Source organism: Paenibacillus sp. JJ-223, assembly GCF_927798175.1.
Taxonomy (GTDB): Bacteria; Bacillota; Bacilli; order Paenibacillales; family Paenibacillaceae; genus Paenibacillus; species Paenibacillus hubeiensis.
Map to the genome: position 1 here is coordinate 576,715 of NZ_CAKMMP010000001.1, position 230,686 is coordinate 807,400.

The following is a 230,686-nucleotide window of genomic DNA, read 5'->3' on the forward strand; positions in this document are numbered from 1 at the left end:
AGAAATACATGATGCATCTCCTGGTACAGGTTCAGGTGCCTTATTCGGTTTTTTTGGAATGCCAGCAACTACCCGCCAAGAGATAGGTGAAACGCGAATCTCCAAGTTGGTCATCGATCAATTAGTTAGACTTTTTGGGCCCGAGGCAAGAGAAGTACGGGAAATTCTATTGCAGGATTGGTCAACTGAACAAGAAACAACAGTCTCAGATGATCTTATGCAGCGTTCAAGTTTCCCTGAATACGGAGCAATACCAGTAGTGGGTGATTGGGAACAAAAAATCATTTTTGCAGGAACCGAGACTAGTTCAGAGTTCGGCGGTCATTTGGAAGGAGCACTACTTTCGGCTGAAAGAGCGGTTAACCAGATCATTGCATTTGTGAAATAAACGATTTCTACCTATTAGTAGATATTCCGAGTGGACAGGAAGGAGAGCAGTTTACATTTATGAATCCAAAGAAAAACACAGTGCAAGACATCATGGATACCGGGCTTACTTTGGTTCAAGCGCGAGGGTATAATGGGTTTAGCTATGCAGACATAGCAGAAGCGATCGGCATTCGTAAAGCGAGCATTCATTACCATTTTCCCTCTAAACAAGACCTAGTCCAGGCTATTCTGATTCGATACCGCCAAGATTTCACAGACCGGCTTCAAAAAATTAGCGATCAACCTTCGAGTGAACTTCAAAAGTTAAAATCTTTCTTTGGGCTGTATCGTGAAACGCTGGAAAACAACACCAAACTTTGTTTGTGTTCTATGATGGCTGCTGAGCTGAATTCCTTTCCCGTTGAAATTCGGGATGAAATAAACCGATTTTTCGAAGCTAATATCACTTGGGTTCAGCATGTACTGGACCAAGGAAAATCAGATGGAGAGTTTTCGTTTTCCAACGCTACTTTGGAGCAAGCACGGACACTTATTGCCTTTGTACAAGGGGCTCAATTGTTATCCAGAACTTCAGGTGAAATTGGATATTATGATGCGCTTGTCTCAAACTACTTGACAACGTTAGTCCCATAAAACGGATTAAAAAAACCACGTATTCATTGAGATCATGAATAAAGTGACCCCATAAAGTGAGACAGGTGATTTAGCTAGGCGATTAACCGGGCATGAGCCTCGATATTTTGTATCGGACCGAGAATAAAAAATTGCTTATGGCACACAAATTGAATTCGTTAAATGACAAAAGACCTCTATCCAGATACTGGATGAGATCTTTTGCATAAGAACAAGAGCTGACTTAATGGATCAGAAAATGACCTTGCCATTCATTGATTCCTTCATCCATGCGATAAGCTTTAAAGCCTTCTTGTTGCAATTTTTGAACAGCCAGTGCCGAATACGCGCAAACCGGACCCTGACAGTAAGCAATGACCTCAGCGTCCTTCGGGAGTTCTCGCATCATGCTATCGAGCTGATCCATAGGCATTGAAATGGCTCCGGGGATATGTCCCATTTCGAATTCTTCTTTTGGACGCAGATCGACCAAAACAATGGATTCACGATTCACTTTCTCCATAACTTCATCCATGGTGAGTGTTTGGACCCCATCAAGGTTGTTTATAAAATCGTCTTTTAATTTTGAAATATCCGGAAGTTGCTTTTCACTTATTCGCCAAAGGGAAGACATGAAATCAATAATTTCAGGATCTGCTAGAGAGTAAATGGCATAGGTTCCTTTCTTGGTGAACTTTACAAGCTTGGCATCAAGCAAAATTTGAAGATGACGGGATACGTTGGCCATATTCATACCTGTACATTCTGCCAATTTTTCGACAGACTTAGGGCTTTGAGCCAACACATTCAGTATTTCAAGTCGTTTGTCACTCGACAAACTTTTACCGATTCGTGCAAGTTGTCTATACAGATCCTCTTTCAATACCTTTGCTGAAGCCAATGGTTCTTCCATCATGATCAACCTCTATTCTATGTCGTTATTCTTCACATTAAGGTGTTTATCTTCAATCATTAACTTCTATAATTGAATTGATTCAATTGATTAATAAAATTGTATCATGTTCTATCATGTAATCAAGGACCAGCGATAGGGATTATCTTGACGAAAGGATCACTGTGAACTATAATTCAATTGATTGATTGAACGTTTGATTTTGGGCAGTTCATACATTAACTCATGAAGGTTCGAAATCGTGGCAAAGGTCTAATTGTTAGTTCGTGATGAAGATGTTCAAGTCCTGCATGGCTTTAGCAGTGAAGCTAAAGCTAAAGCATACCTGGAAAGTACTCTTTTCACAAATGATGTTGTTGTTGGGCTGAAGGAACTGCTCCAGTCTGATCCGGAAATTCGTATTTATAGTACTTTATAGAGAGAAGTTTCTACTACTCTAAAGGATCACGCTAATACTACAAAATTTACTTTATAAACCGACATTGCAATCCCGCTATGTCGGTTTAGTTTCATCAACACATGAAATAACTCAATGAAGAAATTTCATGTTAGGGAACCGCTATTATCAAATTATGTAGGGGAGAAAGGGCTGATCCCAAACAACTTCTTATGTCTTCAGCAGCAGCTTGCTATTTAATGACTTTGGTATTCTTGTTGGATCAAAGGGATCAAAGTCGAATTCCTGTAGCGGAATTGTCTATGGAGACGGAAGGCAATACGACTTCAGAAGGACAATTGCATCATTCATCGTCGAAGATTGAACTGATTCGTCTGTCGGGATTCATGTGGCTTCGATGTATTTACCATCGGTAATAACAGGGGTCCTGGTTGATCGATTCGGTTATATTAGGATGGCCTATGTTTCAGGCTTCACCTTGTTGTTGTCAGGTGTGCTCGCTGCTTTTGCACCTGGTGATTCCATGGTATTGCTCACTCTTGCTTTGGCTCTTCTGGGCCTAGGCTGGAACTTTGGTTTGATTAGCGGGACTGCAGCCATTGTCGATGCAGCCCCATCCCATGTCCGTGCGAAGACGCAAGGAACAGTGGATGTTTTGATTGCATTATCAGGAGCATCCGGGGGAGCATTATCAGGCATGGTCGTGGCACAATCCAGTTTTACCGTCCTTTCATTGATTGGAGCCTTTTTGTCACTGCTACTCATCCCCGTCGTCATTTGGTTCCGTAACAAGTAATTAACCATCCTTTATATACAACCCAAAACCTTTCTTCTAGTTTATTGTGTGACTAACAATGAATTAGAAGAAAGGTTTCTTTTTTTAGGTGAAAACTAAAGTGGTATTATTCAGCATGTTGGTCCAACTGTAATGTTTCTCCATAGGTTAGCTCTATTACGCAATAGCCCAATCGGGTGATTTTTACATTTTTCACGGAGTTGTAAGAAAGAATTGATCCTTCCTTGAACGTTTAGAGGAGAAGGCGTGACCACAATTGCAACGCTAAACGTCAAGTATATAATAAATTTTAAATATCAGGTTTTGTAATACTTGGACCGCACTTTCAACAGTTTCGGGTTACGGCCAAACCTACTATGTGAAAAAAATCTCTTTCTAATCACAAAGCAGCTAAGCATCAATTAGCCCCCGAAGGTCATGAAGTTCAGCATCTAAACCTGATGTTTTGTTTCTTCATTTTAGACAAAAACAAAGTTGGAGGGGAGAAGGTAAAGATGGGGATGGATACGGTACTATGGAGCAAACTGGTGACTGGTATGACGCTAGCATTCCATGTAATTTTCGCAACACTTGGCGTGGGGATCCCTTTAATGATTTCACTGGCCGAGTTAATAGGCATCCGCAAAAAAGATCTGCACTACATACTTATGGCAAAGAGGTGGTCACGAGGGTTCGTTATCTCCGTTGCGGTAGGCGTAGTCACGGGAACAGCAATTTCGCTGCAGCTTTCTTTAGTATGGCCTCATTTTATGAAGCTTGCGGGTAATGTTATTGCGCTTCCATTGTTTATGGAGGTGTTCGCCTTCTTTTTTGAAGCCATTTTCCTAGGGATTTACCTGTACACATGGGATCGGTTTAAAAACCCCATGATGCATTGGCTGCTAACCATTCCGATTGTGGTCGGGGCAGGGATGTCAGCCGTATTTATCACAACGGTAAACGGATTTATGAATCAACCGGGAGGTTTTACGTTTGAAGGAGGACAATTCACAGCCGTTGACCCCGTTCAAGCCATGCTGAGCACGGCAACCTTTTCCAAGGTGTTTCATGTATTAAGTTCGGCCTATTTAACAGGAGCGGCTTTGCTCGCAGGCGTTGCAGCTTTTTCAATGCTTCGAAAAGGAGCTTCAGGATACCACAAAAAAGCCTTAAACCTGATGATGGCAGTGGTTTTGGTGTTCAGTTTAATAAATACATTGGCCGGTGACGTCTCCGCTAAGTTTTTGGCTGAGCATCAACCCGAAAAGCTCGCAGCGGCAGAATGGCATTTTGAAACGGAGAGCGGGGCCGATTTGATATTTTTAGGGTGGCTTAATGTTGAACATGAAATTATAGGTGCACTTCACCTTCCGAAACTTCTCAGTTTCTTGGCTTTTGGAAATTTCAATGCAGAAGTAACGGGTCTGAATGAGTTTCCGATTGACGAACAACCGCCTCTCATCGTTCATTACTTTTTCGATTTGATGGCAGGCATTGGATTTGCATTGCTAGGCATTTCTTTTCTGTATTTCCTCTTCGTATTTTGGAAAAAGCGAAATGAATTCAACAAGTGGCTGCTGAGGTTAGTTGCATTAGGCGCACCGCTTGCAATTTTAGGCGTTGAGCTGGGATGGTTTTACGCAGAACTCGGCAGGCAGCCTTGGATTATTCGAGGATTTATGCGTGTAGAGGAAGCCGCGACGACATCCCCAAGCGTCAGAATCCTTTTTTTCTTCTTCCTTCTTCTATACATCGTGTTGGGGACCGTTAGCGGTCTTGTCCTTCGTCGCATGTTCAAACATAATCCGGCAGAAGTTGAGATGGAGAAGTGGATGCAGCATGTAAGCGATAAAACAGCATTGAAGGGTGAGCATGCATGATGAGTTACGAATTGATTGGAATTTCAGTGCTCTGGTTGTTTTTGTACGGATATATCATTATCGCTTCCATTGATTTCGGAGCAGGGTTCTTTGCTTTTTATGCTCGATTTACGAAACAGGATCATGTAACCAATAAGCTGATTTCTCGTTATTTATCGCCCGTTTGGGAAATTACGAATGTATTTTTCGTTTTTTTCTACATTGGCATAATCGGCTTTTTCCCGGAAACCTCCTATTATTATGGATCAGCCATGCTTGTCCCAGGAAGTCTTGCCGTCATTTTGCTCGCGATTCGCGGTTCATTTTATGCATTTGAGAATTATGGTTCAAAAAATAATCTGGTTTATCTGTTTCTGTATGGAGCAACCGGGGTGCTTATTCCTGCCTCACTGTCAGTCGCGCTGACGCTATCCGAAGGCGGATTTATTTTGAAACAAGGAGAGACGGCCTCGTTGGATTACTGGGCGCTCTTTAGCAGTCCATTGTCCTGGAGCATCGTTGGGCTGGCCATTGTTTCTGTTTTATTCATCAGCGCTTCCTTTCTGGCTTTTTACGCTTCGAGGGCTGAAGATCATGGAGCGTTGAAATTGATGCGGACCTATGCCCTTTTTTGGAGCACACCTACAATCGTGATCGCATTGACGACATTTATTTTTTTGGGCCAACACAATGAACGGCATTTTCAAAATATGATGGATTTGTGGTGGCTGCTCGCATTTTCTGTGGCCTTCTTTATGATCGCCATGTGGCTGTTATATCGAGGACGTCGTTACGGCTGGGCGTTTATATGCATCATGCTGCAATTCTTCAGCGCTTTTTTTGCTTACGGAATTGGACATTATCCATACATTCTTGACCCATACATCACCATTCAAAGCAGCGTCACCTCCTCATCCATGGGCTTCGCACTGGTGGTCGCGTTTATCGGCGGTATGTGTCTCTTGGTTCCTTCACTGATCTTGGTCTTCAGACTCTTTCTATTTGATGCGGATTATGTGAAAGGAAAGAAATAGACAAGTTCATCGTTTCCTTGAGGGTTGTCTCTCAAGGAAACTTCCAGAAAGGAGGAGAGTTAACGTGAAAAGAAAGACGAGCCTCATTGCTCAACAAATGTCTGCACAACGAAAATCCGTCGTTCTTCTTGCCCTCATTTCATTTGTACTTGGTACAGCCATCGTTGTTCAAGCTGCACTGCTTGCAGAAGCCGTCCAGCGTATTTTCGTGGAAAAAGCCTCTTTTTCATCCGTCGTTTGGATCCTTGGCATGCTTTTGGTGACTATGGCTTTACGTACACTGTTATCATTTGGCAATGGGAGAATAGGTCTGCACATGGCGGCCAACGCAAAGACGAGCATGCGAGCATCTGTTACGCGAAGCTTGACCCGTTCTTCCATGGGTTTAAGTGTTCGGGGACAGACGGGAGAAAAGGTCAGCGTAGCATTGGATGCAGTAGATGAGGCCGATCATTATTTCAGTCAGTACATGCCAAAAATGGTAGAAGCCATGATCATCCCTATTTTGATTCTGGTCGTTACGTTTACTCAACATGCAAATTCAGGTCTCATCATGTTGTTTACGGCTCCGTTTATTCCCATCTTCATGATCTTGGTGGGACTGAAGACGAAAAATAAATCGGAAGAAAAATATGCGCAGCTGGCCCACTTCTCCGGTACGTTTTTGGATTCCCTCCAAGGCTTGGTTACATTGAAAATATTCGGCCGGGCCCAACGACAGCAGCAGGCGATAGAGCATAGCAGTTTAAACTACCGTGATACAACCATGGATATTTTGAAAATCGCATTCATGAATACGTTCATGTTGGAATCCATTGTGATGCTTAGTATCGGTATTGTCGCTCTTGAATTGGCCATTCAGTTGGTTGTTTTCAAATCCATGACGTTCCACACGGCATTTCTCGTTTTGTTGCTCGTTCCGGAATTCTATAATCTCTTAAAAAATACAGGCACTGCTTTTCACAGCGGACGAACAAGCATGGGGGCGATCCGTAGGGTGGAAAGCATGCTTGAGAAGAATAGGGGTAACGGTAAACCCGTTCTAATGGAGAACATGGTGAGAACCGAGGAAAGCGATGAGAACGATCGAATGACGAAAGCAGATGAAGCCTTCCCGATGCCCCATCTACAGTCGCTTCCGATACCGCCTTCGATAGAACTAAAGAATGTACGGTTTCAGTATGCTCCGGATTCATTCGAACTTTATTCGGGAAGTGTGTTTCTTAAACCCGGAAGCAACATTGCCATTGTTGGAAAAAGCGGTGCCGGTAAAACGACACTGCTTCATCTTATTGCCGGTTTGCTGAAACCGGATTCGGGGACGATTCTGGTGAACGGAAATCCGCTTTCGCAAGAGAATGAAGAAGTATGGTTTAAACAAGTTATCTATATAACGCAGCACCCTTATATTTTCGCAGGCACATTCGCCGAAAATATCGCGATCGGTGCGGGTCGGGACGTTTCCAGGAAAGAAATCGAGAAAGCGGCAGAGGAAGCCGGACTAACGACGGTTGCGGCACAATTGGATCAAGGATTGGATACTTTCGTTGGCGAGGGAGGACGCGGACTATCTGGTGGTGAAAAGCAACGTCTTGCCTTGGCACGAGCTTTTATAAAGCGACCTGCCATCATATTGTTCGATGAGCCTACAGTAGGGCTCGATTTGCACACCGAACGCATACTGCAGCGTTCCATTTCTACATTATCGAAAACGTCTACCATGATTACGGTGGCACATCGATTATATACGATTCAACATGCCGACAACATTTTGTTTGTAGATCAAGGAACGATTGTGGATTCAGGCCGTCACGAGGAACTTCTGAAACGATTGCCCCAATATGCTGAAATGGTCGCTGTCCAACAAAAAGGGGGATTAACATGAGTGAGCTGGCTATGTTGTCAAAGGCGATGTTCCAAGAGCGGAAAGATATTGTCATTTCGATATTAGGAGGGTTTATGGCTGGCATAGCCGGTGTAGCTCTCTTTTCCGCAAGCGGGTATCTGATTTCTCAAACGGTATTTGAGCCACCGCTCTACACATTGATTATTCTTACATCTCTTGTGAAATTGCTTGGTTTTCTCCGGTCCGCGAGCCGTTATGGAGAACGATTATATACCCACAGGGCAACGTTCTCCATCCTCAGCCGTTTGCGAACTTCCTTTTTTGCCAAGCTCATCCCTTTGACACCCGGGATACTGAATAAAAATCGAAGCGGGGACCTGCTCGCACGGATTGTGGGGGATGTAGAAAGTTTACAAAACTATTTTTTGCGTGTTGCATATCCGCCGGTTATTGTAATTATGGTGTTTTTGGCAACAGTGCTTTTTACCGCGTCCTATTCCATCTGGATTGCCGGTTTGCTGGTGCTGGGAATGGTAATTACTGCAGTGGTCGTGCCTGGCATCGTTCTGTGGGGACAACGGAAAATTCATGAGCGTGTCCGCGAGCAGCGATCGAAACTGTCCACGGAAATCACGGAAGTGCTGTATGGCTTCCGGGATTTAAAGGTTTACGGGCAATTGGCACAGCGTGAGGAGCAGCTTCAGCGCGATTCGACTTCATTGGCAGCCGAGCAGCAGCGAGCTTCCGCTCAATTGTTGCTGGGACAGTCCATGCATGTATTTGTTACCTTTTTCATTGCTTGGAGTGTCCTGACGCTCAGTGCATATTTGATTGTGGACGGAAGACTTGCTGGCGTATTTCTTGCCATGCTGGTGCTGGCCACGCAAACGGTTTTTGAAGAGTCGGCTGCTATGGCCGTATTGCCTGCATATAAACAAGATAGCGAACATGCTGCCAATCGGCTGGCGGAAACATTATCGACTCAAGTTGCAGGATCGCCAATGGGAAAGTCGACTCCTTTTACAACAGATGTGCCCATATCGATTGAAATAAACAATCTTGCTTTTCAATATGAGGGGGAGTGGAGGCCAGCGCTAAACCATTTCTCACTACATCTTGCGGCAGGCTCTAAAACAGCGATTGTTGGGCCGAGCGGATCAGGGAAATCTACGTTAATCGAGTTGCTGCTCAAACTACGAAAAACAACGTCGGGCAGCATAACAATAAATGGCGTTTCCATTCACGAATTGGACGAGGCGAACATCTGGGAGTTGGCCAATGTAGTGCTGCAACAAAGCCATTTTTTCCGAGGAACGCTTCGTGAAAATCTACTATTAAATGCGGAAGAACATTCCGACGAGCGACTATTAGATGTGCTTGCTAAAGCGCAATTTTCAACGGCTTCTCTAAATCAGGTGGTCTATGAGAAAGGTGAAAACTTATCCGATGGAGAAAAACAGCGGCTTGCCTTGGCACGGGCCATGCTGCGCAAAGGACGTCTATGGTTGCTGGACGAACCAACGTCTTCTCTTGACTACGTCACCGAGCAGCATGTCCTGAAGCAACTGTACGAACAAGCGGCTGGAGACACACTTCTTCTCATTTGTCATCGCCTCACCGGCCTGGAGAGCATGGATCAGATTGTCGTCATGGAACAGGGCGAAATCGTGGAGATCGGCTCATTTACGGAATTGATGGAGCGGAAGGGATACTTTTATACGTTGAAACAGATTGAATCGCAGATGATTGCATCCGATGTTTAACAAGCTTGAAGTGATGCAAGTGAATCGGTGGGTTCACGTTGTTCATGCAGTTGGAGGGCGGCAGAAATGATGAAAAACGATAGAAAAGTATTATTGGTTGATGACGAAATGCGCATTCGCAGTATGCTGCGGATGTATTTGGAGAAAGAGGGATTCACAGTCGAAGAAGCGCAGAGCGGCACACAAGCCATCCAAAATTATTGCGTGAAGCATGTCAATTATGATTTGATCGTGTTGGATTGGTTACTGCCTGACATGAATGGGATTGATGTTTGCAAGTGGTTGAAACAGGCACAACCCGATGTGCCGATACTGATGTTATCCGGGCGATCGGAAGAAAGGGACCGTATTGAAGGTTTTAGAGCAGGTGCAGACGATTACGTCGTCAAGCCGTTTAGTTCAAGAGAAATTGTGTTGCGCATCCAAAACATGATAACTCGTGTACATGCTCCCAACCCCTATGTTCCCGAAGCCGATGACTCGAATAACAACGCCATCATCATCGGTGAAATCGTTCTTTACCCTTCAGCACGCCGTGTGATGGTAAAGCAACATGAGGTCCATCTGACTCCGAAAGAATATGATCTGCTCTATTTCCTAGTCACACATCAAGAAAAGGTATATTCTCGTGAGGCATTACTTACGGAAGTTTGGAAATCTTCGCACCGGAAGATTTATGATCAACGTACAGTAGATACCCATATTAAACGTCTGCGTGTAAAGCTGTTCTCCAATTATCCGGAAGGAAACGAATGCATTCAGACATTATGGGGATGCGGCTATATGTTCCACGAGTTTAACTATGCAAAGCCCGAAAATAAGTCAAAAGGGTAGAGAAGGAGGGAGAGTTGGAAAGGAAACGTTGGTTTAATGAGAAATGAGCAGCCTGTAGGGTAAACAGGCTGCTCATTTTTTGAAGTACGTCTAATCCACGACTACAGGTAACTTCCGGTTTCTCGTTCGGAAGCCGGAGATGGCAGCGCGGGGAACGTCAGTTTGATCATTGTGCCTTCGCCAACGCCGGACTCCACCGTAATCGTGCCTTTATGCGCGGCCACGACAGCGTAAGCGATACTCATACCGAGTCCCGCTCCATCCATCCCCTCGTCCGTGTTCGTCCCTCGGTAATAACGGTCAAAGAGGCGGGATTGTGTCTCCGCGTCCATGCCTACACCGTTATCACGGACGGTGATGAAGGCAAACTCTCCTTCATGCATAACGCTCAGTACGATTTCCGTCCCAGGCGGGTTATGCTTGACAGCGTTGGAAATTAAATTGTCGAGCAAACGTTGGAACCACTTTGGATTGGCTAGAATACGTAGAGAAGCCGGACTTTCTTCGAAATCGAAAACGACGTTTTTCAACGTTACGTCGTTAACATAACGAAGAACGGCACGGCGAACGAATTCATTGAGTTCCAGCGGTTCCAGCTTTTCACCTGGCGTATGATTTTTCAGTTCGAACGTCAGCGAAAAGTCCTGTAACAGTTCTAACATATATGTACTTTTTTCGCGGATTGTGCCTCCAACCTCTCTCAGCTCCTTCTCGCTCCAGCTGAACTGCCCACTTTCCAGCAGATGGCCGTAACCTTGGACGGTTGTGAGCGGTGTACGCAGATCGTGCGAGATGCCAGTCATCCATTCTTCCCGGGATTGCTCCAAACGGAGGCGTTCATTACGCGCACGAGCTAGTTTATCTGCCATTTCGGAGAAGCCTGCGATGACCTCGTGGTACAGCTTATACCGGGCGCGGAAGCGGCCGTTTTTGCCAAAAATCTTCCGGCGTTCCTTCTCGGTAAAGACCTGTTCATATTCGCCTCTGCCCATTCGTTCGAAGCCTCTCATGAACAGCAGCAGGGGACCGCCGTATCGGTAGCCGTGCCACACTGCGAGAGCAAGGGAAAGCAGTAAAATCGCTATGCCGACGATAACCAGAATGATCAGCAGCGTACGCAATATCGGCTGGTTCGTTGGTTGTTCACTCGCTCGCGGCCGTTCAATCAGCCATGTATATTCGGAAGCAGGATCGTAATGATAGGAGACTTCCATCTTCGATTTGGCCGGTTGCTGACGCATCTCAATCAGGGCCAGCGCCCCGTACGTCGCATAGTTTGACGGAAGCCCAAAGTTCTGAGCGACGCGGCCGGCTTCGTCCAGTATTACAAGCGAAGCTCCGATCGATTTCACTTTATCGTCTAATGTTGCAGCGGCGGAGTCTGGTACCCGTCCATTTTCGGAGTACAGCTCGTACCATGCTTCAAGCCTTGATCCGTCGGCATCTTTCCGCCCCAGCAGATAAAGATTTCGGGAGCCGAAAATCTCTTCGTATAACGTGGTGACATTGTATTCGCTCAGCCTTCCCGTATCACTGATTCGCAGCAGATCAGAAGCAGCGTATTGCTTCGGCACGCCTTCAGGTACGTTCAGATCATAAACTTCCCGTCCGCTTTCGTTGACGATCTGGAGCCAATATCCCTTTTGTTCCAGCTGATCCTGCCAGAAAGACGGGAGCTCTACGCTGTCGCCCTCGATGATCGCCTCCATCGACAGCGAATCCAGCACTTCTGAAGGTAAGTCGGTCTTCAACTGTTCGTTACCGATGTAATACATCATTGTAAATAATGAAATCAATACAATGGCCAGCACCAGCAGCCAAAGGGTGAAGAACTGGAGGGTAAAATGGAATCCCAACCGCCTCGCGATACGGCTCCGTTTCATTTTTGCCTGCTTTTTCATACGTTTTCACCCTTCACGAGCTTATACCCGAGTCCGCGAACGGTCAGGAGATAACGTGGCGAGCTTGGGTCTGACTCAATGCGTTCACGTATTTTGCGGACATGAACCATGACCGTATTGTCATCGCCGAGTCCGTCAAAGCCCCAGACGGATTCGTACAGTTGGGCTTTGGAGAAGACGATGTTTGGATTTCGGCACAGGAACAGCAGCAGCTGGTAGGCTTGGGCAGGGCAGGGCACGTTCCGGCCGCCGACAAGCAGCTCACCGGCCCGTTCATCAAGGACAAATCCCCCGAAGTCATATCGCTGACGAGGGTCCGCGTTAGGCGTGACGGCGGATTGGACCGCTGTTTCGGCTATTCCTCGCCTCAGACGCGCTTTAATTCGGGCTGCGATTTCCAGCGGATTGAACGGCTTGGTCACATAATCGTCTCCACCTACGGCAAAGCCCGTCAGTCGATCCAAGTCCGTCGTGCGTGCCGTCAAATAGATCAGATGTGCGTCGGACTGCGCCCGAATCTGCGGTCCGAGCTCAAAGCCCGTACGGTCGGGCAGCATGACGTCGAGCAAAATAATATCGGCGCCGTATTCGAGCAGAAGCTGCATGCCGTCTTCCGCGTTGTCTGCTGTATAGATATGCTCGAAGCCTTCCTTGCGCAGCACGAACTCGAGCATTTGCACGATCGCTTTTTCGTCGTCCACAATTAGAATTTTTGCAGAATTCATTGGGAAATCTCTCCTTGTCTACATATTGCATTAGTCATTGTACCAGAGAAACCTTAACGCTGCTTAAAGGGAGAGGCCTGTTTCCAATGCCGCGTTAAGGAAATGTTAAGGAAGGCTTTAACGCTCATTTAGGACGGGACGTTATGCTGAATACCGAGGTGATCGAATTGAGTACATATAAAAAGCGCGTTCAATTAATCGATGGGCTGCGCGGATTCAGCCTGGTGGGCATTGTGCTGGCCAATATGTTGATTTTCCAGTACGGCCTGTTCGGCGAAAGCGCACTGCATCTGTTTGGGATTAAGGGGGCGGACATGGCTTTTCATTCATTCCTGGAGGTTACGGTGGTGGGCAGCTTCATGCCAATCTTCGCATTTATGTTCGGGTTCGGAATGATCAAGCTATCGGAAAGCCTGAAAACACGGGAACTACGACCGAAGTGTCACCTGGCCCGCCGTTTTCTGCTTCTATTCATTATCGGGCTGCTGCACTCGACATTTCTGTGGGAAGGGGATATCTTGACGTTTTATGGCATCACCGGTTTCCTTCTGCTTCTGTTTCTGAACCGGAAACCAAAAACATTATTCATCTGGGCGACAATATTACTAACGGGTGCGGGTCTGCTTGGTCTCCCGGCTTCAGATCCGTCAGACCCACTGGCTGCTCCGTCTCAGGAGATGATCAATTACATTGTGCAAAGCCAGGATGTATACGGCAACGGCAGCTATACGGAGATTAAGGATTTTCGCAACAATGCCGACCCTTTCGGGGAGATGGATAAGAACTTCATCTTGCTTGCTCTCGTGCTGGCCCCGGTTATCACGCTGCCGATGTTTCTGCTCGGCATGCGTTCCGCCAGAATCGGAACGTTTGACGATCCGCCAGCCATGAGACGTACATATTCTCACCGCGCCGCATTTCTGATTCCTGTTGGACTGTTACTGAAAGCATACGGCGTATTAGCCCCGCAGCTTGGCGTGGAAAGTTGGCCAGGCACCGGAATTGGAACAACGCTCGGAGGTATGCTGCTTGCGCTTGGCTACATTTACGCCTTTGCACTGCTGTATACGGGAAGCGGCCGTGCTGCCCTGATGGCAAGATTTGAAGCGGTAGGCCGTCTCTCGCTTACGAATTACCTGATGCAAAGCGTAATCTGTACGACGATTTTCTACGGATATGGACTCGGACTGTTTGGCCGTGCCGGTGTTTTCGTCGGGGCGCTCATCGCGCTTGCCGTTTATTGCATTCAGTTGTGGCTTAGTCCCGTTTACATGAAGAAGTTCAGCAGTGGGCCCGTCGAATATGTTTTGCGCATCTGGACGTACCTGTCTTGGAGAGGACAGCCAAGAAAGAAGAAACGAAAACAACGGACTCTATTAGAAAGCGAGGCAAACTCACTTGAGCCTGATGGCGCTGCCGCAAACCGCTAAACAAAGGTAAACCCCGGTTGCGGTATTGCAAAGGATCAGTCCATATTTTTTCGCGGAGCGAATGGTATAAGTCCAAACGAAGCTCGTATTCTCCCTGTCACATGAAATATATCTACAACAACTGCCTTGATTAACCGATATATTCTAAGGAGCATGTCATTGCAGGCGCGATGTACCTGCGAGATTATACACTGCTTTCCTAAGGTTATTCTGGATCATAGAAAGGGAGGATCGGATGAAAAAAATAGGAACCTGTCTGCTGCTGGTGGCCATGCTCGTCTCGGGTATCGGGGCTGCAGCATCAGCCAATTCCTTGTCTTCTTTGGGCTACTACCACACGTCAGGCAACCGTATCGTCGATGCGCAGGGCAAACCGGCCAACTTCAACGGAGTGAACTGGTTCGGATTTGAAACGGACAACTTTGCTCCCCATGGCTTGTGGACACGGTCGATGGACAGCGTGCTGGACCAGCTTGCCAAGGAAGGTTACAACTTGCTGCGCATTCCATATACGAACGAAATGCTGCTGCCAGGCAAAACGCCAAGCGGAATCGACTATGCGAAAAATCCTGACCTGAAGGGGCTGACGCCGCTGCAACTGCTGGACAAGCTCGTGCAAAAAGCGGGAGAACGCGGGATGAAAATCATTCTTGACCGTCACCGTCCAACGGCCTCGGGGCAAACGGAGCGATGGTATACGCCATCGGTTCCGGAAAAGACATGGATCAAAGACTGGAAGATGCTTGCAAAGCGTTACATGGGCAACGACACGGTGATCGGCGCCGATTTGCATAACGAGCCGCACGGTTCCGTTTGCTGGGGATGCGGCGATTCGGCCACCGACTGGCGGTTGGCTGCCGAACGGGCGGGCAATGCGATTCTCGCCGTTAACCCGGATTGGCTGATCGTTGTGGAAGGGGTGGACGCGAAAGTAAAGGGACAGAGCGGCTCCTATTGGTGGGGCGGCAATCTGAAAGGGGTCCGCAAATATCCGGTCCGGCTGAAGGTGCCAAACCAGATCGTTTATTCGCCGCACGATTACGGCCCGGGTGTTTCGTCGCAGCCGTGGTTTGCCGACAGGAAATTTCCCGCCAACCTGTCCGGTGTATGGGATGCGAACTGGGGTTACATCCATAAGGAAAAAATCGCGCCGATCCTGCTGGGGGAGTTCGGCGGACGCAGCGTCGATATGGCCTCGAAGGAAGGCAAGTGGCAAAACGCGCTTGTCGATTACATCAGCCGAAATGATCTGTATTGGACATATTGGAGCCTCAACCCGAACAGCGGAGATACCGGCGGGCTGCTGTTAGGCGACTGGCAGACATGGAACAAGCCGAAGCAAAAGATGCTTGCCAGGATCATGAAGCCCGTGAACGGCGGACAGCCAGCCGCTCCGAAACAGGCAGCAGACCCGGCGCCATCGAAAAAGGCAGCAGAAGCGACGGAGCCTGCGAGCGGCGGAACGAACGCTGCCGAGGGACTCGCCGTCCAGTACAAAACGAGCAACAGCAGCGCGGCAGAGGACAATATGATCCATGCTGCGTTTAACATCACCAATAACGGTAAGACAGACGTCCCGTTGAGTGAAGTGAAGATTCGTTATTATTTCACGAAAGACGGCAGCAAAGAGCTCCAATTCTGGTGTGATTGGGCCCAGGTTGGCACAAACACCGTTAGCGGAACGTTTGCACCGATCGAACCGGCGCGAACAGGAACGGATGGGTATCTGGAAATCCGGTTCGCGGCGATGGCCGGTTCGATTCCGGCAGGCGGCCAATCCGGCGACATCCAGGTACGTATCGCCAAGAGCGATTGGTCGGATTTCAACCCGTCGGACGACTACTCGTTCGACGGGACGAAGACGTCGTTCAGCGACTGGAACAAAGTTACGCTGTACCGGAAAGGAAAGCTCGTCTGGGGAATCGAGCCCTAGCTCTGCCATGCATCGAAGACCAGGGGGACTGTCGACGGCTGCAAGCGGATTTTTCATCGCCGGATGATCTGCAAGTAGGGGAGTTTGTGCTGCTGTAAGGTGTTCCCCTTGTTAGAGGTGTATATTGGCGAAGGCTGGTATACTTTTTAGAATGGAATGCTCCGGCTCTGGCATGGTGTTAGTGTGAACCACGTGTAACGTTCAGCTGGGGAAGCTTGTTGTTGAAGGACAAGAACATTGTTCTATTCAAAGTCGCTATTATAGCGGCTTTTTTAGTATGTAAGTACAAGTTCTTGACCCTATCCAAGGACAACAACTTATATGATTACTGATTAGGCATGTACCATAAAGTATGGAAGTCCGACTATATTTTAATTTCTGCTTGCCCCTGACGCTGCGTGAGGGAGTAGAATGAAATCGTCTCATGCATAGAGAAGACAGTTCATGGAGGAGGTTTTTTGCAGAAATGAATGGACAGACGTGGCTGACGGTGGGACAGCTTTCGGAGCAGGCGGGTGTATCGATCCGGACGCTGCACTACTACGAGGAGCAGGGACTATTATCCCCTGATCGGCAGGGGACGGGCGAGCATCGGGTATACGGGCTGGAGCAGATGGAACGGCTGCAGCAAATCACGGCACTGAAATTTTTAGGTTTTCCCCTTAAGCAGATCCGGGACATTTTGGAATCCGATACGGCTGCGGAAGAATGGGACGGGATGCTGAGTCAGCTGGAGATCGGGATGCGGATAAAGAAAGAGGAGCTTGAACGCGCTCTAGCTGCACTTGCACGGCTTCGCGCTCTATCGGAACTGAACGGGCACGAGCAGATGAGCACGTTGATGGCAATCATTCGCGGGGTTCAGACCGAGCCGGAGCAGCGGGAATGGCTGGAACAGGCCAGGGGGAAACAGGCTGCTGCCGCCATTTTTGACCACATGGGGCAGGTGCAGCAGGACATGGACCGACTATATCTGGAATTTGTCCGGGAAGTGAAGCAAAGAAGCGGAGGCCCCGTGCACACACCGGAGGTTCAGCGCCTCATTGAGCAGTACATGGAGGCCCAGATGGCGCTGGTCGGGGAAGAGACGATTGCCATGATCGGCAATCCGGAAGAGTTTGACATCGCCGGACTTGAGCCTCTGACCGTCGGCGGCTCTCCGTTTACGCCCGAAGAAGAGCAGTGGCTGAATCGGGCGATGGAAGAAGCCGTGAGGCGTCGCATGACCCAGGCAGAAGAGGATTATTAACCAGGCAGCGTTAAGGGTCAAAATGGGAAGCGTGCAGCTGCTTTTGATGAAGATGTACCTCATTGAAACAGGATTTAGGTTCGGTTCGCTCTCTTCACGTAGAGTACAAAAAGCAAATGCCCATCACCTATAGCATGATGGGCATTTCTTCATCAATCATTAAACGAATTCAATTCCACGGTCTGATTGATATCGGTTCCTTCCGTATTTTGACCCAGCAGCCTACGGAACATAAATTGGACCATCTTGAACTTGTTACCGGAATCCCAATACTCTGCAGTTTCGGCTTTGATCTTGATGAGAACGAGGTTTGGATCGTCAAACGTCGTTTCAAGTATTTTTTCGTAGGCCGGGTTCCAGAAATCTTTCACCTTCTCCGAACTGTCCACGAGTTCGGCTTCACCGCGGATGGAGACGAAAGACTTTCCTACGTATGCCACGTTGACTTGCTGGTTGTGAAGCAATTCATGAAACTTGCTAGTATCTTTCTTCGTCAAGAACCACAGGTTGCTGTCGAACTCAACGTCCTGGGTCTTCATGGGTCGGGAAACGAGCCCTCTATCGGATATCGTTGTAAGCATTGCAATCTCGATGTCTTTGATCAGTTCCTGTACCTTCTCGACCGCTTCCAGGTTGACGGAGGTTGGATTCATCTTTGGATTCCTCCTTTTGATGTATATATCTCATTATCTCCAACGCTAAGCTCGTCAAACCCCTCAGCAGGAGCAGCGTCTTCGCGGTTGTTGAAGGCGGCGAGAAAAGCAGGAATTTACATCATCGGATAGTGATTAGCCGTTTCTTCGTTTCGTTGGGCTTCAGCTATCGCTTGAACAATACGTCCAATTATGACCTCCAGCTTCGCCAGTTTAAGGGAAACCATATCAAGGTTTTGCTTGTTGCGGTTAATGATCAATTGTTCCGCTGACGACTTCGGAACCATCGCTTCCAGCTTTTCTTTGAGCTCTCCGAGTTTTATCTTCGTGTCCTCCTTGATTAGACGTCCCTGGTCACCGTGTTCAACAAGGGAGTCCAGAACAGCCTTGGTCAACTGGCGCTGTGTTAGAACAGTATCGTTGTATAGCCGTTTAAATATAGGATCCGAAGAGTTATAATACAGCTCGTTTGTCGTCATTCTCTGCAACGGATCGGGTGAGATCGTCGCTGAAAATTGCAGTTCTTTTTCTGCCGATGCTACATAAGCATCCAAGTTTTTTTCCAACTGAGAAACGGCCTCCGCCGTTTCCTCGATCTTCACAACTGCGGTATAGACCATAATCAGGTATTGCATATGGACTTTATGAAAATCCAGTATATAACCTGCTTTTCCTTTCTCCAGCGCCTTTTTCAGCTGATCGGCCGCTTTTTTGTATAGCTTGAACAAAACATCGTGGTCGACCATGAATTTGCTGATCTTTTCTAAGGCTCTTTCATGAAGAACAGGATTTTGATGTTTGTCGTTCCCTGAGGTTCCCATGTATGCCCCCCCTTATCTAAGAGTAACAGCAGCAGCCGGGGTGGATTCTTCCTCTGCAATCGGTGCAGGATTCAGCAAACTGTAAATTTGAGCCGCCGCCTCATCGCGTTCTTTTAAAATCGACAGGGCAAGCTGTTTCATTTTGATCTCTGCCTCCAGCATATCGTTGCGGAGCTCCTTCTCTCGAACAGCTTGTTCCTGCAGATTGCGGGAGTAAGCATCCAGCGCTTCGCCCTGTCCGAGCACCGCTTCGACGGCAATGCCATCAGTACGAAGAACATGCCGGTTGGCTGCCATAATAATGCCGGGGACACTAATTTTTGTTCCAGTGGCTTCGTCATAGTATTCTGTAGTGTAGTCTTTCTTAACTCTCAAATAACTGGAGAGTGGCACGACATTTCCATCAGAATCAGTAAACTGTTCTTCCTCAACGAAGACATGGTGGCGATCCTTGTAATCGAAAATGTTTGTCATTTGATTCAAAATTGCATTTCGGATTTCAGCCCGTTTTTCTTCCACGATCACCTCAGCCAAAAGGCCATCAAGCTCCGGAAGGGTCACTTCCCTGTAGTAGTCGTTATCTGCACAGAAATAGCCGATCCGCAAGTCTACCAGGTGTAGCAGCGTTATAAATTCCTGATTCATTTGACGGAACACGAAATTAAGAGTACGGCTCATATTCACATTTTCGATCTCTCGGATAATGACGTTTTCTTCCGATTTGGTCGTTTTGATTTCGTAAGTGGTTTCCACTTTCAAGTCACGGCGTGCCGAGGCTTTGGACACATGTTTTTCGGCCGCATTTACAATGTTTTTGGTCAGTTGCTCGCGCGCGGCATTCGTCGTGCCACTAGTTGATGCACTTGCCGATGCGCTCAGGCATCCGCCCCAGCTGATACCCATGCTTGCTTCAAGTTTGTAGGCATCGCTTTCCTCATATACTGTTTTATTGGACGATTCGTCCCCGATTGATTTTTCGAATTCCAATGCGATATCGTCCGTTACGGAATCAAGAATGCTGGACGCATCCTTTAAGCTTTCTTCACTTTGCGTATAGGACCGAATCGTTATTTTGCTCTTTTCGCCCGGCAGAAGAGAGAACGTGTTCAGCATGCGGCCAATCCCGTATTGTCCGCAGAAAGAAGAAAGGCGGTAGGACTCAATCAAAATGATGCGGTTAGTGCGGGAGGTAATCTCCGGAACGATGGTGACATTCACCTTTATCATTGTCTCCACCGTATTGCCTGCAAGATCCGTTGCTCTAGCAGTTATAAAATGATGGCCAGATTGGTCAATTTGAACGGCGGCTTTCCACTTTGACCAATTATTAGGCTCGACTTCGGCTGCACGTGTATAAACGGGATTATTATCAACAGTCACCTCTACGACTCGTATGCCATGATCGTCTAGGGCAGTTCCCGTCACCTCCAGGATTGCTCCTTTCGTATGCGTCCCGGCCACATTTCCGTCTGCTGCGGGCGAAGTAATAGAAATGGTGGGTGGAGTGGCATCGATCAATACCGTAAGGCTCGTTTCTCCAGTTAATCCAAAGCTGTCTGTAGCGCGAGCTACAATTGAATGGTTTCCTGCTCCTAACGTCAGCGCTTTTTTCCAGTTTGCGTATCGGTCAGACGTATCGACCAACACCGAGGCTCCGCCATCGACAATAAGTTCAACTTTGGAAACACCATGTATATCCGACGCGGTACCCTCAATCATCACGGAAATGGAGTCTCTCCCGGCAGCGCTGTAATGCTGTCCCGGAACAGGGGAGGTAATTGCTACGGTTGGTGGAACCGTGTCCGGATCCTCGAGATCTACGTTTACCGTTACCGTCGATACGTTCGTAACCGAACCGAAACTGTGCTCTGCCTGTGCTTTAATGGCCAGGCTTCCTTCTGTCGCAATTATTGTATTGAACGTCCAGGAACCATTGGTTAAAAGCGTGGCTTCATTGTAGTCTCCATCTCCTATTTTAACTCTGACATGTGAAATCGTGCCTCCGCCTACGGTTACCAAGGCTTTACCCGTGATGGTCACTGGAGCTCCGGTATGTGGTCCGGTAATCCTGGTGTTTGGGGCCGGCGAAGTAATCGACACGCTGATTTTCGGATCTACCGGGTCAGGAAAGCTGCCGTCACCACCGCCGCCCGGATCCGTGGGAACGGAAGGAGGGTATCCGCCGTCGTCGGTCGTAGGCAGAGGCGGGCGAAGGGAAGCTGCGTTCACCGCATTTATAGAAGCGGTAGAATCACCTTTGAACCGGTGGGCCAATGCACCAGTCATCGTCCGGCAAATTGACAGCTGCTTGCCTTCAAGGGCTGCTTGCTCGACCTCCTCTTCGGTGAGCTTTTTAAGCTTTTCAGTCATCCGTTCTCCCGATCGCTTCGCTTTACGTAACGCCTCAACCGGAGACTCGTTTTTGGCGGATGCTGCTCGTGAAACGATTGAGTTATTACCGGCTGCTGACGGAAGAAAACTATCGTCGGGAAATGTCAGTTCAATGTAGGTACGACCGGTGTAGGATGTCGGTTCAGGTACGTTGTAACTGATGATGGGTGCACTGGTTTCTCCGGCTAAGCGAAGGGAGGCGTCTTGCTTTTTATTTGTGGACATTCTGAATCTACTCCTTTTTTAAATGGGAATCGTTGCGACATGGGCGCTTTCGGGCGCTGTTGCCGTCATTCACAATTCGCATTATAGAGCGTTCGAGAATAGGCTGGGGAGGATGAACTTTTCTCACCCTGCAGCGATACTGAAAGGGTGAAAAATTTTCATCCTATCAGGCGATAACCATCTTTGATATACTACATTCGAAGCTGTAGTGCTTCCGGTTTCCATAGAAAGAATACCGCGGAAGGCAGGGTGCTTACATGGAGCGTATACGCGTAATGCTCGTTGAGGACGATTCTTTCTGGCAGCAGAATATAAGCAGCGATTTGGCGGAGGAAACGGATATAGATGTTGTTGCAGTAGTGGGTACGGGAGAAGAGGCGGTTCGAACTGCACTTGAAACAGAGATCGATGTCGTACTTATGGATATTAATTTGACTGAAAACAATTTGGACGGCCTGGAGGCCGCCCATGAAATTTCAACACTGCTGACACATCGTAACGTAAAAATTATTATGCTGACCTCGCTTTCGGACAAAGACATTATTATCAAATCGTTTCAGCTGGGCGCCATGAATTACATTACGAAGCAAAGCTACAAAGACATCGTTCGTGCAGTAAGAGAAGCATATGCCAACCGGTCCGCTATTCATGCGGATGCCGCAAGTATTATGCGAAACGAGGTTCAGCTAATGCCGCTTACGCCCACGGAACGAGAAGTATTCGAGCTACGTAAGCAGGGGCTCAGCAAACAGCAAATTTCTGAAAAACTATACAAATCCACCAATACGATCAAATCACAGTTGAAAAGCATAAAAAACAAGCTCAACCCTTTTAGAAACGGTTAATTCGGCGGGCTGTAGAGAAAGGATTCCAATCAAAGTAGCGATTGGCCTTGGAAGCAGTGGTGAATCGGTTCAACGGAAAGGATAAGCCGATTACGGTGCCTTTGCCAGGCTCGGATTCAAGTATACGTATGCTTCCATTATGCTTTTGCATCACCGAAGCACAATAGGAGAGTCCTAAACCGAAGCTTAGCGTATTTTTCTTTGTTGTATAAAAGGGCTCAAAAATTTTGCTATGCTGCTCCTTCGGGATACCGCATCCATTGTCGGCAACGTTTATCAACAAGTGTTTATTCCCTGTATAAACGTGAATGCTTAGCGAGCCGTTTCGCTCAGGCATTACGTCGAGGGCATTTTGGAGCAGGTTTGACAGCGTTTCCTTGAGATGAGTGGGATCGCATCTTAACCTACCTTTCGATTCGATCAGCTCTTGAAGGACGATACCGCGTCCTTCAAGCTGCGGTTTTAAAGGGGACGTAACGGAAGAGATCAGTTCGTTAATATCCAATTCCCTCTCTTCAAGTGCGATATCATCGGCTTTATCTTTAATGCGGCTAACCATATTGAGCAAATGATTAGCCACGGTCTGTACCTGCTCAAGCGTTTGCTGTGATTTAGCAGACTGGCCGGAGTGTATGTAGTCTCCTGTTTTTTCAGCCAGGTAGCTGATCTTTTGAATTTCGTTTTTGATGGAATGATTGAGAATAGACACCCCCAGTGTCAGAGCGCGCATTGAGGAATTCAGACGTTCTCGTTCGATCCGCAATTTAATGCCGAGAAACCCGTATTTAAGCGTAAAATATACGATGGTCACGACTAGGCCTAGAACAACGAACACGTTGTTCTTCCACGCATTGTTGCTCTCCAATTGAAACTGCCATTCTTCCAAACGAAGTGTTTTAAAGCCAAGGAAATCCGTCGAAAAGGCCCAAAGGATCGCTGCCGAGAATAGGAAAGCTATTCGCCGCTTTGACCGTCTTGCTTCAGCTTCCTTTTCCAATAGATAGGAGGCGAAATAAAGACAGCAGCCCAAGATGAAGTAGAATCCGTCCCACCAGCGAAAGCTGTTGATGATAAAGATGTTTGGAGGCTCGTTCAGCAGATGGTTGCCAAGTAGACAAGCTGCGGGTATGAATAAAGCAATAGTGATCAGAATAGTGTTTTTTCTCTTACGGATCACCCCGAACCATACCCCGCTTATGCAAAAAACATACGCAAACAAGTAAAAATAAACGGTTATGGCCGCAACGCTGGACGTATAAAGAAGGTTGCTTAAGAGCGGATTGAGCAAGCCCCTGCTAGATAGATAAGGAACGATTGTTAAATGGATGGAAAAGGTGAAGCTCGCCATACCCCCGCAGAGCAGAGAAAGACCGATCCAAAAGTTTTTGCGAAAATGCTGTGACAGCATCAGGATACCCAGCAGCCATAGGGATGCGAACATGACGACATATAACCATTTCAAGAAGATGCCCTCCATTAAACTCGACTCTTTGCAATATCAAGGAACACACCTCATTTTATCATATCGTCTAAATTTATCCATTATCGTTTTCCGTTGACATCAAAGAAGATATTTATACGCCAATTCGGTACAACATCAAGGAATCATTTTTGGTGAAATAAATGGATTGACAACAAGCATTTCTATACAAATGACGGATTGGTAGATATAGAGACAACAAGGAGTGTAAGCATTCTAAGCAAGATCGCAGCTGATATCAAAAATAGGTATTATCAGTCATTATGATTGTGCTGCGCTTGACTGAATTCGCGATCTGGCATAACGCAGGATTTATCATTGGGGTTATTCTTCCTGTGTTCGTGATCTGGAGATTGAGTTCTCAAGAGGCCAAAACATGGTTTAAAAAAAGAATAACATATATCTGCCCTCGGTTCATTTCTGGTTAAATAAGTCCAGGTTCTGTGTTCAAGAGCAGCCTGTGAGAAGGCTGCTCTTTCTATTTTTTTGCCGATGCTGAATCCGATTTAAATTTCGCTATGCTCTTTCTATCTCCAAGTCTTTCAAACATCACGCTTAAATTGAAAAATGTGGAGTCAAGAAACGAATACACATTTACGAATTTGGATCAATAAAAAACCATACTTAAGTCTAATGTGTTATTGGTTTGTTGAAAAGTATAATTAAGGAAAATAATATACATAGAGATTGGAGAAAGCTAATTGCATGAAGATGAAGATGCCTGTAATGTTGCATGTGGCCCGCGCTTTACTAAGTTTGAAATTAGTCATTTTGGTATATTCGATGGTGCAGCTGCAAATTAAAATTCGAGAAGCGGATGCCAAGTTTATGTATCTAGATGCCCATTCGGAAAGCTTATATTATGCTTTTGGAGCTGCTGAAGCTAGTATCTACATTGCGTTAATCCCTGCGTTATTAGCCGTCATTTTTATTAGCTGTAAAATGTATAAAACATCTCTGATTATTGTTATCCTTGGTCTTCTTCAGGTGTTCTCTTCGAAAGAGGTCTTGTCCATTCTAATTTATATTTTTGCGGTTGTTACAATTCTTCTCCATCGTCCCAGTCAAAAATATCTTCGAAGACAATCTTCCAATACAAAAACAACCTAGCAGTATACCTAGACTTTGGGCCGACACAAAACAAGGACGTTTCTAAGCAGGATCAGGTGAGGTAAATCAATAGAAATAATACATATCAGACTTAAACACAATTCCCATCTCTCAATGCCAATTCTCTTTAGAGGGTTGGCATTTTTAAATCATAATATAATATGTAGGTAAGTGTTTCCTCGGAACAAGAGTGTGGTTAACGCCCGGTTGTACGTTATGGACCAGATCCGAACCCGTAGATGACTAGCTCAGAAATGTGGAAGAAGATGGATCAGTGGACATTCTTGCCAGGCATGATCGTTCACGGTGTGTTTAATGCGAATGCGGTGTTGTTAACAGCGATGAGTTAGAAGGATGATTTTATGATGTATGCACGAATGAGCACTGATGAAAGGAGAAGAGCCTGAGAGGAACGAAGAAATTTCGTACCCTCAGGCTCTTTGATCTTATTATAATCATAACTATATTATTCGTGATTACTTATGAAGAACATCCGCGTATTCGGAGAAACGTTCGAATCGTCCCTTGGCAAACGGGCATAAGGGCAAAATCTTGATACCGTTTTCCCGTGCGTATTCCACCATAGCTTCGACAAGCTGATCGCCAAGCCCTTGTCCCCGGTAAGCATTTTCGACCAACGTGTGATCGATAATGTAAAGCTCCGGATTTGAAATGACATATGTCATCACGGCAGCAATGCCGCCGTTATCTCGAATAAGGAATCTTTTATTAGCGGTTTCATGTTCTACAATATGCAAGTTCATTCCTCTTTCTCCGTTGAATTTTCATCGTCCAGACGTCTATACGTCAGTGCTCCGCTTGGACAGGTATCAATATGTCGGGCAATGGCCTCCGTAGTGTCGGCATCGGGATTAACCCAAGGACGTTTGCTTAAATCAAAAACACCAGGGAGGCCCTTTACGCAAATACCGGAATGAATGCATACCTCTGGATTAAACATGACCTCGATATCTTTTCCGTAATATACCTTTTGCTTTATCACGATTCCTTCACATCTTTCCCTGTTGAGTTTTTGTTTATTGACATGGGAGAAGGTAATCCTTCATACACCTGCTATATAGGCAATTTCTGTTCAATATCATTCTCTCTACTTAAATTATACCGTTTTTAATATTTTTTTTATAGACTGTTTTTTTCGTAATTCCTACACTATACTGCTAAAGACAAATCAAAAAATAAAAGAGGTGCATCCGTATGGAAGCCAAAAAAGATGTCTTAGATCAAGGTCCTTTTTTTCATGGTACTAAAGCAGAACTGAAAATTGGTGATTTATTGGAACCGCAATACTTATCCAATTACCAAGAAAAAAAATCTAACCATATATACTTTACTGCAACATTGAATGCTGCCAAATGGGGAGCGGAATTAGCAAGATCTAATTCAAAAGAAAGGATCTATATTGTAGAACCATTAGGAGATTTTGAAAATGATCCTAACTTAACGGATAAAAGATTTCCTGGAAACCCGACACGCTCATATAGATCTAAATCACCTCTAAAGATAGTCGCTGAATTAGCTTCATGGGAAAGACACTCCGATGAAGAGATCAATCATATGCTTGCATCTTTAAAAAAATTAAGTGAAGAAGGAAAAAATGTGATCTACGATTAATTTCCGCATATAGATCAATGTTCAAAAATATCCTATTTCGAATCGGGGGCTCTTTTAAGGTCCTCTTTGTTTTTTGGGGAGGAAACATAACGAGCTGCACTAGAATTGCTCGATGTTCTACAAATCTAAAAGTGAAATCGATTGTTTTAAGTTCGCAGTTTTCTCTGAATTGGGACAATGATATCGAAAGCATCAATCCATACATTGAAGCAATGGTATACGGGGATTTAGATACATTGCGTAATTTGCTGGAGGGGAAGCGTATGAGACACACGATTATTGAATATGCAGTCGGCAATCATGAATCAGGGCCGTACGGAATCACTGCCGGGAAAGACGGAGCCATTTGGTTTACGGAACAAAAGGGCAATCATATCGGGCGAATAGACGCCAAAGGCAAGATCACATCATTCTCGATTCCGACAGAAAACGCTGGAGCGATGTCTATCATTTCGGATCAGGCGGGCGACCTGTGGTTCACAGAATATAACGCAAATAAGATTGGCAGAATGTCGTTAAACGGTCAATTCAAAGAATATGATGTGCCGACTTCGGGCTCTGCGCCATTCGGGATTACAGAAGGTCCTGACGGTGGGATTTGGTTTACCCAGATGAAGAGCGGAAAGATCGGAAGTATAACAATGAGAGGGGAAATGACGGAGTTTGATTTGCCTGCCCAGGATACGTTCCCCTCTTTTATTATTACGGGTCCTGATAAGGCGTTATGGTTTACACAGAATCAAAACAATACGATCGGAAGGATAACCACGGATGGGAAAATGATGGAGTATCAAATCCCTACACCGAATTCCGGGCCTGTCGGTATTGCTTGCGGGCCGGATGGGGCTGTTTGGTTTGTGCAAATTAATGCAAATAACATCGGTAGAATTACGCCTTCAGGCGAAATAAAGGAATTTCCGATTCCTACGCCGAACGCTCGTCCCCACGCTATAATCTCTGGAAGGAACGGGGATCTTTGGTTTACGGAATGGGGCGGCAACAAGATCGGTCGAATAACGATCGATGGAATGATTACGGAATATCCGATTCCTATGAAAAATGCAGAACCGCATGGTATTGCGCTAGGTAGTGACGGGGATATTTGGTTTGCTGAAGAGTGTAATCAAATTGGGCGTCTCGTCAACCTTACATGAGTGTAAGGCAATTGTCATCTAGATCAATGGTATCAACCTAGCTGTCCCCCTATACTAATCCATTGATAGGATTATTTTTAAGGGGGAGTTGGTGTGAGGTTTTTTGAAATGCTGCTTTTCTTCTCAAGTGCTTGTTTGTTGGCACTCCTGTTCATTTTCAATCCACGTATTCGAAGATCAGCTTTGCTCCTGACAAGCGGAGCAGGCTCCATTTTTTTAGTGACACATTTGCTTGTCGAAGGATACAGGGTTCAGCTTTTATTTTTATACGGATTTACGATCCTGATGCTTATGCTTTCGCTTAAAGACGTTTTCATAATGCCGAAAGTCGTTCGGACTGCTTCGCGAATCCGTAGGGTGCTGGGCCGACTTTTTATCGTGATTGGGTTAATCACAACGGGGTGCTTCCTCTATGTGTTTCCCGTATTCGACTTTCCAGCGCCAACTGGCAAGTTGAAGGTTGGCACGCAAGTTTTTCATTTCGTCGATTCAAACCGGGAGGAGACATTTGGAAATTCCGCGACAGGCAAGAGGGAGTTGATGGTTCAGGTATGGTATCCGGCTCAAGCTGACACCGGAAAGTACACGCCCTTTATCCCCGATACCGGAATCTTATCTTATATGGCGGAGAGCTATGGTCTTCCCGGGTTTACTTTTCAACACCTAAAGTACGTATCCAGTCATGCTTATTCGGGGGCCGAAGTTTCTTCGGCACAGACTCGATACCCGCTAATCTTGGCGAATCCAGGCAATGGTTCCTCAAGGTTCCTTCACACGTCGCAAGCCGAAAATCTCGCGAGTCACGGATATATCGTGGCCGTGGTCGACCACACCTACAATACAATTGCAACCGAATTTCCGGACGGACGAATCACGACGGACACAACGAACGACTTATTTTCGCCCGACCAGGATTACCGGACGAGTAGAAGAGTTCGCGACGAGTTAGGAAAAGTTCTAACCGACGATGTGGCGTTCGTGCTGGACCAATTCGAGCTCATCCAATCAGGGCAGATTCCAAGTCATCTCAAAGGGAGGATGGATCTCGGTCATGTCGGGGTGTTCGGCCATTCCATCGGCGGAGCGACGGCCTATGATGCTTCTTACGATCCGCGCATCACGGCTGGAGTCGACCTTGATGGAGGGCTTTATCGACTGCGTGACCGAGAGGGTCTGCGAAAGCCGTTTTTGTTCATCAACTCGGAGAGCTATTTCGAAAAACTAAAAAGGGTGATGGATGGCCGGGTCTACACCGATGCAGAGCTTAACCGTATGGGCTCGACAAGAGAGTGGGAAGATCAAGTAACGGAAGATAAAAAATTGGAGCTTGAACGGATGCGCGAAACGGTCGACGAAGGGGGACAAGTTCTCTATATCGAAAATACAGAGCATTTGAATTTTACCGACGTCCAGTTCATTTCTCCGATTTTCAACATGCTTGGCATTACAGGAAAGATTGCGCCTGAGAGAGCGAGCTCCATAATCAATGCCTATATGCTGGACTTTTTTGATATGTATTTGAAAAATAAAGGCGGAATATTAATGAAGGGACCGGATAGCCGCTTTCCGGAGGTAAAGTTCGTAAACTCGCTATAACACTTGTCAAAGAAAACGCTGGATTAAATTTTGGGCTGAAAGGAGACAAAAATAGCATCTATAGATAAATAGCCATTGGATTAAGTTAACCGCCTTTCATTGGGCGGTTAACTTTTGTGTGAAAACCACGCATTGAATGAAGAGAATGAAGATAGAATATCCTTTCAGGAAACTACACTTCGGCGTGCACCAACATGGAGCGGGCGGAAAAGGAGGTTAAAAACCTCATCTACAACATCAAAATTTCACGTTATACAACAGTGATCGTTCCATAGTACATATACATGCCACAATTGAAATGATATGTTCCAGGTTTCAAATCATTTAACGTAATGAAGTTATCTCCCTTTTCAAGGTACACATCAATGCCCAGATCCGTGGACTCCACACTTTTTATACAAGTATAGCCTGTTTGTTTTATAAAATTTAATTTTGTAGGAACACCTGCTTGGACTACAATATTGTCTTGGCTAAAACCATTAGATTTGACATCCACTGAAATCACCTTATAGCCTGCATTTTCTTGAGCAGAGCTCTGTTGCTTATTTTGGGAAGAAACTGCTGAGGCTCGATGATCTTGATACTGATTAAAAAGCAGTAAACCGACCGAAACCGTTCCAAAGGCAACCGTTATGATACCTGCAATAAAGGGCACGCTGATCCCGTTACGTTTGGTTTTATGGGTTTCCACTGAATTTGAACTTGTTAATTGAAGAACAACACAAAAGATAAGGATAAACAAGATATCAATAAACAATGCCATGATATAGGTAAAACCAAGCATTGAACCGAGCATGGCCCCCATCATTCCACCCATAATTCCAGCCAACATACCATCCAACGATGCCAGTATGCTCACAGGCTTTCCTGTAAAGTAACCGGTCCCCAAACCGAATAAAATAGCGATAATTGAAGGAACTGCCAAATCATGATCAAACACAATGCCCAGTTGAAAACCAAGGGCAAGACTAGACATCATTCCAATGCTCATGGCAATCATCATTCCAGGCATGCCCGTGATTCTGCTTTTTTGTTTATGGGTGTTCAGAACCATGTATCCGGACAATAACACAATCATTAATATGCTTAATAATGTAAGTACCATTATAAGAAGCCCTCCGATATATATAAATTGATATAATCACTTACTACACATTGTAGTGCATTCGATACATCGAATATAGTTTAAATTCAAAACATTCAGTAATTGTTCATAAAATGATTTGCATTTAAGCAAACGACGCAAACGGCCTTTTGAATGGTTTTCACTTCTTGAGAATCATAATTTTAGAATAAAAAATCATTTGTGTCACAATTGATCGGTTCTTGAGCGTTATATAGGTGTAAAACAAATTACACAATATGGAGGAACCATTATGAAAAAGATGTACAAAGTACTCAGCTCTGTAGCACTGGCAGGAATCATTGGTGCCACTTCTATGGCCTATTCTCAAACACAGGCTAGTGCAGCCAGTGTCGGATCAACGGTTACTGCAGCTGAAAAAAACGCAACAACTGCACCTGCTGCGGCAGTCAAGAAAGTGGAGCAAACATTAAAGAAAATAACGGGCACTGCTTATAAACTTGACAAAGGTGAATCCTTCGGCGCGAAGGAATGGTCCTATTCCATTAAAAAATCCCCTTATAGCCATGTTATTTTTGATGCAAAAGGAAAAATTAGTAATGCTAACATCAGTACTGACAATCTGACCTACTACATTAATGATGACAAGCTGAGCCACACTTCCGAGTCAATTCAACCGGATGCGGTAGACTCTTCTGTACAAGATGCTGCGGAAGCTGTTTTCGACAAACTGGAAGGTGTGGAACAGGGAGAGCTGGCCGGTGTCTCTCTTATTAAAAAAGGGACTAAACAAGTGTATGAGTTCATGTTCGTGGACGGTGATTTCGGGACGTGGATAGAGATTGACAAAAAAACGCTTGATGTCCAAAGTGTGAACGCCAGAGCATTGGCAGATGATCTGTATGGCAAGGATCAGGATGTTATTGATAAATATGAGAAATCCATCAAAGCACTCACTGAAAAGCAGCTGTTAGCACAAGCTACGGAGCAGGCTAAAAATTGGCTTGGTGTTGATTTGACCGGATACAAAGCAACGAAGGAAGCTTTCCCATCTGACCGCGTTGTTTTTGAGAAAAAAGGAGCCCCTACGATTGTAGGTAACTTCAATTCGGACGGTATGTTCTACTTCATCGCCGTTCAATACCTGTAATACGGAAATCCTTCAACAACTCTCTCATGTGTGCATCATGGACCGATGGCATACTAAAACACCTTCAAGAGAATGCGACCATATCCTGAGATATGGAAACATCCTTGGAGGTGTTTTTGTGTTGGCACGCGCATCCGGTAAACCGAAGGGCTATTTCTAGATACGCCCGATCCTTATTGGATGAGACAATAGCGGGCTTGCTTTCACTTCGGGAACAGAAGATGGGGTGTGACCTTCCGCAAGGATGAATGAGTGAATCATGAACAGGCTGAAGGATAAGGGATTTGCTCATAAACATGCCATGTGGCCTTTGGACGGTGCGGGCCACGATTTGAGACCTCCCTATTATTCTACGACAGGATGGGGAAGCAGACAGATTTGGTATGGAGGAAGTGCGGCAGAGGAACATATACCGATTACCGATTAGAGATACATACAAAAAAAGACCCACCTCTGCGGAAGCAGGTGGATCTCCAAGCTATTAATTATTATCTATGCTTTTTAATACGCTTCTTCGCCAATTCAGTAGGTGAGAAGCGATGAGCTGCAACGAGTCGGCCAGATGCGTTTTTACCCCATCCTGACACAAGGACATGTTTGCTGTTTGTAGTATATTCAACTTCAAATTGAACCAAATTAGCGACGTTCAGAACTCGGAAGCTGGAAGCGCCTGGTGCAAGAGTGAAAATAACGGATCTAACCAAAGTTTTTTCACCATTCAAACGGAATAAACGGATACGCACCTTAGCAGTGCTACTTCCGTTATTGACTGCCTTTGCGAAAAAAGTTCTGGATTCTCCCGGAAGTGTCGACAAATTAATAGCATTTTCAACTGGACCAGTAGAGTATCTTACCAATGTCATAGAGATCAACCTCCTCAAAGTGATAAGATATATTATTCTTTTGGCTTCACATGGATTGGGTTAATAGGAAAACAAAATGAAATAGTCTTCTGTTGATTGTCGGAGGACAAGAACAGGGGACTATTCCATGTTAAGAAGACGCAGTGTTTGCCACTTTCTTGTGGTCGGTGTACACATTACGGAAGGGGCAGAGTTTACGAAGTACCTATCATTGGTGAGGATGCCGAACAGAGCCGAGAATTTGCAGGGAGATCCACGTAGTAGAAGATTTATATCGAAGTGAATTGATAGATGAGCAACACATCCGTTGCCTTGTCCATGGCATGCAACCGTACAAAATATGGATACGAAAAGCAAATGTTTTGGAGATATATGAAGTAGATGTTCATTTCCGTTGATTAAAATTGTTTCAAAGAAGGGAAAATCATAAGAGGCGTCACATTTGATTTAGAGATCAGGAAAGGTTTCTGCGCATAGGGCAGGCTGTCATGATCATCAAAAACGCTGCCATGTATCATCGATTCGATTAGAGGCTGGGGAAGGAAGTTTCTCACCTAAATCTGTGTAGATATGTCGCTTTTTTTCTTGACTGTTTAGTCCGGAAAATATATAATGACGATCAAAGGAGGGTGAAATTGGGAAGAAACAAAGAGTTTGATACGTTGGAAGTACTTCGTAAAGCTATGGAGGTTTTCGGACATTACGGCTATGAGGGAACCTCATTGCCTCAACTGCTGAAAGGACTCGGTATTGCCCGGCAAAGCTTGTATGACACTTATGGTACGAAAAGAGACTTGTTCATCCTTGCTTTGAAGCATTACGTAAATGAAAAGAGCAGCGCAGCCATGAAGTATTTAGCGACCTCTGAATCTGCAAAGCAGGGGATAGCTTATGTATTTCATGAAGCAGCAAAGGTATTAAAGGATAAGAACCGGCAAAAGGAATGCTTTATTATTTTTTCAGCCATTGATCAGATGCCTCATGATATGGAGATCAGATCATTTTTATTGGAGGATTTGAATACGCTGGAAGAAGCCTTTTATGCAGCTTTGGTTCGGGGACAGGAGAATGGAGAAATTGCGAGTGACCGAGACCTTCGAGCTTTGGCTCGTTACTTGAATTTTGCAAGATACTCCTTGATCCAATTGGCCAAAATGACGAGTGACCCCAAGGTTATGGATGATTACGTCACAGTAAGTTTATCTGCCTTAGATCAATAATGAAGCCGACTCATTGCTTCATTATTATTTTTCGGAATTCTAGACTAAACAGTCCGATTCAATTATTTTTTTGCTCATTTCGGACTAAATGGTCTATTAAAAACAGGAGGGATGAATATGACAAGCGAAAATGTTCTGCATGCCCAGGCAACCGAAATGCTAAAGGTGTTTCAAAGCAGCTTGGTAACGGAGGATTTCGAAAAATGGTTCACGCTATTTAGTGAAGATGCCGTCGTTGAGTTTCCTTATGCTCCCGCGGGTTATACTCAAAGGCTGGTTGGTATTGAAGAGATTCGTAACTATATTTATGAACTGTTCAAGCGAATGGGGATTCTCTCTTTCTCATCTCCAAACCTGCTTGTAACCAAAGATAAAATTGTTGCCGAGTATACATGCAATGCAGTAATGACAGAAACAGAAAGACCGTATCGGCAGTCGTATATCTCCGTGTTCCACTTAAAGGATGGGAAGATAACGCTTTTTAAGGATTATTGGAATCCGGCGGTTTTACTTGAAGCAGCACAAGATTAAGTTTTTAAATCGACATGTAAAAGGAGATAAAATCAAAATGATGAATCATGGAAAAATACTTATTACAGGCGGCACAGGAAAGACGGGAAAAAAAATTGCGGAAAGGCTGGATCAACAGGGGTATTCCTTTACCATTGCCATGAGAAATGCAGAAGCCATTACAGATCCGGAGAAACAAGTCCATTTCGACTGGTACAACAGTTCGACGTTTCTTCCTGCTCTGTATCATGTTGAACGCGTTTATTTGGTAGCACCCGTGGGCGATCCGGAACCCATTAAAGTTATGAAGCCATTTATTCAAACGGCGTTGGAGCAGGGAGTACGCCGGTTTGTATTTCTTAGCAGTGCATCCATCCCGGAGGAAGGTTCGGTATTTGGCCCTGTTCATCGACTACTGAAGCAATCGGTTCCGGAATGGACCGTACTCAGGCCTTCCTATTTCATGCAAAATTTTACCGAAGGTCAGCATGCAACAACCATCTCGCAGCAGGATTTGATCATTAGCGCAGCAGGGGAAGGCAAGATTGGTTTTGTGGCAGCCGAAGATATCGCAGAAGTCGCTTATAGAGCACTTACTGATGAGGATGCACATAATACGGAGCATATCATTACGGGACCCGATTCTCTTTCATATGATGACGTTAGTCGAATGATTAGTGAAGTAACGGGTAGAAAGATTACACACCGGTCAATATCCGACGACGAATTGATCCGCAGCTGGCTAGCAGCAGGGATGAGTAAGGAATATGCCGAGATCATGACCGGACTCGACCGTAAAATTCGCGAGGAAGGAGCGGAAGATCGAATTACGGATACTGTAATGAGAGTGACTGGGAATGCGCCTGTCTCCTTCCAACAATTTGCAGAGAGACATGCAGAAGTCTGGATGCGGGGAGAAATTGCGTATGGCAGCATTGGATGATTTTCTAAAACACTGCATCTTCGTGTAGGCACAGTTATTAGTGCTGAATTTGTTGCCAAAGCCAAAGTCCCGGCGATCAAACCGGAAATTGACTTTGGCGCAGAAATGGGCATCAGGTCTTCCAGCGCACAAATTACAAAAAGATATACAGCTGAAGATGTCGTTGGAAAACAGATTGTGGGTGTCGTCAATGTTCCACCGCGCCGGATCGCGGGATTCAAGTCGGAAGTTTTGGTTCTAGGCGGACTGCCAGAACAGGGGGATGTTGTGCTGTTGAAGCCAGACATTCATATCCCTAACGGGACGAAAATCGGATAATTCAAAGAAAGCAGCTGATCCATGTGATCGGCTGCTTTTGTTCAACTAGCGGGCAGCATTCCTATACATGAAGAAATACGCGGTTTGAGAAACAAAAAGACTCCTTGATATGATGTCATAGGTCCACAACGCCTGACCAGCTAACGGATCCAAAAACAAATCAAGGAGACTACAACCTGAACTCTACTCAAAATGATCGAATTAATCAAATCACTTCGTCTACCTTAATTGTCAGTGTAGACATCGCTAAATTTAAACACGTCGCTCGAGTACAAGATTATCGCGGATGGCGACGAAGCAAGGGTTCCAGGATGTCATAAAAAAGAAGGCCAATTGGGCTGTCCTAAGAACAAAGTGGTGACAAACAATATAAACAGAAGCGTGCCCCATAAAACAAAGGACCGACGCAATTTATAAACTTCAACACTACAGGCTGTCAACAATGGTCTCAATCTGGTTTTTCCTCCTGGGCTCCGATTACATTTAGAAAGTAATGTTCCAAGTTCTCTTCTTCAATGTTAACCATGGTAAGCGGTACTTCATGATGAGCCAGCAATCTCGCAATATAATCGGGATGCTTAACGGCATGATCATCCGGTAGCGCAAAGCCATTATTCGAAGTCGAATGTATCGCATACCCGGAGTTTGAAAGAATAGCATGAGCCTTCCGCTCATCCTTCGTTCCGATCATCAACTGCTTTCGGCGAGGTCGAACACTGCCTAGAGCGGCTGTATGATACCTTTTACGGGCAGCTTTCCGAGCAACGTGGCGGTTCCGGGCTACTGGAAGCGCCACAGCCTGAAGTCTGGATACTTAAACTGCAGCTTCCATCCGCCTGGCTGAAACAGTTCAGGCCAAGTGCGCGGGATTGCGCAGGCTGGAGATGGATTATTATGCTGATGGACCTGGAAATATGGGGCAGACGGATATTCATGCTTGGCTGGAGGGGGTTCCCTATCCGGGCGTCATTGCTGAGAGGTGATTGTTCGTTGACACGGAGCAGCGACTGCATCTTATTCTAGAGGACGAGATTGAAGTACCGCGCCTGCTGCTGAAGCGCTATGAAGATACGGGCATACTGATCAGCTCCAGAATTGCAGGACCGAGCGAGTGGGAGAAGGCTTCCCGTGAAGCCGAGGAATTGCAGACAACTTTATCTATACGGACTGGAACCATATGGTGGAGTATGGACACAAGCGTATTTATCAAATCTCCGTCCCGGTACTTAAGGCTGAACAGGAGGAGAATCTGATTGCTTGCTGGCGGGCGGCGATGCGAATGCCATCATGGATTGTTTAGATCAGCTGATGCAGGACGCCGGGCAATATATTCACCTCAATTTAAGATGTGCTTGATTAAAGTTCAGCATGAATTCCGTTTTTGGCAAACTTGCCAGGAGAAGTCCCCACCTGCTTGGTGAAGCTGCGAATGAAATTGGCATAGTCTCCAAAACCCGACTGATAACACGCCTCCGTTATACTCATGCCCTCAGTCAAATAGTGTTTAGACAGCTCGATGCGCCGATTCAGAATGTATGATCGAATCGTGAGTCCGGTATGTTTCTTGAATTGTCGACTAATTTTGCTGCTGTTCGTGTATAACACCTCTGACAAATGCTCAAGCGTCAGTTCCCCCGCCAAATTGCATTCAATATAATCCATCGTTTTCCGAACCAGTTCGGGCATAATGTCCGTTGGGACGAATTCCGTATGTTGAAAAGCAAGATTCGTTATGACCAGTAGTTGAGCGATCACACTGTTTCTCATGATATCTGCGCCATAATCGCTTGAAGAGAGAATAGACTCAAGTTCACTCGTTAATTGCAGCACTTGTTGCAGTTGTTCCTCCTCCAGATGCACGATATTGCCCTTGCCCTTAGGACGATAGTCAAAACATGCTGACAAGTTGGTCGTTGGGGTGGACAGGCGATTTATATATGACTTTTTCAAATTAATCGTAATTCGCTCGTATTCATTTTTGTCCAGCGCAAAGGAACGGTGCATCTCTTGCGGGCTGAGAACAAGCAGATCGCCAGGCTGCAAATGGTAACAGCGATTCTCAATATAGAAATTCACATGTCCCCGAAGGAACAAATAAAGCTCATACGCATTATGACGATGATAGAATGTGCCCATATTGTAGGTGGTAATACGATGAAGATACAACAGATCAGTCTGAATGGGATCGAACAGATACTCCAAAGATTCATCCATATAACGTGACCTCCTTGTTATTTCGCGCAATAATTATAATGATTTATGCAATGAAATTGCACACCTGAACCTTTAAAATGTAACCATATTAGCATTTGGAATTAAAATTTGCAAGCGTTTTCGAAATGAGCATCTTACAACGCGATTGGAGGAAATAATGGAACTGATCTTCACGGCACGAAGCCGAGTACAGGAGAACGTAGAGTATACGTCATTGACCGAGCATGATCTGAAGGCTGACGTACAAATAGAAGGCGGGACGGGAAGGGCAGAGGACCCTTGGCAAGTCCGTATATGTATCTGCAATGAAGGGGACGCCCATTGGGCCGGAGTTATTCATGTAGAGCTGCCGTTTGACAAGCAGAATCCCAGGTTCTTTTTGCCTGCTTTTATGTATGGGCGTAATCGGGGTGAAGCCCCGCAAAATGTTCCTAATGAGTTTCCGAGAATCAGGGAGGGAAATCCGTCCCGTCCTTCATCACCATGGTGGATGGTCCGAAGCGATCGCCTGTCTCACCCGACCGCACTGGTCTATGATACAGGACAGATATTTGGCCTAAGCGCAAGTCCTTATTGGATTAACACAGGAGGGCAGAAGCAGCAGTGGTATCCAGGGATGAAGGGAACGTTTGTACAATACGGAGGATTCACTTGTTCCGTTGAAAAAGGGACGGTCGGATACACGTTGGGATATGAGAATGCTCCATTGCTGTTTATCAAATCAAGACTAGTTCATGAGCGAGCTCCCCTCGGGGAGAATTGCTTCGAACTGGAGGCAGGGGAGTCGGTTGGATTCGCCCTTGAGCTGTATCACTATGAGTCAGCATCGGAGCTTGGTATCAATCCAGCGATAGAGTCGATCTATGAGCGCTATCATGAGCAGCCAAGAGAAGGAAGCAACATTCAGACAACGGTATCGGATCTATCCAATGCCATCCACGAATATGCCTGGCTTCCAGAGGATCGTCATTACTCCACTTTTGTATATGAAGACGCTGCCACCGGAAATTACCGTTTCAACAAAATTATCTCGATCAGTTGGACCAATGGCATGACTATAGCTGCACCGATGCTGATGGCTGCACTTCGTCTGAATAATGAGCCCATGCGGCAGCAGGCATTGTCCTGCATTGCGAATATTATCGAAAATGCCATGAATCCTAAATCCGGTCTTCCTTACGATGCCTATCAGGACGGCAAATGGAGCATTAAAGGATGGTGGTTCGACGGGATGCGTACGCCGGGGCATTCTTCCTACCTGGTCGCGCAGGCGATGTTCTATATTCTCAAGTGTTACGATTATGAGAAGCGCATTCGTAATCAGAGGCACGATGATTGGCTTGGTTATGTCAAGCAGGTGCTTGAACGACTGGAGTGTACGAAAAATACGGATGGAGAATATCCTACTATTTTGTCAGAGCGAACAGGAGCAGGTCTTGAATATGATGCCTTTAGTGGAGCCTGGTGTCTTGCTGCCATGGCATATTACAGTTGGCTAACCCAAGATTTAACCTCTCTGGATGAACTGAGACGAAGTGAAGCCCATTACTATGAAACCTATGTCAAACAAATGGAATGTTACGGTGCTCCGCTCGATGCGGATAAGGCGGTTGATTCGGAAGGCATTCTGGCTTACATCAAGGCTGTTCGGTTTCTACACGCGCTGACTGGGGACGATCTGCTTCTCGACCACATGAGAGATGCAATCAGCTATGAGTTCAGTTTCAAATTTTGTTACAACTCACCTGTCAAGATTCCGCCGCTCAGTACATTAAATTGGTCCAGTTCCGGAGGAAGTGTTACTTCCGTAGCTAATCCGCACATTCACCCCATGTCCAGTAACCTGGTGGACGAGTTATTATACTATGTGCAGCAGCGGGAAGATTCCTATGTACGTCAGCGGATGATGGATACGATCGGTTGGGGCTGCCAGACCTACAATCGCAATGATCAGGAATTCGGATATGGCAAAAAAGGATGGATGTCCGAACGGTTCTGTCACTCGGAAGGGTTGGTCACCGAAAAGTATGCGGATGGCTCACCAGCCAGCACCTGGTTTTGCCTGATGCCCTGGGCCAGCGGATCGATCATCGAAGGACTTGCTGGCGACTACTGGCATTATGCAGACAACGGGGTCAAGCATACATCTCATGCAGACGTAGAGCATGAGTGAATTCATTGAGCCCAGAAAAGGCCGTATGTACAAGTCGTTGATTTTAAGTGAATCAGCGGCTTTTTTATTTTATTGGTACAAATTCTTGTCCCAAGCTAAGAACAAGAACTTGTACCGATTGCCGGAATGGACAAGAACATAGTCCGATTAATTACCAATTAGATGGTATATCTAAACATTGATCACATGCATTTAAAGTTTATGAAGTACCATATACATAAAAATGTTCAAGCTGACAAATTAATTATTATAAGTCTGACTTCATTAACTCCTTAATGGGCATGTCTTCCGTATCGTTGTATCTATTTTTTTGCAGTACATTCTTTCGGTACATAAGAGCACCCACGAAAGAGAGGGAAAATCCAACCGATGCATAGATATATAGCATTTGAATACCTACGGTATCCGCTAGCCAGCCGGATAATAATAAAGATACTCCATATAAAATTGAGGTAAGTGACGATTGGGCGGCAAATAACGGTGGTAGCTCTGAAGCTGGAACGCTTGTTTGGTAAGAAGTACGTTCCGCTAAATCTTTTATGGCTTGGGAAGCCCCAATTGCAAACATGATAAATAGTGTCGCCAGCGGGCTAGTAGAAAAGCTGAAGCCGAGTGTTAGTGCAGCAACGCATCCGCTGCCCACAGCTAGCATGAGCCCAAGATTCCACATTTCGTTCGACAAACGGCTCATAAGAATGCTAATAAGAACGAAACCACCTAAATTAGCGCCGTTTATCCAACCCCACCATACATCGCCAACATGTAGTCGTTCGCCTACGAACACGAGCAATAGCGCCCCAGCGAATACACCTCTAAATAAGCCTTCCCAAAGATCCATCCATAACAAGACACGTAACTTCGGTAACATAAAATAATTTCGCCATCCATCTTGAAGTGAGCGTCTCCAAGAACCGGCTGGAGTTTGGTGTGTGTTGCTGCTGACTTTGCTGATCATGCAGGAGGATAAGCAAGCACCACCTAATAGCTCCTAAAATAGATAGAGCTTGACTAAGCCAGAGTCTATGAAATGATTTGGTTAGCATTGAACTCATCCTTCCCTATATTCAGTTATATTCAGGAAAAGGAATGAGATTTTTCAACGGTCTGCCCCCGATCAAAATTAAAAAGATTTCATCATTGTAGCATTTACTTTTGCAAATAAAAAGTAAATAATTTGAACGATTGACGGCATTCGTTTGTCTACCTGATGATTCAATATAGTTTGCGAAGTACTTATTTTCTTTTCAGGGAGCAATGGAGATTCAAATCAAGTCACATCATTAAATAGTTTATTAGGTGTCGAAAGAAGAGGTTGAAAAACTCCATTTTTTCAACGAAAGGGAGACTTATAGCTCAGCAACACAACAGCTGCCGGCGTATTTTTTTACTTTGGCGTTGTTGGTTTGGTCATTAATCAATTTAATCTCGAAAGGTAAAACGGGCTGGGAGTTTACTATTTTGCTGATCGGAAATGCAATTTTCTTTTGGTCAAGAGTCTTCTACAAAAGGAAAATGAAATAAATGAGTTGATCATTGCGATTGACTGTTTTTGTTCAACGAATGGGCAGATAAGTTTAATGAAACAGCAAACCAGCGAGTATTTCGAACATTAATTATAAATGAATATAGAGGACCAAAAAAATTTTTACGGATTGTCCCTTCTCACTTCGTTACTTTGTATCTATATTATATATAAGTAGACGGAGGAGAGTGGTTATCCTGCAAGAAAATACGAATTTCGTTCTAGAAGGGAACATAGTTACACTCGTTCCGATGGAAGATAGCCACAAGGCGGAATTAATCAGAGTCTTGATGTCTCCAAATGTATGGGAATACACCTGGCGAACGATGAATACAACGGAAGAACTGGATCAAGTGCTGACAGATGCATTGGCGAACAAAAACAAAGGAACACAGCTCCCCTTCACCATTTTTGACCAAGCTTCAGGAGAGATCATTGGAACTACTCGAATAGGCGAACTGGATATGATTAATAGAAATGCTGAGATTGGATGGACATGGCTCTCACCGGACTATTGGAGGACAGGTGTCAATACGGAGTGCAAATTCCTTCTGCTGCAGCTGCTTTGAAGAATTGAATCTAATACGCGTGCAATTCTCCGTGAGTGGACAAAATATTCGATCACAACGGTCAATCGAACGAATTGGAGCTGTAAAGGAAGGAGTTTTCCGTAAGCATAGAGTAAAAGCCGACGGATCCATTCATGATAATGTTTTTTACAGCATAATAGACACCGATTGGGTGGATGTAAAAGAAAAACTTCTTTTTTTATTATCAAAGAAATACTCATAACTTCCAAAATGCCCACTGATGTCGCTAAATTAGCGACTTTTTGGTATGAACGTTACAAGTTCCTGACCTGAGTCAAGGACAAGAGCTTGTAACGTGCCGAAAGAAAGAGAGGAAAATGTCCGCTATCTCCAATTCGTAGATTCCTTCTATGTGGCATTGAGCATCGGTACAGACGGTGCGCTGATCTCCTTGGCGGAAACAGTGCAGTGGTGTATATCAGCGGGGGTTTTGATGGTTTTAGCGCTTCAATTATTGTTTGTTTTGTTAAGTTTCCTGGCATGATCCTTACGAATCACAGAACTCGTTCATCAAGAACATCATCCGATAAGCCACGCGAAGGAGAATCTTCCCATATAACAAATAACGGTTCGTCGTTAAAATCCATCACGAAGAACGGGGGAAATTATTTCATTGGGAGGTAAACCAGATGGCACGTGTGTTAGTTGTCATTACTCCGGCTGAAGGCCATGTGAATCCGTCATTAGGATTAGTTACTCAGTTGATTGACCATGGCGAGGAAGTTGTCTATGTGTGTTCTGAGGAGTACCGTTCCCGAATTGAACAAACCGGAGCCCAACTCCTTACCTATCCATTTCCGCAAGATGCCTTCTCTCATGATCCGGTATTGAAACCTCAGGAGTACAAACATCCTTATCAGTTCATTTATATGATGGCAGGCGGCATCATTCGAAAAATCGTCCCTGAGGTACTTCGAGTGATTGAACTTCAAAAGTTCGATTATATGATCTTTGATTCCCTGATAGGCTGGGGAGGGACTATTCTTGCAGAAAAGCTGGGAATTCCTGCGGTGTGTTCGATCGCCTCCTTTGCTTTTGTAGAACCTCTAGGGGCTGGCCAAGGATCGAATGACAAGGAGACGGATAGCGGGGGACTGTATGAGGCCACGAGGAAGATAATTCGTGATTTAGCTCAAGAGTTTCAAGTGAAGATTCCAGCGCTGGAAGAGATTCCGGCACATGCAGGTCGGTTAAAGCTCGTATATACAAGCCGTTATTTTCAGCCGCAGGCAGATAAGCTGGACGATAGTTTTATTTTTACGGGTCCTTCGATCATACCGCGCCCAGATGCACCGACCTTCTCGTTCAAGCTGCTTCGTAAACGTTATCCGCAAACGGTGTACATTTCCATGGGTACCATTTTAAATAAGGATCTGGATTTCTATCGGCTTTGTTTTGAAGCCTTGGGAGATTTGCCGGTGAATGTTGTTCTATCTTCTGGAAAATACACGGATATGGAGCCGCTGGCTGATCGGATTCCTGACAATTTTATCGTCAAACCATACATTGCACAGCTCGATATGCTGCAGCATACGGATGTTTTTATTACACATGCGGGGATGAACAGTGCGAGTGAAGCCCTTTATTACAACGTGCCATTGGTGATGATTCCATTAACTTCGGACCAGCCTCTTGTCGCCAAACGGGTACAGGAGTTGGGAGGGGGCATCACTTTAAACAAACATGCTCTAAGCGCAACAGATTTGAGAGCGGCATTAACAGAAGTTTTGAGCAATCCGCGCTACAAACAGCAGGCTTACCTTATCGGCGAATCTTTACGGCATGCCGGCGGTTTCAAGCGGGCCGCCGAGATAATCAAAAGCCATTTTGCTAAAGTATAACGACGAAAAAAGCAGCCAGTTATCGAGGGGGGATCCTCTTTAACTGGCTGCTTGCATATACATATGCGATGAAGCTGGCGCACTTATATTGTTTCTTCGTTACCCTGCCGACTAGCTGCTTTACTGTATTTCTTTAATGAACATTAGCTCAAATAACAGCGTATTCAGTTACTCCACAGTCCGCAGACGGAAGGTCTGGCTGGCGAAATCGCCTTGGAGATCTGAGATGACGAGACCGATCCGCATCAGCTGATCGCCACCGAAGCTCTGTCCGCCAAAGGCTTGTCGGAATGGGGAGGTTTCATTGCCAGCAGCATCAGTGCCTGATTCGAGTCGATATTTCTTGTTCGGGTCGAGTCCTTTGAGCTTCAGACGCCGAATCGGTCCATTGGCCTCGGCCAGCACACGGAAGAAGGCCACGAATGCCTCCGACTGATCCTCGTTCACGAACATCCAGGCCGTATTGCCGCGTCCCTCGAACGGGCTGAGCAGTCTGTGCATATCCCCCTGCTGTACCAGAGAACGGATCTCCTTGTATTGGGCGACCTGTCTTGCTGCCAGAGCTTTATCCTCCGCGGATAGTGCGGTCAGATCAAGCTCATAGCCGAAATTTCCGCTCATGGCCACGTCACCGCGCATGGTAAGGGAGGTGGTACGGTGTACTTGATGGTTCGGTACATTCGATACATGCGCACCCATCGTACTGACCGGGTAGACGATGCTCGTACCGTATTGGATCGCCAATCGCTCGATAGCGTCCGTATCATCGCTGGTCCAGGTTTGCGGCATATAGTGCAGCATGCCTGGATCAAAGCGGCCGCCACCGCCGGAGCAGCTTTCGAACAGAATGTGCGGGAAGCTGGTGATCAGGCGTTCCAGCAGATCATACAGCCCAAGGATATACCGATGAGCCGTCTCCTGCTGCCGTTCACGGGAGGCAGACGCCGAGGCCACCTCCGTCATGTTTCGATTCATATCCCACTTCACGTAAGTGATCGGGGCCGAGGAGAATACGGCGCTTAGCGTATCGTACAGATAATCGCATACTTCCTTGCGCGACAGATCAAGCACGAGCTGGGAACGGGCTTCCGTACGACGGCGGCCCTCCGCATGCAGGCACCAATCCGGATGCTTGCGGTACAGCTCACTTTCTGGCGAGATCATCTCCGGCTCGACCCACAGGCCGAACTGCATGCCTTTATCATTGACGCGTTTGGCCAGATCAGCTAGACCGCCCGGCAGCTTGCGTCGATCCTCGAACCAGTCCCCAAGAGAGCTGTCATCATTATCACGCTTGCCGAACCACCCGTCGTCAAGGACGAAGAGCTCAATGCCGAGTGGACTGGCTTCCTTCGCGATCGCTTCGATCTTGTCAGCATCGAAATTGAAGTAGGTCGCCTCCCAGTTATTGATTAGAATCGGACGCACCTCGTCCCTAAAGTTGCCGCGGCATAGACGAGTCCGGTACAGGCGGTGATAGGTACGAGACATGCCTCCCAGCCCTTGACCGGAATACACCATCACGACTTCAGGCGTTTGGAACGACTCTCCGGGCGCAAGCTGCCACGAAAAATCAAACGGATTGATTCCGATGCTGACCCGGGTCTGTCCGAATTGTTCAACTTCGGCTTGTGCGACAAAATTGCCGCTGTACACCAGGCTGAAGCCGTATACATCGCCAAGATCCTCGGTGGCGTCCGGACGGAGCAGGGCGAGGAATGGGTTCATCTGGTGGCTGCTGGAGCCGCGGCGGCTGTCCAGACGCAAGGCGCCAGGACCGAGCTCTTTCCGCTGAATATGGCGCTCGCGTACCCAGGCACCCGACAGATAGAGAGCCTCGTACTCGGAGTCGCTGAAATCTACGGATGCACTCATGGCTTCTTCGAGGTGAAGTGCAGCCTTGCCCTCATGTTCAAATAAAGTGGAGCGTGCAATCGCACTATGATTGGCAAAAACGGTGTACAGCAAAGTTGCCTTAAGGCCTGAATAATCATCCTTAAGATACAGGTGGAGCGTCGTAGCTTCCTCATCCGTTTCTGCATAGACAGCAGGAAGTCCTGTCAGCTTGGGCTTTCCAGGGACGATGCGGTAGCCGCTGTATTTCAGCTCGGTAATTCTGCTTCCATCCTCCAGCTTCACTTGGTAAGCGGGCTGACGGAAGTCACTGGTGCCGAATTGCGGATATTCCTGAGGCAGCGTGTCCAGTGAGATCGTACGATTCGCAGGTATCGGATTCGGAGAGAACGAGCAGCGCTCCCGCAGCTCCAGAATGTGCCCCAGACTGGCATCGTGGTTCAGTTGCGCACCCCAATACAGATGGGCAGGATAGCCTTCAATGATTTGGAACAGATAGCTGCTGTCTTTGGACTGCAAATGAAACAGGCCTAGTGTCTCGTCTACATGGATATTCATCAGATTCACTCCCGGGTTCAAAATGATTTGTTGCCCGATCAGGCTTATAGCCATCGGTACTTGAAGTTCAAATATGCGTGACCATTATTCTCCTGCAGCAATAATAATGTCATCGTGCCGTGCGGATCACCCGGGATTCGCTTCAAGCGTCCCAGGGCGAGAACTTTCTCTTACAATAAGCTTGGTTCCGATCACACTATGCGCCGGGGCTTCCCGCCCTTCAAGTCGCTCGGAGAGCAGCTGTACGGCGGCGCGGCCCATTTGCTCGGGATAGGCTCGGATGGTAGTGAGCGCAGGCTGCAGGTAAGCGGCCATCTCAATGTCATCGAAACCGACGACAGCCATATCCTGCGGTACCTGCAGCCCGTGCCCGTGAAGCGCGCGCAGCACGCCGACGGCGAGCGGATCGCTGGCGGCGAATACAGCCGTAGGCCGCTCCGACTCTGCCAGCAGCTCATTCATCATGCGGTATCCGTCAGCACTGCTCCAAGCTCCTACACGAACAAGCTCAGGATTGAAGAGTCCTCGCTCCTCCATGAATTTCTTGAAATAGTGGGCCCGTCGTTCTCCAGTGCTCTCGCCGCCGATGAAGGCGATGCGTTGATGTCCAAGCTCCAGTAGATGGCTTAGCGCCTGACCGACCGCTTGGCGAAAATGTACACGCACCGTATCATACTCCATTAGTTCCTGATACTGATCGACCAGGACGACAGCCTCCTTGTTGATCGGGACCGATGTGATTTCTTCCGGGTTGACGCCACCGACCACGATGAGTCCGTCGGCAGGCTGCAGCTGGGCTATGGAGAGGCGTCCTCGCAAGGTCTGGCCCAGTGTTAGCCCAAGCTCCTCGCAGCGAATCTCGATTCCGCGCCGGATGGAAGCATAGTAAGGATCGTCACGCTCCTCCTCAATGGAGCACCAGAGCAGCAGCGAGACCGTTTTGCCGGCACGCTGCATGTTCCGCTTGAGCTGTCCGAGCCGTTTGGGCTTATATTGGAGCTGTTCCGCAATGGCGAATATATTGCTTCTGGTATCCTCGCTCACGGACAGAGACAGGTCATTATTGAGAACTCTGGATACGGTTGCGGCGGATACGCCGGCTTGCCGGGCAATGTCCTTGATCGTTGCCAACTGCGCTCACACCTTTTAGTTAATAATTTTACTAAAACAATATCTTGAGCCTATCACACTCTACAAGCGATTTCAATAACCGCTTACATCTTCCCCGGCTTTTCTAGCATTTTCTATCTACTCTTCTGTGGAGGAGTTGTGTTAACATGATGAGTATTCTTCGAATTGCGGGGGCGAATCATGTACAAGTACTTGTCTTTGGCACATCAATGGTTCGGGCGGCTGCGCTTCAAGAGCAAGGTGATTGCCCTGTTTCTTCCCTTAATCATGTTATCATTGGTTATTCTTGGTGCCGGATCGAGCCAAATCTTCAGCCGCTCCTTGATTGAGCGGACAACCAGCAATGTGATGGACGAATCTCAACTGATTTTGTCTAGAACCGATTACATTTTCAGCAGTGTAGAGACCGCCGCGAATATTATGGTCACGAATATTAACCGTTTGTATGAATCGAATGGCGGGTCTCCGGAATCCACGGTCGAGAAGACGCGTTTTGCGAATCTGATGCAGAGCCGCCTGTCCATAGATGTATCGATCTTCAAGGAGGTAGACGGAGCTGTATTCGTGGATCGCAGCGGGAACATATACTCCTCCTATGACGAGAAAGGGGATGCCGAGCGTATCCGCAAGCTGGTGGTTAGCGGTCAGGAGATGGACAGCTATGGGCGTGCGAGCTGGATCGACATGGAACGCAGAGACATGCTGACACCGGACCCGGCCTCTCCGATTCTGACGCTCCGCAAGACGGTCATTCACATCGACAATGGGGAAGTATACGGGACCTTGTTCCTGCTGGTGAAGGAGGAGCGGTTATCTGCATATCTGAAATCCAGTGATGCATCCACGCCGAAAGCCTACTATTTTCTCGATAGGGGCAACCAGGTGGTCGTAGCTGAAGATTATGCGCAGCTGATGCAACCGATTAGCTCCGAGCTGGTGCTGTCCATGCAGTCTTGCGCCGGTCACTCTTCCGCTGCAGCATGCTCGTTCCAGGAGAACGGTAATCTGATTACAGTAGTCAATTATGACCGGATGAACTGGAAGCTCGTGAATGTTGTGTCCCTGAATTTGCTTATGGCAGATGTACGCAAGAATGTCGGATTAACCGCAGCGATTGGCGTGTTCTGCCTGGTATTTTCCTGGCTTGGTGCGAGCTTTCTGTCCCGAATGGTCGTCAGTCCGCTGGAGCAGCTGACTGGGGCGATGCGAAAGGTAGTGAACGGGGATATACATACCGTAGCGCATGTACGTTCCGAGGATGAGATCGGTACGATTGCCGAGGCCTTTAACTATATGGTTAGACGGGTGCGGGAGCTGCTCGACACAGTCAGGCAGGAGCAGAATCGCAAGCGTGAATTTGAGCTCGCCTTGATGAGCGCACAGATCAAGCCCCATTTTCTATACAACACGCTGGATACCATCTATGCGCTGAATGAGCTGGACCGTCATGATGAAGCGAGAGATACGACCAAGGCGTTGGCTGATTTTTACCGGACGGCCTTGAATAAAGGACGAGAGCTCATCCTTCTGGAGAAGGAGACGGAGCTGACGGACGACTATCTGACGATTCTGCAGATCCGCTATCCCGATGTATTCCGTTACGAGATTGACATTCCGTCTGAGCTGGCGGGCACCCCGATTCCGAAGCTGTCGCTTCAGCCTCTGGTGGAGAATGCGATTTATCATGGGTTGAAGGCCAAAGGCATCAAGGGCTTCATCCGTATATCCGCCTTCAGTCAGAACGGCAAGGTCATCATCCGGGTAGAGGATAACGGGGTAGGGATGGAGGCCGCACAGGTAGAAGCTATTATGTCACGGGATTCATCCGAGTCGGTTGCGCGTTCGATCGGTACGTATAGTGTTCAGCAACGGTTGAATTTGTATTTTGGAGAGGAATACGGAATTATGGTGCATAGCGTTCCCGGAGAGGGGACAAGGGTCGAGCTGTCTTTGCCGATGCTGAAAAAGGGAAGTGAGGCATAGCGTGTATAAAGTGATGATTGTTGATGACGAGCCGTTATTTCGTGATTTTCTGCGGCTGAAAATGGACTGGGAACGTCATGGCTTCCAGGTCTGCTGTGAGGCGAGAAATGGACAAGAGGCGCTCCAGGAAGCAGAGAAGCACAAGCCGCACCTGGCACTGGTCGATATTAATATGCCGTTCATGGACGGGATTGAACTGGCGCAGCGGCTCAAGGTTCGGTTCGAGCGGATGGCGATTGTATTCATTTCCGGGCATAACGAGTTCGAATATTTGCAAAAAGCGGTGCGCACAGGCGTTCAGGATTATTTGCTTAAGCCCTTTAATGCAGAAGAGATGAGCGCGATGCTGACACGGATTGGGCCGGATCTGCCGAAGCTGCCGATTGCAGAGAAGCGCGGTGAATCTGGGGAGTCTATGGAAAGTACTGGTGGCGTCCGGGCTGTAGCGCCCGATCTTGGAAGCCTGCGCGATGCGGTCGTCCTGGGACTGCTCATGAAGGACAGCGAGTGCCTGGAGGAGGTCCGCAGAGCTCTGCGACAGCTCCGAATGCATGAATGGGGAGACGAGTATGCGGATGCGACATTGATGGGGATTTTGTCCCTGGCTCTGACCTTTGCGAGTGAACGGGGCATGGGCTATGATCGGCTATGGGATCACCGGGATGTGATCTCTCCTTATGATCATTTGCGAGGGCTTGGAAGCTGGGAGGCCGCCGAGGAGTGGCTGGTATCGCTGTACCATCGCCTGATTCGGTTGATGGAGCAAATCCGCCCGACGAAGGCCTCGAGCCTGTTCGCTGCGGCCATTCATTATATCCAGGAGCACTATTCAGACCCAGACCTGTCTGCAGAGCAGGTATCCGCCGGAGTATTCGTCGACCCCAGCTATCTGCGGCGCGTCTTCCGCAAGGAATCCGGCTTCTCGATCGTGGATCATATTACACATATTCGGATGAAGAAGGCTAAGGAGCTAATGCTGGAGGGCAACCGCAAGCTGTACGAAATCGCGGAGAGCGTCGGCTATAGCGACCCGAATTATTTCAGCAAGTCCTTTAAAAAATGCTTTGGCATGACGCCGACCGAATATGAGCAGATCAAGAAGAGATAGCTGCAAAATAATCGTCTGTACTTTTTATAATATATAGATTGAACCGGAAATTTACACGATAACGAAGAGGGCAGAAAGAATCTGGAGAAGCGAAGCGGTCGCTTAAAAGCTTTCTGTAAGAAAGCTGCATCGGAAGCATAGGCTGATAACCGGATTTTCCCCTTGAAAAAGGGGATCAAAGAAATCCGGGGATAACAGCGATCGGAAGATGGTTCTGACCGCGTAGTGTCTCTGTGTAAAAATCATTGGTTCAACCTATATAGTATTTATAAAAGTAAGCCATAAATTACGATCATAGAGAGCAGCTATTCTTCGTTATTGAAGGATGGCTGCTCTTCTTTCAAGGCATTTCATGAACGACCTGCCGGGAGTTGTCCCGTTTTTTACAGATAGTGCCCGTTTTGTTCCTTAAAGAACCATGTCCGTGTTGATTATACTATAGCTACATCAATGAAAACGCAGTCAATAGAGAGCTGCACAGGGAGGCCATGAAATGAAAGTACGGAATCACAAACGTTTGAAGGCTGCATTGCTAACGCTTACAATGTCATTGGTTTTGGCTGCTTGCGGGAGCACGGAATCCTCTTCTCCGGAAGCATCGAATCCATCCGGCGATGGGACAATCAAACTGAAGGTGTATGCCCAGCATTTTGATGATGACACGTCCAAGCCGTTCGATTATGCGGTGGAAAAGCTCAAAGAGGAAATGCCGAATGTAGAAATTGAGCTGGAGGCCGCGGTCCAGGATGGCTATCAGAAGCTGAAGACTTATGCGGCAACGGGCAATATGCCTGATATCTATTTTACAGACTGGTCGACGCTGCAGACGATGGCAAAATCCAAAAATGTCGAGCTGCTGGATGACTATGAAGCTACCACGAAATTCAAGCAGAATATGAATCCGGGCGTAGAATCCCGTCTGGTAGCGCCGGACAATCATGTATACGCTTATCCCGATACGGGAATCGAGTTCCAGATCCTCTATTACAACAAATCGATCTTCGAACAGGTTGGCATCCAGACACCGATCAAGACCATTGATCAGATGGCCGAGGCTGCGCAGAAGCTGAAGGCTGCCGGCTATGTGCCGATGTCCATATTTGCGAAGGAAAAGTGGATTACGACCGCCTTCTATAACGGTCTGGTGACCCGCGAGCAGCCGCAAGGCTTTGGTGCGTTGGGTCAAGAGGGCGTGAAACAGCTGCCTGACGCTTTCGTGACTGCCGCTCAGCAGATGAAGAAGCTGCAGCAAGCGGGATTATTCGATGCGAATGCAACGAATACCAACTATGATCAGGCGTCCTCTTTGTTCTATCAAGGCAAAGCAGCCATGTTCGTAAATGGCCAATGGGAGATTTACAGTTCGCAGGAGAAGCTGGGAGATCAGGTGGACTGGATGTATTGGCCGGCCAAGGACGAGGCTACCTATGAGAAATCCAAGTATTTCATCAACGGGGCGGGAGCTCCGCAAGGGTATGCCGTATATCCGGGCAGCAAGAACAAGGATACAGCGGTCGAAGTCGCAGCTTTCTTGGCGGCTAAGTCTGCCGAATACCGTTACACGCAGCTGGGCAGCCCGATCGTTTCGCCTAAGGTTGACCTGCCGATCGCTTCGGATGTTCCTGCCATGATGCAGCGTGTAGCAACCGAGCTTCTGCCGAATGCAGAGAATTACGCACAGCTGTTAAGTAATACGGCGATTACAAATGCCATCAATGACGGCACACAGTTTCTACTGGTGGATAGCTACACGCCAGAGGAATTCATCGAAAGTCTGAATCGTGTGCTGGATAAAGAGAACTAGGAACCCGGCAGCCCTTGGTGATTTTTCATCAAGGGGTGCTCTGATAGACAGAAGGGGTGGAAGAAAAACATGAATAAATATTTGGGTAACAAGACAGCACTGACTCTGTTTTTGCTGCCAGCACTGCTGATATACAGTATTGTTATAATCTATCCCGTACTTCAGACCGTAGTTCGCAGCTTTTATGATTGGGACGGACTGAGCACACCCGAGTTCTCGGGACTCAGCAACTATATCGAGCTGTTCAATGATCCGCTGCTTATGACCTCGCTGAAGAACGGGGGCATTTTCGCCCTTGTGCTCGTTGTCTTCCAGATTGGGCTCGGTACGATCCTTGCTCTGATCTGCGCCGATCCCTGTACTCGTGGTCGAAAATTGTTGAAGACCGCCTACTTTATTCCCGTTGTGCTGTCGGTTACGGTTGTATGCCAGCTGTGGATTGCGATGTACGATCCGACCAACGGACTCATTAACCGCCTGTTCACTTTGCTGCATATTCCGTATCAGCAGAACTGGCTCAATTCTCCGACGGAATCCATTATTGCGATTGCCTTCGTCAATGCCTGGCAGTTCATGGGCTACCAATTCGCGCTTCTGTATGCAGGGGTGAAATCCATTCCGGAGGATTACTTCGAGGCGGCCACAATCGACGGCTGCAGCAAATGGAAGGCACATCTTTACGTCACCCTGCCTTTGATGAGAGAGACCTACAAGTTCTGCTTCATCATTGCTATTACTTCAGGGATTGGTGCGTTCGTACAGATGCTGATCATGACCAATGGAGGTCCAGGTACCGTTAACTATACCCTCACCTTCATGATCTATCGCTATGCCTTCATGGAGAGTAATTATGGCTATGCATGCGCTGTATCCGTGGTGCTGGTGCTGCTCTCGCTGCTCGCTACCGTAATCATCAACAAGGTATTTGACCGTGGACAACAAGCCTAATCGCATGAATGCAACTAGACATGTAAAGGAGAACGGAAATGAGTACAACGGCTCTGCGCAAAATCGGACAAGCTGTCCTGCAGCTACCGCTGTGGCTGTACCTGATCGTATCAATCTACCCGCTATTCTGGATGATTTCCTATTCACTGAAGAACAATGATGAGATATTTGTGACCAATCCGTTTGGATTGCCCACCACCTTTCGATTTGAGAACTATATCAACGCCTGGCAGCAATTCAATATCCCGCGGTATTTTATGAACAGCTTCGTGGTATCGACGATCTCCACCTTACTGATTATGCTGCTGGCTCTGATGTTTGCTTTTGCCGTGGCCCGTATGAAATGGCGCTTCAACTCGCTGGCGCGGACGTACATGATTATCGGCATGTTCATGCCGCTGCAGGTCATCATGATTCCCCTTGCGCTGCTGGTACGTGATTTTCACCTGACCAATACCTATGGAGCCTTGATTCTGCCTTATGTAGCTATTGGACTCCCATTCTCTACGATGGTGTTCTATGGCTTCCTGATGGCGATTCCGAAGGAGATTGAAGAAGCGGCTTGTATGGACGGAGCCACCATTTATCGTCTATTTCTCAGTATCATTGTACCGTTGGCACTTCCAGCGATTGCGACCGTGGCTATTTTTCAATTCCTAAATAACTGGAATGAGTTCACGCTTGCCTACATTCTGATCTCGGATGAGAACATGAAGACGCTGCCGCTTGGTCTGTTATTCTTTCAGGGTTCTTACAGTACAGATTGGGGAGCCATGGGAGCTGTCATGACCATTGCATCTCTGCCGATGGTGCTCGTCTATCTCTTCTTGAGTGAGCAGGTCGAGCGTGCGATGACAGTAGGCTCAGCAGTGAAGGGCTAAATAGAGACGATCCACTGATCTGATGACCGACCTTTGGTGCTACTTACGGCTCGATAGCGGAGTATTTGTACCGGAAATTGGATGATATAGTGCCACTTGAACCTGGAATTAAGAAGGTTTGTTTGGCCCCGCAATGGTCCCTTTGTCTCCCAAGGTCCAGCTTTTATGACGACAGCGCAAAGAGAGTGGGAGATTAAGGTAGGGAATATATAATAGGCATGAATCCTCCTCATTTGACTGGTAATTTATGTATACATTAGAATAGTCATAACCAGTAGATGGAATTTGAGGTGACCAGCGTGAGTATATTAAGATACAGTTATCCCACGATATTAAAAAGAAGCAAAAGCTTGTCTTATCGACAGCAAGTTACTTCAATGACAACGGTACTAATGAATTTTTTGGCAGAGCACAAGTTAATAGTTATAGAACCTTTCCATGAGGATGGCTCGCTTAAAGACGATTTGGTGCTGCGAAGCTCTGATTTAACCGATTTAGGAAATGAATTCTTCAAAGAGGTTTTTCCCAAGTGGTCTGCGTATATTGATCGTGGCGGAGATATTCAGCAAACAACCATTCTTTTAAAGGGATTGAATAAACTGCAAATGTAGTTCTTACCATTATACAAGCGAATAATTGCAACAAAGGACGGCAGAGCTTAGCTCGGCGGTCTTTTTGTTGTTCACCAATCAGAGATATTTCATAATACAAGGTTTACAAAAACTTGTTGTTGTATAATCATGGTAAAACAGATATATAAAAGTGAGGAGCGAGAGAGTTTGCAAAGAAAAATCAAAAGCAACCTTTTTTACCTAGCTGCAGGAATTTATCTAGGAATTGCAGTAGTAGCATTTATTCCATGGATTCAAATGAGCTCGAAAATAACGGCATACACAAGTATCATCGCACTACTAATAACAATCTATGACTCTTCGAAGGTCAGCCTTAGAATAACCTCAACAAAAGGGAATTTACGAAAGCAAAAAGTCCAATATGTATTTATGTTGGTTATGAAGGTATTAATGATCATTTCGCCATTCGCCCTCTTGTTTTGGATTAATTACGAGGATGATGAAGACGTCATAGCAAGAATAAGTAATTATGTAACTTTTGCTGCTATTGGTATCGTTTTTTTTACAAGAGGAATGGAAGTAAAGGAACAAAACGAAAAATGATTGAAACAAAGAATGCTTTGGTAAGGAGAATCATGATCAACAGCAGTTTACTTATAGTCGTCAGATGAAAGGTCTATGACTGCTGCCATGATGAAGCAAAGAGGGGACGAAACAGATCGATATTCTGCTTCGTTCCTTTTGCTTTGTCTTTTTGTCGTATCTCATCATTCACTGATTTATGCTAACGAACTGAGGTGAAGCTATTTGGTGCAATTTCGCCTATTTGAAAATGTAACGAATCTGAGACACGTTATACTTGCTTTTGGGCGTGAATCGGTTGTCATTTCGCGCAATCAATAGGACGATTCGTGCAATGAATTTACAGGCAACAATCTATAAACTGTAAACCAGCTGGCACATTGAATCAGAGAATGCAAACGTTTTCCGATAAGGCGTTTCTGAACCAAATTCCAAACTTTGCAATGCAGGAGCTGTGTCGGATTCGGCAGAGGTAATAACGATGCCTTCGGTTTATTTTTTTGTTAGGGAAGGGGACGATTGAATGTTGAAGGTATTGCTGGTGGATGATGAGATGTTTGTTCGAAAAGGAATGCATGAACTGATTGACTGGCACGGACTCGGCATGGAGATTGCCGGAGAAGCGGAGAACGGTCTCGAAGCACTGAACAGGGCAGAGTGTCTGCAGCCGGATGTAATTATTACCGATATTCGTATGCCTGTTCTGGATGGGTTGGAACTGATTCGCTCCGTGGTGAAGTCACCGAACCTGGAACCCGTATTCATCATTATTAGCGGTTATCACGACTTCAAGTATGCGCAGCAGGCTATTCGGTACGGGGTTCAGGATTATATTCTGAAACCGATCGATGAGGAAGAAATGACAGCAACGCTGCAAAAAGCGGCGAACCTGATCCGTACGAAACGCAAACATGTTTTTTTGCCAGAGGAACAGGCCAGCAGCCTGATGCTGGAGAACATGATCAAAGGCCAGGTGCATAAGGCGGAAGAGCATCGATATGCCGAGATGCTTGGAATAAGTCATCAGGCTAGTTTGATGATTGCGCTGATTGAACCGCAGCAGGGTTTGGAAGTGAGAACAGTGACTCTTCAACAACTTCGCGAATGTCTTCATCCATTGGAGGAGGATGGTTTCAGTATCTTCGTCATGGAGGAGCAGCGCGGCAGATTTGGTCTGATGCTGTTATGGAAGGGACAAATTTCGAAACGTCATGTGGAAGACAAACTGCATGCCATCCACAAGGAACTGAGCGAACATTTACATGCAGATTCGGGTTTCTATGCAGGCACGCTTGTACATGAAATATGCGAAATTCCGAGGTCTTATGAGGAAGCGGCAGAGGCGGCCAAGCACAAATATGCAGAACAAGGAGGTTTTGTGCGGTATACGGATATCAGGGACAAGTCTCTGTATGTGTTTAATGTGAATCAGGAAGATGTTGACCCCTTAATCCTGAGTCTGGAGGAACGGAACCGCTCTGCGTGCCTTGCGATTGTAAATGACATGTTTGAGCTTTTTCATGCTCGTCGCTTTTCCCCTCAAGCGGTAACCGGCTCTCTGCTGCGCTGTATTACGGGAATATTGGCGGTCGTTCATGAGATGGGTGGAACCGACGCGGGGCTTCAGCGGTTGAAGACATTGGCAGAACAAAGTCATGAGGGTTGGAGCTTGCAACTGCTGAAGGAAGCTTTTCTGGCAGCCCTGAAGGAGGCAGAGGGGTACATCGCACAGCTGCGGATGGAGCAATCCAAAGGGGATATCAGCAGGATTAAGCGATACATTGATGCCCATTATACCGAGAACATCAGTCTCAAAAGCATTGCGGCCCTGTTTTATATGAATCCGGTCTACTTGGGCCGTCTGTTTCGCAAAAGCTACGATCAATATTTCAATGAATATTTGCTGAACCTGCGCATCCAGGAGGCGAAAAAGCTGCTTCGCCAAACGGATCTGAGAATGTATGAGGTCGCCGCCCGCGTAGGGTTCCAGAACGCCGATTATTTTGTGACCCAGTTCGAGAAGATCGTCAAGATGTCACCCACAGCCTACCGTAATCTGCTGAAGGAAAATGGACAGCGAGGTGTCCAATGATCCGGTGGAATCTGAATTACATGAAACTTCGGGACAAGCTGCTGCTCATGTATGTGCTGTCTGTTTTTATTCCCATCGTGGTTACCAATGTAGTTTTCTATCAAGTAACCACGGCGAATATCCGCAGTCAGAAAACGCGTGACGCTGGTGTCGCCATGAACAATCTGAGGAATGACCTGCGCGTTACGGTTGATCAGGCAGTGGCCTTATCGTATTCGTTCTATGCCGATCCTGTGTTTAACGATACATTGTCCCGGTCGTTTGGCAGTCATTTTGAATATATTCAGGCCTACAATACATATTTGAAAGGGGAATTTTCAGGACAGCTCAGCCAGGGAATTCGCTGGTACCAGGTATACACCGATAATCCAACCATTTTATCCTCAGGGTACATTGAACGGCTGACGGCGGCTGTGCGCAAAACGAACTGGTATGAGCAATTTCGGGCATACTCTGCCCCTTATCCGGCATTGATTGCCACGGACCAGACACTCAGCCTTGTTCAGCGACTCGATAATCTGGATACGGGAGGTATCGAACAATTGTTGAAAATAGACTTCAATATGGATGTCATCAAGGAACATTTTCGCAACAGTGGTTTTGACGGAAGCGTGTACCTGGTAGATCCGGAAGGGCATATCCGCTTTTCCAATGACCCTGACACGCAGGGAAACCGGATTGGGGAGCTGTACAGCAAGATTCATTTTCCGAACCAAACGATTCGGTTTGAAAGCATCTATTCCGGTATTAACTACCTGGAAGGCTGGTCGCTGCAAGGCGTTATGGATGAAGAGATTGTCCTGCGGGAGGTTCGAAAATCTCGTTCCTCTGTTGTCTGGCTGGCCTGTATTAATTTTGTATTGCCTTCGATCATCATTGCAGCGATGTCCAGATCCATTCATGTCAGACTGGTACGCATTCTGAAACATATGAAAAAAGTAAAAACGCAGAATTTTCAGACCATCCCTCCTGAGAATGCGAGAGACGAGATTGGTCAGCTTACGACGGAATTCAACCGGATGACCGAGACGATTCGCAGCTTGATCGATGAGGTGTACCTGGCGGACATTCAGAAGAAAGATCTGGAGCTTAAACAGCAGCAGGCACAGCTTCATGCGCTTCACAGTCAGATTAATCCTCATTTTCTGTTCAATACGCTCGAATCCGTGCGGATGCGGAGCCTGATCAAAGGCGAGAAGGAAACAGCCAAAATCGTACATCATATGGCTAAAATGTTCAGGAAATCGATCAGCTGGAACCAGCAGCATGTGACGGTGAAGGAAGAGCTGGAACTGATCGACAGCTTTTTGCAGATTCAGCAGTATCGTTTTGGCGAAAAGCTTCAGTACCGGATTGAGGCAGCCCCTGCGGTGATTATGGTTCGAATTCCAAAGATGGTTATTCTTCCGTTTGTAGAAAATGCGAGCATTCACGGGATTGAGTCCACGCCGGGTCAAGGTCTGATTCAACTCTCCGTATCCGCAGAAGATGATCATCTTCACATATGCCTCGAAGATAACGGGATCGGCATGTCTTCATCCAGGCTGGAAGAGCTGCTAAAGTATCTGGATCAGAACACGGATATGGGGGAACATGTCGGCATGAAGAATGCATATAGCCGCTTGAGACTGTGTTACGGTGACTGCTTCACGTTCTCCATTCACAGTCGGGAAGGTGAAGGGACACAGATCCGGATCAAGCTGCCGCTGAATGAAAGGTGCATGCGTGGTGACTGAGGGGACAATATACTTTTCTAAGCAGAAGGTACACTTTCATGGGTAACATTGTAAGCGCTATCTTGGTATATTGAGGATGCTTCACGATACGAAGGTCGTCAAAGGGGGGCATCTACCACATGTTTAGAAAGAAATCTTTGTTCACAGGTCTGGTTATCTTGCTCGCATTAACGCTCGCTGGCTGCAACAAAGCCAGTCCGGAGGCAACGTCTCCAGACAGCGAGGACAATACGCCGGTTACGTTCAAGTATTTTACATTTGGCGGGGGAAAGAAGGACATTCTGGCAAGCAGCACCACGATCGGCCAGAAGCTTCAGGAACAAACGGGTGTGGATTGGAAGATGGAGTACCTGGTAGGTGACAGTGCAACCAAGGCAGGTGTCATGATTGCCAGTGGTGATTATCCGGACATTATTGATTCCAGTGGAGAGATGGCGAAGCTGATGGATGCAGGTGCATTTATTCCACTGGATGAGCTGATTGAGCAATACGGACCGAATATCAAGCGTGTATATGGTCCCTACATGGACAAGTTTAGGCAGGAAGATGGTCAGATTTACTTCTTCCCGTACACAGCCAACATCGGATATGTATCAGAACCCAATTTTCAGACGGGATTTTACATTCAGCGTGCGGTGTTGAAAGAGTTCGATTATCCCCAAATCCGCACTCTGGACGAATATTTCGACTTGATTGAGCGTTACAAGCAGAAGTATCCGCAGATTGACGGCAAGGACACGATTGGCTTCGCCACACTTGCAGGTGAACCAAGCAGCTTCTTCACCCTGCAAAATCCGGCCATGCATCTGGCAGGTTACCCGAATGATGGCAGTGTGATGGTGGATATGCAGAGCCATGAAGCGAAACTCGTAGCCGGGTCTGATTATCAGAAACAATGGATTCAGAAGTTGAACGAGGTGAACGCACAAGGCATGTTCGATCCGGAATCCTTTACGATGAACCGGGATCAGTATCTGGCCAAACTGACTTCCGGGCGGGTGCTTGGATATTTCAGTTATTCCTGGCAGGTGGGTGACGCAACAAGCAATCTCAAAAAGGCTGGAATCGATGACAAGCGTTACGTGGCGCTGCCGATCGTGTTCGATGAGACTGTCAAAGACCAGTATATCGATCCGCCGGGCTTTGTGAACAACTATGGTGTAGGCATAACCGTCAAGGCCAAGGACCCAGTACGAATCATCAAGTATTTTGACAATTTGCTCAAGGAAGAAAATCAGATTCTGGTACAGTGGGGCATTCAGGATCAAACGTATAGCGTGAATGAAGAAGGGCGCTTTTATTATGAAAATGACGAGCAGCGCAAATACCATGAAGATCCGGAACTTAGCCAGAAGTTTGGATTCGACTATTTCAACTACAGTTGGCCGCGATACGGCAATAACTCCTTGCTGAAGGACGGGAATGCTTATGGCCCAGGCAATCAGCCCGAAGTGGCTACCTTCAGCTACACGGACGGCGACAAGCTGCTGCTGGAAAAGTATGGCGTAGAGACGTTTGCCGAGCTGTTCAGCACACCGGATGAACGCCCTTGGTCCCCTGCATGGTCCATTGCGCTGGAGCAGGGTTCACCTGAACAGATTTTCATTACGAAGGCAGACGATCTTCAGAAAAAATTCCTGCCCAAAATGATCATGGAATCGCCAGCGGCTTTTGAAAATACTTGGAATGATTACATGGGCCAGTTGAATCAATTGGACAAGAAAACGTACGAGGCTACAATTACACAGGCTGTAAAGGACCGTGCAGCAGGAAAGTGGTAATGCATAATGATTGAGATTATACCTTTGGAGGGATGGGCTTATGTTGAAACCGACTTTGAAAAAGGCAGGCTTGGCTGTAACGCTGACCGCCTTGCTGGCAGGATGCAGCGCGAACCATTCAACCCCAGCGCCTGCAGCTGCAGGCGAAGAGGATAACAGTCCGGTTACATTCTCCTATTACATGTTCTCTTCGGGCAAGAAGGACACCTTGGCAAGTGAAACAACGATTGGCAAGGCCTTGCAGGAACAGACGGGCGTGGACTGGAAAATGGAATACCTGGTTGGGGACAGCGCGACCAAGGCCGGCGTCATGATTGCGAGCGGAGACTACCCGGATGTCATCAGCTCCAGCGGAGAGATGTCGAAGCTGCTGGATGCCGGAGCTTACATTCCGCTGGATGATCTGATTGAGGAGTACGGACCGAATATCAAGAAGGTGTATGGACCGTACTTTGACAAAATGAGAAACGCGGAAGACGGAAAAATCTATGCATTGCCGTATACGGCCAATCAGGGCGAATACTCGGGCAGCCCCAATATAGGCGGGGGAGCCTTCTGGATTCAGCGTTCTGTGCTTAAGGAGTTTGACTATCCGAAGATAACTACGCTGGACGAATACTTCGACCTGATCGAGGACTACAAGGAGAAACATCCTACCGTTGACGGAGCGGAAACGATCGGTTTTGTATCCCTTGCGGGCGTAGCCAACAACTTTTTCACCCTGCAAAATCCAGCCATGCACCTCGCTGGATATCCGAATGACGGCAGCGTTATGGTCGATATGAAGACCCATGAAGCCAAGGTAGTTGCCGGAACCGATGAGCAGAAACGGTGGATCAAGAAGCTGAACGAAATTAACGCCAAAGGCATGCTTGATCCGGAGTCCTTCACGATGAACAAGGACCAATATCTGGCCAAACTGACTTCGGGTCGTGTTCTCGGATATTTTAACTATGGCTGGCAGATCGGGGATGCCTCCAAAAACCTGCTTGCAGCGGGCATTGATGAGAAGCGTTATGCACCTCTTCCGATTGTCTTTGACAAGAGCATCAAGGATCAGTACATTGATCCTCCCGGCTTTGTAAACAACTATGCAACCGGAATTTCGGTTAATGCCAAAGACCCGGTACGTATCATCAAGTATTTTGACAATTTGCTGAAAGAAGAGAATCAGATTTTGGTACAGTGGGGCATCAAGGATGAAACCTACAGCGTGGATGAAAAAGGCCGCTACTATTATGCGAACGATGATCAACGGAAAATGCATGATGATCTGGAGTTGAGCCGCAAATTCGGCTTTACGTATTTCGGTACAGACTGGCCGCGCTATGGCGGTGAATCCACCCTCTCTGATGGAAACGCATACAGTCCGGGGAATCAGCCTGAAGTAGTCGCGGCAACATACACCGAAGGAGATAAGAAATTCCTAGAAGCCTACGGCATCCAGACCTTTAGTGAACTATTCAACAAGCCGGAAGAGCGTCCGTGGTTCCCGGCATGGTCCATTGCACTGGAGCAGGGCTCACCGGAACAGATTTTTACAACGAAATCGGATGATTTGCAGCGTAAATATTTGCCCGAGATGATCCTGGGTACACCAGCGAACTTCGACAATCTGTGGAATGCCTACATGACCGAATTGAACAAGCTGGACAAAGCAGGCTACGAGAAAACCATCACCGGGATTGTCCAAAACCGGATTGCAGGCAAATGGTAAATTGATGGTCAAAACAAACTGTTACGTGCGCTGGAGAAGACGTTGACTACCTGTTAACCAGGCTTTTCCGCGCATGAATAACAGCATGGGAAAGGAGCATCTGCATCGTGGAGAAACCGAATGCATCTCTTCAATCTATGCCGCCGGCTTCCGGCCCGAAGGGAACCATAGCAACCTCTTTTTGGAAACGACTTGTGCAGCAACGAACGCTGGCCTGGATGTGTATTCCTTTTGTCGTCTGGGCGTTTGTCTTCAAGTATTTGCCATTATGGGGCTGGACGATGGCTTTCCAGAACTTCAAGCCGGCCAGAGCCTTTGCGGATCAGCAGTGGGTGGGATGGAAACATTTTCAGACCCTCTTTGAGGATCATACCTTCTATCGGGTGCTGCGAAATACGCTTGTCATGAGTTCGATCAAACTGGTGCTTGGGTTTGTTACCGCAATTACGCTGGCGCTTTTGTTAAATGAGCTGAAGAATATCATTTTTAAACGTTTTGTGCAAACGGTCAGCTATCTGCCTCACTTTATTTCCTGGGTTGTCGCTTCGAGCATCGTCCTGACCGTATTGTCACCAGACGGCATTATCAATCTGCTGCTCATGAAGCTTCACCTGATCGACAGTCCGGTGTTGTGGATGGGGAAAGGGGAGTATTTCTGGGGCATACTGGGCGCTACCGAGGTGTGGAAAGACGTTGGCTGGAACACCATCATCTATCTGGCGGCAATCACGGCGATTGATCCTGCCCAGTATGAGGCTGCGGAGATTGACGGAGCCAGCCGCTTCAAACGCATGCTGTATATTACGCTGCCAGGCTTGAAGCCGGTTATCGTTATTTTGCTCATTATGAATATGGGCAGCATCCTGGAATCCGGATTTGAACCTCAATACTTGCTGGGCAACGGAATGAATATGGATTATTCAGAAAACCTGGATATCTTTGTACTGAAGTATGGTCTCGGAATGGGGAACTTCTCCTTGGGTACAGCGGCAGGTATTTTCAAGACCGTGGTCAGCTTCATCTTCCTCTTCACCGCCAACTACATTGCGAAAAAAATGGGAGAAAGCAGATTATTCTAAGAGGAGGCCTAGACCATGCCAAAAGCAAAATCATCCCGCTTGCGGAACAGCAGCGCCGGGGACCGGGCGTTTGATGCATTTAATATCATATTTATGGTCTGTTTGATGATTGTCACGATCTACCCTTTTCTCAATATGATAGCCGTTTCCCTCAATGACGCCAACGACGCCATTCGCGGGGGGATCTATCTGTGGCCCCGTGTGTGGACACTGGATAATTACAAATATATCTTTGGGGAATCCGACATCTACCATGCCACGCTTATCTCGGCGCTTCGTACGATCATCGGGACGATCGTGTCCGTTTTCTGTACCGCCATGCTTGCCTATACGCTCAGTCGGCAGGAATTTGTACTTCGCAAGTTTGTGACCATGTTCTTTGTATTTACGATGTACTTCAGCGGAGGGCTGATTCCAGGGTATCTGTTGATTCGTGATCTCGGGCTGATTGGCTCCTTCTGGGTCTATATCATTCCCGGGGTGATTGGAGTGTTCAACATGATCGTGATTCGCTCGTTTATCGAAGGGTTGCCTGAGGGCATTCTCGAGTCAGCTCGCATTGACGGGGCAGGGGAGTTTACGACATTCATCCGTGTTGTCCTTCCCTTAACCATTCCGGCAATGGCAACGGTATCACTCTTTGTGGCTGTAGGTCAGTGGAATTCCTGGTTCGACGTATTTCTGTACAATTCATCCAACAAGGAACTCAGCACCCTGCAATATGAATTAATGAAGATTTTGCAGACATCGACGACTGCGGCAACCTCATCGGCAAGTGATGCATACCAGTCGGCCGAGAACAGCGGGGTTGCTGTTACGCCGACTTCTATTCGGGCCACCATGACCATCATAGCCAGTGTTCCGATTCTGATGGTGTACCCGTTCCTCCAGAAATACTTCGTACAGGGGATGACGATTGGAGGTGTGAAGGGGTAAGCATTGAATTCGTACAAATCATGAACGTCGGGAGATGAGAATGCGTGAATACTTTCATGAAAAAATCGTTCTGTACCGTACTGGCTGTGGCGACAGCTTTGCCCTTGTTTTTTGTGCCCGCGGCTTCCAAAGTGATGGCAGCTAACGATGTCGTCATTAATGTCTCTTCGCAAAAACAGGTTATTCGTGGTTTTGGCGGAATGACACATTCGGGCTGGATTGGTGATCTGACCGCAGCAGAAAGAGAAACGGCTTTTGGCAATGGTGCGAATCAGCTGGGCTTCTCTGTGCTGCGTATCCCGATCGACGAAAACAAAAACAATTGGCAGCGGGAAGTGGAAACGGCCAAAAAAGCGATTGAACACGGGGCGATTGTATTCGCCTCTCCATGGAATCCGCCGAGTGACATGACGGAAACCTTCACGCTTGGCATGACTTCGGGCAACGGTTCGACGTATGAAGCCGAATCAACGACAACGTTGACCGGAGCAGCGGTAGCGAATTCATTTTCAGGCTATACGGGAACGGGTTATGTTCATTTTCAAAATGCGAGCGGCTCGGCTGTTCTGTGGAATACGATCCTGATTGGCAGCACAGGCACCAAAAACGTAAAGATTCGTTATTCGCTTCCGTCAGGGACGAGTAATCTGGATGTATATGTGAACGGTACATTAGAACTTAGCAATGTTCCTTTTGAAGCCACGGGCAGCGGGGATACGTGGAAGGAAAAATCGATTCAGGTTCCGATGGTCAATGGAACGAGTACCTTAAAGCTGGTGTCCACGGGAACAGGAGGACCGAACATCGACAATATCAATGTGACGGCTTATGTTCAGGACACACAGGCCAAACGGCTCAAATACGACAAGTATGATGCCTACGCACAGTATTTGAATGAGTTCGATACGTTTATGAAAAATAACGGCGTGAACCTGTATGCCATTTCCGTCCAGAACGAGCCGGATTACGCCCATGACTGGACCTGGTGGTCTCCGGAGGAGATGCTGCGATTCATGAAAGAAAATGCAGGCTCGATCAACAACAGGGTCATTGCGCCGGAGTCCTTCTCCTATGTGAAACAAATGTCGGATCCGATTTTAAATGATCCACAAGCGCTCGCCAATCTCGATATTCTCGGAGCACATACGTATGGCACACAATACAGTGATTTTCCATATCCATTGTACGAGCAAAAGGGTGCAGGCAAGGAGCTATGGATGACCGAAGTCTACTATCCAAACAGCGAAACCGACTCGGCAGATCGCTGGCCGGAGGCGTTGGGTGTTGCGGAGCACATGTATAACGCCATGGTTGAAGGGAACTTCCAGGCTTATGTATGGTGGTATATTCGCAGACATTATGGTCCGATCAAGGAAGACGGAACCATTAGCAAACGCGGCTACAGTATGGCTCATTACTCCAAATTCATCCGTCCTGGAGACGTCAGGGTAGATGCAACCAAAAATCCGGCGAACGGCGTGTATGTCTCGGCGTACAAGGGAGACAACAACAAGATCGTCATTGTCGCTATTAACAAAAATACATCGGACGTGAATCAGCGGTTCAAGGTGAAAAATGTAAAGGGATCCGCCGTATCCTCCTGGATCACGGATAGCACGCGCAATCTGGCGGCAGGCTCCTCACTCCAGATATCCGGCAATGGATTTACGGCAAACCTTCCAGCCCAGAGCGTAACGACATTTGTCATTCAGCCTTAATAATCATATGGAGTGAATGTACTTGAACAAGCTGCCTACAGGCAGCTTGTTTGGCTTTTATGGTATAGCGGAGTACTCAGGGCTTCACGATACGATATGTTATTCTGCACATTTGTCTTACATTATGTTGTCTAACAAGACTCTAATTTATATAATATTTATTGATATGATGCAAGTAGAGCTGAAAGAGGGAGATGATTACAATACAATTCAATCGCGTATCCAGCAACAAACTGTACATTCAGATTTATGATCAGATTCTTTCCGAGATACAATCCGGTACGTTTCAAATCGGAGACAAGCTTCCAACGGAACGTGAATTGTGTGCGCAATTTGGAGTAAGCCGTGCTCCTATAAGACAAGCACTGAGTGCATTGGAGATGAAAGGGTACATTTATTCCAGACAAGGTGAAGGTGTCTACGTCAAAAGCATTGTCGCACAGGATGAGTCGCTTACCGACGAATCGTTAATAAACTCGGTGTCTCCAGAGGACATTGTCGAAGCGAGAATGAGCATTGAACCGCTCATTGCCAGAATGGCGGCTCAAAGGGCTACCAAAGAAGAAATCCTTCTTCTTCGAGAAACGATCAAACAGATGGAGTCCGAAACTTCGAAAGGACACTATGTGCCTGAAACCGATGAACGATTGCATATGGAAATTGCTCGAGCTTCGCACAATGATCTATATATTCAGTTTATGACTGTGATTACCCAAGCAATGAAACAGCAGGAAATGTGGAGATTTATTCGGGATCGGACAGTAACCCGTCCGGACTATAGAGACACTAATTTTAAAGAGCACCAGGAAATCATTAATGCTATTGAGCAAAAAGAAGAGGATACCGCTGCCAGGCTGATGACGGAGCATATGCAAAATCTTTATGATCGTTATTGGAAAGATTAACAAAAATCCCTATGCATAAGGTAAAGGCATAGGGATTTTTGTTATGTTTATTCTTTAAAAATTTTATAATCAGTTATTGACAATTAAAAATGAACTTGTTATATTCTAGACAAGTTAACTTAGGATACAAGTTTACAAGATTACAAATCAATTGGAGGTGAAGCAAATTAACTATTGGAAACTCTGCAATGGAAGATATGGTATCCATTTTCGAACCAAATTGTAAGCGTTTAAATCAAAAATGGATTCGTATTAATTAATGGGAGGATTTTCTTATGGATCTACTTCAGCTTGAGAAATCTACAGTTCGTAAAGTAACGATGCGATTGATCCCTTTTTTGTTTTTATGTTTCGCAATTTCGATTCTGGACCGGGTAAACATCGGCTTTGCTGCCTTGCGAATGAATGAAGAACTCGGTTTTTCCGAGGCGGTGTACGGTTTCGGTGCAGGAATTTTCTTTCTGGGGTACTTCTTGTTGGAGGTTCCAGGCAGCGCGATGATGTCCAAGATTGGTGCAAGGCGCTGGATCAGCCGGATCATGATTACATGGGGGATCATGGCGGTCGTCATGGCGTTCATTCAGACCCCGATCCAGTTTTATATCGTTCGCTTCTTGCTCGGCGTTGCCGAAGCCAGCTTTTATCCGTGTATGGTTCATTATCTTAGTGGATTCTATCAATCCAAACACCACGCGAAAGCCATCGCCGGTTTCATGATCGCCATTCCGGCCGCAAACGCAATCGGTTCCCCGTTATCGACGTTTCTTTTGCAGATTGAATGGTTTGGACTTTCCGGTTGGCAGTGGCTATTTATTTTGGAAGCGGTTCCGGCAGTGATTCTGGGCATCATTTGTTATTACTACCTGACGGATCGCATTGAAGACGCCAAGTGGCTGACCGGTGATGAGAAAACTTGGCTGCTGGATGTGACCCGCAAAGAGGCGCTGGAGAAGCAAAAAGTGAAAAAACCAACGTTTCTTGAAGTGTTGCGGGACAAAGATGTTCTTGTTTTGGCGATCGGCTACTTCTTCTGGATGTTCGGATATTACGGCATTAATATGTTCCTGCCAACCATTTCAAGAGGACTAACCGAAACGACCGGATGGAGTCTGCAAAGCATCGGCTGGTTGCTAGGCTGCATGTATCTTTGTGCCATGGTTGTCATGTATTTGGTGGGAAAAAGCTCGGACAAAAAGAATGAGCGAAAGTTTCACGTTGCCGGCTGCCTGACGATAAGTGCCATTGCAATGATAGCCAGCTTGTACGTGTCGGAATTCAGCCTAGTCGGTTCGTTTGCACTTCTAACGGTTAGCCTTTGCGGAGCATTCGGCGCATACTCTCCGTTCTGGGCAATCCCGCCATCTTTCCTAACGGGAGCAGCCGCTGGCGGAGCGATTGCTTTGATCAACAGTATTGGAAACCTTGGCGGGTTTTTCGGGCCATACTTCGTTGGATTTGTGAATGACATGACAGGCAGTCATAATCTCGGTTTGACTGTGCTGGGGATCAGCATGATTGTAAGCGCTGCAATTATCATCTTCTTGGTGAAGCAAACGGGCAAAAGCCATAAAATCCATTCAGGAACATCGTTGGATCGTGCAAGCTCGAGTAAGGTCGGCTAATGTTTTTAAAAAATGAGTATAAGAAAGGATCTAAATACTCGTTTTTTTTACAATAACTTAGGATACAAGTAGACAACATGACAAATCGGTATATAATCATAAAATGAGGTGAGCACAATGACAAAATTTAAGGTCGACGAGCTTAAACAAAAAGCAATCGAACTGAGACAAACTGCACTTACGATGATTTACGAGGCTCAATCCGGGCATCCGGGCGGATCGTTGTCTGCTGCGGATATCGTAACCGCGCTGTATTTCAACGAAATGAATATTGACCCACTGAATCCGAAATGGGAGGACCGTGATCGTTTTGTATTATCGAAAGGGCATGTGTGTCCAATCCAGTATGCTGCCTTGCTTCATCGAGGGTTCGTTCCCTTCGAAAACGTGCATACGCTTCGTAAGTATGGATCGCCGTTCCAGGGACATCCCGATATGAAAAAATGTCCAGGAATTGATATTTCGACAGGTTCTTTAGGTCAAGGCCTCTCCTGCGCGGTAGGCATGGCGATCGCGGGCAAAAGGGACGGCAAATCATACCGGGTGTTCGCGATGCTCGGCGACGGGGAGTGTCAGGAAGGGCAGATCTGGGAAGCGGCGCAAACGGCGAACAAATATCAGTTGGATAACCTGATCGTTTTTGTGGACGACAACAATCTTCAAATCGACGGAACTTGCGACGAGATTATGCCGAACTTGGACCTGGAGCAAAAATTTAAAGCATTTGGTTTCGATACGAGAAGAATCGACGGACATGACATGGGACTGATCGTAGATACGTTGGACGAAATAAGGGATCTCAAGCATGGGAAACCGATTTGCATCGTCTGCAACACGGTCAAAGGAAGAGGCGTTTCGTTCATGGAGGACGTATGCGGCTGGCATGGCGCCGCCCCGAAGGAAGCCGAGTATAAGCAAGCCATGGAAGAACTTGCGGGAGGGCTAAAATGATGAGTACACCAAAAAGTGAAGCAACCGTTAAGAAAATTGCGACTCGTGACGCATTTGGACATGAAATTTTGGAACTTGGCAAACAAAACAAAAATATTTACGTTGTGGACATCGACATCGGCAAATCGTGCAAAACGACGGAGTTTGCCAACCAACTTCCGAATCAGCATATTAACGTTGGGATTGCCGAGCAAAATGCGGCAGGCCTTGCAGCCGGGCTGGCGACCACCGGAAAAATTCCTTTTATTAGTACGTATGCGGTGTTTGGTTCGCTGCGCATGGCGGAACAGATTCGACAAGAGGTATGCTATCCACACTTGAATGTAAAAATCGCCTGCTCCCATGGCGGTTTGACCCCAGCCAACGACGGAGGAAGCCATCAAGCGATTGAGGACATGGGCGTCCTTCGCACCATACCGAACATGACGGTTATTATGGGCGCGGACTATGCTTCCACCCGCAAGTTGGTTGCTAAGGCCGCGGAACACTATGGACCGGTTTACCTCCGTTTTACGCGTGATACCATTCCGGTCATCTACGGCGAGGACGATGAATTCGAGATCGGAAAAGCAAAAAGACTGAAAGACGGAAATGATATCGCCATCATTGCAAACGGCGATACGGTCCATTTGGCTTTGGAAGCATCGGAAATTCTCGAACAATCCGGCGTGTCCGTAAAATTGCTTGACATGCATACAATTAAACCGCTTGATCGCGAAGCCGTGGTGGACTGCTTGCGTACCGGACGGATTATTACGGTGGAAGACCACAACATTCTAAACGGGCTAGGCAGCGCCGTGAGCGAAGTGGTCGCCGAGGAAGGAGGCGCCATCGTCCGCAGAATCGGTGTACAGGATAAGTTTGGGGAGTCTGCTCCTTATGAGAAGCTTCTTGAAATGAACGGGATTACGGTGGAGAACATTGTGCACACGGCGCAATCCCTGGTGAAAAACAACCGTTAAGCGACCCATGCCGGATCCATCGAACCCAGCGGGTTTGAATCATAAAATTAAAAGGAGTGTTAGTCTCATGTTTGAATTGAATAACAGAGTAGCAATCGTCACAGGAAGCGGTTCAAAACGGGGAATCGGTCGCACGATCGCTTTGACATTGGCCAAGCAAGGCGCGAAGCTGGTCATCGCGGATATCAATCAAGAAGGAATTCAGGAGACGGTGGACGCAATCCGTGCCCAAGGCGGGGAAGCCATCGGCATCGAACTGAATGTAACCAGCGAGGAATCAAACCGGGCCATGGTGGAGCAAGTAATCCGGCATTTCGGTAGAATTGACATTCTAGTGAACAATGCGGGAATTTCCCAAAAAACAACCGTTGAAGAAATGACGCTGGAAGACATCACACGCGTATTCAACGTAAACATGTTCGGCTTGTTCCTGTGCACCCAGGCGGTGCTGGGGCAGATGAAAAAACAGGGATATGGCCGGATCATCAGCTTGTCGTCCGTATCCGCGAAACGTGGCGGCGGCGTCTTCGGTGGGGCCCATTACTCGGCTTCGAAGGCAGCGGTGCTTGGATTCTCTAAAAACCTCGCCCGCGAGGTGGCTGCGAACGGCATTACGGTGAACTGCATCGCACCAGGGCTTGTGAATACCGACATTTGGAAATCGCTTGATGAGGATACGGCGAAAGAAGTCATCGCAAGCATTCCAATGGGACGTCCGGGAGAAACCGAAGAAATTGCGTCGGCCATCGCTTTCCTGGCCTCAAGTCAGGCGTCCTATATTACAGGAGAGGAAATCGATATTAACGGTGGCTCGCATATGGATTGAAAGACTGGCTTATGATATACAAGGTTTTAAGATGGTTTAAGGAAGTTTAACGCAGGGGAAACAATAGCACAGTAAAAGCAAAAAAGCAGCCGATCAATGTGGTCGGCTGCTTTTGTCCAAGGAACTGGCAGGAACGTTGAGCACCCACGCAGAATAACTTGAATTGAGCCTATGCTCCAAACAGCTCCACTATATCTTTTCCAGGAGGCGGGTATGCTTCAAAAACTAGGATATGATCGTGAAGTTCCATTGCAATTTAACCAGAAACGAGTCTGTGGTTTGTGGCTGACCATCATCGGAACCGTCATCATTGTATCAACGTTATTTGGAGGAGAATACTATTTAAATCCTTTCATTTTTATGACCGGATACTTTATTGGTTTCTATATTTCATTTTTAAATTCGAGTGTCCATCGAAGATTATCTCAGGGGCCAAGCGCATCTTTTCAGGATCGGGTGGGGAATATTGGGGTGATCGCTCTTTTTGTTCTCATATTTTTGATCGCAGGTCCGTTTTTTCCAAGCCTGGATTGGCGGATGATCTGGCTCGGGGCACTTCTTGCAACGGGGATTCATTTCTTTATATTTTATTACGTTCACGGAAAGTCCATGATTATCCTTGGAATGGTTTGTACAGTAATTGCTATAGTTGGGATGCTGCTTCAGCCCGTACCCTTCCTTTATTTCGGAATTCTTGATGGAGCTACCAAACTAGGAGTTGGACTATATCTATTGTTTTATTCCAAGCCTTCGGTTAGTGTGGAGCACAAATCCCTGGGAGCATAATTAACTACTAACGATAAAGTGAGTTCATTAAGGAGTGCTTTGCTCCAAAATTACAAGAGCTTCGCTCTCTAGGTCCCTTTCATTCGAAAGAACGGAGGTCAGCATTGCTGAGTACTATTATCTGAATATTAAAGAACCATGCTTAGTAAATGCGAATGTCCTAATGTTGAGGGGCAAGAACATCTTCCCATTGAAGTCGCTATTTAGCGGCTTTTTTATGTTATCGGTACAAGTTCGTCTCCGGAGCAAAGGACAAAAACTTGTACCGATTTCCACAGTTGATGCCTCTTCTGATTAAATCAAAAGAGAGGCGAGGTGCAGAAAGTAAATCTATAAGAAAGGGAATATTTAATTTGTATTTTATAAAAAGAAGAAAAAGATTGACCAGTAAGCGTTTTCATAATAACATAAAATAAATTACTTAATCGATTAGGTAATTATGTTCATTTATTTAAGCGGAAATACACTTCTGTATAACTTATATGTTGGTTTTAATTAACTTGTTGTCTTGACGCAAGTTAATTGAAATAAAAAAAACTAGGAGGTTCTAACGAATGGTTAAGTTGCAAAAGTGCACAATCTTTACAGTAATTGCTTCCCTCATGTTTGTAATATTGGGAAGTGCAGCGCCCAAAGCATCTGCAGCCAGTGGTTTTTATGTAAGTGACGGCAAGTTGTACGACTCTACAGGCAAGGCGTTCTACATGCGCGGGATTAACCATGGGCATTCTTGGTTTAAGGATGATCTGAACACGGCCATTCCTGCCATTGCAAAAACAGGTGCGAATACGGTGCGTATTGTTTTATCCAACGGAACACAGTATACAAAAGACGATCTTAATTCTGTTAAAAACATTATCAATGTTGTAAACGCTAACAAAATGATAGCTGTTCTTGAAGTGCATGATGCAACAGGCAAGGATGACTATAATTCGTTAGACGCTGCAGTAAACTACTGGATCAGTATCAAGGAAGCTCTGATTGGCAAGGAAGACCGGGTTATCGTTAATATCGCAAATGAGTGGTATGGCACTTGGAACGGAAGTTCTTGGGCTGACGGTTATAAAAAAGCAATTCCTAAACTGAGAAATGCCGGGATTAAAAATACACTTATTGTTGATGCAGCAGGCTGGGGACAATATCCGCAATCCATTGTAGACTACGGCCAAAGCGTGTTTGCTGCGGACTCACAGAAGAATACGGTGTTTTCTATTCACATGTACGAATATGCAGGTAAAGATGCAGCAACGGTCAAATCCAATATGGAAAGCGTGCTGAACAAAGGTTTGGCATTGATTATAGGAGAGTTTGGTGGCTACCACACTAACGGCGATGTCGATGAATATGCCATCATGAAGTATGGTTATGAAAAAGGGGTGGGATGGCTCGCCTGGTCTTGGTATGGAAACGGTTCAGGTCTACAATATCTGGACATGGCTACTGGTCCTAACGGAAGTTTAACCAGTTTTGGTAACACTGTAGTGAATGATACGTATGGCATCAAGAATACCTCTGAAAAAGCAGGGATCTTTTAAGAAACCAGTCTCCAACCTATATAGATCATATGCAGCAAGGCCATGACGTTACTTTATACGTCATGCCTTGCTTTTAACGGTTTCTTTTGCAGATATTAAAAACGAAATTCTTTGAATTCACTTCCCATATACCGTTCCAGATACTCATTCATCTTTTCTATATATTTTGCAGGCCGTGTCCGGAATGGGGAAACTCAATGTAATCATGGGGAACGTTGTTTTTCTCCAATGCGTTAATCAAATATTTAACTGTTCCAAAAGGAGCTACCTTATCGTATTTTCCATAGGCAGCCAGCGTTGGTACAGCATTTTCATCAATCCACATATACGGTGAAATATCTTTGATGGCTTCATCATAGCTTGCCGTTCCTATCATATCTGTGGTAATAGGGTTACCAGACATAATGCTGAATAAGCCTGCCTCTGGATTCTGATCCAAACCGTAGGTAGTCCAGTATCCGTATAAACACGACCTACGGAATCATTCCAATTCACCTGCATTTCTCCTGACAGTGGGCTATAAGTCATTTTGATAATTGCAGAAGCCACAAATGCAACAATGAAAGCACCTACATAAATAAATCCCCACAATACTTTTTTCCTGCTTTTTCTTTATTTTTCATAGGAAGTTACCACCGAAAAGTGCACCGCCGAGCATAAGATTCAAAAATGCCCGCATCGCAAGCCAGCCCAAAATGGCAGCTACGATCATCACTACAATCAGAATGACGATGCGTTTTTGTATAAGTGTCATTTGCTTAATCTCCGTTCCATTTTGTTCGTGCCAGGCAGTTGATAAAGCATCCATTTTTCAAGCTTCATGCAACAGACGTATCTTTTATGGTGTTACAAATGTATCATTGACAGGTAAGCCGCGTTTTTTTTACAGGAATTATGAAGAAAAAGGAAGATGTTCTCAAGGAATATCTCTATAAACTGGTAGGCGATTGGTATGCGGAATCTCAAGAGAGCGGCAGTACTTCTGTAGATGAAACTATCTGTACCAATTACCGATAGAATATGTATATAAACAATGTCTGCTTGAAATCTCAGTCAAGCTAACGGGTAGGATAACGGAAATGTTTGGAGAATAGATTAGGGGACGAACAAGCGAAAATAATATATTGGGATATGCCGGCAATATAGGTAAGTTCAATTTGCAATGGTGTATGAGCGGAGGTTAGATTTATGCAAAGTAGATTAGAACAAGACATTATTTCAACGGCAGAAAGCTTCAAAAACAATTTCTCGGATAAAGGGAACTTTGATTTTAGCGTACTCAGTCTACGTGAAGTAGACGTTATTCTTGACGAATTATGTGAGTATGAATTGGATCATGATACGTTGGATTCTGTTTCTTCGATGGTTGGAAGTTACATTTTCGAAGTGGCAAGAAGGAATTACGGTGGAAAGTATTATTGGATACAAGAAAGAGAGCAGCCCGTTTTAGTTACAGGTGAGCCTGAATTTTCAATTTCAATATTTGCATTCGATAAAGTTAGAGGCAGAATTCAGAATGGAAAAGAAGATGACATCCCTTATTACTTTGATGGTTATATCAAGGCCGTTGAAAAAGGGAAGCAAACAGGATACTGTGCAACTATTGTTTGAATTCTGGAAGATGAAGCTATATAAACCGCAAATAACATATACACCTTCACAATTTTGGATGAATTTGATTTGAGCATACCTGTTACGAATGTTGCTTTGGTTTGCGGACCACATTGTGATATAGGTGGAAAAGATGTCAATGCGGCTTATGAGATAGCAGCTACACTTTCATATTATCGTAAATAATACCCTACCAAGTCGCTAAGTTAGCGACTTTTTTAATTGAAACGCTTGGTAAGCATGCATCCGATATTTTTCACCCCTGCATCCGTGGATCGTCACCTTACGATATGATAGCGTTATCATTTACAATAAATGTATTCAAAATGCCGAGGGGGATTAAGGAATGTTAAAAAGATGGCTTTCGGGATGTATGGCTATTGCCTTATTTTCAATGATACTCGCCGCCTGCAGTGGCAGTGATCAGTCGGAAGGAACGGACAGCAACAATAAAGTTACGGTTACGCTCTGGCATAATTGGACCGGACAGGATGCAAAAGCGGTAGCGATGCGCAAGATCATTGAGGATTTCCGCGTGGCCCATCCAGAAATTGAAGTGGTCGATGAGGGCCTGCCTACAGATGGTCTCAGAACAAGGCTCCGCACGGTGGCCGCTGCCAATGAAATGCCGGACTTGTTTGTCATGTGGCCTGATGCAATGACGAAAGAATTTGTAAAAGGCGATCTGCTGCAGCCGATTAATGCGGAGCTGGACGCGAAGCCAGAGTGGAGGGACAATTTTATCCCGAACGCACTGGATGGTTACACGGTTGACGGGAAGATCTACTCCGTGCCGATGAATCTGGCGCCAAGCTCATTCATTTATTACAACGAGGCACTATTTAAAAAGTATAACGTCAAAGTTCCTGAGACTTGGGCCGAGCTGGAGCAAGCTATTGCAACATTTAACGAGAACAAGGTAATTCCGATGGCGCTTGGGAACAAGGCTAACTGGGTTGCACAATCCACGATCTTCAGTACACTCGCTGACCGGATTACAGGCACGGATTGGTTTCTGAAGGCAGTCGCCCAGGATGGAGCGAGTTTTACGGATCCGCAATTTATCGAAGCGCTAAATAAGATGCAGGAGCTTGGCAACAACAAAGCTTTCCAGGATGGTTTTAACAGTATAGACGAGACACAGATGATGCAGCTGTACTTTCAGGGGAAAGCAGCCATGGTCATGAATGGTGGATGGGCTTTGGCAAATCTGGTGAACAACGCTCCTGCAGAGGTATTGGACAATACGCATATTACTATTCTTCCACCCGTGGACGGTGGCCAAGGGGAGGCAAGAACAACCTCTGGCGTGGTAGGTACCGGCCTGGGTGTAAGCAAGAAGCTGAGCGGTGCCCAAAAAGAAGCCGCCATGGAGCTGTTCTACGCACTGGCTGGTCCGGACGGTCAGAAGGCTACGCTGGACAGCAGCACGCTCGTCAGCTACAACATTGATCTGGATAAATCCAAGGCACATCCTTTGTTCGTGGAACTGTATGATTTAATGCAGGAAGTGAAGATTAACCCGGTCTACGATTCCAAGCTGGGGTCTGCAACGGTAGAAGTTATTAATAACGGACTGCAGGAACTGTTGATGGGCGGCAAAGCCGAAGAGATCGCGGCCAAAATTCAGGCTGCACAAGCCAATGCTATTGGCAACTAAGAAGTCTGATCCGAGTATTGGTGAGACGCAAAACGATGCAAGTACTGCACAATAATGATTGTTGAGCAGCCATCGCCCCCTTCCCCTCAGGGGAGGGGGTTTACGTCTGAATCTCTCATTTCAAAGGTGAAATGTACTACACTCGCAGTGGCCTGGTGTGAATGTTTTTGCAGTCGGTAGAAAGCGATTAACGAAGGGAAGTGAATAAATGAACGCATTAAGCAATCGGCGTTTTATCCTGCTGGGGCTTGCTCCGGCAATGATCATATATGCGTTGTTCGTATTTGTCCCCGTTGTTTGGTCAGCCTATTATGGTTTCTTTAACTGGTCCGGAATCGGGGAGTCCAGCTACATCGGTCTGGACAACTACGTGGAGATCTGGCATGATCCCATATTCTGGCGGGCGCTGAAAAACAACGTGATTTTTGTCCTGGCGTCCGTTTTTGGACAGATTCCGTTAGCGCTGATGCTGGCAGTATTGCTGCATAAAAGCAATCCGCTGCAGCGCTTCCTGCGTTCTGCCGTATTTCTGCCCATGGTGTTATCTACCGTCGTGATCGGCATGATCTGGCAGTATATCTATCATCCACAGATTGGGATTTTGAACTTTCTGTTGGACGCCTTGGGGCTGGAAAGCTGGAAACTGCAATGGCTCTCTGATGATAAGATGGCTATCTTTTCTCTTGTACCGCCGCTGCTCTGGAGCTTTGTTGGTTTGTACCTGATTATTTTCATCTCTGCGCTGCAAAACATTCCCGGTGAGATTCATGACGCGGCCAAGATGGACGGAGCATCAGGAATCCGCAAGGTGGTGTCCATTTCTCTGCCCATGATTTGGGGAACCGTACAGGTCGCGATCATCTTGTGCATTTCGGGCAGTCTGAAATCCTTCGATCTGGTGTACATCATGACCAAGGGGGGGCCGGCACATGCTACAGAGCTGCTCGCTACCTATATGTATAATTCAACCTTTACGACATACCGCTACGGTTTCGGCAGTGCCATCTCAACAACCATCGTGCTGATCTCCTTGCTGCTAATCGGAACAAGCCAGTGGGTGACCAGTCGCAAACGGAAAGAGAACTGAGGGAGAGGAGTGAATTCAATGAGTACAACACCTGTAACGATGCCATCCTCAGGAAGAGCTTCAGGTCATCCGGTTCGTCGTCTGCGGAGTGGAATCATTTGGACGCTGCTAACGGTGTATGGTATTTTAACATTGTATCCGTTTTACTGGCTCGTCATTAGTGCGTTTAAAACGAATGAAGATTTCTACAGCAGACCTTTTGGGCTGCCGGCCCAATGGAACGCGGCCAATTTCAGCCATGCGTGGGAAAGCTCGAAACTGGGAACGGCATTTGGCAACTCCTTGATTGTATCGTTGGGATCGCTGGTATTGACGCTGTTTATTGCTGCGCTTGCTTCTTTCATATTGGCGCGGTTCCAGTTCCGTTGGAAGGGACTGGTCATGACTTTTTTCGTTGTGGGTATGCTGATTCCCATTCATAGTACGCTGGTTCCTTTGTTTATTCTAATGAAGCAGATGTCCTTGTTGAATACATATTGGGCGTTGATTCTGCCTTATACGGCGTTTGCATTGCCTACAGCCATCTTTGTGCTCACAGCTTACCTCACAAGTGTGCCGCGTGACATCGAAGAAGCTGCTTTTATGGATGGAACAGGGCTGTGGGGACTGTTTGCCCGGATTATGCTGCCCATGTCGGTGCCTGCCTTGTCCACGGTTACGATTTTGAGCTTTTTGCATGCTTGGAATGATTTTTCGTTTGCACTCGTGTTCATCAACAAAACCGGTTTGAAAACGCTGCCGCTGGCGATTGCGAACTTCGCAGATGGATATCAGACGGACTATGGATTAACGCTGGCCGCCATGACTTTATCGGTGATTCCGACCATTATTTTATATCTTGTTTTTCAGGAACAGGTTATGAAGGGCATGACGGCTGGTGCGGTCAAAGGATAAACGAAATCGCATCCAGAGGAGGAAATGGCATTGGGACGCTGGCTTACTTCTTCGCTCCAGAGAAAACTCTCGGTGGTCGTAACAGCTTCCATGATTGTGCCGCTGCTGGCGCTAGGTCTGTTCGCGTTTTTGATTTCGTCCCGCATTACCGAACAGAAAACGAAGCTATCCGGCATGGATACATTAAAACAAGTGGAAGCCAACCTCCGCTATATGCTGCAGGACGCCGAGAATCTATCGATTTTTCTGATCGGGGAGCGGGATATTCAGCAGTACTTGAGTCGAAATGAAGATCACGAGCTGGACCGCGTGGACATTGTCGGCAGAATGACCAATCTGGCAGCTTCCAAAAAGTATATCGCGAACATTGCGATTTATCCGGATCGGTTCAATGCCTCCTTGACGACGGCAACCTGGTATGAGCCGGGGATTGCCTATCCGCCAATACCAAGTGGAGATGGAGACAAAACATGGACCAGCGTGTATCCGGTTCACAACTATGCAGGGATACAAAATGTGATCACGCTGGTACGTCCCATCCGCAGCATTCATGACTATCGTCATCTTGGGTGGCTCGCAATCAGTCTGGATGAAAAGGCTATATCCAAAGACTGGGCTACGCTGGGACTTGGCAGAGGCGAAGGCCGCTTGGAGCTGATCGGGCGTTCGGGAGAAATACTGGCTTCCATGGATAAATCCCGACTTGGGCAATCTCTGGAGCAGGTTGAACCAGATGTGCAAACAACGATGTGGCAGCAGGGGAGCGGCACGACAACGTATGGCAGCGGAGAACATAAACGCACGCTCCTCTATTACCCGCAACCGTTGACGGGATGGACGTTGACCGGAACGGTGCCCTACGATCAATACAAGTCGGAAAACGGTTATATTCTGATTCTTACGGCGCTCGCTGTGGTTGCTTCCGCTGTCATTTGCGCAGGACTTGTCTGGTTTACCGTCCGCCGAGTGACGAGGCCTCTGCGTGTGCTCACCAGACACTTGTCCCGTATTGACCCGCATCGTCCACTTCCTTTGTTCGGAACCGAAACCGATGATGAAATTGGCAGACTCGGAGAGAGCTATAATCTGCTTGGGGCGCATATCGAGAGTTTGAAGAATGAAGTTATACGTGGTGAAGCCCGCAAAAAGGAAGCAGATCTCAGGGCGCTTCAGGCACAAATCAATCCTCATTTTCTGTACAACACCCTTTCGTCCATTCACTGGATTGCCTTAATGTCGAAAGAGACTCGAATTGCAGAGATGGTAGAAGGTCTGAGTGATTTCCTGCGGATCAGTTTGAACAACGGTAAAGAATACTGTCCTGTAGGACAGGAAATTGCGCACATCCAGCATTATGTACGTGTGCAGTCCATCCGTTTTCCCGATAAATTTGCAGTCCAGTATATCGTGGATCCCGCATTGGAGCAAAGGATGATGCTGAAGCTGCTGCTCCAGCCGCTCGTCGAGAACGCGATGATCCATGGTATTCAGCCCAAGGTTGGCACGGGAACAATTACCGTCATGATTCGGCAGGATCAAGGGAGGGAACGAATGAACGTACTCGTGCTGGACGATGGCGTTGGCATGGATCAAGAGAAGCTGGACCAGCTGAGGGAAAATCAGCCGGATGAGAAACCGTTCGTTGGCGGATACGGGATTCACAATGTGAATGAGCGACTGCTGCTTCATTACGGGCCTGACGCTCAATTAGAAATGGACAGCAGGATCGGCGGGGGAACTCGGATCTCATTTTCCATACCCTTTTTGGAGGAAAGACCATGAGACTACTAATTGTCGATGATGAAGTAATTATTCGGACCGGACTTGCCAGCGTAATTGCGTGGCACGAGTTAGGGATAGAACTTCTCACACCGGCAGCCTCAGCGGAAGAAGCGATAACGCGGTTGGCAGGAGAACGCCCTCACATTCTGATGACCGATATCCGGATGTCGGGTAAGACGGGGCTTGAACTGGCCGACGAAGGGCTGCGATTGCTGCCGGAGTTGGAGGTTATTATTTTGTCCGGATATGATGACTTCCCTTATGCCCAGCAAGCGATCCGCCAGGGAGTGAAGGACTACCTGCTCAAAACGAGCAAACCGGAAGAAATCATTCAAACGGTTCTTCAAGCCAAACAAAGAATTATGGATCGTTGGGCTGAAAAATCCGAAGAAGGACGACTAATACGGGAGAACAGGCAGCACTTGTTTGAACGATGGGTTATTGATGGTGACGTGGATTCGGGTTCTTGCCCTGCATTCCTGAAGAGGGGAGCCGTCGAATTCGCCGATGATTCTCTGAATGAGGGGCATGGCTATCAACAGGTATTCATTGTTCAGGCCAAAGGATGGAGTCATTCTTCGGCTGCGCTGTTGAGGTTTGCAGTACATAACATGCTGGAGGATATGCTGCCTGGCGCAATCGTACATATTCATAAGAAACAGGTTATTGGCGTTATACAGTCAGCGAACAGGCAGCAGGAACTGCAGAACATATTGGGAGCGGTGTTCAATCACATGGAACCATTGCTGAAATGTCAACTGCGTGCATCTATAGGACATCCGGTTTCTAGTGAGGAACGCCTCCACGAAAGTTACATGACCGCATCCACGGCATTTCAGTTTCTGGGGTTGTTGGAGGATAAAATATGGGGCATTGAACATGTACGTCATCGCAAAGGCGGGAAAACACTGCTTTCGCATGAAGAAGAAACTGCTCTGGGGACACTTCTGCTCGATAATGATCCTGTCATGCTGACCGCATGGACACGAGAGCTTGTAAGCGAGCTTATCATGGATCCGGAAGTGACGCCGGAATCGTTCAATGCCTGTTTGCATTCTGCGGTCATCGCCGGACAGCGCTGGCTTGTTCGTACCATGCATGCATTAGGAAGAGAAGAACCTGCGCGATATGAACCTTGGCAGCCGGAACCGGATGCAGATGCCGCGGACCTCCGGGATTTGCTGTTTCAGCATTTATACGGTCTGATGCAAACCTATTATTGCGAAATGGGCCAAGGACAGGCGTCACATGTGCAAAAGGCCATTGCCTACATTGAATCCGGATTTGCACAGGAGATCAGTCTGCAGCAGGTGGCCGGTCAGGTCCATTTGCATCCGGGACATCTTAGCGAATTGTTTAAGAAAGAAACAGGCCTCACGTTTGGGGATTTTGTGACGAATATGCGTATCCGGCGGGCGATGGAGATGTTGGCAGTCTCTCCTGCAAAAGTCAGTGAAGTGGCTGCGATCATTGGATATGAAGATGTGAAATACTTTAGCAGGCTGTTCAAAAAACATACCGGCAAAACCCCGAGCGAATTTCGAGAGGAGTCATGCACATTCAAGGCTTTGGGGAAATCATAGACAACGATTAACGCCCACATTGAATATCATACAGCTGACTAGGTATAACTGCATTGATAACAAGGGGGAAGTTAAACAGGCAAGACAATAAAGAGCCATGCACATTTGCACGGCTCTTTATTGTAATATTAGAGTAGCAGCAAACCGTTACAAAACAGGCTCATTTTGCTTTTTGAAATAATGCTCAATGACCAATTCGAGCACAGGCTCAGGCTCAGCACGCTGTAACCGGGCCTGTTCATCAAATTCCATGCGATAAGGCTGTTGTACGCTGGCCGGAATCCAATAGGGCAGAGGTTTGCCGGTGGAATCCGGACCATTCGGGTTACCTGTCGCGATGAAATGGGATAGATAGTTACACATCTGGCGCGACAGATCATAATGTTTACCAGTGAAAGGCCGCCAGCATTTGGCGAGTGTTTCGAAGAAAAACCACAGATCGACAGAATGGAAGGTGCCTGGCTGATCCCAGCCTGGAATCTCCGCGTCGAAGTTATAATAATAGAGCGGTGTCTCGGACGGGTGCCCGCTGTTCGATCGAATCGCCAGCTGGATGGCATGTTCGATCATGCGGACTGAAGCCATCTGCAGGGCATGTTCCAAGTCGCCGGTGTCGACTTCGCAGCGCTGCAAAAAGGCCGGGGCATCCTCGCCAAAAATTTCGCCAGCCATCTGTTTCAGTTCGTCCAGGCTGCCTACCGCAGGCCGGGTCCAGAACTCGGAAGACGTGTGCCCGAGCATCACCGGAACGGGTTCGCGTTGATGCTGAATGAAGCGGGTGAATGGATCGCCTGCACAGAACTGTTCATCGATAACGGTTCCCCAGAAGCCTTTGTATTCCAATGTTTTGTCACGCAGGTATTCGGCATCCAGCTGCCTTGCTTCAGCCAGCGAGGATACTCCCAGGAAGCGGAAAAATGCAACACCTTCCTGCTCGGCATCACGCAGTGTGCCGCGAACTGCGGGTACACGTACATTCGGGTACAGCTCGGTCGCCATGCCGCTCATAATGACAGCCCGATGGAATAACCCTTTATTTTGCGGGGAGGTCATCTGGCTGAGTACACTGCCGCCTCCCGCCGACTGTCCGCCAATCGTGATCTGATCCGGATCCCCGCCAAAGGCGGCAATGTTGCGTTTCACCCACTGCGTGCCTGCCTGTTGATCCAGATGTCCGAAGTTGGCCGGAGCTTCCGGGGATTCGGCACTGATTTCGGGATGGCACAGGAAGCCAAACGCATTAAGCCTGTAGTTGACGGTAACCACAACAATGCCTCTGCGGGCAATACGTTCACCGTCAAACTCCATTTCGGCGGTGTGACCAACTTGAAGTCCTCCGCCAAAATACCAGACAAACACAGGCAGCTTCTCATCGGTCCGTTTGGCGGGTGTCCAGACGTTCAGATACAGGCAGTCCTCATTCATCGGCAGGTCCGGATCAACAGCCCATTCCCGGGTGTATATGTTGTTATCGTCGATGACCGTTGGGGCTTGCATGGAGATCGGCGCAAAATCAAAAGCTTGCAGCACCCCATCCCAGTCGGGCGCAGGCTGCGGAGCGCGCCACCGATTCTCACCTACCGGAGGGGCTGCGAACGGGATGCCTTTAAAGCTGGTTATACGCGGATCTGCGGCGGACAGCCCCTGAATTTGACCATTTTCTACTGTAACCGTTCTAAGCAACACAACATTCTCCTCTCTGGATTGAATATCCATTACGTATGTCGTCTCAAGAATCGTGGGTGCGCTTACATCTATGCTGGGCAAAAGCTCTCTATATCCATGATAAGCAACTTGAAGCTTTGTTTCCAGTCGTGAAAATAAAGGTGACAGTAATATTTAATAATGACTACATATGAACAAGGGAGAGGATCAGGTTGGGCTCATTGTGGAGAGACAGAAGCAGGGCCAGTCATGTTTACTTTATCAGCGGCGGACATAAGCCGTGTAACACCCATCAATGGGGACCGGGGGTGCGTGACGTTTATGCGCTGCATTATATTATTCGGGGGCAAGGAACACTGGAGACAGGGGGCCGACGTTTTCGACTGAGCGCCGGGGAGAGTTTTATGATTTTTCCGCAAAAGGAAATCTATTATTACCCAGACCCGGACGATCCGTGGGAGTACGTGTGGGTCGAGTTCAGCGGGCAGGACGCCTCACAGATATTGGAATTGACCCAACTTTCGATATCGCAGCCTGTTGCATCAGCTGCGCCAGAGACGCTGGAGCCTTGGTTTCATCTGGCCTGGAATGCGGGTGCATCGGCAAGTGAAGTGCTGCGGGCCGATGCACGCTTGCACCTGCTGCTGTCCTATTACATGGAATACTTTCCAAGCGAGCGGCAGGACGAACCCCAAGATTACGTATGGCTGGCGAGAAGATATATTGAGCAAAATTACTGGAAGCCGTCCTTGACTGTTGCCGAGATTGTGCAGGCCGTAAATCTGGAGCGCAGTTACCTGTTTCGGCGATTTAAAGAAGCTACAGGCGAATCGGTATCGGCGTACATCATGTCATGCCGCATCCGGCGCGCCTGCGAGCTGTTGAAAACATCCGGCTTAACCGTTCAATCCGTGGCCTATTCGGTCGGTTATAATGACCCGCTTTATTTTTCCAAAGTATTCAAGAAAGCAACATCATATACGCCCTCAGCATACATGATGCTGCATCAGAAAGACACCTGTCGATAATAGAACAAGGCGCAAAATACCGAAGCACATACCACAAAGTGCATCAATAGCACAGAATAATGGTCAGCCGTATTTACGTTAACGAAAGAGAGCACAGTTCCCCGATTCCCGGAAATAACGAATCAGCTTCTCGATCGGTTCCCGTCCACAGTTCAGCTTCACGCCGAGACAATCAATGCAGAGAAATTGCTGGGCTGCGCGCGAGACCAGTTTGATATAGATGCCGACATCGTCCGAGGAGAGGGGAACGGAACAGGAGGTGCATAGGCGGCTTTGAGCCATTTACTTCACCAATTTGGCCCGGACGACGAGACAATCATGGGCCCCGACAACGGGTGCATAACGCTCGCGGAATATACCCAGCTCCTTGTGCTCCCAGCAATCGTAGAGTGACAGGGCATAACCGGCGGCGTAAGGCAGCCCCATATCCCAGAATTGAAGGGACAGCTCGCGCTGACTGTCGCTCAGGTTAAAGAAGCCGATGGCGAGATCTCCGTCTGTCAGCACCTTCACCAGCATGAATACATCGTCTGTGTGGAACCACTGCGGCTCGGGTTTGATGCGATAAGCTCCGCGTGCCTCCGCGTCCTGGTTGATGGCAAGCAGGTCCGGATTCAACAATATATCCTTGGTGGCCTGATTGGCTTTGCGTACATCGCATCCAATCATGAGCGGCGAACCCATCATGGACCAGAGCGAGAAGTGGGTTTTGTATTCAATATCGTTACAGCCGCCAATCGTTCCGATAAAGTCGTTGTTGCTTCCTCCGTACATGCCAACGATGAGCATGTCCATGTCATTATGGCAGAAGGAGCCGGTGTAGCTTTGTTTGCCGAGCTGAGAAAGAGCCAGCTCCTTGACCGATTCCCAGTTGTCGCGAATGTCGCCGGTGGAGCGATACATATGAGCCCCTGATTCACGAATCCAGTCATATACGTTGTCCTCACCCCAGTTGCAGGCAGAGAACTGGATATCCCGTCCGCAGTTTTTGAGCGCAAGGCTCATACGCTTGTACAACAGTTCGCCAGAGATATGACGCGGCTTGAAACAGTAGTCATATTTTAAGTAATCCACACCCCACTCGGCAAACAGCGCTGCATCCTGAAATTCATGCTCGAAGCTGCCTGGATAACCCGCACAAGTATGTGTACCGACACAGGAATACATGCCGAACTTCAGTCCTTTATCATGGATATAATCTGCAAGCGCCTTCATTCCACTCGGGAATTTCTCGGGATCAGCGACCAAGCTGCCGTCAGCATCCCGCTCCTTCAAGCTCCAACAATCGTCGATGACGATGTATTCGTAACCTGCTGCCAGGTAACCCTCCGACACAAATACGTCAGCGACGTCCCGGATTAATTGCTCATTGATATCCCATGTGAAGGTATTCCATGAATTCCAGCCCAGCGCAGGGGCGAATCCCGTTAACGAACGGTTGCTCATTATCTCGCTTCCTTTCTAATCCTGTTTTCAAAATAGCTACAATGAACTTAAACGATAAAAGCGTATTCAGCCATAGCTTGACGTTGCTTGAACATGGACAGATGTTGTCTAAGAAGGAGCAGCCTTTCTTAATTTTTAATAACGCTTTCTTAAGAATGTGGACTTACTTCAGCTGCATCCTCCGGGATAGACTAGAATTAAAAGGAGGAGCGCATATGGAGATAAATACACAATTCCCAACCCTTTCCGCTTCTAAAGCAGGAAGGCGTACTTCTTTATGGAAGCGTTTCAAAAAACAAAAGGTGCTGCATCTTTTTGTCGGACTCGGCATGATATTCCTGCTGATATTCTCCTACACGCCGATGTTTGGTATCCTGATGGCTTTTAAGGATTACAGAATTTCGGACGGGATCAAAGGGATTTTCACAAGCGAGTGGGTCGGTTTCAAATACTTCAATGAATTTATTCATGATTATCAGTTTGGGAATATTGTTCGAAATACGCTGGTATTAAGCTTCTTGAAGGTCATTTTTGCTTTTCCGGCGCCGATCCTTTTTGCAATCATGCTGAACGAAGTGAAAAACATGGGCTTCAAACGTTTCGTTCAGACGATCAGTTACCTGCCTCATTTTATTTCATGGGTTGTGGTGGTGGGTGTCTCTTACGCTTTCCTGTCAGCAGATGTAGGCATGGTCAACAGAGCTTTGATGGAATCCGGCCTAATCGACAAGCCGTTAAATATTTTAACGAGTCCCAACTACTTCTGGGGATTTGCCGTGGGCAGTGCCATCTGGAAGGAGATGGGCTGGTGGACCATCATTTTCCTGGCGGCCATTACCGGGATCAACCCGTCGCTTTATGAGGCTGCCGAGATAGATGGGGCGGGGAGGCTGGCAAGGATCCGCCACATCACCTTACCGGGAATGAAAGGGACAATTGTTGTTGTCCTCGTTCTGACGATCGGAAGCATACTTGGCGGTGGGCTGGTCGGTTCCAATTTTGAGCAGGCCTATTTGTTCGGGAACAGCATCAACAACCCCACCTCGGAGATCGTTCAAACCTATGCTTTTAAAGTCGGCTTAAGTGACGGACGTTTCTCTTATGCGGCGGCTATTGATTTCATTCAGTCCGTGATCTCCGTAATCCTGATATTTAGCAGCAATTACATCGCCAAACGGGTGTCGGGTTCAGGTTTATTCTAGAAAGGGGGCGCAGGCATGCTAAAGACTCAGAAGCAAAAAGATATACTCTTTGACAGTTTCATTTATGCTGCCTTATTTATCATCATGCTTACCATGTTATATCCGTTCTATTATGTTCTGATTGCCTCTTTCAACAAAGGCACCGACACGCTGCTGGGAGGCGTTTACCTTTGGCCGAGAAGCGTCACATTGGAGAACTATAAAATGTTCCTCGGAGATACGAAGTGGCTAAGCGCTTTCCTGGTAACGGTCGCACGGACCGTATTGGGAACCCTGCTTGGTCTCCTGTTGACAAGCCTGGTCGCTTACGCGCTTTCGCACCGGGGCCTTATGTTCAGCAAAACGTATTTTACCATCATCATTTTTGCCATGTACTTTTCCGGCGGCCTGATTCCCTATTACGTCGTTCTTCGTTCGATCGGCTTGCTGAATTCGTTTGCCGTTTATATTGTTCCTTCTATGCTTAACACCTTTTTTCTGCTGATTGCCATTTCCTTTTTTCGCGAAATACCGAGCGAACTCAAAGAGTCCGCTCACATGGACGGGGCAGGTGAACTTGTCATCTTTTTCAAGATCATTTTGCCGGTTTCAACGCCGCTGTTGGCTACGATGGCCCTGTTTATGGGTGTGGGACAATGGAACTCCTGGCTGGATTCCGCTTATTTCGTACAGTCAGACAGCCTTCGCACACTTACTTTTCGCATGATGGAAGTCATCAACCAGAGCAATGCGCCGATGGATTCACTCGCTGTCGCCAATCGTCCCGCTTCGGGGGTCACAAGCTTTTCGCTGCAGGTCACCTCGATGGTCGTTTCCATTGTGCCGATTATTTGCGTGTATCCTTTCCTGCAGAAGTATTTTGTGCATGGCATCATGCTCGGTTCCGTCAAAGGCTGATTCCGAAAACGAGTATTGAACCCTCTTGGCTTATGGTATTTTAAAGAGAAATATGCGGCGCAGGGGGTCTCGAACCATGAGCATCGTCAGAAAAATCATTTGGGGATACGTCATTTTAATTTTTATACCGGTCGTGACGTTCGGTTATTACTACTATGTGCAAATCTATGGGAATCTTACCCAGCAGTTAGTCGAAAGTCGGCAGAAAATCCTGGAACAAGCCTACTCAAACATGAAGGCGGATCTTGTCCGGATCAGTTCGATCCAACGTTATCTGCAATATAACCCTTATGTAACGGATTATTTGGGAGGGCTATACACTTCGGATTCGGAAAGCATTTATGCCTACAACCGTTACATTAGTCCGATTATCTCCCATTCGCTGTTTAACAATAATGAAATCGAGTCGTTTAAAATCTATAAAACGAAACCGCAGACTTTGCCGATCTCCGACCGCTTTCTGGATATTTCAACCCTCTCTCCGGAGGTAAAAAAGATGGCAAGCGGGCTGAAGCCGGGCCATGGAGTGTGGATTATGTCCGATTATGGAGCGTCGCCGCCGCCCCTCGTGTTCTATCAGAATCTTTACAACACGGATTTCACCGAAATTATCGGCCTTCTTGAGCTCCGGATCAATAGTGGTCTTATAAGCAGATTTTACAAGGCGACGGGGAGCGGTGATAACTGGAATGCCCTTCTGCTGCCGAAGCAGGGAGTGCGGGATGCTATTAATGAGACCGGTATCCAGGTGGATGAAGTTACAAGGAAACAGCTGAGTGACCAAGAGGAGAAAACCTATTTCATTAACCGTAACACGATTGTAAACCAGCTGGACGTCGAGGAGCTCGGCGCACGGATCGTCGTTATCGGCAGCGTGGATGAGGTGTTTCATTCGGTTAAACGAAAAGGAATCATTATGATTTCAACGATCGTTATCCTTTTGCTGTCCATGTCCTTTGCCTACTATGCTCTTGCCTCAACACTGGCAAAACGTATTCTCCGGCTGGCCCGGCATATGCGCCATTTGAATGATAACAACATGAAGCAGTACATCAGCAAACATGATAAACTGGGCCGGCAGGATGAAATCGGTTTTTTGACCAGCACTTATAATGCTATGATTCAGCGTATGGACGAATTGATCAACAACGTACACCGTGCCGAACTGAGGAATAAAGAGGCTGCGTATAAAGTGCTGCAGGCACAAATTAAACCGCATTTTCTCTATAACACGCTGGAGACAATCCGAATGCTTGCCGAATCAAACCATGATAAAGAAGTGGCCGACATTTCTTATTGGTTCGGGAAGCTGATGCGTTACAGCCTGTCATCCAAAGAGGATCATACCGTTCTTGCCCGCGAAATCGAAACCGTGATCTTCTATCTCAATATTCATAAGATGCGGCTGCAGGACAGGCTTTCCATTGAAATTGACATTCATATGGATACGGAGCATGTTCCTTGTCCGCGCTTTATCCTTCAGCCTTTGGTCGAAAACAGTATCGTCCACGGGGCTTCCTCGACCTTGAGGCCGGTTCATATCAAACTGCAGGCAACGGAGGATGCAGAAGAAATGCGCATCTGTATTTCAGACAGCGGAATGGGAATACCCGAAGACAAACTGCAGGCCCTTCGTTCAAGATTATCCGGTGCGAGCGAATCTTTGCATCAGATCGATGAGATGGAAGGAGGCGTAGGACTATACAACGTCAGTGAAAGGATAAAGTCGTTTTATGGAGAGGGCTCTGACTTGATCCTGGATAGCGTTCAGGGCAGCGGAACCTGTCTTACCCTTGTTGTACCTAAAAAGCTGGGAGAATCGTAATTCCAATTGAAACTCCTTAAAAAATGACAACGCTTTCTTAAGGATGTTGGCTTACTGGACTCCTTCACCGCAGATTAAACTTAAGACATAACAGAACCGGCCGCATAAAGACATGCTAAATGGCGGAATCGTCACTTTGTTCTTGTAAGCGATTTAATATGGTCCTGTTCATCACCAACCTAATATTAAAGCACTGCTTTAATATCAAAAAATCGATGCTGGAGGGGTTTTATGAAAAAGAAAAAGGGGAAGAAAGCACTGCTTTTGTCACTTAGCATAGTTATGCTAACCGTGTTATTGTCTGCCTGCGGCAGCGGCAATAACAATCCTGGCCAGAGCGCAGGTGCGGGGACTGAGAGTCAGTCCTCGGCGGATAACGGGGAAGTCAAGGAACTCTCCTTATTCATCGACGCCTCCTGGTATCCGGTTAAAGAATGGAAAGGGCCGGTCGCCGAGAAGATTACGGAAAAAACGGGCGTGAAGCTCAAAGTAACAGTGGCTACGGACGATAAACAGCTTCCCTTAATGATTTCTTCCGGTGACCTGCCGGATCTGGTGTTCACCTATGCCAATATTGACCGCATGTCCGATTCCCAGCTGTCTTATCCTTGGAACGAGCTGATCGAGAAGTATGCGCCTGACTTTAAAATAGACGATACGAGAAAAGCGATCCATACGATGGATGACGGCAATTTCTATACCGTCCGGAACTCTTTTGCGACCCAGGAGGAAATGAGTAAAAATAAATACGCGATCGGCAGCGATGGAAATCCCGGTATAGCCGTAAGGGAGGATATCCTGAAGGAATTAGGCAATCCGCCCATTCAATCGGTCGATGATTTCGTCAAGGTATTGGGCAGGGTTAAAGAGAAATACCCGGATATGATTCCTTTGATCATGGATAAAGACTGGATCGAGCAGTATTTTATGCAGCAGTTCGGTTTAGAGGCGCTCATCGATGGCTGGTACGAACGTGACGGAAAAATCGATTATGCCATTAGACAGCCTGAGATGCTGGAGTACTTCAAGTTTATGAACAGCCTTTATCGCAGCGGATATATTCTGGGCGAAAACTATGCTTACACCAACGATCAGATTGACGATCAGTACGCATTAAGCGGTAAAGCATTTGCTCACAGTCATACTGTCGCTGTGGCAGACACGGATAACATTAAAGCCAAAAGCGACGGAAAACCTTACACGTTCAAAATGCTGCCGAGCGCCTTGTCCGAAAATACCAAGATCGTAAGCACCGGACTAGGCTTTGCGGGTACGTTTATTACGAAGAAAAACAAGGATCCGGAGGCATCGATTAAGTTCCTCCAATACCTGGCCAGCGACGAAGGCAAAAAACTAACCATGTTTGGCGTCGAAGGCGAGCATTGGACATGGAATGACAAGGGATATCCGGATTTGAAATACTCTCCTTCCGATGCCGATTTCATTAACAACAACGGGATTAAGTGGTGGTATTTGTACAACGACGGAGTCATGGAAGGGCTGCAGGGTTATGTTCCGGGAACCCAGAAGACGCAGGCTTTGATGGAGAGAAAGGCTGTAACCGTCTATAAACCGGAAATAGGTTTGATTCAAACGCAGCCTGATTCCGAGGAGAAGACGATGAAAACAAAAATCGACGAAATGATTAAAAATGAAAAAGTAAAAATATATCTGGCCCAATCGGAAGAAGAAGCCGTGGCCAATTATGAAGCCATGATCAACAATGCCGAGAACATGGGTCTGCAGCGTCTTGTGGATTGGGCAAACGAGGTTTATCAGAAGAAGAAGGATTTGTTTGTTAAATAAATGAAGAAGTTCGATAGGGATATCAGCGTCCCTATCGAACTTTATTCATATACAGGATCAAAGGTTGAAGCCGTAGTTTTAGCATAACGAAAGGGGAGGGGAGCCGGGATGAAGGTATTGACAGTTGACGATGAGCCGCTAATCTTAAGCGGGCTGGTTAAAATTGTGCAGGAAGTCGCTCCCTTGGGAACCGAGGTCCGTAAGGCAACAAATGCTTATGATGCGCTTGACCTGATGAAGGACTATATGCCCGATGTAACCATTACAGATCTGAATATGCCGGAGAAAAACGGCTTTGAGCTGATTGAGGAAATCAAACTCGGCGGATGGTGCGACCGTTTCATTATTCTGACAGGTTATGATGAATTTGAATATGTGCGCAGAGCGCTTCGAACAGGCGTGGTGGACTATCTGCTAAAGCCGATAGACAAAGGCGAAATCGCCGGTCTGCTTGGGCGTATAAGAGAAGAACTGCCAAACGAATCCGATGCGGATTATTCCTGTCGTGCCAAGCGGATCCTCACGTATATCCAAATTCATTTCCGCAAAGATCTTTCATTGGACGACCTTGCCGAGCGAATGAATCTTCATCCCAACTATATCAGCAGTTTGTTTAAGAAAGAAACCGGGCATACCTTCATCAATTACCTCAATATGTTACGAATCCAGGCGGCCCAGGAGCTGCTGCTGTCCAACAGCGAGCTTTCTGTCAGCGCGATTGGCCAGCAGGTCGGATACGACAGCAAACATTATTTCTCGAAGGTATTCAAGAAATACACGGGCACTACTCCAGGGGCCTACCGGAATAATGAAATATAAAGAATCTCTGTGGTCTGCGAAAAAATTCAAGGTAGATTCATGGGTACAGTTGAAACGCAGTTTCTATATTAATGAACTTATAAAGGGGGAGGGAAATCATGGCGAGCTTAGATTCGGGCCGGCGATTATGGTATCGTGAGCCGGCAGTTGTATGGAACGAAGCGCTCCCGGTCGGTAACGGAAGATTGGGAGCCATGATCTTCGGAAGAACAGCTGAGGAGAAACTGTCGCTGAACGAGGACTCTATATGGTACGGAGGACCTCGTGATCGCAACAATGAAGATGCACTGGTCCACTTGCCTCAGATACGCAAGTTGATTCTGGATGGAAAACTTCGTGAGGCGGAAGAGCTTGCGGGAATGGCGATGGCCGGACTTCCCGAATCCCAGCGGCATTATCTGCCGCTTGGCGACCTGCTCCTGTCGTTCGCTAATCATGATTTGCCGGCGGAGGACTATATGAGGGAGCTTGACCTCGACAATGGAGTATCCCGGATCCGATATAAAATCGGGGATATCCGTTATACGAGAGAGATATTTGCTAGCTACCCGGATCAGGCAATCATAATGCGAATCTCTGCAGATCACAAGAATGCCATCTCCTTGAAAGCCCGGTTTAACAGAAACAACTGGCGTTACCTGGAAAAGAACGAGAAATGGGAGCAGAGCGGACTCGTTATGCGCGGAGAATGCGGTGGGAAAGGAGGCAGCACGTTTAATGCTGTACTAAAAGCTGTCACGGAGGAAGGCAAGTGCCGGACCGTGGGTGAATATTTGCTGGTGAATGATGCCGACTCGGTAACGTTGATGCTTGCCGCCGGAACGACTTTCCGGCATCCTGATCCGGAGCTGGAGGCCAAACGGAGGCTGGACTCGATAAGTAAAATGACTTATTCCGATTTGCTGGAACGGCATACCGCCGATTACCGTGCCTTGTATGCAAGGGTGGAGCTGACCCTTCCGGAGCGGGCTGATTTAAGTTTGCTTCCGATCGACGAGCGGCTTGCCAGGATACGTGAAGGGGAGGACGACCACGGTTTAATCTCAACTTATTTCCAATATGGCCGATACCTGCTCATCTCCTCCAGCAGGCCGGGTTCCTTGCCGGCAAATCTGCAGGGGATCTGGAACGATAGTTTTCTTCCGGCTTGGGATAGTAAATACACCATTAATATCAATGCGCAAATGAACTACTGGCTTGCAGAAAATGGTAATCTATCCGAATGCCATGAACCGCTATTCGATTTAATAGAACGCATGCGCGAGCCCGGACGGACAACGGCGAAGGTAATGTATGGCTGCAGGGGATTCACCGCTCATCATAATACCGATATCTGGGGGGATACAGCACCCCAGGATACCTACCTGCCGGCTTCTTTCTGGCCGATGGGCGCGGCTTGGCTTTGCCTGCATTTGTGGGAGCATTACGAGTATACTCAGGACCGGCACTTTCTTGCCCGAGCTTATGAGACGATGAAAGAGGCGGCATTATTTCTGCTGGATTACTTGATTGAAGATGAAGAGGGACGCCTTGTTACCTGTCCGTCTGTTTCCCCTGAGAATAGCTACATGCTCGCTAACGGTGAGACAGGAGTATTATGTGCGGGGGCGTCCATGGATTTTCAGATTATCGATGCTTTGTTTAAGGCCTGCATCGCAAGCTCGGAAATCATCGGGATGGATGCGGCATTCCGGAAGGAACTGGCAGCGGCTCTGGAACGCCTTCCACAGCCGCAAATTGGCCGTTATGGCCAAATCCAGGAGTGGATGAACGATTATGAGGAGTTAGAACCGGGTCATCGTCACATCTCGCATTTATTTGCCCTTTACCCCGGAGAAAGCTTCAGCGTGGAACGTACGCCCGAACTGGCTAAAGCGGCCCGGATCACGTTGGAGCGCAGATTGTCGAACGGCGGCGGACATACCGGATGGAGCCGGGCCTGGATTATCAATTTCTGGGCCAGACTTCAGGACGGGACACAAGCTTACGATAACGTAAAAGCGCTCTTGGCACATTCGACACTGCCTAATCTGTTTGATAATCATCCGCCCTTCCAAATTGACGGCAATTTTGGCGGAACGGCGGGCATAACCGAAATGTTATTGCAAAGCCACGGCGGAATCCTCCGGCTGCTGCCGGCTTTGCCTGAGGAGTGGAGTCATGGAACCGTTAAAGGACTGAGAGCCCGGGGAGGTTTTACGCTTGATTTTGCGTGGGATTCAGGTCAAATATCAACCGCTGTGGTGAAGTGCACCGTTTCCGGTCCTTGCCGTTTGGAAGCCCCCGGTTTACGACCCGTGACCTTTGAAGGAACCGCAGGGCAATCCTACACCTTTACTCGCCAAGAAGAGCAATAGCAGCATTGATCCTGAAGCACTAACCGGTAAAGATCTTATTCAGCTCGTTCTGCACGGTTTAAACGATTCAGAATCGCTTCGTATACAATGTTCAAGAAACCGAAAGATGAATTTTGAAACGATGATGCAAAGGAGGTGCAGCTGGATGCGTGTTGACGCTCATCAGCATTACTGGAAGATCGATCGGAATGACTACGGCTGGATTACCCCCGGGCTGCCTGAACTGTATCGCGATTTTATGCCGACCGATTTGGAACCATATTTGGTGAAACATGAACTGGATGCAAGCATCCTTGTCCAGGCGGCTCCCACAATCGAGGAGACCCGTTTCCTTCTCAGTATTGCCGACCAGACGCCATCGGTTGCCGGTGTGGTAGGCTGGCTCGATCTCTTGGATGCGGATCACAGGCAGCATTATGATCAATTTCGGCGCAGCCCCAAATTTAAGGGCTTCCGGATTATGATCCAGGACATGCCGGATGCCTCCCGCATTCTGGAACCGGCCTTTGTCAAAGCGCTCCGCAGCTATGCCGATGAGGAAGTACCGGTGGACTTGCTGCTCGTATCAGAACAAATGGCTTTTGTGGCGGAGCTGCTCAGGGAAATCCCGAATTTGCGGGGGGTCATTGACCATCTTGCCAAACCTCAGATTAAACAGAAGACATTCGAGCCCTGGAAATCGTATATGAGTGAATTTGCCCAATATCCCGGAATGTATTGCAAATTATCCGGACTGGTAACGGAAGGCGATCATGCGGCTTGGAGCCCGGATGATTTTACCCCTTATATCCGAACGGCTATAGAACTGTTTGGACCTGAACGGGTCATGTTTGGCAGCGACTGGCCGGTATGCCTGCTTGCCGCGGATTATTCGGAAGTTGTTGATCTCCTGAAATGCTCAATTCCCGAGGAGTGGGGCAATCCTCAAATCGAGCGTTTATTTGGAGCCAATGCAAAGGAGTTTTACAAGCTATGAAGCTGCTGAATTAAGCACGGATTCGGGTTTTGAAGCAAATTCAGCAGCTTCATGCATATCATTCACCAAAGATGGAAACCGGGGGATCGGCTTGTTATTTATCTTACCGCTTGGAGACATCCTGGAAAATCGTAAGTTGATCCTTTCATCGTTGCTTCTTACAGCCGCCGTTTTGGCAATAGCCGCTGTAATCAAAAGCGCCATCCTGTTCCTCACCGCTTCACTCGTGATCGGAGTAGGTTCCGTAGCAGCACAAATCCTTGTGCCGTATGCGGCTCATCTCTCGCCTGAAGCCGTGCGTGGTCGCAATGTGGGCAACGTTATGAGCGGGCTGCTTCTGGGGATTATGCTCGCGCGTCCCGTTTCAAGCTTGGTGGCGGAGTATATGGGCTGGCGCGCCATATATTTCATCTCCGCGGCATTGATTTTCGCGCTGGCTCTTGTATTGGCAAAGGCGCTACCCTCAAGGAAGCCTTCGACCGTTACAACTTACCCGGCGCTGCTGCACTCCATGCTGCATCTGCTGAACGCGACACCGGCATTGCGCCGGAGGGCAATTTATCATGCCTGCGTATTAGGAGCATTCAGTTTGTTTTGGACTACAGTTCCGTTGGTATTGACAAGTCCGCCGTTCCATTTCACTCAGAAGGAGGTCGCTCTGTTCGCATTGGTCGGGGTAATGGGGGCCATTGTGGTGCCACATTAATTCACATCAGCACTTAAATGGATAAACTGAAAATGGTTTTAAATGGAGGAGCCTGCACATAGCGGGCTCTTTTCGTCTTTTTTTGCCTTAATAATGAAGTTAATTCTCAAGAGGGAGGTGGTGTGTTTTTATGAGGAGGAACTCGCGTTCGCTTGCGGCTAGCTCTTTCTGAAAGCGCCGGCGCAGAATCACCAGGTGCTACTGTCTTTATGGGATATCTGTGTAAACAAGCTGATGCGCGCTTTTTTATGGTTATACCACATATGGATTTGGTTTGAAGGACAGACTCATTCTTTAAAATAGGGCGTAATCCCTTTTGAATATAGGTTCTCCACTAACTTGAAAAATTCTTCTGACGATAAATCCTTTTGACGCTGGAGCCAAAGACGAAATAAAGAAAGGGAAGTTGTCAGGTAAAACTCAATGAAGTATGGCGTTAAGGAATGGTTTTGCGGAACGTTTAATTCTAATTGATCCAAAGTGATTTCTTTTTTTAAGCGTTTTAAAAAACGGGCACTTCCATAATCACCTAAGAGGGCATTAAGAACCAGGAGATGTTCTCTTTTATCCAGACAATAGAGCGTATCTTGAACCGTATGCATCGATATCTCTTTATTCGCCAATTCTTTTTTAATGTCATTCAATAACTCATTCTCAACAGAGTCTAACAATTCGTAAATGTCAGTAAAGTATTGATAAAAGGTGCTGCGGTTATATCCGGACTTATTCGCAATTTCCTGAACCGAAATTTTCTCAATCGGCTTTTGGGTATATAACTCACAAAAAACTTCTATAAACTTTTGTCTTGTTTTCTCCGTTATTTGGGGTTGCTTATTCATGTTTCCCTCCTACTAGCGAATAAGAATATCATCCGACAAATCATAAAAAACTGATGGTTGATCAAGAAATCATAACGTCTTACAATCACATCATACAACATGTTGTCTGATAATCAAAAGGAAATGTTCATAAGTAGGGGTGGTTTTAATGTCAGCAAAACAAGATCGAATTTTAATTTTTGGTGCAGGTGTTATCGGGAGCATGTACGCAATTAAGCTCATTGAAGCAGGGTTTGACGTTACCCTGTTTGCACGTTCTAATAGATTTAAATCATTAAGAGAAAATGGCCTGCAATATAAGGAAAAAGGGACGGTTAAATCGATCCAAGTGAATGTCATTGATACGCTGGAAAACGACGATGTATACGATTTTATTTTCGTTACCGTTCGTTATGATCGGGCCGAATCAGCGTTGTTAGCGCTAAAAGATAATCAAAGCAAAAATATAGTTACGATGACTAATAATTCAATTGGATTCTCTTCGTGGCTGGACATCGTAGGAGATAGACTTTTACCAGCTTTTCCCGGCTTCGGCGGACAGATTAAAGATGGAGTATTGCATGCTCGATTTCTACCAAGGATTATAGTGGCAACTGCATTTGGAGAAATGAATGGGGCAGTGACAGAACGCATAAAAAACCTCGCAAAATGTTTTGAAACAGCAAAGCTTCCCTACGTTATTAAAAAGGATATGCAAGCGTATCTAATCACACATTCCGTATCAGACATTGCCATGATGGGCACTTTGTATTCTGAGAATAAGATCATTGACAAAAAAACAGCCAGAACCAGAAAGACGGCACGCAAAATAACAGTCGCTTTAAAAGCGTATCTAAGGGCAATACAAAAAGCTGGCGTTTCAATTGATCCACCAATACTTAAAATGGTGCTTCAATGTCCAAACGTATTCTTGGATCTATTCTTTATGACATGGCTTCGAACTAAAATGGTTAGGGATATGATGTTGCCGGATTATGCGAATCATGCTAACAATGAGATTATGCAGCTGAGTAATGATTTAATGAAATTTTTAAGTCAAAATGATGTCAAATCGGAAATCCTTGCCTAAACTAACGGGAAACGTTAGCATTGTGAAACGAAGAAAGCAGCCGGTTATTGTGATCGGCTGTTTATGTTTTGTCCTCCAAATATAGAGGAATAAGAACATTGTGTCATTTTCAATTAGATTATTATCTAAACAGTTGAGTGTAAGCTGGCATGTCACGTACAGCGCCGCCTAAAAAATCGATTTCGATTGCACCCGGCGCAATGGTATTAACGGTGATATTGATTGTTTCTCAAAAAACAGTTTTTAAATTTCACTCTCGGAGTAGTCATGAAGAGCTTTGATTGACCTTTTATTACACTAGTGTTATATTACACCTATGTAATATTACATGTGAGGGGGTTCCCATGAAGCAGCTTTCGAACGTAGAATTTATGCTGTTACAAATTATCGCCGAAAGCAATCCAGCGTCAGGATACGATATTAACAAGTTAATCGACCAACGCGGCTATCGGGAGTGGGCGAATATCGGCACGACTTCGATTTACGCTGGACTGAAGAAATTGAACAATAAGGGATTCATCGAGTCCGAGGTTTCAGGTGAGAAGTCGGGCAAAGGACCTTTACCGATCCGATTTTACATAACAGAAGTCGGTATGACTGCACTTAGGGATGAAATCATCGTCGTCCTGTCTTCTTCGCGAGAGCGCGATAACCGGTTTGATCTGGGGCTCGCCGCTTTACCGTTTATCGGTAAGGAAGCAGCCATCGAAGCTTTGCGAAAGCGGCTTGATTATCTCGAAGAGGCTTTAAAAAATATAAAACAGAAGTACGAATCGCAAGGCTCCACTCGGTTGCCGCTGCACGTAAGAGTGCTTTTCCTTCATCCGATCCATCTTATCGAGAGTGAGCAGGTATTCGTTTCGAAAATAATCAGTGAATTGATGGAGGAGGCGAAGGGACATGTCTAAAATAATTGAGGAGTTCATTCCTTTTGAAGGGGAACATTGCGAGACGACAACCATGGGCAATTTACTTCAATTTGCGGGCGTCCGCATATCCGAGCCGATGTTATTCGGACTTGGGCAAGGGCTGGGATTCATCTATTGGGATTCAAAGGGGATGGATTTCCCTTTTATTGGGGGAAGGGTTAAGCCGGATGAATTGACTGCTTGCATATCATTCCGGCTCAATTTCACCATCAAAGCGCAGGAGACTTCGTCCATAAAAAAAGCGTGGCAGAACGTACAGAGCTTCATCGAACACGGAATTCCGGTAGGGCTTAAATTAGATTCCTATTACTTGGATTATTTCACGAACAAAGTACACTTTGCCGCCCATTATGCTGTAATATACGGCATGGATGAAGAATACGCCTACATGGCGGATACCAGACAACAGGGAGGACTTGTGAAGACAAGTTTGGACCATTTGGCTATGGCCAGAAACGCTAAGGGGCCCATGAGCTCCAGGAATCGTTCCTTTACGATCGAACCGCTCGACACCCGTCCGCCGCTTATGCCCGCTATACGATTATCTTTAGCCCAAAATGCACATGACTACTTGAACCCGCCCATTAGCAATATGGGGAATAAAGGCATTGTAAAAATGAGCAAGGAAATCCTGAAGTGGCCTTCCCGCAGTAAAAATGTGGAGCACGATCTATGCTTGACTGCTTTACTAATGGAAAGAGCGGGAACCGGCGGCGCTTTGTTTCGCAATCTGTATCGGGATTTTTTAAAAGAATGCGTGGAGCTGTCGGGTGACCCCAAAGTTGAACAGGCATACTTGTTGTTTACTGCAATCGCTCCAATGTGGGTTCACGTTTCTTCTATGATCGATCTTGCGGGAAGAACGGGAAACTACCAGGAGTTGAATCAGGTTTCCGAGCTTTTGCTCGAGATTGCAGATAAAGAACGCATAGCCATGGGATTTCTATTAAAAGACTGAGCACCTATATCGTTGTTTTTCTGGATTTCGTTCCCTCAGCGGCCTGGAAGAGCGCTGCTCGTTTAGCGGAATTCATCAATTAATGAATCAAATCAATCAATTGTGTAGATGGACCACACACCTTCATTATTCTTCCGGATTGCGTACATCATTTTAACTGCTTCAATCGTATCTGTACTGGAATCTAAACGTTCCCCAAGAACAAAAACATGCACTTGTTTATAGGTTGATACAAATTTTTCAATGCTTTCAATTGTTGAAAACTTATATTGGAAATCCTCATTATAATACCCCTCCATAGCATCAGCCAATTTCTCGGTGACGAATCCGGATCGGTACAGATGATGGTCATGCTCAACAAGTCCTTTTAAGTTCAATTTAAGTACATCTAGAAGAGGGGATTCGTCTTCTGTCAGGGAAGATTCAGCCTTGTTAAAATCAATATTAATACCAGGTTTAAAATGAGTTGATGACTCCGTTTCATTCTCAGAATGTTTAGATGTATCAGGTACTGAATTCTGAGTTGTATTGGTCGTATTCGTTGATTTATCAGTTGGTGAGGTTGTATCACCACACGCCGTAAGGACAATAAATGAAGTTAACAGCATTGTTAATGCGAACGATTTTAGCATGATATCCCACCTTTAGATGATTCATGTAGATAAAGACGCCACAATGATGGGGAAAGTTACTATTTAATTTCCGACAGTCTGCTAAGGGGATACACCAAAAACTTCGAAAAAAGCTTGAATAGCATTACTCCATTCAAGATTTTGCTGCATCTGCATACTCGCTCTAAATAATAAACATATTAGTAACAACATGATATCTTGGTCGATCTGCCCTTCTGCCCCCGCTGATTGGATCAAATCATGTTTATGGAGGAAGGGATCGGTTAATGTAATTTAGAACATATCAGTCATGGATACAGGAGGTACGCAGATGTATCAGGATCTTCAAGGACAGACCGTTGTCATTACTGGTGCTGCCACCGGCTTGGGAGAGGCTATGGCACGACGTTTTGGTCAGGAACAAGCAAACGTTGTGATTAATTACTACAGTAATAATCAGAACGTACAGCCCATCATTGATGAAATCAAATTACATGGTGGACAAGCCATTGGGGTACAGGGTGATGTCTCCAAAGAAGCGGACGTGCAGAAGTTGGTTCAGGCGGCGCATGAGCATTTCGGTTCTCTGGATATCATGATCAACAATGCGGGTTTAGAGAACGAGGTTCCGTCAGAAAAGCTGAGTTTGGCAGACTGGAAGCGAGTCATTGATGTAAATTTAACCGGGGCATTTCTCGGTTCCCGGGAGGCCGTGGACTATATGCTGGAGCATAATATCAAAGGCCGCATCATTAATATTTCCAGCGTGCATGAAGTTATCCCATGGCCGCATTTCCTTCATTACGCTGCGAGCAAGGGTGGAGTCAAGATGATGACCGAGACGCTGGCTCTGGAATTTGCCCCGAAGGGAATTCGCGTAAACAGCATCGCTCCGGGCGCGATCAATACTCCCATTAACGCAGCCAAATTTGCCAATCCCACGTTACGAGCATCGGTTGAGGATCTGGTACCGCTCGGATACATCGGTAAGCCTGAAGAAATTGCGGCGGTGGCCGCATGGCTCTCTTCATCGGAATCGAGTTATGTCACAGGTATTACCTTATTCGCAGATGGAGGGATGACAAAATATCCGTCCTTTCAGGGCGGACGTGGGTAATATACGGTAGGAATTCATATTTCTATGCATTCTAAAATTTTGTTGCCAAGATGATCAAATACGTATTAAATTTACATCAGTACTTAAATTGGAGGAGCCTGCACACAGCGGGCTCCTTCGTCTTTTTTGCCTTAATACTGACGTAATTCTTAAGAGGAGATGATGTTTTTTGATTTTGTCATTGAATTAAGAGCGGAAAAAGCAAGGCTTCAAACCAAAAAAAGAGTATCCGTGAGAATGAATGACCATTAGAAAGAAACGATTTATTATTCCTTTAGATGAAGGGTGTCGAGGGGTAAGAAGACGTTCCCATGGAAGTCGCTAATTTAGCCGTTTTTTATTTCTATTTGAATTAATGGAAACGCAGGGATTCTAACATAATTAGTCGTATTTTATACACATATTTATAATGGAATTGATTCCACTGGAGGTACGTAACCTATGTTATTAGAAACAGAAAGATTATTCTTACGGGCGTATGACTGGGGGGATTTAGATCAGCTGCATGCCATTTTATCTGATCCGGTAACCATGAAGTTTTGGCCAGCACCTTTTACGCTCGATCAAAGTCAGCAATGGATGAGGCAAAGTATGGAAATGTATGCGGTTGGATTTGGACGACTCGGCGTGTTCCTTAAGAGCGATGGTTCGCTTATCGGTGATGCCGGTCTTCGGGTTTCAGATATCGACAGTAAGAAAGAAAATGATCTAGGTTACATTATTCAAGCAAAATATTGGGGACATGGTTACGGAGTGGAAGGGGCTGCAGCGGTTCTGAAGTATGGAGTGGACAAGCTGGATCTGAAGAGAATTTGCGCCAACATGCCGGTTAGTCATCTCGATTCGAAAAAGGTGGCGATCCGTCTCGGAATGAAATTGGAAAAAGAGTTTAAAAATACTAGAAATCATAATGTCCTAACCTATCTATATGTCTACGATGCTCGATTCAATGAGAGACTAAAGGGCTGAATCTTCGGGAGCCCAAGTAGGGAGGACTGTTCATCTTTAATACAGGTTCATGCAAAATATTAACCAATAAACGCTTAAGTCGCCCCTTATCACTGTACGCGATCATTGTCTTGCCTTGATACTGATGATCGGCAGGGATACACGAAGGATGATGCGATCCGGATAGATTAAGCTGCTTCAGCAGGTTTGATCACTTCTTAAACCGTCAAAGGTACTTATCCTGTGGCGGTTTTTTAAATCCGATAAATTCTAAAAGGGATAAATGGTTCAGAACCCCCGTGTTAACATCCACTACATCCAAAGAGGCATGAAAAATTTCAGTATTTATTTTAGGGGAATTAATTTACTCACAGCGTGTGCAACTGGTTCATATCTGGTATAATAAATAATAATCAGGAAGTACAATGAAATATAGGTATATAAACCGCAAAAAAGATGCACACGTTAACGGAGAGGCAGAACCAATCTGGAGAAGCGAAGCGGTCTTAAAGCTTTCTGAAAGAAAGCTGCGTCGGAAGCATAGGCTTATCACCGGATTTTCCCTTTGAAAAAGGGATTTGAAAAAATCTGGGGGATAACAGCGATCGGAAGATGATACTGCACTCGCAGTGCCTTGTGTGATTGTTTAGTGCGGTTTATATAGAACATAAAAAGATGAAGAGGATAGGTGGAACGGCCAATGGCGAAAATAGATCGTCATACTTTTCAGACCAGAACCAGACATATGTCTGCCGATCTGAAGCAAAAAATTAACTCCGGAGCATACAGTCCGGGAGAATTTCTGCCTTCCGAGTTGGCGCTGACAGAACAGTACAAACTAAGCAAAAACTCGGTGAGATACGTTCTGGATGAGCTTGTACAAGAGGGATTGATCATTAAAATTCCCAGGGTGGGCACGCAGGTGACAAAGCCTGCTTCCAAGGAAACCATTCGTTTTGGCGTCTATCCCTCATTGTATAAAGAAGCGGGGATGGAGGAGCTGATTAAGCGATTCCACGAGAAACATCCGCATATTCATGTGGAAACGATTGAGCTTCCTTATATGAATTCAGACAATATCGCCAATCTGATCAAGCTAGGGATTATCGATGCGTTAACCATCAACTTGCAGGATATGTACCAATTCCAAGAGAAAAATTATCTTGATTTGTTTGTCGACCAGGATCGATACGATACGATATATCCTTTTCTTACACCATATTTTGAGAAGGAATCAGGTGTTCTGGCAGCACAGCCTTTCGTATACTCACCTGTTATTTTATGTTACAACAAGGAGCATCTGAGGGAGAAAAGGCTGGGTGAACCAAACAGCAGCTGGAGCTGGGATGAACTGGCAGCACTGCTCAGGGAGCTCAAAGCGCCTCATCGTTACAGCATCGCTTTTCAGTTATTTTCCATGAATCGATGGCCTATTTTCTGGATGCAAAATGAGGACGATCCATCTTCGATCGATTCCCGTCCAACTCAGAACGGAACTGGCTTTCCCACAGAAGGATTACGATGGCTCAGGGAGCTTGTGACAGAGGAAGGCATATTTCCGCTTGCCTTGGCACAGGGTGAATTCGAAGCCGAGAAATTGTTTAAGGAGCAGAAGATCTCCGTCATGTTAACCACATATTACATGCTGAATGAGCTAAAGAATGCGGATTTTTCCTTTGATATCGCTCCGCTACCACATTTTAAGAATGATCGGACACTCCTTCTCTCTACAGCCATTGCTCTCAGTGCAGAATCGAGCCGAAAGGACACGGCAGCCTGCTTTGTGAATTATCTCACTTCAGATGAGGCACAGACCTATATCAGGCAGTACACATACAGTTTACCTGCAAGCAGATATATTACAGAATCGGTTTCAGTAGAGCTTCAAAACAAACCGTCCAGGTTGGAGCTTCATCGAGACTATAGTTCGAAATACATGACGTATCGCGATCTGTCGATTTCCATGCAAACCCAGATTCGTTTCGGAGAAAGCTTGAAGCAGTACATGTCTTATTTAATCGATGAAGAGGGACTCGCTGAAGTGCTGCTTCCGTCAAAAAGTCTCAATCTTTAAAAAACGAAAAGAAGCCTAAAAAAGCACTGCCATGAGCAAGTGCTTTTTTGATTTTATATGAACTACAAAAGAACCAGTTGACAGACAACATGGCATATGCTAATTTCTTATTGAAAATAAGTACCACATATGATCCAATTACAAGGGCTTAACAAGGAGAGGGGACCTTATTCGGATGAAGACCGTGGCTGAATTGGAAGCAAAGCTTTCGGAGGCATCAGACCGGCTAATCAGCGACTTACATAAAGTGGACGGGGATCTTCTGATATTAGGCGCAGGCGGGAAGATGGGTCCAAGTCTTGCGAAATTAGCCGCTCAAGCCATCAAGGCGGGAGGAATGAACAAGAAGGTGACTGCTGTATCCCGATTTCAGGATCAGGAGGTGAAGAACGATCTTGAAAGCGCTGGAGTAAAGACGATTTCCTGCGATCTTTTAGACGATCAAGAGCTCATGCAGCTGCCTTCAGCGGATAACGTCATATACATGGCAGGCAACAAGTTTGGCACAACGGGCAGGGAGCATTATACATGGGCAATGAATGCTTACTTGCCCGGAAGAGTGGCAACAAAGTATAAAGATTCGCGTATCGTCGTTTTTTCTTCCGGTAACGTGTATCCCTTTTCCCCGGTAGGTCTCGGAGGAGTCGATGAATCGGTAACCCCTGAGCCTCTCGGTGAATATGCACAATCCACACTGGGCAGAGAGCGGATATTTGAATACTTCTCTCACAAGTATGGCACGCCGATGCTGCTGTACCGCTTGAACTATGCCATTGATTTGCGCTATGGGGTGCTGCTTGAAATTGCCAGAAAAGTCCACGAAGGCAAATCGGTGCCGCTTGCGATGGGGCATGCCAACGTGATCTGGCAGGGAGATGCCAATGAGATTGCATTAAGGAGTCTGCTCAAGTGCCAAAGCCCTCCCGAAATTTTGAATGTGACCGGACCTGAAACCATGTCAGTTCGCTGGGCAGCGCAGCAGTTTGCCCAAAGGTTCGGTCTTGCTGCATCGTTTGAGGGAAGCGAATCCGAAACGGCTCTGCTCAGCAATGCAGCTAAGGCGTTTCGCGAATTCGGTTATCCGAGAGTAGGCTTGCTGGAAATGATTGATCTCATTGCAGAGTGGGTTGCATCCGGCGGACATACGTGGAACAAACCAACCCATTTTTCGGAAAGGAAGGGGAGGTTCTGATGCACCAAAAACAAGCATCACTTACGCCGGAGCAGGCAGCCGCATTCCATGAAGGCCTGGTCATCCCTGCTCATCCGCTTGCCTTGAATGAACGCAGAGAGCTGGATGAAGTCTATCAGAGGGTGCTGACCAAATACTACATCGCTTCAGGAGCCGGCGGAATTGCGGTTGGTGTGCATTCGACCCAATTCGAGATTCGGGATCCCAAGGTTAACCTCTATGAACGGGTGCTCCGCTTGGCCGCGGAGGAAACGGAGCAAGCCCGCCTGCGGCGGCCCTTCATCAAAGTGGCAGGCGTTTGCGGAGATATGGAACAGGCGACGGAAGAAGCACGGATTAGTAAAGACCTCGGATATGATGCGGTGCTGCTGAGTATGGGTGGACTTGATGGATGGAGCGAGAAAGACCTGCTTCGGCATACGGAAAGGATAGCCGAAATCATGCCGGTCATCGGATTTTATCTTCAACCTTCCGTCGGGGGCCGTATGCTGAGCTTCGGTTTTTGGCAGGCTTTTGCCGAAATCGATCAGGTCATCGCCATTAAAATAGCTCCTTTCAACCGATATCAAACCATCGATGTTGTCCGAGCGGTTTGCTGTTCAAGCCGGCGGGATGAAATTGCACTGTACACAGGCAACGATGACAACATCCTGATCGATCTGCTCACAACCTTCCGGTTCGAAACGGAAGAAGGCACCGTGGAGAAAGAAATCGTTGGTGGGCTGCTGGGTCACTTCGCTGTCTGGACACATAAAGCGGTCCAGCTGCTGGAAGAAGTGAAACGCCTCCGCAAGCAAGAGGGATCGCCGTTGTCACCGGATTGGCTCACGCGCAGCGTGGAGATTACAGATGCCAATGCCGCTTTTTTTGATCCCGCCCATCAGTTTGCCGGCTGTATACCGGGGATACACGAGGTTCTTCGAAGGCAGGGTCTCATGAGGGGGATTTGGTGCTTGAATCCGCAGGAGACCTTATCCCAAGGGCAAAAAGAGGAAATCGATCGTGTATACCGCCAGTATCCTCACCTCCATGATGACGATTTTGTGAAGCAGCATCTGGATGAGTGGCTTAGGCTTGCTTCTCCTTCCCAGTCATGAATATTGGAATCATCGGGCTTGACAGCTCGCATGCCCTGGCATTCACCCGTATTCTTCACGAAAGCCGGGAGACTCTTTTTTCAGATGTGACCGTGACTGCCGCATATGCGGGCGGATCTCCGGATTTTCCGCTCAGCATCAGCCGTGTACACACGTTTGCCGGCCGGATGACGAAAGAATATGGAGTGAGATTGATGCCCACGATGCAGCAGGTTGCAGAAAGCACCGATGCCATCCTTATCTTGAGTGCCGACGGAAGGATACATCTGAATCAGTTCAAGGTGATCTGCCCTTACCGGAAGCCCGTATTTATCGATAAACCTTTTGCTTTGTCTACAGCAGACGCTAGTGAAATCATCAGAATCGCAGAAGAGTTTCAAATCCCTTTAATGAGTGCTTCAAGCTTACGTTATGCCGAAGCCCTGCCTGAATGCACAAGTGAAGACATCTTGGGTGCGGACGTGTATGGCCCGATGCACATCGAATCGACGCAGGGGCATTATTTTTGGTATGGCATCCATACGGCAGAACTGTTGTATCGAATCATGGGCCCAGGGTGCACGGAAGTGACCGCCTTTTCCACAGATCACGGCGATCTCATTACTGGAACCTGGAAAGAGGGGAGAATGGGAACGATCCGCGGAATCCGAAGTGGCCCAGAGACTTTTGGAATAAGCCTGCACACCAGAAACGCTACCCGGCATGTCCCGCTTGAACCGAGCTACAAAGAGCTTTTAAAGTCTGTCATGAATTGGTTCAAAAACGGCGTGTGCACGGTGCATCCCTCTGAAACGCTGGAAGTCATCCGATTTTTGGAGTGCGCAGAGCAAAGCCGTCTACAAAAACGCACCGTCCTCATGGAAATGTGATCAAGCCTTATACGGAATGCCCCCTTGCTCTAGTGAATCAGATCCACCTATCTGAAGGAGGAATGTTTGATGAAGCTGAAAAAGAGGATTTCCATGTTACTTGCGATGACTCTGTTCACCTCAATCCTCGCCGCCTGCAGCAGCGGTACGGACAAAGGCGGTTCTGCTGCTTTGCCGCCACAGGAGCCCGGACAGTACGGTGATACAGGCGGCCTCACTTTGCCTCTTGTAGATGAACCGACCACCATCACGTACATGCTGCCAAGCAACGCGAAAGATCTCGGTCCGAGCAAACTGGTTGTTCAGGAGCTTGAAAAACGGACCGGTATTAAAGTGAACTTCCAAACCTATTCCCCACAAACCTACCAGGATAAATTAAAAGTCATTGTGGCATCCGGTAAGCTGCCGGACATCTTTACAGGGCTAAAACCGGCCGAACTCAAAAAAATCGGCAAACAAAACGGTGTAGCTGCCATCAATGAATACGCCGATCAGCTCCCTAATTTCAAAAAGCTATATATGGAAGAAAACGACTGGGTCATCAAATCCTTCGGCGATGAAGCCGGCAATGTATATACCTGGCCTATTTATAACCTCAATCGCAAAGTAAATCACGGATTCATGTACAGGAAAGATATCTTTGATGAGCTTGGCATTAAGGAATGGACGAACACGAACGAGTTTTACGAGGCTTTGAAAAAAGTAAAAGAAGCTTATCCTGATTCTTACCCATATGCATCGAAAAGCTTGGCCAATATCTTCAGAGATTGGGCCTTCGGCTGGGGGCTAGGCAATACGGATCAGTACCCCGCCTATTACGATGAGAAAGATGGCACCTGGAAGTACGCCGCAACCCAGCAAGAGCATAGGGACATGCTCGATTTCATGAAGAAGCTGTACAACGAAAAGCTGCTTGATCCGGAATTTTTGACGGACACGCAGGATTCCTGGACGACCAAGATGACGACGGACAAATCGTTTGTTACGTTTGACTGGATTGGACGCCTTGATCTCTTTTACAACCAGATCAAAGGGCAAAATCCGGACTATGACCTCAGGTATGCCAATCCCGTGGGACCGACCGGCAATGTCAGAACACTGCCAGAAGTTTCGGATTTCAGCGTTGCCGTAGCCAAGAACAAAAATACAGAAACCTCGCTCAAGCTGCTCGACTATCTGACCAGCCCATCCGGAAGTGAACTGATGACCATCGGAGTGGAAGGGGTTAACTTCGAATGGGGCGAGGACGGATATCCGGTATACCCGGAACTGAAGGAGCTTCCACTTGTCGATATCACCGTGCTGGAGGATCGTTATGCCATGTGGCTGGAAGGAGCTTACCTAAGACCGGACCATCGTAGCATCTACTATCGTTTCTCGGAGAAAGAGCAGGAGGCGCAGGATAAAATCGTGAACGAGGATCGTTTCGAACCACTTGATCCGATTCTTAATTTTACGGACGAAGAAACCTCCAAGATCGCCGAGCTGCAGACATCGCTGCAAAAATCGGCTGAAGAATTTAACGCGAAATATATCCTTGACGCCAGCTACGGAGATGCCGAGTGGGAGAATTTCAAAGGCCAAATCAGCAAAGGCGGCGTGGAGGAACTGATGACGATCTATAATGAAGCTCAAAAAAGATACGATGAGTCCAAATAAACGGCCTTAAGGCCGTGATTCCACTGGAGGGACGATCGATGGAACGTTTCCCTCCTTGTGGGAAAAAGGATTGGAGGCGAAAATCTTATGGCAGACATGGGCACGGAACATTCGGCAGTTTACCATAAAGGAGTGCTAAAGAAGAGCTTCAGAAGCCGACTTGGAAAAACGTGGAATCATATCAAGCGCGACAGGCAGCTGCTTCTGCTGTTTCTTCCTTGCATCCTATTCTACGTCATTTTTCGTTACGGGCCGCTATATGGACTGATTATTGCCTTCAAAGACTACAGCGTATTTACAGGAGTGCTTGGCAGCGAATGGGTGGGATTCGAGCATTTCATCACGTTTTTTACGAACCAAGACTTCTGGCTGCTGTTCCGGAACACACTCCTCCTTGGATGGTATACACTCATTTTTGGCTTTCCTTTTCCGATCATGCTGGCCCTTCTGCTGAACGAAGTCAGAACCAAATGGTTTAAAAAATCCGTTCAAACCTTCAGTTATTTGCCGGCATTTTTGTCCGTGGTCATTATCAGCAGCATGATTATCGATTTCCTCTCTCCGAACCATGGTATTTTGAATCAAATGCTGGCTGCATTCGGTTTCGAGAAAAAATATTTTCTCGTTGACCCGGGTTGGTTCCGTCCGATCTATGTCATTTCGGAAATATGGGCGAACGCAGGATACGAATCGATCATTTATCTGGCGGCGATCGCGGGAATCAGTCCTACGCTCTATGAAGCGGCTAAAGTGGACGGTGCCAGTCGTTTCCATATGATCCGCCATGTTACCCTTCCCGGATTATTTCCCACGATGCTCATCATGTTCATCTTGAAAACCGGGTCCATGATCCGAGTCGGTTATGAAAAAGTACTGCTGCTCTACAATCCGATGACTTATGACGTTGCCGACGTTTTTTCAACGTATGTATACCGTAAAGGACTGCTTGAATCGAATTACAGTTATGCAGCGGCAGTTGGGCTATTCGAAGCGCTTGTGGCCATGGTGATGCTGCTGTCCGCCAATGCGATCAGCAAAAGGCTGGGAGGAAACGGCTTATGGTAGGAGAGCGCAAAATTTCTGTTTTTGGTGTCATAAACACGCTGATACTCTGTCTTGTTGCTGTAGCGACACTCTATCCCATCGTGTACATTACAGCCGTTTCTTTGAGCGATACAGCAGCAGTCGTTCAAGGCAAGGTGTTTCTTTTCCCGAAAGGTCTGAACCTTGAGGCGTATGTCGAGGTGCTTAAAAATGATACGATTCCCAGAGCCTATCTGAATTCTATCTTTTATACGGCATTCGGCACGTTTGTGAATTTACTTTTTACGGCGGTTGCCGCGTATCCCTTGTCCCAAAAAGGATTTTTCGGACGCAGGTTTTTTATGATGGCCATCGTTCTAACCATGTTCCTGAATCCCGGCATTATTCCCACTTATGTGGTCGTGCAGCAGCTGGGGTTAACGGATTCGGTTTGGGCACTCGTACTTCCCAATGCCATCTGGACCATGGAACTGATTATTTTAAAAAGCTTTTACGAAAACATGTCTTCCCAAATACGCGAAGCGGCCCTGATCGACGGAGCTTCCGAATACCGGATTCTGTTCAACATTGTCATTCCCTTATCCAAGCCTGCGCTTGCTTCCATCGGTCTTTTTTATTTCATGGGTCATTGGAACAGCTTTTTCCTGCCGCTGATTTACTTGAACGATCCGGATAAATATCCTTTGCAGGTCGTGCTGCGGGATATGCTAATCTACAGCGCGGAAAACGACGCAGGACTTGTGGATCGTTCGGCTCTTGCCCCTCAGTCGATCAAAAATGCAACCATCGTGCTTTCCATGATCCCCGTTCTGCTGATCTATCCGTTTGCCCAGAAGTATTTCGCTAAAGGTGTGATGCTCGGTTCGGAAAAGGGTTAAACAGACATAAGGAGGAGCTCTGTCTAATGAAAATCGTTGCTGCGAAGGAAGGAAAAGTTACGATACTGCAAGCGAATATCCCCGAATTGAACAAGCGGCATGTGCAAGTGAGAACCGAATATTCGGGCATTAGTCCCGGTACGGAGATGAGCGCGATTAAGAAATCAGGCGAATCTCCCGTATATCTTGGATATAGTGCCGTCGGGATTGTGGAAAAAACGGGGAGTGAAGTCAGGGATATTCTGCCGGGAGATCGAGTGGCTTGTTACGGTGTGCCTTACGTAAGACATGCAGAAGTGATTTCGGTACCGACCAATCTGGTAACCAAAGTGCCTCAACATGTCAAACCTGAGGAGGCCGCATTTACAGGGCTCGGGGCCATTGCCATACATGCACTGCGTACAGCCGATGTGAGGTTCGGGGACAAGGTGCTTGTCGTTGGATTGGGTATTCTCGGAAATCTTGTGGCCCAAATTGCCGCTGCTGGTGCATGTCACACTGCTGCATACGATCTGAGCGAAGCACGGGTTCAGCTGCTTCAGGAGCAGATGGGAATTCAAGCGAGCTTTTCAAGCGAAGAGGAAGTGGAACGTTTTGTAGTGAACGAAACGGGGGGAAACGGATTTGATTCCATCCTCTTATGTGCTGGCGGACCTGGAGAAATGCTGATCAACAAGTCACTTGAGTGGCTTCGTGACCGGGGAAAAGTCGTGATCGTCGGTGATTTGTCCATGGAGTTTTCAAGAGATTTGATGTTTCGCAAAGAAGCCCAGATCCTGATCTCGAGAGCGGGCGGGCCGGGAAGGTACGATATGCAGTACGAGATGGACAATCAGGATTATCCGATCGGTTTCGTGCGTTGGACGGAAGGAAGAAATATGGACGAGTACGTCAGGCTGCTTGCTGATCAGCGAATTACGGTAAGTCCTGCTATCACGCATATGTTTGCGTTGGACGAAGCGTTTCAAGCCTATGGAAATTATCAATCCGACTCGGCTCAAGGGGCCCTGGCCACGTTGATCAAGTATTTTTGATGACATGAAGAAGGGGAGATACGTGATGAAAAAGCCTTTTTTCAACCTGATCACCATGTTCATGAGTTGTTTGCTTGTTGTTGTGATGTTCCCCTTACAGCCTGCTCCTGTCCGAGCAGAGGAATCCAGACTTAATCAAAAAAACTTCAGCGAACCCGAAGAATTGCTTGTTCCCAACAACTACACGGTAGCTGTCTTTAACGGAACCGTAGGCTACGAGGATGGAAAACCCGTGATGTATGCCACAAGCAAAGGAAAGCCAGGCTTCCTGAATGTGATCGATCTCGAAGAGTACAAACTGCTTCGGACCGTTTCTCTTGCGCCGTCGGAAAGCTCCTGGGCGCATACCGTTGCGCCGAACGGTACGCTATATGTGGCGGCCGAAGGATCGGGTGCACGGTTATGGGAGTATTCGCCTGTCACCCATGAGGCCGTTCAAGTAGCCCAATTTGAAGGACAGTCTGTCTCCAACAGCATCACGACGGATGAACAGGGGAGAGTGTACGTCGGGACTTATCCGGGCGGCAAGGTTTGGCAGTATGACCCTGCTACCAAGCAAGTAAGGGATTACGGCCGCGTTATTGGCGCGCTTGATCAGGAGTATGTCCGTTCCATTGCTTACCAGGGTGGATATATTTATGCCGGTACGGCCCATGAACAGATCGTGAGAGTGGATTTGGCTACAGGTGAAAAAACAAATATTGCATCTTCGCTTACCGTCAAAAACGATACAGTATACGATTTGAGTACGATCGATAATCGTTATTTGTTCGCCCGTTATACGGATGGAAGTGGTATACCGGGTGAGGGTTACATCTACGATACAACAACAGGATCATGGCTTGATGCGGAGCTCCAGCAGGTAACCGGTCTTCATGCGACCGACTCGGTCGATGGAAAGCTGTATTATATGTCAGAGAAAAAACTGAAAACCTTTGACCTGGCGACGCATCAGGTGGCGGAAACCGGCATGACTTATGAGAGTGGATTCAGAGGCGCAGATTGGGTAGAGTTTCAGAACAATCCAGAACTGCCAGGAAAAACACTCGTTACGGTCCGATATGACGGCGGGGTAGCCATGCTAAATATCGATACCCAAAAAGTCATCGTAAAACCGCCGATTATTCCGGGTTTGCCGGGAGTCGTCAATCGTCTTCAAAGCGTATCAGAGACACAGCTGATAACAACAGGTTCACAAGCGAGATCTTCGTTGGTTGATTTAGAGACCATGACGGCACAACCTTTCAGCATCGGTCAAGCGGACAGTGTATACCCGATTGGAAACAAAGTCTATATGGGAGTCTACCCGGAAGGTGGCTTGTACGTTTATGATCTGAATCAAGAACCGGGAAGCACGAATCCGCAGCGTCTCGCTGTACTCGGGAACGATCAGGAACGGCTTGTGCATATGTCTGAAGGGGACGGCAAACTGTTTATTTCGACCATTTCCGGATACGGAACATTGGGAGGATCGCTGACGGTCCATGATACAGCGACAGGTGAAACCAAAGTCCATCGCAACGTGGTCCAGAATCAGAGTGTGCTTAGTACTGCCTATGTAGACGGAAAGATTTTTGGATCAACGACCATTAGGGGAGGACTGGGCTCCACGCCAAGCGAGCAGGAGGCCAAAATTTTTGTATGGGATGTTCAGAAAGAGCAAAAAATGACGGAGTTTACCTTGGATATTCCCGAACTTATCGATCCTGTTTTCATTGGGGACCTGTCTCTCGGGCCTGATGGACTCATCTGGGGAGCATCCTATGAATATATTTTTGCGATCCATCCGGACACGTACAAACTTGTTAAATATAAAAAAATATATCCGAAGCTTTATTACACCCAGTGGCACCATCATCCGATGCGTTGGTCGGAAGACGGACTATTGTATGTTCTGTTTAACAACAAGCTGACGGTCATTGATCCGGAAACGCTGGATTTCAGAACATTAGCGGATGCTTCGAGATTTGATCTCGGGATGGATGGGAACCTGTATTTCACCGATCTCGCAACGAATACGGTTCTGTATAGAATCAAAATCGATGGAGAGATTGTACCCGAACCTCCGGGACTACCTTTGCCGGTGAACAATGCCGGACTGGAGCAGCCGGAAGAGAACGGAAAGCTGCCGGGCTGGACTTCAATGTTTGCGACCAGCGGGGATGCCCGTTTTGAGCGAAGCGGCGACAAGAGTTTTGCGGGTGATTACAGCCTGAAAACAACGGATCTTGTCCGTACAGCCTCCGTCGCGGTGCAAAGCGATCCAATCGCACTAGTGCCTGGGAGAGAGTATACCGCAAGCACTCAAATTTATATTGAATCAGGCCAGCCGGGGTTCATGTTCCGATTTTATAATGCGGAAGGGCAGAGTTTGTCCACGCTTGAAACGCATCTGGATGAATCTCGACTTCACCAATGGCAAAAAGCAACCCTACGCGGTACGGCACCGGAAGGAACGGCTTATGGCAGACTGATCGCAGTAACCAGCCGTTATAATATCTCAACAGCTTACTACGACGATTTTGCCGTAACGGTTAAGGATCATACGGCTCCCTTGACTGAGGTTGCCTTTAATCCGCAGGCAAATGAGCAGGGCTGGCACCATGAAGATGTTTCCATAACGTTGAACTCGGAAGGAGCAGCCTCCCTCTTCTACGAAACTACGGGGGCTGAAAGAGTGGATCAGCGTGAGACCGCAGGTAGTACCACAGAGTTTACAGTAAGCGCAGAAGGCGTAACGTCAGTAACGTATTGGGCAGAATCGGCTTATGGCGTGTCCGGGGTGCCTTCTACTACCGAGGTCAAGATTGACAAAACGGCCCCTATCATTGAATTTTCCGGAAAACCCGTCTATGAAGTCGATGATGTCATCCGGATCGAATGCTCCGCTCAGGATGCATTATCAGGTATAGCCAAAAGTGATTGCGATGCTGTGCTTGCAGATCGCCCCGCTTATTTGACGGGTATTGGAGCGCATCTGGTCGATGCATCCGTGTATGATATCGCTGGGAATGCTGCAAAGTCCTCTTTTTCTTATGAAGTGATCCTTACCTATCAAGGCATGGCAGGACTTATTGACAAGTTCCTCCCTAATGATCAAGAGCTGGCTGAGAGACTGAAGGAACAATGGATCAAAGTACAAAAAGCCGATGAATCGGGTAATGCGGGAGCAAAAAATGGCGCATTGAACGGATTTATCCATCAAGTGCAAGCCAAAAGTGGTAAGGGATTAGCTCAAGAGCACGCTGAGCTCTTGGTACAGTTGGGGGCCCAAATTTAACTCGAATTGAATGAAAAGATTAATCAATTGCAACCAAAGACCAATTCCCATCAGGATCCGAAGCAAAATAATAGGTGAGTGCAGCAGAATCAATTGCTGTTTCTCTTGCTAATTCACCTTGGATCTCTACCAAAATCTGATTTTTTGTAGTGTCTTTTTGAACAAGTCCGATATCTGTAAATTTATAATCACCTATGAGACCTCATGGGCCGAGCTTGGGCTTCCCGGATGAATAATAACCTCGGACAAGGAGCGATCCGCTTGCAGCTTCTTTGGAATGGACCAAGTCCATGTCACAAAAACATGATGCTCTTGACCCGATCATCCTCTACCAAAACAAAAAGTCTCCTATCAAGTGCCGCAGCTTTCACAGCAGGACATGCAGCTCATGCAGAATGGCTACGCTCCTACTCCTCAGTCTCCTGCAATCCAAAAGGTTGTCGAGATGACATTGGATTCCGTTATGCAACCGATTATTTAAGCAGCATGGATCAAAGCCGCCCTCAGGGTGGCTTTGATCCATGCTGCCTTTGGCGCATCTTCAGCAATGCTGAAAGAGATTGTTCTGCATGTACTTTGTATACAAAGATGTACATTTTTGCATACTACATCCTAACCGCCAGCCAGAAGGAGGCGTATTCCGTGATTCAGAAGTTGAAAAAATGGCTGTTTAAACAGCCGGAACGCCCCCATAGCAGTGGTGGAAAGCGTGGTTCGAACGATCGACGGCAAACGCCGGACGTATCGAAGCCGCTAAGCTGTGCACTTAAAGACAATATGACCATGCTGAATCAGCGAATGGGACATAGCTCTGATTTTGTTCTTCGCAGCTGGAATAACTGCCATGGCAACCCGTCCTTGGCCGTAGGTTACATCGAAGGCCTGATCGATCAGCAGCTTCTTACGAGAATAGTGGAAGATCTCGCTAATGATATCCGAAATGAAGCCATCTCCGACCTGCATGACGTAACGTGGCTGAAGGATCATATCACCATAGGGAGTGTAACCTGCATCAACAACGATCAAGGCTTGATTGACGCCATTCTGAACGGAGAGGTGGCCTTCATCATCGAAGGAAGCTCCAGGGCTTTTGCCGTCTCGATTAGCGGAGGATCCAAAAGGTCGGTCGAGGAGCCGACGTCTCAGACGGTGCTGAGGGGACCCAAAGAGGGATTTACCGAAGATATTTCTACCAATATCGCGCTCCTTCGAAGAAAGATCAAATCGACCGAGCTCCGTATTGAATCCCGCAGCTTGGGTGCCTATACGCAGACAAGGGTATCGGTCGTATATATTCAGGGAATCGCGGATCCGGATGTGGTTCAGGAAATTTCCAAACGATTGGATTCCATCGATACCGACAGCATCCTTGAGAGCGGATATATCGAGGAGTTCATCCAGGATGGGGTGTGGACACCGTTTCCCACCCTGAATAACACCGAACGTCCCGATGCCGTAGCGGGCGGCTTGCTTGAAGGCCAGGTCGCCATAATGGTTGACGGGACTCCATTTGTGCTCATAGCCCCTATTACCTTTTTTCGATTTATCGTATCAAGCGAGGACTATTACCAGCGGTACGATCTCGCAAGCTTTCTTCGAGTGATTCGGATGGCTACCTTTTTCCTGGCCCTGCTGCTGCCTTCGGTTTACATTGCAACCACGACGTTTCACCAGGAGATGCTGCCGACCACGCTGCTGATCAGTTTGGCCGCGCAGCGCGAGGCCACGCCTCTGCCGACACTGTTCGAAGCCATCATTATGGAGCTGACTTTCGAGGTCATCCGCGAAGCCGGAGTCCGAATGCCGCGGGCGATCGGGCCGGCCATCTCCATCGTTGGGGCGTTGGTGCTTGGACAAGCCGCTGTCCAGGCAGGGCTGGTGTCCGCTGCCATGGTTATCGTGGTATCATTCACCGCCATCTCGAACTTTGTGCTGCCTGCCATCAACATGGCCGGCTCCATCCGCTTGCTCCGATTTGTGCTGATGCTGTTGGCCGGCTCTTTTGGATTATATGGCGTATTGGCAGGGCTTGTACCTATTCTCGTTCGTTTGGTAGCGTTGGAGTCGTTCGGCGTTCCTTACATGATGCCGCTCGCACCGTTCAATAGGAGCAACATGAAAGACCTGTTTGTACGAGCGCCTTGGTGGAAGATGAAAAAACGGCCGGTGATGATTGGCGACGTCAATCCGGTAAGGCAGGCCACGGAACAGGAATCCTATGCGGAACAGGCGGGGAAACACGGTCGGGACCCAATGGCATAAGGAGGAACGGATGTTGCATCAATTCGGCAGGTTTATTATGGTCCTGGCTGCCTTGTTCGGTTTAACGGGCTGTTGGAACCGAATCGAGCTCAACGAGCTGTGGGTAACTTCAGCCACGGGACTTGATATGATGGAGGATGGCTCGTGGATGGTATCCTATCAGGTCATTATCCCGTCGGCCATTGCAAGCGGAACCGGAGGAGGATCTGGAGGACCTTCCCAACTCGCATCACATGTCATTTCGGTAAAAGGAAAAACCTATAATCAGGCTTTGTCGAACAGCAATCTGGAGACATCGCGACGGATCTACATTTCGCATAATCGCGTGGTGTATGTTGGAAAAAGAGCGGCGGAGGCAGGCATGGACCGTCTGATCGATTTTTACCTGCGCAATACCGAGGCTAGGGAAATGGTAGCTTTGGTCGTGACGGAGGGGTCTGCTTCAGATACTTTGAAAAAACTCATGCCGCCCGAAAAGCTCCCTGGTGCCGGGATGGCTGATTTGATCGATAAGGAAAGCGATATCCTGTCCGTCTTTCCTAAAACAAGGATTTATGATTTCGCTTTAAGCATGAATTCCGATTCCAAGTCCATTGGAGTGCCGGTTGCCGAATTGACCGGGGAGGTAACCCGCAAAAACGAAGAGGAAGCCGAAAATATGGATGTCTTCAAAAAGACCTCAACTCCGCTCAGGCTGACTCTAACCAAATTGGCGTTGTTTCATGAAGGAAAACTCAAAGGATTCCTGAACAGGGATGAAAGTTTGGGCTTATCTTATTTGGCGCAAAAGGTGAAGAATACCCAAATTAGTTTCCCATGCGGCGACCAGTCCGAGATGTACACGTCGTTCAGGGCAGACAACGCCAAAGTCAAATTAACCCCCCGCAAAACCGGATTCCATTACACGATGGAGATTGCGGTCAAACTTACCGGGGGACTGATCGAAACCACATGCGACAAAGATATCTCCAAAATGAAGACCATCCATGAGATGGAAGCGGAGATCGAAAAAGAAGTTGAACGGACGATTCAAGAAGGCTGGACCAGGCTTCAAGAGCTTGGCGTGGACGCAGCGGGATTCGCTGACCGGATTCACCGCAAATACCCGAAGGAGTGGAAAACAGTGAAAAGCGAGTGGGGGCGGGAATTTAAAAAGATGGAATTGGATGTTCGGGTGGATGCGCAAATTCGGCGCCCGGGGCTTCTGCAGAAGCATATCGGGAGCAAATCCTAACCTTGTTGGAGGAGCGAAAAAGGATGAGTAAAACCGTTACCCGTGTATCCGGATTGGTCATGGCCTTCTCTTTGTTTCAGGTTGGCAGTACAACCCTATTCCTATTGGGAGGCGATGCAAAGCAGGATGCGTGGCTGGCCATGATGATCGGGGCCATCGCCGGCTTCATTCTGCTGCTGATGTACCTGACCATTCATCGGCTTGAACCGGAGCTGGATTTATTCGAGATGTTCCGCCATTATTGGGGAAGATGGATGGGAAGTCTGGCGGGACTCGGGTTCATCGGTTACTTTACATATGAGTCATCCCGAACGATCAGGGATATGGGGGAGCTCGGGACCTTGACATTACTGAACAGAACCCCAACCGGGATCGTTACTTTAATTGCGTTAATCGTCTGCGCCGATGTGGTGCGGTTCGGTCCAAGAGTCTGGTTTCTTCTTTGCCATATATGGGTGCTGCTCATGGTTTTGGGTTATGGCAGTATTATGCTGCTGATTCCTTTTACGGGGCTTTTGCATTTTGAATTTTTGTTTCCCGTGTTGGAGAACGGCTTCATGCCCGTAGTGAAGGCAGCCATACCCGAAATTATGTCCTTTCCCTTCGGGCAGACGGTACTTTTCTTAACTCTGTTTAAACTTATTGCGGATAAACGTAAGCTGAAGCGGTGGATCGTTATCGTATACTGGATTACGGCCATTTTCCTTATAGTCGTTAATGAGCTTTCCATCCTTGTGCTGGGCCCGGAGTTGGCTGCATCCAGCACCTATCCGTTATTCGAGGTAACGCAGCTTATACAGGTGCCCAAGGTGCTTGAACGGGCAGACGTCCTGTTTACCATGATATTGTTTCTTGGAATCGGGATCAAAACGGCGGGGTTTTTGTTCGGTGCCGTCATCGGCATGCAAACGGTCACCCCTTTCAGATACAAGCCTGCCCTCCTTTTCCTGAGCATTATCATATACGGTCTGACGTTTATTTCACCCCGATTTACCGAATTTGTATGGTTCGGTCTCCATGTGGCCTTGAATAGAATCTGGCCGATCTTCCAGGTTGCGCTTCCGCTCCTCCTGTTCTTGACGATGCTGCTCCGCAAGAACAAGAAAAAGACTTCCGGCTAATGCGGTCAATGTACTCCACAATGAATTAGGTGTCCGGAGTTTACGTTATACGTTGTCTTTTAGAGAGCGATCAGGAAGCTCCATAACGCGAGCGGTAAACGACTGAATTATTCAGCCGGGAAACGAGTTGGCATCGGATTGAATTCAGCTGCCTTAGTGTAAAGACAAATCCATCGGGAACATATACCATTATCGTAAAAGGAAAAAGAGGTTCGGGTTACAGTGTACCTGTGTCTCATAATATTAATGGTTCAATGAAAGAGAGGCTGGCCGATGATATACATTGGCTAGCTTTTTTGTGAAAAATCAATCTATGAACCCATTGTATTTTACATAATAACAACAAAATGTAGGTCTTATTTAAATCCACTCAAAAATATGGCCCGTTCGGGCCCAATAATGAACCTTTTAAAAGGCATGTTGTCAGCGGTGTTTGCTACCTTTTGAACTTGCCGATAATCCCTATGCCGCTTTCTTGGACTGTTGCTGCAGAATATGTTTAAATTTAAACATTACCGCTTAGCTCGCCCCAAACTGAAATTGTCCCCAGTTGGTGTTACGTATATATTTCAGTTTTTCAATCGCCTTTATGATTAGATATCAAAACTTTAGGAGGATGAAAAATGAAGGTCAAACGAATTGTTGCAAATGTTGAAGCGCAAGACATTTCCAAAGCCTCGTATTTTTACGGGGAAATCCTTGGACTTCATCAATTAATGGATATGGGATTTATTACAACATACGGTTCGAACGAGAAAATGGACACTCAGGTTAGTTTTCTATTAGAAGGAGGCTCTGGAACACCTGTGCCTGATCTGTCAATTGAGGTTGATGATCTTGATGATGCGTTAAGTCGTATAAAAGAAGCAGGAATTCCAATTGAGTATGGACCAACTGAGGAGCCATGGGGAGTTCGGCGTTTTTTTGTTAGAGACCCATTCGGGAAACTTATCAATATTCTTATCCATCTTTAAATAATAAATTGAGAAAATAGTTGCATGATATAAACGTGTCGGATGACAAAAAGATTGCCCATTGAAAGCTGCTGGGAACTGACTACCCGGTAGAAGTGTAGATGCAGACTATTGAAATGAGATTAGCAGGTATCTCGACCAAAGATGTCGAGGTACAAGAACATATTCCCATTAAAGTCGCTATTTTAGCGGCTTATTTATGTTATCGGTACAAGTTCTATTGCCGGAAAGAACAAGAACATAGTCTGATTGCCGATTAGGTGGGGATCTAAATAAAAACCGGTGAAGTTAAAGCCTCTGAATGAAATGTCTCGTTTTGGTTCAATAAAACGTTGGATAGACTCCGCCTGAATTTATATAACCACTCCAAACGGTATGCTAATAGCTTAGAAATAATAATTTTAACAACATAATTTGATGAATCAAATAAAATTCAATAAAAAATGTAATTTGACAGCGCTTTAATGAACATCTGGGATGAACATTTGGTTTACAAAATAAAGAAGGGTAATTAGCTCATCTTAAATAAAACTGGTCATTTTCGAGTGGATTGATAGAATTTTGTGCAAATGTAAAAATAAAATGAATCATATAACCAAAAATATATATATTTAAGTAAAAAAATATTTTGACAAATGCACGAAGATGGATTATTTTGTTAATAAGGGATGCATATTTCAGGTACACTAAGAAGTTACCAGCACGCATTCCAATAAGATCCTAAATAACCTAAAAGGAGAGTGAATAACATTAAGAAAATTCATTTATCGGGTGAGATGAGTGGCAGAAAAGAACCAGAGAATAGTTTTTGCGAAAATAAATACAGGCCCCAATTACATTATTCGCCGAAGGAAAATTGGATGAACGATCCTAACGGCATGGTTTACTATGAAGGAGAATATCACCTTTTCTACCAACATACACCTCATGATACCCAGCCTGACTTTGGCAAAATGCATTGGGGGCATGCGGTAAGCAAGGATTTAGTGCATTGGGAGGAACTTCCACCGGCTATTTTTCCTGAAGAAGATGGAGCGATCTTCTCGGGGAGTGCGGTGGTGGACAAAAACAATACAAGTGGATTTTTCAACAAGGATGGATCAGGATTAGTTGCTATCTATACTAATGATGGCAACAGTGCTCAGCCAGGAAAACCGCAGGTACAAAGCATCGCTTACAGCAGGGATAAAGGTCGAACCTGGACAAAATATGAAGGCAACCCGGTTTTATTCCCAATGAAAACGCTAGATTTTCGTGATCCGAAGGTATTCTGGCATGATGAATCCTCAATGTGGATAATGGTTCTTGCTGTAAGAGACCGTGTCGAATTTTACACGTCCTCAAATCTTAAGGAATGGTCTTTTGCAAGCGAGTTCGGTTCCGATATTCCGGGTATTCACCGTGGGGTATTTGAGTGTCCCGATGTATTTCGAATCCAAGTAGCTGAGGATCCCAGTATTACGAAGTGGATTCTGACGCTAAGTGTCGGGGATCGAAATGGTGTGAATCCAAAGGATCCAGAGCCACCGGCTGGAGGTTCTGGCATGATGTATTTCATAGGGAGCTTTGACGGTAAGTCATTCACACCAGATGAAACATTGGAATCTTTGGATGCTATCAGATGGATCGATTACGGATCTGACTTTTACGCGGCCGTGACCTGGGATGGCATTCCGAACGAGGACGGACGAAAGATATGGATTGGATGGATGAACAATTGGCGGTATGCTTCCACTCTTCCTTCAAAGGAATGGCGTGGCAACATGTCCATTCCCCGGGAGATACAACTTAAGAGTTGTTCGGAGGGGCTCCGTTTAATTCAAGCACCTATAAGTGAGTTAAGCCAACTAAGGAAACCGATTTTATCACTGAAAGACTTGACGATTAAGCCAGGCAGCAACGTCTTGTCAGATATTTCTGCTGTAAAGGCAGAAATTATTGCGGAATTTGAAATCGGTACTGCCGTAGAATTTGGGTTCAAGGTGCGAAAGTCTTCCAATCAGGAGACGATCATTGGATATAATGTCTTGAATGAGGAGTTGTTTGTCGATCGGACGAAGTCGAACGCTATTGATTTTCATCCCGATTTTGCTGCAAAACACAAGGCCTTTATGAAGTCAGAGCATGAACAGATACAGTTGAGCATTTACGTGGATTGGTCTAGTGTAGAGGTCTTCGGCAATAAAGGAAAAACAATCGTTTCAGACATGATTTTCCCCGACTTGGAAAGTAGGGGGCTAGAACTCTATGCTCTTGGCGGAGAACTAAAGGTCGTGTCACTTCAAATCAATGATCTGGCAAGCATTTGGGAAAATTAAATTCTTTACCCAAGGGGGTGCCTAATTGCGATCCAATATATTACCGATGAAGTATCCGGCTATAACCTCGTGGCAGTGGCAGGCAAATATGTTTGCCGTCTTAGCCAATTACTCACAGGCTAAACCATGGATTATGACACATTTCATTCCGCTCCAACTCACCTTGAATAAGGGAAGCACTTACGTGGACTTCTACCGCACTCCCTCCTTTGAATTTTGTCCTTGGTTTCTTCGCCAACATTTAAGTCGTCAGTTGATCCGGCACTTCAACAAGGATATATGCACTTTTTTGATGGACTGTATTGACATGAATAACTATATTTATGTGCTTCTAGATCAATCACAGTTTTTGGATACTAAAGATTTTTTCTCACATGATTCATTTATTTTTGGTTATGACGAGGAGCGGGGGATATTTCATATCGCCGACTTTACGTTTAATAGTAAATACTCGTTTGCAGAAATCACATTTGAGCAAATGAAGCGCGCCTACGAGGGAATCGATAACGATGGAGATTGGCTGTATGCGGGGAAGGGAGGTCTTTCTCTGTTACAGTACAACGACCGAGCTGCGTATGACTTTAATCTAAACTATGTTATCGAGCAACTTGAGGACTTTTTGAATGGTGGAAGTCCCTCCGACAAATACAGGGAGTTGGGTTATATGACAAATCCATGTGTGTGGGGGATTAATGTTTATGAGGAGCTGATTTTGGAGACGAACCGCATACGCACTGGACAAAATGCGGAAGATAGACGCCCGTTTCAGGTCATCTATGATCACAAAATCTTGATGTTGGAGCGAATTGACTTCATGGATCAAGCTGGTCTTCTAGAGGAAGGTAAGCAGCTCAAGGTTTGCTATCAGTCGATTGCCGACGATGCTCTTATGGCGCGAAACTTGATCATCAAATATTCTCTAACGAAAAACAAGGATAACCTCATGAAAGTGGAAGTGCTAATTAGGCGTATTCAAGCCTGTGAGCGTGAGGCAATGGAACTTATGATCCGCAACTTGAGCCTCGTGTCAAACATGAATCCAACGGGCAAAGAGGGGGTGGTCTGAAATTGGAAAATCAACCATGTGTGGAACGCATCCAAAACCTTATTCATCAGAAACTATCTGACTACGACAAACAACGAATAAACGATAATACGCTACTTAAAGAGGTATGGATCCAAATGGATTCTATGCAGTTGATTACATTCGTCGTGGAGCTCGAAACCGAATTCGGGCTCGAGCTGCCGGACGAACTGGTAGGGAACATGACAGACAGTCATCTAACAGTTGGCGATCTGGCTGAGCTTATACAAAGTTCCCAGGAACGCGTGTAGCAAGCGGTACTTGGTCAGGTACACTCATAGCATGCAGACGGAAGCAGTATGTGTTTGGATCGAGCTGAAGCCCTGGCGGGCGGCACGAACGGGCATGTTGAATCACTTGTTTAAGCATCCCCCGCCGGGAGTGCCATAATAGACGGATCTGGGAGCGGTATGCCAGAATAGCGGCCGTCTTCTGCTTCAAACTGCATTTGGGGAGCGAAATGTAGACCGGATGTAAGTTCTGCGCTAAATCAATTTCCCATTGCATATCTTGACCATAGTTTAAATACGGCAGATCTTCGTAGTAAATCAAACGGGCAGAGACTTCCGAATCACTAATACGTCGTACAGCTTGTTCGGCCGCAATCCGCACGATGCCGTGATCCACATGTCTTCCGATTGCAAGCGGAATATAAATATGGTCGTAGTCTGTAAGACAGAGGCGCGTTGAAAGCACCTTTGTTGCCTCAGAAATCACGTCCTGCTCAGTCTCGTAGTCACTATGGAACAAATCGTCCAGCTTTTTATATGAGGGGGCTCCGCTGGTATCCTTGCGATAGATACATTCCTGCAGGTCCAAATGAATCGTGTCTACACCGAGTAGGTCGCATGCACTAACGTCCTCTTCCCGGCGTACTTTCATCACGTCGGAGCTGAGCCCAAACTTTTTGTGCAGAATGCGAGCAAGTAGGGATAGATCTGTGCCAGCATCAGTGAAAACAGTTGCTACGGTCACATGATGGCCAGCACGAACAAGCGAATCGATATAATCGCCGCAAGAAATAATAGCATCATCCAGATGGGCGGAAACAAACAGGTATTGGTGATTCAAGGTTGAAATCCTCCTTGTGACATTAATTGAAATATATAACTATTATACCATTTATTTAAATTAACTGTGTGAAAATTATACACATTCGAGTCTAAAACTAGTTGAAAGGATGACGTTTATGTTTGAAACATTAAAAAATATCATTGCAACTGTGCGCGAGGATGACTCACTTCGTGAAACTCTCACACTGGAGAGCGACCTGATTAACGACGTCGAATTAGATTCCCTTCAGATGATAACGTTTATTCTCGGCGTTGAAGATGCTTTCGGGGTGGAGATCGTATACGAGGACCTGGACCTGACTTGCCTGCGCTCAATAGGTGCCTTTATGGCATTCCTGAACGGCATGAATCAAGAGGTCGGGTAGTATGTTGTTTGCCGGCACCTTTGATTCGGAAACCTATTGGCGTGAAGAAGGGAACAGTAGGTTGCCCTTTATTCCTGATCCGTCGCGGTCGCGGATCGTAATGGCTATGGATGAATTGTTGGTTTCCTTATGCGGCCCGGAGGATACACTGTTGACCCGTTTTGCGATGGATGAGGCGCACAAGGATTATTTGGCGCACATCGGCTTTCGTTTTACACAGCTTAGCGCGGGTGTCCCAATCCATGAGTCAAATCTATTTCGCGCTCTGTACGAAGTTCCGGAGACCGACGAGCGGTTGAAACGGTTCCGCGAACTGACTCCCTTTTCGGTTGTACCTTACGTCCATGAACTGATCGACAGGTACAACTATTCAAGCAGGCTGCCCGCGCTCACAGACGTTAGACGGGTGAATTCCAAGTTGTATTCTGCCGATCTTGCTAAAAGACTGCTTGGTAGCTCTTACAGCCAACCTGTGTTCAGCGCGGATGAATTGGCTGCAGCAGGACGGGGGATTTTGGAGCGGACGGAGGGAGTACTGATCAAGGATCCCTTTGGCGTGGCTGGTAAAGGCAACATGCTTTTTAAAACCTTGGCTTCCCTGGAGCGTGTAGTCTGCTACTTGCGTAAACAAGAGCAAAACGGGTCCTCGACGGCTTTTCTCGTTGAGCCGTTCCTTGATGTGGAATATGATTTTTCTTGTCAATTCTCGATTGATGCATTCGGGTCTTTTCGGATCGTCGGCCTGCAACGAATCCTCAACCGACAGTTTGCGTACATGGGATCGCAAGAGATGGAGGAGGCGCATGTCGATTCGCTTATACAGAACGGTTATTTTGATGTTATAGAGAAGCTTGCTTCCTCGCTGTATAAAGATGGTTACTTCGGCCATGTTTGCGTTGACTCTATGATACTGAAGGACGGCACACTGGTACCGATTGTAGAGATCAACGCTCGTCAATCGATGGGATTGATCAGCCATTATCTGGGTCGGCGGCTCGATAATGGGGAGCACGGAATATTTACGTTTCGATCGGTAGGTAGTCGACACCGATTCGATTACGGGCAGTGGTTGCGGCAGCTGAAGTCTGACGGCATTTTATACCCTAATGATACCGGCGAGGGCATCGTCCCGCTTTCCCCGGCGTGTTTGTTTGCTGGCTATGGTGAATCGGATTACCCACAGAAGTTAAGTGAAGGCAGTTTCATCAAGGGCAGGCTCTATCTGTTTGTTATCGCGCGAGATGTGCAGGAGCAGAAAAGTTTGATCGCCAGGGTAAGGGAACGTTTTGAAGTCCAGGGAGGCAAATGGTATGGATAGTCATCTAAAGCCTTGTGTCACTATACTCGGATCCGGTAACTCACTAGGTGTGTACATGCCCGCCGTGCAGCTAGGCATTCACTTGGACCGTTCTGGCATTTCGAACGAAGTCTGTGTGCTCGAAAATGTATATCTCGACGGTGTCAAGAATAAGGTGCCGGCTTATCGTAAGGCCTTTCATGATAATTTCGCCATCGCCCGAAAGAGTGTGGAATTGGCTCGCGATATTTCGGATTGCCTGGATCCCGTTAAGGTACAGCTACTGCTGGAAGATTGGTCCCGTAAGCGCCGGACGTCGTTCGTTGCGTTAACTGGGTTCTGGATCCCGATTTTGGAACAATATGAACGGTTTGTTGGAACTCAGCTCGATGTCGACATGCTCCATCTCGATGCTTCGCTTTCGCCATCTTATTTGGTCTATGGATCTCGAAGCGAGCGCTATAACCATATTTGGTTTTACGAACCGACCAAGAAGCGCTTTGAATTACAACTTCCGATGACGGACGAAGCACCGATCCCGTTTCGCCAGCGGGAAAAGAGGATGGTGGCTCATGGTGGCGGCTGGGGAATCGGGACTTACCCGCAGGCTGTTCGAGACCTGCTTGAAGGCGGTATGGAGCTGGATGTTGTGGCTTATTTTGACGAGGATATCCAGCCTGATGCCCGCATTTGCTACTATCGGAACGACCCCACGTGGAGCCCGTGGCTGAGGAATAGACTGGGGAAATTCGGTTTTCCTCCAATGGCTAAGATTCAACATGGAGAGATGCCCATTTACTTAGACAGCGGAACTGTTCCCCTGCTATTTGAACGAATACGACGATGCGCAGCCGTTATCAGTAAGCCGGGTGGCTATTCCTTGATGGAATCATTCGCCGCTGCGACGCCTATGGTTTTTCTAGAGCCCTTTGGAAGGCACGAAACAGCCAATGCTGATTATTGGATTAAGCAAGGCTTCGGCGTTTTCTTTGAGGATTGGAAAACGCAGGGATTCGACATTGAAATATTGGAACGGGCTCATGGTAACCTACTAAACGCCCGCGAGTATTGCAAAACTTATGGAGGTGTAAATGATGCAGCCAAAAACGACTCGGAAGTTCGATGAGCGTGTGTTTAACGACCTGAAACGTACCATTATGAATATGTCCCGGGTCAGTCGGCTTCGAGCTACCGATAGTCGCTATGCTATGGAGATCCCGGAAGATATCGGGATCAAGCTGAACAACGGATGCAACTTGCGTTGCAAGCATTGCTACGAGTGGAACGCGGACGGCTTTCACTGGGACATGTCCAAGGAGGAGCAAGGTAAAGAAATCGATGTCGCGTTGGTCGATAAACTCCTTGCCTTTACCCATGAGAAGAAATCGAAAGTTTATCTTTGGGGCGGAGAGCCGTTATACCATAGCAAGTTCGATGAGATTGCGAGTCTGCTGGAACGCGATCAGCGGACGACGACGATTTGTACAAACGCGATTCTTCTGGAGGAAAAGTTAGATTCACTGCTCAAGATCGGTGAGGGACTTGTCGTGCTAGCCAGCCTGGAAGGCTTCGAGGCTGAGAACGACGCGATTCGGGGCAGAGGGACCTACAAGAAGGTGGTCAGTGCCATAGAACGTCTGCTGGAGTTGCAGCGGAAGGGCATTTTTAAGGGCAGAGTATCGGTCAGCTTGACGATGAATGATCTCATGATTCCAAAAATGTTTGATTTTATGAAGTTCTTCGAGGAGCTTGGCGTGGACTCGGTGTACTTTGTATACCCGTGGTATATCGCACCGGAGTCGGCATCGGAGATGGACGACTTCTTCATCAGGGAGTTTGACTGGATGGATCCAATCCGTCAGGGCGGCTGCAGTTGGCATTCATTCACTTATCGCCTTTCTGGCGACAAGGTGGGTGCGCTCAAGGAGGAGGTTCGCCGCGTCTCTGAGCACACATGGGGAAGCAGGGTTCGCTTTTTGCCTGCGTTAGAGCAAGACGAGATAGAGGATTTTATCAATGGCGTCCAAATAACTGGGATGAATAAGAAAGAATGCTTAGCGATCTCCACCCGTATGGACGTTTTGCCAAGCGGGAGCGTCACTCCTTGCAAGTTCTTTCCTGAGATGGCGGTCGGCAACATCCGCGATGTGGATGTCAAGGAGGTTTGGCACGGGGAGAATTTCGCCAAACACCGCGAGGTATTAGCTTGTGGACTGATGCCGGTCTGTTCCCGTTGCGGGTTGCTCTATCATTACGGCCGGTAAACGTTCTTGGTCACCTTCTAAGTTCATTTTATTTGTTAAGGGGGAACGCAATTGACAGCGATCCATGTGATGCAGTTAGTTAAAAACTTCACCTATTACACAAAAGAAGTAGGGATGCTTCATTCCATTAAAAATCTCTTTTATCGACAAAGCTTGACCAAGGAAGCGGTGAAAAATATCTCCTTTTCGATCGAAGAGGGGGAGATGGTTGCCTTCCTCGGGCCTAATGGGGCAGGCAAAACGACGACGCTGAAAATGCTCTCCGGTATTTTACATCCAACTAGCGGCGAGCTTATCGTACTGGGCTTCAAGCCTTACGAGCGAAATAAGGAATTCAAAAAGCAGTTCGCTATCGTAATGGGGCAGAAGAGCCAACTATGGGCTGACTTGCCTGCGGCGGAATCCATTTTGCTAAACAAATATATCTATCAGGTTGAAGATCGGCATTACAAACAAACACTGAACGAACTGATCGAACTGCTGGACGTCAAGCACATTATGAATGTTCAGGTAAGGCGTTTATCACTAGGTGAGCGTATGAAGATGGAGCTCCTTGCATCGCTTATTCATAAACCGAGGTTGCTTTTCCTGGATGAGCCGACGATCGGGCTCGATATTGTTACACAGAAAAAGGTACGGGAGTTTTTGAAGTATTACAATGAACAGCACAAGACAACGATTATTTTGACAAGTCATTACATGAAGGACATTGAGGATCTGTGCAAGCGGACGATTATTATCAATGATGGCAGGCTTGTCTTCGATGGGGATCTGAAGCGAATCGACGATGTCTTGAACGACACGAAAATTATACAGTTGAAATTTAAGCAATACGTAGCGGCTGGACAGCTGCAGTTGTACGGGAAGGTGCGCCAAGCGGACGGATTTCAGGCCACGCTGGAGATAAGTAAGGACCGCATTAGCATGGCTTCCAGGGATTTGCTTGCGCACTACCCGGTTGAAGATATTACGATCGAAGATATTCCCATCGAGGAAGTAGTTGTATCCTTGTATCAGCGGGATGATCGGGTATCCGGATGAGAGCCTTTCCCAAATACGTGCGCGTGTTCCAGTTAGGCGTTCAGTCTTCGCTCGAATATAGACTTGACTTTCTCTTTTCCTTGATCAGTGCATTCTTTCCGATTCTGATCCAATATTATATTTGGTCAGCGGTCTACGGAAGATCAGAATCGGAGTTTTTCGGATACACCTACGGCCAAATGATTTTATACACAATTACGGCAGCCATCGTGACGAAAATTGTGACAACGGATATAGGCCAAAACGTGGCCACCGAGATCAAGGATGGTGGGTTGAATAAATATTTGGTTCAACCGGTCAGTTTTTTCGCTCTAAAGCTATTCACGATGCTGGGGCAAAAGATTTTCTTTTTTTCAGTCATGCTATGTATCTTGCTGTTTACACTCGTTTACTTGACCGGAACTTATAGTATACGGATTCCGTTGACACACGTTTTACTCTTTACAGTGTCGATGGTCATGTCTTTGTTGTTAAACTTTCTCATCTCCTATACGCTCGCGGCTGTTGCCTTTATACTGTCTGAAATCTCCTATTTTTTTGAAATGACCGGCCTTTTTGTCATCATTTTAAGTGGTGGCGTCTTTCCGATTGAGGTGTTTGGTAAGACCATAAATACGATTCTAGACTACTTGCCATTCAAGTATACGATCCATTTTCCTGCGAATGTTATTAACGGCAGATTGTCCATGGATGAGGCAGTACAAGGAATTGGGATGCAATTTTTCTGGATGATCGCGCTGGTGGCCTTTTCGCGTCTCGTATGGCGCGCCGGAATGAAGAAGTATCTCGGATTGGGGGGCTGACCGGTGAGAGGATGGCTGGGGACGCTTCGAAATTACTTGATGATTTACTTTTTGTTCATTAAGAACTGCTTTATTGCTCAAATGGAATACCGGACGAACTTCATACTCGGGATTGCCGTGGAGCTCGCTTACTTGTTTGCAAAGCTGCTTTACGTCGTAGTAGTCTATGAGACGGACTTGCATATCGGATCGATCACGCCAGATGGCATCTTGATGTTTGTCGGTACATACACGATTATGACAGGGCTCTATTCTGGCCTGTTTTTTCCTAATTTCGTCCGGATACCCGAGTATATACGCAACGGGACTTTGGATCTGCTTATGGTTAAACCGATTTCCCTACAGTTTTTGGTTTCGCTTCGATATATCGATCTCGGGATGCCGATTCCGAATTTCTTCGCGGGTGGAACGATGGTTGTGATCAGTTGGAATGCATTAAGCATCCCGGTAACCGCATGGAATTTGCTCGCATTTTCATTATACTTGGGGACAGCGTTGATCATTACTTACTGCCTCATGTTTATACCAGCCTTGTTATCCTTCTGGCTTGTTAATACGGGAGGGCTGGCGGGGATTTTCTATTCCATCTGGGACGCCAATAATATGCCAATGCCGATCTATTCACGCTTTATCCAACGAGTCGGCGTGTACGTGTTGCCCTTTCTTGTCATTACAAATTTTGCCCCTATGATGGTGATGGATCAGTTGACACCTGCTTTAGCGGTATGGGGCGTCACCGTACCAATCGTGCTCCTTCTAATCGTTCGCTTCGTTTGGAGTCGGGCAATACGTAGTTATAACAGTGCAAGCGGTTGAGGGAAAACAAACTTTAATTAAGGAGGCATGTCATGCATATGATTCGTTGGCCGGTAACCGGCATCGTCCTAGTATGTCCCTATTGCAAGTCAGAACTGCAAGAAGCGGATCAAGAGCTGCTGTGCCTGGACTGTACGGTCAGTTACTCCATAGGTGATGGCGGTGTTCCATTTATGCTGGGTGAACTACAGGGACATGACAGCAGGGATTCTGCTGCCTTAAAGAAGGGTGTCATGGAAATGTTCACTGCCTACAATCAATCCCTGAACGAGAGTGGCTTGTCCCGTTTCTCGACATTTATTAATTGGGGGTTCGCCTCGAATAGCAGTCAGGCTCCGGCTAGTGTCAATCGAAACTCTATCCGGCTTCTGCAGGAATGTTTGGATGGTCTGAATCTCGAGGATGCGAACATCTTGGAGGTAGCCTGTGGCAGGGGCGGAAGCGTGCGAGAGCTTTGTCGAAGTTATGGTGTAAGAAGCGTCGTTGGCTTAGATCTCACTGAAGCCAATATTGCATTTTGTCAATGGACTAACCGACACCCAAATGCTTATTTTTGTATCGGGGACGCCGAGAGGCTCCCTATCGGCTCGTCATGTTGTGACATGGTCCTCAACATGGAAGCGTCTGATCTATACCCATCGATTAAGTCCTTCTATGACGAGGTCTTTCGGGTGCTGAAGCCGGGCGGGACTTTCATTTATGCGGACGATTTGCCGACCTGGAAGTTTAACGATGGTGAACGATATTTGCTTGAACTGGGCTTCGAGCTGCTTATATCACGCGATATCACGGGGGAAGTTATGCTTTCAAGTGATCAGGTTCAAAAGAATCGCATAGCCGCTTTTGGATCTGAAGATCAGATGGACACTGCGATTTGGCACACAATGGGTGTGCCCGGCACGCCCTTGTACGATGAAATGAAAAGTGGGGCACGCCAGTACAAGATCATGCATTTCCGTAAGCGGGTTCATCACAATGTATGAGTATAACGTGACAATCGTCGACTATTCCGTCTATCTCCCGAAGTCACGTATCCATGTCAAGGAAGCGATTCAGCAGGTGAAGGCTGACAGCGTTAAATTTCGAAATAGCGATTCGGAATACTTGAACAAAGGCTTTGAGCTGGTTCCTATAGAAGAGGAACTTGATTTGGAACAGATGATTGCCACTGTGTGTAGGCCAATTCTACGCCGGGCTTTGCAAATGAATGTAAAGATCGCGGCGGTTATGTTTGCTAGTGTAACGAATAATGAAAACGGGGAACGGAATCTTTTTGATTCCCTAGCCGATGAATTTTCCCTTGAGGCTGTCCCATTCATCCCCTTGGAGGAATATGCCTGTTCCACGATGCATTTATCGTTGTACCTGGCGTCGAACTACTTCATGGTCCCGCATCAGCAAGGTGAAGGAATTTTGTTCATCACTGCCGACAGGGCTATGAATTCTTATGAACGGAGCGATACGTTCATGGTGTTCGGTGACGGCGCGAGTGCTGCCTTATACATGAAGGGGCAGCGTCAAGGACAGCAGACAATTGCTTCGGCAATGAGAGTCGACGGCCTGGTATACGATTTGGATCCAGATCGTATCCAATTATATTACTCAACGTTTTATTTAGGGGTCAGACAGGCAGTGAGAGCAGCATTAAGCGAGTGCGGTATTCACATTGGTCAGATCGCCTTGATCTTTTGCACCAATTTGGGGATGCACGTATGGAGTATGTTGGCTCAAGTGCTGAAGGTGCCCCTGGAACGTTTCTACAATCTAACCCTCTCCAAGGACGGACATATTCACAACACCGATATCCTAAATAATATCGATCACGCTATCCGTTCAGGTTTTTTGAAGGAAGGGGACTTGTATATGACGGTTTCGATTGGCTTCGGTGGCTATTACGGTTGTGCGATTCATCGGTATGGTAAGAAGGTGAACGAGTTATGTATTTGACATTTCATCATGCAGAAAAAGCGTGGGGGGTAGATATGCCATGGGGACGGATAACCGATCTAATTGAAGCGAATAGGGAATGGATCGCAGGAATTGACTTGCTCTGTTACTGTCATCAGACGGACTTTGAAACTGGTGTTAATAGCTGTGCTAAACTGAGACAAGAATTAGGGTTAAGTGGGGTTATGCCCATCTGCGTCGGGCAGTCCGGCAGCCTATCTCTCTCTAATGCATTAACAGTATTAGACTGGATGTTCAGTAGCGGTACAAAAAATCATGCTCTTTGCGTTATTGCAGATTCGTTCATTCCAGATCATATGGACAAGCAAGGGGGTTGCTTTAGTATGAGCGCACTGATCGGTGTATCAACTATGGCCGGTGATTATCGAGTTGAAAGCTGCCGTAAACTTCCGGGCAGCCGAGTTAGAGTTGGAGTGAAAAGCGCAGTTGAACCGATTCTAAAGCTTGGGCTGCACCAATCGGAGTTTACAAGCGATCTGGAAATGGAAGTTATCACGTTCGATGCAGGAGTCTTCGGCGCAAGCCAATTAAAGTTGCGACGAACATAATTCCCAGCGCGCGAGCAGCCATTTGAAATGCGTCCGGTTTCCGTAAGAACTCGTGCTTAATTATTGAACCATGCGGTTTGGGCGCCGAATCACAGACATCGGGCCTTGGCGATTTATTTAATGAGTCCAAGTAGGATAAAAAATGATTTACACTAGGCCGTACCCCTGCATCTGTATAACGATGTAAGGGGTATTTTTTTGTCTATTTAGCCACATTGACAAAATAAATTAACTCGTGTTAATTTATTTACTGTGGTTAATATTAAGGAGGTGCAATCGCTATGAGCCGGGATATCCCATTAAGGGAATTAAAAAAAGCCAAGAACAAAATTGCGCTGTATGAAGCGGGATTATCCTTAATGAAGGATCGGATGTTCAGCCAGGTCATGATTGAGGATATCTGCAAGAGAGCTGAAATATCCAAGGTCACTTTTTTCAAGTTTTATCAACGTAAAGAGGATCTCCTTATTTATTTTATGCGGGTTTGGCTCACTGAACGGATAATCGAAATCGAACAGGAAGGGAAAAAAGGATTTCATGCATTCCGCCATTTGCTGTCCGAGGTCGCTAAGGAGTATCAATTAAGACCGGGAATGATGCCGAGTTTGATCTCTTTTCTCGCAGAACAGAACATGCAGCCTTGCATGCCTGAGCTGAGTCGGGCTGAAGTATCGCTGCTCTTTCCGGGCCAAGAGGAAGCAGGAAGTCAATCGCCTAATATGTTTGTTTTATTCGAACAGTTCATGAGGGATGAACAGCAAGCTGGGAAGCTCCATTACACTCTTACCTTGGAACAAGCTGTACAGATCTGTTTCACCATTTTTTATGGTGCGTTCCTGACGGCTCAATTGTACAATTCTACGGATATCGGTCGCTTCTATGAAACGCATATGGGTTTGCTTGAAATAAAGGAGAAGGAGTGAATAAGCATGGGTAACGTGATTGCAGGTCGGTATACCGCACATATGGAGGGTTCCTTCGTTGTGTTCGTGATTGGTTTTCGGATTAACAAGTGGTGGGCGGTACATAAATGGCTGCCTGTTATGAATGCCATGTCCCCGATGCTTCAGGAACTGTACCGGAACAAAGAGGAGCTCGGGTTCATGGAAGGTTCCTATCACTTTTCTGGACGGGGACTTACACTCATTCAATATTGGAGAAGCTTTGAACACTTGGAGCACTATGCCCGACACGGAGCTAACCATTTGAAGGCATGGAGGGATTTCAACCGCAAAATTGGAACAGGAGGAGATGTAGGTATTTTTCACGAAACCTATCTGGTCCCAGAAGGGCAATATGAATGCATGTACAACAATATGCCGACGTTTGGTTTGGCAAAAGCGGGAACTCACGTCCCGGCAACGGGTCGTAGAGAAACGGCAAGCCGGCGGCTTGGCCGCGATGGAGAACCCGCTGTGCCTACACCTCCAAATCCATAGTCATTTATTTTTTATCATTCCGAATACCGATGTCTTTCATTAAGATATTACCTTTGGTGGTCTGGTCAAAAATAAAACTAATCTTGCGGATCCGTTCGGGCACTAAATTGGTGTTGGCTTTAATAAAATCATTCATATCGAAAGCAAAGTTTTGAAAAATCGGTTCCTTAATCGTTTGGAAGAATCCTAACGGCCGCTTGGCAAGAACACCTTCGAACATGGGGAGAAGGGGTGAAAAATTGCTAAGTGGCAAGCGACTCACGTTTCCAGTTTCATCTTCAACGGAGATCGTTAGGTCGACTAAAGTGTCTGCTTCATGAGCTTCTTGCCCGGTATCATGGTTAGCGATGGAAAAAACAAGAGTACTTGTGTCAGATATATCGATCCCCGAATCCGGCAATATGACCTTATATACAGGAGTGGAGGAAGCCGATCTGTTATCCCACTCTAAGAAAACCGCGCTATACTGTTCATCCGACAGTTCCATCTTTACTTTGTCTTCTTTCCAGACCTTTAGGGAGTCTCCTTCCAAACGCCCGCCGGGTAACGTGGTTGTCCCCGGATCGGAATCTTCTTCATAATTAGTGAGGGTGGTCGTGTTTCCGTCCCAATAATTGCTGATATACATCGTTTCGGGCAACCATTCCTTGGCGTATCCTAGATCTTGAAATACCGTCCGATACGAATGATTGTTCCTCAATGTGGCTTCCAAAAAGGACGAAATCAATACTTCTGCAGCTTGAATTTGTTGTTCACCAGGAAGGATCTCGGAGTTATTAAATAACATGTTTCCGATCCCGGCAGCATCGGATCTGCTCCAAACCGTGTTGAATTGTCCATGATTTGCACCGTATATGTACACATATGATTTGAAATAATGACTATTTTCAGTAAAGCGTGTACGAAAATACTGATTCGCTCCAACGAACGAATTGATGTCCATATCGTGGGAGCCATGTAGGGACAAATAGTTGATATCATGAAGCTCGATGGGTTGTCCGCCCGGTTGGTACTGCATGTCGGTACCTGCGATCGAGACAAGGGATTGAATATTAAAATGGTAATCAAACTTGATGGTTGCATCTTCAGGATATGTTGTCATTTCGTTGTACGCGGCTGCCGTAGTGATGGCCTCACCCCCACGGGAATGTCCCATCAGTGCAATATGCTGCATATCTACTTTGCCATGGAACGGATTTCCTTCAGAAGCATTCCATGACTCCCATGTTTTTAAATGTTCGAGCAGTAACCAACCTCGTGCACGGTTTTCACCCTCCAATCCATCTAAAATAAACAGATCATCGTACGGAGAAATATTCAGAAAATTCTCATCGATCGAAGCTAAGATATATCCACGACTTGCCAGTAATTTTCCCAAATAGGCATATCCGGGATCAGAGAACTCAGTCGCAAGATGGTTACCATGTACAACAAGGACAAGCGGGAAGGGGCCGTCGCCTTCAGGATACCAAACCGTGCCATTCAGCGGCATCGCTTCTGGACCGAACCCAAAGGTGTTCGTACGTCTGGAAGACCAATTTCCTACAAATGCCGATCCATCCACAGTCTTTGTCGTTAGACGACCTTGGGTATCAAGATCTTTGCGATACGTAGGATTACTTGCATAGGTCACTGAATTTACACGAAATGTACCAGGTTCAGCCGGATTGGCCACGGAGTTTGAGTAATTGTCCGCAGTCTTGACGGTTTGTAAAGGATACTGAACCTCTAACTCGGCAAAACCTCCACAAGTGAGCCAATATCCCAGTACACAAATGAAAATAAACACCGCAGCAATCCCTGAACTTGCTGTTACTTTTACCCACCTTGCAGCTTTGCGATACGAACCCTTTATGAATCGATAAAGCAAGGCTCCAAGTAAAGAAAAGGAGAAGAGGATGCATAAAAGAATGGATAACGTTAACGGTATGGGTCCTAAAAAACTGAGATACAGTAAACCAATAGATGCCAGCAGGAACCAAATATACCGAGAAGGCATTTTTTTAGCCCAATGCAACACGCCTGCAATAAGACCCGTGAGTCCAAGAACGGCCAGAATCGATAATATTGTACCAACGAAGTAGTCCTGAACCCCTCGTGACCCAAGGTAATAGAAAGCTTGCACTAAACAAATGAACAACGTAACCATAGAAACTCCAAAAATAGCTCCTTTCCATCCCGACGGAAGGGGAGAGATACGTGGAAGAGGAAACTTTGACAGCCGTTTTCTGAGTGTTTTCTTGTCAATGAATAAAGAGATCACGGCCCGGTCAAGGTTGGAAATAGATCGCAAATCAAGCTATTGTTCATTATTCAGTAGTACAGAAAGAATAATAGCATGCGGTACTGAATAATGCAAGATAGTGAACTAAATACCATTCTACTGACGGTTAGAAGTTACCAAAATGAATAGTTGATGTTTCCCAATCTCCCACAAGAGGACAAACCCCGCTTGGTGGCATATATTTGCATGAGAGTGAGTGGTTACCGCGGCTAAGATCCAAGCATGAGTTGATGCTGATATGTAACCTAATTAAATGAAAAACACCTCCAAGATGATGTCCATACCTTACGACATGGTTGCATTTTCTTGAAGGTGTTTTTTCGTGGCCACAGTGTAAATATCGATGAATGCAATTCATATTAGATTAGCGGCAGTCCGGTTAGAGAAGTTATGGAACAGCTTAACCTAAGGAGGGTTCGCGATCATCAACGTGCTTCAGACGTTTCTCTCCCCCAGGTTTCACCCCATATGCGCAATTCCCGAAGTACGGGTGTGTATGCCCTTCCTTTATCCGTTAGCGAATACTCAACGGTGACAGGTGAGGTGGGCAACACCTGGCGGTTGATTACTTCATGCTGCTCCAAATGACGCAGGGCATCCGTTAAAGACTTGATGCTGACGTTGTCTAAATTTCTTCGCATTTGATTAAATCGCTGCGGACCCAAACTAAGTAAGGTAAGTACCAAAATAGACCATTTTCCGCGAACAACCTCTAAAGCTTCGCAAATGGAGATGAGGCATAGTTCGTTCTCTTTGCTTATATCCACAAAATCATTCCTTACTATAATATAGTTAGTCTACTTTATAAGGCTATATTAAAATAATGTGTCTACTTTAGATTATATATTGAATAATTTATAGTAACAATAAGACTTATTTTACTGCAGTGCTATGTGGTTTAACTAAAGCAGAATTAGTCTTATAAAGCTTAGGGAGGAGTATGGCTATGTGAACTAAAAGATATTGATTTTGGAATTGGACACTTCTAGTGTCCGCAAGCTATTCCCGGCATTAATCGATTCCGGATATCCTTTCAAAGAAAAGTGAAATTTAGGGCTTTTTTCTTACAGAGTAAATGAGACTGTTAACTGTGACTCAATTGAGGATAGTGAGTATGAGGAGGAGAGAAGAATGTCTTTTGTGCAACCGAACCAAAAGGTGGAGCAGCCGTTTTTTAACATTATTCAAGATCGGCGGTCCATACGCTACTTTGATACTGAAGTAATGATCCCACGGGAGGAAATGAAAGAAATCTTGCAGCAAGCTACGTTGGCTCCATCAGGCGCCAATCTGCAGCCGTGGCGGTTCCTTGTAATCGACTCGCAGGAGCTGAAGCAAAAACTGCTTCCTATCGCCAACAGCCAGCAGCAAGTGATTGAGGCTTCAGCAGTCATTGCGGTACTCGGAGATTTGGAAGGGTACACATTGGCCGAGAAAATTTATGGAATGGCGGTCGATGCGGGTTACATGCCTGAAGAGACAGCTAAATCATTCGTGGAACGTTACCAAAGACTGTTCGCGGGCATGTCTCAAGAAAATGTTCTCCGAAAAGTACTTATTGACAGTGGGTTGGTATCCATGCAGCTTATGCTTGTCGCCCGCGCTAAAGGCTATGATACGGTCCCTATGGGCGGCTTTGACCAAACTAAATTTGTAGAGGCGTTCGATATTCCAGAGAGATACGCTCCTGTTATGCTTATCGCCATCGGTAAGGCGGCGAAGCCCGGACACCGAACGGTAAGATTACCGATTGAAGATGTCACTTTCTTCAATGAAATACCTAAGGCATGATATTATTCATTCAAGCAATATAAAAGACACCCAAGGATATGAACTGCATCCCCAATTGTTAGACACAACTAACAATTGGAGGTGCATTTTTTAGGGTATTCGGATTAATTCGGAACGGTCACATTCAACCATGGAGTCACAGTGAAGAAACCGAAAAAGACCAAGATGATCAAGTACGGAAGAAACACACCGAAGGGGACCAAAGCATTCGGACTGCTATTAATGAAAATATTCGGAACTCCTCCTGATCAATCATCCTGGCCATCACTTATTGCGGCGACGGATTCAACAATCACCGGAGATATTTACATAGGGCTAGGGATGAATCCTCTAAAGGCTAAGAAGTCGAAGTTTGTTGATTTTCCCACCGGAGTCCATTATGACTTGTAAAAAACGATCAAAGATGGTCGGTAAGGAAAAGCTGGAAAAGGGAATTTTATTACTGTCATATCCTCATAAAGATTTTCAACAAAAAGATGCATAACGCTATTAGATATTTCCTCGCGCCTTGCTTCATCTAAACGAAAGAACGTATTTGTTGGCATAGATTACTCCTTGATGTAAGTGTGAATTCATTCACACCAAATCGATAATCCATTCACATGTCAGGTAGTATTTACGTGGTTGAGTATAGCAGGAAAGAGAAGTCAAGAAACTAGTGTTTCTCGTTGGGACGATATCGAACTCTCTCTCCAAACGGACTCCTACCCACTCTCCCGATTTTTATGCTTTAATAAAATGAGCAGTAAAAACAAGAAATGGTGAAAGTGGGATTCGATGAAGCGACTAACGATTGGCCTGTTCGCCCATGTGGATGCAGGTAAAACTACTTTTGCGGAACAGCTGCTGTACCATACGAACAGTATCCGGTCGCGAGGGCGGGTGGATCATCAGGATGCGTTTCTGGACAGCCACGAGATCGAGCGGGCAAGGGGCATTACGGTGTTCGCAGATCAGGCGGTAATAGAATATAAAGGAGACAGCTACTATTTAATAGACACGCCAGGACACGTCGATTTCTCCCCGGAGATGGAGCGAACGATTCAGGTCATTGATTATGCCATTCTGATTGTAAGCGCAGTTGAAGGCGTCCAAGGCCATACTGAGACAGTCTGGCAGCTGCTGCGTAAGCATCGGGTTCCGACGTTTTTCTTTATCAACAAGACGGATCGGATCGGAGCGGATGCAGGCAGAACCGAGGCGGATATCCGTCAGCAGTTGACAGGGGAAGTATGTTGCATTACACAGGGCTTCGCTGACGGCATCATCGGTGAGCCGCTGCGTGAGGCCATGGCGGAGCGGGACGAAGCTTTGCTGGAAGCATTCCTGGAGGGAAGAGATGATTCTGGCTTCTGGCTGGAGGCTTTGCAGAGGATGATCGCGGCCGGTCTTCTCTTCCCCTGTGCTTACGGCTCTGCGCTTCAGGATACAGGCGTCATTGAATTTCTGGATCAGCTGCATCTGCTGACGACAACCACTTATGACGGGGATGCTTCGTTCCAGGGGCGGGTGTATAAAATTCGGCACGATGCAGGCGGAGCGAGACTCACGTTCATTAAGGCACTGGGTGGTCGGTTGAAGGTGAGAGAACAGCTTCGTTATGAGAGCGGCGGGGTTCAATATGATGAAAAAATTACGCGGCTCTTCTTGTTTAACGGCCTTAAATCGCAGCCGGTGGAACAAGTAGAAGCCGGCGATTTGTTTGCGGTTACGGGATTGTCCGCCGCCGAGACCGGACAAGGCCTGGGGGCGATATCCGACAAGTTAGCTTACGATTCGGAGCCGACGTTACAATCGAAGGTATTATTCGACAATTCGATACCTGTACAGAAGGTGCTCGGTGCTTTTCGCACGCTGGAGGCGGAGGAGCCGTCTCTGAACGTCGTTTGGGATGAGAAATTGCAGGAGATTTCGATCCGCGTCATGGGATTGATTCAACTGGAAGTGCTGGAGCAGCTTGTTAGAGAGCGGTTTGGCTTTGCGATCTCTTTTGGACAACCGGAAATCTTGTATAAGGAAACGATTGAATCGGCTGTGAAAGGGTACGGACACTTCGAACCGCTCAGACATTATGCGGAAGTGCATCTGCTGATTGAACCGGGAGAAAGGGGCAGCGGCATCACGTTCGATAGCAGATGTCATGCCGATGATCTGAATGTCAGCTATCAGAATCTGATTCGGAATCACCTCTACGAACGGGAGCATCACGGACTGCTGACCGGCATGCCGGTCACCGATGTGAACATCACGCTGCTGAGGGGCCGCGCGCATAAAGAACATACCCATGGCGGCGATTTTCGTGAGGCTACCTTTCGAGCACTACGGCAGGGTCTGGAGAAGGCGGACAACGTGCTGCTGGAGCCCTATTACGATTTCAAAATCAAAGTCGCTATCGATGAAATGGGCAGGGTGCTGTCCGATATTCAGCGTGCTTCAGGTATTTTTAATCCGCCGGAGACAGCCGGAACGCAAGCGGTGGTCACGGGCAGGGTGCCTGTGTCGACTTTTATGAACTACAGTGCCGAATTTGCATCCTTTACGCATGGACGAGGCAGTATCCGCTGCGTGTTCGGCGGCTACGACCGCTGCCATAATACGGAGGAAGTCATAGAGCGTATGGGCTACCGCAAAGGGGCAGACCCATTGTATACATCTTCCTCCATCTTTTGCGCCAAGGGGGCGGGTTACTCGGTACCATGGGATGAGGCGGAAGCCAAGATGCACCTTGAATTAGAACCTTGAATGATATTAGGGGACTGACATGGGGATTTATGGAATTATAGGTCTTCACGGCTTGAGCAATATTACGAAATTCCGAGCGCTGACGAGCCTTAGGATCGTAGATTATACTAATCGTATTGAATACAATTCTCTGAAAGCACCAGATCCCTGCGAAGCAGGTGCTGGTGCTTTTTTGCTTTTTACCAACTTTACGAGAAGGCCATCTATTTTATGCTCCAATTACACTAACAAGTTGGTGTACATAGTCATTCTCTCAGAAAAGTCTTCCACGAACATTTCGTAATTGATCAACATTTGTTTGCCATTATCGATGGAATCAATATACTTTTAATGACGACAACTCCTATGGTTAATATAAGTATAAGCCAATTATTATGTTCTCTATGTTAGACTGGCCCTGAGCCGGTTCCCTTGTTTAGGTTTATCTGCTTATTGCTTAGGAAAAGACGACGAACATATCCTGTTGAAGTAGGGCATTATTTCCCCCCAACCAGAGAAGTAAATTGTTTAATGGATAATCTCAAAAAAATTGTACAAAACCGATTACACGGAATAAATAAAAACAGCAGCAGCATTAACAGTATTAGCAGAGGCGGAATTTGTTATGATAAAAATCTGGAGGCGAATGAGATGCTGGAATTAGAGTTTACTACTATAGAGGCGTGGGATGAAGCATTGTGGGCGCGGATGGAGCGGATATATCATGAGGCTTTTCCAACCGGCGCCAAGACAAAAGCGATTCTGCGCAGTATGCTGGACCGGGGGATTGGTTACTTACACACGGGCGTGCATCATGGAGAAGTGGTTGCGATGGCTGTTACTGGACTGGCGGGGAAGGCAGCGAACCGCATCCTGATCATCGATTACCTCGCGGTTAAACAGAAGCTGCGCGGATCGGGTATCGGGACTTGGATGCTGGAGCAGCTCAGAGCCTGGGGGTTAAAGGAACACGGGATCAAAGGTATGATTATCGAGGCGGAATCCGGCACAACGGAGGCTCATCAGGAACGCATTCAGTTTTGGCAACGCAACGGGTTCGTCCTAACTTCCTATGTTCATCAATATAGAATGGTGCCAGAGCCTTATCAGGCAATGATGCTGCCACTGGATGGAAATACGGATGTGCCTGATGATGGCGAAGCACTGTTTGGTTATATCAATGCTTTTCATAAGGCTGCTTACAAGAGGAGGTAGACCGAATTTAATCTCGAGGGACAAGCACATACTCCCATTGAAGTCGCTATATTAGCGGCTTTTTTTTCGGTACAAGACCATGTACCCGATTACCGTGTTGGACAAGAACATGTTCCTATTGCAATGAGGCGTATCTCTAATCGTTATTTTACCTGTAAATTCATTAACCATTCATATCTGTGTTTGCTGTGCTTCGACTGAAAAAGAATCATCAAACGGCGACGGACGAACAGATGAATAGTAGAAAAGTAAACTTAGCCATACCGTCTAAAACATTTGAAGTTGAACTCCATCAACCACTCTTTCAGGACTGGGGAAGTGGTGTGGAGGAATCGTTTCAAGACGAAAAATCTGGTTTTTATCTAGAAGTTTATAATCATGGAAATATCCCAGCAGAAAATGTCATGGTTGAGATTGCGGTTGATTTTGATGAATTAAGTGATTTTATGAAAGATCACATCGTTTTCAATGGTGAAAATCATCATTCATTTTATCTTTCCGAATTTAATAAAGTAGAAAATATCAAACATGAAATCAATTTTCATCTTGAGGAAATGGGAGCGGTTCATCCTGTTGGCGCAGAAAAACACGGTATAAAAATACATCTTCCTAAATGTTACATATACTTATTGAACATAAGGGCATTTAATGAAAACTTGAATTTATTCAGTTTGAATATCATATTGGTGTATAAAGATCCGAATAATGAAAGTAAGTTATGTACAAAAGAGTTTTTAATTGAACCTGAGATCCATATGGCGAAGAGGGAAGAAGAGCCTTCTAATAATAAGGTGAAGTACAGAATTAAGGGTGAGTTAATAATAGAATAATAATAGAATAACTGTTTTGGCATGGTTTATACGATTGAAGTCTGCGAATCTAACGGGGAAACGACAGCTTAATACAATCAAAATAGGCAGCTGATCAATATGGTCAGCTGCCTTTAAACAACTATGGGGCAAATTTATTGTAATCGACTTACCTCAATAACATGATTTACTTTGTATCTTTAGAAAGACATCAATAACGAGTACAAGGAACTGGAGCACTCAGCAGCTGTTTGTGTCAATCAGATTAGGTTGTCGTAGGGATATCTAAACTCTTTTGCATAAATATCACTTTCCTAAAGCCAGCTTTTACAGTAAGCGAGCCCGATTTAAGCTCTTTTTTGATAATATAACCGTAACGTTCATATAATTTTTGTGCTGACGGATTAGTGTCAACAACCTCTAGATTTATCTTGGGAATTTGCTTGTTTTTTGCAATTTGTTCTACCTTGTTTAATAACAACTTACCTATCCCGTTGCCACGAGCTTTTTCAGACACAGCAATAGGATCAATATGCAATATATCTTCCCTGTACAAATGAAACCTTAAATAAACAGCATAAAAAACAAATCGCCAAATCGCTGCGAATGGAGAGTAAACCTTCCGAAAAGCGATATAATTGGCAGGCACAAAGGCTTTTTTTCCAATATTATATCCGAGAAACCCAACCACTTCTCCATTTCTTATTGCATATACGCCTTGTTCAAATTGAATGGATTGAGCTAATAGCTCAACTGCTTGCTCTTTAGTTTTTGCATAAAACCAAAGATATTTTACTTTCAATGGAAAAGCTTCGTAAAATAAATTTGCAACGTGTTTTTGTTGTTGGAGATTAAGCTTGGAAGTGAGCTCAACTTGATTCAATGTTAGTTCCCCCCATCTTTTTTAAAGTTCATTGATGTTCCATGTTTCATTTTCCTAAAATGAGGCAAAATGAACAATTCACATTTCTTTGACTTGTTGGTACATTTCTTAGACTCAGGCTGCTTTTAATGACAGTTGATTTGAAAGGTGGGAATAAACGATGAGTAGTAAGAGCTATTTGGCCCAGAATACTCCTTTAAACGTACAGTTTCTAAGAGTTAGAGATGAACCGTTTCGTTGGAGTAATTCCATTGAAGTGGTTATTGTATTGGAAGGCAGCATTCATATTGCAATTGCAGACGAGGAGAGAAGCTTAGGTAAGGGTGCCATTGAAATTTTCAATATCAATCAAGTTCACCGTCTATTGCAGACTAATGAAAATAATTTAGTTCTCCAAATAAATATAGATGCTGAATTCGCAAAAGATTATTGTTCGGATATATCAAAAATTTGGTTTGCTCATGAATTCAGCCCTGGAACATATCTAGGGTCAGAGCGAATAAAAGAAACGAATGAAGCAATATGCAGACTAATATCTCCAGTTGTAAACAAGAGTGAGATACGATACTTAACCCTAATAAATATTATCGAAAAATTGTTGGATCTACTCATGACGAATTTTGATGTCAAAAGAATTTTCGCAGGAAACTCAGCCAAGCTGCAACGAATGGAGAAAATATATAATTATTTATTTCATTTCAAGGGCTATACCAACAAGGCGTCTTTGAATGAAATTGCCAAAATTACAGAGGAATATTTAAATTTAGATTATTTATCATCACAATTCAGGTTATTAATAGGAGATACGCTGCAAAATCTACTTCATTACTTACGAATTGAGCATGCGATCAAACTATTATTAACGACAGATTTAAGCCTTGTTGATATATCAAACGAGAGTGGTTTCTCTTCTCCGAGATATTTTTATCAAAAGTTTAATAAGATTTTCCCAGAGGGACCGAAAGAATTTCGAAAAGAAAATAAAAAAAAGCAAGAGGAGATAGAACTCTGTAGGGAAATAATCGATCCAACATTAGTTATTCCAATGCATAGTGAATTATTTTACAGTGATGAAGCAATTTGCAATGAAAAAAATAAGCGAATTCATATTGATTTATTTGTTCCTTATGATCAAAAATCAAACTCTCCATACCTGATAAAAGTATCTGAATTTCTCATGGGTAATTTAGATAAGCATCTACAATTGATTCTTCAAGCTAATGACTCAAGTCCATACAAAGTTTTTGGATTCGAAGAGAACTTAAATTCTCAAAAAAGTAATATTAAATTTCTGACATTGATTATTAATAAATTTAGCGAAAACGATATTCATCCTGTGTTCATTGTGAGAACAAGTAATAAAGCTATTTCAGAGCAGATCGCAACAATTCAACAGCTGCTTCAAAACTATACCCTTACTTATGGGTCAGAACATATGAAGGGGTGGACAATTGAAATTCGTTAACGTTGATCTCATCGAAGAGCGTGAAGGCTTAAACAGTCATGAAAGAATGCGTCATGGTTATTCAGTATTTAGAATTAAAACGAAAAGAGCAGATCTGACGGTAATTGACCGTTGAACTGCAGCAGTTGCGGGGTTGTTGAGTTTTCAACACAGGACTTCAAAGTGACCATTTTTTGAATGGGGTAAAGGGGAGAAGGATTATGCCAAGCGTATTTCAAAATCAAGGCAAGCGATTAGTGATGCTTTTATGAGGCTAATGTCAGAAAAGGAATTCGAGAGCATCACGATTAATCAAATTGCGGCAGAAGCGTAGGTTGCTTATTGAGGTGAATTTAGATGGATTAAGAATGTATGTTCCGGTATGATTAAAATGAAAACAGCAGATGTTTTATAGTTTTGTTTCGATCGAAAAAAACAGTGAGGTGAGTAACATTACGGAACAAAGTAATATGCGAAAAGTAATCATTGAACTTTGGAATGAAGGGGATCTAGGTTTACTTCGCCAATTAAATTCGCCAGAGATGACAGCGCACCTTGGAGGTCCAGAAACTGAGGAAAAACTCGTGACTCGTCATAGGCGCTATTGTGAAATCGCTGAAAGAGGAACAGGACGAATGTTTAAGATTCTCCTATTTCCGAGTCTTGAGGTTGTTGGCAGTGTGGGCTATTGGGATCAGTCTTGGCAAGGAGAATCGATTTATGAGGTGGGATGGAGTGTTTTACCAGTATTCCAAGGCAGAGGGATCGCCACAGAAGCAACAGCAAAAGCCATAGCTTCGATCCATTCTGAAAAGAAACATGAATTCATTCATGCTTTTCCTAAAATCAGCAATCCTGCTTCTAATGCCATTTGTCGCAAGCTCGGCTTCTCCCTTATTGGTGAATGTGATTTTGAATACCCTGTTGGTACCCCCATACGATGTAATGACTGGAGGTTGAGGGTCGGGGACGGAGTATAAATTCCAAAAAGCCCACGTCTTTGGTATAAGAGACGTGAGCTTACTACACATGGTGCCCGAGGTGTCTTTTTCTGCTATCATTTCATTAGCTCGCTGCCTGTTTCTTAACGTTCTTTGCGCTTGGACTTATAGGCGCCCCGCTACGAAAACAGAGCCAATAGATGGTCCACACCCCCAAGACGACGAACGCCAATAATGTATACAAGTTGCTGTACACATATGAATCCGCGTAATCATAAAACGGATTGAGGCGAAAGGTCGCGCCTTGGTCGATGGCTTTTCCGTAAACCCCCGTTGCCACGGCGCCGGATATGAAATTTACCATCGAGAACAGTCCCATTCCGATTCCCATCTGTTCCTTGGGCAGTGTACCTGCTATCGTATTGGATACTGCAATTTGCATGAATATTTGCCCAACGTTCCCGAAAACAAGAAATAAAGCAACAAGCACGGGCGGCAAACCAGCAAAAAAAGACAGCAGTAAAAAATATGTCACGAGCAGCCCGCCGGCTAATGAAAATAACGCATTGTTTCCTCTGGAATCTGCCAGTCTACCCGCTTTTCGCCCCAAAATGGCCGCAACCGCAGCTCCAGGCACCATGGCAAACCCGATCAAATTCGGCGAAAGCCGGTGGACATCCGCCAGCAGCTGCGGAGTAAGAAAAGGTAGTGAGTAGCTTATAGCCATCACCACAAATGCAATGGTCAAGCTCAACGAAAAGCGGCTGTTTCGGAACAAGGCAGGATTGACGAACGGTGTATCCGCCTTGGAAATGCGGAAAAGGAACAACAGCAAGAATACTGCGGCAAGAACAGCCGCTCTCCAATCCGAGAACGTAATCGCCAACATAAGAGATGCTACAGTTCCCGCCAGCAAACCTCCCCCGATCCAGTCCAGCTTACCACCGTCCCCTTGTTCATCTCCGAGATATTTGCGATACAAAGGCAATGTAAAAACAAGAAGCAGCGGCAGGAAGAACAACCAGCGCCAATGGGCAAAGCTGACGAGCAGGGCGGATACGATCGGCCCAAGTGCATTCCCGATGGCCAAACCGCTCGCCGTTATTCCCAGCGCCCAGCCACGCCGTTCTGCCGGAATGTATCTTGCCGGAACGATCATCGCCGAGGCAGGGATGACCGCAGCTCCAGAAGCTTGCAGGACCCGGGCTATGATCACCATCCAATAGTCCTGGGAGATTAGCCCGATCAACGAACCGATGGAGAAAAGCACAAGGCCAAAGGTCATTAGGTTTTTCAGTTTGATCAGATCGGCCAACTTGCCATAGACTACAGAGCCAATAGCATAGACCAAAAGGTAAATGGCGGATACCCAGCTCACCTGCGAATAGGACAAGCCGAATTCCTCTCCCATTTTGGGTAGCACAATATTAAACATGGTTGCGCTCATGGAGGACAGAATCAACGTGAAGGCGAGGATATACAATAGTTTTTTTACGTTCATGGAAATCACCCTTTCTTTTAGTCACTCCGTATTTTATACTGTTAAATAAATAATGAAAAATATATATTTAGTCCACTATCCATAACTTTTAGTGTATGAAAAGAAGGTGAAAACTTGGAACTGCTGCAGCTTCACTATTTCCGCATAACAGCCAGATTGGGGCACATGACCAAAGCGGCAGAGCAGCTGCATATCGCGCAGCCCGCTCTCAGTAAGACAATATCCAGGCTGGAAGAGGATTTGGGCGTGCCATTGTTCGACCGGAGCAACCGTCAAATTCGGCTTAACGACTTTGGCAAAGCATTTCTTGCAAAAGCCGAGGCAGCATTGAGCTTGCTGGAGGAAGGACGGAAGGAAATCACGGATATGGCAGGGCTGGAACGGGGAACGATCGTAATTGCAACCAATACGCTGAATCGCCTTTCGCCTGCGCTGGCTGCTTTTCGCAGCCAGTATCCGGAGGTCAACTTCCGCATCAATCAAATTGCGCCCGCAGCAACGTACAGTATCAAAGAGCAGCTAGAGGAGGGCAGCGTGGACCTCGCATTCGGGTCCCTGCCATCGCCGCAGCCAGGCATCTCCAACCTGCCCGTGCTGTGGACGGAGGTATTTCTGGCTGTCCCGCGCGGACACCGCTTTGCGTACAGGGACAGCATTTCTTTGAAAGAGGTGGCAGACGAACCGTTTATCGAATACAAAAACGGCCATCCGTTCCGCGAAGTCAACGACGGAATTATAGAACGGGCAGGCATACAGCGGAACATCGTATGCGAGGTGGAGGAGCCCGCCGCTCTAGGCCATCTCGTCCAAGCCGGTCTGGGCGTAGCGTTAATTCCCGGCTGTAAAAGCGATGAACCTCCGTCCTACCCTTTACTCCGGATTGAAGGCGTGGAAAGTAGGCGGGCGTTTTCCGTTGCATGGAATGATGCGCGTTACCTGTCCCAAGCTGCGCGCGAATTTCAGCTGTTTCTAACTGATTTTTATGGAAAATATTAAATAATGTATAATTCTTCTTAAAATTAATTTGAACTAATAAGGAGAAAAATGAGCTATGTATACCATAAGGGGAGAAGGGCAAGATTATATTTCTATTGGAGTCGCTATATTTAGCGGCTCTTTATCATAGTGGATATGTTCTTCTATGAGCTAAACACACTGAAGATTTTATTTAATAATGCAAATGGGTGGAGGTTAATGACATTCACATCGTTTACATAGGATACGCAAAAACGGTTATTACTGAATGGCAGGCATAACAACCTCTTAAAATTGATCGGATGCTTATGTTTACTACCAAGTTAGAGATAGAATAACAACATTTTAACGAAAATATACGCAAAGTTTTTAAACATGACAAGGATGGTCGTTAGTTATTCCTTTAAGCTGAAAAAGTGAAAACTTAAAGTTAGAGTCTAGCCGTATACGTTTTCAAAGAGATAGAAGGCACATTGAGCGTGCATCATCTCCTTCCAAATGTATTTCTATTCAGAAGTATTTTCATCAAAGTTGTAAATCAAAGCCGATCGGCACCAGATAACTGCGCGATATAGGCAAACCGAGCAAATCCTTAAGCGTCCGATCAGATTATAGTTAGATTAAGGAAAGAGGACTATATGAGAGAGGTATTAATGATAGTGGAATCATTATAGGTCATTCATACATATATAGAAGAGCAAATGAAGGAATGGAAGGTTTCGTTTTGGGGGTGGCCGTTGCGATTGTCAAAATATCAGGAGATTGTCACGATGGGGGGGCTATCGGGTACCGAAATCTCGCTCAAAGTCTTAAGCCTAAACGGGCGCTTTTCTGGAATTGTGAAGGTTTATTAAATTGAATAATGGAAGAATACGATGTACAATCTCTATTTTAGAGCATGGATTACATCACATTAAAAGAATAAGCAAAAAAATGGGGTCAATTTTTACGTTGAGCTTGTTGTGGGTGGCGCTGTTATTGACTCTGTTTTATCAAGGAGAAACGGTCCGTGTGTCGTTGTTATGGAATGCGGCCGGCATTGCCGGTATTGCTGCGGTAGTGTTCGGCGTGATGTATAACGCGCTTTGGAATCATTTGACGTTGAAACCGTTCTGGAACATCGCCATCTCCTCTACGCTGAACCTTATTGGAAGCATGGCTGCAGTATGGTTGTTCTCGAAGGAGATATTTGAACTCATCGCGCCGTGGTTCCCGGGAATGTGGCTCTTTTCCATCGTGCTGCACGTCATCGGCTTTTATTTTTATGTTAGAATAGACAGCAGGAAGAAAGCGGAAGAATTAAATAAAGTACTGAAATAAGCGGGAAGGGACTTCGATGAACGAAGGGGATATATTGAGCTGTACGGATTGGACCCTCATCCTGCGTACCCGGGAACCGATCCGTCAGTTGCTGGAATATGGAGACAAAATTGGTATGTGGCGATTGTCGTGTACACTGTTTTGTCTTTTTTTGCGTGCAAAAAAAGGAGGCCCGTACGATAGGTAGTCACTTTAAAACATTAAAAAGACGGTACAGAAATTGGAAGAAGAAACGAACAACGTTGTTTCCACTTCTTCTGTCTTTAAAATAAGACAATACAAAATTATAGTACGAAGAATACCTATAGACATTAAGCTACCCTGAAAATTATTCTGGTGTACCGACAGGGACATGGATGGCTAACGGGAAACGTTAGTTGAACAACAGCAAGGGCCAGTCTAAGACTTTAAGATCTAAAACTGGCCGTTGCTTATTATATGGAATCAGTCTAAACTAGTTTCTTCAACTTGAGGCAATGACTTCACTTTGAGACATGTGTTGGCACATTTGCATTCTGAGCGGCAGCTTTCAAGTTAATGGCGTAGCTGCTCGCAGGAAACGTCAGCGACTGATGAAATGAACCTTGAACGCCATGTTGACTTCGAACAAATGCAGCCTGAACCCCGGCGGGTACTGGAGCAGAAGTTACGCTGCTGCCACCGCGCAACATCCTTGCCTAATCATTAAAGCTCCATCCAGCAACGATCCCGCTCAACGTGCCTGACGGATCGGTTAACCACAGGGGACTCAAAGCTCGAATTGGCGATATATGGGGTCTTAGGGGGTCTGTGGAAACGAAATTCGTACATCGTCAATAAAAGCCGTATTGTCACCTTGAGTCGTTGTGGCTACGAACTTGATCGTATGTTTTCCGCCAGCCGTCTCGAAGGGCTCTGTGCGGAAGGTCTGGAAGTTGCCGGATTCAGGCTGATACGAACCGATGATTTGATCATCGAAATAGATGTCAAAGGACTGGGTGCCGCCAAAGCTGGTGCGTTTGGCCGCCTTGAACGACATTTGGTACGTTCCCGGCTTGAAATGGATCGGCTGGCTTATCGTGCCGGAGACGCCGCCATCCGTTTTCAGATAACCTGTCTGCACACCTTGGGGCGCGGCAGTGGCCTGGAATGCACCGTTGTTATGCTGCACGCCGGAGCGGCTGTCGAACACCCATCCGTTGGTCATAGGTCCCGGTCTGGCCGAAGTGGTAGCCGGTTTTTCAAAACCGGCGTTGAAGAGCGTGACTACCGGAAGCTCATCCGGAATTTCGGGGTTAACAAAGCATCGCTTGTCTACGCCCGGAATCGGATCGCCGAGAATGGCGCTTGTACAAGCAACGCCGTTTTCCTGAATGGAATAATTAAATAATCCGTCTGCACCGTAAGCGACAACCGCTTTACCCTGAAAATAACACTCTCCACCGTTTTCGACCATGCACAGCTTATACCCGTCCGGTGCGCTGCTGATCTGTCCGATCTGATACAGGGAGGATACCGTGCCTGAGGGTTGCATACCATCTTTGAACGCTTTGGCTTTATAGAGTGCAAGTGAACCTTCGTTCAGCACAATCGGTCTGACATACAGGGAGGACTGGGCCGTAGGTTCGCTGCCGTCTGTCGTATACCGAATTTGCGCTCCGCTCGTCGCCGTCTCCAGATAGAGCACTTCGGAGCTAGGGAATATGTGCCGATCCAGGCTGAATGTTGGAACTTCGACTTTATCCGCCTGTGACGCAGGAAGGACGCGTACGAGGGCGACGCCATACGCCGATGGATCGGCCGTGCTGGTCGCGCGAACCGCAATCATCGTTTCATCCGTCACCTGTGGTGCCTGATATACGCCGCTGCTACGGTTAATGGTGCCGTTGTTTTGTCCAACGACGCTCCAAGTCACACTTCCGGTATTATCGATTACTTCTGCCCCAAGCGTGATAGAATCACCTGAGCGGACAGTAGGATTTACTTCATCCAGCTTGACTTGGGTCTCGGCAGGCCGGGTCGTGTAGATGATCACATTGTAATCTCCATCCACGTCGCGGTCTGTCAGCGAAGTTCCTCCTGGAAAGGTTGCTGCAACCGGAGGAAGAACCGCATTGGCTTCTTGAACAATATCGTTGTTGTATTCAAATTTACGGAACGTCTGGTTGACCGCAGTACTGCCAAAATCGAGCGTGATCTCTTTTTCCGTGCCGGCTTTGGCCTCTACGAGCACGGTATAATTGCCGTCGTCGCCTCTGAACGCCGCGGCGCGTACGTCGGTCGAACCGCCCGTATCCACAGCCAGAACCTCGCTGTGCTCAGGAATATAACGATTCAGCATGCCTGCGATATAAAATGTTTTGCGAGGAGTCAGCCCCAGTACCAGCGCATCCCACATCGTATATGTTCCGTTCGTTCCGCCGGTAGGATCATTGGTCCAAACCCCGTTTAACTGCCACATGAGAGCTGATTTCACGCCCATATTGGCGGTTTGAATGACCGAGTTTGCATAACCCGCATCCCAATTGCTCGCCTGATCATCTGCCCAGCCGAATTCGGTCAGATGAAGCGGCTTGTCGCCGACATACTGTTTCCGCAACACAAAGGCATTCCCCAGTCCTTCGTACGATTCCCCATATACATGGAAGCTGTATCCATCGATGGCATCATCCGCATGTTGTTTCATGTACTCAATCCAAGCCGGAGCGCCAGTCTCTTCGGGACCCCAGATTTCGATCAGATCGCGTAGACCGTCCGCAGTCAGCCTGGCACTCGTTTTATTAACCATTTCGGCATAATAGGCTTTCTGGTCACCGGGAGCCTCAAAGTCCCAACTGCCGTTCGGTTCGTTATAAAACGTCAAATATTTCACGTTGTCGTAACCGCGGTTCAGTATCAACTCCTCCAGCAGGGCAGAGGCGGAAGCCGCATAAGCATCCAGGTCAGCAGGCGCACTTGTCCATGGATCTATCCCCGGAATGGTAAACCAGTCATGCACCGTTGATCCCACCTTCCAGCCAAAGTTCAGCTCGATTTCGGTTCCGGCAGCCTTGAAGGCGTCCAGGTATTTGTAGAAAGCTTTCATTTTGGCGCTGTCCCACGTATAGTTTCCTTTCACAGGCTCCATCCAGTCGATCTGAAACCACACTCTGGCCACCTTGGGCTGAATGGTCTGAATTCGCTTGTTGTCTACCTCCCAGTGGGCTTCCGTATACCCGTATTGCGTTTGCCCAGGCATCAGGGCCGTGGGAATAGTGTTGACGCCAACGCCGAGAAAATCATCCTGAATCACATCATTCGTATCAATCGTAATCGTGTGGCTGGTACGGTTAAGGTTCTGGCTCTGATTCTGATTGGCGTAAATTAGGGAAGGAGCGGGAGCAAACGAAGCGAGCATGGTGGATATAAGGAGCGGAATTCCCCATCGTGAAGCTAAACGACCGGATCTACTTTTCATCTCAGCTCTCCTTTTTCATGGTTTACCGCAAAGGTCAATCCATGAGGTGGTTTCATGTCAGTCGACTTGCGGCACTTAAAATGATAGCGTTTACAATAAAAGTCAGATTTGAATTATCCATTGAAACGGTTGAAAAAATAGCGGCTGAGGTTGAACAAAACGAAGCCGGGTTGAACGATTCTGCTCGGTAAAGGCCCTTTACGAAAACAAATGTGCATTTTATGCTTTTCATTAGAGAGTGATTCGTCAGAAACATGAATGCTCGCCATAGCAACGCCCATGGAACTGTAAAACAGGGAGGGTCCAATAACATGTCCACCAATCCACAATCTGCCATCACTGCGCTTCGGGTTTCCGACAACGGTCGCTATCTGGAAACGTCGGAAGGAGTCCCTTTTTTTTGGCTCGGTGACACGGCGTGGGAACTTCTGCATCGTTTGAACCGGAAAGAGAGCGAACTGTACCTCCGTACAAGGGCCGAACAGCGTTTCACAGTCATTCAAACGGTGCTGCTGGCCGAGTTCAGCGGTACCACAACGGGCAATGCTCAAGGCAGACTGCCTTTTCATATGGACGAGAATGGTCAACCTGATCCAGCCCATCCGGATACCGATGGACCTTACTCCTATTGGGATCATGTGGACGCCATGCTGAAACTTGCAGGCAGCCTTGGGCTGTATGTTGCACTGCTCCCGACTTGGGGTGACAAGTTCAACAAGAAGTGGGGGAAAGGGCCGGAAATATTTACACCGGAAACGGCCTCTGATTACGGAAAATGGCTGGGTCAGCGATACGCTGAATATCCTCAGATTATCTGGGTACTGGGGGGAGACCGTCCACTGGAGACGAAGCGCCATTTCGACATCGTCACGTCCATGGCACAGGGGCTGAAACAAGGTGGTGCCCGGCAGCTTATGGCTTTCCATCCACCGGGATGCGATTCATCTTCCCGCCAACTTCATGATGAGTCATGGCTTGATTTCAACATGATTCAATCCGGACACGGAGAGCGGGAGATTACCAATGATAGACGTGTGCAGCAAGATTATGAGCGCAAGCCGGTGAAACCCACGCTTGATGCCGAGCCATGTTACGAGGATATTCCTGTCGGGTTCCGGGGTGAACAGGGCTATTTCGATGCGGCGGATGTGAGGAAAGCTGTGTATTACGCTTTATTTGCCGGCGCGCTGGGTCATACGTATGGACACCATTCGATATGGTCAATGTACCAAGGTCCGCATGATCTCATTGAATCGAACAGCCAAGGCGATTATTTCATTATGCCATGGCTTGAAGCACTGCATCGTCCGGGAGCAAAGCAGATGAGCCATGCGCGTGCATTGCTCGAAGGGGAGCTGGGCCCGGATTGGAGACCCAATTCGAATCTGATTCATCAGAACCGTGCAGGCGCGAATCATGCCGTTGCTGCTCAGAATAAATATAACGCTTACATTTATCTGCCCAATGGCTTGTACGTTGACGTCGTCATGGGGTATATTGAGGGCAAGCAAGCGAATGCCATGTGGTTTTGCCCCAGAACAGGAGATACGACCAAGGTTTCTTCAGATTCAGATTCAGATTCTACAATACCGAATCAAGGCATTCAACGTTTTGCAGCCCCAACCAGCGGAAGAGGGAATGACTGGATTTTGATTTTGAAGGGGGTCTAACGCATGTATAAGGTGATGATCGTCGAGGATGAAATGCTCGTTCGCATCGGACTGAAAAATTCCGTCGAATGGAGCAAATTCGGGTTGGAGGTCACTGCCGATTTCCCGGATGGCCTGGCCGCATGGGATTATTATGAACGCGAGAAACCCGACGTGGTCATTACCGATATCAGTATGCCAAGAATGGATGGCATGGAGCTGATCTCCAACATCCGCAAGCAAGACAAACATACACGCGTCGTTGTGCTGTCATGTCTCGAAGAGTTTGAGCTGGCCCGGAAAGCACTGACGCTGGACGTGTCCAGCTATATTCTGAAGCTGACCATGACCGAAGAAGAGATTGAGCAGGTGCTGACAGGAGTCAGGGAAGAGCTGGATCAGCAGCATACCCCGCCTCAACCGCAAGGCAGGACAGGGACGGCGTCTCCGGATATGGAGCTTGTGAAGGAAAAGATGTTTAAAGATTTTATGTTCTATCGCATTTTCTCAACGGAGGAATTCGCCAGGTTCGTCTCGGAGAGCGGTCTGCGCCTTTCGCCCGTTCGTCTTGTCGTGTGCGTAATGGAAGTGGACCGTTATGCCTCGCTCAAGGAACGTTTTCGGGATGAACACGGCCATTTGGTCAAGATGTCGCTGTTAAACATTTTAAGCGAGATCATGTCCGGTTATAAACGGGGAGAGGCGGTTCAGATCAACGACCGGCATTACGCGCTTGTATTGCATTTTGCCGATATGTTGTCCGAACAAGCCATCGTGCAGGAGCTTCGTCAGTTGCTCGAACATGTTCAGGATACGATTCGTCATTATTTCAACAGTACCGTTTCGTTCGGGATCAGCAGCATCAACGGGGGTTATGATTCGCTGCCGAGACAATACGCCGAAGCACAGCGCGCATTGCAGCGTAAATTCATCACCGGCCCGGGACAACATCATCAAGGAATAGGGCGTGCGGACCATTCGGGCGTGCTTGGGCGACTTGAACGGCTTCGAGGCCACACACCTATTCGGGAATTGCTTCCGTCACTTAAACAGAAAGAATACGACGAATTCCTGGATGAGATTGAACGCGGCATGAACGAAGAGCGAAAATCAATGGAGATCACCATTTACCAGCTTGTGCAATGGATTAATACGAATGTATACGATCATAACAATGAGAAAACGCTGCTGCTCAGCATGAACGAAAAGTTGGAAACCTGTGACACGATGCCGGATATGCTTGACCAGGTCCTTATCTATATTGACACCTTGGTTGAATTGATTCGCAAACGCTTACAAATGAGTGACGAGATTACCCGCGCCATTGAGTACATCAAGCGTCATTATACCGAAAACATCAGTCTCCAGATGGTTGCAGATCATGTAGGTCTAAGCATGGGGTATCTCAGCAACCTGTTCCGGAGAGAGCTGCAGATCACTTATATTGATTATGTGAACCGTTATCGGATTGAACGTGCCAAGGACCTGCTTGCCCAAAACCAACTGCGCTCTTCCGATGTGCCGGCTCTGGTCGGCTTTTCACCCGAGTATACGTATTTTAGCAAGGTATTCAAAAAGATCACAGGTCTTAATCCGAACGAATACCGCCGCCAAACGACGCTCAAAGACAGAGGGTGCCATGAATGAGGACATCCGTCAAATCCCTGTTTGTCTCCAGACAGCTCCGAACACAGCTTATTCTGTATATTATGGTCATCAGCCTCGCCGTACTGGCGGGGGCTTCTTATTTTATTTATTCCTTTATGCAGAACATGATCAAAATCCAGAACGAACGATTGCTCTACCAGCAATTCCAACAGCTTGACCATAACATAGGCGGCCTCGTGAAAGAGATCGATCGCTTATCCATGCTTTTTCTGCGGGATGATCACATTCAGCAGTTTTTGTACAAAATTTCGGAGAAAACGGAAGAGGAATTTCTCGAATCGAAAAACGACGTGCAGCGGGTGATCGCCGATTTCATCGACAACTACAACTATATTGACTCGATTTATATTACGGCGAACAATCTCGGGGCAGTAGGAGGAAGTCAGAAGCGGACGCTCGTTTACGATCGGGAAGCATGGCAGGAGAGTTTCTTTACTTCTGAGCCCTTCCGTCAAACGCTTGAACAGTATCCTCATCTGGTTATCCATTCCGGGATCAAGAAATCGTTCTACAATCCGTATCTGACCGGAGAAAACGATGGTTACCTGATCAGCCTGATGCGGGGCACGCGTGCCATCTATGATCCAACAACAAGCGCCACGCTGATTTTTAATATCGATGAACGGTATCTGTCATCCATCTATGCGACGGCGCTGAACAGTGAAGAAGGCGATATGTATATCGCCAGCGCTGACGGAACAATCATTTCGGCCAGTGAGGCGGATCGGGTAGGTACGCAGAGCCACTTCAAACCGGGTGCGGAACTGACGGACGGAGCTTACGGAAGCCTGGATGACGAAAAGGCCGGACGCAGCATGCAGGTTGTATATTACAAACTCCATGATGGCGGTTGGTACCTGCTGAAAGAAATTCCGCTCAGTCAGTACGCAGACCAGATTCTAGGCGTTCAACGAATGCTTGTACTGGTGTTCACGATCAGTGTGCTCGCGATATTCATAGCCTCCTACTTCTGGCTTCGCAAAATCATCAAACCGCTCAACCAATTGTCCGGCAAAATGAAAGACATGAGCCGCGGTGAACTCGGGGTTACCGTCGATCATGTTCCGAATAATGAGCTGGGCACGGTCATCCGCCGCTTTAATGAGATGTCGCTCAGCATGGTAGAACTGGTGAACAAAAACAATGAGATTCAGGAGAAAAAGAGGGAGCTGGAACTGGAGGCACTACAGTATCAGATTAATCCGCATTTCCTGTACAACACCCTGAACATGATCCGCTGGATGGCTGTCATTGTGAAGGCGGACAACATCGTAAATACGATTGTAGCACTGGGCAATATTTTGCGCCCCGTATTCTCCAGCAAAGACTCGATGTGTTCCCTGCGGGACGAACTGTCGTATCTGGACAATTATCTGAAGATCATTAACATGCGATTCAACAATAATATTACGTTTACGATGGATGTGGATGAAGAGTGGATGGATTGTCAGGTGCCGCGTTTTATTCTGCAGCCGCTGCTGGAAAATTCCATTGCTTCCGGCAGACAGAGCGAAGATTTTGCCATCCAGATCGGAATTACTGCCTCGGGCGACCATGACCGTCTGATGCTGAGCGTCACCGATTCCGGCGTCGGAATGGATGCAGAGAGCCTCTTCATGTTAAACGAAAAGCTGGCCAAGGGGGAATCGCCCAAATCCACCGTTGGCGGGAGCGGAATCGGACTGAATAACGTCAATAAACGGATTCGTTTGTATTATGGACCGGACTTCGGCATTCACTTCGTTCCGGCCGATCAAGGTGCTGAGGCCATCGTTACCTTGCCTGTACATCGATTATAGAAGAGGAGCTGCGGCTTCGAATGATCCATGCTCTCGTGAGCTTCGCCGGAAGGCAGCACATGAGGGCGTTTTTTTCATATTGGAGCCCTGTTTATTCGTTCAAGCGGAGCCTCAAAATTGTTCAAGTCGGCTCGCGGGGCAGCTTTGTTTTTTCAAGCAGATCAGGGGATCTTTCATTCAAGGGTAATAAAGAAAGCGTTATCATATGAATAAGCCAAAACGAAAGCACACGCACAAAGGAGAAATTCATATGCAACGTACCAAGACCCTGAACGGCGCCGCAACCCAAAGGACCGGCAAGCTGAATCGCAAGGATGGCATGCACCTCCTGCTTCTGGCCACGCCATTCATACTGTTTACGCTGGCCTTCAGCTATGTCCCTTTATTTGGATGGATCTACGCATTCTTTGATTACAAACCAGGCATACCGCTTCAACAAACCCCTTTTCTGGGGCTGGAAAATTTCCGCAACATGTTCGATGATCCACGGATGGGGCCCGTGCTGGCGAACACGCTGGCACTGAGCTTGTTGTCCATTGCCACCGCCCCGGTACCGATGCTGCTTGCCATACTGATCTCGGAAGTTCGCTCCGGCTGGTTCAAACGTCTGGTGCAGACCGTCTCTACACTGCCGAATTATATCAGCTGGATCATCGTATTTTCCCTCGCATTCAGCATGTTCAGTACGGAGGGAGCCGTCAATTCCATCATGATGAAAACGGGGATCGGCAGTCCACCCGTGGATATCCTCGGTAACTATGACCGGGTATGGACGGTGCAAACGTTGCTGCTGCTGTGGAAGTCCGCAGGATGGAGCGCCATCATCTATCTGGCTGCCATCGTTGGCATAGACAGCGAACAGTACGATGCAGCCAAGGTGGATGGCGCCGGGCGCATGCGTACGATCTGGCACATTACGCTGCCAAGCATCATGCCGACCTTCATTGTGCTTCTGCTGCTCTCCGTCAGCAACCTGCTGTCCGCAGGGTTTGAGCAATATCTCGTGTTCAGCAACGTCATGATTGCAGACCGGATCGAAGTGCTTGACCTCTACGTATACCGGCTTGGACTTGTGACGGGTGACTACTCGTACTCGACGGCTGTGGGCATTTTCAAAACCGTAATCAGTGTTCTGCTGCTCTTCAGCGTCAACATTCTATCCAAGAAAGTTCGCGGTCAAGGCATCGTCTGACCCCAGGGAAAGGAGCAAAACAAATATGCGCACACAACCCACAGGACAGACGCTTCGTCCCGTCCGCCATACCGACTGGAAAGACCTTACGTTCACCCTGTTTAATTACATCGCGCTGTCCCTGCTTGTCATCATCACCATTTATCCGTTCTATTATATTTTCATCTATTCGATCAGCGATCCCATCGAGGTTCAGAAAGGCGTATATTTCTGGCCAGCCGGCTTCTCCCTTGAAGCATACCAAGCGACGGTACAGTTGCCGGGCATCATGGACGCTGCCATTGTAAGTGTCTCCCGGACCGTGCTCGGAACGTTGATTACGGTGTTCAGCTGTTCCTTCTTTGCCTATCTCATTACCAAAGAAGAGATGCCGTTCCGCAAAATCATTTACCGTTTTGTACTGATTACCATGTACTTCAATGCAGGCTTTATCCCATGGTATCTGACCATGAAAACCTATGGATTGCAGAACAATTTCCTGCTGTACATCATTCCAAGCGCGATGTCGGGCTTTAACATCATTTTGATCAAAACGTTCATCGAACAGCTGCCCGCATCCCTGGAGGAATCGGCCAAAATCGATGGGGCCGGCTACTTCCGGATCTATCGCAGCATCATTTTCCCGCTGTCAATGCCGATCATCGCCACCATTGCCGTATTCTCCGCCGTAGGTCAGTGGAATACCTGGTTCGACAACTTTTTCCTGGTGGAAAATCCGAAGCTGCAAACGTTGCAACTGGTGCTCTACAACTTCCTGAACCAGTCCAGCAACCTGTCCAATATGACGACAGAGGAGTTGACCCGCGGAGATGTTGTCCGGACGCTCACACCGCAGTCCATTCGCATGACCATTACGATGCTTGTCACGCTGCCGATTGTACTGGTGTATCCGATGCTGCAGCGGTATTTTGTCAAAGGCATCATGATGGGAGCCGTCAAGGGTTGAGGCTGAAAAATGGTGCAACCAAACCGGATTATCCGGCAATCGCCGATAATTATAGAAGAAGAAACAGGAGGGTTATGACATGAGAACTAAAAAGTCGTTCCGCCAAGTCATCGCACTGCTCATGATGACGTCTTTGCTGCTGGCAGCTTGTACGGGCAGCGGCTCGGGAACAGGCCAGACCAGCACGGGCGAAACCGGTTCGTCAGACACGGGCTCGGACAAAGACCTCGTGACGCTGCGAGTGCTCATCATGGAAACCGGCTCCAAGTGGAATACGCAGCAGAACAATGAAGTGGCCGAAGCCATTGCCGAGAAGATCGGTGTCAACATTGAATACGTTGAAGCAGACGAAAACAAATTCAATGTATTGCTCGCTGGCGGCGATCTGCCCGACCTGGTGCGCACGGACGTGAACAAATATCAAAAACAACTGATTGAAGGGGATCTGATCGTTCCGCTCGACGATCTGCTCGCTACATCCGGCAAAGACATTACGGCGAACATCGGTACTGTGGTCGAATACAGCAAAAAGAACTGGAGCAACGGTACCGGCAACCTGTATTTCCTGCCTCCCCAAGTGCAATCCAAACCGGGAACTTCAATTGCGCCAATCACTATAGGCCCGACGATTCGTTGGGACTGGTACAAGGAGATTGGCACACCGGAAATGGCCACAATGGATGACTTGCTGGACGTTGTCGAAACAATTGTGGAGAAGCACCCGCAGACCGAAGACGGCAAAAAGGTGTACGGCGTGTCCATGTGGCAAGATTGGGGATTATGGCCTTATACGATTCCGCCAGTCATCTTTACCGAGAATGTAGGGGCTACAAGCGACCTGACTGCATCCAAAGTTGGCGGGAGCGACTTCATCAGCAACTTGACCGACGAGTCCTCCAATTTCTGGACTGCACTGAACTTCTATAACAAGGCTCAACGCAGAGGATTGCTCGATCCGGATTCCCTGACGATGAAGAACAATGACTACATGGCAAAGGCAACTGCAGGACAGATCGTTGTTGGTCCCGCCACCTGGGCGATGGGGGATTTCAATGCACAGCATGCCAATGACGGCAAAGGATATCTGGTTGTGCCTGCCGGCAAACTGGCCTGGACGGGTGCAGTCAATCCGCTCGGATGGCAGGATAAAGCCTACAGCATATCCAAAACATCAAAACATCCTGAAAAAGCGATGGAATTCCTCAATTATATTTACTCTTATGAGGGTGCACGCACCATGTATAACGGCGTAGAAGGCAAGCACTGGAAGATGGTGGACGGCAAACCGACACTCACGGACGAAACACTCGCATTGAAAGCAGCAGGCGGAGCTCCCTACGAAGCAACCGGACTTTCGCTGGATCGCAACATCATCGGTCTTGGCGGCAACATGATCAATCCCGATGACAAGATGCCGGTCGACCTCTTTACCTCGGAGGAGGCGCTGTCCAAAGCGGCGACTCCGCTTGAGAAAGATTTTGCAGAACACTATGGCGCTTCTTACTCGGGAGAGGTATTCAAAAAGTTGATCGATGAAGGCAAACTAAATACGTTCACCACCTGGATGAATGGCATGACGGACGAGGAGATCGTGCAGCGCAACACCGTTCCGGGCGTAACCTTGGACGACAAGCTGAAGAAACAGGAAGCCGAACTTAAAGAGCTGGCTGCGCGCGAAGCGGCCAAAGTTATTCTTTCCAAGGATGAACAGGCATTCGAAGCAAATAAACAGGCTGCGCTTGCGGCATTCAAAAAAGCAGGAGCAGATGAGTTTACGGCCTGGTATAACGCCGAAGTGCAGCGGCTTCGTCAAGCTCACGGGCTGTAATACGACTTCGCTCGCAACGGCAAGCGTCATGAAGAGGGGCTAAAGCTGTGAAGTTTTAGCCCCTTATTATTGAAACATACAGGGGAACGGGAGTTGATGCAGCAATGGATCACATTTTATCGACTGGCGGGAGGGATCTGCCGACGGAACGGAAAGGAAGCGCTGTTCAGACGGAAGCATTCACGTGGCGCGCCTCATGGATCTGGGGAGAAGGCGAGGACTGGCCGCGCAACGAATGGCGTTGTTTTCGCCGGGAATTCGAATTGCATCATTGGGAGTATGGAAGCGCCGAGGTAACCATCACAGCAGATGCCAGATATGTGTTATATGTCAACGGTGTACTGTGCGGAAGAGGACCCAATCGCTCTTGGCCTTCTGAACTTAACTATCACGTGCATGAAGTGGGCCATCTGCTGCATTCCGGTCGTAATACACTGGCTGTACTTGTCATCAGCTATGGTGCAGCTACGTTCGCGTATCTGCCGGGAAGGGGCGGGCTTCTCGCTCAACTGGAGTCGGTTCGCTATGAGGCTGATGGGAGTTACCTGAGAAAAGAACTTATCGTGGGTACGGATGCATCCTGGCAGACGGCTCTGCATGACGGATATGAACGAAGGTCAGCGCGCATGTCCTGTCAGCTTGGTTTTGCCGAACAGGTGGATGCGCGCCGCTGGAATGATCGTTGGCAAGGAGTCGAAACCTTGCCGATCGCAGAGCACGGCGTTTGGACTCCTGCCCGCATCATCGGCACGCCTAGCGATGCGCCATGGGAATGCCTGGTTGCAAGTGACATTCCCGAACTGACGGAGCAAGAAGTATGGCCTGTTCGCGTGGAATCATTGAAAGAAGCATCTCTTGTGCCCTGGACGTATGTGCTAGATGTACGTGAAGCGATGGAGCCGACAAGTAGGATGCACGCCAATCCGGTATCCTTTGCCGGTTATGTCGCAGCGGTCATTCGCGCAAGTAGCGAAGCCGAAGCCGTTGTCGGATTTTTCAGCGCGTTCCATGCTCTTTGCGGCATCGCGCTTAACGGCTCATATTATCCTGCATCAGCTATGGAGGGAGAACGGCCGCGCCGGCTTCAGCGGGTAACGTTGCAGCAGGGAGACAATCTGCTGCTGATCGAGCTGGCAGGGCAGGATCATGGCGGCGGTCTGCACTTCGGAATCGACTGCGATGTTCCGTTTACGGTTGTATCGCCATTCGATGATGCGCAAACGGGCAAAACACCGTTTGTCCTGATGGGTCCGTTTGCCACCCTCGTGCATATCGACCACCAGCCGGATCGCGATCCAATCCGAGCATATCAGGGCTTTGGCGGCAATCAGCCTCTGGACGAGAAGGCATTTCCGGATGCCGATGTATATCTGCGATGCCGCAGTTTGGCTTCCGTCCCTGAACTTGCTCCATTCCGCGGCTGGATGAAGCCATTCCCCGAGAGGCTAAGCTCGGATGCTTCAATCTTTGCGTCCAGCATCTGGAAGATGCAGGAGCAGGCGCGTCCCGTTCCTGCGGCCTTGCAGCAGGTATGCGCCGCAAATCGGCAGCCTGCAATCGTTCCAGCAAGCTCTGCCGGAAGGAGCACGGAGCTGATTCTGGACTTTGGCCGCGAATGGTCAGGCTATCTGCGATTCGAGGTCGATGCGGCGGCCGGCACCGTCATCGACGCGTATGGCTTCGAGTATACGGACGGCGACTGGCGACAGGATACCTTTGGCGTGGATAATACGCTTCGCTATGTATGCCGCGAAGGCAGACAACGCTACGAATCGCCGATTCGGCGCGGACTTCGTTATCTCATGCTTACCATACACGGGAATGCGAGACCTGTGCGACTGTTCGGCATTACCCTTGTGCAAAGCAACTATCCGGTGGCAGAGATCGGCCGATTTCATAGTTCAGACGCGATCCTGAATGACATTTGGGAGATCAGCAAGCATACCACCCGGCTGTGCATGGAGGATACATTTGTGGATTGTCCCACGTATGAACAGGTGTTTTGGGTTGGCGACAGCCGCAATGAAGCGCTCGTGAACTACTATGTATTCGGTGCAACGGATATCGTAAAACATTGTCTGCAGCTTGTTCCGGGATCAAGCCGGCAAACGCCGCTCTATGTGGATCAGGTGCCCAGCGGCTGGAGCAGCGTGATTCCGAATTGGACGTTTTTCTGGGTCACCGCTTGCCTTGAATATGCCCGTCATACGGGAAGCAGGAACTTTGCCGCGAAAATCTGGCCCAAGGTAAAGTTCACGCTCGATCACTATATCTCACATATCGATGCCAGAGGACTATTGATCATTGAAGCCTGGAATCTGCTGGACTGGGCACCATTGGAGCAGCCGAACGACGGGACGGTCACCCATCAAAATGCGATATTTGCGCGCACGCTGGCAGATGCGGCCCAATTGGCCGAATTGGCAGGGTGCGCAGAAGACAGCCCATACTACTGTTCCGCATCGGAAAGAGTGGCCCGCGCCATAAATCGTTATCTATGGAGTGATGATCGGCAGGCTTATATGGACTGCATCCATGCCAATGGCTCTCTTTCCAGCACCTATAGTATGCAGACGCAGGTGATGGCGCTGGTTACCGGGATTGCAGCAAATGAGCGAAAGGAGAAGCTCAACGCGTATTTAACATCGCCGCCTGAAGATTTTGTAACCATAGGCAGTCCGTTCATGACGTTCTTCTATTATGAGGCGCTAGTGATGAACGGCAAGACGGATCATATGCTCCGGGACATGAGAGAGAAGTTTGGGGAAATGGTGAAACATGAGGCGACCACTTGCTGGGAGATGTATCCGGGATTTGCCGAGAATCGGCCCAATCCGAAATACCTGACACGCAGTCATTGCCACGCCTGGTCGGCAGCACCAGGTTACTTTTTGGGAATATCGGTGCTCGGGGTTCGCCCGATTGCAGACGGTTGGACACGAGTTCGGGTTGCTCCCCAGCCTGGCCATCTGCAATGGGCAAAAGGAGCTGTGCCTCTTCCTGGCGACGGAAGGATCGACGTGAAATGGGAGATTCGGGAAGAGGAAGGCAGCGAGTCCACGTTTCATTTGGAGGTATGTGCTCCGAAAGAAATTGCAATTGTAATGGAAGCACCTGAAGGATACCGACCAGTGCTTGTACACAGGACTTTATGAGTGCACATTTAAAGCGAAACGGATCAAGAATGGAGAGTTAGCGTGATGACACACATCTCATATTACCGTCCAGATGAAAGCAAACGCTTTCTGGACGAAGTTCAGGACGAGGCCTATGCCCGTTCCTCGCTGCATGGGGATGCATGGGTGGAGATGGACAGCCGCATTCCAGTCCGCTATACGATAGATAAAGCGCAAACTCAATTAGCATCCCGCCATGCCGGTGCAGAGCCATCACCTGATTTCACATATGCCAATCCCCACAACGATCGCAATTCTTCCTCCGAAGAAACATTACTTCTGTCCGGAACCTGGCGAATGAAGGGAGGCGAGGCGGCTGATCATGGAGATCCGGCGCCTGCGACGGGCTGGTTTGGGCGAAAAGCCCGGGCGAGTGAAGGCATGCGGGAACGTTGGTACGAACCGGCTCACGATCGGAGCGATTGGCTGGAAGTCAGCGTGCCCACAACGGTGCAAAAAGCGCTGGTTGATCAGGAGCTGCTGGAAGATCCCCACTGGAATACCAATACTATCGATGAACTGGAGCATCACGGCATGCCTGAAGAGACCCCCGTCTGGTTCCGCAGGACACGCGTGGAATGCAAGGAATGGTGGTTTGCTACGTCATTTGAACTGCCTGAAGAATGGGTGGGGCGCCGACTTTCCTTGCAGTTCGACGGGATCGACTATTCGGGCACCGTATTTCTCAACGGCGCATCGCTGGGACATCATCAGGGCATGTTTGGCGGCCCCATTCATGACATTACAGAATTGGTTCGATGTGATAAACCCAATGTGGTTGTCGTTCGGCTGGACCCTGCACCTCGAAGCTGGAACGGCCTGATGAAGCCAAGTCCGGGCTTTGGCTGGCATTATGGACACCTCATTTCAATCGGCATCTGGAAGGATGTACGGGTGGTGGCCGAACCGGATATAGCTTTGCTTGATCCGTATGTTGTAACCCTGTCCCACACCTCGGATGAAGCTGTGCTTCACTTGGAGTTTACGGCTGAGAGCAGTCTCGTTGAGCCAGTGGAATTATCCATCAAAGGTTATATCCGATCAAAGAAATCGAAAATGGATGTTGATTCATTTGACCCCGATAACCAAACATGCTGCCAAAGGGATACCCATTTTACTTATTCCATTGAAGTGCCATATGGTCGCAGCAAATTCAGTACCGTGATCAGACTGACCGATCCCGAGGTTTGGTGGCCGGCGGGTTACGGCGAACAGCCTCTCTATGAGCTTGTGTTATCCGGATCAAATTTTGAGCCCATTAAAGTTGGGAAAGCTCACACGTCTTTTGGCATCCGCACGCTTGAAATGCGCCCTATGACCGATGCAGCTCCGGAAACGGAATATCGCTGGCAGTTTGTCATCAATGGCGAGCCAATGTTCATCAAAGGCGCTAACTGGTGTTGGCCTGATGCCATGCTCGACCAGCAGAAAGGGCAGTATGAACGACTGCTGGAGCTCGCGCGCAGGGGCAATGTGCAGATGCTCCGGGCATGGGGCGGCGGGTTGGTGGAAAGTGACGAATTTTATAATCTGTGTGATGAAAAAGGCATTATGGTCTATCAGGAATTCCCGCTCTGCTGGGGTCCGCCCGATTCACCGCTGACTGACCTCGGCGTCATCGACCGACAGACCGTGCTTTCGGTGAAACGGCTGAGGAACCATCCTTCCTTGATCATGTGGGGCGGCGGCAACGAAAACGGCAATCATGGCGGTGCAGATGAAGGACTCTTTCTGGTTGGAAAAAGATGCCGCGGATACGATCCGTCCCGACCGTTCCATCGAACCGATCCATGGGGCGGCAGCGTGCATAATTGGAACGTATATCACGGGGGTGAACCCTTGGATGAGGCAACGTTAGCGATGCCTTCGGTGTTTTACGGCGAATTCGGCATTCCAAGTCAGACCAATGTTTCAAGCTGTCTCCGCTATATGCCGGAGGAAGAACTGGCGTCATTTCCTCCAACCGAAGACAGCAGGGGCTGGAAAGCGCATTTTCACCAGTTCGGTCTGAAGGATGTCATTAAAGTCATGCGTTACGCCGCATACGGACCGATCCGCGACTGGCAGGACTACATCAACTACTCCCAGACCGCTCAAGGTGATGCGATCCGGCTGACCGCTGATGTACAGAGGGCAGGAACAGGGAGAGACAAGAGCGGCTTTTGGTACTACAAATTCACGGATTGTTTTCCCGGACATTCGTGGGCGGTGGTCGATTTTTACGGTACACCGAAGCTGTCCTATTATCGTGCCAAACAGGCTTCACGTCCGCAAAATGCTTTTATCACCTGCGCCAAATCGGATTCGTGGCAGCCAGATGAAACGTTCCGCGCAGCACTGCATGTCGTGAACGATTCGCGTAACGTCCTTATAAATGCAGCTATCCAAGTCTCGATGTACGACAGCCAATTAACCGAGATGACAACGTGGAATTATCCGGCGCTAACCTTGAAGCCCGGGCTGGCGAGCTGCATCGATCAGCTGGAAGTAACCTTGCCGGAAGAATCAGCAATTCGGCCGTTCTTGATTGCCGTCATGCTTCATGAAAGCAATGGAATGCTCGTGTCCGATCAGTGGTATTGGTTCAATGCCCAGCCGAAGACCCCAGAGCTGATAACTTTTGAGAGGGAGCATCGACATCAAGCAAACGAATATCCGGGCGATCAGGCCAAGCAGGCGTTTGCATTGTACGCCGAACTCTCCGATGCACTGCTGCGTGAACTTCCGCGCACCACGCTTGAATGGTCTGTCGAGACCCAAGACAAGAACGGTTTCATTGCCATTCGAAACATGGGAAACGTGCCTGCGATTCGGGTGATGATTCACCATTTTCCCGACGAGTGGGGTTGTTATCTGGATGACAACGATTTTGGACTGCTTGCGGGAGAAGAGAGACGCATCCCGTTTGAAATCGGTCCTGAGGTGATGCTGGACGGAATTACTGTAAGTGCTTGGAATGCGTTTGAGACATCCCGGAGCGGCGTGCCCATCATAAGCAAATCGTGCTGACTGACAGGAAGGAGCAATAACATGACATCCATGAAGACCATGGTGGAAATGAAGGAGAAATCAGGATCTGACGAATGGTATGCCAAGTGGATTACGCGCCCCGTAGTCCAGCCTCATGACTGGTTTTCATATCAGGCAGAGGTCATTCTCAGCGTGGAAGAAGGCGGTGCCGCATTTCTGTTCGGTTATCGTGATGAAGGCAATCACTGCGGTATTGAACTGCATGAGCATGAAGAAGACATACAGCAGACGCTCGTTTACATTTATCGCGTTGAAGAAGACGTACGCCAGGCTTTGGGGAAGATTGTTTTACCTGCGTTGCACAAACTTCCTCCACGTCTTTCGCTCAAGATAAGTACGGAAGCCGGGGAATGGCAAGTATCCATAGATGAACATTACACGCATCGCTGCATGGCAGCGGATTATGAAGGAACGATTGCGTTCCGGACGATAGACGGGCAAAAGGCAACCTTCCGTGATCTGAAGCTCAGCGGGAGTGATGGCCGTGTGCTGTACTCCAACCGCTTTTATGATCCGAAGACGACTCATTTTACCGCAGGTACGATTAGCCCTGCGGGGAATGGGCTCTTGCTTGAGGAAAACATGCTATCGATCTGTGAGGCACCCCTTCCTGTTGACAGCCCTCTGTTTCGCAAAACATTTGAATTGCCGTCGTCTGCACTCGAAGCCAGACTGCGCATCTATTCGGTAGGTTGGTATGAGCTTTGCATCAACGGGAACCGGGCGGACAACCGTGTTCTGGCCCCAGCCAATTCGCCGTATTCCCGCAGAATGCTCTATGACACCTATGACGTGACCCATCTGCTTCAAGAAGGAGAAAACGTCCTCGGCGTGTGGCTCGGGAATGGTTACCATTTCAATTATTCGCGGTGGGGATGGAAATGGAATCGGGATAAAGCCTTTATCCTGCAATTGGACCTCCGGTTTGAGGATGGCGGCACGCGCACTATCATGACGGACGAATCTTGGTCATTCGCGTCAAGCCCGATTCTTTCCAACGATATCTATGACGGGGAGTCCTATGATGCACGACAGGAGCACATCGGTTGGGATCAACCGGGATTTCTTGAAAACGGGGATTGGTCGAGGGCTGTAACTGCCGAACCGCCTGTCGGCAAGCTTGAAGCGAACATCCAACCTCCTGTTGTACCTCGCAACCCGGTTGAGCCCATCGCTGTCTTTCGGCCACGTCCGGGCGTGGGCGTATACGATTTTGGTCAAAACATGGCAGGGTGGGTTCGCATTCAGGTAACCGGTCCTGAAGGCAGTCAAGTGCGGCTGAGATACAGCGAGCTGGTCGATGAACAAGGCAGCATCGATCCCTGGACGAATCGAAATGCCAAAGCAACCGACACGTACATTCTCCGCGGGGAGCCGGAAGAACGTTATGCACCTCGCTTCACTTATCACGGCTTCCGTTATGTGGAAGTCAGCGGTGAAACAGATCAACTCTCCATTCAGGCCATTCCCATTCATGCAGATGTCGAGCCGGCCGGCAGCTTTGAATGTTCGGATGAAGGCATCAATCAGCTCTACAGCAATATTCGTTGGTCCTACCTCAACAATCTGGTCAGCATACCCACGGATTGCTGTCAGCGTGATGAGCGCACGCCTTGTCTCATGGATTCCGCTGTCGTTGAGGAAGCCGGCATGCACCATTTCCATATGCAGAATTACTACCGCAAATGGCTCGGAGATATTGAAGAAAGCATGACCAACCCGGACTGGAGCGGGGACAAAGTCTTCCTTCCTTGGCGTCTCTATCAGCATTACAACGATCTGGATACTTTACGCCAGAGTTATCCGTCCATGAAAGCATATATTGACCATCTGCATCAGGTATGGCCAGACCATCAGGTGAAGGATGGCTTTGGGGACTGGTGCCCTCCCAATGATGATGGTTGGGAAAACTACTTTCACGAAGTCGAACTGGTGAATACAAGTATTTACTACAAAATCACGTCCATTGTTGCCGAAACGGCGGTGATCCTGGGCATGAGCGCAGATCATGAACATTATTCGGGGCTGGCTCGGGATATCCACCAGACCTTTCATCGCCATTGGAACTTGGGGAACGGTGTTTACGGCAGCGGTTCCCAGACCGCTCAGCTTCTGCCGCTCGCGTTTGGCATGGTGCCGGTCAAAGAGCGGACCTCAGCCGCAGAGCGGCTTGTGGAAGCTATCTGGGAACACGGCGGTCATCTTCATACAGGCATCTATGGCACAAGATATTTGATTGACGTACTGGCGGACTATGGGCACATCGATGTTGCCTATGAGCTTCTGAGCAAGAAGGAATATCCCGGCTTCGGATACCAGATTGAGCGCGGAGCCACGACGCTCTGGGAGCAATGGAGCGAGAAAGGTGGCATGCATTCCCATGACCACGCCATGTTCGGGGGCATCAGCGTTTCTTTTTACACGCGACTGGCTGGCATTAGGCCCGACTCGCCAGGTTATGAAAAAATATGGATCGAGCCGATCATCCCCTCAAAGTTGGAACGGGTGAGCGCTTCGCTAAGGACGGCACATGGAACCATTGCGGTAGCATGGAAGAAAGACGAGGCAGGTCTGCATATGGAGGTGACGATCCCTGAAGGAACCACAGCCACGCTTGTTGTGCCTCCTGGTACAGTAAATGCCGCGAAACTGCGCCGTTCTCACAAATTGAACCCGGGACGACACGTCTTCTCCATCCCAATCGGTACGATCCGATAAAATATGCAGAAAAGGGGAAATACAGATGACGGATATGACGCATCGTTATGAAAACGGATTTCCAAAGATCGGCATTCGCCCGATCGTGGATCGCCGCAAGCTTGTAAAGGCTGCGCTAGCTGGCAGCACGATGGAACTGGCGCATGAAGCTGCTGCTGCGATTACCTCCGTTCTCCGGAACCCGGACGGCTCCCCAGTGCAGGTTGTCATCTTTGATACATGCATCTCCGGAATGAGCGAAGCAGCCCGCTGTGCCGAGCAATTCAGGAAGGAAGGCGTCGGCGTCCTGGTCACGGTAGCAAACGGTTGGTGTTATCCGCTTGAAACGATGGAAACGGATCCAACCCTGCCGCACGCCGTCTGGGGATTCAATGGCACCGAACGGCCCGGTGCGGTCTACCTGGCTGCGCTGCATGCGGCGCATAACCAGAAAGGCCTGCCCATTTTCAAAATCTACGGCAGGCATATTCAGGACCGGGAGGAACGTAATCTGCCAGAGGATGTTAGGGATCAACTGATCCGGTTCACCCGTGCGGGTCTTGCTGCTGCACTGCTGCGAGGAAAATCCTATCTGTCGATCGGCTCCGTCTCCATGGGCATCGCAGGTTGTGTTGTAGACGAAGATTTCTACCAGCGTTATCTGGGCATGCGCAACGCCTATGTGGACATGACTGAGGTTGCGCGCAGGCTGGAGAAACATATTTATGACGAGCAGGAATTCCACTCAGCTATGGCTTGGGCCGAGCTTCATTGCAAAGAAGGACCTGATCCCAATCCGGAATCGGTTCAAATCGATCCAGAGAGCAAAAAGGAAAACTGGAAAACTTCCATCCGCATGACGTTGATCGTGCGTGATCTGATGATTGGCAATCCCAAACTGGCCGAGTTGAGATATGAAGAGGAGGCGTATGGTTATAACGCCATTGCTTCCGGATTCCAGGGACAGCGTGAATGGACCGATCACCTTCCCAGTGCGGATGTGCTGGAAGCGATTCTGTGCAGTTCATTCGACTGGAATGGCATTCGCGAACCCTATATGGTCGCCACCGAGAACGACAATCTGAACGCCATCACCATGTTGTTCAATCACTATTTGTCGCATACCGCCCAGATTTTTGCCGATGTTCGCGCGTTTTGGAGTCCGGAAGCTGTGAAACGAGTGACAGACTGGCAGCCGGATGGCTTGGCTGCGGCAGGGTTCATGCATCTGATCAATTCGGGACCGGCGGCGCTTGATGGAACGGGGGAGCAGCTTCGCGACGGTCAGCCCGCGATGAAGCCTCACTGGGAGATTGAAGAACAGGAGGTTCAGGCTTGCCTAAATGCTGTAAGCTGGCGACCAACCTATATGGACCAATTTGCAGGCGGAGGCTATTCTACCGACTTTACAACGCGAGGGGGAATGCCCGTCACGATGGCACGCATTAACCTCATAGCAGGGCTGGGGCCGGTGCTTCAGCTTGCGGAAGGGTATACTTTGGAGTTGCCGGAGGAAGTACATCAACGACTGGATCTGCGAACGACGCCAACGTGGCCGACGACATGGTTTGTTCCGAAACGGGTAGCGGGTGATCCGATATTCGATGATGTCTACAGCGTGATGGAAGCCTGGGGTTCGAACCATTGTGCTGTAAGCTATGGCCACATCGGAGCCGACTTGATTACGCTTGCGAGCATATTGCGCATTCCGGTTAACATGCACAATGTTGAAGCAAAGCGCATTTTCCGGCCTAGCGCCTGGTCAGCATTTGGCACGAAAGATCCGGAAGCTGCAGACTACCGTGCTTGTGCTGCATATGGCCCGTTGTATGGCTGAGCTGAGAGGATGGCAGGATTGGAAATCCTTTGTGACTATGGACAAGTAATCATTTATGACTCGGAGGTTGCAGGCCAATGATGACCCATTTACAGCCTAAAGGGATTGGCAACATGGAAAAGTTCGACTTGCTTCCTGTGCTAAAAGACGGCGTGCAGGTTCACTATGAAGGAAGCATCGACAAGCAGGGACGCAATGCGGACTGGGACTGGTGGCTTTATAAGGACGGCAAGGAGTGGGTGATTTTTGATTATTGCGGTCCAGGATGCATCTATAATTTCGTCCAACACCGTTATCCCGAGAGTCCGGAACCTACCTTTTCTTTTTATTTTGACGGCGAGGATACGCCCCGATTTGTGATCAAGGCCTCCGAATTCGGGAGTAAATTTCCTTTCGTAACTCCACTGGCAGACGCTTATATTGGGCCCGAGGACAATGGACGCGGACCTATTCGCGTAGTCCGAAGTTATGTCCCTATGCCCTTCAAGAAATCATGCAGAATTACCTCGGATATTCAACTGAAAGGAGCAGCCAAAGGAGATGGCGGTTGGGGCCATGTCATTTATCATTCCTATAGTGACTCTGATCAAGTGGTTACGTTCACGGGAAAAGAAAACTATGCCCCGCTGATCGAAATGTGGTCTCGGGTTGGTGAAGATCCCAAAACGGCCGTGGGATGCAAGTCTCGATATTACGAAATGTTGACCGTTAAAGCAGGGGAGAAGCTAACCATTCTGGAAGAGGTCGGGCAAGGCAGTATCGCCTCCATAAGCGCTGTATTCAATCCCCACTCCTTTTCATCCGAAGACCTGCAGCACCTTTGGATCAAAGCAAGCTGGGATAAACATGAACAACCGGATATTTGGTGCCCCATAGGTGTATTCTTCGGCAACGAGCTTGGATTTAATCCTGTCGGCGTACTGTCGCACGGAAGACGAGGGGACGGATTGTTCTATAACTATTTCTCCATGCCGTACTGGGAGCATGCGGTGATTGAACTGGTGAACAAAGGGAACCGTGACGTATGGTTATCCGAATTAAACATTGAATTTACAGAAGAGCGGAACGCTGTTTATGAGAAGGGCCGAACCGGTTATTTTCGCACATCGAAATATTATGAACGCCAGGCAACAGCAGGATCGGACAGCATCATCGGTCAACTCAAGGGAAGAGGACACATGGTAGCTGGTCATGTAACAGGTTTTACCCATAAACCGGGCACGATCAGCTGTGAGGGCGATGTCCGTGTGCATATTGACGGCAATGCGACACCACAAGTTGAAAGCGACGGTTCCGAGAGCTGGATATGTTATGGTTGGGGGTTTCCCACGCCGCCTGAATGTAATCCATCGAGCGCCTATGACGGAATTCCTGACAACCCGTGGTCCATGGTCAGAATGTGCAGCGGTGACTGGTATCCGTTTCAGACGGAGCTTGTATTTGGTATCGAAGCAGGCGAGCATAACAATCAGTATCTCGAACATTCAGGCATTCTGTTCTACTATGGTGTGGACGATCCGGGAATGGTTCTGACGGATGAAATTGATATTGGCGACCCCTCATCGGAGAGGAACCATGATTACAAAACAGAAGGCAGCCGCGGTTACTACACTCTGGATTCAGCTTATGAAGGGGATCAAGACGATATCATTATTCGCGATAGTGGGCATGAAACAGACGGTTATAGTGAATTCACAATCCGCATCAGGGAGGACAACAGCGGCGTAAGGCTGCGGCGGCGATGCGATCAGATCACAGGGAGACAACGGGCTTTCGTTCATGTAGATGGGGTGAAAGTAACAGAAAGAACGTGGTACACTGCGGACCGAAATCCCTACAAACGATGGTTGGATGATGAGTTTGTGATCCCTGCATCTTATACCAGAGGCAAGAGGGAGCTGCATATTCGAATCGAATTTATTCAGGACGGAGAGGCCAGAGCATGGAACGAATTCCGTTATTGGGTATATACGATGAACTAGAGGAACGGTGCTGATGATTGATGAGGTATCGGGACAGTTGTGGGTAAGATTATGTTTTTGTCATTTAAGGAACAATATTCCTGTTCTCGGACAGCCTGATCTGTCGAGGGACAAGAACATATTCCCATTGAAGTCGCTATTTTGGCGGCTTTTTTGGTTTTATAAGTACAAGTTATTGTCCCAATCCAAGGACAATAACTTGTACCGATATTTATAGTCAATTCCCTGTTCATGAAGCTGTTCTCACGCGCTGCGTCGGGGCCGCCGGCGCTGCTAAGTGAGTTGGATCGGTGCGGGACCCCGTGCGCGTTGGGGCCGTTCAGGGCCGTTCAATGCCCTCGAAGATGCGCAGGACCTCGGCCGCATGGGCGGTGGGGTCGAATGGTGGGTTGCCAATCCCATGTGTGATAGGTTCCGTGGTCACGGAGCTCCAAAGCCGATCGTGCTTGCCTGCGGCAAAGTCGAGGAGAGCGTCGCGGACGAAGGTGTCCCGGATGGCTTGCTCGTCGCTATGTCGGGGGCGTTGCTGGCCGACGATGCCGTACATCTCCGTGCCGTGTACGGCTGGCGCACCCTCGACAGGGCCAACGGCGAGCAGGTGGGCGTTGCCGCCTGCAGCGGCGTGGGCGAGTGCCGCACGGGCGGCGGGCAGGGTATAGAGGTAGTCGGTCAAGAGCGCCCCGCGTACTTCGACAGGAGTTCGTCCGTTAACGTCGTAGGCGGCGACGATGCGCCGAGCACGGCTTCGAGGGATCCGCGACTTCGTTACCAATTCGTCAACGAGGTTGTCGATGCTGCCCGGGTCGAACTGCTCGGTCGCGTTGATAACCCACCAGTCCCCCTCGTTCGTCGCCGTGCTAAAGAGAATGTCGACGTCGCGGTGACGCCCGGATTCGAGGACACGCAGCGGCGTGTCTGCGAGAATAGCCCCGGTCTGAGAGTGGTCGTTCACGATGCCAATCGTCGTGTTGTCGATGCCGTTTCGGTCGCCGATGTCACGTGGGCTAATCTTAACGAGCGTCTCGGCGAGGAGCTTCCCATCCAGGGTGAGCAGTTGTTCGGGTTCGTCCGCGATGCCGAGTTCGGTGAGAAACTTGATCGCTAGTTCTTCTGCCCACCAGGCCGGAACGATCCGGGATGCGCCGCCGGAGAACGCAGCGAGGCGCTGGTAGAGGCCGTCGGCCGCCGGAGCTGCAAGGAGCGCTATCGAGGAGAACGCGCCGGCGCTGTGGCCGGTGACGGTGACGTTCTGAGGGTCGCCACCGAAGCGAGAGATGTTCTCCTGCACCCATCTGAGCGCGGTGATGATGTCCTGCAGGCCGAGGTTAGTGGCATCCGCGAACGCGCCACCGTATTGGGAGAGCGAGAGCCAACCGAACGGGCCGAGCCGGTAGTTTAGGGACACCCCGATGGCGCGGCCGGTCGCGGCGAGACCTGAGGCGTTCGAAGTGGTCTGGGTGTTCGCGCCGCGTTCGAAGCCGCCACCGTAGATGTAGACGACTACGGGGAGCGGTTCGTCGCCAGCGTTTTCGGGTGCCCAGACGTTGAGGTTCAGGCAGTCCTCGCTTAAACCGTTGTCAGCCTCCAACCAGCTATTGTCGCCCGGTTGGAGCGGGGCGGGTCCCTTTTGGTCGTATGGCAGATCCGGGTTAAACGGCAGCAAAATGGGTCGGCGGAAGCGTTCTGCACTGGCGTAGGGGATGCCTAGCCAGGAGCGGACCGCTTGGCCGGCGGTATTAGCGTTGTTCGTGTGATGATTCTTTCCGTTGAGAGTATGGTCAGGTGTCATTTGTATTTCTCCTTTCATAGGTGAAGCGGTATGATCATTTTAGGCCATTATTTATAATAAGAAAAGGTGAAATCAAGACTTGATATGACATATTTAGGACATGTCAGTCAAACCCATCTGCCTTAGAGTGATTAAGGATGCTGTGTTGGTGTGTACACGTCCAACATGAGGGAAGATATCTTGAATGCCGCAGCTACCGAGTATACTCACCTGAATACAGTGATCCCGCCTGAAATCCCAGGGATTTCGCAAAAAGCAGCGGATCACATTCCTCTTGCTGTTCCATTAGCTTTAACATAATTTGGGCACATGCCCGGGCATCATCGAGCGCATTATGGTGATTTAGTCGAATTCCGAAATGGTTAGAGATGATGTTTAATTTATGGGAGGATAGCTCTTGCAGCAGCTTTTTCCCAATTCTGTACGTACATAAATATTGTATCTCAGGATAGCTTTTTTCAGCGGCATCTAAGCAATACCTCAGCACGCTTATATCAAAAACAGCATTATGTGCAATAATAATTTCTCCGGATATTAGTGGTTCAATGGTTGTCCATAGTTCTCCAAATACAGGTTGCTTGTCAACCATGGAGGGTGTAATACCGTGGATGGCCATATTCATTCGATTAAACGGCTGTTGTGGATCAATTAGCCATTCATATTCACCAGTTACAATCCCATCTCTAACTTGAACTAAACCCAGAGAGCACGCACTCGATCGGTTCAAGTTTGCGGTTTCAAAATCAATTGCTGTAAAATTCAACGGTTCATTCTCCTTTATATACCTATACCTTAAAAGAAGGATAGGCCCCGCCTATTCAAGCACTTTTCCTTTTAAGGGATAAACCTTATCGGAAGAAATGAATATCATTTCCTCCGGAAAAAACTTTTTAAAATACTTTTCCACTCTAAGATGAATATCCATTTGATACCATCCGGACAACTCGTTCTCTTTAAACAAAAATGGCATGCCTAAGCGCTCGGAACGTTTCCCCCTTGTTCCATCTCCAATGTTAAGTGTGTCGATGTAGATCCGATCAACGATGGACTCCAGTGTTTTAGGAAAATCGGGTGTGAATGGAAGTACAGGCGAAATGGAAGCTTGGGTAGCGATGCCTACGTTATTCACTTCTTTTAATGCCTTCAAGCGTAACTTAATACCTGGAGCATGGGGAGCGAACAATCGTTTCATATCTTCCCGATCTGTTTCTATAGTCATAGAGACAAGGACCTCGCATTTTTGATTTAGTTCAAGTAATAAATGAAGATCCCTTACGACAAGAGGACTTCGTGTTTGGATCTGAAGGAAATCCGGAGGGTATTTGATCATTTCCTCTAAAATAGAGCGTGTTAGCTCCGTCTTCCGTTCCAGTGGTTGATAGGGATCTGTTGCAGTAGACATAAAAAGATGAATGGACTTATTTCTCCGGCGGAGATTGACCATCTCATTCCGATATTTGTCGGCCGCATTTGTTTTGATGCTTACCCATTCTCCCCATGGAGTATCACTGTACCTTTGAATAGGCAATTCCCTAACGTAGCAATACCTGCATCCAAAAGCACAACCACTATAAGGATTTAATGAATGTGTGAAACCAACACTTGAATCTCCTTTCATTTCAGTTAAGATTTTTTTTGCTGTTATGCTGTTAACCTGCATGTTAGCCTCCCATATATCGGATGCTGATACTAAATTAAAGAGCGATCAGATCAATCCAAGTAACGCGAACTGACTGCCTGTTTTGTTTCGTCCCAATATTATGGTATGATCATTTTAGGTCATTTATCAGATTTGATGAAGGCAAAAACGGGAAATTTAATGATACTTTACAGACATTTCGCTTCGTCAAATACTCTTAAAGGAGGTTCGTGTAATCGTTCATTCATTCAAACAGGAAAATAATATAAGACCTCTTAAATATAAACCCGTGTTTTCTTACCCCTACGATCTGGAGATTTTTAGTGTATCTTCTCTCAAAGAGCGAACACCAGAGGAACGTATGAAAATCACTTATCGTTATGAATTTTATATGCTCATTTGTGTCACGGAAGGAATGTGTACTCAATGGGTCGATTTTGAACCCATCGCTTGTAAGGAAGGAACACTGATAATAGTAACACCAGGACAAGTCCATAATTTTGGACATGATGAAAACTGGGACGGATGGGTCATTCTATTCCGTGAAGAATTCCTTCTTCCTGCTTCACTTACGTTGAGTGAACTGAATTTAACGTTTGATATCGGAAGAACGCCTAATAGTTTGACTTTAAATAATACAGAGCTGCATCGGGCAAACACTTTAATCGATCAAATGGTTCAAGACTCTTTAATTCAAGTAGCCAAAGAGGATGTTCATATGTTGTTACGGTTTCAGCTTTATGCATTCGTAGCATGGCTCAACATTATTCATAAACAAAAAAATATCCCTACTCCTTCTCAGGTCTCACCAAAGTTTTTAAAATTTCAAGAATTAGTGGAGAAAAATTTTGCCAAGTTAAATCATGTTAGTGACTATGCTGCCCTTTTAAATTGCACAGAAAAAACGTTAACACGGGTTACGGTCGCAGCTGTTGGAATAAGTGCTAAAGCTTTCATATCCGCTCGAATTAGTCTCGAAGCTAAACGTTTATTAATGCATACAGATTACTTGATTAGCGACATTGCAGAAATGCTTAATTTTCAAGAAACCACTCACTTTAGTAAATTTTTCAAACGGGAAACTGGCTATACGCCTGTCGAATTCCGAAAGCAGAACCTTTAAATGGAGTGATACTGTGATACAAGGAACATTATTTGATAATGAACATGATCGACCGTTGGCTAATCGTGTGCGTCCTCGATCGTTGGAAGACTTTATCGGACAAAAACATTTACTTGGCCCTGGAAAAGTTCTGCAGGATATGATCAAAAATGATCAAGTGTCTTCTATGATATTTTGGGGCCCTCCAGGTGTTGGCAAAACTACACTGGCTAAAATTATTGCCAATCAAACCAAGTCTAAATTTATTGATTTTAGTGCTGTAACCAGCGGTATTAAAGATATCCGGAATGTAATGAAGGAAGCTGAGGGAAACAGGCAATTAGGGGAGAAAACCCTTCTATTCATCGATGAAATTCATCGCTTTAATAAGGCACAACAGGATGCTTTTCTTCCGTATGTGGAAAAAGGGAGCATTATTCTCATCGGCGCGACAACCGAAAATCCATCGTTTGAAGTTAACTCGGCTTTGTTATCCCGCAGCAAAGTTTTTGTCCTTCATCAATTAAGCAGTGAAGATATTGTTGAATTATTAAAAAAAGCGATTTTGGATCCTAGAGGATACGGAGATCAAAAGATCGGTTTTGAAGAGGGCGTACTATCTGCTATCGCGGAATATTCAAATGGCGATGCCAGAGTGGCATTAAACACCTTAGAAATGGCTGTGCTAAATGGAGAGAAACAAGCTGAAGCTATTGAAATCAGCAAAGAAGGGCTGCTTCAAATTATTCATCGAAAATCATTATTGTATGACAAAGATGGAGAAGAACACTACAATATCATTTCCGCATTGCATAAATCCATGCGAAATAGTGATGTAAATGCATCTATTTATTGGTTGTCTCGAATGTTGGAATCAGGGGAAGATCCTTTATTTATTGCTCGTAGGCTCGTTAGGTTTGCAAGTGAGGACGTGGGTTTGGCAGACAATAGGGCTTTGGAAATCGCTGTTTCGGTGTTTCAAGCATGTCAATTTATAGGGATGCCAGAGTGCGATGTACATCTAACACAAGCCGTTATCTATCTGACCCTGGCTCCCAAATCAAATTCTGCTTACTTGGCTTACCGTTATGCGAAAAAAGATGCCCTACATTCCATGAGTGAACCTGTTCCTTTGCAACTTCGAAACGCTCCAACGAAGCTTATGAAAGAGCTGAACTATGGTAAAGGGTATCAGTACGCCCATGACACAGAAGAAAAGCTAACAACGATGCAGACTATGCCAGATTCCCTGATCGGACGCGAATATTACCATCCGACAACACAGGGGTCTGAATTTAAAATTAAACAAAGGATGGAAGAAATTACAGCATGGCACAAGAAGAAAAACAACAATCATGAATAGGCTTTACAGATAGGAGGATACCACAATGAAATTAGAAGAAATCGTAGAATACTGTTTATCTTATCCAGCCTCATATGAGGACCATCCCTTTGGAGAAGGTTGGACAGCCATACGCCACAAAGGGAACGAGAAGATCTTTGCGTTAATATTTGAAAAAGATGGTCATCTTTGCGTTAACTTGAAATGTGATCCCGATCGATCTGAATTCCTCCGAAACGCATTTGAAGAAGTTAAGCCGGGATATCATATGAGTAAAGAACATTGGAATACGATCATCTTAGATGGAAACCTTCCGGTGGATGATCTTCACGATATGGTAAAACATAGTTTTGACCTGACGAAACCCAAACGTAAAGTGAAATAACTTATGTGACCTTTCTGCAATGTTACGCAACAACGATTTGGATCTGAGAGATCGCGCAGCACGCTTAAAGCAGGGTACTTTGTATTTGTACTTAAAAACTCATTAAGCACCGTAATACATGAAGATGTTCACATTGTAGCGGGACAACTGACACGATAAAAGGTAAAACATAAGTGGTTAGGTATAAAGAAAAATGTCGTATAAAGTGATTGCTAACTGAATAAATGTGTGATACTATGATCCAGTAAACGTTTACATCAATAAAGAATTGAATATTAGCAGTATTTGGCTGTTACTGGTAAAGCAGGCATGACCAAAATGATTTTGCATTTTCCTTATGTGAGTAGGGAAAGGCATATCGTTTTGGTCTTTTTTTATATCCAAATTCAGAAATGAGGCTAAGGTATGGATTATCGCAAGTTGGGACAAGAGATTACGGAATTGGTTGGAAAGAAGGATAATATCGCTCGGCTTACGCACTGCGCAACCCGACTTCGGTTCGAGCTGCACGATATCTCCAAAGCGGAGACAGAAAAACTCAAAGCTCTTCCAGGTGTCATTACCGTTGTGAACAATGGTGGACAATACCAGGTTGTCGTGGGCAATGAGGTCCAGCAGGTCTACCGAGTTATCACTCAGCAGATGGGTTCGGCAACTCGAAGTGCGGAGTCCAAATCAGATTCCGGCCAAAATAACGGACCAAAGCAGAAACAGAGCTGGATTTCCAGATTCATCAGCGTCATCTCGACGACATTTACTCCAGTAATACCGGCAATTATTGGCGCGGGTATGATCAAAGCGATATTAGCCGTACTTGTGCTGACAGGCCTCGTAACTACAGAAAGCCAAAACTATTATATCCTTAATACCATTGCGGATGCGGCGTTTTATTTCATGCCTATTCTACTGGCTTATGGAGCTTCCATTAAGTTCGAAACAAGTCCAATTCTGGCGATGACAGTTGCCGGTGTTTTGTTACACCCGGGATGGAGCGCCTTGATGGCGGAAGGAAAAGACGTGTTTTTCATCGGTGTTCCAGTTCGACTAACCGATTACGCAGGCTCCGTGCTGCCAATTATTATTGTCGTTTGGCTCATGTCTTATATTGAACGTTTCGCGGATCGAGTATCGCCCTCAATGATCAAATTTTTCACGAAACCGATGATTGTGCTATTGATTACAGCCCCTCTTGCCTTGGTGGCGATCGGGCCTTTCGGAACGTACCTGAATGATCTGGTTGCGATGGGTGCAGAAGCGATTAATGCCAGAGCCAGTTGGCTGATTCCTTTGTTAATGGGAACTTTGCAGCCGTTTTTGATCGTGACAGGCACTGCATGGGCAATGACGCCGATTGCAACTAGCCAACTGACCAAAAATGGATATGAAATGATCAACGGTCCGGGAATGCTCGCGTCCAATATTGCTCAAGGTGGGGCCACGCTTGCTGTAGCATTAAAAACAAAAAACAAAAAACTGAAACAGCTCGCTGCTTCATCCGGTTTCACCGCTGTGCTGGGAATTACGGAACCATCCTTGTACGGCGTAACGCTGAAACTGAAAAAACCCTTGATTGCCGCAATGATTGGTGGTGGTGTAGCAGGGATATACGCCGGTCTGACCGGATTAGTGCGTTATGCCTTCGTTTCTCCGGGACTTGCCGCGTTGCCTGCCTTCATAGGCAGCAATCCGATGAACATCGTTCATGCTATTGTGACTTGTCTGATCGCTTTTATCGTTACCTTTGCTCTGACATGGATCATTGGTTTTGAGGATCCAGTAGACGATGAAGAAGGAAATACCAACATTAACGATGACAAGACGCTTTCCCAAGAGCCTGTTAAAGACAACAATCCAGGCACGCAGTCTGCTGCAACAAATGCAAATGTACCCGGCCAAAATGAATTACGCCCACTTACGATCGCCAGCCCGATGCAAGGGGAATTAGTCCATCTGGACCGAGTACCAGACGATGTGTTCTCTTTGGGATTACTGGGTAAAGGTGCTGCAATTATTCCTGCCAAAGGAGAATTGTATGCACCGATCACAGGGGAAGTTACGGCCTTCATGGACTCCAAACACGCGGTCAAATTAAATGGTTATGATGGAGAAGAGGTGCTCATTCATATTGGAGTGGATACCGTCAACCTGAAGGGGAGACATTTCGACTCTTCCATTAAAGTGGGGGACCGGGTAAAACGGGGCGACTTGTTGATCAGCTTTGATATCGATGCCATCAAGGCAGAAGGGTATGAAGTCATAACCCCGATCATTATCGCCAATTCGGATCGTTTCCCGGACATTAAGCTGGAGAAGCAGAGTCCTGTGGAGGTTGGAGCGACTATTATCCACCTTTCGTAACAACCTTAATACGGCCCGTCATATATCTTGAACAACATTAAAATGAAGGAGTGCTTGAGATGTTATATCAACACATCAAACCATTCCCCAATGAATTTCTGTGGGGAGGCTCTACCTCGGCCTATCAAGTGGAGGGAGCCTGGAACGAAGATGGCAAAGGTCTGTCCGTAATCGATATGTGTGATCATCCGGCTGGAACCGCCGATTTCACGGTTGCGAGCGATCACTATCACCGATTCAGAGAAGACGTGAAGCTTTTTGCAGAGCTGGGCCTCAAAGCATATCGTTTTTCAATTGCATGGACTCGAATATTGCCTTCAGGCACAGGAGCAGTTAATGAGAAGGGGCTCGATTTTTATCACCAATTGATTGACGAATTGCTGCTCCATGGTATTGAACCCATTGTGACCATGTACCATTTCGACTTACCCTACGAGCTTGAGAAAACCGGAGGATGGAACAACCGGGAAACGATCGATGCCTTTGTCGAGTACGGGCGTATCTTGTTTACGCATTACGGGCATAAAGTGAAATATTGGTTGACCATTAATGAGCAAAATACGATGATTCTCCATCCAGGTGCCATTGGTACACCGAAGGGCGGCCGTATGCCTTCCACTAAGGAACAGTACCAGCAAAATCATCACATGTTTGTGGCTCAAGGCAGAACGATGCGACTATTTCATGCCATGCTCCCGCAAGGCAAGATCGGTCCTGCATTAAACATGACTTCCATGTATCAGGCAACCTCCAGACCAGCAGATGCAATCGCTGCACATAACTGGGAGACGATTCGCGGATGGGGTTTTCTCGACTTATCGGTGTGGGGACGGTATAATCCATTATTCTGGAGTTATTTGCAGGAACGTGGCATCGAGCCGGTTATTGAGCAGGGCGACATGGAAGATATCCAGTCAGGCCGCCCTGATCTCGTAGCAATCAATTATTATTCGACGGCAACCATTGCCGCCAGTACGGGCGATGCGTCGGATGTTACAGCGCGTGCGGGCGATCAGCAAATTATGCTTGGCGAGCAGGGAGTCTACCGGGCCGCAGAGAATCCTTATACGGAAAAAACGAAATATGGCTGGGTCATTGACCCGGTTGGCCTAAGGCTAACATTGCGTAAGGTATGTGAACGATATGGTCTCCCGATTCTAATTACGGAAAATGGTATAGGAGCTCCGGATGTACTGGAGGCAGATTACACCATTAACGATACGTACCGGATTGATTTTATCGAGAAACACCTGGAACAGATCAGACTGGCTCTAACGGATGGGGTAGATGTGATTGGTTATTGCCCTTGGTCCGTTATTGACGTGGTAAGCACCCATCAAGGTTATGGGAAACGTTACGGCATGATCTATGTAAACCGTGGTGAACAGGATCTGAAAGACTTGAAGCGCTTGAAGAAGAAAAGCTTCTCGTGGTATCAGGAGGTCATTAAACAGAATGGCAGATGTATCGGTAATTCGGATCAGGCGGTCACGAAAGAATAAAGGATCGTGATGAATGCATGAAAGTAATCAAAATATTGAATAACAGCTTGCTTCTGACTAAAGATGAACAGGGACAAGAAATGATTGTCATGGGAAAAGGCTTGGCATTCAAAGGCAAAGTCGGCGAGCGACTGGATGAGGAGCACATCCAGAAACGATTCATTCTGCAAAATAATCCGTCTGCCCAGGCTTACGTACGAACTATCGAAAACATGCCAGAAAAACATGTGAATGTCATAAACAAATTGATTACCAATGCGAAAGAAAAGCTGTCTCTTGACGATCAAATCTTCTTTACGCTTATGGATCACTTGTCGTTTGCCATTGAACGATGGAAAAAAGGTGTATCATTACAGAATCGCATGTTATGGGAGATCCAGAGGTTTCATCCTGTCGAATTCGAACTGGGGGTTGAAGCCGTTCAGATGCTGAATCTGGAACTGGGTATTGAACTGCCGGAAGAAGAAGCAGGGAATATTGCTTTTCATTTCGTGAATGCCCAAACACATGAGCAGAATATGGAGCGCACGATGCAATCCGTTAAGATGTTAAAAGATATTTTTAACATTATCCAATACACCTTTGATATGCAATTGAACAAAAACTCCATCCATTATGTGAGACTCGTTACACATTTGCAATTTTTCATCCAGCGTTTACAAGAAGGGCGTCTGGGCAATTCGGCGAAAGATTTTATATTTCAACATATGGTGAAGGAGCATCCGCTTGAATACAAATGCGCGGAGATGATCAAAACCTACGTTCAAAACATGCTGGATATTTCCATATCGAACGAGGAGTTATTATATTTGATGATTCACATTGCTCGAATTGTACAGGAGGAGCAATGTGACGAGGGAGGATTATAAAACAAAGTTTATATTCTTTACTTAGGCAAGCGATTTTTTGAATAGCGACAGGAAAAACGATGGCCGTTTTCTCGTATTCTACCGGGAAACGGTCTTTTATTTTTGCGCGAAATTCTACATTTAAGCGAGTCAGGAGGCAATGAAATGAAGCAGTGCTATAACCTTGTTAAATGGATGGTTATTCGAATGTTGGTCGTAAGCATCTGTACGGTTATAGGTTACGTTCCCGGCAGAGCGGCCGTGGATGATTCAGTTATCCAAACCCTGCCAGCAAAAGGAGAAACATGAAACGCTTTCTATCATTTTTAACCATGTCGATCCTTTTTGAAAGCTTGACAAGGTCAAAACATTTATATATAACTAAATCAGTTATAACCATTATGGTTATATATAAAAATAAAAACTGGAGGTTAACATGAAAATCATAAATCATTTTATACCCGTTTTTACCGAGCAATTGGAATCAACCGTTGCATATTATGAAGCTCTTGCAAACCGATCTATGGATCGTACGTGGAATATTCCCGAGGCTGGCTTATCTTTAGCCACAGTATATCCTTACGTCATTGTATCTGGAAGTCCGGAGGCCTTGGAGCCTGCTAGATCACTCCGTGCAGTGGTGTATGTTGATTCCATGAACGAATTGAAGATAGAATTAAAAAAACAAAATACCCTTATCGTAAGAGATCAGCATGGTCCCATTGGTCCAGGCGTTTTTGTTCGACATCCTGATGGTAGTTTTATTGAATATGTTGAGCCTGCGCAAGCTTCTGTTTGACTTGGCGCAAATCAAAAAAATGTAAAATAAAGCTACTCCATTAGAGGAGTAGCTTTATTTTACATTTGCCTTTATCCGTAGTTGCTCTACAATCTGAGCTAGGGTAACAGAAGCTAGTTCATGCTCCATAGCCTTCTGTGCATTAGAGAGTTGGGGTAATAGAATGGATTCAATGTTCATTCCTACAGAACAATTTGGGTCAGTATCCTTGTGAATTTTGAAAAGCTGATTTCCATCCACAGATTCGACTGCTTGGAAGATATTCAGTAGGGTTAATTTTTCAGGAGATATCAGAAGAGAGGCCCCCGCAACTCCTGGTTTTGTTTCAATATAACCTGCTTTTTTGAGCTGGGCCATAATCCTTCTAATGACTACAGGGTTACTATTGATGCTGCGGGCAATTCGATCGCCTGTACTATATAGAGGGTCCAGCGAGATCATGGACAGAATATGGACTGCCATCGAAAAGCGACTACTTATTTGTTTCAATCTACTCACCTTCTTTGCTAAATAGTATAGTTTCATTTAAAGGACAGGTCAATCGACGGCATCATCAGCAGGTAAACGTGTAGGTCAAAGATCACCTCCGAACATATTATGATTCCCATCAGATAAGAAATTAGCACGAAAAAAAGAATACGATCTTTCATTCAAGCTAACGGGAATCTTTACTTCAATGTAGTGTAGGAACCGGTTTAGATGAAGCTGACTGGGAATGGAGTTTCACTAGCTGCCTCTAGAAACAAGAATTTAGGAACGTACGTTCTTTACATGTGCAATATGTGAGGGTATAATCACAACGTAACGGAAACGGAGAACTGCTTGATTAAACAATGAAGATTTTTCTTCATTTAAGCAAGTTATACATAGTTAATTGGAGGAGTCTGTATGCCATATTGTAAAGTTAAGAATGCCAGTATATATTACGAGGAAATGGGTACAGGCAAACCGATAATAATGATCCACGGTTTTTCGCCAGACCATCGATTAATGAGTGGATGTATGGAACCGATATTTGAAAAGATCCCCGGTTGGCGTCGCATTTATCTTGACCTGCCTGGAATGGGGCAAACAAAGGATTACGATCAAATATGTAATTCAGATGATATGCTGGAAGCAGTTATACATTTTATTGAAACTCTCATCCCAAATCAAGATTATCTCATAGCAGGCGAATCATACGGCGGATATATTACAAGAGGAATAATTAATAAACATAAAGATCGTATTGGTGGCGCTGCACTGATTTGTCCATTAATTATTCCCGATCACAAAAGAAGGAAAGTCCCCGAGCATTTGGTTGTTCATCGTGATCGCGAGTTTTTAGACACCTTAAGTGAAGAGCAAATAAGTGATTTTAGCGCAAATCAAGTCGTTCTCAATGAGTATAATTGGAAAAGGTATTCTGAGGAGATCATTGCCGGTTGTAAGATCGCTGACTACGATTTTCTTAGTAAGCTTCAAAGAAACTATGGATTTTCCAAAAATATCGATGAATTAGTTTTCGATAAACCAACCGTATTTACTCTTGGGCGACAAGATGCAGTCGTTGGTTACAAAGATGCTTTTAGAATTTTAGACAATTATCCTAGAGCAACCTTTGCTGTTCTAGACCGAGCAGGCCATAATCTTCAGATTGAACAGCCTCTGTTATTTGAGTCTCTTATGTGTGAGTGGCTTGAAAGAGTAACAGAGCATGGATTTTAGTTTTATGTTAACCTATTAAACTAACGGGAACGTTATCTGGTTGCCAAAGTCGATGGGAAAAAAGTGAATCTCCCAGACGTACCTTCAGAGAAGAAATCTCTCATGGGAGGTATGGAGAACAATCAATTATGGGATTCTGCCAAGACGATTAATTTCCTCAAAGAGGTACAGTCCCAAGGAGCCGATCCGAATGTGGACGGAGCTGGGGGTTACCTGGCCGTTGAATGTCGTACTGTCTCCTAAATCATCCTAACTCGGCACTGTTCTGAATAAGACGCATGGTCGTTTCAAACCAGGGATCGTCCCGGTATTATTCGTTGTAAGTTCGAGACACGGCCATCGAATATGACATGCTGTCATATTCGTACATAGCCATGCATATATATCCCCGAGAATGTAGGTATGGGGGGCGGATCAATGGACGGTAACAAAGCTAACCATCAGGCAAACGGTCGAAGCTGGCAGGGAGGGAACGTACAATCACAATGGCATGCTAAGCAGTCGCCGGAATACCATTCACAGACAGTAGGGGAACGGGGACCGATTTTGGAACAGGATAGCATGCTGCATGAAACACTTGAAACCTTTGTCCACGAAAAGATATTAGAGCGTCCGGTTCACGTGAAGGGGTTTGGAGCCTTTGGTTATTTTGAAACCCTCCACTCGATGGCCGCTTATACGAATCTGTGCTTCCTGCAACAGCCGGGACAACGGGTACCCGTTACCGTTCGTTTCTCACTTGCGGTCAGCAACAAAGGGACACCGGATACATCCCGCAACGTGCGTGGATTCTCGACGAAATTTTATACCGAGCAAGGCGTTTTCGACCTGCTCTGTAATCATATCCCTGTGTTCCTCGTACGAGATCCGATCCGGTTCCCTGAGTCCATCCGTGCTTTCCTGCCATCACCCGTTAACAATCTCATCGATCCCAATCGATTCTGGGGTTTCGTTGCTAGAGCACCAGAGGCAACCCATTTCGTTGTACGATTGTACTCGGACGAAGGGACGATCAAGAGTCTCCGCCATATGCCAGGACACAGTGTTAACACCTATGTTTGGAAAAATGCACAGAACGATCGCTTCTATGTCAAATATCGCTGGATTCCGTTGGCTGGAGAGCAATATATCGATGCGGAAGAAGCGGCTCGTTTGGCCAGCGAGAACCCCGATTATTCGGGTAAAGATCTATATGATACGATTGCCAAAGGCACACCAGTCCAATACGGGCTGTATGTGCAGTTGATGAACCCACAGGATGAGGCAATGCTGTCGTTCGATCCGTTGGATGACACGAAAGTATGGGATGTACGTCATTTCCCGCTGCTGCCAGTTGGTCGACTCGTATTGGATACGAACCCTACGAATTATCAGGAGCAGGTCGAGAAACTGGCATTCTCTCCGTCAAATCTTCTGGATGGTGTCGAGCTGTCCGATGATAAAATGCTGCAAGGCCGCAGCAATATTTATTGGGATTCACAGCGGCATCGCCTTGGATCGGATTTCCGTAAAATTCCGATTAACCATCAAACAAACTGGTCACCGACTGAACAGGTAACGAGTGGGACAGGGCGCTATGTAGCCGGCCGGATCGTTCGATCCGATATTCCACAGCCCGATAATTTCACGCAAGCGGGAGAATTCTACCAATCGCTAACGCAAGTTCAGCAGGATCATCTTGTTCAAAACCTCGCTGATGACTTATCGGCCGCTTCTTATGAGATTCAAAGGGTGGTGTTAGGCTATTTATCCCAGGCTAATGCAACATTAGCCGAGAGGGTAGCGCGTCAGATCGCCGCACCGAAGAAGGGATGATTTACGCAATTTCATGAAGTAGGAGAATGAGGTCGATCAATTGTCGGGGTTCAAGAACATATTCCCATTAAAAATCGCTATTTGGTCATAATCCTGTCAAGTAGACACTTTAAAAAGACAACATTCAAGCTGCGGCCATTTCTCGGTATTCCACCGGGGAACGGTTGTTTAGTCTCTTCTGAAATCGGTCCTGGTTGTACGCCGGCTTGCAGTTGAACGGTTTTGAAGTGTATTGTAATCCTTGGCCCGAGTTTATTTTGATGATTTTTTTGATCTTAATCGTTATTACGGATAATTGATATAAATATTTTTTAGGCAGTTTCTAAAAAGGGCAGGGATGACGTATGTTCATTCCTGCCCTTTTTGTTTTTCGAAATAATGAGAATTATAGTTTTAATTTTTATGAAAATTTTCGTAGCTGGTGCAAGTGGTGTTATTGGGAGATTGTTGCTGCCGCAACTCGTACAAGCTGGACACGATGTCATTGGCATGACGCGGAAAGAAGAGCAAAGACATTAAGAATGGCCGAAACGAAGTGGATTCCCTGGTTAATGAACAAAATAAAGAAGCTATGAAGTTGTTAGAGTCAATGGGATATACCTTTCCTGTAAAATTAGAACTCATGATGTTTAAAAAAGGGACAATACCATTTCCATTTGGCGGCTGATATTTCCCTCAACAATGTCAGGTGGAATCCAAAAATATTAAAGTTAGCAAAAGTGGACGACCGTTTTCATTATGATCTTGAGAAAACGGTCGTCACTTATTCTTGCTTATCACCTAAATTTCCAGTGAATACGCAAGCACTTGGGAACGTGTCATTGCTTTACCTTTGCTCCACAATTCTTGCAATTCCTGCTCAGAAAAAACATGCTGAAGATCAAGAATTACCTCTTCATGCTCTGCGGGAAAATTGGGCATGGCCTCCCCGCCAGAGCTTTGGCGGCCTTTCTCAGCAGCTCCGAGAAGGATTGCAGATTCGGTGAAGGCCTTCTTAGCACATAAGGCAATGGCTAATCCTTCAAGACCACGCGATAGAATCCAAGAACCTCTGTAGATCTGGCTTGCGGCGATGCATTTTTTGAAATATTCAATAGAAGCAGTAATCTGCTCAAGCTTCAGGGCGGAATACCCCAGACTTTCGTACGGACCGGATACTTCCCATTGGTCCTGGACGACTTCGAAGAAATGTACACTCTCATTCAGGCTCTTAGACGCTTCAAAATAATTATGCTGTCCTAATCGGAGCTTCCCGTAAGCATGCAATGAGGAAGCTAAATTCCACAAATCGCCCGTGGCTCTAGCAATATCAATGCTCATCTGTACCAACGGTTCGGCTTCCTCAAGACGTTTCTGTTTGATGTGAAGAAACGCGAGCAGTCGAAGGGAGGAGATAAGGAGAGAGCTTTCTCCCAAATCGCGAGCGAGTTCCACGCTTCTGATCGCCGAATACATGGCATCTTCAACATTTCCACGGATAAATTGAATGACACCACGTCCATGCAAAGCCTTTGCGGAATCGGTGCCAGACTGTCCTTCGTGTGTTTCATTATCCAGAAAGCGATTCAGCCAGAACAATCCTTCCTTCAGCCTGCCTTCGTGCAGCCAGAACCAATAGAGGTTTGAGACCATGTGAAGTCCAAATGAATAGGCATGCGGGTTAGAGTACGACCATTCCAGGGCAGAACGCAGGTTCGCATATTCTTGCCGTACTTCATCAATACACGCTTCGCGTTCGTGAGTCCTGAATTTGGGCTCCGCACGGACCAAACATTGACTGTAATAACGAACATGGCGTTCAGAAAGCTGATGGCTCTTATGCTTGTCGGTTTCTTTCTGCAACTTTCCGCCTGCATATTCTTTGATAGCTTCCAGCATGAAGTAGCGGATGTAGCGGTAATTCTCGCCGATCTCGATAGAAACGAGAGACTTGTTGACCAGACCGGACAACAGGTCGAGTACGTCTTCGCGAGTGATGCGATCTTCCCGCTCAGGCATTCCGGGCTCACAGATGCAGATCTCTTCCGCCGCCTCCAAAGTAAACCCTCCCGCAAATACGCTAAGCCGCCTCAACAAGAGACGTTCTTTGCCGGTCAGCAATTCATAACTCCAATCAATTGTGGATTTGAGCGTTTGCTGACGGGTCACAGCGGTTCGTTTGCCTGCTGTCAGCAAGGTCAGCAGATTCCCTAGGCGTTCCGTGATTTGTTCCAGTGTCAGCATGTTCATTCTGGCAACCGCCAGCTCAATGGCTAACGGGATTCCCTCCAGCTTTTTGCAAATAGAGCCAACAAGTCTGAGATTCTGCAATGTGGGCTGAAACTGGGGCGCAGCAATATGCGCCCGCTCCAAAAAAAGTTGCACGGCTTCAAAGGATATGATCTCCTGTTCGGGTATCTCCTCAAGCAAATGCTCGTCCGCTGGAAAAGATAACGGAGGAAGCCGATAGACGGATTCCCCGGGAATATTGAGTGGTTCCCGGCTGGTGGCGAGGATCGTCAGCCCCGGCGCGAATGCAAGAAGTGATTCAGCCAAAGACGCGCTTGCGTCAATGACATGTTCGCAGTTATCAAAAATAAAGAGTGCTTTCTGGTCGGACAAAGCCTCCAGTATCGTTTGAAGATCGGTCCCGTTTGCCTGGTTCTGCAGCCTTAATGTGGACAGAAGCAGTTGTCCCAGGTCTTGCGGTTCTTTGACAGAGCCGAATTCAAACATCCATATCCCTTGCGGGTACGTTCCCCCGAGCGTTGAAGCCACCTGAACGGCAAGGGACGTCTTGCCTATTCCTCCGGGACCCACGACAGAGACCAGGGAGTGAGCATTCAGCCGTTCCTTCAAGTCAGCCATGGCTAGACTTCGTCCAACGAAGAGCGTAGGGAGCTTGGGCAGCCGATGTGCTGGCGCGATTGAAGCCTGCGGCGCGGCAATCATTGGTTTCGGTGTTGTCCCTTCCATAGTAACCAGTGTGTCGAACCAGGTTGCGTCGAAATCGGGAAACTCCCGTGAGGTCGCTGACCGCGCTTCCGAGAAGCGCTTTACAGAATTCCAAAGCTCCTCAGCCTCATGACGCGGATCAGCTTCCAGGAGAAGCCCTTCTTCGCAGAACGCTTGGATCATTCGTTTGAGACTGCCCACGCTGGGGAGGCGGTCTCCATTCTCCCATTGCTGCACCGTTCGTGGATCAACACCGACCCGCCGTGCCAGGTCCACTTGCCGCATCCGTTTGGATAAGCTGTGCCTGGCAGGTCTGGAACGAATTTTTTTGATCCATTCATGAGGCCAATCTTTTGGCAATTTCCCGTCTTCCATCCTATCACCTGAATTCCATAGTTTCCGCAGCTTCACACGAACAAACACGAACTTATGTACATTCGTGTTCTGGATTCTAACAGATATAATTAGCCATATCAACAACAACGAGGAGGTAACACACATGCCATTGACTCGCATTACCACATTGAAGGGTCGCTCCAGCGAAGAGAAAGCCCGTATTGGCGAGGTCGTCTTGCAGACGATTGTGGACAAGCTGCATGTCCCCCAGAACGATCGCTTTCTGATTGTAGAAGAACTTGAACGTGACAATTTCAGCTTTGATCCGAATTGCCTGGATATTGATAGAAGTAACGGTTTTCTAATCGTTCAGGTCACGCTGAATGCTGGCCGATCAGCAGAAGTGAAGAAAGAGTTCTATGAGGTATTAGCCGAGCAGCTTCATCAGCAGTGCGGCATCAGAACGGAAGATGTGTTCATCAATCTGGTTGAGGTCACCAAAGAAAACTGGTCTTATGGTAACGGCATCGCTCCATTTATCGTGTAATTTCACAAAATAAACTTAATGATGAGAGGAAGTTTTAATTATGTCAACTGTACTTTATATAACTGCCCATCCCGGCAGCGTTGAAGCATCTTACAGTCTTTCCGTCGGAGAGCAATTCGTTCAAGCTTACAAAGAAAGCAATCCGGGAGATCAAGTAGTCCATGTAGACTTGTATCGGCGCGACATTCCCCAAATTGACGTTGACGTATGGGAAGCCTGGGGAACCCTTCAAAATGGTGGTTCGTTTGATCAATTGACTGCCGCGCAGCAACTCAAATTAACTCAGTTGAATACATTGCTTGATGAATTCGTTGCTGCAGACAAGTATGTGTTCGTAACACCTATGTGGAACTTCTCTTACCCTCCGGTAATGAAGGCATACATTGATTCCTTCTGCGTCAGAGCCAAAACCTTCAAATACACAGAGAACGGTCCCGTTGGCCTGCTTGAAAACAAAAAAGCATTCCATATCCAGGCTACCGGCGGCATTTACTCGGAAGGACCTGTGGCGGACCGGGAGAACGGCAGCCGTCATTTGAAAACCGTCCTGAACTTCGTAGGCATCACCGATTTCGATAATCTGTTTATTGAAGGAGTGTCCACTGCAGGAGACCGCGCTCCACAAATCAAAGCCGAAGCGATCGAGAAAGCACGCATAGCCGCCAAAAACTTCTAAGACTACATTCAGATAACACGCTGAATATGCTTCGCAACATTTTGCCCATCCATCGCTCACCCGGTATACGAGCATTGGATGGGCATCCTCATGGAGGTGTTCATGGGCGTTCGAATCGAAGGCGTATTTGGTGAATTCAAGGAGGGGAAGAGCATGACAGAGCTTCAGGCACAAGCAGGGCTGAAAGCGGGGAAACGAGCGGGGGTGGCGGTCATATTGGGTGCTTTGGCTGCGCTCGCCCCGTTCTCCCTGGACATGTATTTGCCCGCGCTGCCGACATTAGCCAGCGATTTGCAGGCATCACCTGCCATGGCGCAGATTAGCTTGACTGCCTGCATGTTGGGACTCTCGTTCGGGCAATTGGCAGCCGGTCCGCTGAGCGATATGCACGGACGGCGCAGGCCGCTGCTTGTGGGGTTATTCCTGTATATCGCCGTATCCGTGTGGTGTACCTTAAGCGGGCCATCTGGTCATTTATCGCGTTGCGGTTTGTACAAGGTCTGTCTGGAAGCTTCGGCGTAGTGATTTCCCGGGCGGTGGCGCGGGACCTCTTTTCAGGGGCCGAATTGACCCGGTTTTTCTCACTCCTGATGCTGGTGAACGGGGCCGGTCCAATCTTTGCGCCGATTGCCGGCGGGCAGCTCCTGCGGGTGGCTTCCTGGCAGGGCGTATTCGTAGCGTTAAGTCTTATTGCTGCGATTCTGTTCGTTGCAGTCTTCACCACTCTGGAAGAGACATTGCCAGAGAAGGACAGAGTGAAGGGCGGCTGGAAGGAGACGATTGTTACGTTCCGAACCCTGCTTCGGGACCGGATCTTTATGGGTTACGCCTTATCACAAGGTTTCGTTCTGGCTGCGATGTTTGCGTATATTTCAGGCTCCACGTTCGTAATTCAAGACCTATTCGGTGCTTCGCCGCAATTGTTCAGCATTTTGTTCGCGCTGAATGGGGTTGGTTTGATCATCGCTGGGCAAGTTACGGGTAGGCTGTCCGGCAAAATAAGCGGGTATACACTTTTCGTCAGTGGAATTATGCTTGCAACCATTAGCAGCTTGGCGTTATTCGGGGTGTTATTGAGCGGTGGGGGGTTATACGCGGTATTAGTGCCGCTATTTTTCGTAGTATCCAGCGTCGGCGTCGTAACTACGACTGGCTTCTCCCTCGCGATGCAGAACTATGGACAAGCCGCCGGGAGCGCTTCCGCGCTGTTAGGCCTGATCTCATTCGTGCTGGACGGACTCGCTGCACCTCTTACCGGGATCGGAGGAGGTCAATCAGCCATCCCTATGGGAACGGTCATCGCGTTATCCAATATCGCCGCAGTCATCTGTTACCTCACGTTAATCCGAAGAAACCCGGCATCAGCAATTTCATCAAAGGGGGAATACAAATGAAAGTATCCTATCATGGACATTCTGTAGTAAAAATCGAAACAAACGGCACTACCATCCTGATTGATCCGTTCATTACAGGCAACGCAAATACCGATCTGGATGCGGCCAGTATACAAGCAGACGTAATCCTGTTAACCCACGGCCACGGAGATCATGTAGGGGATACGGTAGACATTGCGAAACGAAACAACGCATTGGTCATTGCCTCGGCAGAGCTGGCAGATGTGCTCGGATGGGAGGGAGTGAGAACCCATGCCATGAGTATCGGCGGGGCATACACCTTCGACTTTGGCAAAGTGAAGCTGACTCAGGCTTTCCATAGCTCTAGTTATGTTAACCCGGAGACCCGAACCATTATCTATACGGGAATGCCTACCGGAATTCTGTTCACCGCCGAAGGCAAAACAATATACCATGCAGGTGACACGGGCCTTTTTTACGACATGAAAGTGATTGGGGAACGCAATGACATTGACCTGGCTTTTCTCCCGATTGGCGACAACCATACGATGGGCCCGGAAGACGCGGCCGTAGCCACAGATTGGCTTCAAGCCAAACAAGTTGTGCCGATCCACTTCAATACGTTTCCGTACATTCAACAAGACCCCTATTACTTCGCCTCGCTCCTTGAGGATGGAGTAGGGGTCGTCCTTGAACCGGGAGAAGCTATCCATCTGTCATCCTAAACATCGATAAGACACCGGAGGGAAACATTTCACAGCCGTCGCTCTGTATGCTTGGGATGCTATCGGACAAGAATATAGTCCGGTTGAAGTCGCTATAATTATAGCGGCTTTTTTATGTTATCGGTACAACTTTTTGTTCCGAGTGCTGCAGGCGAACATGATGATCCGAACAGTGCTGATGGCATGGGGAATGCTAGCACCTTAAGGAGTTTGTAGCTATGGAACTATAGCGGTCAGGAGAGCCTAACCTCGGCAAGTGCTTCCGTACGGATCAGCTTATTACGTTTGCCACGGAAGAATACCGTTTGAATTCGGGTAAATCGAATGATGTAAAGGAATAAGCAAAAGAAATAATGGCTGCACAAGAAGTTACCGAGCAGCAAAAAATACAAACAAGGATTTAGTAGCGATTGCTTCCGGGGAGGGGGAAGCAATCGCTATGTTTATTTGCGGATTTTTTATTTTTTTGTCCTTCACATGTGTACAAAAAATAAAAAAGATGCTACATTGAAATTAGTCTAAACCCTTTTATAAAAAGGTTTTTCGTAGAATTACATGTCTCCTGTACGAGTACAAACGTATATCAAGGAGGGAATCGAATGTCAAGTCGAGCATTGGACCAATTTTTAAATTCGAACATCGAAAATCTAAAGACTAAAGGTCTATATAACGTCATCGATACGCTGCAGGGTGCAAATGGTCCTGTTATTCGTATCGACGGAAAGTCCCTAATCAATTTGTCCTCTAATAACTATTTGGGACTGGCAACAGATGACCGCCTGATTGATGCTTCAGTTAAGGCGGCGCAGACATATGGGGCAGGCGCAGGGGCTGTGAGAACAATTAATGGTACGATGGATCTTCATATTGAGCTTGAAGAAAAACTGGCCCGTTTCAAAAAAACGGAAGCCGTTATCGTGTATCAATCAGGATTTAACTGTAATATGGCTGCTATATCCGCGGTTATGGACCAGCATGATGCGATTTTATCCGATGAGCTGAACCACGCTTCAATTATTGATGGGTGCCGCCTGTCGAGAGCCAAGGTGATTCGCTTTAAGCATTCGGATATGAATGATTTAAGACAGCAGGCGAAAGAGGCCAAGGAATCCGGTCAGTACCATAAAATTATGGTCATCACCGACGGGGTTTTCTCCATGGATGGTGATATAGCAAAGCTGCCCGAAATCGTGAAAATAGCGGAAGAATTCGATCTGATTACTTATGTGGATGATGCCCACGGTTCGGGCGTTCTCGGAGCAGGTGCGGGAACCGTAAAGCATTTTGGATTGTCCGACCGCATTGACTTTCAAATTGGTACTCTTTCCAAGGCGATCGGCGTTGTCGGCGGTTATGTGGCGGGTAAAAAACAACTGATCGAATGGTTGAAGCTAAGAAGCCGTCCGTTTCTGTTCTCGACATCGCTACCTCCGGCTGCAATCGCTTCTTGTAGCGCTTCTGTCGACATTTTGATGAATGACAAAGAGCTGATCGAGAAGCTATGGGGGAACGGCAATCATTTGAAAAATGGCTTGAGCCGGCTTGGATATGATGTAGGCCAAAGCGAAACGCCGATCACACCTTGTATCATTGGCGATGAAGTAACCACCCAACAGTTCAGCAAACGGCTTTATGAAGAAGGCGTTTACGCCAAGGGAATCCTGTTTCCGACAGTTCCGAAAGGAACCGGTAGAATACGCAACATGCCGACAGCTGCCCATACCAAGGAGATGCTTGACCAGGTGATCTCCGTTTATGAGAAAGTTGGTAAGGAAATGAAGCTGATTTAGATGCATTCGCGGGAGTATATTTCGGGAGGAATGTCTTATGAAAAAGATATTGGTGACCGGAGCACTGGGCCAAATCGGTTCTGAGTTAGTTGTTAAATTGCGTGAGATTTATGGTGCGGATCACGTCGTTGCTACGGATCTCCGGTCATCAGCCCACGAAATTACCCGATCCGGACCATTCGAGCTGCTGGACGTGACGAATGATAAGGCGATGTTCGAAATCGCCAAGCGGTACGAAGTTGATACCGTCATTCATTTGGCTGCGCTGCTGTCGGCTACCGCAGAGGAGAAACCCCTGCTTGCCTGGAATTTGAATATGGGCGGATTGATGAATGCACTTGAAATATCCAGAGAGCTCGGCTGCAGATTGTTCACTCCAAGCTCCATTGGATCTTTTGGCCCTACGACTCCGAAATACAATACCCCGCAGGATACGATTCAGAGGCCCAATACGATGTACGGCGTGAGCAAAGTGTCCGGCGAACTGCTTTGTGATTATTATTTTCATAAATACGGCCTGGATACTAGGGGGCTACGATTCCCAGGTTTAATATCTTATATGACGCCTCCCGGCGGAGGAACGACGGATTACGCGGTGGAAATTTATTACGCAGCCGTGACGGCTGGCCGGTATACATCTTATATCGCCAAAGACTCAAGCATGGACATGATGTATATGCCGGATGCCCTGAATGCTATCATTGATTTAATGGAAGCGGATTCTTCCCGGTTGATTCACCGAAACTCATTTAATGTCACCGCAATGAGCATGGATCCGGAGGCGATCGCTGCAGCGATTCGGGAGGAGTTTCCCGGCTTTATCCTCGATTATGACGTTGATCCTAAGAGACAGGCGATAGCCGATAGCTGGCCGCATTCCATTGATGCGACGGCAGCGAAAACAGAATGGGGATTTCATGCACGCTACGACTTGAAGGCCATGACGAAGGATATGCTTTCACAGCTAAGCGAGAGACAAATGCTTCGCAAAGCTTAAAGTTATTATGAATTCGCTGTGCAAAACGAGTAGAAGTACAAAAGAAGCTGCATCAAGAGGAGGTTTGGCATTACCCGGACCTTTTGTTGCAGCTTCTTTTTTCATCCTCCATTTCCGTGAGGAGAAATAGTAGGGGCTGGAAGAATGTCGAGGGACAAGGACATATTCCCATTGAAGTCGCTGAACTTGACGGTTAAGCTGTCGGGTGAAATATAGCTTAATGATGCCCCGAAGACAGCCGACCACAAAGATCGGCTGCCTTCGTTGCGATAACGAGCCGATTAATTCAAATAAAAGACTTAACATAACATACTTGTTAAGTTTGTTCTCGGTTTAAGTGCTGGTTATACATTTCCTTGAACAGTAAAATCTAAATGTAACGTAAGAAATTCGCTTTAGGGGTGCAAACATGAAGATTGGTTCGATCATCAGAAAACTAAGGTTGAAAAGTGGTATTACCCAAGAGCAACTGTCCAATGCTCTAGCCGTTTCGGTTCAGACAATTTCAAGATGGGAGACATCCGCTAATTATCCTGACTTAGAAATGCTGCCCTTAATTGCAAGGTATTTCCGAGTTACAACAGACTATTTGTTAGGAATAGAAGGAGGAAATAATAACATGAAATTGCTTAAAACCGTTGAAACATTTGAAGTTCCTAGCCGGGAAGAAGCTGAATCGTTGGTAAAAAAATTCTCAAGCGAAAAATTCCCTGTATTGCTAGGTCATAGAATTACGGAAAATGATGATGGGGCGATTATTCTTGAGGTAGAAAAGAAGTTTGGCGTTAACCTTGAAGATATGCCATGGAAAGCTAACCAGGGTTAGCCCGATTGCCGATTTGATGTATATCTAAACATTGATCACATGCACTTAAAACTTCATTAAGTACAACAATACATGAAAATGTTCACATTGTTATGGACAACTGACACGATGAGAGGTTAAACACGGGTGGTCATGTATTAATAAAGGTGAAATATCAACTGAATCTGAGCAATACATCGTGCAGAACAATAAGCTCTGGTTAAAAGATGAGTACGCAAAATACCAGTAAACAAAGGATACATGCACCTAGCTTCCGGCACGTAAATAAGAAAGCCGAACCCTGTTCAAAAGACGGGTTCGGCTTTTGCTTATTCCCTACGACAGTTCAAAGCAAATAAACTAGTAGACTGCAGAATAATGTTTTATACCGAGTAAATAAAGTTATAGACTGATACGCCGGTTCGCGCAGCAGTTCCGCCATCCTAGTCCTCTCCGGATACGCGGGGCGCGGAGATCGGCAGCTGTCTACGACGGCTAACAGTTGCGGCCTTAAGCTCCCTCGGGCGAGTCCAATCCGGCACCTCCGAACAGGTTGAAATATTTAAAATTCATGTTGGCATCGAGCATTTATTTTTTAGGATACAGAAAGTAACATAGAAAATAAAGCGCTTACGAAATTCAGTTTCTAGCCTTAAACGGATTCAGGATTACAACCTTGGGAAGGGGATTGCACATGAAGAAAATGCAGGTATGGTTAGGGGTATGTCTTCTTGTTGTAGTGATGGCTCTGAGTGGCTGCAGTGGTATCGATTACCATGTGGGTGCCTTTCAGCGCTGCTTTATCTCAGGTCTCACGGTTGGCGGGGTGAAAGGTTAAAAGAAATCCCTCTATTGACGAAATGGATGTCGCAAGCTTCTGTCTTGTTTTTATTGCCTCTGCGTCGAACGAGAAGGTGGGGCATTCTATCATCATCTGAAGGGGTGCTAAACGATGTAAGTTCCACGTATGTGGAATAACGGTTATAGGATTCGATATCTTAACAAACGACTTAGAGATTCTACTTTAGACGAAAGCATGAACGTCATTTTTCGATTGATCGGTCAAAGGTATTTCGTGTAAGAAACTATACTTACCGGTTTTAAGAGAATTAAACCCCTAATGGATATGATCACATGTATACAGGAGGTTATAATGACAATGATTTCGAAGAAGTGGAAGCCGCTTATGATCGCGCTGCTCCTGGCTATTCCAAGTCTGCCGCTACAGGTTAGTGCTTTGCCTGAGGCTGCGGCTGCTGCAGTCAAGACCGCTATCTCCAATGCCAGCCTGTCGGCCAAAGTCGGCGACTTAGGCCAGATTGAAGAGCTCTATATCAACAACAATCCTACGAATAAACAGGGGGAGCCGATCAATTTCGTTCTGCCTAACACTACATCGCCGCAGAATGGTACCCAGCACCAATGGATGGGGGAAATGATCTTCTCCTACCGTACGGGTGCCAATGAACAATTCCCTGACAACAGGGACGGCTTTGTAGAAGTGGATACCAATAAAACATTGGCTGCCGGGGGATCTACACAATATTCAACGATTAATCCGGATAACCCCTACATCAACAAGACAGCATCAGCAGACGGCAAGAAGGTAGAAATCAACTTTATTGGACAGAATCTGGACTCTACAGACCAGCGGGTAATGAAGGGCTTCGATGTGAAATCCGTTTTTGATATGGAGACCGATGACGGTTCAATGCTTTGGGAGATTACGCTGAAGAACAAGAGCAATCAGTATATCGAATTCGGGGATATCGGCTTGCCCATGCCTTGGAACAACAAATACCAGACCTTATCCGATACCTATGATGACCGTGTGACGGTGCATAATTTCGCAGGTGCTGACAGTGGATATTCTTATGCCATCCGCACCAGTGGTGAGGGAAACTTCATGCTCTTCACTCCGGTGCCGGAGAGCGGCGCTCGAATCGAGTATGTGGATTATTGGATGCATGAGGCAGGAGAGCGGCGTGCTGCAGACACCTTTAAGAACTGGACAGGAGACAGTGGCGGCTGGTATCCGGGGCTGAACGTGCTCTATATCCACTCCAAAGAAATCCAGAAAACGGGACGCGGATACTTTACGGATGCTTCCAGCCTCGTCCTAGGCCCGGATGAGTCCAAGACGTATAAGTTCAAATTTTCAGCAGTCCGTGGAGGCGACAATACGCCGCAGGAGAGCGCCCAAAGCCCTAATAACAGTTCGACTTCAATGGAAGACCGTGAAGCCAATCTCCGGTCCATCCTGTATAAATCAGGCATGATTGATGCCGTAGCGGTGCCGGGCTTCCAGACAGCCATCAATATGCCTGTCAAGCTGGACCTGCACTATGACGACAGTATCGTTGATGTACAATCCATCGATATTCAAAATGTGGCAGAGAATGATCCGTTTGACGAAGCGCATATTCCGGATATCAAACCTGGGAAGAGCAGAAAGGAAATGGTTGACAACTCGCGGGCCGGACGTGGACTGCCTGACGGAAACCCCGGTTACAACGAGTCGGTTGAGTTTGTGGAGACCAAGATCGTAAATGGTGAACAGCATCATATCTATTCACTTCAGTTTGATTCGATCGGCAACAACAGCGTGCGTATCGAATATAAGCTGAAGGACGGCAACGAATGGGTAGATAAATTCACTCAATTTGAGTTCAATGTTCTGGCCGAGCTGGATACAATCTCGGATGCGCACTCCGAATTCATGGTTGAGCAAACACAGGATAACAACCCGGAAAGTCCAACTTACGGGAACTATTTCGACTGGTATCTTTCAAGCGGCATGGATCTCAACACAAACCACTGGGGAGATGACTGGAGCCATGACAACATTAATTTCATGACGATGAAGAACTATCTGGCTCCCAACCCCGATGAAATTCGATCTATCGAGACATACCTGATCGACTTCATGTGGGAACGATACATGAAGAATACTCAGGATAGCTATATCGTTGCGAACTGGCTGAAAGATTCTGGAGCGTACACCGACAAGGATAAGCCTTATACACGTACGTTCTCCGAAATCATGGAAGCTACCGGATTTTTCAACATGTACCGGATTCAGAAGGCTTATCCTAATCTGATCGAGTACCGGGAATCGCCTCAGTTTTATCTGGAGAAAGCTTATAACATCTACTATAAGCGCGTTTCCACCGGGGCCATCGGATTCTATGGCGAGCAGCAAATCCCGGATATGATTGAAGCACTGAAGGAAGAGGGGATGCAGACCGAGTCAGCCAATCTGCAGAAGAAGTTCGCCCTCGACAAGGGACGGAATATGACTAGAGCCACTTATCCTTACGGATCGGAATTTGAATATGACAATACTGGCGAAGAAGGGGCTTATGCCGCAGCGAAGGCTCTGCGCACGTACTATCCAGCAGACTCTCTTACAGGTGCAGCTGAGAAAAGTATGGAAATGGCCGATTGGAAAACACGTGCCATGCGCGGGATTCAGCCTACCTGGTTCCATTATTCCGTGCCCGTATTCCGCGGCGGTGAAGGCTGGTGGAATTTTCAATATACTGCGTCTTTAGCTGGATACATTATGGATGACTGGCTTAGGTATGAGAATGATGGCAGATCGGTGGAGCAGAAGGCAATTGCACAGCAGCGCAATTATGCCGCGAAGATTTCGAACTTTAACGCCGTCAATATGGGACAGATTTCGGCTAATTCCGTTGGCAGCACCTCTTGGAGATATTCGATGTATAAAGGAGGCACAGGCACGAAGGACGTATACGATGGTGGCTCACGCGTCATGAGTAACGGCTGGAACGATTTTTCAGGCGAATCGGAAGAAGGCCTCTATGGTTCCCTTCTCAGCATCAGCTCCGATATTGTTACAGATCCGATATTCGGGCTGTTCGGTTATGGAGCGCTGGTGAGTGACGAAGGAGACAGCTACAACATTACGCCGAAAGACGGCTTCGGCAAGCGGATCAATCTGATTGATGAGAAAATCTATTTGGAGCTGGAAAGCGATAAAATAGAAAGCGCGCAAATTCAAAAAGATGGTAACGGTTTTACACTTCAGCTCCTGAATCCATCAGGGAAAGAGCATACTTCACGGATTTTGTTCGATGGAGTGGGGATGGAGAACGGATACTATACCATGAAGCTGAATGGTGCAGCTGCCGGACAGTTCTATGTTCAGAACAATGAAGGCGTTGCCATGTTTCAGATGGGTAGCGTGCAGCGTGCTGAATTGATCATTGAAAAGTCAGCTGGCGGTGAAAATGAAGCTCCGCAAATTACTGCAGAGCTGGCGACACAACATCCACAGGCGTTGATTCCATTTATGCTGAATGGGATTGTAACCGATGATGGCGCGCCTGAAGGGACTCTGTCTTACCAATGGGAAGTGGTCAGCGCCCCGGATGGCGGCAAGCTCACCTTTACTCATCCGAAAGCAAGCATTACACAGGCTACGGGTACCAAAGAAGGCTCTTATACGGTTATGCTTAGCGCAAGTGATGGACAACTGACGGGCTCTAACCAAGTAAACTTCGAGCTGGCCTCACCGCCGGAGAAACAACCTCCAGCAATTGGCCAAGTGTCTGCGGTTCAGGATGTTGGCAATAACAGTATCGTGGTATTGTCCGGGGAGGCCATTCCCGATCCTGTGCATAGCGAGGAAGAAGAACCCCAGTTGAAGTACTCATGGGCCATTAAGCAAAAGCCCGAAGGTTCAGCGGACATTTCCTTTGTGGATGGTGACAAAACAGCGGCCTATGCACGTGTAAGCAAGGCAGGTACCTACACGTTTACCTTCAGTGCGGCAGACGGAGACAAGAAGGCCAGCAAGGATGTAACGATAGAGATCAAAGAAGATACCGTTGACGTTTACCGGGCACTCAGCGTTGTCACCAAGAAAGATATTGAACCAGAACTTCCTGGACAAATCCATATTTTGTCAGAGGACGGGTATCTGGAGCAGGAAATCACTTGGGATGCTATTGATCCAAGCTTCTATGCTAGTGCAGGCCAATTCGAAGCCAAAGGAAACGTTGTTGGCAGTGCTTTGGAGGTTCGGGCTACCGTCCATGTCGTGAATACTGAGCTGCAAAATGCGGCGCTGACAGCCAAGGCTTCCGCCAGCTTCTCTGGTGGCGACGGTTATCCGGAAGCGATGAATAACGGCATTGAACCTAAAAGCTCGGCAGATTTCTCTCCGAACCGAGGTGCCCCCAACAGTGCATGGCATAACTGGGGTAGAGAAGGAGATCCGGCATGGGTGACGTATGAATGGGATCAGCCATTCCTGGCCTCTTCTATGGATGTATATGTCTTCCAGGACGGCGGCGGGAACTTCCGTCCGAAGGATATGCAGCTTATGCTTCGCGGCGAAGATGGAAAATGGTACACCCCGCGGGACATAAAGGGATTGGGCAATGAACTTAATAAATACAATACGACTACCTTTGAGCCCGCCTATATTACAGGTGTTCGTATGGACATGAAGCCTTCCGTTAATGGCAGCGGTATTCTGGAATGGAAGGTATACGGCTATACCGGAGCGGTAGATAAGACAGAACTGATCAAGGTCTATAACTATGTAAATACATTAAATGCTTCGAACCTTGCAGATCCTGGCCTTGCGCCAATCGAAGCGGCGAAGACAGAAGCATCTGCTGTGATCAAGAATATGAATGCCACAGACGAAGAAGTTACCCTGGCGCTTGAGAAGCTGCTGATGGATTTGCGTCTGCTCAGTCCGAGAGACGGCAATATGGCCTTCCTCGCAAATGCTTCTTCCAGCTATACCTCTCCTTGGGAGAGTCTGGCTGCAGTAAACGACGGAAAGAAAGATGGCAACAACATTTCACATTGGGGAACCTGGGGTCATGAAGACGCAGAGGAGTGGGTGCAATATGAATGGCCGCAGGGTGCATCTATCCGGAGTTCGAATCTGGTGCTGTGGTCAGATGCCGGCGGAATCAAGCCGCCTACCCAAATTGTATATTCCTATATCCCGGCGGATAGCGCAACTGATGAATGGGTAACAGCGGGAACGGTTACGGAGGGAATCAAAGTGGTTGAACATACTCCGGCGGAATCCTCCAATCCGTACACGTTTGATCCGGTGATGAATGTAAAGGCACTGCGGGTAACCCTGACCAAGCAATCACAGGCAGGCGATAACGGTGTTGGCCTATGGGAATGGGAAGTTCTCCAGGCCGGATCCAGTCCTGATCGTGAGGCTCCAGTAACACCGGTCGGGGTGGCCCCGTCCGTTCTCCATGGAGATGACGGCAAATTGATCGGTGTGACAACAGAAATGGAGTATAAGAAGGAAGGCGAAGAAGAATATACAGCAATTGCAGGAATTGAGGTCACAGGTCTCACCGCCGGTAAATATTATGTCCGGTATATGAAGACTGGTTCGCTGAGTGCCAGCCCGGATAAGGAAGTCGTTATACCGGAAGGGCAGACACAGGAGCAGGCTGCACCCGATGCGAGTGGGTGGGTGATCTCACACGCCAATTCGGATACCGGTATAAAAGGCATAATTGAGGGTTTGGATGATACGATGGAATACCGGAAGCTGGGCGAAGAGGACTACACGCCTGTTACAGGTTCGAGTATTAGCGATCTGGAGCCCGGCAGTTATCAGATCCGGTATGCAGCCACAGACATCCTAAAGGCAAGCCCGCCGGTAACCGTGGACATTCGCAATGAAGCCAAGGCAGACAGAGAGGCACCAACAGCAGAAGGACTCGTCATTACACCGCCTACAGCGGCAGGCGGAAATGATGGCAGAATTGAAAATGTGACTGTTGATATGGAGTACCGGAGGACGGATCAAGGTGGTTACATGCCGGTTAGTGGAACCAGCATTGAAGGACTGGAGGCTGGCAGCTACGAGCTCCGGTACGCCGGAACGGATTTGAGCAATCCAAGTCCTGCGATCCTGATCGTTGTGCCTGACGGAACCAAGCAGGAGCAAAATCCCCCGTCCAATGCAGAGGTCAAGACTGTAAATGTCAGTGCATCTGGGGCCAAGGACGGCAAGATCACTGGTGTAAGTCCTGGAATGGAATACCGGCAAGTGGGTGGAGACGCTGGCAGCTGGAATGCGATCACAGGCACAGAGGTTACAGGTCTTGGTAATGGAGTCTACGAAGTAAGATATAAAGAAACGGCAACTCATTATGCGAGCCAATCCCTTACTGTCGTTATCAGCAATCCAGTCATCAATCCGAAGCCTACGGAAACACTGCCGTCAACGGATGCACCTGTGTCAGTCATCGCACCTTCACCGACTCCTGATAGCATAAGAGTCGAAGGGAATTTGATTAAGATTGTGGCACCAAAGACGGATACCAAAACCGGTAAAGCTAAAGGAGCACCCATCCGGCAGGAAGACCTTAATAAGGCTCTGGAGCATGTAAAGGCGAATAGCAGTAGTATTAAAACAATCATGGTGGACATTCCGAAAGCAGAGGGAGCCAATTCCTATGCGGTTGAGCTTCCTGCCGCTGCACTAACCGCAGAGCATGCCAACATCAAGATCGAGATTAACACGGAATTTGGAACCGTTACCGTACCTTCTAATATGCTGAAGTATACATCAGGTGCCAAGAGTGTAGAACTGTCACTAAGTCGGCTAGATACTGTAAAGCTTCATTCAGATGTAAAATCAGTGACAGCCAGCAGACCTGTTATTGCATTCGCTGTCCAATTAGATGGAGTAGAAACGGTAGCCCTGAATGCACCGGCTGAAATCAGAGTGCTTTATGCTCCTGATGTTGAAGAATTGGCCAATTCCAAATACCTTACAGTTTCGTACTTGGCTGCAAACAGTACGATTGTTCAGCTGCTGAATGGCAAATACGACAGTGCTCTACAAGCCATGGTTTTTCCAGCGGCAAACACAGGTGAATATGCAGTTGTTTATACGAAGAAGTTCTTCAATGATGTCATCAAGGATTCGTGGTACGCACCAGCGGTTGAAACCATGGCGTCCAAAGGATTCATCGAGGGGACATCAGCAACAAGTTTTAGTCCCGGACAAAAGGTCACAAGAGGTGAGTATCTAGCTTGGTTGGTAAGGACACTGGATCTCAAAGCAGAGTTCAACACCACCTTCAGTGATATAAAGCGAACAGACCTCTACTATGAGGAAATCGGAATCGCGAAAGCACTCGGGATCGCCCTGGGCTCGAACGGCAGCTTCTATTCGGAAACGGACATTGCTAGACAAGATTTGGCTGTGCTGACCATGCGGGCTTTGCGGGCAGTGGGCAAAACCGAGCAGACCCGTACAGCTGAGGATCTCAATAGATTTACAGATGCGGCAAATGTAGCAAAGTACGCAATTGATGACATGGATGCAATGGTCAAAATGGGTTTCATAAACGGGCGAAGCAATGTCATCTTGAGTCCTGACGGAACGACAACCAGAGCAGAAGCAGCTCAGGTTCTGTATAAGATTTTCTTGCAGCTATAATCAAAGAAACCGACCTTGATCCTGTTTTGTGCAGGACCAAGGTCGTCTTAAATTAGGAGAAGATTACATTATTAATCCGTCATTAACATGATAAACGGGTGTCGAGGGACAAGAATAATGTGGCATTTCTGATTTAATGTTTATCTAAACATTAGCAATTTGAAAAATCATACCTCATGCCAAAAGCGAATTACCATAAAATCTAGCTAAATAGACGGTTTATAACTTTTTTGAGCTGAGGATAAGTGTACATTGTACCATTGATCAGTCAAAAAACTAATTTTACCGAGATATCATTTAAGCTAACGGGCTGATGCTCACCATCCATCCCGGATGACTTTACTTTCAGAGGGGATTTGGCGTTTAGATGCATATGTTGCAGACAGACGGCGCGGGAAAGCGGATCATTACCGTGTTTCGGTATCTAACAATATTTTGTCACGGACGAATTTTCTTGTTCCTAAGCGGCCGGAAAAAGGCGCGGATATCCTCGGCCAACGCCTCGGGTTCTTCCAAGGCGGTAAAATGGCCTCCCCGGGGCATCGGAGTCCAGCGAGTAATATTCAGGCTGCGGGAAGCCCAAGCCTTGGGAGGCAGCATAATATCTGCCGGGAACAAGGCCAGCCCCGTCGGGACTTCTATACGGGCCAGCGGCGGCAATGTATTTGCATTTTCATAATACATCCGGGCTGATGAGCCTGCCGTGTTGGTAACCCAATAAATCATAATATGGGTAATCAGTTCATCCGAACTAAACGTGCTCAGGAGGTCGCCGCCGCAATCGCTCCAGGCCCGGAATTTCTCCATGAGCCAGGCCGCTAAACCTGCCGGAGAATCGGAAAGGCCGTATGCGAGCGTCTGCGGACGTGTCGATTGCAGCGTCATATAACCGCCTTCTTTGGCTATCCATTCTGCGGCGTTTTTTCTGTATTGGCGCTCTTCTTCGGAAAGTTTGTCCGGCTCCGGCGCAGCCATAAGATCCCGGATGATGCCGATATCCGTCAGGTGTATGCCAACTAACTGTCCGGGGTGGCTGGAAGCCAGGTAGCGGGTTACGCCGGAGCCGATATCGCCGCCGGCGGCACCAAACCGATCATAACCTAATTCCTCCGTCATGAGTTTAGCCCACATTTCGGCGACTCGAAAATTGTTTACGCCGGCATGCGCGGGACGGCCGGAGAAACCGAAGCCAGGTAACGAAGGGACGATGACATCAAAAGCATCCGCAGGGTCTCCTCCATAGCTGGCCGGATCGGTCAGCAGTGGGATGATTTTTTGATAACGCAGATAGCTGTCCGGCCACCCGTGGGTGAGAATTAAAGGCAAAGGTTCGGAACCTTTCCCGCGTTCATGGACGAAATGTACATCGATTCCGTCGATTTGACAGCGGTACTGGGACAGCCGGTTAAGGACCGATTCCTGGGCGCGCCAGTCATAATGGTCCTTCCAATACGAGATGAGCGATTTTAAAGCCTGCAGATTCGTCCCCCGTTCCCAATGGGAATTGGCGTTTTCCAGCTGATCCGGATAGCGGACACGGTGCAGCCTGTCTTGCAGGTCATCAAGGACTTCATCAGAGACATGAATGTGAAATCGTTCAACAGCCATAACGCTGCTCCTCCTTTTTCCTGTGGATTCACAACGCCATTATATCCTTCGTGCCGGCATGATACACTGTTATAAATGAAGCATTTAACTATACGATTTGATAGGTGGATGACCAAGATGCCTCAAATAGACCGATACAAAAACCGGACCGTGAACATAGAATTTGCTCCGGTGGAGAGTTTTACGGCACTGCCTTATCCTGAGCGGCTTACGCTGATTTTTATTACGTCCGGAAGCCTTCAAGGTACTCTCAACGAGCGACCTGTATCGATAAGCGCCCCCGGAATTCTTTGTCTGGCAGACGGGGATAAGGTGGAGATAACGGAAAAATGCAGCATTGCTGCCCAATCCTTCAGCTTTCATCTGGACTTTTTGAACTCGACTGTTCTTTCTGAAACAAAGTCGTTTCCGGCAGTGCCAAGGATTCATACAGGCCTTTCCCTATTTCAACGAGAGCAGGGTTGTTATGGTGCACCCCGTATAACCGAAACGGCTTATCCGCTGCTATTTGAATGGTTTTTTGTGCTGGGCACGGAGGTTCAAGCGCAAAGCGACTCCCTTTGGGTGTGCAGGATCAAAAGATACCTGATCCAGATTTTAGGCCTGCTCGAGGAATTGAATCAGCAGAGGGAGCACTCGCCCGTCGATGCCGTGCTGGATTACATCCATACGCATTACTCGCGAAAGATTGCCTTGCAGGAACTAACGGATTGCGCCCATTTGAACCGTGTATCGCTGAATAAACGGTTTCAGGAAAGGTGCGGAAATACGGCGATGGGTTACCTGATTGCCTATCGGTTAAAGGTTTCGCGTGACCTTCTGACCCATACCGATATGAGCCTGATTGAAATTGCCCGTGCCACGGGGTTTGAGTATGATACTTATTTCATCAAACAGTTTACGGCCAAGCTGGGGATGTCTCCGACCACCTACCGGCTGACCTCCCGCAAGCTGGCAGGAGATTTATAGACGAATGCCCTTAGGATCCCGGTGCCCAAAGCTTAGGAAGATGCAAGAATTCAGGGATAAGTAACAGCCGTCATCTTTTGTGGGAAGGATTCATTCTCGGAGCGTGTGATAACATACGGAAGAAGCATCCCAGGTCAATGGACCCTTTGGGATACTCCTTCCTTATGGGATTACGCTCTTGTTCCACCGTCCACCGGCAGAACTACGCCTGTTACGTAAGAGGCGCGATCGCTCAATAACCAGGCAGCCGCTTGTGCGATCTCATGAGGATCGGCAGGACGCCTAAGAGGCGTCACAGAGTTGCTTTTTTCGATTATATCTGGAACTTGTGCAACTAACCCCTCGATCATCTCGGTCATGGTGGTGCCAGGTGCAACAGCGTTTACGCGGATACCTGAAGGTCCGTATTCAATGGCAGCCGTCTCGGTCAGACTATTAACAGCCCGTTTGGCGGCTCCGTAGACAGACAACCCCGGATTACCTCTGAAGCTGCCGACGCTGCTGTTATTGACAATGGCACCGGTACCTGCAGTATCGATCATTGCCTTGATTTCCGCTTTCATTGCCACCCAGATTCCTTTATAATTTACAGCTTGAAGAAGGTCGAAATCCTCTTCTGAGACCTCTGTTAAGGGCGAAAGGGGAGCCCCGATTCCAGCATTATTGAATGCTATATCCAGGCGACCGTGACGCTCAACGGTCGTTTGAACCGCCCGTTCGATGCTGGCGGAATCGGCTAGATCGGCTACAATGTAATCGGCCTTACCGCCTTTCGCGATAATTTCCTCAACTCCAGAGCGTAGAGCTGCTTCTGTTCTTGCGACGAGAGTAACCGCCGCTCCTTCTTCGGCGAAGAGTTTGGCTGCCGCAGCTCCGATGCCGCGGCTGGCCCCTGTAACCAGAGCTACTTTATTGATAAGCATTCCCTGAGAGTTGTAATTTTTGTGCTGTGTTATTGATTGCATGGCCTGTCTCCTTTAAAGTCGGTAATGGTTTGAAATGTTTCAAATTGAATTGAAGCGATTTCTATGATTGAGTATAGTTTTCTAATACACTTTTAACGAGAGGTTGCTTAATCATAGGTTTCCGAGTAATAGGTTAGGAGGGATTGAGATGAACGATCGCGAGCGCCGTTCGGCTCTCGGTGATTTTTTGCGTAAACAGAGGTCAAGTCTTTCCCCAGAGGATGTGGGTTTGCCGACTGGGTCGCGCCGCCGGACAGCCGGATTACGCAGGGAAGAGGTCGCACAGCTGTCGAATATCGGCACATCCTGGTATATGTGGCTGGAGCAGGGACGTGATATCCGTCCGTCAGTACAAGTGTTGGAAAGCCTAGCTGCGGCTCTAAAGCTTAATCCCAATGAACGACGCCATCTTTTTTTTCTTGCAGGAGAATCACTTCCTCCATACTTGTCTCCTCATAAAGAAAGTATCGGGTCAGCATTTCAAAGGATGCTGGATGACCTTACTCCGAATCCTGCATATATTCTGGGGAGACGCTGGGATTTTGTGGCCTGGAATGATGCTGCAAATGAAGTTTTCTCTATTTCCTCGGCAGCACCGCCTCATGAATTCAATTTAATCTGGCGGTTTTTCACGGACCCGGCATGGAAAGAGCGCTTTAAAAATTTCGATCAAAAGGCTACGGGAATGATTGCTGAATTCCACACGGCATCAGCCCGATATGTTGAAGATTCGTCGTTTGCCGAATTAATAGAAGATCTTAAACGAATAAATCCGGAATTTGACCGGCTATGGCTGCAGCATGAAACTCCCGGCTCTCTTGAAGGATTTAAAGAGGTGGAGCATCCCTACATGGGGCACCTGGAGTTTGATCATATTACCCTTCAAATCCCCAATGATCCTGATATGAGAGTGATGATTTACATGCCTCTACCAGCAACAAGATCAAAGCTGGAAAAATATTTGGCAAAGGGATCACCTGCAAAAGAAAGTAAGGGATAACATCATTATCCTAAACGCGGGGACTTTCGATGTGGGAGTTTTATAATGTCGAGGGACAAGAACATGAGCCGATTACCGATTAGATAAGTATATGATTGGATTTTTATACAATTTAATCAAGCTAACAGGCAGGATGTGTTACGAACTTTAAAATTATTTTACAGGTTATAAACCCATATATTGCTAAAATATAGGTGGTGATTGGTTACGCAGTAATGATAGCAAATTGTTCGGCTCATTACCCACAGATAAAATCCTGTGGATAGTGGAGTGAACGGTAGCCCGTAAAGCTACGGGAAATGGTCGGGTCACAAAAACATAGTAACAATAGAAGCTGCTGATTATGCGGCTTTTTATATTTATGTTATCAAGTTCTAGTCAAAACACAATGAACAAGAACATGGCTAAATTCCCGATATGATTTCGTCGAGGCAGCAGACGCCTTTTTAGAGAGGTCCATTTGGCAGTTGTTAAAGCCCGTAGATACAGGTAGAAATGCCGTTTTCTCTTTTTGATTGGATTATCACTCCTTAGTATGTGATTGGATAGGGCTCGTCTTCATGATTCATTCCGGCAGTCCTAGTTATGAGCGAAGGGCTTGATTTCCCACAGTATGGCTGATCACTTCTTTGAAGGGCGTGTCATATGACATTTTGACACTGTTGTACATAACAACGAGTGCAGTAGGATACAGAAGAGAGTTCTGGGAACTAGAATATATCTCATCAAACCAAATCACGTATTTAAGGAGAGGTTTTTATGAAAAAGAAAATGGGTATCGCAATTGCTGCTTCGATGATCACACTGGCTGGTTTTACAGGAAATATTCATGCAGCTTCGAAAGTGGGTGCTTCTCTTATAGCTCCCTACAACTCAAATCAAAAAGCCGAGCAGATTAAATGGTTAGAAAAGCATGCCATGCCACTAAAGTCAACGAATCCAACAGCATCTCTTCAGGATTTAAAACCGCTTAAGGATATGATCGGATCAGCTACAATTGTTGGTTTAGGCGAAGCGACGCATGGAGCTCACGAAGTTTTTACCATGAAGCATCGCATTGTTAATTATTTGACAGCTGAAATGGGCTTTAAGGCTTTAGTATTAGAAGAGGGATGGGACAGAGCATTGGGACTCGATCGCTATGTTCTTACGGGCAAAGGGGACCCAAGCCAATATCTAAGTCCTGTATTTAACACAAAAGAAATCATAGATCTGCTTCAATGGATACGCCATTATAATGCTGATCCAAAGCATAAATCCAAAATACGGATCATCGGGATGGATATACAAACCGTGAACGAGAGTGTTTATAACAATATCCTAGCGTATGTAAAGAAATACGATCCGAAACTTGTCACTCGTTTCGAACAAAAGATGAAAGGCCTTATTCCTGTAACCAAGGATTTAGATACGTTTGGCGGTCTTAAGAAAGAAACGAAAGCACGGTATGTTTCAGATGCGAAACAAATCAGCGCTTTATTAGAGCAAAATAAAAATAAACTGAATGGAAAATCCCCAGAGTTCGCATGGATCAAACAAAATGCCCGTATTATCGAGCAATTTACGACAATGACAGCCGCATATCCTGATAACCTGGAAGACTTTTATTTGAAACACGATATTGCCATGTATGAGAATGCGAAATGGACAGAAGAACATATAGGAAAAACAATCGTGTGGGGCCATAATGGGCACGTGTCGAAAACAAATATGCTCCCTTTCGTATACCCTAAAATGGCTGGGCAGCACTTAGCAGAACATTATGGAAAACGGTATGTAACCATTGGAACATCTGTTTTCGAGGGACGTTACAATGTTTATAACACAAGCCAACAATTCGGGCCCTATGGAATCTTAAAATTAGATGACCCGAATAGTTTCAACTATACCTTTGGACAAGTAAAATACGACCAGTACTTTGTTGATTTACGTAAGGCAAGCGGAGTGACTAAAACTTGGCTAAACGAGCAACATCCCATTTTTGCCGGAGTAACAACGGTAGGTCCAGATATCCCAACGACTGTTGATGTATCATTAGGTAAAACATTTGACATCCTCGTTCACATTCAGAAAGTGAAGCCATCTCAACTGAATCAATAAAATCTTAATTATGTATGCTTAAAAGTCGCTTAGATGCGGCTTTTTTGTTTTAACGATCCATGTTTGTCAAAAACCGATAGACTTGAAGGTTTCTTTGCAGGATCTGGAATTCCGAGTTCCGAGTTCTTTCTGTACCTTATTTTTTCAAAACATATTAGTGAAAACATCAGAGCGCTTATGAGCGTCAGGGATCCATCTGGTCTAAATGCCATATATAAATTATGCGGATTGTAGAGGAACATCTGGAGTATATGGCTCCATGATATGGACTGCTGCTTTGGCATAGTGCTTAATTACTTTTTTTCCTGTAGTATTGTAAGAGAATAGTTGCGGATTGTACCTGTATCACTGGCACACAGGGGTCATCCTGAGTTTGAACAATTCTACTGTGCAGTTGGTTATGACTGTAGCTCACAATCCGTTCATTTTATGTCATATGACATTTTGACACTGGCAGATTTGACATCAAGAGCAGTAGGATACGTTTACTACTTGCAAAGGATGTGAGCTCTTTGATGGCAAGAACCGTCGCCTGTTATGTTCAAAACGGCTATTTCCTGCTGTTTACTTTCGTCACCGGCTTGTTTTACTTCTGCTTTTATCTGGTTGCCATTATTCTAGGTTTGAGTCTTTCGTTTACTGTCGTGGGCGTTCCTCTCCTGGCTAACGTTTTGCGAACGACAACTGTCTTCCTGCAATTCGAACGAGTACAAACCAAGATCTATATGGATATCACCACCGAGCCTTGTGTTAAAGCCGTCAACCCGAAAGTGTCCAACTGGCTCCAAGCGAAAAAGGAGCTGCTGAACCGACGCAACTGGAACGCGATTGGCTGGCTGATGTTGAAGTTTCCGGTAGGGATTTTAAGTCTGGTCAGTGCGGCCTTACTCTATGTGGCGCCGCCTGTATTGATTGCGGTCCCGTTTCTCTATCCGTTTATCAGCCTTTCCATTATGGGTGCGACGGTAGACACGTTTGCCAAAGCTATGATGGTATCGGCGACAGGGGTCGTATTGTTGATGGTGAGCTACTGGCTTGCGGACCGCTTGGCGCGCTGGATAGGCGGCTACACGCGTCTCATGATCAAGCATGTGAACCGGTAGATGAATGCCCCGCTTCGCCTCGTAGGTCGTCGGAGGATAGTTTACTCTATAGCAGTTTACTCTATAGCAATTTACTTTATAATAGTTACGTAATGTCACACTGAAAGTCTTTAGGGGATGATGGTTTTGTTCGATATAGTCAAGCAATGGTACTGGTACGACTGGTTCATGTTTATAATCCGCCTGATATCCAGCATTTCTCTCGTGTTTACGACAATAAGTCTGCAACAATATTTCACGCTGCCGATTATGGTCCTTGTCCTATGGCAGCTGATTGCTTTTTCCGTTCCATGGCTTTGCTTGCAGCTCAATTATAAATACTACTTGTTTACCGAAATTGTGATCTCGGGCGGGTTGTGTTTGTATCTGGCTTCATTTTTTCCCCAAGCCTACTTAGCATTCCTGCTGTATGCATTTTTCATTGCTGCCCATAGCGCGCATAGGGCCTATCTCTGGTCAGGACCTGTATCCATATTGCTCCTGCCCGCCATAATCAAGCAGCTTGCAGAGCAGAGTGAATACTGGCTCATGGCCGTTCACATAGGGATGGCATATATCTTCGGATTCTCCTTCCATTTACTCGCGCTCAATCATCGTCAAGGCGAAACGATTCGCGAGCAAAATGCGGTGTTGGAGCAGTACCTGTCCCAAATCGAGCGTATTACGCTTGCCGAAGAACGGAGCCGGCTGTCCAAAGAGCTTCATGATACCGTCGGTCATTCCTACACTTCGCTCATTATGGGACTGGAAACGTTGCGTCCTCAGATGGCAACGAATACAGGAACCGAAAGTCTGGATTCTCTATTGAACCTGGCCCGCCAAAATATGGAGGAGGTCAGAGGTTACGTGCATCAAATCGAATCGCCGCATGAGACTCTCCCGCTGCTTCAGTCTTTGAGGAAGCTGGCGGAGGAGTTTCAGGAACATGCCAAGGTATCGGTTACTTTCCATGCCTACGGGGAGGAATACCCTGTAATGAAGCAAGCGAAGACAGCGCTCTACCGCTGCCTGCAAGAGTCGTTGACGAATGCCGTGCGCCATGGACACTCGACAGAGATTAAGGTTTCCGTGCATTTCGAGCCCCAGCAGACGAGATTGGAAATTCATGATAACGGCCGCGGGATGGAGCATGGAAGGGAGGGCTTTGGCCTCAGCGCCATGAAGGAGCGGGCAATGATTTTGCAAGGCCATGTTGCCGTCTATACGGAGCGGGGAGAAGGCACTCTCGTTACCTGCACGCTACCCAGACAAACGGAGCTTAAGGATGATGTCATCCGCCTGTTGGTCGTCGATGACCATCCCGTTATCCGTGAAAGCTTGCGGACTTTGCTGGAGGAACAGCAGGATTTTCAGGTTGTCGGGACGGCGGAGGATGGCGAGCAAGCGATCGAGCTGTGCAGGCAAGTTAGGCCGCAACTGGTGCTTATGGATGTTGAAATGCCGAATGTGGATGGAATCTCCGCATCCCGTACGATAAAAGAATCGTGGCCCAACATCCGGATTCTGATTCTCACCACGTTCGAGGATACCAAACAGGCTATGGAGGCAATGCGAAGCGGGGTGGATGGATACCTATTGAAGTCCATGCAGCCGTTAGAGCTGGCTGAAACGATTCGCACCGTCCACCGCGGGGGCATGCTGATCGATCAGGGCATGTCACACAAATTATTTGCCCAACTGGAAGCGGACAAAAGCGTCGATGACCATTCGTCAATCAAAGTCTCCTCGGCCTATGATTTAACACCGCGGGAACTTGAAATTTTACAGTTCGTGTCCAAAGGGCTGCGATATAAAAGCATTGCTTCCAAATTGTATTTATCCGATGGTACGGTTCGAAACTATGCGTCATCGGCTTGTTTGAAGCTGGGAGTCCGCAACCGTGAGGAAGCGGTGCTGAAAGCCAGGGAGGCTGGGCTTCTGGAATAACCCCAAGTTATGTATCCATTTTTCATAAGCTAACGGGCAGAATTACGCACTAACCGTGTTTCTCCGCCGATATGAGAAAAAACATCGAGAAACCAATTGTTTTCCATGGTACAATGAACGCCGTGAAAGTGCACATCCATGGATTATAAACAAAGAATTCAATCCGCGCTTAATTATATTGAAACGGATGTACAGAAAGACATTCCGTGTGAGTCGCTTGTAGCGTTAGCCGGCTTTTCTAAGTCACATTTTTTGCGTGTGTTTGAGGCGGAGACTGGCTTCACCGTCATGTCATATGTACGCGGTCGCAAATTAGATCTTGCCGCCGAACGATTAAGGAATAGCAGTAATAAAATAGCAGAGATCGCATAGATGTCGAGGGACAAGAACCTATTCCCATTGAAGTCGCTAATTTAGCGGCTTTTTCATGTTATCGGTACAAGTTCTTGTCCCGACCCAAGAACAAGAACATTGTCCGATTGCCGATTAGTCATATATCTAAGTGAAAACGATTAATTAAAACCTCAATAAGCAGCATAATGTAGGACAGTTTTGCATTTCAATTAGATGAAGATCTGAGTAGAAGTGATGTTGTGTCTCTTTGGAGAGACTGAAACGCTAAATGCTGTTTAATGGTCAAAGAGACCCGTTTCATTAATCGGAAGCACTTCAATTTAAACTGTGACCTCATTTGAATTAGATCAAACAAACTCGTCAAAGCACTTTGAAAACTCAACTAAGTTAGTCTTCTATTTTATATTGAGATAGATCTTCCATAACTAGCATTTTGGCTTGATCTTGCATCAAGAAATTGAGTCATGGAGTCCACCTCTAGGAGAATCGAGAATTAAGGAATGTAATTAATAGTAAACAAACGAACAAAAAGTGATACACTAAATTCACGGGTTCTGATGTTTTTACTGAAAAACAGTGTAGGATGATGATATGAGAAAGATATTATCTTTTATGGATTGGGGTATTTTTGCTCTTCGTTTATACCATTACATTTTGCTGTCATCACGGCTGTTTACAGAAAGTGACCTGTCAAACCGAACATGGTTAAATGTTATTTGGCTAATGACAGCACTTATCGTTCCAATGATATTCTGGTTTCCTCAACGGCGGACGAACAAGGTCTGGTTTTGTATCGCGGAGCTAATGCTGGGTGGTTCTTATTATGTGAACTCGGTTATTCATCCGGAACTGACTTCCAAAGCAGACTACCTGCTGCCGAGTTTAACAATGGGTTACTTATTGACCAAGAAGACATTCTGGGTCATTCCCGTTATTCTATTCATTCCTTTTATCTTCCAATCTTATTTAAAGGTACCTTGGGAACAAGCTATTAGTAGCGGGACAGACAATGTATTATTCTGCTTCATCGGCATATGGGCCAGCTTCGTGGCCAAAGCGTATCACCAGAAAAATGAACTTGTGGTCGAAGTAAAGCAGCAAAATAAACTGTTAACCCACTACGCTGCTGAAATTGAGAAAATGACTCTGCTTGAAGAACGCAATCGTATGTCCAAGGAACTTCATGATACCCTGGGGCATTCCTTTATCTCAATCATTATGAGTCTTGATGCTTCCATCGCCCTTATGGACCGTAAGCCTGCAGAGGTCAAGGAACGGTTAATTCGCTTAAGAGCACTGGCTGAACAAAATCTGGACGAAATGAGAAGTATTGTTCATGAGATTGGAGAAGAAGAGGAAGAGTCTGATCTTGTACGGCAGGTTGAGGCCTATGTGGCCAATTTTCGGGAACATACAGGAATTCTCTTGACGTTAAATGTACTAGGAACGGAGAAGCACACGCATTTTGAAGTACGACAGGCAATTCTGCGAGTCATCCAGGAGTCCATTACGAACGCACTAAAACATGGAAAAGCGTCTCAACTGTATTTGGAGCTTCAATTTTCTGAATTCGTTCTGTACCTGGTTGTTCGAAATAATGGGAAACCGATTGACAAATTGGAATATGGCTTCGGGTTGACTTCAATGAAACATCGCGTTGAGCGGTTGGGGGGCAACCTGTTCGTATCATCAGAGATGGGAGATGAAACGATCACCGAAGTCAGATGCGAGATACCCCTAAAAGGAGTGGGGCTGCATGGGGAAAATTAAAGTATTACTTGCGGATGATCAGGAATTAATTTTGGAGAGCCTATATATCGTATTGTCCATGGAAGATGATATAGAAATCGTTGGATTAGCTAAAAATGGGGAAGAAGCAGTCCAAGGCTGTCATCAGTTTCAGCCCGATATGGTATTGATGGATATCAATATGCCAGTCATGAATGGCGTTGACGCAACAGCTCTGATCAAAGAGCGAATGCCTATCATCAAAGTGATGATGCTGACCTCCTATCAGGAAGTGGAGTATGTCATGGCGGCTTTAAGCCATGGAGCAGAAGGTTATCTTCTTAAGGCCATCCATCCCAGGGATCTGGCTGCAGGTATACGGGTGGTTCATGCGGGCGGGACGTTAATCTCGCAGGAGATGGCGAGTAAAATGATCAAAAGTATGAATACGGGATCCGCTATTAAAAATAATGAATACGGGCTTAGTAACCGTGAAATTGAAATATTGCAAAAGCTGGCTTCTGGCATGCGCAATCGAGATATTGCAGAGGCTTTGTTTCTTAGCGAAGGAACGGTTAAGAATTACATTTCAACGATTTACTCAAAACTTAATGTTAAGGGAAGACAAGAGGCAGCCCGTAAAGCCAGAGACTCGGGAATCATGAAATACTAAGACAACCTACCTAAGAAGCCGGCAACGTATATAGTTGCCGGCTTCTTAGGGGTATAGTCACATGACTTTAATATGACAAAAGAGCACTGTCACTTTATGACTTTTTCACCCTATACTCATAACTATGATCAAGCCATAGAGGAGATGATTTAAGACATGAAGAAAAGATCTGCACAAAAAGAACATTCGCAGATGGATGAGAAATTAAGCAAATGGAGATTATTTTGGTGCTTTCCAATAGTCTGGATGGTTGCGGGGGCTATCAGCATAATTCTTGTTGATGCATTCATCCGGCCGCTAGGGGAGCAAGTACCGGGCTTGCTTTCTCTTCTTTTGACACTAACGATGAGCTTTCTGGCCATCATAGTCTATATGCTCACCATGAAATATTTGGCCCGTCGATCCATTCCTGAGTTATCAAAAAAGGGCGCAGGGTTTGAAGCTGTTATGGGAGCACTAACCGGGGTTATCTTTATTGCCTTATCCACGATTATTATTGTTTCATTGGGAGGTTACTCCTTTCAATGGGCGAATAACGCAGATACGGTTACTAATCTAATCGCTTCTATTGAAGCCGCTTTAGGCGCAGCCATTGTCGAAGAACTTATCTTTCGTGGACTAATGTTTCAAGCCATGAATAAATTGCTGGGAAATTGGGCCGCACTCGCTGTGACTTCTCTATTCTTTGGAATCGCCCATCTTGGGAATGCAGGAGCAACATTATGGAGTGCGTTCGCCATAACCTTAGAAGCCGGTGTCCTGCTTGGAGCCGCATTTATGTGGCGACGGAATCTGTGGTTTGCCATGGGACTGCACTTTTCTTGGAATGCACTTGAAGGTTTGCTTGGTATTCCTGTTTCTGGACACACTACAGCCGGTCTGTTAATTGTGAAAATGCAAGGTCCTTATCTTCTCACTGGAGGTGATTTTGGACTTGAGGGGTCTGTAGTTCCGGTTATCATCAGCCTGCTGATTGCCATTCCCATGCTGTATACCGCTAATCGAAATCGCAATCTGCCAACGAATTTTACATAAAGCGAGGTAGTAGATAGTATGTTCCTGAACACTATGATACCCTTGTTGTTTCAGACCGGATTCCAACCCGCCGTATATAAAAAATACTCTGCAATTGCGAGAGGATGTCTTTCTTGGTAGGATGGTCCAGGTTCAGGAACAAAGTGCCACCCAATAAGTTGCCAGCTGCCGGCTGCGACTTTAGGTGATAATGAAGATGTATTAAACTAACGGAAAACGTTAGCCCAGTAAAACCCTTGAGGCAGTCGACCATAGTGATCGGCTGCTTCGTATTGATTTATTGGTCTGCAGGAGTGAAAAGAGGAAGTAAACGTTAATGTTGTTAAGGTACAAGAACGTTTTCCCATTGAAGTCGCTAGCCTCTTTTGAACTAAAAATGGCCGGTTTCCTGGATGCTAAGGATACCGGCCTCGTATTACTTTTTACCAATCTCGATATTTACGCGTACATCCTCTTAGTTGAATGGATAATTACTTTGAAGGAGTTTCAGTTTTGTGCTCAATAACTTGTAATACTTTTAGTTCAACAGCTTTTAACATTTGTTCATTTGAACGATTGCTTTTTGGAACATCGCCATTTTTTTCACCTTGAATCTGTCCGTCAGCCTGCGTTTTTGCAATGACGTCAATCACTTGTTGTTTTGATACATTTCTAGATGCTGCAATCTCCACAACAGATTTACCCTTTTCTAATTCTTGTTTTAATTCTGCTGGGCTGATTTTAAGTAAAGCAAACAGTTTTTCATCATTTAGATAGGCATCGGCAAAATAATCTGGTTTACCATTTGTAGAGAAGAAACCTTCTACCTTGTTTGAAGGTATAGTCTCAACTCCGATCAGAGAAACACTGATGGAATTGCCCTGAACAAATGCCTGGTAGAACGGTGTTGTTGATCCCTTAGTGCTGTAATTCAATATAAACGTTTTTTGATTCGAGTTCTCCATTTGCTCCATAGAAAACTCGTACTTTTCGATGTTACCATACAATTTATCAATGAGAAAATCTACCTTCGACCTGATTTCCTGATCGGTTAAAGCGGTGAGCGGCTTCTCCTTAGGCTCCCAATTCTCTTGAATCACGTGTTCAATCGCACCGGTAATACCGTTTATATGAAGTGTAATCTTTTTGCCGGTCCCTCCCTTCTCCTGTAGGATGATGCTTGTTTGAACACCTTGAACGTTGCTTGCATCGATGATCTCAAACGCTTTTGTTTCGGGAAATGCGCTGTACAGCTTCTCAAGTGCTGCTTTGCCAATCTCATCCGCTTTGACTTGCTCAGCAGTCAATGATGATCTGGTAAACATATCAATCAAGGTAGGTGCCGCAAATGCTGCACTTGGAATCAAAATAGCAACAGCAACAATTCCACCAATCAATCGTTTTTTCATGGGTCTTCCGCTCCTTTTTTGTTGCAAATATTGAGAATAGGATTGTTCTATTCGATTGGAAATGGCCGGTGGGCACTCCACCGTTTCGGCTTCTTTGTGCAGATGTTCACGGATTTTGCGTTCAATAGTCATTGATCTTTTCCATCCTTTCTGGGGGGAGATTCCATATGTTTTTTCGAAGCGCCTGCAGGCCAGCATGATATCTCGACTTGACTGTACCCAATGGAATATCGAGCAAAGTCGCGGTTTCCTCGAGCGTATAGTCATGAAAAAAGCGGAGGATAATCACCGTTCGCTGTTTGTCGGTCAGTTTCTTAATGGCCTGCGATATCATGTCGTTCGTCCCATCCATCAACACCGCGGGTTGATCCCAATGAGGCTCTTCCCGAGAGAAGGAACGGATCCGTTCAAAAATTCGGAATCTCCGCCAGCTCTTGACCCGAAGTCTCTGCACTTGACGGATCACCAAGCCGTGCAACCAGAAGTGGAAAGGTCTACTCGTATCGTAGTTGGCAAGTGAGGTCCACATTTGCATATAAATCTCATTCATGACATCTTCCCGATCCTGCTGATGATCCACCAGAAAGGTGACGGTCCGATAGACGTCCTGATAAGTGGCATCATATATCGTATGAAACGCCTGTTGATCACCATCTTTCATCCTTTTGAGTAATTGATACATATCACTTTCCATTCAGAGGGCCCTCCTGTAAGCAGCTTACACCCTATATTGTCTCTCTATCGGAAAAAGGTTCGGTTTTCTTTTTGTTTTTTTGTAAGCTCATCAGTAATTAGTGTGAGGTTTATGGCTTGAATAAACAAGCCGTAAGGTATGGAAGAAAAGAAAATAAGCCTCTAACCCATGAGAGAAGCTTATTTTCATTATTATTCATGTCTTCGGATTCAGGCTGAACATGAATGATGCGTAATAATCAGTCTCGAACGAAAGGGCCAGTATGAACTTATCATAAAATACTTCGAGCTAGGAGAGGATGGCCGACACACGCCAGATAACTTGAAGGATTTGTTGAAGCTTTTCCTTAGACTTCGCGAAATCATTGTGGTTGTCGTTATGCATAGGAGCTGGGATTTAAAAGGAGGATACTCATTGAGCTAACGGGAAACTGTAGCTTAATAAAGTCAAGAAAGCATCCGATCCAAGTGATCGGCTGCTTTGGTTTAACAAACGGGCAGGTTAGTTTAGTCATAACCGTACTTTCCAAAAAAAGTGTGTGGTAAACTATTCGAAACAAGATACTTTTGGGGGTGAAAAAACTGTGAGAGACTCTGTAGTTACACAAGCAGAACGAATTGTAAGCGATGTACTTCTTGAAAAAGTAAAAACATCATACCAGGTCATAGGGAAAGGCTTCGTAAATCAGGTTTTCGTAGTCGAAACAGAGAGTCGTAAAGTCGTTGTTCGCATGAACGACTCAGGTACATATCCAAGCTATGTGAAAGAAAAATGGTGTATTGAACAAGCTGCCGCAATTGGCATTCCCGGACCTGAGGTGTTGTCTATTGGCATAATTGATAGAACTGCATATATGATTCAAGCTTTCGTTGATGGAGACAACGGGGTAGATAGTACGGTTTTTAAGTCCGATATTTGGAGGCAGCTTGGCAAATATGCCAAACTTATTCATTCGATCCCAGTGAAGGGATATGGGGAAAATCTGATAGATCCAGTCCATGGTGAGTTTCATTCACCCTCGCATGCAGGGTCGGACGGCAGTTGGCTAGGATATGTGCAATATAATATCAATAGTTTGACGGAGTATGATCAATTGATTGAGCTTGGAGTAATCAATCCAATGAAATCGCAGAGAGTGCGAAAACTGTTTGAGAATTTGAAAAAAGAAACGTTCCGCTTCGGTTTAATTCATGGAGATATTTCATTGAAGAATACGATCGTCAATCAGACGGGACAAGTAATATTATTGGATTGGGGTAATGCAGAAGTAAGAACGGTGCCGCATGGAGAAATTATTTGGCTGATGCGGTGCCATATCCTAGACGGAAATCCGAATATAGAAGAATTCAAAGCATTTCTAGACGGGTACGGAATAAGTGAAGAAAACCTGACTGATATGAGACATTTGCTGCTATTAAGCGCGTTTGATAACCTCAGATGGGCCATTGATCGAAATCCGGACCTGATCGAATCCTATGCTGCGTTCGCTAAAAAAGTTGTTGATATGATTATGGACTAGCGGAGATTGAGCAATGTTTTTGTATCTCAGTTAAACAAGATGAAGAAAATGATTGAACTAACGGGGAACAATAGCTCAAGTTCAAACGACGGCAGACGGTCTCAGAACGATCGGTTGCCGTCGTGAAATAATATGAGTACAATTAAAGCGAAAATTATCAGTAAGGGATGGTCGAAATGGTTAATACATCAACTACCGAACTAAAGATGACACGTTATTTTCATGTTAATGCAGATAAATTGTTTGATGCATGGTTGAACTCAGAAATGATTAAAAAATGGCTTTTTACTTTGGAAACAACAAATAAAGTGACAAAGAACGAACCTCACGTCGGTGGGACATGGGAAATTGTTGATCATCGCGGTGGTAAAGATTACAGAGCGATTGGTGAGTACCTAGAAATTGATCCACCAACTAAATTAGTTTTCACATTTAGGATGCCTCAGTTTAATGACTTAGAGGATAGAATTACTGTAGAGATTAAACCCCATGAAAAGGGTTGCGAGATGACCTTTACACAGGTGATTATCGTTGCTCATGAAGAAGGTTGGACTTCAGAAGATATCAAAAAAGCTCTTACAGAATACCATGATGGTTCTGAACAAGGATGGGATTTAATGTTTGAGGGGTTAAAACAATTAGTTGAAACAGGTAAATTAAATGATCCATCTTAAACTGTTAGCATGAGAGGGCTATAGTTTAATGATGACCAGAAGGCAGTTGGCTACAAAAATCGGCTGCCTTCGTTGCGCTAGCTGGCAGGATTGTTTAAGAAGGCTACCGCATTGGACAATAACATGTTCCTATTGCCGATTAGACGTGTATCTAATCGGCATCTTGCCCTTTAATTCATTAAACTAACGGACAGGATAGTTTAATGATTGGGTTTATAAGGCTGTACTAGATAGTACAATGTATAGTGTACTGTTGAGCTATGAGACCATAACAAAACCACCTTTTCGCAGGT

176 protein-coding genes and 10 pseudogenes (1 of these 186 cut by a window edge) are annotated in these 230,686 nt (G+C 46.9%); 149 read left to right on the forward strand and 37 right to left on the reverse strand.

Annotated elements, in window-relative coordinates:
- Both L6H98_RS02400 and L6H98_RS02405 read left to right on the forward strand, forming a co-directional pair.
- Positions 1-388, forward strand: the final stretch of a protein-coding gene (locus L6H98_RS02400; protein WP_236412589.1) for an FAD-dependent oxidoreductase. Its footprint begins 713 nt before the window's first position; 388 of the gene's 1,101 nt are visible here — the last part of the coding sequence; its start codon lies off the left edge, out of view; it ends in the stop codon at positions 386-388.
- Between the two features lie 59 nt (positions 389-447).
- On the forward strand, positions 448-1,023 hold the full coding sequence (locus tag L6H98_RS02405) for a TetR/AcrR family transcriptional regulator (protein ID WP_236412590.1): 576 nt from the start codon (positions 448-450) through the stop codon (positions 1,021-1,023).
- A 223-nt stretch (positions 1,024-1,246) separates the two neighbouring features.
- On the opposite strand, the gene L6H98_RS02410 is transcribed toward L6H98_RS02405, so the two are convergent.
- Positions 1,247-1,915, reverse strand: a complete 669-nt coding sequence (locus tag L6H98_RS02410; protein WP_236412956.1) for a metalloregulator ArsR/SmtB family transcription factor — start codon at positions 1,913-1,915, stop codon at positions 1,247-1,249.
- A gap of 636 nt (positions 1,916-2,551) precedes the next feature.
- Between L6H98_RS02410 and L6H98_RS31335 the strand changes: the two are divergent.
- From L6H98_RS31335 to L6H98_RS02440, 7 genes and pseudogenes are all read left to right on the forward strand, one after another.
- Positions 2,552-2,620 (forward strand): annotated as a pseudogene (locus L6H98_RS31335) (hypothetical protein); the annotation flags it as partial.
- A 51-nt stretch (positions 2,621-2,671) separates the two neighbouring features.
- Positions 2,672-3,108 (forward strand): annotated as a pseudogene (locus L6H98_RS02415) (MFS transporter); the annotation flags it as partial.
- 494 nt (positions 3,109-3,602) lie between these two features.
- Positions 3,603-4,967 carry a cytochrome ubiquinol oxidase subunit I gene (locus L6H98_RS02420; protein WP_236412591.1) on the forward strand — a complete coding sequence of 455 codons (1,365 nt, stop codon included), beginning with the start codon at positions 3,603-3,605 and terminating at the stop codon, positions 4,965-4,967.
- The gene (locus tag L6H98_RS02425; RefSeq protein ID WP_236412592.1) at positions 4,964-5,980 is read left to right on the forward strand and encodes a cytochrome d ubiquinol oxidase subunit II; all 1,017 of its coding nucleotides are present in this window, start codon (positions 4,964-4,966) and stop codon (positions 5,978-5,980) included. The genes L6H98_RS02420 and L6H98_RS02425 overlap by 4 nt, the downstream gene beginning before the upstream one ends.
- 64 nt (positions 5,981-6,044) lie before the next feature.
- Positions 6,045-7,865: a thiol reductant ABC exporter subunit CydD gene (gene cydD, locus L6H98_RS02430; protein ID WP_236412594.1), complete on the forward strand. Its 1,821-nt coding sequence runs from the start codon at positions 6,045-6,047 to the stop codon at positions 7,863-7,865.
- Entirely contained in the window at positions 7,862-9,589 is a 1,728-nt protein-coding gene (cydC, locus tag L6H98_RS02435; protein ID WP_236412596.1) for a thiol reductant ABC exporter subunit CydC, read from the forward strand. The genes cydD and cydC overlap by 4 nt, the downstream gene beginning before the upstream one ends.
- A gap of 66 nt (positions 9,590-9,655) precedes the next feature.
- A complete protein-coding gene (locus L6H98_RS02440) occupies positions 9,656-10,423 on the forward strand; it encodes a response regulator transcription factor (RefSeq protein WP_236412598.1) in 768 nt (255 codons plus the stop codon).
- A 101-nt stretch (positions 10,424-10,524) separates the two neighbouring features.
- On the opposite strand, the gene L6H98_RS02445 is transcribed toward L6H98_RS02440, so the two are convergent.
- Positions 10,525-12,324: a HAMP domain-containing sensor histidine kinase gene (locus tag L6H98_RS02445; RefSeq protein WP_236412600.1), complete on the reverse strand. Its 1,800-nt coding sequence runs from the start codon at positions 12,322-12,324 to the stop codon at positions 10,525-10,527.
- On the reverse strand, positions 12,321-13,049 hold the full coding sequence (locus L6H98_RS02450) for a response regulator transcription factor (RefSeq protein ID WP_236412602.1): 729 nt from the start codon (positions 13,047-13,049) through the stop codon (positions 12,321-12,323). The genes L6H98_RS02445 and L6H98_RS02450 overlap by 4 nt, the downstream gene beginning before the upstream one ends.
- A gap of 143 nt (positions 13,050-13,192) precedes the next feature.
- On the opposite strand from L6H98_RS02450, the gene L6H98_RS02455 reads away from it, so the two are divergent.
- From L6H98_RS02455 to L6H98_RS02465, 3 genes are all read left to right on the forward strand, one after another.
- A complete protein-coding gene (locus L6H98_RS02455; protein WP_236412605.1) occupies positions 13,193-14,479 on the forward strand; it encodes a DUF418 domain-containing protein in 1,287 nt (428 codons plus the stop codon).
- 235 nt (positions 14,480-14,714) lie between these two features.
- Entirely contained in the window at positions 14,715-16,412 is a 1,698-nt protein-coding gene (locus L6H98_RS02460; RefSeq protein WP_236412607.1) for a cellulase family glycosylhydrolase, read from the forward strand.
- Between the two features lie 466 nt (positions 16,413-16,878).
- Positions 16,879-17,661 (forward strand): MerR family transcriptional regulator, encoded by a 783-nt coding sequence (locus L6H98_RS02465; protein WP_236412609.1) that lies wholly within the window; start codon positions 16,879-16,881, stop codon positions 17,659-17,661.
- Between the two features lie 152 nt (positions 17,662-17,813).
- On the opposite strand, the gene L6H98_RS02470 is transcribed toward L6H98_RS02465, so the two are convergent.
- The 3 genes from L6H98_RS02470 to L6H98_RS02480 form a co-directional block, all read right to left on the reverse strand.
- Positions 17,814-18,314, reverse strand: coding sequence for a pyridoxamine 5'-phosphate oxidase family protein (locus L6H98_RS02470; protein WP_236412611.1), 501 nt, complete (start codon positions 18,312-18,314; stop codon positions 17,814-17,816).
- A 116-nt stretch (positions 18,315-18,430) separates the two neighbouring features.
- Positions 18,431-19,135 (reverse strand): hypothetical protein, encoded by a 705-nt coding sequence (locus tag L6H98_RS02475; RefSeq protein ID WP_236412613.1) that lies wholly within the window; start codon positions 19,133-19,135, stop codon positions 18,431-18,433.
- Between the two features lie 12 nt (positions 19,136-19,147).
- Complete coding sequence (locus L6H98_RS02480; protein ID WP_236412614.1) at positions 19,148-21,751, reverse strand: Ig-like domain-containing protein; 2,604 nt, start codon at positions 21,749-21,751, stop codon at positions 19,148-19,150.
- A gap of 257 nt (positions 21,752-22,008) precedes the next feature.
- Between L6H98_RS02480 and L6H98_RS02485 the strand changes: the two genes are divergently transcribed.
- Positions 22,009-22,596, forward strand: a complete 588-nt coding sequence (locus L6H98_RS02485; protein WP_236412615.1) for a response regulator transcription factor — start codon at positions 22,009-22,011, stop codon at positions 22,594-22,596.
- Here L6H98_RS02485 and L6H98_RS02490 read toward each other — a convergent pair.
- Positions 22,583-24,004 (reverse strand): HAMP domain-containing sensor histidine kinase, encoded by a 1,422-nt coding sequence (locus tag L6H98_RS02490; protein WP_236412616.1) that lies wholly within the window; start codon positions 24,002-24,004, stop codon positions 22,583-22,585. The genes L6H98_RS02485 and L6H98_RS02490 overlap by 14 nt on opposite strands.
- Before the next feature lie 777 nt (positions 24,005-24,781).
- Between L6H98_RS02490 and L6H98_RS02495 the strand changes: the two genes are divergently transcribed.
- Positions 24,782-25,186, forward strand: a complete 405-nt coding sequence (locus tag L6H98_RS02495; RefSeq protein ID WP_236412617.1) for a hypothetical protein — start codon at positions 24,782-24,784, stop codon at positions 25,184-25,186.
- Positions 25,187-25,662: 476 nt separating this feature from the next.
- Here the strand turns inward: L6H98_RS02495 and L6H98_RS02500 are convergent, their stop codons facing one another.
- Positions 25,663-25,944 (reverse strand): GNAT family N-acetyltransferase, encoded by a 282-nt coding sequence (locus L6H98_RS02500; protein ID WP_236412957.1) that lies wholly within the window; start codon positions 25,942-25,944, stop codon positions 25,663-25,665.
- Positions 25,945-25,946: 2 nt separating this feature from the next.
- Positions 25,947-26,189, reverse strand: a complete 243-nt coding sequence (locus L6H98_RS02505) for a (4Fe-4S)-binding protein (protein WP_290371407.1) — start codon at positions 26,187-26,189, stop codon at positions 25,947-25,949.
- Positions 26,190-26,401: 212 nt separating this feature from the next.
- Here L6H98_RS02505 and arr point away from each other — a divergent pair, with 212 nt between their 5' ends.
- The 3 genes from arr to L6H98_RS02520 all read left to right on the forward strand — a co-directional run bounded on the left by arr (position 26,402) and on the right by L6H98_RS02520 (position 29,568).
- Positions 26,402-26,818 (forward strand): NAD(+)--rifampin ADP-ribosyltransferase, encoded by a 417-nt coding sequence (gene arr, locus L6H98_RS02510; RefSeq protein WP_236412618.1) that lies wholly within the window; start codon positions 26,402-26,404, stop codon positions 26,816-26,818.
- Positions 26,819-27,081: 263 nt separating this feature from the next.
- Positions 27,082-27,972, forward strand: coding sequence for a Virginiamycin B lyase (locus L6H98_RS02515; protein ID WP_236412619.1), 891 nt, complete (start codon positions 27,082-27,084; stop codon positions 27,970-27,972).
- Positions 27,973-28,065: 93 nt separating this feature from the next.
- Positions 28,066-29,568, forward strand: coding sequence for a dienelactone hydrolase (locus tag L6H98_RS02520; RefSeq protein WP_236412620.1), 1,503 nt, complete (start codon positions 28,066-28,068; stop codon positions 29,566-29,568).
- 250 nt (positions 29,569-29,818) lie between these two features.
- On the opposite strand, the gene L6H98_RS02525 is transcribed toward L6H98_RS02520, so the two are convergent.
- On the reverse strand, positions 29,819-30,673 hold the full coding sequence (locus L6H98_RS02525; protein WP_236412621.1) for a cupredoxin domain-containing protein: 855 nt from the start codon (positions 30,671-30,673) through the stop codon (positions 29,819-29,821).
- A gap of 271 nt (positions 30,674-30,944) precedes the next feature.
- Here L6H98_RS02525 and L6H98_RS02530 point away from each other — a divergent pair, with 271 nt between their 5' ends.
- Positions 30,945-31,802, forward strand: coding sequence for a hypothetical protein (locus L6H98_RS02530; RefSeq protein ID WP_236412622.1), 858 nt, complete (start codon positions 30,945-30,947; stop codon positions 31,800-31,802).
- Between the two features lie 259 nt (positions 31,803-32,061).
- Positions 32,062-32,229 (forward strand): hypothetical protein, encoded by a 168-nt coding sequence (locus L6H98_RS02535; protein WP_236412623.1) that lies wholly within the window; start codon positions 32,062-32,064, stop codon positions 32,227-32,229.
- Between the two features lie 61 nt (positions 32,230-32,290).
- Here the strand turns inward: L6H98_RS02535 and L6H98_RS02540 are convergent, their stop codons facing one another.
- A complete protein-coding gene (locus L6H98_RS02540) occupies positions 32,291-32,665 on the reverse strand; it encodes a hypothetical protein (RefSeq protein WP_236412624.1) in 375 nt (124 codons plus the stop codon).
- A gap of 635 nt (positions 32,666-33,300) precedes the next feature.
- Between L6H98_RS02540 and L6H98_RS02545 the strand changes: the two genes are divergently transcribed.
- The 5 genes and pseudogenes from L6H98_RS02545 to L6H98_RS02565 all read left to right on the forward strand — a co-directional run bounded on the left by L6H98_RS02545 (position 33,301) and on the right by L6H98_RS02565 (position 36,909).
- Positions 33,301-33,885: a TetR/AcrR family transcriptional regulator gene (locus L6H98_RS02545; RefSeq protein ID WP_236412625.1), complete on the forward strand. Its 585-nt coding sequence runs from the start codon at positions 33,301-33,303 to the stop codon at positions 33,883-33,885.
- Between the two features lie 117 nt (positions 33,886-34,002).
- Positions 34,003-34,416 (forward strand): nuclear transport factor 2 family protein, encoded by a 414-nt coding sequence (locus L6H98_RS02550; protein WP_236412626.1) that lies wholly within the window; start codon positions 34,003-34,005, stop codon positions 34,414-34,416.
- Positions 34,417-34,453: 37 nt separating this feature from the next.
- On the forward strand, positions 34,454-35,338 hold the full coding sequence (locus L6H98_RS02555; RefSeq protein WP_236412627.1) for an ergot alkaloid biosynthesis protein: 885 nt from the start codon (positions 34,454-34,456) through the stop codon (positions 35,336-35,338).
- Positions 35,322-35,656: pseudogene (gene csaA / locus L6H98_RS02560) on the forward strand (chaperone CsaA). Before L6H98_RS02555 ends, csaA begins: the two are co-directional and overlap by 17 nt.
- 983 nt (positions 35,657-36,639) lie before the next feature.
- A complete protein-coding gene (locus L6H98_RS02565) occupies positions 36,640-36,909 on the forward strand; it encodes a hypothetical protein (protein WP_236412628.1) in 270 nt (89 codons plus the stop codon).
- A gap of 103 nt (positions 36,910-37,012) precedes the next feature.
- Here L6H98_RS02565 and L6H98_RS02570 read toward each other — a convergent pair whose 3' ends face one another.
- A complete protein-coding gene (locus tag L6H98_RS02570) occupies positions 37,013-37,870 on the reverse strand; it encodes an AraC family transcriptional regulator (protein WP_236412630.1) in 858 nt (285 codons plus the stop codon).
- Positions 37,871-38,027: 157 nt separating this feature from the next.
- Between L6H98_RS02570 and L6H98_RS02575 the strand changes: the two genes are divergently transcribed.
- Positions 38,028-40,043 (forward strand): hypothetical protein, encoded by a 2,016-nt coding sequence (locus tag L6H98_RS02575; protein WP_236412631.1) that lies wholly within the window; start codon positions 38,028-38,030, stop codon positions 40,041-40,043.
- A 247-nt stretch (positions 40,044-40,290) separates the two neighbouring features.
- Here L6H98_RS02575 and L6H98_RS02580 read toward each other — a convergent pair whose 3' ends face one another.
- Complete coding sequence (locus L6H98_RS02580; protein ID WP_236412633.1) at positions 40,291-40,911, reverse strand: hypothetical protein; 621 nt, start codon at positions 40,909-40,911, stop codon at positions 40,291-40,293.
- An 842-nt stretch (positions 40,912-41,753) separates the two neighbouring features.
- Here L6H98_RS02580 and L6H98_RS02585 point away from each other — a divergent pair.
- The 3 genes from L6H98_RS02585 (at position 41,754) to L6H98_RS02595 (ending at position 43,996) form a co-directional block, all read left to right on the forward strand.
- On the forward strand, positions 41,754-42,134 hold the full coding sequence (locus L6H98_RS02585) for a GNAT family N-acetyltransferase (protein ID WP_236412635.1): 381 nt from the start codon (positions 41,754-41,756) through the stop codon (positions 42,132-42,134).
- Between the two features lie 316 nt (positions 42,135-42,450).
- Positions 42,451-42,639, forward strand: coding sequence for a hypothetical protein (locus L6H98_RS02590; protein ID WP_236412637.1), 189 nt, complete (start codon positions 42,451-42,453; stop codon positions 42,637-42,639).
- A gap of 145 nt (positions 42,640-42,784) precedes the next feature.
- Positions 42,785-43,996: a macrolide family glycosyltransferase gene (locus tag L6H98_RS02595; protein WP_236412639.1), complete on the forward strand. Its 1,212-nt coding sequence runs from the start codon at positions 42,785-42,787 to the stop codon at positions 43,994-43,996.
- A gap of 168 nt (positions 43,997-44,164) precedes the next feature.
- Here the strand turns inward: L6H98_RS02595 and L6H98_RS02600 are convergent, their stop codons facing one another.
- Both L6H98_RS02600 and L6H98_RS02605 read right to left on the reverse strand, forming a co-directional pair.
- On the reverse strand, positions 44,165-46,408 hold the full coding sequence (locus L6H98_RS02600; protein WP_236412640.1) for an alpha-galactosidase: 2,244 nt from the start codon (positions 46,406-46,408) through the stop codon (positions 44,165-44,167).
- A gap of 126 nt (positions 46,409-46,534) precedes the next feature.
- Entirely contained in the window at positions 46,535-47,539 is a 1,005-nt protein-coding gene (locus tag L6H98_RS02605) for a LacI family DNA-binding transcriptional regulator (protein ID WP_236412641.1), read from the reverse strand.
- A gap of 180 nt (positions 47,540-47,719) precedes the next feature.
- On the opposite strand from L6H98_RS02605, the gene L6H98_RS02610 reads away from it, so the two are divergent.
- The 23 genes and pseudogenes from L6H98_RS02610 (at position 47,720) to L6H98_RS02720 (ending at position 74,063) form a co-directional block, all read left to right on the forward strand.
- Positions 47,720-49,522: a sensor histidine kinase gene (locus tag L6H98_RS02610; protein WP_236412642.1), complete on the forward strand. Its 1,803-nt coding sequence runs from the start codon at positions 47,720-47,722 to the stop codon at positions 49,520-49,522.
- Position 49,523: 1 nt separating this feature from the next.
- Positions 49,524-50,630: a response regulator gene (locus tag L6H98_RS02615; RefSeq protein WP_236412643.1), complete on the forward strand. Its 1,107-nt coding sequence runs from the start codon at positions 49,524-49,526 to the stop codon at positions 50,628-50,630.
- Positions 50,631-51,123: 493 nt separating this feature from the next.
- Positions 51,124-52,434, forward strand: coding sequence for an extracellular solute-binding protein (locus L6H98_RS02620; RefSeq protein ID WP_236412644.1), 1,311 nt, complete (start codon positions 51,124-51,126; stop codon positions 52,432-52,434).
- Positions 52,435-52,503: 69 nt separating this feature from the next.
- A complete protein-coding gene (locus L6H98_RS02625; RefSeq protein ID WP_236412645.1) occupies positions 52,504-53,382 on the forward strand; it encodes a sugar ABC transporter permease in 879 nt (292 codons plus the stop codon).
- Positions 53,383-53,420: 38 nt separating this feature from the next.
- Complete coding sequence (locus tag L6H98_RS02630) at positions 53,421-54,263, forward strand: carbohydrate ABC transporter permease (protein WP_236412646.1); 843 nt, start codon at positions 53,421-53,423, stop codon at positions 54,261-54,263.
- Between the two features lie 377 nt (positions 54,264-54,640).
- Positions 54,641-54,874: a hypothetical protein gene (locus L6H98_RS02635; protein WP_236412647.1), complete on the forward strand. Its 234-nt coding sequence runs from the start codon at positions 54,641-54,643 to the stop codon at positions 54,872-54,874.
- Positions 54,875-55,042: 168 nt separating this feature from the next.
- The gene (locus L6H98_RS02640; protein ID WP_236412649.1) at positions 55,043-55,438 is read left to right on the forward strand and encodes a hypothetical protein; all 396 of its coding nucleotides are present in this window, start codon (positions 55,043-55,045) and stop codon (positions 55,436-55,438) included.
- Positions 55,439-55,940: 502 nt separating this feature from the next.
- The gene (locus L6H98_RS02645) at positions 55,941-57,509 is read left to right on the forward strand and encodes a response regulator (RefSeq protein ID WP_236412650.1); all 1,569 of its coding nucleotides are present in this window, start codon (positions 55,941-55,943) and stop codon (positions 57,507-57,509) included.
- On the forward strand, positions 57,506-59,245 hold the full coding sequence (locus tag L6H98_RS02650) for a sensor histidine kinase (RefSeq protein WP_236412652.1): 1,740 nt from the start codon (positions 57,506-57,508) through the stop codon (positions 59,243-59,245). The genes L6H98_RS02645 and L6H98_RS02650 overlap by 4 nt, the downstream gene beginning before the upstream one ends.
- Before the next feature lie 119 nt (positions 59,246-59,364).
- Positions 59,365-61,026 (forward strand): ABC transporter substrate-binding protein, encoded by a 1,662-nt coding sequence (locus L6H98_RS02655; RefSeq protein ID WP_236412653.1) that lies wholly within the window; start codon positions 59,365-59,367, stop codon positions 61,024-61,026.
- Between the two features lie 40 nt (positions 61,027-61,066).
- The gene (locus tag L6H98_RS02660; RefSeq protein WP_236412654.1) at positions 61,067-62,743 is read left to right on the forward strand and encodes an ABC transporter substrate-binding protein; all 1,677 of its coding nucleotides are present in this window, start codon (positions 61,067-61,069) and stop codon (positions 62,741-62,743) included.
- A gap of 137 nt (positions 62,744-62,880) precedes the next feature.
- On the forward strand, positions 62,881-63,822 hold the full coding sequence (locus tag L6H98_RS02665; protein WP_236412959.1) for an ABC transporter permease subunit: 942 nt from the start codon (positions 62,881-62,883) through the stop codon (positions 63,820-63,822).
- A 15-nt stretch (positions 63,823-63,837) separates the two neighbouring features.
- Positions 63,838-64,758 carry a carbohydrate ABC transporter permease gene (locus L6H98_RS02670; RefSeq protein WP_236412656.1) on the forward strand — a complete coding sequence of 307 codons (921 nt, stop codon included), beginning with the start codon at positions 63,838-63,840 and terminating at the stop codon, positions 64,756-64,758.
- A gap of 44 nt (positions 64,759-64,802) precedes the next feature.
- Positions 64,803-65,180 (forward strand): annotated as a pseudogene (locus L6H98_RS31340) (glycosyl hydrolase); the annotation flags it as partial.
- A gap of 9 nt (positions 65,181-65,189) precedes the next feature.
- Positions 65,190-65,570, forward strand: a pseudogene (locus tag L6H98_RS02680) (carbohydrate-binding protein); the annotation flags it as partial.
- A 24-nt stretch (positions 65,571-65,594) separates the two neighbouring features.
- Positions 65,595-66,476: pseudogene (locus tag L6H98_RS02685) on the forward strand (glycoside hydrolase family 30 beta sandwich domain-containing protein); the annotation flags it as partial.
- 194 nt (positions 66,477-66,670) lie between these two features.
- The gene (locus L6H98_RS02690; RefSeq protein WP_236412658.1) at positions 66,671-67,381 is read left to right on the forward strand and encodes a FadR/GntR family transcriptional regulator; all 711 of its coding nucleotides are present in this window, start codon (positions 66,671-66,673) and stop codon (positions 67,379-67,381) included.
- 275 nt (positions 67,382-67,656) lie between these two features.
- Complete coding sequence (locus tag L6H98_RS02695) at positions 67,657-69,003, forward strand: MFS transporter (RefSeq protein ID WP_236412660.1); 1,347 nt, start codon at positions 67,657-67,659, stop codon at positions 69,001-69,003.
- Positions 69,004-69,120: 117 nt separating this feature from the next.
- A complete protein-coding gene (locus L6H98_RS02700) occupies positions 69,121-69,954 on the forward strand; it encodes a transketolase (protein ID WP_236412662.1) in 834 nt (277 codons plus the stop codon).
- Positions 69,954-70,916, forward strand: coding sequence for a transketolase C-terminal domain-containing protein (locus L6H98_RS02705; RefSeq protein WP_236412960.1), 963 nt, complete (start codon positions 69,954-69,956; stop codon positions 70,914-70,916). The genes L6H98_RS02700 and L6H98_RS02705 overlap by 1 nt, the downstream gene beginning before the upstream one ends.
- A 67-nt stretch (positions 70,917-70,983) precedes the next feature.
- A complete protein-coding gene (locus L6H98_RS02710; protein ID WP_236412664.1) occupies positions 70,984-71,742 on the forward strand; it encodes an SDR family NAD(P)-dependent oxidoreductase in 759 nt (252 codons plus the stop codon).
- A 213-nt stretch (positions 71,743-71,955) separates the two neighbouring features.
- The gene (locus tag L6H98_RS02715; RefSeq protein ID WP_236412666.1) at positions 71,956-72,528 is read left to right on the forward strand and encodes a DUF6609 family protein; all 573 of its coding nucleotides are present in this window, start codon (positions 71,956-71,958) and stop codon (positions 72,526-72,528) included.
- A gap of 554 nt (positions 72,529-73,082) precedes the next feature.
- Positions 73,083-74,063: a glycoside hydrolase family 5 protein gene (locus L6H98_RS02720; protein ID WP_236412667.1), complete on the forward strand. Its 981-nt coding sequence runs from the start codon at positions 73,083-73,085 to the stop codon at positions 74,061-74,063.
- A gap of 157 nt (positions 74,064-74,220) precedes the next feature.
- On the opposite strand, the gene L6H98_RS02725 is transcribed toward L6H98_RS02720, so the two are convergent.
- Complete coding sequence (locus L6H98_RS02725; protein ID WP_236412670.1) at positions 74,221-74,502, reverse strand: prolyl oligopeptidase family serine peptidase; 282 nt, start codon at positions 74,500-74,502, stop codon at positions 74,221-74,223.
- A gap of 180 nt (positions 74,503-74,682) precedes the next feature.
- Positions 74,683-74,817, reverse strand: a complete 135-nt coding sequence (locus tag L6H98_RS31235) for a hypothetical protein (protein WP_290371408.1) — start codon at positions 74,815-74,817, stop codon at positions 74,683-74,685.
- Positions 74,818-75,251: 434 nt separating this feature from the next.
- Here L6H98_RS31235 and L6H98_RS02730 point away from each other — a divergent pair, with 434 nt between their 5' ends.
- From L6H98_RS02730 to L6H98_RS02755, 6 genes are all read left to right on the forward strand, one after another.
- The gene (locus tag L6H98_RS02730; RefSeq protein WP_236412672.1) at positions 75,252-75,674 is read left to right on the forward strand and encodes a hypothetical protein; all 423 of its coding nucleotides are present in this window, start codon (positions 75,252-75,254) and stop codon (positions 75,672-75,674) included.
- Between the two features lie 346 nt (positions 75,675-76,020).
- A complete protein-coding gene (locus tag L6H98_RS02735; RefSeq protein ID WP_236412674.1) occupies positions 76,021-77,334 on the forward strand; it encodes an extracellular solute-binding protein in 1,314 nt (437 codons plus the stop codon).
- 208 nt (positions 77,335-77,542) lie between these two features.
- Positions 77,543-78,421 carry a sugar ABC transporter permease gene (locus L6H98_RS02740; protein WP_236412675.1) on the forward strand — a complete coding sequence of 293 codons (879 nt, stop codon included), beginning with the start codon at positions 77,543-77,545 and terminating at the stop codon, positions 78,419-78,421.
- Between the two features lie 39 nt (positions 78,422-78,460).
- On the forward strand, positions 78,461-79,315 hold the full coding sequence (locus L6H98_RS02745) for a carbohydrate ABC transporter permease (RefSeq protein WP_236412962.1): 855 nt from the start codon (positions 78,461-78,463) through the stop codon (positions 79,313-79,315).
- Positions 79,316-79,339: 24 nt separating this feature from the next.
- The gene (locus tag L6H98_RS02750; RefSeq protein ID WP_236412677.1) at positions 79,340-81,097 is read left to right on the forward strand and encodes a sensor histidine kinase; all 1,758 of its coding nucleotides are present in this window, start codon (positions 79,340-79,342) and stop codon (positions 81,095-81,097) included.
- The gene (locus tag L6H98_RS02755; RefSeq protein WP_236412679.1) at positions 81,094-82,680 is read left to right on the forward strand and encodes a helix-turn-helix domain-containing protein; all 1,587 of its coding nucleotides are present in this window, start codon (positions 81,094-81,096) and stop codon (positions 82,678-82,680) included. The genes L6H98_RS02750 and L6H98_RS02755 overlap by 4 nt, the downstream gene beginning before the upstream one ends.
- A 147-nt stretch (positions 82,681-82,827) precedes the next feature.
- On the opposite strand, the gene L6H98_RS02760 is transcribed toward L6H98_RS02755, so the two are convergent.
- On the reverse strand, positions 82,828-84,363 hold the full coding sequence (locus tag L6H98_RS02760) for a carboxylesterase family protein (RefSeq protein WP_236412681.1): 1,536 nt from the start codon (positions 84,361-84,363) through the stop codon (positions 82,828-82,830).
- Positions 84,364-84,566: 203 nt separating this feature from the next.
- Between L6H98_RS02760 and L6H98_RS02765 the strand changes: the two genes are divergently transcribed.
- Positions 84,567-85,373, forward strand: coding sequence for an AraC family transcriptional regulator (locus L6H98_RS02765; RefSeq protein WP_290371412.1), 807 nt, complete (start codon positions 84,567-84,569; stop codon positions 85,371-85,373).
- A gap of 78 nt (positions 85,374-85,451) precedes the next feature.
- On the opposite strand, the gene L6H98_RS02770 is transcribed toward L6H98_RS02765, so the two are convergent.
- The gene (locus tag L6H98_RS02770; RefSeq protein WP_236412685.1) at positions 85,452-85,655 is read right to left on the reverse strand and encodes a hypothetical protein; all 204 of its coding nucleotides are present in this window, start codon (positions 85,653-85,655) and stop codon (positions 85,452-85,454) included.
- Positions 85,656-86,819 (reverse strand): glycoside hydrolase family 27 protein, encoded by a 1,164-nt coding sequence (locus tag L6H98_RS02775; protein ID WP_236412688.1) that lies wholly within the window; start codon positions 86,817-86,819, stop codon positions 85,656-85,658.
- A 215-nt stretch (positions 86,820-87,034) separates the two neighbouring features.
- Between L6H98_RS02775 and L6H98_RS02780 the strand changes: the two genes are divergently transcribed.
- The 8 genes and pseudogenes from L6H98_RS02780 to L6H98_RS02815 all read left to right on the forward strand — a co-directional run.
- Positions 87,035-88,021, forward strand: a complete 987-nt coding sequence (locus tag L6H98_RS02780) for an ABC transporter permease subunit (RefSeq protein ID WP_236412964.1) — start codon at positions 87,035-87,037, stop codon at positions 88,019-88,021.
- A 15-nt stretch (positions 88,022-88,036) separates the two neighbouring features.
- Positions 88,037-88,918, forward strand: coding sequence for a carbohydrate ABC transporter permease (locus L6H98_RS02785; RefSeq protein ID WP_236412690.1), 882 nt, complete (start codon positions 88,037-88,039; stop codon positions 88,916-88,918).
- A 76-nt stretch (positions 88,919-88,994) separates the two neighbouring features.
- Entirely contained in the window at positions 88,995-90,743 is a 1,749-nt protein-coding gene (locus tag L6H98_RS02790) for a sensor histidine kinase (RefSeq protein WP_236412691.1), read from the forward strand.
- A 231-nt stretch (positions 90,744-90,974) separates the two neighbouring features.
- Positions 90,975-92,549, forward strand: a complete 1,575-nt coding sequence (locus L6H98_RS02795; protein ID WP_236412692.1) for an extracellular solute-binding protein — start codon at positions 90,975-90,977, stop codon at positions 92,547-92,549.
- Positions 92,550-92,657: 108 nt separating this feature from the next.
- The gene (locus tag L6H98_RS02800) at positions 92,658-93,368 is read left to right on the forward strand and encodes a helix-turn-helix domain-containing protein (protein WP_236412693.1); all 711 of its coding nucleotides are present in this window, start codon (positions 92,658-92,660) and stop codon (positions 93,366-93,368) included.
- Between the two features lie 98 nt (positions 93,369-93,466).
- Positions 93,467-95,725 (forward strand): glycoside hydrolase family 95 protein, encoded by a 2,259-nt coding sequence (locus L6H98_RS02805; RefSeq protein ID WP_236412694.1) that lies wholly within the window; start codon positions 93,467-93,469, stop codon positions 95,723-95,725.
- Between the two features lie 145 nt (positions 95,726-95,870).
- Positions 95,871-96,701 (forward strand): amidohydrolase family protein, encoded by an 831-nt coding sequence (locus L6H98_RS02810; RefSeq protein WP_236412695.1) that lies wholly within the window; start codon positions 95,871-95,873, stop codon positions 96,699-96,701.
- Positions 96,676-97,392 (forward strand): annotated as a pseudogene (locus L6H98_RS02815) (MFS transporter); the annotation flags it as partial. The gene L6H98_RS02810 and the pseudogene L6H98_RS02815, both read left to right, overlap by 26 nt.
- A gap of 302 nt (positions 97,393-97,694) precedes the next feature.
- Here L6H98_RS02815 and L6H98_RS02820 read toward each other — a convergent pair.
- Entirely contained in the window at positions 97,695-98,246 is a 552-nt protein-coding gene (locus tag L6H98_RS02820; RefSeq protein WP_236412696.1) for a TetR/AcrR family transcriptional regulator, read from the reverse strand.
- Between the two features lie 148 nt (positions 98,247-98,394).
- On the opposite strand from L6H98_RS02820, the gene L6H98_RS02825 reads away from it, so the two are divergent.
- The 3 genes from L6H98_RS02825 to L6H98_RS02835 all read left to right on the forward strand — a co-directional run bounded on the left by L6H98_RS02825 (position 98,395) and on the right by L6H98_RS02835 (position 101,202).
- Entirely contained in the window at positions 98,395-99,315 is a 921-nt protein-coding gene (locus tag L6H98_RS02825; protein ID WP_236412698.1) for a 2-dehydropantoate 2-reductase N-terminal domain-containing protein, read from the forward strand.
- A 344-nt stretch (positions 99,316-99,659) separates the two neighbouring features.
- Positions 99,660-100,223, forward strand: a complete 564-nt coding sequence (locus tag L6H98_RS02830; RefSeq protein WP_236412700.1) for a PadR family transcriptional regulator — start codon at positions 99,660-99,662, stop codon at positions 100,221-100,223.
- On the forward strand, positions 100,216-101,202 hold the full coding sequence (locus tag L6H98_RS02835; protein ID WP_236412702.1) for a BtrH N-terminal domain-containing protein: 987 nt from the start codon (positions 100,216-100,218) through the stop codon (positions 101,200-101,202). Before L6H98_RS02830 ends, L6H98_RS02835 begins: the two co-directional genes overlap by 8 nt.
- Before the next feature lie 92 nt (positions 101,203-101,294).
- On the opposite strand, the gene L6H98_RS02840 is transcribed toward L6H98_RS02835, so the two are convergent.
- Positions 101,295-101,834 (reverse strand): hypothetical protein, encoded by a 540-nt coding sequence (locus L6H98_RS02840; protein ID WP_236412704.1) that lies wholly within the window; start codon positions 101,832-101,834, stop codon positions 101,295-101,297.
- Between the two features lie 310 nt (positions 101,835-102,144).
- On the opposite strand from L6H98_RS02840, the gene L6H98_RS02845 reads away from it, so the two are divergent.
- From L6H98_RS02845 to L6H98_RS02930, 18 genes are all read left to right on the forward strand, one after another.
- Positions 102,145-102,930 (forward strand): glucose-1-dehydrogenase, encoded by a 786-nt coding sequence (locus tag L6H98_RS02845; protein ID WP_236412706.1) that lies wholly within the window; start codon positions 102,145-102,147, stop codon positions 102,928-102,930.
- A gap of 441 nt (positions 102,931-103,371) precedes the next feature.
- Positions 103,372-103,899: a GNAT family N-acetyltransferase gene (locus L6H98_RS02850; protein ID WP_236412708.1), complete on the forward strand. Its 528-nt coding sequence runs from the start codon at positions 103,372-103,374 to the stop codon at positions 103,897-103,899.
- A 679-nt stretch (positions 103,900-104,578) separates the two neighbouring features.
- The gene (locus L6H98_RS02855; protein ID WP_236412709.1) at positions 104,579-105,952 is read left to right on the forward strand and encodes an extracellular solute-binding protein; all 1,374 of its coding nucleotides are present in this window, start codon (positions 104,579-104,581) and stop codon (positions 105,950-105,952) included.
- Positions 105,953-106,127: 175 nt separating this feature from the next.
- Complete coding sequence (locus tag L6H98_RS02860; protein ID WP_236412710.1) at positions 106,128-107,144, forward strand: NAD(P)-dependent oxidoreductase; 1,017 nt, start codon at positions 106,128-106,130, stop codon at positions 107,142-107,144.
- On the forward strand, positions 107,144-108,241 hold the full coding sequence (locus L6H98_RS02865) for a dihydrodipicolinate synthase family protein (protein ID WP_236412711.1): 1,098 nt from the start codon (positions 107,144-107,146) through the stop codon (positions 108,239-108,241). The genes L6H98_RS02860 and L6H98_RS02865 overlap by 1 nt, the downstream gene beginning before the upstream one ends.
- Entirely contained in the window at positions 108,238-109,110 is an 873-nt protein-coding gene (locus L6H98_RS02870; protein WP_236412712.1) for a Gfo/Idh/MocA family oxidoreductase, read from the forward strand. Before L6H98_RS02865 ends, L6H98_RS02870 begins: the two co-directional genes overlap by 4 nt.
- 69 nt (positions 109,111-109,179) lie before the next feature.
- A complete protein-coding gene (locus L6H98_RS02875) occupies positions 109,180-110,769 on the forward strand; it encodes an extracellular solute-binding protein (RefSeq protein ID WP_236412713.1) in 1,590 nt (529 codons plus the stop codon).
- Between the two features lie 87 nt (positions 110,770-110,856).
- A complete protein-coding gene (locus L6H98_RS02880) occupies positions 110,857-111,834 on the forward strand; it encodes an ABC transporter permease subunit (protein WP_236412715.1) in 978 nt (325 codons plus the stop codon).
- Positions 111,828-112,691, forward strand: a complete 864-nt coding sequence (locus L6H98_RS02885; protein ID WP_236412716.1) for a carbohydrate ABC transporter permease — start codon at positions 111,828-111,830, stop codon at positions 112,689-112,691. Before L6H98_RS02880 ends, L6H98_RS02885 begins: the two co-directional genes overlap by 7 nt.
- 26 nt (positions 112,692-112,717) lie before the next feature.
- A complete protein-coding gene (locus L6H98_RS02890) occupies positions 112,718-113,725 on the forward strand; it encodes a zinc-binding alcohol dehydrogenase (RefSeq protein ID WP_236412717.1) in 1,008 nt (335 codons plus the stop codon).
- Between the two features lie 25 nt (positions 113,726-113,750).
- A complete protein-coding gene (locus L6H98_RS02895; RefSeq protein WP_236412718.1) occupies positions 113,751-117,005 on the forward strand; it encodes a PQQ-binding-like beta-propeller repeat protein in 3,255 nt (1,084 codons plus the stop codon).
- Between the two features lie 642 nt (positions 117,006-117,647).
- A complete protein-coding gene (locus L6H98_RS02900; RefSeq protein ID WP_236412719.1) occupies positions 117,648-119,267 on the forward strand; it encodes a spore germination protein in 1,620 nt (539 codons plus the stop codon).
- A gap of 10 nt (positions 119,268-119,277) precedes the next feature.
- Positions 119,278-120,501, forward strand: a complete 1,224-nt coding sequence (locus L6H98_RS02905; protein WP_236412720.1) for a Ger(x)C family spore germination protein — start codon at positions 119,278-119,280, stop codon at positions 120,499-120,501.
- A gap of 23 nt (positions 120,502-120,524) precedes the next feature.
- Positions 120,525-121,622, forward strand: a complete 1,098-nt coding sequence (locus L6H98_RS02910) for an endospore germination permease (RefSeq protein ID WP_236412721.1) — start codon at positions 120,525-120,527, stop codon at positions 121,620-121,622.
- Positions 121,623-122,245: 623 nt separating this feature from the next.
- Positions 122,246-122,596 carry a VOC family protein gene (locus L6H98_RS02915; RefSeq protein WP_236412722.1) on the forward strand — a complete coding sequence of 117 codons (351 nt, stop codon included), beginning with the start codon at positions 122,246-122,248 and terminating at the stop codon, positions 122,594-122,596.
- A 740-nt stretch (positions 122,597-123,336) separates the two neighbouring features.
- Positions 123,337-124,914 (forward strand): glycoside hydrolase family 32 protein, encoded by a 1,578-nt coding sequence (locus tag L6H98_RS02920; RefSeq protein WP_236412723.1) that lies wholly within the window; start codon positions 123,337-123,339, stop codon positions 124,912-124,914.
- A 25-nt stretch (positions 124,915-124,939) separates the two neighbouring features.
- A complete protein-coding gene (locus L6H98_RS02925; protein WP_236412724.1) occupies positions 124,940-125,980 on the forward strand; it encodes a hypothetical protein in 1,041 nt (346 codons plus the stop codon).
- Between the two features lie 20 nt (positions 125,981-126,000).
- On the forward strand, positions 126,001-126,249 hold the full coding sequence (locus tag L6H98_RS02930) for a phosphopantetheine-binding protein (RefSeq protein ID WP_236412965.1): 249 nt from the start codon (positions 126,001-126,003) through the stop codon (positions 126,247-126,249).
- Here the strand turns inward: L6H98_RS02930 and L6H98_RS02935 are convergent.
- The gene (locus L6H98_RS02935; protein ID WP_236412726.1) at positions 126,221-127,069 is read right to left on the reverse strand and encodes a PIG-L family deacetylase; all 849 of its coding nucleotides are present in this window, start codon (positions 127,067-127,069) and stop codon (positions 126,221-126,223) included. The genes L6H98_RS02930 and L6H98_RS02935 overlap by 29 nt on opposite strands.
- Before the next feature lie 118 nt (positions 127,070-127,187).
- Between L6H98_RS02935 and L6H98_RS02940 the strand changes: the two genes are divergently transcribed.
- The 12 genes from L6H98_RS02940 (at position 127,188) to L6H98_RS02995 (ending at position 137,612) form a co-directional block, all read left to right on the forward strand.
- Complete coding sequence (locus L6H98_RS02940) at positions 127,188-127,436, forward strand: phosphopantetheine-binding protein (RefSeq protein WP_236412728.1); 249 nt, start codon at positions 127,188-127,190, stop codon at positions 127,434-127,436.
- Between the two features lies 1 nt (position 127,437).
- Positions 127,438-128,754, forward strand: a complete 1,317-nt coding sequence (locus tag L6H98_RS02945) for a hypothetical protein (protein WP_236412729.1) — start codon at positions 127,438-127,440, stop codon at positions 128,752-128,754.
- A complete protein-coding gene (locus L6H98_RS02950; RefSeq protein ID WP_236412730.1) occupies positions 128,747-129,859 on the forward strand; it encodes a hypothetical protein in 1,113 nt (370 codons plus the stop codon). Before L6H98_RS02945 ends, L6H98_RS02950 begins: the two co-directional genes overlap by 8 nt.
- Positions 129,825-130,997, forward strand: a complete 1,173-nt coding sequence (locus tag L6H98_RS02955; protein WP_236412731.1) for a radical SAM protein — start codon at positions 129,825-129,827, stop codon at positions 130,995-130,997. Before L6H98_RS02950 ends, L6H98_RS02955 begins: the two co-directional genes overlap by 35 nt.
- Positions 130,998-131,048: 51 nt before the next feature.
- On the forward strand, positions 131,049-132,038 hold the full coding sequence (locus L6H98_RS02960; protein WP_236412732.1) for an ATP-binding cassette domain-containing protein: 990 nt from the start codon (positions 131,049-131,051) through the stop codon (positions 132,036-132,038).
- Positions 132,035-132,841: an ABC-2 family transporter protein gene (locus tag L6H98_RS02965; RefSeq protein ID WP_236412733.1), complete on the forward strand. Its 807-nt coding sequence runs from the start codon at positions 132,035-132,037 to the stop codon at positions 132,839-132,841. Before L6H98_RS02960 ends, L6H98_RS02965 begins: the two co-directional genes overlap by 4 nt.
- Positions 132,842-132,844: 3 nt before the next feature.
- On the forward strand, positions 132,845-133,657 hold the full coding sequence (locus tag L6H98_RS02970) for an ABC-2 family transporter protein (RefSeq protein WP_236412734.1): 813 nt from the start codon (positions 132,845-132,847) through the stop codon (positions 133,655-133,657).
- A gap of 32 nt (positions 133,658-133,689) precedes the next feature.
- Complete coding sequence (locus L6H98_RS02975; protein WP_236412735.1) at positions 133,690-134,640, forward strand: methyltransferase domain-containing protein; 951 nt, start codon at positions 133,690-133,692, stop codon at positions 134,638-134,640.
- On the forward strand, positions 134,633-135,604 hold the full coding sequence (locus L6H98_RS02980; RefSeq protein ID WP_236412736.1) for a 3-oxoacyl-[acyl-carrier-protein] synthase III C-terminal domain-containing protein: 972 nt from the start codon (positions 134,633-134,635) through the stop codon (positions 135,602-135,604). The genes L6H98_RS02975 and L6H98_RS02980 overlap by 8 nt, the downstream gene beginning before the upstream one ends.
- The gene (locus L6H98_RS02985) at positions 135,595-136,173 is read left to right on the forward strand and encodes a hypothetical protein (RefSeq protein WP_236412738.1); all 579 of its coding nucleotides are present in this window, start codon (positions 135,595-135,597) and stop codon (positions 136,171-136,173) included. Before L6H98_RS02980 ends, L6H98_RS02985 begins: the two co-directional genes overlap by 10 nt.
- A gap of 281 nt (positions 136,174-136,454) precedes the next feature.
- Positions 136,455-137,096 (forward strand): TetR/AcrR family transcriptional regulator, encoded by a 642-nt coding sequence (locus L6H98_RS02990; RefSeq protein ID WP_236412739.1) that lies wholly within the window; start codon positions 136,455-136,457, stop codon positions 137,094-137,096.
- A 6-nt stretch (positions 137,097-137,102) separates the two neighbouring features.
- On the forward strand, positions 137,103-137,612 hold the full coding sequence (locus tag L6H98_RS02995; protein WP_236412740.1) for a DUF4188 domain-containing protein: 510 nt from the start codon (positions 137,103-137,105) through the stop codon (positions 137,610-137,612).
- A 4-nt stretch (positions 137,613-137,616) separates the two neighbouring features.
- Here the strand turns inward: L6H98_RS02995 and L6H98_RS03000 are convergent, their stop codons facing one another.
- Positions 137,617-139,761 carry an MFS transporter gene (locus tag L6H98_RS03000; protein WP_236412741.1) on the reverse strand — a complete coding sequence of 715 codons (2,145 nt, stop codon included), beginning with the start codon at positions 139,759-139,761 and terminating at the stop codon, positions 137,617-137,619.
- Between the two features lie 560 nt (positions 139,762-140,321).
- The gene (locus tag L6H98_RS03005; RefSeq protein ID WP_236412742.1) at positions 140,322-140,663 is read right to left on the reverse strand and encodes a helix-turn-helix domain-containing protein; all 342 of its coding nucleotides are present in this window, start codon (positions 140,661-140,663) and stop codon (positions 140,322-140,324) included.
- A 364-nt stretch (positions 140,664-141,027) separates the two neighbouring features.
- On the opposite strand from L6H98_RS03005, the gene L6H98_RS03010 reads away from it, so the two are divergent.
- From L6H98_RS03010 to L6H98_RS03025, 4 genes are all read left to right on the forward strand, one after another.
- Positions 141,028-141,687 carry a nitroreductase family protein gene (locus L6H98_RS03010; protein WP_236412743.1) on the forward strand — a complete coding sequence of 220 codons (660 nt, stop codon included), beginning with the start codon at positions 141,028-141,030 and terminating at the stop codon, positions 141,685-141,687.
- Between the two features lie 777 nt (positions 141,688-142,464).
- Positions 142,465-144,429, forward strand: coding sequence for a TetM/TetW/TetO/TetS family tetracycline resistance ribosomal protection protein (locus L6H98_RS03015; protein WP_236412744.1), 1,965 nt, complete (start codon positions 142,465-142,467; stop codon positions 144,427-144,429).
- Positions 144,430-144,939: 510 nt separating this feature from the next.
- Positions 144,940-145,623 (forward strand): GNAT family N-acetyltransferase, encoded by a 684-nt coding sequence (locus L6H98_RS03020; RefSeq protein ID WP_236412745.1) that lies wholly within the window; start codon positions 144,940-144,942, stop codon positions 145,621-145,623.
- A gap of 233 nt (positions 145,624-145,856) precedes the next feature.
- Positions 145,857-146,453, forward strand: a complete 597-nt coding sequence (locus tag L6H98_RS03025; protein WP_236412747.1) for a hypothetical protein — start codon at positions 145,857-145,859, stop codon at positions 146,451-146,453.
- Between the two features lie 244 nt (positions 146,454-146,697).
- Here L6H98_RS03025 and L6H98_RS03030 read toward each other — a convergent pair whose 3' ends face one another.
- Entirely contained in the window at positions 146,698-147,315 is a 618-nt protein-coding gene (locus L6H98_RS03030; RefSeq protein ID WP_236412749.1) for a GNAT family N-acetyltransferase, read from the reverse strand.
- Positions 147,316-147,475: 160 nt separating this feature from the next.
- Between L6H98_RS03030 and L6H98_RS03035 the strand changes: the two genes are divergently transcribed.
- The 3 genes and pseudogenes from L6H98_RS03035 (at position 147,476) to L6H98_RS03045 (ending at position 149,739) form a co-directional block, all read left to right on the forward strand.
- Positions 147,476-148,780 (forward strand): response regulator transcription factor, encoded by a 1,305-nt coding sequence (locus L6H98_RS03035; protein WP_236412750.1) that lies wholly within the window; start codon positions 147,476-147,478, stop codon positions 148,778-148,780.
- A gap of 211 nt (positions 148,781-148,991) precedes the next feature.
- Positions 148,992-149,090, forward strand: a pseudogene (locus tag L6H98_RS03040) (TetR/AcrR family transcriptional regulator); the annotation flags it as partial.
- Between the two features lie 121 nt (positions 149,091-149,211).
- Positions 149,212-149,739 carry a GNAT family N-acetyltransferase gene (locus tag L6H98_RS03045; RefSeq protein ID WP_236412967.1) on the forward strand — a complete coding sequence of 176 codons (528 nt, stop codon included), beginning with the start codon at positions 149,212-149,214 and terminating at the stop codon, positions 149,737-149,739.
- A gap of 85 nt (positions 149,740-149,824) precedes the next feature.
- Here the strand turns inward: L6H98_RS03045 and L6H98_RS03050 are convergent, their stop codons facing one another.
- Positions 149,825-151,201, reverse strand: coding sequence for an MFS transporter (locus L6H98_RS03050; protein WP_236412752.1), 1,377 nt, complete (start codon positions 151,199-151,201; stop codon positions 149,825-149,827).
- Positions 151,202-151,315: 114 nt separating this feature from the next.
- Between L6H98_RS03050 and L6H98_RS03055 the strand changes: the two genes are divergently transcribed.
- Both L6H98_RS03055 and L6H98_RS03060 read left to right on the forward strand, forming a co-directional pair.
- Positions 151,316-152,197, forward strand: coding sequence for a LysR family transcriptional regulator (locus L6H98_RS03055; RefSeq protein WP_236412755.1), 882 nt, complete (start codon positions 151,316-151,318; stop codon positions 152,195-152,197).
- A 990-nt stretch (positions 152,198-153,187) separates the two neighbouring features.
- Positions 153,188-153,496 (forward strand): hypothetical protein, encoded by a 309-nt coding sequence (locus L6H98_RS03060; RefSeq protein ID WP_236412756.1) that lies wholly within the window; start codon positions 153,188-153,190, stop codon positions 153,494-153,496.
- Positions 153,497-154,274: 778 nt separating this feature from the next.
- On the opposite strand, the gene L6H98_RS03065 is transcribed toward L6H98_RS03060, so the two are convergent.
- Entirely contained in the window at positions 154,275-156,932 is a 2,658-nt protein-coding gene (locus L6H98_RS03065; RefSeq protein WP_236412757.1) for a chitobiase/beta-hexosaminidase C-terminal domain-containing protein, read from the reverse strand.
- A gap of 311 nt (positions 156,933-157,243) precedes the next feature.
- On the opposite strand from L6H98_RS03065, the gene L6H98_RS03070 reads away from it, so the two are divergent.
- The 11 genes from L6H98_RS03070 to L6H98_RS03120 all read left to right on the forward strand — a co-directional run bounded on the left by L6H98_RS03070 (position 157,244) and on the right by L6H98_RS03120 (position 178,736).
- Positions 157,244-158,602, forward strand: coding sequence for a glycoside hydrolase family 140 protein (locus L6H98_RS03070; RefSeq protein ID WP_236412758.1), 1,359 nt, complete (start codon positions 157,244-157,246; stop codon positions 158,600-158,602).
- 3 nt (positions 158,603-158,605) lie between these two features.
- Positions 158,606-160,228, forward strand: coding sequence for a response regulator (locus L6H98_RS03075; RefSeq protein WP_236412759.1), 1,623 nt, complete (start codon positions 158,606-158,608; stop codon positions 160,226-160,228).
- Complete coding sequence (locus tag L6H98_RS03080) at positions 160,225-162,048, forward strand: sensor histidine kinase (protein ID WP_236412760.1); 1,824 nt, start codon at positions 160,225-160,227, stop codon at positions 162,046-162,048. Before L6H98_RS03075 ends, L6H98_RS03080 begins: the two co-directional genes overlap by 4 nt.
- Before the next feature lie 250 nt (positions 162,049-162,298).
- Positions 162,299-163,240, forward strand: coding sequence for an ABC transporter permease subunit (locus L6H98_RS03085; RefSeq protein WP_236412761.1), 942 nt, complete (start codon positions 162,299-162,301; stop codon positions 163,238-163,240).
- A 25-nt stretch (positions 163,241-163,265) separates the two neighbouring features.
- Positions 163,266-164,186: a carbohydrate ABC transporter permease gene (locus L6H98_RS03090; RefSeq protein ID WP_236412762.1), complete on the forward strand. Its 921-nt coding sequence runs from the start codon at positions 163,266-163,268 to the stop codon at positions 164,184-164,186.
- Positions 164,187-164,265: 79 nt separating this feature from the next.
- Positions 164,266-166,014, forward strand: a complete 1,749-nt coding sequence (locus L6H98_RS03095) for an extracellular solute-binding protein (RefSeq protein WP_236412763.1) — start codon at positions 164,266-164,268, stop codon at positions 166,012-166,014.
- Between the two features lie 104 nt (positions 166,015-166,118).
- Complete coding sequence (locus L6H98_RS03100) at positions 166,119-169,169, forward strand: family 78 glycoside hydrolase catalytic domain (protein ID WP_236412765.1); 3,051 nt, start codon at positions 166,119-166,121, stop codon at positions 169,167-169,169.
- Between the two features lie 45 nt (positions 169,170-169,214).
- Positions 169,215-172,199 carry a sugar-binding domain-containing protein gene (locus L6H98_RS03105; RefSeq protein ID WP_236412767.1) on the forward strand — a complete coding sequence of 995 codons (2,985 nt, stop codon included), beginning with the start codon at positions 169,215-169,217 and terminating at the stop codon, positions 172,197-172,199.
- Positions 172,200-172,220: 21 nt separating this feature from the next.
- Positions 172,221-174,938, forward strand: a complete 2,718-nt coding sequence (locus L6H98_RS03110; protein ID WP_236412768.1) for an alpha-L-rhamnosidase — start codon at positions 172,221-172,223, stop codon at positions 174,936-174,938.
- A 25-nt stretch (positions 174,939-174,963) separates the two neighbouring features.
- Positions 174,964-176,754 carry an L-fucose isomerase gene (locus L6H98_RS03115; RefSeq protein ID WP_236412769.1) on the forward strand — a complete coding sequence of 597 codons (1,791 nt, stop codon included), beginning with the start codon at positions 174,964-174,966 and terminating at the stop codon, positions 176,752-176,754.
- A gap of 77 nt (positions 176,755-176,831) precedes the next feature.
- Positions 176,832-178,736: a DUF2961 domain-containing protein gene (locus tag L6H98_RS03120; RefSeq protein ID WP_236412770.1), complete on the forward strand. Its 1,905-nt coding sequence runs from the start codon at positions 176,832-176,834 to the stop codon at positions 178,734-178,736.
- Positions 178,737-179,055: 319 nt separating this feature from the next.
- Here the strand turns inward: L6H98_RS03120 and L6H98_RS03125 are convergent, their stop codons facing one another.
- The 3 genes from L6H98_RS03125 to L6H98_RS03135 all read right to left on the reverse strand — a co-directional run bounded on the left by L6H98_RS03125 (position 179,056) and on the right by L6H98_RS03135 (position 182,185).
- Entirely contained in the window at positions 179,056-180,525 is a 1,470-nt protein-coding gene (locus tag L6H98_RS03125; RefSeq protein WP_236412771.1) for a carboxylesterase/lipase family protein, read from the reverse strand.
- Positions 180,526-180,718: 193 nt separating this feature from the next.
- A complete protein-coding gene (locus tag L6H98_RS03130; protein ID WP_236412772.1) occupies positions 180,719-181,288 on the reverse strand; it encodes a 3'-5' exonuclease in 570 nt (189 codons plus the stop codon).
- 51 nt (positions 181,289-181,339) lie between these two features.
- Complete coding sequence (locus L6H98_RS03135; protein ID WP_236412773.1) at positions 181,340-182,185, reverse strand: radical SAM protein; 846 nt, start codon at positions 182,183-182,185, stop codon at positions 181,340-181,342.
- 340 nt (positions 182,186-182,525) lie between these two features.
- On the opposite strand from L6H98_RS03135, the gene L6H98_RS03140 reads away from it, so the two are divergent.
- The 7 genes from L6H98_RS03140 to L6H98_RS03170 all read left to right on the forward strand — a co-directional run bounded on the left by L6H98_RS03140 (position 182,526) and on the right by L6H98_RS03170 (position 190,500).
- Complete coding sequence (locus L6H98_RS03140; RefSeq protein ID WP_236412775.1) at positions 182,526-183,287, forward strand: helix-turn-helix transcriptional regulator; 762 nt, start codon at positions 182,526-182,528, stop codon at positions 183,285-183,287.
- A 13-nt stretch (positions 183,288-183,300) separates the two neighbouring features.
- On the forward strand, positions 183,301-184,629 hold the full coding sequence (locus L6H98_RS03145; protein WP_236412777.1) for a replication-associated recombination protein A: 1,329 nt from the start codon (positions 183,301-183,303) through the stop codon (positions 184,627-184,629).
- 25 nt (positions 184,630-184,654) lie between these two features.
- On the forward strand, positions 184,655-184,993 hold the full coding sequence (locus tag L6H98_RS03150) for an MmcQ/YjbR family DNA-binding protein (RefSeq protein ID WP_236412779.1): 339 nt from the start codon (positions 184,655-184,657) through the stop codon (positions 184,991-184,993).
- A gap of 405 nt (positions 184,994-185,398) precedes the next feature.
- Positions 185,399-187,351, forward strand: a complete 1,953-nt coding sequence (locus L6H98_RS03155) for a beta-glucoside-specific PTS transporter subunit IIABC (protein WP_236412780.1) — start codon at positions 185,399-185,401, stop codon at positions 187,349-187,351.
- Positions 187,352-187,410: 59 nt separating this feature from the next.
- Positions 187,411-188,853, forward strand: a complete 1,443-nt coding sequence (locus L6H98_RS03160; protein WP_236412781.1) for a glycoside hydrolase family 1 protein — start codon at positions 187,411-187,413, stop codon at positions 188,851-188,853.
- A gap of 17 nt (positions 188,854-188,870) precedes the next feature.
- The gene (gene licT, locus L6H98_RS03165) at positions 188,871-189,722 is read left to right on the forward strand and encodes a BglG family transcription antiterminator LicT (RefSeq protein WP_236412782.1); all 852 of its coding nucleotides are present in this window, start codon (positions 188,871-188,873) and stop codon (positions 189,720-189,722) included.
- Between the two features lie 415 nt (positions 189,723-190,137).
- On the forward strand, positions 190,138-190,500 hold the full coding sequence (locus L6H98_RS03170) for a VOC family protein (protein ID WP_236412783.1): 363 nt from the start codon (positions 190,138-190,140) through the stop codon (positions 190,498-190,500).
- Between the two features lie 54 nt (positions 190,501-190,554).
- Here the strand turns inward: L6H98_RS03170 and L6H98_RS03175 are convergent, their stop codons facing one another.
- A complete protein-coding gene (locus L6H98_RS03175; RefSeq protein ID WP_339272269.1) occupies positions 190,555-190,998 on the reverse strand; it encodes an Rrf2 family transcriptional regulator in 444 nt (147 codons plus the stop codon).
- Positions 190,999-191,388: 390 nt separating this feature from the next.
- On the opposite strand from L6H98_RS03175, the gene L6H98_RS03180 reads away from it, so the two are divergent.
- The 4 genes and pseudogenes from L6H98_RS03180 to L6H98_RS03195 all read left to right on the forward strand — a co-directional run.
- Entirely contained in the window at positions 191,389-192,207 is an 819-nt protein-coding gene (locus L6H98_RS03180) for an alpha/beta hydrolase (RefSeq protein WP_236412785.1), read from the forward strand.
- Positions 192,208-192,309: 102 nt separating this feature from the next.
- On the forward strand, positions 192,310-192,450 hold the full coding sequence (locus L6H98_RS03185; protein WP_236412786.1) for a hypothetical protein: 141 nt from the start codon (positions 192,310-192,312) through the stop codon (positions 192,448-192,450).
- Positions 192,451-192,624: 174 nt separating this feature from the next.
- A complete protein-coding gene (locus L6H98_RS03190) occupies positions 192,625-194,022 on the forward strand; it encodes a catalase (protein WP_236412788.1) in 1,398 nt (465 codons plus the stop codon).
- A 402-nt stretch (positions 194,023-194,424) separates the two neighbouring features.
- Positions 194,425-194,520: pseudogene (locus L6H98_RS03195) on the forward strand (NAD-dependent epimerase/dehydratase family protein); the annotation flags it as partial.
- Positions 194,521-194,802: 282 nt separating this feature from the next.
- Here the strand turns inward: L6H98_RS03195 and L6H98_RS03200 are convergent.
- Positions 194,803-197,241, reverse strand: a complete 2,439-nt coding sequence (locus L6H98_RS03200) for an NB-ARC domain-containing protein (protein ID WP_236412790.1) — start codon at positions 197,239-197,241, stop codon at positions 194,803-194,805.
- A 214-nt stretch (positions 197,242-197,455) separates the two neighbouring features.
- Between L6H98_RS03200 and L6H98_RS03205 the strand changes: the two genes are divergently transcribed.
- The 8 genes and pseudogenes from L6H98_RS03205 (at position 197,456) to L6H98_RS03240 (ending at position 212,657) form a co-directional block, all read left to right on the forward strand.
- The gene (locus L6H98_RS03205) at positions 197,456-197,839 is read left to right on the forward strand and encodes a tautomerase family protein (RefSeq protein WP_236412792.1); all 384 of its coding nucleotides are present in this window, start codon (positions 197,456-197,458) and stop codon (positions 197,837-197,839) included.
- Between the two features lie 40 nt (positions 197,840-197,879).
- Entirely contained in the window at positions 197,880-198,515 is a 636-nt protein-coding gene (locus tag L6H98_RS03210; RefSeq protein WP_236412794.1) for an FMN-dependent NADH-azoreductase, read from the forward strand.
- 153 nt (positions 198,516-198,668) lie between these two features.
- Positions 198,669-199,909, forward strand: a pseudogene (locus L6H98_RS03215) (multidrug effflux MFS transporter).
- Positions 199,906-200,595 (forward strand): metal-dependent hydrolase, encoded by a 690-nt coding sequence (locus L6H98_RS03220; RefSeq protein WP_236412795.1) that lies wholly within the window; start codon positions 199,906-199,908, stop codon positions 200,593-200,595. Before L6H98_RS03215 ends, L6H98_RS03220 begins: the two are co-directional and overlap by 4 nt.
- 599 nt (positions 200,596-201,194) lie before the next feature.
- The gene (locus L6H98_RS03225; protein ID WP_236412796.1) at positions 201,195-202,385 is read left to right on the forward strand and encodes a glycine C-acetyltransferase; all 1,191 of its coding nucleotides are present in this window, start codon (positions 201,195-201,197) and stop codon (positions 202,383-202,385) included.
- Positions 202,386-202,422: 37 nt separating this feature from the next.
- On the forward strand, positions 202,423-203,382 hold the full coding sequence (locus L6H98_RS03230) for an L-threonine 3-dehydrogenase (RefSeq protein WP_236412797.1): 960 nt from the start codon (positions 202,423-202,425) through the stop codon (positions 203,380-203,382).
- 409 nt (positions 203,383-203,791) lie between these two features.
- Complete coding sequence (locus L6H98_RS03235) at positions 203,792-204,208, forward strand: helix-turn-helix transcriptional regulator (protein WP_236412798.1); 417 nt, start codon at positions 203,792-203,794, stop codon at positions 204,206-204,208.
- Positions 204,209-205,373: 1,165 nt separating this feature from the next.
- Complete coding sequence (locus tag L6H98_RS03240) at positions 205,374-212,657, forward strand: DUF5695 domain-containing protein (protein WP_236412799.1); 7,284 nt, start codon at positions 205,374-205,376, stop codon at positions 212,655-212,657.
- 438 nt (positions 212,658-213,095) lie between these two features.
- Here L6H98_RS03240 and L6H98_RS03245 read toward each other — a convergent pair whose 3' ends face one another.
- Positions 213,096-214,265 (reverse strand): epoxide hydrolase family protein, encoded by a 1,170-nt coding sequence (locus L6H98_RS03245; protein WP_236412800.1) that lies wholly within the window; start codon positions 214,263-214,265, stop codon positions 213,096-213,098.
- Positions 214,266-214,382: 117 nt separating this feature from the next.
- Here L6H98_RS03245 and L6H98_RS03250 point away from each other — a divergent pair, with 117 nt between their 5' ends.
- Positions 214,383-215,234 carry an AraC family transcriptional regulator gene (locus L6H98_RS03250; protein ID WP_236412801.1) on the forward strand — a complete coding sequence of 284 codons (852 nt, stop codon included), beginning with the start codon at positions 214,383-214,385 and terminating at the stop codon, positions 215,232-215,234.
- Positions 215,235-215,404: 170 nt separating this feature from the next.
- On the opposite strand, the gene L6H98_RS03255 is transcribed toward L6H98_RS03250, so the two are convergent.
- On the reverse strand, positions 215,405-216,199 hold the full coding sequence (locus tag L6H98_RS03255; protein WP_236412803.1) for an SDR family NAD(P)-dependent oxidoreductase: 795 nt from the start codon (positions 216,197-216,199) through the stop codon (positions 215,405-215,407).
- Positions 216,200-216,347: 148 nt separating this feature from the next.
- On the opposite strand from L6H98_RS03255, the gene L6H98_RS03260 reads away from it, so the two are divergent.
- From L6H98_RS03260 to L6H98_RS03290, 8 genes are all read left to right on the forward strand, one after another.
- Positions 216,348-217,199 (forward strand): helix-turn-helix transcriptional regulator, encoded by an 852-nt coding sequence (locus tag L6H98_RS03260; protein WP_236412805.1) that lies wholly within the window; start codon positions 216,348-216,350, stop codon positions 217,197-217,199.
- 759 nt (positions 217,200-217,958) lie between these two features.
- Complete coding sequence (locus L6H98_RS03265) at positions 217,959-219,299, forward strand: erythromycin esterase family protein (RefSeq protein WP_236412807.1); 1,341 nt, start codon at positions 217,959-217,961, stop codon at positions 219,297-219,299.
- A 515-nt stretch (positions 219,300-219,814) separates the two neighbouring features.
- Entirely contained in the window at positions 219,815-220,402 is a 588-nt protein-coding gene (locus tag L6H98_RS03270; protein ID WP_236412808.1) for a sensor domain-containing protein, read from the forward strand.
- 120 nt (positions 220,403-220,522) lie between these two features.
- Positions 220,523-222,328, forward strand: a complete 1,806-nt coding sequence (locus L6H98_RS03275; RefSeq protein WP_236412969.1) for a hybrid sensor histidine kinase/response regulator transcription factor — start codon at positions 220,523-220,525, stop codon at positions 222,326-222,328.
- Positions 222,329-222,466: 138 nt separating this feature from the next.
- Positions 222,467-222,700, forward strand: coding sequence for an AraC family transcriptional regulator (locus tag L6H98_RS31345; protein ID WP_356722650.1), 234 nt, complete (start codon positions 222,467-222,469; stop codon positions 222,698-222,700).
- 573 nt (positions 222,701-223,273) lie between these two features.
- Positions 223,274-224,452: a sensor histidine kinase gene (locus L6H98_RS03280; protein WP_236412810.1), complete on the forward strand. Its 1,179-nt coding sequence runs from the start codon at positions 223,274-223,276 to the stop codon at positions 224,450-224,452.
- Positions 224,439-225,083 (forward strand): response regulator transcription factor, encoded by a 645-nt coding sequence (locus tag L6H98_RS03285; RefSeq protein WP_236412812.1) that lies wholly within the window; start codon positions 224,439-224,441, stop codon positions 225,081-225,083. The genes L6H98_RS03280 and L6H98_RS03285 overlap by 14 nt, the downstream gene beginning before the upstream one ends.
- Positions 225,084-225,239: 156 nt before the next feature.
- The gene (locus tag L6H98_RS03290) at positions 225,240-226,118 is read left to right on the forward strand and encodes a type II CAAX endopeptidase family protein (RefSeq protein WP_236412814.1); all 879 of its coding nucleotides are present in this window, start codon (positions 225,240-225,242) and stop codon (positions 226,116-226,118) included.
- 470 nt (positions 226,119-226,588) lie between these two features.
- Here the strand turns inward: L6H98_RS03290 and L6H98_RS03295 are convergent, their stop codons facing one another.
- Together L6H98_RS03295 and L6H98_RS03300 are read right to left on the reverse strand one after the other, a co-directional pair.
- Positions 226,589-227,638 carry a hypothetical protein gene (locus L6H98_RS03295; protein WP_236412816.1) on the reverse strand — a complete coding sequence of 350 codons (1,050 nt, stop codon included), beginning with the start codon at positions 227,636-227,638 and terminating at the stop codon, positions 226,589-226,591.
- Complete coding sequence (locus L6H98_RS03300) at positions 227,628-228,200, reverse strand: sigma-70 family RNA polymerase sigma factor (protein WP_236412818.1); 573 nt, start codon at positions 228,198-228,200, stop codon at positions 227,628-227,630. Before L6H98_RS03300 ends, L6H98_RS03295 begins: the two co-directional genes overlap by 11 nt.
- A 583-nt stretch (positions 228,201-228,783) precedes the next feature.
- Between L6H98_RS03300 and L6H98_RS03305 the strand changes: the two genes are divergently transcribed.
- Entirely contained in the window at positions 228,784-229,719 is a 936-nt protein-coding gene (locus L6H98_RS03305; RefSeq protein WP_236412820.1) for an aminoglycoside phosphotransferase family protein, read from the forward strand.
- A 176-nt stretch (positions 229,720-229,895) separates the two neighbouring features.
- Positions 229,896-230,393, forward strand: coding sequence for an SRPBCC domain-containing protein (locus tag L6H98_RS03310; protein WP_236412822.1), 498 nt, complete (start codon positions 229,896-229,898; stop codon positions 230,391-230,393).
- The last annotated feature ends 293 nt before the right edge of the window (positions 230,394-230,686 follow it).

What these genes read in the sequence shown, in the direction of transcription:
- L6H98_RS02580 (WP_236412633.1), bottom strand. Translation starts at nt 40,911, where the DNA reads ATGTTACCGAAGTTACGTGTCTTGTTATGGATGGATCTTTGGGAAGGC.
- L6H98_RS02855 (WP_236412709.1), top strand. Translation starts at nt 104,579, where the DNA reads ATGGCGAAAATAGATCGTCATACTTTTCAGACCAGAACCAGACATATG.
- L6H98_RS02770 (WP_236412685.1), bottom strand. Translation starts at nt 85,655, where the DNA reads ATGGCTCAAAGCCGCCTATGCACCTCCTGTTCCGTTCCCCTCTCCTCG.
- L6H98_RS03270 (WP_236412808.1), top strand. Translation starts at nt 219,815, where the DNA reads ATGGCAAGAACCGTCGCCTGTTATGTTCAAAACGGCTATTTCCTGCTG.
- L6H98_RS02755 (WP_236412679.1), top strand. Translation starts at nt 81,094, where the DNA reads ATGAGACTACTAATTGTCGATGATGAAGTAATTATTCGGACCGGACTT.
- L6H98_RS02405 (WP_236412590.1), top strand. Translation starts at nt 448, where the DNA reads ATGAATCCAAAGAAAAACACAGTGCAAGACATCATGGATACCGGGCTT.
- L6H98_RS03185 (WP_236412786.1), top strand. Translation starts at nt 192,310, where the DNA reads ATGGGAGGTATGGAGAACAATCAATTATGGGATTCTGCCAAGACGATT.
- L6H98_RS02490 (WP_236412616.1), bottom strand. Translation starts at nt 24,004, where the DNA reads ATGCTGTCACAGCATTTTCGCAAAAACTTTTGGATCGGTCTTTCTCTG.
- L6H98_RS02870 (WP_236412712.1), top strand. Translation starts at nt 108,238, where the DNA reads ATGAATATTGGAATCATCGGGCTTGACAGCTCGCATGCCCTGGCATTC.
- L6H98_RS02805 (WP_236412694.1), top strand. Translation starts at nt 93,467, where the DNA reads ATGGCGAGCTTAGATTCGGGCCGGCGATTATGGTATCGTGAGCCGGCA.
- L6H98_RS02800 (WP_236412693.1), top strand. Translation starts at nt 92,658, where the DNA reads ATGAAGGTATTGACAGTTGACGATGAGCCGCTAATCTTAAGCGGGCTG.
- L6H98_RS02630 (WP_236412646.1), top strand. Translation starts at nt 53,421, where the DNA reads ATGAGTACAACGGCTCTGCGCAAAATCGGACAAGCTGTCCTGCAGCTA.
- L6H98_RS03210 (WP_236412794.1), top strand. Translation starts at nt 197,880, where the DNA reads ATGTCAACTGTACTTTATATAACTGCCCATCCCGGCAGCGTTGAAGCA.
- L6H98_RS02860 (WP_236412710.1), top strand. Translation starts at nt 106,128, where the DNA reads ATGAAGACCGTGGCTGAATTGGAAGCAAAGCTTTCGGAGGCATCAGAC.
- L6H98_RS03080 (WP_236412760.1), top strand. Translation starts at nt 160,225, where the DNA reads ATGAGGACATCCGTCAAATCCCTGTTTGTCTCCAGACAGCTCCGAACA.
- L6H98_RS02780 (WP_236412964.1), top strand. Translation starts at nt 87,035, where the DNA reads ATGGAGATAAATACACAATTCCCAACCCTTTCCGCTTCTAAAGCAGGA.
- L6H98_RS03125 (WP_236412771.1), bottom strand. Translation starts at nt 180,525, where the DNA reads ATGACACCTGACCATACTCTCAACGGAAAGAATCATCACACGAACAAC.
- L6H98_RS03170 (WP_236412783.1), top strand. Translation starts at nt 190,138, where the DNA reads ATGAAAATCATAAATCATTTTATACCCGTTTTTACCGAGCAATTGGAA.
- L6H98_RS02835 (WP_236412702.1), top strand. Translation starts at nt 100,216, where the DNA reads ATGTCTAAAATAATTGAGGAGTTCATTCCTTTTGAAGGGGAACATTGC.
- L6H98_RS03115 (WP_236412769.1), top strand. Translation starts at nt 174,964, where the DNA reads ATGACGGATATGACGCATCGTTATGAAAACGGATTTCCAAAGATCGGC.
- L6H98_RS02945 (WP_236412729.1), top strand. Translation starts at nt 127,438, where the DNA reads ATGTTGTTTGCCGGCACCTTTGATTCGGAAACCTATTGGCGTGAAGAA.
- L6H98_RS02705 (WP_236412960.1), top strand. Translation starts at nt 69,954, where the DNA reads ATGAGTACACCAAAAAGTGAAGCAACCGTTAAGAAAATTGCGACTCGT.
- L6H98_RS02420 (WP_236412591.1), top strand. Translation starts at nt 3,603, where the DNA reads ATGGGGATGGATACGGTACTATGGAGCAAACTGGTGACTGGTATGACG.
- L6H98_RS02955 (WP_236412731.1), top strand. Translation starts at nt 129,825, where the DNA reads ATGATGCAGCCAAAAACGACTCGGAAGTTCGATGAGCGTGTGTTTAAC.
- L6H98_RS03140 (WP_236412775.1), top strand. Translation starts at nt 182,526, where the DNA reads ATGAAAATCACTTATCGTTATGAATTTTATATGCTCATTTGTGTCACG.
- L6H98_RS02670 (WP_236412656.1), top strand. Translation starts at nt 63,838, where the DNA reads ATGCCAAAAGCAAAATCATCCCGCTTGCGGAACAGCAGCGCCGGGGAC.
- L6H98_RS03000 (WP_236412741.1), bottom strand. Translation starts at nt 139,761, where the DNA reads ATGGTTACGTTGTTCATTTGTTTAGTGCAAGCTTTCTATTACCTTGGG.
- L6H98_RS02820 (WP_236412696.1), bottom strand. Translation starts at nt 98,246, where the DNA reads ATGAATAAGCAACCCCAAATAACGGAGAAAACAAGACAAAAGTTTATA.
- L6H98_RS03085 (WP_236412761.1), top strand. Translation starts at nt 162,299, where the DNA reads ATGCAACGTACCAAGACCCTGAACGGCGCCGCAACCCAAAGGACCGGC.
- L6H98_RS02445 (WP_236412600.1), bottom strand. Translation starts at nt 12,324, where the DNA reads ATGAAAAAGCAGGCAAAAATGAAACGGAGCCGTATCGCGAGGCGGTTG.
- L6H98_RS03310 (WP_236412822.1), top strand. Translation starts at nt 229,896, where the DNA reads ATGGTTAATACATCAACTACCGAACTAAAGATGACACGTTATTTTCAT.
- L6H98_RS03265 (WP_236412807.1), top strand. Translation starts at nt 217,959, where the DNA reads ATGAAAAAGAAAATGGGTATCGCAATTGCTGCTTCGATGATCACACTG.
- L6H98_RS03015 (WP_236412744.1), top strand. Translation starts at nt 142,465, where the DNA reads ATGAAGCGACTAACGATTGGCCTGTTCGCCCATGTGGATGCAGGTAAA.
- L6H98_RS02425 (WP_236412592.1), top strand. Translation starts at nt 4,964, where the DNA reads ATGATGAGTTACGAATTGATTGGAATTTCAGTGCTCTGGTTGTTTTTG.
- L6H98_RS03280 (WP_236412810.1), top strand. Translation starts at nt 223,274, where the DNA reads ATGAGAAAGATATTATCTTTTATGGATTGGGGTATTTTTGCTCTTCGT.
- L6H98_RS02785 (WP_236412690.1), top strand. Translation starts at nt 88,037, where the DNA reads ATGCTAAAGACTCAGAAGCAAAAAGATATACTCTTTGACAGTTTCATT.
- L6H98_RS02455 (WP_236412605.1), top strand. Translation starts at nt 13,193, where the DNA reads ATGCTGAATACCGAGGTGATCGAATTGAGTACATATAAAAAGCGCGTT.
- L6H98_RS02525 (WP_236412621.1), bottom strand. Translation starts at nt 30,673, where the DNA reads ATGGTACTTACATTATTAAGCATATTAATGATTGTGTTATTGTCCGGA.
- L6H98_RS03250 (WP_236412801.1), top strand. Translation starts at nt 214,383, where the DNA reads ATGCCTCAAATAGACCGATACAAAAACCGGACCGTGAACATAGAATTT.
- L6H98_RS02515 (WP_236412619.1), top strand. Translation starts at nt 27,082, where the DNA reads ATGAGACACACGATTATTGAATATGCAGTCGGCAATCATGAATCAGGG.
- L6H98_RS03200 (WP_236412790.1), bottom strand. Translation starts at nt 197,241, where the DNA reads ATGCGGCAAGTGGACCTGGCACGGCGGGTCGGTGTTGATCCACGAACG.
- L6H98_RS31345 (WP_356722650.1), top strand. Translation starts at nt 222,467, where the DNA reads ATGGATTATAAACAAAGAATTCAATCCGCGCTTAATTATATTGAAACG.
- L6H98_RS02740 (WP_236412675.1), top strand. Translation starts at nt 77,543, where the DNA reads ATGAACGCATTAAGCAATCGGCGTTTTATCCTGCTGGGGCTTGCTCCG.
- arr (WP_236412618.1), top strand. Translation starts at nt 26,402, where the DNA reads ATGGAAGCCAAAAAAGATGTCTTAGATCAAGGTCCTTTTTTTCATGGT.
- L6H98_RS02850 (WP_236412708.1), top strand. Translation starts at nt 103,372, where the DNA reads ATGTTATTAGAAACAGAAAGATTATTCTTACGGGCGTATGACTGGGGG.
- L6H98_RS02890 (WP_236412717.1), top strand. Translation starts at nt 112,718, where the DNA reads ATGAAAATCGTTGCTGCGAAGGAAGGAAAAGTTACGATACTGCAAGCG.
- L6H98_RS03100 (WP_236412765.1), top strand. Translation starts at nt 166,119, where the DNA reads ATGGATCACATTTTATCGACTGGCGGGAGGGATCTGCCGACGGAACGG.
- L6H98_RS03160 (WP_236412781.1), top strand. Translation starts at nt 187,411, where the DNA reads ATGTTATATCAACACATCAAACCATTCCCCAATGAATTTCTGTGGGGA.
- L6H98_RS02690 (WP_236412658.1), top strand. Translation starts at nt 66,671, where the DNA reads ATGATTACAATACAATTCAATCGCGTATCCAGCAACAAACTGTACATT.
- L6H98_RS02410 (WP_236412956.1), bottom strand. Translation starts at nt 1,915, where the DNA reads ATGGAAGAACCATTGGCTTCAGCAAAGGTATTGAAAGAGGATCTGTAT.
- L6H98_RS03050 (WP_236412752.1), bottom strand. Translation starts at nt 151,201, where the DNA reads ATGAACGTAAAAAAACTATTGTATATCCTCGCCTTCACGTTGATTCTG.
- L6H98_RS02440 (WP_236412598.1), top strand. Translation starts at nt 9,656, where the DNA reads ATGATGAAAAACGATAGAAAAGTATTATTGGTTGATGACGAAATGCGC.
- L6H98_RS02975 (WP_236412735.1), top strand. Translation starts at nt 133,690, where the DNA reads ATGCATATGATTCGTTGGCCGGTAACCGGCATCGTCCTAGTATGTCCC.
- L6H98_RS03245 (WP_236412800.1), bottom strand. Translation starts at nt 214,265, where the DNA reads ATGGCTGTTGAACGATTTCACATTCATGTCTCTGATGAAGTCCTTGAT.
- L6H98_RS02810 (WP_236412695.1), top strand. Translation starts at nt 95,871, where the DNA reads ATGCGTGTTGACGCTCATCAGCATTACTGGAAGATCGATCGGAATGAC.
- L6H98_RS03120 (WP_236412770.1), top strand. Translation starts at nt 176,832, where the DNA reads ATGATGACCCATTTACAGCCTAAAGGGATTGGCAACATGGAAAAGTTC.
- L6H98_RS03190 (WP_236412788.1), top strand. Translation starts at nt 192,625, where the DNA reads ATGGACGGTAACAAAGCTAACCATCAGGCAAACGGTCGAAGCTGGCAG.
- L6H98_RS03240 (WP_236412799.1), top strand. Translation starts at nt 205,374, where the DNA reads ATGATCGCGCTGCTCCTGGCTATTCCAAGTCTGCCGCTACAGGTTAGT.
- L6H98_RS02535 (WP_236412623.1), top strand. Translation starts at nt 32,062, where the DNA reads ATGAACAGGCTGAAGGATAAGGGATTTGCTCATAAACATGCCATGTGG.
- L6H98_RS02550 (WP_236412626.1), top strand. Translation starts at nt 34,003, where the DNA reads ATGACAAGCGAAAATGTTCTGCATGCCCAGGCAACCGAAATGCTAAAG.
- L6H98_RS02980 (WP_236412736.1), top strand. Translation starts at nt 134,633, where the DNA reads ATGTATGAGTATAACGTGACAATCGTCGACTATTCCGTCTATCTCCCG.
- L6H98_RS02995 (WP_236412740.1), top strand. Translation starts at nt 137,103, where the DNA reads ATGGGTAACGTGATTGCAGGTCGGTATACCGCACATATGGAGGGTTCC.
- L6H98_RS02610 (WP_236412642.1), top strand. Translation starts at nt 47,720, where the DNA reads ATGTACAAGTACTTGTCTTTGGCACATCAATGGTTCGGGCGGCTGCGC.
- L6H98_RS02595 (WP_236412639.1), top strand. Translation starts at nt 42,785, where the DNA reads ATGGCACGTGTGTTAGTTGTCATTACTCCGGCTGAAGGCCATGTGAAT.
- L6H98_RS31235 (WP_290371408.1), bottom strand. Translation starts at nt 74,817, where the DNA reads ATGACACTTATACAAAAACGCATCGTCATTCTGATTGTAGTGATGATC.
- L6H98_RS02460 (WP_236412607.1), top strand. Translation starts at nt 14,715, where the DNA reads ATGAAAAAAATAGGAACCTGTCTGCTGCTGGTGGCCATGCTCGTCTCG.
- L6H98_RS02555 (WP_236412627.1), top strand. Translation starts at nt 34,454, where the DNA reads ATGATGAATCATGGAAAAATACTTATTACAGGCGGCACAGGAAAGACG.
- L6H98_RS02660 (WP_236412654.1), top strand. Translation starts at nt 61,067, where the DNA reads ATGTTGAAACCGACTTTGAAAAAGGCAGGCTTGGCTGTAACGCTGACC.
- L6H98_RS02845 (WP_236412706.1), top strand. Translation starts at nt 102,145, where the DNA reads ATGTATCAGGATCTTCAAGGACAGACCGTTGTCATTACTGGTGCTGCC.
- L6H98_RS02875 (WP_236412713.1), top strand. Translation starts at nt 109,180, where the DNA reads ATGAAGCTGAAAAAGAGGATTTCCATGTTACTTGCGATGACTCTGTTC.
- L6H98_RS02885 (WP_236412716.1), top strand. Translation starts at nt 111,828, where the DNA reads ATGGTAGGAGAGCGCAAAATTTCTGTTTTTGGTGTCATAAACACGCTG.
- L6H98_RS02840 (WP_236412704.1), bottom strand. Translation starts at nt 101,834, where the DNA reads ATGCTAAAATCGTTCGCATTAACAATGCTGTTAACTTCATTTATTGTC.
- L6H98_RS03275 (WP_236412969.1), top strand. Translation starts at nt 220,523, where the DNA reads ATGGTTTTGTTCGATATAGTCAAGCAATGGTACTGGTACGACTGGTTC.
- L6H98_RS02915 (WP_236412722.1), top strand. Translation starts at nt 122,246, where the DNA reads ATGAAGGTCAAACGAATTGTTGCAAATGTTGAAGCGCAAGACATTTCC.
- L6H98_RS02480 (WP_236412614.1), bottom strand. Translation starts at nt 21,751, where the DNA reads ATGTCCACAAATAAAAAGCAAGACGCCTCCCTTCGCTTAGCCGGAGAA.
- L6H98_RS02985 (WP_236412738.1), top strand. Translation starts at nt 135,595, where the DNA reads ATGTATTTGACATTTCATCATGCAGAAAAAGCGTGGGGGGTAGATATG.
- L6H98_RS02715 (WP_236412666.1), top strand. Translation starts at nt 71,956, where the DNA reads ATGCTTCAAAAACTAGGATATGATCGTGAAGTTCCATTGCAATTTAAC.
- L6H98_RS02865 (WP_236412711.1), top strand. Translation starts at nt 107,144, where the DNA reads ATGCACCAAAAACAAGCATCACTTACGCCGGAGCAGGCAGCCGCATTC.
- L6H98_RS03235 (WP_236412798.1), top strand. Translation starts at nt 203,792, where the DNA reads ATGAAGATTGGTTCGATCATCAGAAAACTAAGGTTGAAAAGTGGTATT.
- L6H98_RS02795 (WP_236412692.1), top strand. Translation starts at nt 90,975, where the DNA reads ATGAAAAAGAAAAAGGGGAAGAAAGCACTGCTTTTGTCACTTAGCATA.
- L6H98_RS02540 (WP_236412624.1), bottom strand. Translation starts at nt 32,665, where the DNA reads ATGACATTGGTAAGATACTCTACTGGTCCAGTTGAAAATGCTATTAAT.
- L6H98_RS03295 (WP_236412816.1), bottom strand. Translation starts at nt 227,638, where the DNA reads ATGACTATTGAACGCAAAATCCGTGAACATCTGCACAAAGAAGCCGAA.
- L6H98_RS02570 (WP_236412630.1), bottom strand. Translation starts at nt 37,870, where the DNA reads ATGGATGAATCTTTGGAGTATCTGTTCGATCCCATTCAGACTGATCTG.
- L6H98_RS03110 (WP_236412768.1), top strand. Translation starts at nt 172,221, where the DNA reads ATGACATCCATGAAGACCATGGTGGAAATGAAGGAGAAATCAGGATCT.
- L6H98_RS02620 (WP_236412644.1), top strand. Translation starts at nt 51,124, where the DNA reads ATGAAAGTACGGAATCACAAACGTTTGAAGGCTGCATTGCTAACGCTT.
- L6H98_RS03010 (WP_236412743.1), top strand. Translation starts at nt 141,028, where the DNA reads ATGTCTTTTGTGCAACCGAACCAAAAGGTGGAGCAGCCGTTTTTTAAC.
- L6H98_RS02720 (WP_236412667.1), top strand. Translation starts at nt 73,083, where the DNA reads ATGGTTAAGTTGCAAAAGTGCACAATCTTTACAGTAATTGCTTCCCTC.
- L6H98_RS02635 (WP_236412647.1), top strand. Translation starts at nt 54,641, where the DNA reads ATGACAACGGTACTAATGAATTTTTTGGCAGAGCACAAGTTAATAGTT.
- L6H98_RS02735 (WP_236412674.1), top strand. Translation starts at nt 76,021, where the DNA reads ATGTTAAAAAGATGGCTTTCGGGATGTATGGCTATTGCCTTATTTTCA.
- L6H98_RS03095 (WP_236412763.1), top strand. Translation starts at nt 164,266, where the DNA reads ATGAGAACTAAAAAGTCGTTCCGCCAAGTCATCGCACTGCTCATGATG.
- L6H98_RS02830 (WP_236412700.1), top strand. Translation starts at nt 99,660, where the DNA reads ATGAAGCAGCTTTCGAACGTAGAATTTATGCTGTTACAAATTATCGCC.
- L6H98_RS03105 (WP_236412767.1), top strand. Translation starts at nt 169,215, where the DNA reads ATGACACACATCTCATATTACCGTCCAGATGAAAGCAAACGCTTTCTG.
- L6H98_RS02625 (WP_236412645.1), top strand. Translation starts at nt 52,504, where the DNA reads ATGAATAAATATTTGGGTAACAAGACAGCACTGACTCTGTTTTTGCTG.
- L6H98_RS02940 (WP_236412728.1), top strand. Translation starts at nt 127,188, where the DNA reads ATGTTTGAAACATTAAAAAATATCATTGCAACTGTGCGCGAGGATGAC.
- L6H98_RS02730 (WP_236412672.1), top strand. Translation starts at nt 75,252, where the DNA reads ATGCAAAGTAGATTAGAACAAGACATTATTTCAACGGCAGAAAGCTTC.
- L6H98_RS03025 (WP_236412747.1), top strand. Translation starts at nt 145,857, where the DNA reads ATGAATAGTAGAAAAGTAAACTTAGCCATACCGTCTAAAACATTTGAA.
- L6H98_RS02825 (WP_236412698.1), top strand. Translation starts at nt 98,395, where the DNA reads ATGTCAGCAAAACAAGATCGAATTTTAATTTTTGGTGCAGGTGTTATC.
- L6H98_RS03155 (WP_236412780.1), top strand. Translation starts at nt 185,399, where the DNA reads ATGGATTATCGCAAGTTGGGACAAGAGATTACGGAATTGGTTGGAAAG.
- L6H98_RS02965 (WP_236412733.1), top strand. Translation starts at nt 132,035, where the DNA reads ATGAGAGCCTTTCCCAAATACGTGCGCGTGTTCCAGTTAGGCGTTCAG.
- L6H98_RS03255 (WP_236412803.1), bottom strand. Translation starts at nt 216,199, where the DNA reads ATGCAATCAATAACACAGCACAAAAATTACAACTCTCAGGGAATGCTT.
- L6H98_RS03020 (WP_236412745.1), top strand. Translation starts at nt 144,940, where the DNA reads ATGGATAATCTCAAAAAAATTGTACAAAACCGATTACACGGAATAAAT.
- L6H98_RS02895 (WP_236412718.1), top strand. Translation starts at nt 113,751, where the DNA reads ATGAAAAAGCCTTTTTTCAACCTGATCACCATGTTCATGAGTTGTTTG.
- L6H98_RS03135 (WP_236412773.1), bottom strand. Translation starts at nt 182,185, where the DNA reads ATGCAGGTTAACAGCATAACAGCAAAAAAAATCTTAACTGAAATGAAA.
- L6H98_RS03070 (WP_236412758.1), top strand. Translation starts at nt 157,244, where the DNA reads ATGTCCACCAATCCACAATCTGCCATCACTGCGCTTCGGGTTTCCGAC.
- L6H98_RS02485 (WP_236412615.1), top strand. Translation starts at nt 22,009, where the DNA reads ATGGAGCGTATACGCGTAATGCTCGTTGAGGACGATTCTTTCTGGCAG.
- L6H98_RS02750 (WP_236412677.1), top strand. Translation starts at nt 79,340, where the DNA reads ATGGCATTGGGACGCTGGCTTACTTCTTCGCTCCAGAGAAAACTCTCG.
- L6H98_RS02655 (WP_236412653.1), top strand. Translation starts at nt 59,365, where the DNA reads ATGTTTAGAAAGAAATCTTTGTTCACAGGTCTGGTTATCTTGCTCGCA.
- L6H98_RS02880 (WP_236412715.1), top strand. Translation starts at nt 110,857, where the DNA reads ATGGCAGACATGGGCACGGAACATTCGGCAGTTTACCATAAAGGAGTG.
- L6H98_RS03300 (WP_236412818.1), bottom strand. Translation starts at nt 228,200, where the DNA reads ATGGAAAGTGATATGTATCAATTACTCAAAAGGATGAAAGATGGTGAT.
- cydC (WP_236412596.1), top strand. Translation starts at nt 7,862, where the DNA reads ATGAGTGAGCTGGCTATGTTGTCAAAGGCGATGTTCCAAGAGCGGAAA.
- L6H98_RS03260 (WP_236412805.1), top strand. Translation starts at nt 216,348, where the DNA reads ATGAACGATCGCGAGCGCCGTTCGGCTCTCGGTGATTTTTTGCGTAAA.
- L6H98_RS02450 (WP_236412602.1), bottom strand. Translation starts at nt 13,049, where the DNA reads ATGAATTCTGCAAAAATTCTAATTGTGGACGACGAAAAAGCGATCGTG.
- L6H98_RS02745 (WP_236412962.1), top strand. Translation starts at nt 78,461, where the DNA reads ATGCCATCCTCAGGAAGAGCTTCAGGTCATCCGGTTCGTCGTCTGCGG.
- L6H98_RS02600 (WP_236412640.1), bottom strand. Translation starts at nt 46,408, where the DNA reads ATGAATATCCATGTAGACGAGACACTAGGCCTGTTTCATTTGCAGTCC.
- L6H98_RS02710 (WP_236412664.1), top strand. Translation starts at nt 70,984, where the DNA reads ATGTTTGAATTGAATAACAGAGTAGCAATCGTCACAGGAAGCGGTTCA.
- L6H98_RS02665 (WP_236412959.1), top strand. Translation starts at nt 62,881, where the DNA reads ATGCCGCCGGCTTCCGGCCCGAAGGGAACCATAGCAACCTCTTTTTGG.
- L6H98_RS02475 (WP_236412613.1), bottom strand. Translation starts at nt 19,135, where the DNA reads ATGGGAACCTCAGGGAACGACAAACATCAAAATCCTGTTCTTCATGAA.
- L6H98_RS02650 (WP_236412652.1), top strand. Translation starts at nt 57,506, where the DNA reads ATGATCCGGTGGAATCTGAATTACATGAAACTTCGGGACAAGCTGCTG.
- L6H98_RS03225 (WP_236412796.1), top strand. Translation starts at nt 201,195, where the DNA reads ATGTCAAGTCGAGCATTGGACCAATTTTTAAATTCGAACATCGAAAAT.
- L6H98_RS02470 (WP_236412611.1), bottom strand. Translation starts at nt 18,314, where the DNA reads ATGAATCCAACCTCCGTCAACCTGGAAGCGGTCGAGAAGGTACAGGAA.
- L6H98_RS02645 (WP_236412650.1), top strand. Translation starts at nt 55,941, where the DNA reads ATGTTGAAGGTATTGCTGGTGGATGATGAGATGTTTGTTCGAAAAGGA.
- L6H98_RS03290 (WP_236412814.1), top strand. Translation starts at nt 225,240, where the DNA reads ATGAAGAAAAGATCTGCACAAAAAGAACATTCGCAGATGGATGAGAAA.
- L6H98_RS03220 (WP_236412795.1), top strand. Translation starts at nt 199,906, where the DNA reads ATGAAAGTATCCTATCATGGACATTCTGTAGTAAAAATCGAAACAAAC.
- licT (WP_236412782.1), top strand. Translation starts at nt 188,871, where the DNA reads ATGAAAGTAATCAAAATATTGAATAACAGCTTGCTTCTGACTAAAGAT.
- L6H98_RS02905 (WP_236412720.1), top strand. Translation starts at nt 119,278, where the DNA reads ATGTTGCATCAATTCGGCAGGTTTATTATGGTCCTGGCTGCCTTGTTC.
- L6H98_RS02950 (WP_236412730.1), top strand. Translation starts at nt 128,747, where the DNA reads ATGGATAGTCATCTAAAGCCTTGTGTCACTATACTCGGATCCGGTAAC.
- L6H98_RS02575 (WP_236412631.1), top strand. Translation starts at nt 38,028, where the DNA reads ATGGAACTGATCTTCACGGCACGAAGCCGAGTACAGGAGAACGTAGAG.
- L6H98_RS03205 (WP_236412792.1), top strand. Translation starts at nt 197,456, where the DNA reads ATGCCATTGACTCGCATTACCACATTGAAGGGTCGCTCCAGCGAAGAG.
- L6H98_RS03230 (WP_236412797.1), top strand. Translation starts at nt 202,423, where the DNA reads ATGAAAAAGATATTGGTGACCGGAGCACTGGGCCAAATCGGTTCTGAG.
- L6H98_RS02700 (WP_236412662.1), top strand. Translation starts at nt 69,121, where the DNA reads ATGACAAAATTTAAGGTCGACGAGCTTAAACAAAAAGCAATCGAACTG.
- L6H98_RS02465 (WP_236412609.1), top strand. Translation starts at nt 16,879, where the DNA reads ATGAATGGACAGACGTGGCTGACGGTGGGACAGCTTTCGGAGCAGGCG.
- L6H98_RS02695 (WP_236412660.1), top strand. Translation starts at nt 67,657, where the DNA reads ATGGATCTACTTCAGCTTGAGAAATCTACAGTTCGTAAAGTAACGATG.
- L6H98_RS03285 (WP_236412812.1), top strand. Translation starts at nt 224,439, where the DNA reads ATGGGGAAAATTAAAGTATTACTTGCGGATGATCAGGAATTAATTTTG.
- L6H98_RS03075 (WP_236412759.1), top strand. Translation starts at nt 158,606, where the DNA reads ATGTATAAGGTGATGATCGTCGAGGATGAAATGCTCGTTCGCATCGGA.
- L6H98_RS03065 (WP_236412757.1), bottom strand. Translation starts at nt 156,932, where the DNA reads ATGAAAAGTAGATCCGGTCGTTTAGCTTCACGATGGGGAATTCCGCTC.
- L6H98_RS03180 (WP_236412785.1), top strand. Translation starts at nt 191,389, where the DNA reads ATGCCATATTGTAAAGTTAAGAATGCCAGTATATATTACGAGGAAATG.
- L6H98_RS02495 (WP_236412617.1), top strand. Translation starts at nt 24,782, where the DNA reads ATGAAGATGAAGATGCCTGTAATGTTGCATGTGGCCCGCGCTTTACTA.
- L6H98_RS02910 (WP_236412721.1), top strand. Translation starts at nt 120,525, where the DNA reads ATGAGTAAAACCGTTACCCGTGTATCCGGATTGGTCATGGCCTTCTCT.
- L6H98_RS02990 (WP_236412739.1), top strand. Translation starts at nt 136,455, where the DNA reads ATGAGCCGGGATATCCCATTAAGGGAATTAAAAAAAGCCAAGAACAAA.
- L6H98_RS02775 (WP_236412688.1), bottom strand. Translation starts at nt 86,819, where the DNA reads ATGAGCAACCGTTCGTTAACGGGATTCGCCCCTGCGCTGGGCTGGAAT.
- L6H98_RS02530 (WP_236412622.1), top strand. Translation starts at nt 30,945, where the DNA reads ATGAAAAAGATGTACAAAGTACTCAGCTCTGTAGCACTGGCAGGAATC.
- L6H98_RS03150 (WP_236412779.1), top strand. Translation starts at nt 184,655, where the DNA reads ATGAAATTAGAAGAAATCGTAGAATACTGTTTATCTTATCCAGCCTCA.
- L6H98_RS02790 (WP_236412691.1), top strand. Translation starts at nt 88,995, where the DNA reads ATGAGCATCGTCAGAAAAATCATTTGGGGATACGTCATTTTAATTTTT.
- L6H98_RS03035 (WP_236412750.1), top strand. Translation starts at nt 147,476, where the DNA reads ATGAGTAGTAAGAGCTATTTGGCCCAGAATACTCCTTTAAACGTACAG.
- L6H98_RS03090 (WP_236412762.1), top strand. Translation starts at nt 163,266, where the DNA reads ATGCGCACACAACCCACAGGACAGACGCTTCGTCCCGTCCGCCATACC.